At 68.5% G+C, this 230,686-nt stretch carries 196 protein-coding genes, 3 tRNA genes and 4 pseudogenes (2 of these 203 running past the window's edge); 88 read left to right on the top strand and 115 right to left on the bottom strand.

Going from position 1 to position 230,686, the window contains the following annotated elements; all coding sequences use genetic code 11:
• The 3 genes and pseudogenes from ACIBAG_RS10145 to ACIBAG_RS10135 form a co-directional block, all read right to left on the bottom strand.
• Positions 1-2,114 carry the beginning of an RHS repeat-associated core domain-containing protein gene (locus ACIBAG_RS10145; RefSeq protein ID WP_399103062.1) on the bottom strand. Its footprint begins 4,279 nt before the window's first position, so the window shows 2,114 of its 6,393 coding nt (coding positions 1-2,114); the start codon lies at positions 2,112-2,114; the stop codon falls past the left edge of the window.
• 220 nt (positions 2,115-2,334) lie between these two features.
• Positions 2,335-6,024 (bottom strand): LamG-like jellyroll fold domain-containing protein, encoded by a 3,690-nt coding sequence (locus ACIBAG_RS10140; RefSeq protein WP_399103058.1) that lies wholly within the window; start codon positions 6,022-6,024, stop codon positions 2,335-2,337.
• Between the two features lie 184 nt (positions 6,025-6,208).
• A pseudogene (locus ACIBAG_RS10135) lies at positions 6,209-6,431 on the bottom strand (transposase); the annotation flags it as partial.
• Between the two features lie 484 nt (positions 6,432-6,915).
• Between ACIBAG_RS10135 and ACIBAG_RS10130 the strand changes: the two are divergent.
• From ACIBAG_RS10130 to ACIBAG_RS10110, 5 genes are all read left to right on the top strand, one after another.
• Positions 6,916-7,509 carry an XRE family transcriptional regulator gene (locus tag ACIBAG_RS10130; protein WP_399103055.1) on the top strand — a complete coding sequence of 198 codons (594 nt, stop codon included), beginning with the start codon at positions 6,916-6,918 and terminating at the stop codon, positions 7,507-7,509.
• A gap of 123 nt (positions 7,510-7,632) precedes the next feature.
• Positions 7,633-8,133, top strand: a complete 501-nt coding sequence (locus ACIBAG_RS10125; protein ID WP_399103053.1) for a toxin — start codon at positions 7,633-7,635, stop codon at positions 8,131-8,133.
• Positions 8,130-9,344, top strand: a complete 1,215-nt coding sequence (locus tag ACIBAG_RS10120; protein ID WP_399103051.1) for an MAB_1171c family putative transporter — start codon at positions 8,130-8,132, stop codon at positions 9,342-9,344. The genes ACIBAG_RS10125 and ACIBAG_RS10120 overlap by 4 nt, the downstream gene beginning before the upstream one ends.
• Complete coding sequence (locus ACIBAG_RS10115; protein WP_399103048.1) at positions 9,341-10,528, top strand: MAB_1171c family putative transporter; 1,188 nt, start codon at positions 9,341-9,343, stop codon at positions 10,526-10,528. Before ACIBAG_RS10120 ends, ACIBAG_RS10115 begins: the two co-directional genes overlap by 4 nt.
• Before the next feature lie 163 nt (positions 10,529-10,691).
• Positions 10,692-12,092 carry an FAD-dependent oxidoreductase gene (locus ACIBAG_RS10110; protein WP_399103046.1) on the top strand — a complete coding sequence of 467 codons (1,401 nt, stop codon included), beginning with the start codon at positions 10,692-10,694 and terminating at the stop codon, positions 12,090-12,092.
• A 188-nt stretch (positions 12,093-12,280) separates the two neighbouring features.
• Here the strand turns inward: ACIBAG_RS10110 and ACIBAG_RS10105 are convergent, their stop codons facing one another.
• Both ACIBAG_RS10105 and ACIBAG_RS10100 read right to left on the bottom strand, forming a co-directional pair.
• On the bottom strand, positions 12,281-13,132 hold the full coding sequence (locus ACIBAG_RS10105; RefSeq protein ID WP_399103044.1) for an SMP-30/gluconolactonase/LRE family protein: 852 nt from the start codon (positions 13,130-13,132) through the stop codon (positions 12,281-12,283).
• Positions 13,129-13,902, bottom strand: a complete 774-nt coding sequence (locus ACIBAG_RS10100) for an IclR family transcriptional regulator (protein WP_399103042.1) — start codon at positions 13,900-13,902, stop codon at positions 13,129-13,131. The genes ACIBAG_RS10105 and ACIBAG_RS10100 overlap by 4 nt, the downstream gene beginning before the upstream one ends.
• Before the next feature lie 258 nt (positions 13,903-14,160).
• Between ACIBAG_RS10100 and ACIBAG_RS10095 the strand changes: the two genes are divergently transcribed.
• Complete coding sequence (locus ACIBAG_RS10095) at positions 14,161-16,278, top strand: TerD family protein (protein WP_399103040.1); 2,118 nt, start codon at positions 14,161-14,163, stop codon at positions 16,276-16,278.
• Positions 16,279-16,340: 62 nt separating this feature from the next.
• Here the strand turns inward: ACIBAG_RS10095 and ACIBAG_RS10090 are convergent, their stop codons facing one another.
• The gene (locus ACIBAG_RS10090) at positions 16,341-16,811 is read right to left on the bottom strand and encodes a hypothetical protein (protein ID WP_399103038.1); all 471 of its coding nucleotides are present in this window, start codon (positions 16,809-16,811) and stop codon (positions 16,341-16,343) included.
• Positions 16,812-17,053: 242 nt separating this feature from the next.
• On the opposite strand from ACIBAG_RS10090, the gene ACIBAG_RS10085 reads away from it, so the two are divergent.
• Positions 17,054-17,665, top strand: a complete 612-nt coding sequence (locus tag ACIBAG_RS10085; protein ID WP_399103036.1) for a DUF2269 domain-containing protein — start codon at positions 17,054-17,056, stop codon at positions 17,663-17,665.
• 5 nt (positions 17,666-17,670) lie between these two features.
• Here the strand turns inward: ACIBAG_RS10085 and ACIBAG_RS10080 are convergent, their stop codons facing one another.
• The 3 genes from ACIBAG_RS10080 to ACIBAG_RS10070 all read right to left on the bottom strand — a co-directional run bounded on the left by ACIBAG_RS10080 (position 17,671) and on the right by ACIBAG_RS10070 (position 19,728).
• Positions 17,671-17,934, bottom strand: coding sequence for a hypothetical protein (locus ACIBAG_RS10080; RefSeq protein ID WP_399103033.1), 264 nt, complete (start codon positions 17,932-17,934; stop codon positions 17,671-17,673).
• Positions 17,935-18,280: 346 nt separating this feature from the next.
• Positions 18,281-19,573 carry a helix-turn-helix domain-containing protein gene (locus tag ACIBAG_RS10075; protein WP_399103030.1) on the bottom strand — a complete coding sequence of 431 codons (1,293 nt, stop codon included), beginning with the start codon at positions 19,571-19,573 and terminating at the stop codon, positions 18,281-18,283.
• Between the two features lie 2 nt (positions 19,574-19,575).
• Positions 19,576-19,728 carry a hypothetical protein gene (locus ACIBAG_RS10070; RefSeq protein ID WP_399103027.1) on the bottom strand — a complete coding sequence of 51 codons (153 nt, stop codon included), beginning with the start codon at positions 19,726-19,728 and terminating at the stop codon, positions 19,576-19,578.
• A 231-nt stretch (positions 19,729-19,959) separates the two neighbouring features.
• Between ACIBAG_RS10070 and ACIBAG_RS10065 the strand changes: the two genes are divergently transcribed.
• The 11 genes from ACIBAG_RS10065 (at position 19,960) to ACIBAG_RS10015 (ending at position 32,568) form a co-directional block, all read left to right on the top strand.
• A complete protein-coding gene (locus ACIBAG_RS10065) occupies positions 19,960-20,946 on the top strand; it encodes a DUF3068 domain-containing protein (RefSeq protein WP_399103025.1) in 987 nt (328 codons plus the stop codon).
• A 225-nt stretch (positions 20,947-21,171) separates the two neighbouring features.
• On the top strand, positions 21,172-22,335 hold the full coding sequence (locus tag ACIBAG_RS10060) for a glycosyltransferase family 4 protein (protein ID WP_399103023.1): 1,164 nt from the start codon (positions 21,172-21,174) through the stop codon (positions 22,333-22,335).
• A 94-nt stretch (positions 22,336-22,429) separates the two neighbouring features.
• Positions 22,430-23,173 (top strand): class I SAM-dependent methyltransferase, encoded by a 744-nt coding sequence (locus tag ACIBAG_RS10055; protein WP_399103020.1) that lies wholly within the window; start codon positions 22,430-22,432, stop codon positions 23,171-23,173.
• A complete protein-coding gene (locus tag ACIBAG_RS10050) occupies positions 23,170-27,597 on the top strand; it encodes an alpha-(1->3)-arabinofuranosyltransferase family protein (protein WP_399103018.1) in 4,428 nt (1,475 codons plus the stop codon). Before ACIBAG_RS10055 ends, ACIBAG_RS10050 begins: the two co-directional genes overlap by 4 nt.
• Positions 27,594-29,000 carry a condensation protein gene (locus tag ACIBAG_RS10045; RefSeq protein ID WP_399103015.1) on the top strand — a complete coding sequence of 469 codons (1,407 nt, stop codon included), beginning with the start codon at positions 27,594-27,596 and terminating at the stop codon, positions 28,998-29,000. Before ACIBAG_RS10050 ends, ACIBAG_RS10045 begins: the two co-directional genes overlap by 4 nt.
• The gene (locus tag ACIBAG_RS10040) at positions 28,997-29,737 is read left to right on the top strand and encodes a class I SAM-dependent methyltransferase (RefSeq protein WP_399103013.1); all 741 of its coding nucleotides are present in this window, start codon (positions 28,997-28,999) and stop codon (positions 29,735-29,737) included. Before ACIBAG_RS10045 ends, ACIBAG_RS10040 begins: the two co-directional genes overlap by 4 nt.
• Before the next feature lie 23 nt (positions 29,738-29,760).
• On the top strand, positions 29,761-30,675 hold the full coding sequence (locus ACIBAG_RS10035; protein ID WP_399103311.1) for a hypothetical protein: 915 nt from the start codon (positions 29,761-29,763) through the stop codon (positions 30,673-30,675).
• Entirely contained in the window at positions 30,672-30,881 is a 210-nt protein-coding gene (locus ACIBAG_RS10030) for a Trm112 family protein (RefSeq protein WP_399103010.1), read from the top strand. The genes ACIBAG_RS10035 and ACIBAG_RS10030 overlap by 4 nt, the downstream gene beginning before the upstream one ends.
• The gene (locus tag ACIBAG_RS10025; RefSeq protein ID WP_399103008.1) at positions 30,878-31,681 is read left to right on the top strand and encodes an FkbM family methyltransferase; all 804 of its coding nucleotides are present in this window, start codon (positions 30,878-30,880) and stop codon (positions 31,679-31,681) included. Before ACIBAG_RS10030 ends, ACIBAG_RS10025 begins: the two co-directional genes overlap by 4 nt.
• Positions 31,647-32,246: a hypothetical protein gene (locus tag ACIBAG_RS10020; protein WP_399103004.1), complete on the top strand. Its 600-nt coding sequence runs from the start codon at positions 31,647-31,649 to the stop codon at positions 32,244-32,246. The genes ACIBAG_RS10025 and ACIBAG_RS10020 overlap by 35 nt, the downstream gene beginning before the upstream one ends.
• A 61-nt stretch (positions 32,247-32,307) precedes the next feature.
• The gene (locus ACIBAG_RS10015) at positions 32,308-32,568 is read left to right on the top strand and encodes a hypothetical protein (protein WP_031476115.1); all 261 of its coding nucleotides are present in this window, start codon (positions 32,308-32,310) and stop codon (positions 32,566-32,568) included.
• A gap of 12 nt (positions 32,569-32,580) precedes the next feature.
• Here the strand turns inward: ACIBAG_RS10015 and ACIBAG_RS10010 are convergent, their stop codons facing one another.
• On the bottom strand, positions 32,581-33,462 hold the full coding sequence (locus tag ACIBAG_RS10010; protein ID WP_399103002.1) for a RimK family alpha-L-glutamate ligase: 882 nt from the start codon (positions 33,460-33,462) through the stop codon (positions 32,581-32,583).
• 132 nt (positions 33,463-33,594) lie between these two features.
• Here ACIBAG_RS10010 and ACIBAG_RS10005 point away from each other — a divergent pair, with 132 nt between their 5' ends.
• Both ACIBAG_RS10005 and ACIBAG_RS10000 read left to right on the top strand, forming a co-directional pair.
• Positions 33,595-34,665, top strand: coding sequence for a MerR family transcriptional regulator (locus ACIBAG_RS10005; RefSeq protein ID WP_399103000.1), 1,071 nt, complete (start codon positions 33,595-33,597; stop codon positions 34,663-34,665).
• Positions 34,666-34,708: 43 nt separating this feature from the next.
• Positions 34,709-35,800, top strand: coding sequence for a S1 RNA-binding domain-containing protein (locus ACIBAG_RS10000; RefSeq protein WP_399102998.1), 1,092 nt, complete (start codon positions 34,709-34,711; stop codon positions 35,798-35,800).
• A gap of 44 nt (positions 35,801-35,844) precedes the next feature.
• On the opposite strand, the gene ACIBAG_RS09995 is transcribed toward ACIBAG_RS10000, so the two are convergent.
• From ACIBAG_RS09995 to ACIBAG_RS09985, 3 genes are all read right to left on the bottom strand, one after another.
• Complete coding sequence (locus ACIBAG_RS09995; protein ID WP_399102995.1) at positions 35,845-37,062, bottom strand: acyltransferase family protein; 1,218 nt, start codon at positions 37,060-37,062, stop codon at positions 35,845-35,847.
• Positions 37,059-39,410 carry a glycosyltransferase gene (locus tag ACIBAG_RS09990; protein ID WP_399102993.1) on the bottom strand — a complete coding sequence of 784 codons (2,352 nt, stop codon included), beginning with the start codon at positions 39,408-39,410 and terminating at the stop codon, positions 37,059-37,061. The genes ACIBAG_RS09995 and ACIBAG_RS09990 overlap by 4 nt, the downstream gene beginning before the upstream one ends.
• Positions 39,411-39,577: 167 nt before the next feature.
• Entirely contained in the window at positions 39,578-40,303 is a 726-nt protein-coding gene (locus ACIBAG_RS09985) for a FadR/GntR family transcriptional regulator (protein ID WP_399102991.1), read from the bottom strand.
• A 212-nt stretch (positions 40,304-40,515) separates the two neighbouring features.
• On the opposite strand from ACIBAG_RS09985, the gene ACIBAG_RS09980 reads away from it, so the two are divergent.
• The 5 genes from ACIBAG_RS09980 (at position 40,516) to ACIBAG_RS09960 (ending at position 46,937) form a co-directional block, all read left to right on the top strand.
• Positions 40,516-41,862 carry an SLC13 family permease gene (locus tag ACIBAG_RS09980; RefSeq protein WP_399102988.1) on the top strand — a complete coding sequence of 449 codons (1,347 nt, stop codon included), beginning with the start codon at positions 40,516-40,518 and terminating at the stop codon, positions 41,860-41,862.
• 67 nt (positions 41,863-41,929) lie between these two features.
• Positions 41,930-43,408 carry an acyl-CoA synthetase gene (locus ACIBAG_RS09975; protein WP_399102986.1) on the top strand — a complete coding sequence of 493 codons (1,479 nt, stop codon included), beginning with the start codon at positions 41,930-41,932 and terminating at the stop codon, positions 43,406-43,408.
• A complete protein-coding gene (locus tag ACIBAG_RS09970; RefSeq protein WP_399102983.1) occupies positions 43,401-44,744 on the top strand; it encodes a carboxyl transferase domain-containing protein in 1,344 nt (447 codons plus the stop codon). Before ACIBAG_RS09975 ends, ACIBAG_RS09970 begins: the two co-directional genes overlap by 8 nt.
• Positions 44,745-45,143: 399 nt before the next feature.
• The gene (locus ACIBAG_RS09965; protein WP_399102981.1) at positions 45,144-46,178 is read left to right on the top strand and encodes a rod shape-determining protein; all 1,035 of its coding nucleotides are present in this window, start codon (positions 45,144-45,146) and stop codon (positions 46,176-46,178) included.
• A gap of 198 nt (positions 46,179-46,376) precedes the next feature.
• Positions 46,377-46,937: a hypothetical protein gene (locus tag ACIBAG_RS09960; protein ID WP_399102979.1), complete on the top strand. Its 561-nt coding sequence runs from the start codon at positions 46,377-46,379 to the stop codon at positions 46,935-46,937.
• Here the strand turns inward: ACIBAG_RS09960 and ACIBAG_RS09955 are convergent.
• Complete coding sequence (locus ACIBAG_RS09955) at positions 46,913-47,134, bottom strand: hypothetical protein (RefSeq protein ID WP_399102976.1); 222 nt, start codon at positions 47,132-47,134, stop codon at positions 46,913-46,915. The genes ACIBAG_RS09960 and ACIBAG_RS09955 overlap by 25 nt on opposite strands.
• 434 nt (positions 47,135-47,568) lie before the next feature.
• Here ACIBAG_RS09955 and ACIBAG_RS09950 point away from each other — a divergent pair, with 434 nt between their 5' ends.
• A complete protein-coding gene (locus tag ACIBAG_RS09950; protein ID WP_399102974.1) occupies positions 47,569-47,865 on the top strand; it encodes a DUF1876 domain-containing protein in 297 nt (98 codons plus the stop codon).
• Positions 47,866-47,996: 131 nt separating this feature from the next.
• On the opposite strand, the gene ACIBAG_RS09945 is transcribed toward ACIBAG_RS09950, so the two are convergent.
• Positions 47,997-48,677 (bottom strand): response regulator, encoded by a 681-nt coding sequence (locus tag ACIBAG_RS09945; RefSeq protein WP_399102971.1) that lies wholly within the window; start codon positions 48,675-48,677, stop codon positions 47,997-47,999.
• A 13-nt stretch (positions 48,678-48,690) separates the two neighbouring features.
• Entirely contained in the window at positions 48,691-50,412 is a 1,722-nt protein-coding gene (locus ACIBAG_RS09940) for an ATP-binding protein (protein ID WP_399102969.1), read from the bottom strand.
• Between the two features lie 97 nt (positions 50,413-50,509).
• Between ACIBAG_RS09940 and ACIBAG_RS09935 the strand changes: the two genes are divergently transcribed.
• The 6 genes from ACIBAG_RS09935 to ACIBAG_RS09910 all read left to right on the top strand — a co-directional run bounded on the left by ACIBAG_RS09935 (position 50,510) and on the right by ACIBAG_RS09910 (position 57,069).
• On the top strand, positions 50,510-51,520 hold the full coding sequence (locus ACIBAG_RS09935) for a Bug family tripartite tricarboxylate transporter substrate binding protein (protein ID WP_399102967.1): 1,011 nt from the start codon (positions 50,510-50,512) through the stop codon (positions 51,518-51,520).
• Entirely contained in the window at positions 51,517-52,053 is a 537-nt protein-coding gene (locus ACIBAG_RS09930; protein WP_399102964.1) for a tripartite tricarboxylate transporter TctB family protein, read from the top strand. Before ACIBAG_RS09935 ends, ACIBAG_RS09930 begins: the two co-directional genes overlap by 4 nt.
• 10 nt (positions 52,054-52,063) lie before the next feature.
• Positions 52,064-53,566, top strand: a complete 1,503-nt coding sequence (locus ACIBAG_RS09925) for a tripartite tricarboxylate transporter permease (RefSeq protein ID WP_399102963.1) — start codon at positions 52,064-52,066, stop codon at positions 53,564-53,566.
• Between the two features lie 23 nt (positions 53,567-53,589).
• Positions 53,590-53,985, top strand: coding sequence for a universal stress protein (locus ACIBAG_RS09920; protein WP_399102961.1), 396 nt, complete (start codon positions 53,590-53,592; stop codon positions 53,983-53,985).
• Positions 53,986-53,987: 2 nt separating this feature from the next.
• The gene (locus ACIBAG_RS09915) at positions 53,988-55,139 is read left to right on the top strand and encodes a DUF475 domain-containing protein (protein ID WP_399102959.1); all 1,152 of its coding nucleotides are present in this window, start codon (positions 53,988-53,990) and stop codon (positions 55,137-55,139) included.
• Positions 55,140-55,311: 172 nt separating this feature from the next.
• Complete coding sequence (locus ACIBAG_RS09910; protein WP_399102956.1) at positions 55,312-57,069, top strand: VanW family protein; 1,758 nt, start codon at positions 55,312-55,314, stop codon at positions 57,067-57,069.
• 6 nt (positions 57,070-57,075) lie between these two features.
• On the opposite strand, the gene ACIBAG_RS09905 is transcribed toward ACIBAG_RS09910, so the two are convergent.
• Positions 57,076-57,537: a hypothetical protein gene (locus ACIBAG_RS09905; RefSeq protein WP_399102953.1), complete on the bottom strand. Its 462-nt coding sequence runs from the start codon at positions 57,535-57,537 to the stop codon at positions 57,076-57,078.
• Positions 57,538-58,323: 786 nt separating this feature from the next.
• Between ACIBAG_RS09905 and ACIBAG_RS09900 the strand changes: the two genes are divergently transcribed.
• The 3 genes from ACIBAG_RS09900 (at position 58,324) to ACIBAG_RS09890 (ending at position 65,577) form a co-directional block, all read left to right on the top strand.
• Positions 58,324-59,304: an AAA family ATPase gene (locus tag ACIBAG_RS09900; protein WP_399102950.1), complete on the top strand. Its 981-nt coding sequence runs from the start codon at positions 58,324-58,326 to the stop codon at positions 59,302-59,304.
• Positions 59,305-59,533: 229 nt separating this feature from the next.
• A complete protein-coding gene (locus tag ACIBAG_RS09895; protein WP_399102947.1) occupies positions 59,534-61,927 on the top strand; it encodes a S8 family peptidase in 2,394 nt (797 codons plus the stop codon).
• A gap of 695 nt (positions 61,928-62,622) precedes the next feature.
• Positions 62,623-65,577, top strand: a complete 2,955-nt coding sequence (locus ACIBAG_RS09890; RefSeq protein ID WP_399102945.1) for a tetratricopeptide repeat protein — start codon at positions 62,623-62,625, stop codon at positions 65,575-65,577.
• A gap of 204 nt (positions 65,578-65,781) precedes the next feature.
• On the opposite strand, the gene ACIBAG_RS09885 is transcribed toward ACIBAG_RS09890, so the two are convergent.
• The 7 genes from ACIBAG_RS09885 to ACIBAG_RS09855 form a co-directional block, all read right to left on the bottom strand.
• Complete coding sequence (locus ACIBAG_RS09885) at positions 65,782-66,489, bottom strand: hypothetical protein (RefSeq protein ID WP_399102943.1); 708 nt, start codon at positions 66,487-66,489, stop codon at positions 65,782-65,784.
• A 47-nt stretch (positions 66,490-66,536) separates the two neighbouring features.
• On the bottom strand, positions 66,537-68,330 hold the full coding sequence (locus ACIBAG_RS09880; RefSeq protein WP_399102940.1) for an Hsp70 family protein: 1,794 nt from the start codon (positions 68,328-68,330) through the stop codon (positions 66,537-66,539).
• A 20-nt stretch (positions 68,331-68,350) separates the two neighbouring features.
• Positions 68,351-68,794, bottom strand: coding sequence for a hypothetical protein (locus ACIBAG_RS09875; protein WP_399102937.1), 444 nt, complete (start codon positions 68,792-68,794; stop codon positions 68,351-68,353).
• Between the two features lie 1,426 nt (positions 68,795-70,220).
• On the bottom strand, positions 70,221-71,783 hold the full coding sequence (locus ACIBAG_RS09870) for a pentapeptide repeat-containing protein (protein ID WP_399102935.1): 1,563 nt from the start codon (positions 71,781-71,783) through the stop codon (positions 70,221-70,223).
• 242 nt (positions 71,784-72,025) lie between these two features.
• The gene (locus ACIBAG_RS09865; protein ID WP_399102933.1) at positions 72,026-72,610 is read right to left on the bottom strand and encodes a hypothetical protein; all 585 of its coding nucleotides are present in this window, start codon (positions 72,608-72,610) and stop codon (positions 72,026-72,028) included.
• A gap of 51 nt (positions 72,611-72,661) precedes the next feature.
• Positions 72,662-73,132, bottom strand: coding sequence for a helix-turn-helix domain-containing protein (locus ACIBAG_RS09860; RefSeq protein ID WP_031477215.1), 471 nt, complete (start codon positions 73,130-73,132; stop codon positions 72,662-72,664).
• Positions 73,133-73,414: 282 nt separating this feature from the next.
• Positions 73,415-73,783: a DUF4192 family protein gene (locus ACIBAG_RS09855; protein ID WP_399103308.1), complete on the bottom strand. Its 369-nt coding sequence runs from the start codon at positions 73,781-73,783 to the stop codon at positions 73,415-73,417.
• 328 nt (positions 73,784-74,111) lie between these two features.
• Here ACIBAG_RS09855 and ACIBAG_RS09850 point away from each other — a divergent pair, with 328 nt between their 5' ends.
• Positions 74,112-75,599 carry a hypothetical protein gene (locus tag ACIBAG_RS09850; protein WP_399102931.1) on the top strand — a complete coding sequence of 496 codons (1,488 nt, stop codon included), beginning with the start codon at positions 74,112-74,114 and terminating at the stop codon, positions 75,597-75,599.
• Between the two features lie 127 nt (positions 75,600-75,726).
• On the opposite strand, the gene ACIBAG_RS09845 is transcribed toward ACIBAG_RS09850, so the two are convergent.
• The 23 genes from ACIBAG_RS09845 to ACIBAG_RS09735 form a co-directional block, all read right to left on the bottom strand.
• Entirely contained in the window at positions 75,727-76,254 is a 528-nt protein-coding gene (locus ACIBAG_RS09845; protein WP_144383756.1) for a hypothetical protein, read from the bottom strand.
• The gene (locus ACIBAG_RS09840) at positions 76,251-76,832 is read right to left on the bottom strand and encodes a DUF6349 family protein (RefSeq protein ID WP_399102929.1); all 582 of its coding nucleotides are present in this window, start codon (positions 76,830-76,832) and stop codon (positions 76,251-76,253) included. Before ACIBAG_RS09840 ends, ACIBAG_RS09845 begins: the two co-directional genes overlap by 4 nt.
• 48 nt (positions 76,833-76,880) lie before the next feature.
• Positions 76,881-78,530 (bottom strand): DUF4192 family protein, encoded by a 1,650-nt coding sequence (locus ACIBAG_RS09835; RefSeq protein WP_399102927.1) that lies wholly within the window; start codon positions 78,528-78,530, stop codon positions 76,881-76,883.
• Positions 78,527-79,054 carry a hypothetical protein gene (locus ACIBAG_RS09830; RefSeq protein WP_399102925.1) on the bottom strand — a complete coding sequence of 176 codons (528 nt, stop codon included), beginning with the start codon at positions 79,052-79,054 and terminating at the stop codon, positions 78,527-78,529. The genes ACIBAG_RS09835 and ACIBAG_RS09830 overlap by 4 nt, the downstream gene beginning before the upstream one ends.
• A complete protein-coding gene (locus ACIBAG_RS09825) occupies positions 79,051-80,061 on the bottom strand; it encodes an N-6 DNA methylase (protein WP_399102923.1) in 1,011 nt (336 codons plus the stop codon). Before ACIBAG_RS09825 ends, ACIBAG_RS09830 begins: the two co-directional genes overlap by 4 nt.
• A 91-nt stretch (positions 80,062-80,152) precedes the next feature.
• Positions 80,153-80,455 carry a hypothetical protein gene (locus ACIBAG_RS09820; protein WP_399102921.1) on the bottom strand — a complete coding sequence of 101 codons (303 nt, stop codon included), beginning with the start codon at positions 80,453-80,455 and terminating at the stop codon, positions 80,153-80,155.
• A 61-nt stretch (positions 80,456-80,516) separates the two neighbouring features.
• Positions 80,517-81,158, bottom strand: a complete 642-nt coding sequence (locus ACIBAG_RS09815; protein ID WP_399102919.1) for a hypothetical protein — start codon at positions 81,156-81,158, stop codon at positions 80,517-80,519.
• A gap of 297 nt (positions 81,159-81,455) precedes the next feature.
• A complete protein-coding gene (locus ACIBAG_RS09810; protein WP_399102916.1) occupies positions 81,456-82,085 on the bottom strand; it encodes a hypothetical protein in 630 nt (209 codons plus the stop codon).
• Positions 82,082-82,582, bottom strand: coding sequence for a hypothetical protein (locus ACIBAG_RS09805; RefSeq protein WP_399102914.1), 501 nt, complete (start codon positions 82,580-82,582; stop codon positions 82,082-82,084). Before ACIBAG_RS09805 ends, ACIBAG_RS09810 begins: the two co-directional genes overlap by 4 nt.
• 62 nt (positions 82,583-82,644) lie before the next feature.
• Positions 82,645-82,986 carry an HU family DNA-binding protein gene (locus ACIBAG_RS09800; RefSeq protein ID WP_031477204.1) on the bottom strand — a complete coding sequence of 114 codons (342 nt, stop codon included), beginning with the start codon at positions 82,984-82,986 and terminating at the stop codon, positions 82,645-82,647.
• A gap of 157 nt (positions 82,987-83,143) precedes the next feature.
• Positions 83,144-83,953, bottom strand: a complete 810-nt coding sequence (locus ACIBAG_RS09795; protein ID WP_399102911.1) for a hypothetical protein — start codon at positions 83,951-83,953, stop codon at positions 83,144-83,146.
• A gap of 33 nt (positions 83,954-83,986) precedes the next feature.
• On the bottom strand, positions 83,987-84,397 hold the full coding sequence (locus ACIBAG_RS09790) for a hypothetical protein (RefSeq protein WP_399102909.1): 411 nt from the start codon (positions 84,395-84,397) through the stop codon (positions 83,987-83,989).
• A gap of 19 nt (positions 84,398-84,416) precedes the next feature.
• Positions 84,417-85,145 (bottom strand): hypothetical protein, encoded by a 729-nt coding sequence (locus tag ACIBAG_RS09785; protein ID WP_399102907.1) that lies wholly within the window; start codon positions 85,143-85,145, stop codon positions 84,417-84,419.
• A gap of 27 nt (positions 85,146-85,172) precedes the next feature.
• Positions 85,173-86,663, bottom strand: a complete 1,491-nt coding sequence (locus tag ACIBAG_RS09780; RefSeq protein WP_399102905.1) for a DNA cytosine methyltransferase — start codon at positions 86,661-86,663, stop codon at positions 85,173-85,175.
• Positions 86,664-86,870: 207 nt separating this feature from the next.
• Positions 86,871-87,494, bottom strand: a complete 624-nt coding sequence (locus ACIBAG_RS09775; RefSeq protein WP_389063186.1) for a hypothetical protein — start codon at positions 87,492-87,494, stop codon at positions 86,871-86,873.
• Between the two features lie 89 nt (positions 87,495-87,583).
• Entirely contained in the window at positions 87,584-87,862 is a 279-nt protein-coding gene (locus ACIBAG_RS09770) for a hypothetical protein (protein WP_399102901.1), read from the bottom strand.
• Positions 87,863-87,937: 75 nt separating this feature from the next.
• Positions 87,938-88,864: a helix-turn-helix domain-containing protein gene (locus ACIBAG_RS09765; RefSeq protein ID WP_399102898.1), complete on the bottom strand. Its 927-nt coding sequence runs from the start codon at positions 88,862-88,864 to the stop codon at positions 87,938-87,940.
• Between the two features lie 99 nt (positions 88,865-88,963).
• Positions 88,964-90,097, bottom strand: a complete 1,134-nt coding sequence (locus ACIBAG_RS09760) for a PD-(D/E)XK nuclease family protein (RefSeq protein WP_399103306.1) — start codon at positions 90,095-90,097, stop codon at positions 88,964-88,966.
• A gap of 73 nt (positions 90,098-90,170) precedes the next feature.
• Entirely contained in the window at positions 90,171-91,166 is a 996-nt protein-coding gene (bet, locus tag ACIBAG_RS09755) for a phage recombination protein Bet (RefSeq protein WP_399102896.1), read from the bottom strand.
• Between the two features lie 27 nt (positions 91,167-91,193).
• On the bottom strand, positions 91,194-91,538 hold the full coding sequence (locus tag ACIBAG_RS09750; RefSeq protein WP_051814244.1) for a hypothetical protein: 345 nt from the start codon (positions 91,536-91,538) through the stop codon (positions 91,194-91,196).
• Positions 91,539-91,646: 108 nt separating this feature from the next.
• The gene (locus ACIBAG_RS09745) at positions 91,647-91,850 is read right to left on the bottom strand and encodes a hypothetical protein (protein WP_399102894.1); all 204 of its coding nucleotides are present in this window, start codon (positions 91,848-91,850) and stop codon (positions 91,647-91,649) included.
• A gap of 90 nt (positions 91,851-91,940) precedes the next feature.
• The gene (locus tag ACIBAG_RS09740) at positions 91,941-92,513 is read right to left on the bottom strand and encodes a hypothetical protein (protein WP_399102892.1); all 573 of its coding nucleotides are present in this window, start codon (positions 92,511-92,513) and stop codon (positions 91,941-91,943) included.
• A gap of 156 nt (positions 92,514-92,669) precedes the next feature.
• On the bottom strand, positions 92,670-93,119 hold the full coding sequence (locus tag ACIBAG_RS09735) for a hypothetical protein (RefSeq protein ID WP_399102890.1): 450 nt from the start codon (positions 93,117-93,119) through the stop codon (positions 92,670-92,672).
• A gap of 68 nt (positions 93,120-93,187) precedes the next feature.
• On the opposite strand from ACIBAG_RS09735, the gene ACIBAG_RS09730 reads away from it, so the two are divergent.
• Together ACIBAG_RS09730 and ACIBAG_RS09725 are read left to right on the top strand one after the other, a co-directional pair.
• The gene (locus ACIBAG_RS09730; RefSeq protein ID WP_399102888.1) at positions 93,188-93,565 is read left to right on the top strand and encodes a hypothetical protein; all 378 of its coding nucleotides are present in this window, start codon (positions 93,188-93,190) and stop codon (positions 93,563-93,565) included.
• 87 nt (positions 93,566-93,652) lie between these two features.
• Positions 93,653-94,372 carry a hypothetical protein gene (locus ACIBAG_RS09725; protein WP_399102886.1) on the top strand — a complete coding sequence of 240 codons (720 nt, stop codon included), beginning with the start codon at positions 93,653-93,655 and terminating at the stop codon, positions 94,370-94,372.
• A 631-nt stretch (positions 94,373-95,003) separates the two neighbouring features.
• Here the strand turns inward: ACIBAG_RS09725 and ACIBAG_RS09720 are convergent.
• The 14 genes from ACIBAG_RS09720 to ACIBAG_RS09655 all read right to left on the bottom strand — a co-directional run bounded on the left by ACIBAG_RS09720 (position 95,004) and on the right by ACIBAG_RS09655 (position 107,688).
• Positions 95,004-95,249, bottom strand: a complete 246-nt coding sequence (locus ACIBAG_RS09720; RefSeq protein ID WP_019753491.1) for a hypothetical protein — start codon at positions 95,247-95,249, stop codon at positions 95,004-95,006.
• A gap of 30 nt (positions 95,250-95,279) precedes the next feature.
• Positions 95,280-96,479, bottom strand: a complete 1,200-nt coding sequence (locus ACIBAG_RS09715; RefSeq protein ID WP_399102884.1) for a peptidoglycan-binding protein — start codon at positions 96,477-96,479, stop codon at positions 95,280-95,282.
• A 147-nt stretch (positions 96,480-96,626) separates the two neighbouring features.
• On the bottom strand, positions 96,627-97,064 hold the full coding sequence (locus tag ACIBAG_RS09710; RefSeq protein ID WP_399102882.1) for a hypothetical protein: 438 nt from the start codon (positions 97,062-97,064) through the stop codon (positions 96,627-96,629).
• Positions 97,065-98,174, bottom strand: coding sequence for a hypothetical protein (locus tag ACIBAG_RS09705; protein WP_399102880.1), 1,110 nt, complete (start codon positions 98,172-98,174; stop codon positions 97,065-97,067).
• Positions 98,171-99,097 carry a hypothetical protein gene (locus tag ACIBAG_RS09700; protein WP_399102877.1) on the bottom strand — a complete coding sequence of 309 codons (927 nt, stop codon included), beginning with the start codon at positions 99,095-99,097 and terminating at the stop codon, positions 98,171-98,173. The genes ACIBAG_RS09705 and ACIBAG_RS09700 overlap by 4 nt, the downstream gene beginning before the upstream one ends.
• Positions 99,098-99,110: 13 nt before the next feature.
• Complete coding sequence (locus ACIBAG_RS09695) at positions 99,111-100,061, bottom strand: hypothetical protein (RefSeq protein WP_399102875.1); 951 nt, start codon at positions 100,059-100,061, stop codon at positions 99,111-99,113.
• Positions 100,061-104,329 (bottom strand): phage tail tape measure protein, encoded by a 4,269-nt coding sequence (locus ACIBAG_RS09690; RefSeq protein ID WP_399102873.1) that lies wholly within the window; start codon positions 104,327-104,329, stop codon positions 100,061-100,063. The genes ACIBAG_RS09695 and ACIBAG_RS09690 overlap by 1 nt, the downstream gene beginning before the upstream one ends.
• Positions 104,330-104,362: 33 nt before the next feature.
• The gene (locus ACIBAG_RS09685) at positions 104,363-104,761 is read right to left on the bottom strand and encodes a hypothetical protein (RefSeq protein ID WP_399102871.1); all 399 of its coding nucleotides are present in this window, start codon (positions 104,759-104,761) and stop codon (positions 104,363-104,365) included.
• Complete coding sequence (locus ACIBAG_RS09680) at positions 104,704-105,258, bottom strand: hypothetical protein (protein WP_399102869.1); 555 nt, start codon at positions 105,256-105,258, stop codon at positions 104,704-104,706. The genes ACIBAG_RS09685 and ACIBAG_RS09680 overlap by 58 nt, the downstream gene beginning before the upstream one ends.
• A gap of 2 nt (positions 105,259-105,260) precedes the next feature.
• Positions 105,261-105,893 carry a hypothetical protein gene (locus tag ACIBAG_RS09675; protein WP_383365727.1) on the bottom strand — a complete coding sequence of 211 codons (633 nt, stop codon included), beginning with the start codon at positions 105,891-105,893 and terminating at the stop codon, positions 105,261-105,263.
• Positions 105,894-106,024: 131 nt separating this feature from the next.
• A complete protein-coding gene (locus ACIBAG_RS09670) occupies positions 106,025-106,468 on the bottom strand; it encodes a hypothetical protein (RefSeq protein ID WP_399102867.1) in 444 nt (147 codons plus the stop codon).
• The gene (locus ACIBAG_RS09665) at positions 106,465-106,893 is read right to left on the bottom strand and encodes an HK97 gp10 family phage protein (protein ID WP_031070118.1); all 429 of its coding nucleotides are present in this window, start codon (positions 106,891-106,893) and stop codon (positions 106,465-106,467) included. Before ACIBAG_RS09665 ends, ACIBAG_RS09670 begins: the two co-directional genes overlap by 4 nt.
• Complete coding sequence (locus ACIBAG_RS09660) at positions 106,893-107,324, bottom strand: DUF6093 family protein (protein ID WP_399102864.1); 432 nt, start codon at positions 107,322-107,324, stop codon at positions 106,893-106,895. The genes ACIBAG_RS09665 and ACIBAG_RS09660 overlap by 1 nt, the downstream gene beginning before the upstream one ends.
• Positions 107,314-107,688 (bottom strand): hypothetical protein, encoded by a 375-nt coding sequence (locus ACIBAG_RS09655; RefSeq protein ID WP_399102862.1) that lies wholly within the window; start codon positions 107,686-107,688, stop codon positions 107,314-107,316. The genes ACIBAG_RS09660 and ACIBAG_RS09655 overlap by 11 nt, the downstream gene beginning before the upstream one ends.
• A gap of 111 nt (positions 107,689-107,799) precedes the next feature.
• Here ACIBAG_RS09655 and ACIBAG_RS09650 point away from each other — a divergent pair, with 111 nt between their 5' ends.
• On the top strand, positions 107,800-107,988 hold the full coding sequence (locus ACIBAG_RS09650) for a hypothetical protein (RefSeq protein ID WP_399102860.1): 189 nt from the start codon (positions 107,800-107,802) through the stop codon (positions 107,986-107,988).
• 7 nt (positions 107,989-107,995) lie between these two features.
• Here the strand turns inward: ACIBAG_RS09650 and ACIBAG_RS09645 are convergent, their stop codons facing one another.
• Both ACIBAG_RS09645 and ACIBAG_RS09640 read right to left on the bottom strand, forming a co-directional pair.
• The gene (locus tag ACIBAG_RS09645) at positions 107,996-108,535 is read right to left on the bottom strand and encodes an NUDIX domain-containing protein (RefSeq protein WP_399102857.1); all 540 of its coding nucleotides are present in this window, start codon (positions 108,533-108,535) and stop codon (positions 107,996-107,998) included.
• A gap of 95 nt (positions 108,536-108,630) precedes the next feature.
• The gene (locus ACIBAG_RS09640; RefSeq protein ID WP_399102855.1) at positions 108,631-110,400 is read right to left on the bottom strand and encodes an ATP-binding cassette domain-containing protein; all 1,770 of its coding nucleotides are present in this window, start codon (positions 110,398-110,400) and stop codon (positions 108,631-108,633) included.
• A gap of 498 nt (positions 110,401-110,898) precedes the next feature.
• Here ACIBAG_RS09640 and ACIBAG_RS09635 point away from each other — a divergent pair, with 498 nt between their 5' ends.
• Positions 110,899-111,375 (top strand): SAM-dependent methyltransferase, encoded by a 477-nt coding sequence (locus tag ACIBAG_RS09635; RefSeq protein ID WP_399102853.1) that lies wholly within the window; start codon positions 110,899-110,901, stop codon positions 111,373-111,375.
• Positions 111,376-111,515: 140 nt separating this feature from the next.
• Here ACIBAG_RS09635 and ACIBAG_RS09630 read toward each other — a convergent pair whose 3' ends face one another.
• The 6 genes from ACIBAG_RS09630 to ACIBAG_RS09605 all read right to left on the bottom strand — a co-directional run bounded on the left by ACIBAG_RS09630 (position 111,516) and on the right by ACIBAG_RS09605 (position 117,474).
• Positions 111,516-112,571 (bottom strand): phosphotransferase enzyme family protein, encoded by a 1,056-nt coding sequence (locus tag ACIBAG_RS09630; protein ID WP_399102851.1) that lies wholly within the window; start codon positions 112,569-112,571, stop codon positions 111,516-111,518.
• Complete coding sequence (locus ACIBAG_RS09625) at positions 112,568-112,912, bottom strand: LuxR C-terminal-related transcriptional regulator (RefSeq protein WP_399102849.1); 345 nt, start codon at positions 112,910-112,912, stop codon at positions 112,568-112,570. The genes ACIBAG_RS09630 and ACIBAG_RS09625 overlap by 4 nt, the downstream gene beginning before the upstream one ends.
• A gap of 107 nt (positions 112,913-113,019) precedes the next feature.
• Positions 113,020-114,363 (bottom strand): glutamine synthetase family protein, encoded by a 1,344-nt coding sequence (locus ACIBAG_RS09620; RefSeq protein WP_399102847.1) that lies wholly within the window; start codon positions 114,361-114,363, stop codon positions 113,020-113,022.
• 47 nt (positions 114,364-114,410) lie between these two features.
• Positions 114,411-115,946: an amino acid permease gene (locus ACIBAG_RS09615; RefSeq protein ID WP_399102845.1), complete on the bottom strand. Its 1,536-nt coding sequence runs from the start codon at positions 115,944-115,946 to the stop codon at positions 114,411-114,413.
• Positions 115,947-116,030: 84 nt separating this feature from the next.
• Positions 116,031-116,903 carry a hypothetical protein gene (locus ACIBAG_RS09610; protein WP_399102843.1) on the bottom strand — a complete coding sequence of 291 codons (873 nt, stop codon included), beginning with the start codon at positions 116,901-116,903 and terminating at the stop codon, positions 116,031-116,033.
• A gap of 376 nt (positions 116,904-117,279) precedes the next feature.
• Positions 117,280-117,474 (bottom strand): hypothetical protein, encoded by a 195-nt coding sequence (locus tag ACIBAG_RS09605; protein ID WP_031477169.1) that lies wholly within the window; start codon positions 117,472-117,474, stop codon positions 117,280-117,282.
• Between the two features lie 462 nt (positions 117,475-117,936).
• On the opposite strand from ACIBAG_RS09605, the gene ACIBAG_RS09600 reads away from it, so the two are divergent.
• From ACIBAG_RS09600 to ACIBAG_RS09515, 18 genes are all read left to right on the top strand, one after another.
• Positions 117,937-119,313 (top strand): helix-turn-helix domain-containing protein, encoded by a 1,377-nt coding sequence (locus tag ACIBAG_RS09600; protein WP_399102841.1) that lies wholly within the window; start codon positions 117,937-117,939, stop codon positions 119,311-119,313.
• A gap of 55 nt (positions 119,314-119,368) precedes the next feature.
• Positions 119,369-119,959, top strand: coding sequence for a 2'-5' RNA ligase family protein (locus ACIBAG_RS09595; RefSeq protein ID WP_399102839.1), 591 nt, complete (start codon positions 119,369-119,371; stop codon positions 119,957-119,959).
• A gap of 508 nt (positions 119,960-120,467) precedes the next feature.
• Entirely contained in the window at positions 120,468-122,510 is a 2,043-nt protein-coding gene (locus ACIBAG_RS09590; protein ID WP_399102837.1) for an ATP-binding protein, read from the top strand.
• A 283-nt stretch (positions 122,511-122,793) separates the two neighbouring features.
• The gene (locus ACIBAG_RS09585; RefSeq protein ID WP_399102835.1) at positions 122,794-123,174 is read left to right on the top strand and encodes a helix-turn-helix domain-containing protein; all 381 of its coding nucleotides are present in this window, start codon (positions 122,794-122,796) and stop codon (positions 123,172-123,174) included.
• Positions 123,175-123,222: 48 nt separating this feature from the next.
• Positions 123,223-124,818 carry a LacI family DNA-binding transcriptional regulator gene (locus ACIBAG_RS09580; protein WP_399102833.1) on the top strand — a complete coding sequence of 532 codons (1,596 nt, stop codon included), beginning with the start codon at positions 123,223-123,225 and terminating at the stop codon, positions 124,816-124,818.
• A 272-nt stretch (positions 124,819-125,090) separates the two neighbouring features.
• Positions 125,091-126,353 (top strand): helix-turn-helix domain-containing protein, encoded by a 1,263-nt coding sequence (locus ACIBAG_RS09575; RefSeq protein ID WP_399102831.1) that lies wholly within the window; start codon positions 125,091-125,093, stop codon positions 126,351-126,353.
• 5 nt (positions 126,354-126,358) lie between these two features.
• Positions 126,359-126,913: a flavoprotein gene (locus ACIBAG_RS09570; protein ID WP_399102829.1), complete on the top strand. Its 555-nt coding sequence runs from the start codon at positions 126,359-126,361 to the stop codon at positions 126,911-126,913.
• Positions 126,914-127,045: 132 nt separating this feature from the next.
• Entirely contained in the window at positions 127,046-127,597 is a 552-nt protein-coding gene (locus ACIBAG_RS09565; protein WP_399102828.1) for a helix-turn-helix domain-containing protein, read from the top strand.
• 1,474 nt (positions 127,598-129,071) lie between these two features.
• Positions 129,072-130,079, top strand: a complete 1,008-nt coding sequence (locus tag ACIBAG_RS09560; RefSeq protein WP_399102825.1) for an NAD-dependent epimerase/dehydratase family protein — start codon at positions 129,072-129,074, stop codon at positions 130,077-130,079.
• Between the two features lie 143 nt (positions 130,080-130,222).
• Positions 130,223-131,026 carry a glycosyltransferase family 2 protein gene (locus ACIBAG_RS09555; protein WP_399102823.1) on the top strand — a complete coding sequence of 268 codons (804 nt, stop codon included), beginning with the start codon at positions 130,223-130,225 and terminating at the stop codon, positions 131,024-131,026.
• Positions 131,027-131,082: 56 nt separating this feature from the next.
• Positions 131,083-131,829, top strand: a complete 747-nt coding sequence (locus ACIBAG_RS09550; protein ID WP_399102821.1) for a class I SAM-dependent methyltransferase — start codon at positions 131,083-131,085, stop codon at positions 131,827-131,829.
• A 16-nt stretch (positions 131,830-131,845) separates the two neighbouring features.
• Positions 131,846-132,499: a phytanoyl-CoA dioxygenase family protein gene (locus ACIBAG_RS09545; RefSeq protein WP_399102819.1), complete on the top strand. Its 654-nt coding sequence runs from the start codon at positions 131,846-131,848 to the stop codon at positions 132,497-132,499.
• A 35-nt stretch (positions 132,500-132,534) separates the two neighbouring features.
• Positions 132,535-133,548 (top strand): glycosyltransferase family 2 protein, encoded by a 1,014-nt coding sequence (locus ACIBAG_RS09540; protein ID WP_399102817.1) that lies wholly within the window; start codon positions 132,535-132,537, stop codon positions 133,546-133,548.
• The gene (locus ACIBAG_RS09535; protein ID WP_399102815.1) at positions 133,548-134,603 is read left to right on the top strand and encodes a glycosyltransferase; all 1,056 of its coding nucleotides are present in this window, start codon (positions 133,548-133,550) and stop codon (positions 134,601-134,603) included. The genes ACIBAG_RS09540 and ACIBAG_RS09535 overlap by 1 nt, the downstream gene beginning before the upstream one ends.
• An 11-nt stretch (positions 134,604-134,614) precedes the next feature.
• Positions 134,615-135,829, top strand: coding sequence for a polysaccharide pyruvyl transferase family protein (locus ACIBAG_RS09530; protein WP_399102813.1), 1,215 nt, complete (start codon positions 134,615-134,617; stop codon positions 135,827-135,829).
• The gene (locus ACIBAG_RS09525) at positions 135,826-136,878 is read left to right on the top strand and encodes a nitroreductase family protein (protein WP_399102811.1); all 1,053 of its coding nucleotides are present in this window, start codon (positions 135,826-135,828) and stop codon (positions 136,876-136,878) included. Before ACIBAG_RS09530 ends, ACIBAG_RS09525 begins: the two co-directional genes overlap by 4 nt.
• Positions 136,875-137,702 carry an HAD family hydrolase gene (locus ACIBAG_RS09520; RefSeq protein ID WP_399102809.1) on the top strand — a complete coding sequence of 276 codons (828 nt, stop codon included), beginning with the start codon at positions 136,875-136,877 and terminating at the stop codon, positions 137,700-137,702. The genes ACIBAG_RS09525 and ACIBAG_RS09520 overlap by 4 nt, the downstream gene beginning before the upstream one ends.
• Complete coding sequence (locus ACIBAG_RS09515; RefSeq protein ID WP_399102806.1) at positions 137,702-138,703, top strand: glycosyltransferase; 1,002 nt, start codon at positions 137,702-137,704, stop codon at positions 138,701-138,703. The genes ACIBAG_RS09520 and ACIBAG_RS09515 overlap by 1 nt, the downstream gene beginning before the upstream one ends.
• 10 nt (positions 138,704-138,713) lie before the next feature.
• On the opposite strand, the gene ACIBAG_RS09510 is transcribed toward ACIBAG_RS09515, so the two are convergent.
• Positions 138,714-139,550, bottom strand: coding sequence for a TrmH family RNA methyltransferase (locus tag ACIBAG_RS09510; protein WP_399102804.1), 837 nt, complete (start codon positions 139,548-139,550; stop codon positions 138,714-138,716).
• A 204-nt stretch (positions 139,551-139,754) separates the two neighbouring features.
• Here ACIBAG_RS09510 and ACIBAG_RS09505 point away from each other — a divergent pair.
• The 3 genes and pseudogenes from ACIBAG_RS09505 to ACIBAG_RS09495 all read left to right on the top strand — a co-directional run.
• A pseudogene (locus tag ACIBAG_RS09505) lies at positions 139,755-139,946 on the top strand (GNAT family N-acetyltransferase); the annotation flags it as partial.
• Positions 139,947-140,414: 468 nt separating this feature from the next.
• Positions 140,415-144,164, top strand: a complete 3,750-nt coding sequence (locus ACIBAG_RS09500) for a GTPase (protein ID WP_399102802.1) — start codon at positions 140,415-140,417, stop codon at positions 144,162-144,164.
• On the top strand, positions 144,161-145,888 hold the full coding sequence (locus ACIBAG_RS09495; RefSeq protein ID WP_399102800.1) for a GTPase: 1,728 nt from the start codon (positions 144,161-144,163) through the stop codon (positions 145,886-145,888). Before ACIBAG_RS09500 ends, ACIBAG_RS09495 begins: the two co-directional genes overlap by 4 nt.
• Positions 145,889-146,131: 243 nt before the next feature.
• Here ACIBAG_RS09495 and ACIBAG_RS09490 read toward each other — a convergent pair.
• A pseudogene (locus ACIBAG_RS09490) lies at positions 146,132-146,266 on the bottom strand (IS701 family transposase); the annotation flags it as partial.
• A 173-nt stretch (positions 146,267-146,439) separates the two neighbouring features.
• On the opposite strand from ACIBAG_RS09490, the gene ACIBAG_RS09485 reads away from it, so the two are divergent.
• Together ACIBAG_RS09485 and ACIBAG_RS09480 are read left to right on the top strand one after the other, a co-directional pair.
• Positions 146,440-147,081 (top strand): HAD family hydrolase, encoded by a 642-nt coding sequence (locus ACIBAG_RS09485; RefSeq protein ID WP_399102798.1) that lies wholly within the window; start codon positions 146,440-146,442, stop codon positions 147,079-147,081.
• A 12-nt stretch (positions 147,082-147,093) separates the two neighbouring features.
• On the top strand, positions 147,094-147,963 hold the full coding sequence (locus tag ACIBAG_RS09480; protein ID WP_399102796.1) for a DUF1932 domain-containing protein: 870 nt from the start codon (positions 147,094-147,096) through the stop codon (positions 147,961-147,963).
• A gap of 11 nt (positions 147,964-147,974) precedes the next feature.
• Here ACIBAG_RS09480 and ACIBAG_RS09475 read toward each other — a convergent pair whose 3' ends face one another.
• Both ACIBAG_RS09475 and ACIBAG_RS09470 read right to left on the bottom strand, forming a co-directional pair.
• The gene (locus ACIBAG_RS09475) at positions 147,975-148,526 is read right to left on the bottom strand and encodes a guanylate kinase (RefSeq protein WP_399102794.1); all 552 of its coding nucleotides are present in this window, start codon (positions 148,524-148,526) and stop codon (positions 147,975-147,977) included.
• On the bottom strand, positions 148,523-149,536 hold the full coding sequence (locus ACIBAG_RS09470) for an AAA family ATPase (protein WP_399102792.1): 1,014 nt from the start codon (positions 149,534-149,536) through the stop codon (positions 148,523-148,525). Before ACIBAG_RS09470 ends, ACIBAG_RS09475 begins: the two co-directional genes overlap by 4 nt.
• A gap of 121 nt (positions 149,537-149,657) precedes the next feature.
• On the opposite strand from ACIBAG_RS09470, the gene ACIBAG_RS09465 reads away from it, so the two are divergent.
• Both ACIBAG_RS09465 and ACIBAG_RS09460 read left to right on the top strand, forming a co-directional pair.
• Positions 149,658-150,206 (top strand): helix-turn-helix domain-containing protein, encoded by a 549-nt coding sequence (locus ACIBAG_RS09465; RefSeq protein WP_399102790.1) that lies wholly within the window; start codon positions 149,658-149,660, stop codon positions 150,204-150,206.
• A 113-nt stretch (positions 150,207-150,319) separates the two neighbouring features.
• Positions 150,320-151,306 carry a phosphotransferase family protein gene (locus tag ACIBAG_RS09460; RefSeq protein WP_399102788.1) on the top strand — a complete coding sequence of 329 codons (987 nt, stop codon included), beginning with the start codon at positions 150,320-150,322 and terminating at the stop codon, positions 151,304-151,306.
• Between the two features lie 176 nt (positions 151,307-151,482).
• On the opposite strand, the gene ACIBAG_RS09455 is transcribed toward ACIBAG_RS09460, so the two are convergent.
• From ACIBAG_RS09455 to queC, 5 genes are all read right to left on the bottom strand, one after another.
• On the bottom strand, positions 151,483-151,902 hold the full coding sequence (locus ACIBAG_RS09455; RefSeq protein WP_399102786.1) for a hypothetical protein: 420 nt from the start codon (positions 151,900-151,902) through the stop codon (positions 151,483-151,485).
• 477 nt (positions 151,903-152,379) lie between these two features.
• The gene (locus ACIBAG_RS09450; protein WP_399102784.1) at positions 152,380-153,147 is read right to left on the bottom strand and encodes a GTP cyclohydrolase I FolE2; all 768 of its coding nucleotides are present in this window, start codon (positions 153,145-153,147) and stop codon (positions 152,380-152,382) included.
• Positions 153,148-153,150: 3 nt separating this feature from the next.
• Positions 153,151-153,507 (bottom strand): 6-carboxytetrahydropterin synthase QueD, encoded by a 357-nt coding sequence (queD, locus tag ACIBAG_RS09445; protein ID WP_030951629.1) that lies wholly within the window; start codon positions 153,505-153,507, stop codon positions 153,151-153,153.
• Positions 153,507-154,142: a 7-carboxy-7-deazaguanine synthase gene (gene queE, locus ACIBAG_RS09440; RefSeq protein WP_399102782.1), complete on the bottom strand. Its 636-nt coding sequence runs from the start codon at positions 154,140-154,142 to the stop codon at positions 153,507-153,509. The genes queD and queE overlap by 1 nt, the downstream gene beginning before the upstream one ends.
• A gap of 2 nt (positions 154,143-154,144) precedes the next feature.
• Entirely contained in the window at positions 154,145-154,840 is a 696-nt protein-coding gene (gene queC / locus ACIBAG_RS09435) for a 7-cyano-7-deazaguanine synthase QueC (RefSeq protein ID WP_383883063.1), read from the bottom strand.
• Positions 154,841-154,949: 109 nt separating this feature from the next.
• Between queC and ACIBAG_RS09430 the strand changes: the two genes are divergently transcribed.
• From ACIBAG_RS09430 to dbpB (ACIBAG_RS09415), 4 genes are read left to right on the top strand one after another with little or no spacing between them, the layout of a single operon-like run.
• Entirely contained in the window at positions 154,950-155,864 is a 915-nt protein-coding gene (locus ACIBAG_RS09430; protein ID WP_399102780.1) for a hypothetical protein, read from the top strand.
• The gene (gene dbpB, locus ACIBAG_RS09425; protein WP_399102778.1) at positions 155,861-157,003 is read left to right on the top strand and encodes a DGQHR domain-containing protein DpdB; all 1,143 of its coding nucleotides are present in this window, start codon (positions 155,861-155,863) and stop codon (positions 157,001-157,003) included. Before ACIBAG_RS09430 ends, dbpB (ACIBAG_RS09425) begins: the two co-directional genes overlap by 4 nt.
• Positions 157,000-158,244 (top strand): tRNA-guanine transglycosylase DpdA, encoded by a 1,245-nt coding sequence (dpdA, locus tag ACIBAG_RS09420; protein ID WP_399102776.1) that lies wholly within the window; start codon positions 157,000-157,002, stop codon positions 158,242-158,244. Before dbpB (ACIBAG_RS09425) ends, dpdA begins: the two co-directional genes overlap by 4 nt.
• A gap of 48 nt (positions 158,245-158,292) precedes the next feature.
• Positions 158,293-159,390, top strand: coding sequence for a DGQHR domain-containing protein DpdB (dbpB, locus tag ACIBAG_RS09415; protein ID WP_399102774.1), 1,098 nt, complete (start codon positions 158,293-158,295; stop codon positions 159,388-159,390).
• 56 nt (positions 159,391-159,446) lie between these two features.
• Here the strand turns inward: dbpB (ACIBAG_RS09415) and dpdD are convergent, their stop codons facing one another.
• Genes dpdD through dpdE form a run of 8 tightly spaced genes read right to left on the bottom strand, consistent with a single transcriptional unit; the run spans position 159,447 to position 177,074 of the window.
• A complete protein-coding gene (gene dpdD / locus ACIBAG_RS09410; protein WP_399102772.1) occupies positions 159,447-161,486 on the bottom strand; it encodes a protein DpdD in 2,040 nt (679 codons plus the stop codon).
• A complete protein-coding gene (gene dpdK / locus ACIBAG_RS09405; RefSeq protein ID WP_399102770.1) occupies positions 161,483-162,001 on the bottom strand; it encodes a phospholipase D-like domain-containing protein DpdK in 519 nt (172 codons plus the stop codon). Before dpdK ends, dpdD begins: the two co-directional genes overlap by 4 nt.
• Complete coding sequence (dpdJ, locus tag ACIBAG_RS09400; RefSeq protein WP_399102768.1) at positions 161,998-166,500, bottom strand: protein DpdJ; 4,503 nt, start codon at positions 166,498-166,500, stop codon at positions 161,998-162,000. The genes dpdK and dpdJ overlap by 4 nt, the downstream gene beginning before the upstream one ends.
• Positions 166,497-167,183, bottom strand: coding sequence for a hypothetical protein (locus ACIBAG_RS09395; RefSeq protein ID WP_399102765.1), 687 nt, complete (start codon positions 167,181-167,183; stop codon positions 166,497-166,499). Before ACIBAG_RS09395 ends, dpdJ begins: the two co-directional genes overlap by 4 nt.
• Complete coding sequence (gene dpdH, locus ACIBAG_RS09390) at positions 167,180-170,275, bottom strand: protein DpdH (RefSeq protein WP_399102763.1); 3,096 nt, start codon at positions 170,273-170,275, stop codon at positions 167,180-167,182. The genes ACIBAG_RS09395 and dpdH overlap by 4 nt, the downstream gene beginning before the upstream one ends.
• The gene (dpdG, locus tag ACIBAG_RS09385; RefSeq protein WP_031477129.1) at positions 170,268-171,200 is read right to left on the bottom strand and encodes a protein DpdG; all 933 of its coding nucleotides are present in this window, start codon (positions 171,198-171,200) and stop codon (positions 170,268-170,270) included. Before dpdG ends, dpdH begins: the two co-directional genes overlap by 8 nt.
• The gene (gene dpdF, locus ACIBAG_RS09380) at positions 171,200-173,800 is read right to left on the bottom strand and encodes a protein DpdF (RefSeq protein ID WP_399102760.1); all 2,601 of its coding nucleotides are present in this window, start codon (positions 173,798-173,800) and stop codon (positions 171,200-171,202) included. The genes dpdG and dpdF overlap by 1 nt, the downstream gene beginning before the upstream one ends.
• Positions 173,790-177,074 carry a protein DpdE gene (dpdE, locus tag ACIBAG_RS09375; RefSeq protein ID WP_399102758.1) on the bottom strand — a complete coding sequence of 1,095 codons (3,285 nt, stop codon included), beginning with the start codon at positions 177,072-177,074 and terminating at the stop codon, positions 173,790-173,792. The genes dpdF and dpdE overlap by 11 nt, the downstream gene beginning before the upstream one ends.
• Before the next feature lie 542 nt (positions 177,075-177,616).
• On the opposite strand from dpdE, the gene ACIBAG_RS09370 reads away from it, so the two are divergent.
• Positions 177,617-178,138 (top strand): VUT family protein, encoded by a 522-nt coding sequence (locus ACIBAG_RS09370; protein WP_031477126.1) that lies wholly within the window; start codon positions 177,617-177,619, stop codon positions 178,136-178,138.
• A gap of 672 nt (positions 178,139-178,810) precedes the next feature.
• Here ACIBAG_RS09370 and ACIBAG_RS09365 read toward each other — a convergent pair.
• From ACIBAG_RS09365 to ACIBAG_RS09305, 13 genes are all read right to left on the bottom strand, one after another.
• Positions 178,811-179,131 carry a hypothetical protein gene (locus tag ACIBAG_RS09365; protein ID WP_055550313.1) on the bottom strand — a complete coding sequence of 107 codons (321 nt, stop codon included), beginning with the start codon at positions 179,129-179,131 and terminating at the stop codon, positions 178,811-178,813.
• A 68-nt stretch (positions 179,132-179,199) separates the two neighbouring features.
• Positions 179,200-179,499 (bottom strand): hypothetical protein, encoded by a 300-nt coding sequence (locus tag ACIBAG_RS09360; RefSeq protein ID WP_399102755.1) that lies wholly within the window; start codon positions 179,497-179,499, stop codon positions 179,200-179,202.
• Complete coding sequence (locus ACIBAG_RS09355; protein ID WP_144383711.1) at positions 179,499-180,548, bottom strand: major capsid protein; 1,050 nt, start codon at positions 180,546-180,548, stop codon at positions 179,499-179,501. Before ACIBAG_RS09355 ends, ACIBAG_RS09360 begins: the two co-directional genes overlap by 1 nt.
• 14 nt (positions 180,549-180,562) lie before the next feature.
• Entirely contained in the window at positions 180,563-180,979 is a 417-nt protein-coding gene (locus tag ACIBAG_RS09350; RefSeq protein WP_144383710.1) for a head decoration protein, read from the bottom strand.
• Positions 180,980-181,083: 104 nt separating this feature from the next.
• Positions 181,084-181,791: a hypothetical protein gene (locus tag ACIBAG_RS09345; RefSeq protein ID WP_383365594.1), complete on the bottom strand. Its 708-nt coding sequence runs from the start codon at positions 181,789-181,791 to the stop codon at positions 181,084-181,086.
• A gap of 127 nt (positions 181,792-181,918) precedes the next feature.
• Positions 181,919-183,628 carry a hypothetical protein gene (locus tag ACIBAG_RS09340; protein ID WP_399102752.1) on the bottom strand — a complete coding sequence of 570 codons (1,710 nt, stop codon included), beginning with the start codon at positions 183,626-183,628 and terminating at the stop codon, positions 181,919-181,921.
• A 123-nt stretch (positions 183,629-183,751) separates the two neighbouring features.
• Entirely contained in the window at positions 183,752-184,537 is a 786-nt protein-coding gene (locus ACIBAG_RS09335) for an HNH endonuclease (RefSeq protein ID WP_031477119.1), read from the bottom strand.
• 68 nt (positions 184,538-184,605) lie between these two features.
• On the bottom strand, positions 184,606-186,042 hold the full coding sequence (locus ACIBAG_RS09330) for a terminase large subunit domain-containing protein (protein ID WP_399102749.1): 1,437 nt from the start codon (positions 186,040-186,042) through the stop codon (positions 184,606-184,608).
• A 53-nt stretch (positions 186,043-186,095) separates the two neighbouring features.
• Complete coding sequence (locus tag ACIBAG_RS09325; protein WP_224736245.1) at positions 186,096-186,629, bottom strand: hypothetical protein; 534 nt, start codon at positions 186,627-186,629, stop codon at positions 186,096-186,098.
• 24 nt (positions 186,630-186,653) lie between these two features.
• Positions 186,654-187,556: a ParB N-terminal domain-containing protein gene (locus tag ACIBAG_RS09320; protein WP_399102746.1), complete on the bottom strand. Its 903-nt coding sequence runs from the start codon at positions 187,554-187,556 to the stop codon at positions 186,654-186,656.
• 2 nt (positions 187,557-187,558) lie between these two features.
• Positions 187,559-188,893: a hypothetical protein gene (locus tag ACIBAG_RS09315; RefSeq protein WP_399102744.1), complete on the bottom strand. Its 1,335-nt coding sequence runs from the start codon at positions 188,891-188,893 to the stop codon at positions 187,559-187,561.
• A 133-nt stretch (positions 188,894-189,026) separates the two neighbouring features.
• Positions 189,027-189,428 carry a hypothetical protein gene (locus ACIBAG_RS09310; RefSeq protein WP_330283556.1) on the bottom strand — a complete coding sequence of 134 codons (402 nt, stop codon included), beginning with the start codon at positions 189,426-189,428 and terminating at the stop codon, positions 189,027-189,029.
• Between the two features lie 274 nt (positions 189,429-189,702).
• Positions 189,703-190,845, bottom strand: a complete 1,143-nt coding sequence (locus ACIBAG_RS09305) for a ParB/RepB/Spo0J family partition protein (protein ID WP_399102741.1) — start codon at positions 190,843-190,845, stop codon at positions 189,703-189,705.
• Between the two features lie 846 nt (positions 190,846-191,691).
• Between ACIBAG_RS09305 and ACIBAG_RS09300 the strand changes: the two genes are divergently transcribed.
• Together ACIBAG_RS09300 and ACIBAG_RS09295 are read left to right on the top strand one after the other, a co-directional pair.
• On the top strand, positions 191,692-192,234 hold the full coding sequence (locus ACIBAG_RS09300) for a hypothetical protein (protein ID WP_383369579.1): 543 nt from the start codon (positions 191,692-191,694) through the stop codon (positions 192,232-192,234).
• A gap of 5 nt (positions 192,235-192,239) precedes the next feature.
• On the top strand, positions 192,240-193,007 hold the full coding sequence (locus ACIBAG_RS09295) for a hypothetical protein (protein WP_399102739.1): 768 nt from the start codon (positions 192,240-192,242) through the stop codon (positions 193,005-193,007).
• On the opposite strand, the gene ACIBAG_RS09290 is transcribed toward ACIBAG_RS09295, so the two are convergent.
• Positions 193,004-193,978, bottom strand: a complete 975-nt coding sequence (locus ACIBAG_RS09290; protein WP_399102737.1) for a recombinase family protein — start codon at positions 193,976-193,978, stop codon at positions 193,004-193,006. The genes ACIBAG_RS09295 and ACIBAG_RS09290 overlap by 4 nt on opposite strands.
• A gap of 107 nt (positions 193,979-194,085) precedes the next feature.
• On the bottom strand, positions 194,086-194,346 hold the full coding sequence (locus ACIBAG_RS09285; RefSeq protein ID WP_234334774.1) for a DNA-binding protein: 261 nt from the start codon (positions 194,344-194,346) through the stop codon (positions 194,086-194,088).
• Between the two features lie 163 nt (positions 194,347-194,509).
• On the opposite strand from ACIBAG_RS09285, the gene ACIBAG_RS09280 reads away from it, so the two are divergent.
• Positions 194,510-196,396, top strand: coding sequence for a tyrosine-type recombinase/integrase (locus ACIBAG_RS09280; RefSeq protein WP_399102734.1), 1,887 nt, complete (start codon positions 194,510-194,512; stop codon positions 196,394-196,396).
• Between the two features lie 148 nt (positions 196,397-196,544).
• Here the strand turns inward: ACIBAG_RS09280 and ACIBAG_RS09275 are convergent.
• From ACIBAG_RS09275 to ACIBAG_RS09265, 3 genes are all read right to left on the bottom strand, one after another.
• A tRNA-Ile gene (locus tag ACIBAG_RS09275) sits at positions 196,545-196,621 on the bottom strand.
• Between the two features lie 181 nt (positions 196,622-196,802).
• A tRNA-Asn gene (locus tag ACIBAG_RS09270) sits at positions 196,803-196,875 on the bottom strand.
• 5 nt (positions 196,876-196,880) lie between these two features.
• Positions 196,881-196,953 (bottom strand) — tRNA-Asn (locus ACIBAG_RS09265).
• Positions 196,954-197,111: 158 nt separating this feature from the next.
• Between ACIBAG_RS09265 and ACIBAG_RS09260 the strand changes: the two genes are divergently transcribed.
• The 4 genes from ACIBAG_RS09260 to ACIBAG_RS09245 all read left to right on the top strand — a co-directional run bounded on the left by ACIBAG_RS09260 (position 197,112) and on the right by ACIBAG_RS09245 (position 202,885).
• Positions 197,112-197,420 (top strand): YtxH domain-containing protein, encoded by a 309-nt coding sequence (locus tag ACIBAG_RS09260; RefSeq protein ID WP_399102732.1) that lies wholly within the window; start codon positions 197,112-197,114, stop codon positions 197,418-197,420.
• Positions 197,421-197,599: 179 nt separating this feature from the next.
• The gene (locus ACIBAG_RS09255) at positions 197,600-199,051 is read left to right on the top strand and encodes an FGGY family carbohydrate kinase (protein ID WP_399102729.1); all 1,452 of its coding nucleotides are present in this window, start codon (positions 197,600-197,602) and stop codon (positions 199,049-199,051) included.
• Positions 199,052-199,223: 172 nt separating this feature from the next.
• Positions 199,224-200,957 carry an ABC transporter ATP-binding protein gene (locus ACIBAG_RS09250; RefSeq protein ID WP_399102727.1) on the top strand — a complete coding sequence of 578 codons (1,734 nt, stop codon included), beginning with the start codon at positions 199,224-199,226 and terminating at the stop codon, positions 200,955-200,957.
• Positions 200,957-202,885, top strand: a complete 1,929-nt coding sequence (locus ACIBAG_RS09245; RefSeq protein ID WP_399102725.1) for an ABC transporter ATP-binding protein — start codon at positions 200,957-200,959, stop codon at positions 202,883-202,885. The genes ACIBAG_RS09250 and ACIBAG_RS09245 overlap by 1 nt, the downstream gene beginning before the upstream one ends.
• Positions 202,886-203,064: 179 nt before the next feature.
• Here the strand turns inward: ACIBAG_RS09245 and ACIBAG_RS09240 are convergent, their stop codons facing one another.
• The 6 genes from ACIBAG_RS09240 to ACIBAG_RS09215 all read right to left on the bottom strand — a co-directional run bounded on the left by ACIBAG_RS09240 (position 203,065) and on the right by ACIBAG_RS09215 (position 210,626).
• The gene (locus ACIBAG_RS09240) at positions 203,065-204,378 is read right to left on the bottom strand and encodes an RNA polymerase sigma factor (protein ID WP_399102723.1); all 1,314 of its coding nucleotides are present in this window, start codon (positions 204,376-204,378) and stop codon (positions 203,065-203,067) included.
• A gap of 114 nt (positions 204,379-204,492) precedes the next feature.
• On the bottom strand, positions 204,493-206,397 hold the full coding sequence (gene dnaG / locus ACIBAG_RS09235) for a DNA primase (protein WP_399102721.1): 1,905 nt from the start codon (positions 206,395-206,397) through the stop codon (positions 204,493-204,495).
• A gap of 38 nt (positions 206,398-206,435) precedes the next feature.
• Entirely contained in the window at positions 206,436-207,710 is a 1,275-nt protein-coding gene (locus ACIBAG_RS09230) for an NAD(P)/FAD-dependent oxidoreductase (RefSeq protein WP_399102719.1), read from the bottom strand.
• A gap of 158 nt (positions 207,711-207,868) precedes the next feature.
• The gene (locus ACIBAG_RS09225) at positions 207,869-209,122 is read right to left on the bottom strand and encodes a deoxyguanosinetriphosphate triphosphohydrolase (RefSeq protein WP_399102717.1); all 1,254 of its coding nucleotides are present in this window, start codon (positions 209,120-209,122) and stop codon (positions 207,869-207,871) included.
• Between the two features lie 78 nt (positions 209,123-209,200).
• Positions 209,201-209,593 (bottom strand): nuclear transport factor 2 family protein, encoded by a 393-nt coding sequence (locus ACIBAG_RS09220; RefSeq protein ID WP_399102715.1) that lies wholly within the window; start codon positions 209,591-209,593, stop codon positions 209,201-209,203.
• A 112-nt stretch (positions 209,594-209,705) separates the two neighbouring features.
• Positions 209,706-210,626, bottom strand: a complete 921-nt coding sequence (locus ACIBAG_RS09215) for a sirohydrochlorin chelatase (protein ID WP_399102713.1) — start codon at positions 210,624-210,626, stop codon at positions 209,706-209,708.
• A gap of 223 nt (positions 210,627-210,849) precedes the next feature.
• Between ACIBAG_RS09215 and ACIBAG_RS09210 the strand changes: the two genes are divergently transcribed.
• Positions 210,850-211,551, top strand: coding sequence for a vancomycin high temperature exclusion protein (locus ACIBAG_RS09210; RefSeq protein ID WP_399102711.1), 702 nt, complete (start codon positions 210,850-210,852; stop codon positions 211,549-211,551).
• Between the two features lie 27 nt (positions 211,552-211,578).
• Here ACIBAG_RS09210 and ACIBAG_RS09205 read toward each other — a convergent pair.
• Positions 211,579-211,860, bottom strand: a pseudogene (locus ACIBAG_RS09205) (enoyl-CoA hydratase-related protein); the annotation flags it as partial.
• A 172-nt stretch (positions 211,861-212,032) separates the two neighbouring features.
• Here ACIBAG_RS09205 and ACIBAG_RS09200 point away from each other — a divergent pair.
• Positions 212,033-214,222, top strand: coding sequence for a molybdopterin oxidoreductase family protein (locus ACIBAG_RS09200; RefSeq protein WP_399102709.1), 2,190 nt, complete (start codon positions 212,033-212,035; stop codon positions 214,220-214,222).
• A 51-nt stretch (positions 214,223-214,273) separates the two neighbouring features.
• On the opposite strand, the gene ACIBAG_RS09195 is transcribed toward ACIBAG_RS09200, so the two are convergent.
• Positions 214,274-214,708 carry a gamma-glutamylcyclotransferase family protein gene (locus tag ACIBAG_RS09195; protein ID WP_399102707.1) on the bottom strand — a complete coding sequence of 145 codons (435 nt, stop codon included), beginning with the start codon at positions 214,706-214,708 and terminating at the stop codon, positions 214,274-214,276.
• A 110-nt stretch (positions 214,709-214,818) separates the two neighbouring features.
• Here ACIBAG_RS09195 and ACIBAG_RS09190 point away from each other — a divergent pair, with 110 nt between their 5' ends.
• Positions 214,819-216,465: a M4 family metallopeptidase gene (locus tag ACIBAG_RS09190; protein ID WP_399102705.1), complete on the top strand. Its 1,647-nt coding sequence runs from the start codon at positions 214,819-214,821 to the stop codon at positions 216,463-216,465.
• Between the two features lie 62 nt (positions 216,466-216,527).
• Here ACIBAG_RS09190 and ACIBAG_RS09185 read toward each other — a convergent pair whose 3' ends face one another.
• Positions 216,528-217,070: an MOSC domain-containing protein gene (locus ACIBAG_RS09185; RefSeq protein WP_399102703.1), complete on the bottom strand. Its 543-nt coding sequence runs from the start codon at positions 217,068-217,070 to the stop codon at positions 216,528-216,530.
• Positions 217,071-217,251: 181 nt separating this feature from the next.
• On the opposite strand from ACIBAG_RS09185, the gene ACIBAG_RS09180 reads away from it, so the two are divergent.
• From ACIBAG_RS09180 to ACIBAG_RS09165, 4 genes are all read left to right on the top strand, one after another.
• Positions 217,252-220,011, top strand: a complete 2,760-nt coding sequence (locus tag ACIBAG_RS09180; protein WP_399102701.1) for an ABC transporter substrate-binding protein — start codon at positions 217,252-217,254, stop codon at positions 220,009-220,011.
• Between the two features lie 348 nt (positions 220,012-220,359).
• A complete protein-coding gene (locus ACIBAG_RS09175; RefSeq protein WP_399102699.1) occupies positions 220,360-220,881 on the top strand; it encodes a hypothetical protein in 522 nt (173 codons plus the stop codon).
• A gap of 155 nt (positions 220,882-221,036) precedes the next feature.
• Complete coding sequence (locus tag ACIBAG_RS09170) at positions 221,037-221,702, top strand: class F sortase (RefSeq protein ID WP_399102697.1); 666 nt, start codon at positions 221,037-221,039, stop codon at positions 221,700-221,702.
• A gap of 269 nt (positions 221,703-221,971) precedes the next feature.
• A complete protein-coding gene (locus ACIBAG_RS09165; RefSeq protein WP_399102694.1) occupies positions 221,972-222,979 on the top strand; it encodes a S1C family serine protease in 1,008 nt (335 codons plus the stop codon).
• Between the two features lie 26 nt (positions 222,980-223,005).
• Here ACIBAG_RS09165 and ACIBAG_RS09160 read toward each other — a convergent pair whose 3' ends face one another.
• The gene (locus tag ACIBAG_RS09160) at positions 223,006-223,788 is read right to left on the bottom strand and encodes a sulfite exporter TauE/SafE family protein (RefSeq protein ID WP_399102692.1); all 783 of its coding nucleotides are present in this window, start codon (positions 223,786-223,788) and stop codon (positions 223,006-223,008) included.
• A 305-nt stretch (positions 223,789-224,093) separates the two neighbouring features.
• Here ACIBAG_RS09160 and ACIBAG_RS09155 point away from each other — a divergent pair, with 305 nt between their 5' ends.
• Genes ACIBAG_RS09155 through nirD form a run of 3 tightly spaced genes read left to right on the top strand, consistent with a single transcriptional unit; the run spans position 224,094 to position 228,264 of the window.
• Positions 224,094-225,311, top strand: a complete 1,218-nt coding sequence (locus tag ACIBAG_RS09155; protein WP_399102690.1) for an NAD(P)/FAD-dependent oxidoreductase — start codon at positions 224,094-224,096, stop codon at positions 225,309-225,311.
• Entirely contained in the window at positions 225,311-227,917 is a 2,607-nt protein-coding gene (gene nirB / locus ACIBAG_RS09150; RefSeq protein ID WP_399102688.1) for a nitrite reductase large subunit NirB, read from the top strand. The genes ACIBAG_RS09155 and nirB overlap by 1 nt, the downstream gene beginning before the upstream one ends.
• Complete coding sequence (nirD, locus tag ACIBAG_RS09145; protein WP_399102686.1) at positions 227,914-228,264, top strand: nitrite reductase small subunit NirD; 351 nt, start codon at positions 227,914-227,916, stop codon at positions 228,262-228,264. Before nirB ends, nirD begins: the two co-directional genes overlap by 4 nt.
• Before the next feature lie 575 nt (positions 228,265-228,839).
• Here the strand turns inward: nirD and ACIBAG_RS09140 are convergent.
• Positions 228,840-229,772, bottom strand: a complete 933-nt coding sequence (locus ACIBAG_RS09140) for an oxidoreductase (protein WP_399102684.1) — start codon at positions 229,770-229,772, stop codon at positions 228,840-228,842.
• Between the two features lie 268 nt (positions 229,773-230,040).
• Between ACIBAG_RS09140 and ACIBAG_RS09135 the strand changes: the two genes are divergently transcribed.
• Positions 230,041-230,686, top strand: the start of a protein-coding gene (locus ACIBAG_RS09135) for a S8 family peptidase (RefSeq protein ID WP_399102682.1). Its footprint extends 695 nt past the window's final position; the window shows 646 of its 1,341 coding nt (coding positions 1-646); the start codon lies at positions 230,041-230,043; its stop codon lies beyond the right edge, outside the window.

Raw genomic sequence — 230,686 nt, 5'->3', positions numbered from 1 at the left:
TTGACCGTGAGGGTCGAGCCGGTTTCGGACTTGATGGTGTTCACCCGCCACTTGATGTAGCGCAGGGTGTCCGGGCCGCTGCCCTCGACGTGGTTGGCCATCTGGATGCCGCCGAAGATGATGGGCGGCATGGCGGCCGTGGTGGTGTTGGCCTTGCCGGTGTTCTGGATGGACTTCAGCCACAGGCTCGGCGATGAGGCGTCACCGGTGTCGGGGAAGCTCTGCTCCAGGTGCCAGGTGTCGACGTCCCGCCGGGTGGTGCCGGTGCCGGTCCACACGGAGGTGGTGATGTCGGTGAGGCGCTTGCGGGTGAAGAAGGACGGGCCGATCTGGGTGGTGCACTTGGTGTTGGCCGCGCAGATCATGTCGAAGGGCACGTCGGGCCAGTTGGCCTTGGTGCTCTCGGTCAGGCTGGAGCAGCCGCCCGAGACGACGCAGCGCTCGGCGTAGGTGAAGCGGACCTGCTGGGAGGCGGGCTTGGTGTAGAGCAGGTCATTGCGCAGGCCGTAGTCGATGCGGTTGAGGTAGCCGCCGCGGGTGTAGCCGGTGCCGTTGACGGTGGTGTCGGCGTTCTTGGAGTAGTAGTTCGTCTCCCGGCCGTACCAGTAGGTGGAGGCGTTGCCGTGCGTGTCCACAACGTAGTCGAGGTTCCAGCGCCAGGCCTGGGTGCAGAAGGAGTCGGCGAAGCCGGTGGACTTGTAGCAGGGTTCGCCGGAGTCGTCGCCGAAGACCGGGACGGTCCACACCGAGTTGGTGACCGGGTCGTCGTCGCTGGTGTCCGTGGTGCCCTTGTTGCTCCACCCGGGCAGGCGGTGCTTGCCGAAGAAGTACTGGACGCCGTCGGGGCCGGTCACCTTCCAGTACTCGGTGTTGTCGTCGCCGTTGCCGGTGGCGCCGGTCAGATGCTCGACGCGGGTGCCGTCCTCGTTCTTCACCTTCCACGAACCGCCGGACGCCTGGGACAGTGCGGCGCTGTCGCAGGCGGCCTTGTCGGCGCAGGTGTTGACCAGCTCGACGGCCTTGCCGTTGAGGACGAGGGTGGCGTTGGCGTACTTCCAGCACTGGTCGCCCTTGCTGGTGTGGCCGTCGTCCTTGCAGGAGGCGTACTTGCGCTCGATGTAGGACTCCGTGATCGAGAAGCCTTCGCCGATCACGGAGGTCTGGTTGTTCTCTCCGGCCGTGCGACCGTCCACCGAGGCGGAGTCATAGGAGATCGACAGGTTCGGGGACGGGCCGGCCGTGGCCGGCGGAACGCGCAGCGGGTAGTTCCAGGTGAAGTCACCCGTGCTGCCGCCGGCCTCCCAGGTCGCGGTCGGGGACAGCGGCGTGGCACTGAAGTCGCTTCCGCTTCCCGAACTGTCTGCGGACGCCGCCAGCAGCATCGGAGTGCCGGCCTTCAGGCTGGGGGCGGAGACGGTGCCCGTGACCTTCTGGGACTCCGCGTCGTTGTCCGCCCCAGCCACGGGACGTTGGGCGCGGCAGGACTTCTTCTCCGGGGTGGTCAACGCACATGCCGGGAGCGTCACCAGGCGCAGTCTGGGACCGAAGTTGCCGCCGTAGACATCCTTGAAGGAGGAGTAGTCCAAAGAGACCCGGAGCTTGTCGCCGTCACCGGCCGAGCCTTTTGCGGCTCCCGCCGGGTCGACGGTGACCAGGACACCGTTGACACCTGCCTTCTTCGCGGTCGACCGGGAGTGGACGCGCAGCGCCACCTTCTCGGCTGGACCGGTTGCCTTCGCCTTGGCCTTCGAAGACTTGGTTGATGAGGCAGGGGGCTCCTGGGCCAGTGTCAAGTCGAGCCCGCCCACGGTGACAGCGGCCTTGCGGGTCGCCGCCACCTCGGCGGTCGCCTTCCCGGCCTTGGGCCAGGCAGCTTCCTTCATCCGCTCACGGGTCTTCCGTGACGCCGCTGCGGCCTTGTCCTTCGGGGCCTTGGACGTGCCGGGCTTGAGCACGCCCACCTTGTCGGTCTTCGCCTCGGGACGGTCTTCCAGATTCTTACGGGCAGCCTGGGGCTGGGCCTGCGCGGCGAAGTCGTAGCCCAACGGGATCACGACTTGTGGCAGGAGGGAAAGGGAGGCGACGACCGCGCCACGGCCGAGCCAGCGGCGCATGACCGCCCCTGGCAGCCGTTTGCGGAAGGGTCTTGGAGACACGTGATTTCCCGGTTCTCGGAAATGGAAATGGTCAGGTAGCGCTCGGGCAGCGGAGTTGCACCTGAACGCCGACTCTCGAGGGCGCGTCCCGGCGCAGGCACGGCGTGCTCGGCCACAACGGAGAGCGCGATGAAGGCGGGGCAGGGCAGGCAACGAGCCCGCCCTGCCCCGCCCGGTCCTACTGCTGCTCGGTGTTGCGCCGGTTGGCGATGGTGTCGGTGGAGGTGGCTCCGGCCCAGACGCGGACGCTGTCGATCGTTCCGGGGAAGTAGCGCGCGGCAGCGCCGTTGATCTTCGCCCGGCCGATCTCGAACGCTGCGCCGCCCTGCCAGGGGGCGGAGTACGACACGCCGTCCTCGTCGCCCATCAGAGCGCTGTCGACGTAGAGCTTGAGTCCGCCGAGCTTGGAGGTGTTGTCGGGATCGGCTGCCGCCTGGGCGTCGTAGACGACCGTGAGCATGACGGGGACGCCCAGCTGGGCCGTGGTGAACGCCGTGGACTCGCTTTCGGTCCAGACCGCTCCGGTACCGTCCTTGTCGGGACGGCCGAACGTCCACCGTCCCTGGGTGCTGCCGGTCGGCTGCTCGTACCAGACGCCCCAGGAGGACTGGCTCGTCCCCGACTGGCCGAACACCTGCACCGCGTACGACTTGCTGGTGTCGGCGAGCTTGGCCGGGTCCAGCGTCACCCAGGCGGTCGCGGTGAACGAACCGGCGTCGTCGACGACCGGGCCCGTGGCGGTGGCATAGGCGCTGGTGCCGTTCAGGGACATCGTCTGACTGGTGGTGACCTCTTCACCGATCTCCGGGTCACCGGTGGTGACCTGGGTCAGGGCGGCCCCGTTGAGTGTGAGGTTCCGGCCGAAGCCGCTGGTGTCCTTCACCGTGGTGCCAGTCGCGTTGGCCATGTCCGTGGCGTCCCACTTGGCGACGAGCGCGGGGACCGGATCGCCGGCGGTGCCGTCGCTGAGGTCCTCGTCCTCCAGCCAGGCGTCGTGGGCGACCTCGGTGTCCGCCAGCGCCCGGGACCAGACCTTCACCTCGTCGATGGTCCCGGCGAAGTTCTCCTTGCCGGTCGCAGCGTGCCACAGCCGCCCGACCTGCAGATTCCCGGACGCCTTCCACGGAGTGGCCGTGAACGGCACCGGCTTGCCCTGCGGGACGCCATTGACGTAGAGCTGGAGGGTCTGCTCGGCGGCATCGTAGACGCCGGTCAGGTGGGTCCAGACATTCAGGACCGGCGGCTTGGTGCCGATCGAGCGGACGATCGCGGGATCGGCGACATCCGTCTGGTGGCGGTTGAAGATCCAGGTGTTGTAGGCGCTGGAGTAGTACAGCTGGAACCCGGAGGCGTTCGTTCCCGCCTGGGACAGCACGGTGTGGTTGACGTCCTTCTTCGCCAGACGCACCCAGGCCGACACAGTGAAGGACTTGGTCGTGTCCAGCACCGCGCCGGAAGTGGACAGATACGCGGTCGTGCCGTTGAGCTTGGCTGCGCCCGGACCGGTGCGGGACAGGGTGTCCCAGGTGGCCCCCGAGGAGGTCAGCGGGTGCTGGGTCGCGGTGGTGGCGTCGGTGAGGGCGTTGTCCAGGTGCCAGATCCCCGATGGCTGTTCGGCGCCCTTGACGAGGAAGCTGTAGTAGCCGGTGAGCGAGCTGTGGCCGGCCGCGTCGAAGCCCCAGACCTGGATGGTGTTCTCACCAGGCTGGTTCGGCGTGATCGACCTGGTGTGGGAGGCGCCCTTGGCGACGGGGATCGGATCGGACACCACGCCGCTGTTGAGCTTGTACTTGTAGCTGACGACGTCCGACTGGATACCGGCCTGGGTGAGGCTGGCGTCCCCGGGCGTGAAGGTGAACTTGCCCGGCACACCCACCCCGCCCGCGGCCGGGTCGGTCTCGGCCGGCTTGTAGATGCCGTCCGCGCTGGTCACCACCGGAGGCGGCGGCCAGTCCGTGTCGACCCGGAAGTAGCACCAGGACGACCACGGCGAGTCCAGGACACCAGTGGCGCCCCGGTCCGTCTTGTAGTACGCCTGCGTCTTGACCCGCATCCGGTAGTCCGTCTGCGCGGGCAGCGCGTCGGTCGTCGCGGTGCGGGGGGCGTTGTCGGTCACCCAGGCACCGTCGGGGGAGGCCTCGTACCAGGCACGGCTGGAGCCGTCGGCCTTCCACACCTCGAACATGGCGCGCAGCTGGGAGTTGGATCCGTCGGCGGACTGCACCGTGGCCAGCATCTTCGGCGTGGTGACACTGGTGGCGAAGGGCTGCGTGGAGGCGTTGCAGGCCCGGCCGGTCGAGCCCTGCTGGACACCGTACGAGGTCGGCGTGCCCGGATAGGACACGTAAGTCACCGACAGCTTGGCGTCGTTGCGGAACCGCGCCCACGCGGCAGCGTCGGACTCGTCGTGCGCGGTCAGCGAGAAGGTGATCTGCGGTTCCTTCTTCGAGGCGTAGGAGGCCAGAGTGGTCGTCAGGTTCTCGTTGGTCTCCTCGCCCACGTTGTCGCTGAAGCGCACCCAGTTCGCCGGCTGCGACGGGTCGCACAGGGAGCCGCGCCCATAGGCCACGTACCGGTCACCCATCAGGTCCACGCCGGTCGGACGGGACGACCAAGTAGTGCTCGAGGAGATGCCCTTGTCCACGCGGCTCAGGTCGTACCAGTGCGGCTCGCAGGTGAACGTCCACACCTGGTACACCTCCATCGTCGCGTCCAGGATCTTCTTCCCGTGGATCGACGACAGCGGGTACTCGAAGTACATGCGCTGGGTGTACGGGCTGTAGGAGCACAGGTAGCCCGCGTAGTTCGAGCAGCGCCCCACTCCCTTGTCCCCGTCGAACTCCCAGTACTTGGTGCCGTTGGAGGCCAGGGCCGTCCAGTCACCGAGCGCGATGCCCTTGGTCGGCGGGTCGATGTAGAGCGGGAAGACGGTGTCCTCACCGCGGAGCAAGGCCGGATCGGGTGTGATCTCCAGGGTGGTGTCGGTGACCTTGAGCGGGAGCTCGGCCGCCGCGTCACCGCCGCCAGGGCCCTCCGACGGCGCCGGCTCGCCCTCTGCGGCGGGCACCGGGTCCGCCTCCGTCACCTGCGGCTCACCCTCCGCCAAAGGAGCACTGCGGGCGAGTTGCGTGGTGACGCCGTCTGTTGCGGTGGCGGTGGCCGGTGTGTCGCCGGCCGAGTCCCACATCCGCCCCGCCGGGCTCTCGAAGACAGGACTGCCGTCGCCGTCACGCGCGACAAAACCGCCATCAGCCGTCGGGGCGATGTCCAAGCCGCCGCTCGACACGGTCATGCTGATCGTCGCGAGCGCCGGATTCTTCGCCGCTTCAGCGCTCTTGACCACAAGCACCGAGGTGTAACCCGAGCTCAGCGCCGTCAGTTTCAGGTCGACATCTGGCAGAACGCCGACGTAGGTGGCGCTGGCGCCGTCGAGGTGGGGCTCGGGGAGCGCGGTGGGCCAGCCGAGCTGCAGCTTGTGCCCCTCGTCCTTCAGCGTGACCAGTCCGTCCCCGCTGCCGCCGCCGGAGAAGGTGAGATCGGCCGTCGTGTTCTTGGCCCGCACGGAGCCGTCGGCCTCGCGCACGAGAGCGGTGTCAATGGGGGCCCAGGTGCCGTCGTCCTTCTGCGCGCGCACTGGAGCCGCGTTCGTCTCCTGCGTGAAGGTGCCGTCCGGGTTGGCGAAGACCTTCGACGACTCGGTGGTTGACCCGTCCACGGCGACCCGCTGACCGGTCTCCGCCGCGAGAGCACTCGCCTCCGACTCCGGGGTTTTGTCAGCCGCTACCGAGACCGTCCCGTCGTCGGCGAGTGCCGGAGTCGCCCCGACCCCCACCACCGGAACCGCACTCCCCAGGAGCGTGATGGCCATCGCCCCGCTCCGCGCCGCCTGACGCCAGCCGCGCCCCCGTCTTCGCGTAACCACGCCCCACCCATCCCCTTAACTTTTCATTACAAAGAAGCTGTGAGGATCATGTGTGGGTCGATCATGCTGGTCAACGGTGTCGCACATCACGTTGACGACCCAGAAGCAGCGTGCTTCCGCTTGTTCTTGATGGTCTGATCCAGTCACGTTCGAGCTGGGTGTGGGCAGTGACGATCAGCCATGTCCACCGGTCTGCCGCCTCGGGTGCACGGAGCTTGGGGCCCGACTGGCCGGTGGCCGACGGCCACAGCCAGACGGGGAGCGTGGCCGTCAGGCAGTCAGCCGACCTCCAGATGGATCAACGTTCCTTTGGTGACGGTGAGTTCGCCGATGTGGTCGATCCACGCGGAGCGGTTGCCCATCACATGGTCCGAGCACATCCGCCCGAGGACCGCGTCCACCCGCAGGACGGGCGTCGCGGCGCAGGGGCTCGCGGGCAGGCTTTGAGAGTTCGCGCGGCCCGGTGATTCACGCGCCGGAACCCCGGGCGCCGCTCCCCCGACGGCGGCACCCGGAGTGTCCGGAGCGGGCCGAGGCGGGCTCGCTCGTGGCGAGCCGGCAGTGCTCGCGTCCCCCGTCGAGCCACCTCGGCCTGGTCCGGCCGCGTCAAGAGGCGGGTGCGCGGCCGGAGTTCGCAAGTCGCGTCCACAGAAGCGGAATGCGGCTTTCTGTGACGTGATCATTGCCCGCCGTGACCCCAACTGTCAACCATCCCTGCGGAATAGGGCAGGTATCCCTGCCTTTCCGCTGGCCGTGACCGGAGCGACCCGATACTCTCCCGTCGACCCCGTCCGCAGAGCACCTGCGCCCGCGCCCAGGAGAACCAGGGAGAACTCGGTGAGAGACGCGCCCGCATCCCTTGCCGAACTGCGTCAGCGCCTCGAGGAGCTGACCGGGCAGCCGGGCCCCCGGTTGGCCGAGGTGCTGGACGTGGCCGACCTGTCGTACCGCACCGGCATACCCACCGAAACGGTCGCCGCCCTGCTGGCGGGCCGGAGCGTGCCGGAGACGAGCCTGAGCGACCGTGTCCGGCAGCGGCTGGACTTCGTACGCGAGACCCGGCGCCGCCCCGACGGCAAGCGGTACTCGCTGGACGAACTGGCCAGGATCGCCGGGACGAGCAGGCAGTGGCTGAGCGAATGGCGCAGGAGCGGACTGCCCAGCCTGGAGCACGCCGACCGGATCCGCCGTCACTTCGGCCTGCCCGCCGGCTTCTTCACCGCGGACGAGGCGGAGGCCCTGCACACCGCTCTCCAGCCGGTGCTGCGGGACCTGGAGGCGAAGGCGGACCCGCTCGCCCCGCTGCGCACCCCCGGCTTCTACCGGCTGGCCAGACGCGCACCGCACATGTCGCCGCGCAAGCTGCGGGCGCTGGCCGAATGGGCCGAGATGATCACGGAGCGGAACCCGGCCGACGAGGACGACGTCTGACAGCCGAGCAGCCCGCGTTTTTCGGCCATCCCTGGCCCTCCATCGACTCCGAAGGTGGTTGAGGCACAGGGATGGTTGGCATATTGCGCAGGGTCGAAAGGTCCAGCGGCCACGGGGAGCAGCGTGCGTACGAACAGGGAGATGCGTCGTCTCGCCGACGCCCTCATCGGCCCCATCCGTGTGCCGATCCCCGCGGACCCCGAGACCCTTTTCCAGGCGGTCGTGGACTCAGCCGTCCAGTGGCGCGGGCGCCCGATCGTCGTCCACCGGGAGATCTTCCCGCCGCACACCGCCAGCGGGCTGTGGCTGGAGCGCGAGACCCACGACGACGTCATCGTCGACAAGCGGGCCGCCGTATGGCACCAGATCGTGATCTTCTGCCACGAGGTGTGGCACATGCACCAGCAACGCGACAGCGCGGCCGGTCACCAGGCCGCCGCCCGCTCCGACTTCACCCTCGCCGACGAACAGGAGGCCGACCGCTTCGGCATGCTGATGGGCCGTCGGCTGCGCACCTGGCTGGAGGCCTCGGCGGATTCCGTGTACGCCGCCGACGGAGGCGACGCCCAGGGCATCGCCGGACGCATCGGCGCCGCGCTCAACTACCGCGGGACCCACAGATGAGCGGCCTGGTCAGCTACGTCAGCTGCGCGGTGCTCTGGCTCGGTCTGCTGGTGAAGGCCCCGGACCTCATCCGCCACCGGCACGACCCCTCCCTGCGCACCATCTGCGCGGTGCTGGGCCTGGCGGGCCTGTGCTTCTTCCTCGGCGCCCCGCCCACGGTCGGCGCCGTCAACCGGCTCAGCGGCGTCCCCAACCTGGCGGCGCCGCTGACGTATGTGGCGATCACCGCCTACAGCGCCGCCTCCCAGATCCTGGTCGCCGTCTGGCGCGGCGGACCGGGCGCGCACCGGACCATCCGCCGCTGGGTGCTCGCCTACTGCGGGGTCGTCCTCGGCATCGCGACGCTGTTCGTGCTGGGCGAGGCCCCGGTGGAGCGGCGTACCGACCTGGACACCTACTACGCGACCACGCCGTATCTGCGCGAGATGATCGTGCTGTATCTGGCCGGGCATCTCACGGCCGTCACCGTCACTGCGGTGTCGGCCCTGCGCTGGGCCCGCGAGGTGCGTGGCTGGCTGCGCGCGGGACTGGTCACGCTGGGCGTGGGCGCCGTGTGCGGTACCGGATTCAGTGTGTCCAAGCTCGTCGCCGTGGTCGCCCGCTGGTCCGGGCTCGACTGGTCCGCGCTCGACGCCGAGGTCGCCCGGTCGGCGGCCGCTCTGGGCGCCCTGCTGGTGGTCGCGGGCGTCCTGCTGCCGCTGGCCGGCCCCCGGCTGACGGAGTGGCGGCGGGCCTGGCGGACGTATGTACGCCTCGCACCCCTGGAACGCGAACTGGACGGCGTCCTCGCCCGCCGCTCCCTGCGTCTGCCGCACCCGCGCTGGGCGTCCCCCACCACCCTGCTGATCTGGCGCCGGACGAGCATCCACAACGGACTCAGCCATCTGGACGCGTACGTCGACCGGGAGTTGTACGACGAGACGCTTCGGGCCGCGCTGCACGAGACGGGCGCCCCCGAGCAGGCGGCGGCGACGGCCTGGGCGGTGGTGATCGCGACGGCGGCCCGGGGCGAGGCGTCACTCGCGGGCGATGTCCCGGTTCGGCGGCCCGCGTCCGACGGTGAGTCGCGGTGGTTCCAGGAGCGGGCGCCCGGCACGGACGCACTGGTGCGCATCGCGGACGCGCTGGCCACCTCGCCGCTGGTCCGGACAGCCGGGACGACCGGGTCCGGGGCGAGGGCGATGGCGGCGGAACGGAGCTCCCCCGTATGAGTCTCGTCGTCTATCTGGCGGCCGGTGCCCTCGCGCTGTCCGCCGCGGTGCTGTTCCGGCGGCCGCGTACGGCGGACGGGAGGCCGTCGGCCCTGAGAAACCCGCTGACCGTCTCCACGTGCGTGGCGATCGCGCTCGGCGCGGTGGTGTTCGTGTGCTCGGCGCCGATGACCCTCGCCGCCGTCAACGACCTCACCGGCATCCCGAACTTCGGCGCCCCGCTGACCTACGGTCTGCTCTCGGCGTACAGCTGCTCGCTGCTGATCCTGCTGATCAACTGGCGGGGCGGGTCGCGGGAGCGGGTACGGCGGCTGGTGCTGCGCGCGATCGCCGTGTACGGCCCGCTGATCGTGGCCGTCGTCGTGCTGTTCGCGCTGGCCGACGCGCGGGTGGAGCGGCTGACCGACCTCGACACGTACTACGCCGACACGCCCTTCATGCGCGAGATGATCGTGCTCTACCTGCTCGGGCACACCGCGGTCATGGTGGCGATGTGCGTGGTGTGCGTGCGGTGGGGCCGGGAGGTCACCGGGCTGCTCAGGACCGGCCTGTGGCTGATCGTCGCCGGCGCGCTGCTGGACCTGGTGGGATTCCAGCTGACCAAGTACACGGCCGTCGTGGCCCGTTGGACGGGCCACGACCTGGACTTCCTGTCCACCACTGTCGCCCCGCCCATGGCGTCGCTGGCCGCGCTGATCTGCTCCGCCGGCTTCGTGCTGCCGAGGCTGCTGCCGGCGGCCGTGGGGCACTGGCGCGGGCTGCGTGACTACCGGCGGCTGGACCCGCTGTGGCTGCGGGTGGAGTTCGTGTCGACGGCCCCCAAGCCGCCCGCCTCCTGGTGGCAGCTGCCCGGGGAGCGCCTGCACCGACGCGAAGTCGCCATTCATGACGCCCTGTTGGCGCTGGCGCCGTATTTCGACGACCGGGTGCGCGAGCGGGCGCTGTCGGCCGCCCTGGACGACGGCCGCTCCGCCCACGAGGCGCGGATCGACGCGGAGGCGGCCATGCTCCTGGCCGCGGCGCACCGGGCGGCGGCGCGGGAGGAGCCGCTGCGGACGCCGAGCACCTCTCGTCTGCACGCCACGGAGGTGGCCGGCACGGGCGGGCTGGTGGAGCTGGCGCAGGCACTGGGGCGAACCGCTGCCGCGGCCACGGTGCGTGAAGGTACGGTGAGATCCTTCTAGGCCGTCGATCGTCCGAGGGTCCGTCGGTGGCTGGTCGCGCATGCGCGGCGAAGCCGCATGTGCACCGCAGTGCCGCGCCCCTGAAAGGGCGCTGCCGAACCGCGGTCGACATGTCGAGCCGGTCGGCCGTCAGGCTTCGTGGCCGCTGAGTGCGAGGAGAGGCATGTCGCGTAGAGCTGTCGTCATCGGTGCCGGCCTGGCCGGGATGCTGGCCGCGGCGGCCTTGTCCACCGTCGCCGACGAAGTGGTCGTACTCGACCGCGACGAGCTGCCCGACGGGCCGGAGCACCGCAAGGGCCTGCCGCAGGGACGCCACGCCCATCTCCTCATGGCCGGGGGCCTGGCCGCGATGGAGGACCTGGTGCCGGGCGTGAGCATCCGCGAGCATCTGCTGGCGGCCGGCGCGCACGAGATACCGCTCGGTTCCGGCATGGTCGCCCTCACCCCCGAGGGCTGGTTCCGGCGCTGGCGCCACACCGGCCCGCGGATGCTGACGTGCACGCGGGCGCTGCTGGACTGGGCGGTGCGAGACGCCGTGCGGGCCCACACCGGGGTGCGGATCCGCCGGGCGCAGGCCCTGGAACTGACGGGGTCCCGGCAGCGGGTCACGGGAGTGCGGATCTCGACTCCCGCCGGGGAGGAGGAACTCTCGGCCGATTTCGTGGTGGACGCGAGCGGCCGTGGCTCACGGATCGTCAAATGGCTTGCCGAGCTCGGCATTTCGGATGTCCGCGAGAAGACTGTGGACGCCGGCCTGGTGAACGCCACGCGCCTCTACCGCACCCCTGAGGGCGCCGAACACTTCCCCCTGACCATCGTGCAGGCCAATCCGTACCTGGGCCGTCCCGGTCGCAGCGGGATGATGCTGCCGATCGAGGGCGACCGCTGGATGGTGAGCCTCGCCGGCACCCGCGGCGGCGGCGAACCCCCGTCGGACCCGGAGGCCTTCCTGCGCTACGCCCTGGACCTGCCCGACCCCATCGTGGGCCGGCTGGTCTCCGGTGCCGAGCCGCTCACCGACGTCCATGTCAGCCGCAGCACCAGCAACCACCGCCGCTACCTGGAGAAGACCCGTCACTGGCCCGAACGCCTCGTCGTCCTCGGCGACGCGCTGGCCACCTTCAACCCGGCGTACGGGCAGGGCATGTCGGTGGCGGCGATGGGCGCGGGGGTCCTGAGCCGGGAGCTGCGGCGCTCCCCTCTGACCGGGGCCGGCCTGGCCCGGCGGGTGCAGCGGGCGGCGGCCGGGTCGGTGGAGGCGGCGTGGACGATGGCGGTCAGCCAGGACGTCTGGTTCCCCGGCACCCGGGGCGGCTCACCCGGGGTGGCGGACCGCCTGGTCACCGCCTACACCCGCCGCATGATCCGCACGGCGACCGGCTCCTTCACCGCGGCGTCGGCGGTCTGGGACGTGACGAGCATGACGACGGGCCCGACGCGACTGCTACGACCGTCGACGGTACTGGCGACACTGAGCGGACCCCCGCTGCCGCCGGCGGCGGGGGCGCCGTTGACGGAGGCGGAGCGGGCGGTGTTGCGAGGGCTGGATCGGACGGGGAGCTGAGGGGGCTGGGCCGGACCGGACGCTGAGGCGGCTGGGCCGGACCGGACGCTGAGCCGAAGGCGGCTCCAGGTCAGCCGCGTCTCCCGGACCGGCCTCCAGCCCCCCGTCTCCCGAACCAGCCTCCAGCCACCCGCCAGTCTCCCGAACCAGCCTCCAGCCCCCCGCCAGTCTCGCGAACCGGCACCAGGTCAGCCGGCGAACGCCGGTTGGGCCAGCCCCTTCCCGGCCCCCGGCACCACGAACAACGACCCCGACAGCGGGGGCGGCGAGGCCAGTCCCACTCGGGCCGTCGTGATGTAAAGGTCGGTCAGGTCCGGTCCGGCGAACGCGCACGCGGTGACCCTGGGCACCGGAAGCGGGATCACCCGGTCCAGCTCGCCGGCCGGTGTGTAGCGGCGTACGGCCGCGCCCTCCCACAGGGCCACCCACACGCACCCCTCGGCGTCCACCGTCAGCCCGTCGGGGAACCCGGCGCCGTCCTCGATCGTGACGAACGGCCGCCGGTTCGCGACCCGCCCGCCCTCGTGGTCGAAGACGTCGATACGACGGGTCGGCGAGTCGATGTAGTACATGAGCCGTCCGTCCGGGCTCCACCCCGTGCCGTTGCTCACCGCCACGTCGTCGAGGATCACCTCGACCGAGCCGTCACCGGTGAGCCGGGACAGGGTGCCGCCGCCCGGCGCCTCGTCGTAGCGCATGGTGCCGGCCCACAGGGAACCGTCGGGAGCGACGGCGGCGTCGTTGGCACGGCGGCCGGGGACGGGCTCGTGACGCAGCCAGCGGAAGCCGCCGTCCGCGTCCAGCAGGCCGACGCCGTCCCGGAGGTTCAGCACGAGGCCGCCGCCGGCACGCGGCTTGACGGCGCCGACGTGCTGCGGGGTCGTACGGACGGAGCGACGCCCGCAGACGGGGTCGTAAGTGTGGATCCTCGCTCCCAGGATGTCGATCCACAGCAGTCGCCCGCTGTCCGCGTCCCAGGTCGGGCCCTCGCCGAGCTCGGCCTCGGCCCGCACGGCGACCTCGTACTGCCGCGCCGTCACGCCACGCTCCGGTGTCCGAGCCGCTCCGACAGCTCGGCGGCACCCTTGGCGGCCAGCTGCTCCAGCTCGGCGCGGCGCTCGTCGCTCCAGCGGATCATGGGCACGGAGATGGAGAGGGCGGCGACGACCTGCCCGGTACGGTCCCGCACCGGCGCGGCCACGCAGGACACGTCCGGGTTGGACTCCCGGCTCTCGACGGCGATCCCCCGCTCCCGGATCCCGGCAAGGGCCTCGCGCAGCGCGCCGGGGTCGGTGATGCTGTTGGGTGTCATGGCGACGAGCTCGGCACTGTCGGGGACACGTGCGGTGAGCTCCTGCTCGGGAAGGGAGGCAAGCAGCATCTTGCCGACGGAGGTGCAGTGCGCGGGCAGCCGGCGCCCGGCGGCGGAGACCATCCGCACCGCGTGCGTCGAGTCGACCTTGGCGATGTAGATGACGTCGGTGCCCTCGAGAATGGCCACGTGCACGGTCTCGTCGCAGGTCTCGGCGACGGACCGGGCGACCTGCTGCCCCTCGGCCGCGAGGTCGAGCTGCTCGGCGTACCGGCTGCCGAGCTGGTAAGGCCGCACCCCGAGCCGGTAACGTCCCGGCTGACCCGGCACCTGGACGATGTACGACCGGGCGGCGAGCGTGGTCACCAGCTCGTGGACGGTGGTGCGCGGCAGCTGGAGCTTGCGCACGATGTCGGGGGCGGAGAGTGTGCCGTCCCCGTCGAGGAAGAGCTCGAGAATGTCGAGAGCCCGGGTCACGGCTGGTACGAGGCGTCCCACGTCCGGCCCCCTCCCTTGATGTCAGGCTGTGTTCGAGATTTCAACAGCCGATCGGAATGACGAACACAGGCTACTCAAATTGAGTTTGCCCCGGCAATGGCCCCGCGCGGACCAGCCCGAAAGCTCCTCGGACGCGATCCACGGCCAGTACCGTTGCCCGCGTGCGGCAGGTCACACTCTGCCGCACGGGGAGACGCCTGGGGCGGGTGCATGCGCATGCCCTCGGGTGAGCAATTGGGGGTGTGAATGGGGGGTTCCATGCACGAAATGGTCAAGGGCTCGAACGTTGCGCTGACAGCCCTGAGCGAGGACGTCGGCTCGGTGATCGTCAGTCTGGGCTGGGGCAGCCCGACCGGTGAGGGCGACGCCGACGTGTCCGTCCTCCTGCTGGACGCCGACGGCAAGGTCCGCAGCGACGACGACTTCTACTTCTACAACAACCCGGTGGCCGCCGACGGCAGCGTGCAGTTGCTGGGGAAGACGCCGACGGAGGACGGCAACGAGGACCGGATCTGCTTCGACCTCACGGCGGTCCCGGGCGATGTCGACCGGATCGTCGTGGCCGCGAGCCGGTACGGCTCAGCCCGCTTCGGGGAGCTGGAGGACCTGCAGGTGAGGCTGGCCGACGCGGCCGGCGAGAACCTCCTCCGTTTCGCCGTCGACGACGCCGCAGAGGTGAGCGCGGTCATCTTCGGGGAGCTGTACCGGCGTGGCGAGGACTGGAAGTTCCGTGCCGTCGGGCAGGGGTACGCCTCCGGGCTGGCGGGGCTGGCGACGGACTTCGGGGTGGACATCGAGGACGACGCGGCCGAGGCGGAAGCGCGGGCCGGGGTGGAGGCGCTCACCGAGGGGGAGGACGTGTCCACCGCGGAGACACCGGGCTCGGCGGTCAGCGCCAGTCAGCCGTATCCGGCGTCCGCACCCACCGCACCGGCGGCGCCCGCGCCCGCGAGCACCTCACCGGCGACGCTGGAAGCCATCCCGGCTCCCCGCCGACCGGACACCGCCGAGGCCGGGCCGGACAAGCAGCCGGCCGCGCGGCCGCGTACGGCGAAGAAGAAGGTCACGCTGCCCAAGGTGACCAGGAAGTCGCTGGCGGAGAACGAGTCCTGGAAGGAGGCCCGGCTCTTCCCGGTCTCCGTCCTCAAGAGCGACCGTGACCGGGAGATGCGCGCGACCTCGGTGCTGCTGTCGGTGATGGCACAGGTGCCGGAGTTCGGCCGACGGCTCACCGCGCCCTTCGGCGCACCCGCGGGCCGTATGGAGACATTCGCCGAGGTCTCCCTGCCACACGGCGACACACCGCGCCGTCCCGACGGAGTGATCCGCGTCGAGCGCGCCGGCAAACTGTGGACGGCACTGGTGGAGACCAAGACGAACGGCAACTCCCTCAAGGCCGACCAGGTCCAGGCGTACATGGACATCGCCGCACGGCGCGGCTACGAGGCCGTGATCACGCTGTCGAACGACGTCGCGCTGGAGGGCAGCCAGCTCGTCGACGTCAAGATCGACGGGCGCCGTAAGCACAAGGTGGCGCTCTGGCATCTGTCCTGGGCCGAAGTCGCCCACCAGGCACAGATGTTGATCCGGCACGAGGGAGTCGGAAACGCGGCGCACGCCTGGCTGCTCCAGGAACTGCTGCACTACCTCCAGCACGAGAACTCCGGTTGCCACGGCTTCCAGAACATGGGCTCGGCGTGGGTGCCCGTGCGCAACGGCATCGACGACGAGACCCTGTGCCAGGGCGACCCGCGCGCCCTGGAGGTGGTCGAGAGCTGGGAGCGTCTCATCCGCCAGGTGTGCCTCCGCCTGGGCGGCGAGCTTGGCCAGAAGGTCCTGCCCGTCCAGCGCGCCAAGCGCGGCACCGATCCCGGAGCCCGCAGGGCCCTCCTCGCCGACCAGCTGTGTCTGGACGGCAGACTCCAGGCGGAACTCCGTATCGAGGGCACCCCCGGGGTCCTGGCCATCAACGCCGACCTGCGCACCGGCAGGCTCCGCACATCCGTCGAGATCCCCGCCCCCGACCAGGGCTATCCGCTCACCTGGGTCAAACGCCTCATCCGCCGCCTCGCCGACGCCCCGGCCGACCTCCACGTCGAAACCCTGGTCGAAGGCGAGACCGGCGGCCCCCGAGGCACCCTGGAACGCCTCCGCCCCGAACCGGCGGACCTGCTCCCGAAGAGCACCGCGACCCGGATCACCGGCTTCCGCCTCTCCCTCCTCAAGGGCATGGGCAGCACCCGGGGCAACGCCGAGTCGGGCTTCATCCGCAGCGTGGACGACGCGGTGCACCGCTTCTATACGACGGTGGTGGTCCACCTGGACCGCCCCGCACCACGGCGGTCGGCCGCGCCGAAGGAACCCGCCGGCGCCTAGGAGTGCACGGGGGTCGCCCCCACACGACCCCCGCCCTACCTCCCATCGGCCGGTCCCCGGCTCTACGGCTTCCCCGTGCGCACGAACGTCACGTCGAAGTCCGTCGTCCACTCCTCGCCGTCGGGTGACTGCTCCCAGCTGCCCTCGATCGTGGTGCCGTCGGGGCTGACGGTGGCGGTGAGGCGTTGGTGGAAGCCGGGGGCCGTGCGCCACTGGCGCCAGGTGCGGTCGGTCATGCTGCCCTGGTAGACACGGGACACGCCGCGGCCGTCGGCGTAGAGGACGGTGTACTCCTCGGCGGTGTCGTCATAGCCGGTCAGGGAGACGGTGGGGAACGGGGCGTGGGTGGCCCACACCCCGGGGAGGGCGGTTTCGGGGCCGACGTCCGCGCGCTGGACGAGGAAGGCGCCGCTCTCCGCCCAGGCGAACTCCGTCCGGACGGGGCCGACGCTGCGGCCGGCGGCCCACGTGTCCCACTCCCCCACCAGGATGTCCAGGTGCCGCAGGGCGGGGTGGGGTGTCGGTTGCCGCATCGGGATCTCCTCTGTTCGAAAGTTGGCGGCTCTGCTTCTACTCCGGTGATGACCTGGTTTCACGCCCGGAGTCATCGCCCGAAGTCATCGCCCGAAGTCATCGCCTAAGGTCATCGCCCGAAGTCATCGCCGCGAGGTGCCGCCGGAGCAGCCGGAGCGGCGCCGCGTACGCCGACGTGGGTACACGGGGTTACTCCCGCCGTCAGACGCCCTCGCCGTCCCTGCCCGGCACGGTGTTGTCCATGTCTTCCACGCCGTCCGCGCCTGCCGCGCCCACCGTTACTTCCGCGACTTCCATTTCGTCCGCCGCCGCCAGGAAGCTGAGCCGGCCCGCCCGCCGGGCCTTCCTCGTCGTCCATGTCCTCGCCTCCGCGTGCTGGCTCGGGCTCACGCTCGGGCTGCTCGCGCTCGCGATCACCGCCGGCACGACCGGCGCGGCGGCGACCGTGGAGGCGTCCGTACGGGCCATGAAGCTGTTCGCCGACTGGCTCCTGCTGCCGGTCGCGTTCCTCACCCTGGTCAGCGGGCTCGTGCTGTCCCTCGGGACGCAGTGGGGGCTGGCCCGGCACCGCTGGGTCTACCTCAAGTTCTGGATCACCCTCGCCACGATCACCGCCACCACCTTCGCCCTGCGCCCCGGCCTTAGCACCACGGTCGCCGTCGCCGCGGGCGGGGCGGTACCCGACGCCGGTGACCTGATGATGGGGCCGATCGTGTCGCTGTCCGCGTACGTCTTCATGACGGTGATCTCGATCCTCAAGCCCTGGGGACTGACGCGACGAGGCCGACGCCTGCGCGCGGCGTCCACTCGGCGGCCGGTCCACGCGGGCACACCGGCCCGCCGTGACGCCTGACCGGATCAGAGGTACTGCCCGTCGTCCGCGCCCTTCACCGCTTCCGGCCACACCTTCACCGCCACCACATGGGCGAAGTTGACCAACGCGAAGCCGTTCTCGGCGTCGTCCGGGGCGATCAGTTCGAAGCGCAGGGTGCGGCCCTCGTCGAAGGCCTCGTTCAGGGCCACGACCGCCGAGTCCAGGGTCGCGAAGTCGGCGGTCCGGACGGTCAGCGGTTCCCCTTTGACGGGCTGGAGCCAGAGGTGCAACTCCGGGTTCTCAGGCATACGACCACGATGCGCGACCCGACTGTCACACACAAGTACCCCACGCCAGGCGAACTCCGGCGCCGCGGAGGGGACCAGTGGGCGAAGTCCCGTCCCCCACCAAGGGAGTTCGCCACGCGCACCCGCCTTGCGCGTCTCGGCGCCGTACTCGCCGCGATCGCCGCGCTGATCGCCGCGCCCACCGTCACCGCGGCCCCGGCCCAGGCCGCCGAGCAGTGGAATCCGCCGGCCAACCTCGTCCAGCCGCTGGGCGAGGTCTGGAACCGCGTCGAATCGACCTACCCCGACCTCTACGGCTTCCGCAACGTACCGGCGCGTGCTGGCGCGTACCGGCGGGTACCGGCGCCTACCGGGGCGTCTCCCCCAGCACCCCCCTCAACCGCTGCGCCCGCAACACCAGTTCCAGCTCGAACCGCCGGTCCGGGTCGTCCATCTCGTCGCCCCACAGCTCCCGGATCTGGCGCAGCCGATAGCGGACCGTCTGGGGATGGACTCCCAGGCGGGCCGCCACCTCCGGCGCCCCGCCCCTGATCTCCAGCCACGCCAGCAACGTCTCCGCGAGCCGTCGCCCGTGGGTGGGCCCGCAGTGCTCCAGCGGTGCCAGGCAGCGCACCGCCAGGTCGTCGATCAGCTCCTCGGGCTGCAGGAGCACCAGCGCCTCGGTGTGCTCGGTGCAGTAGAGGACGTCCCCGGCCGGCAGCAGCTTCCGCTCCATCAGGCGTACGGCCGCCTCGGCCCAGCGCAGCGACTTCGCCGCGTCGGCGAGCGGGACCGGGGGGCCGATGGCGCCCGACCAGCCGGTCAGGGCCCGGTGCAGCAGTTCGGGGCGGCCGGCGGCGTCGGGCTCGGGGACGACCATGCGTGGCTGCTCGTACTCCATGTCGAGCAGCACCCCCTGCCCCACGGCCGGCGCCACCGCCTCCCGCGCCGGGCGCAGCAGTACGCCGACGGCCACCTTCTCGGGCAGCGGCCACCCGATACGTGCCGCCCGCTCGCTCAGCGCGTCGGCCGGGTCGCCGCGGTGATGCTCGGCCAGCAGCAGCTCCATCAGGCGGCGTTGGAGACGTAACCGTTCGCCCGCCTGGCGCGCCGCCGCCTCCGCGTAGCCGCGCACCGACTGGTCGACCAGGCCGTCGAGGTACTCGTAGCCCGCGTCCACCAGCTCGTACATCGCGGGCGGCGGGATGTCGACGCGCTGGCCGATCTCGGCGAAACGGCGCCAGGCCAGCCGTACGCCCATCCTGTAGATCGCCTGGAGGGAGTCCAGGGAGCGGCCGTTGAGGCCCTCGCCGCGGCCGAAGTCCTGGAAGACGCCCGGCGGGACGGTCGGGCGGCCCTCCGACTTCTCCAGGTGCTGCACGAAGACCTCGATCGCGCGCCGGATGCCGACCAGGGCCATCGGCTCGCCCGACTCGTCGAGGACGACGGGCAGATGCGGGTACTCGCGCTGGATCTCGCTGAGGATCTCCTCGGCGAGGGCGGGGGCGTCCGCCATGGCGAGTTCGGCGAAACGGCGGACCTGGAAGCGGGGTACGTCACGCCAGGCCGAGCGGGTGGGCGCGGCCGCGGAGGTCGTGCTCGCGGAGGTCGTGCTCGCGGAGGTCGTGGCCGGGGAGGTCGTGGAGCGGGTGACGGCCACGGTCAACTCCCCTTGCCCGCTTGCTCGTACGTGATCAACGGGGTGTTGGGCTGGTCGGGCGTCGCTTCCAGCAGCGCGACGACGCCGAGCGCGGCGCCCACCGCGAGTACGGCGGCGAGCGCGACCGTCAGCGCGGCGGCGAGGAGTCTGGACATCGCAGGGTCAGCCTCTCTGCATCCGGAGGTCGTCCCCACCCCGGTGTCGCCAGCCTGATCCGACCCCTGCCTGTCGGGTTCAGTCTCGACAAGCCGGGACAGCCCCGTCAAGACGTTGACGCTCGGTCAGGACATTGACACTTCGTCAAAGGAACGCCTACGGTTCCCGGCCCAAGAACGGCCAGGCATCGACCGTGCATCGACCATGCGTCAAACCCTCAGGAGTGCCGGATGCGCCGTACAGCCTCACCTCTCTCGTTGATCCTGCTGGGCATCGGCACGTTTCTGCTGGTACTGGCGCCCATGCTGGCCTGGTACGTGACCCCGCGTGCCGCCGTGAACCCCATCGACATCGACACCACCGCCGTCTACAAAGGCACCGGAAGCGTCTTCGACACCGACAAGATCGAGACCGTGCCGGACCAGACGATCACCGTCACCCAGCGGGTGCGCGGCAATGTGGCGGAAAGTGAACGCAGCGGCGACGCCGTCTGGGACGTGATCACCACCGTCGACACCGACAAGTCGCTGCCGGCCGCCGATCCGCACGACGCGCTGGACTTCACCCCGCACCGCTGGGTGATGGACCGCAAGACCACCAGGCCGGTGCACTGCTGCGGCGAGGAGCCGTACATCGAGGGCGAGGCCTATCTGAAGTTCCCGTTCGACGTGCAGAAACGCTCCTACCAGTGGTGGGACAACACCGGCGGGACCACGGTCACCATGCGCTACGACGGCACCGAGAAGGTCCAGGGGTACACCGGCTACCGGTTCACCGCCACGGTCGCGCCCCGCAAGGTCGGCACCCGGCTCGTCCCCGGCAGCATCGTCGACCAGCCGGACCGGCCGCAGGTGCTGGCCGAGGAGTGGTACTCCAACTACGGTTTCAAGCTGGTCGTCGATCAGCGCACGGGGCGCGTGATCTACGCCCAGACCGGCCCGCGCCGCACCCTGCGGGCGCCCGGCGGTGACAAGGACGCCGCGGTGCTGCTGGACAGCGAGAAGATCGCGTTCACCACGGCCACGCAGAAGGAGGCCGTGCGCCAGGCGGAACGGGACAGCGGGCTGCTGCGGTTGGTGGGAGAGACGCTGCCGATCGGGACTGCCGGGGCGGGATTCCTGCTTGCGGTGGTGGGAGCGGTTTTGGTGGTACGAGGACGGAAGACACCGGAATCTTCCGGTACAGCCGAGATGCCCCAGCCCTCGCTCACAATGTGACGTGACGTCAGCTCTAATAAAGCCGGAAATTGTCACGCTGGTGAGTAGCCCTGGCGAACGTCCGGGCGAAAACTGTCCAACCCCACCCGGACACAGCCTGTCCACACCCCACGCACAACGACCGTAAGCGACCAGGAAGCTCCAAATCCCCCCACGGGAGACCAAACCCTCCCGCTCCCCCACCCCCACGCTGAGTTCCGCACCCTGAGACGAGTTGGAGCACCCATGCCCCAGCACGTGCCGTCCCAGCTGCGCGCCACCCTCCCCTGGGCGTCGCAGCAGCACCCTCCGGCGCTCCCCCCACATCCGCGCCGAATCGTTTTTCTCGCCCATCGTGACCTGGGCAACGAGGCCGCCGGCGGCTCCGAGCTGCTGGTCGACCGCCTCGCTGACGGGCTCACCCGGCTCGGCCACCAGGTCACCCTGCTGTGCGGGGGCCCGGCGGCCTACCGCGACTACCGGGTTGTCTCGGCCGGTGGCTCCTACGGCCACTACCTGCGCGCGAGATCCGCCTTCGCCCGGCAGGTCGGGGACTGCGACCTGCTGGTCGAGGTCTGCAACGGGATGCCGTACTTCGCGCCGCTGTGGCATCGCGGGCCGACCTTGTGTCTGGTCAACCATGTGCACACCGATCTGTGGAAGATGCGGTTCGGCGGAGCGATGGCGCCTGCGGCGCGGCTCGGCCGAAGACTGGAGCACTGGGCGCTGACCGGGGCGCAGCGGCGGAGTCTGCTGGTGGCCGTGTCGCCGTCGACCGCGCATGCGTTGCGGGATCTCGGGGTTGAGCGGGATCGCATTCGTGTCGTGCACAACGGGGTGGAGGAGCCGGGTCCGCTCGGTGAGCGGTCTTCCGAGCCGTTGTTCGTGGCCGTCGGGCGGCTCGTCGAGTACAAGCGGATCGATCTGCTGCTGCGGTTGTGGGAGCGGGTGCGGCCGGTGACGGGTGGCCGGCTGGTCATCGTCGGGGACGGGCCCGAGCGGGCGTCTCTCGAGCGGCTCGCCGGGCCCGGTGTGGAGTTCGTCGGGCATGTGTCGGAGGCGGAGAAGCATCGGCTGCTGTGTGCGGCGTGGTTGTTGCTGCATCCGTCGGCGGTCGAGGGGTGGGGGCTCGTTGTCACCGAGGCTGCTACTCGGGAGACGCCGACCATTGCCTTTGATGTGCCTGGGCTTCGGGATTCCGTCGTGGACGGGGATACCGGAGTGTTGGCGCAGGGGGAGTCTTCGTTTGCTGCTGCTTGGTGCACCTTGGCGTTGTCCGGGCATCGGCGGGAGTCGATGGGGAAGGCGGCGCGGGATCGGGCGGCTCGGTATCGCTGGGATCGGACTGTGCGGCAGTTCCTGGCCGTTGCCGACGAGGCGGTGAGGGGTCATGACGCCTATACGCCGTAGGGGTAAGGCCGTCTCGCGAGTGCCGGTTGTTCGTGGCTTGTCGCGCCCACGCGGCGGAGCCGCAGATGTCACAGCCCCGCGCCCCTACAGGGACATGCCCGCACCCGGGACCGTCAGGGACCCTTCCTTTCGGCGGTCGGTTGCTCTCTTTCGTGCGTTCATGCATGAGCAGGACGATCCCCACGCCTGCTACTCGCTTCTCGCGCGTGATGCCGCTGATCAGGTCGAGGCGTACGGCGGGGACTTAGCCGGACGTACCGTCGTGGACATCGGCGGTGGCAGTGGGTACTTCACCGAGGAGTTTCGGCGGCGTGGGGCGTATGCCTATCTCTTCGAGCCGGACATAGAGGAAATCGGCGAGAAGCCTCCCGACGGAACCGTCGTCGCCGACGGATACCTGCTGCCCCTGCAGGACGGTGTCGCCGACGTCGCCTTCTCCTCCAATGTGCTCGAGCATGTCGCCGACCCGCAGACATTCATCAGTGAGCTCGCGCGGGTCACCCGGCCCGGTGGGCTGATCTACGTGTCGTTCACCAACTGGCTGTCCCCGTGGGGCGGTCACGAGTGGGCGCCCTGGCACTACTTCGGGGCCGAGCGGGCCCGTGCCCGTTATCGGCGGCGTACCGGACGGGACGCCAAGCACACCCTCGGCGAGAACCTCTTCGCCGTGCACATCGGCGCCACCCTGCGGCAGGTCCGTGCCCGTGACGACGTCGAGATCGTCTCGGCACGCTCCCGCTACTGGCCGTTCCTCGCGGAGACGGTCGTGAAGGCGCCCGGCATACGCGAGTTCGCCACCTGGAACCTCCTCCTCATCCTCAGGCGGTGTCCACCATGACGACGACCACGGTCCAGGCTCCTCCCCCGGCAGCCGTGCCCACCTCCGCGCCCGCCTCGGGGCCGCCGGAAGGTCCGCGCTCGCGGCGCTGGCTGCTGGGGTTCTGGGCCGTGGTGTTCGTGCTGTTGCTGGCGGTGCAGCCGGGGCGGCAGACCTTCGACACCAAGCTGGGTGTGACCGTCGATCCGGGGCAGTTCTTCGCCGATCTCGGCCAGTTGTGGCAGGACGAGGGCAGCTTCGGCGGGATCCAGAACCAGTACTCGGGCTATCTGTGGCCGATGCTGCCCTTCTACTGGCTGGCCGATGCCGTACGGCTGCCGGTGTGGCTCGCGGAGCGGTTGTGGCTGTCGCTGATCGTGTCGGTCGCCTTCTGGGGTGCGCTGCGGCTGGCCGAGCGGCTGCGGGTGGGCAGCGGTGGGTCGCGGCTGGTGGCCGCGGTCGGCTATGCGCTCTGGCCCGTCTTCACCATCGTCGTCGGGTCCACGTCCGCCGCCGCGCTGCCGGGCGCGTTCCTGCCGTGGGTGCTGCTGCCGCTGACCGATGAGCGGTACGCGGCGCGGGTCGCCGCGCTGCGGTCGGCACTGGTCATCCCCTTCATGGGCGGTGTCAATGCCGCCTCCACGCTGGCCTCGCTGCTTCCCGTCGGGCTCTATCTGCTGTCCCGGCCTCCCGGGCCACGGCAGCGGAAGCTGATCGCGTGGTGGGTGCCGGGGGTCGTGCTGGCGACCGGCTGGTGGGTGATCCCGCTGCTGCTGCTCGGTACGTACGGCGAGAACTTCCTCCCGTACGTGGAGAGTTCGCAGACCACGACCGAGACCATGGCGGCGACCGAGGCGCTGCGCGGGGCCGGGAACTGGGTCGCCTATCTGCACTTCGGGGACGCCTGGCTGCCGGCCGGCTGGACCGTCGCCGCGTCCGCCGTCGTGATCGTCTGCTCGGCGCTCGCGGCCGGGCTGGGGCTCGCGGGTCTTGCGCGGCGGGACATGCCGGAGCGGCGGTGGCTGGTGCTGACCGTGGTGACGGTCGCGCTGATCCTGCTCGCGGGGTACGGCGGGGCGTTCGGCGCGCCCTTCCACGGGGTTGTGCAGGACTGGCTGGATGGTGGGCTGGTTCCCTTCAGGAACATCTACAAGTTCCAGACGGGGCTCGCCCTGGCGCTGATGCTGGGCCTCGCCCATCTGGTGGGCGTGGCGGCCGAGGCGCGCGGGGCTCGGCCGGTGCGGGGGCGGCGGTTCGCCCCGCTGATCGCGGCCGTGCTGGTGCTGCCGGGACTGATGTGGCCGTACCTCAACGGCTCGATCCTCAACCCGGGTTCGTTCAAGGAGATCCCCAAGTACTGGCAGGCCACGGCCGACTGGATGGAGAAGTACTCCCCGGACGCCCGTGCCCTCGTCGTCCCCGCGACCGCGCACGGCATCTACACCTGGGGCTCGACCATCGACCAGCCCCTCGACGTCGTGGCCGACTCGCGCTGGGCACAGCGGGACTACGTCCCCTTCGGCACCCCCGGCAACCGGCGCGCCATGGACGCCGTCGAGCAGGCGCTGACGAGCGGCGGACAGGTGCCGGGGCTCGCCGACTACCTGAGCCGGGCCGGCATCTACTACGTCGTCGTCCGCAACGACCTCGACCCCGATCAGATCGGCCAGGTCCCCACGACGACCGTGAAGCGGACCCTGGAACAGTCCGGGTACGAGCGGGTGACGGGCCTCGGGCCGGTGATGACCGTCGGGACGATCCGCCCGGACACCCCGCTGCAGGTGGAGGGGCTGTATCCGCGGCAGCGGGCGGTGGAGATCTACCAGCCGGTGAGCCAGGACGTGCCGCGCCCCCACCAGGCGGGGCTGCAGCCGGTCGCCGACACGGCCGTCGTCTCCGGCGGTCCGGAGGCGCTGCTGCCGCTGGCGTCCGAACTGCGGGGCCGGGCAAGCGTGCTGACCGGTGACAACCATCCCGGGGTGGGCTCGCCGCCGGTGCAGGTGGTCGGCGACGGGCTGCGGCGCGCGGACACCCGGTTCGGGCTGGTCAACGCCAACACGTCGTACACGTACACCGAGAATGAGCGCAACGCGCCGGACGCCGCCCAGGACGCGGGCGAGAAGCCGCACCAGATCCTGCCGATGACCGGCGTCGACCACCAGACGGTGGCCGAGCTGCGCGGTGCGCGGTCGGTGACGGCGTCGTCGTACGGCAGCTGGCTCTTCCACCTCCCGCAGTTCGACCCGGTGAACGCCTTCGACGGCAACCCGGACACCGCGTGGACCGAGGGCGCGGAGGGTTCGCCGGACGGGGAGTGGCTGCGGATCGCGTTCGCGGGCGGCTCGTACGACATGCCGTCGTCGTTCAAGGTCTCGCCGCTGCCGCAGGAGGGCGTGCGGGAGGCGCCGACGCGGGTCCGGGTGGAGACGGAGAAGGGGTCGGTGAGCTCCTTCCTGCGGCCCGACGGCTCGGCTCAGACGGTCAAGGCGCCCGCGGGCGGGACCGGTTGGATGAAGCTGACGATCACGGACTCGGTGTCCCGGCGGGCCGGTCTGACCGGGGCCGGCTTCTCCGAGATCGATCTGCCGGACGTGCAGGTGACCCGGCTGCTGCGGCTGCCCACCGACGCCAAGGGGTCCGGTGCGGCCGCCGAGATCGTCTCGCTGTCCCGTACGGCCGACCCCACCGGGTTGTCCCCGACGGGTACGGAAGCCGGACTGCACCGGCGCTTCACCACGTCCACGGCGGGGACGTACGAGATCCGGGCGAGCGCGATGCCGGTGCCGGGCGAGAAGCTGGACGAGCTGCTGTACAAGGTGGCGCCCGAGCAGCGGAACCAGATCGTCGCCACCGCCGACTCCACGGCACGGCTGGGCGCGGGACTGTCGCCGCGCAACCTCACCGACGGCGACCTGACCACGGCGTGGATCGCGGGCGACCGGCCCACGATCCACCTGCGCTGGCCCGGAAAGCAGGCGGTGGGGGAGGTCGTGCTGGCGCCGGCCGGCGGTCTGTCCACGCGTCCGTCCGAGGTCCACATCAGCTCCCCGGACGGCGCGGCGATCGCGGGCGTCGACGAGAACGGCGTGGTCCGCTTCCCGCCGATCACCACCGACCGCCTGGACATCACGATCACCAAGACGGCACCGCTCACCCTCTACAACCCGATGGTGGGCGAGGACCTGCAACTGCCCGTGGGCCTGACCGAGGCCTACATCCCGGCCCTCGACCAGTACCGGACCCCGCAGCCGAGGGAGACCCGGCCGTTCTCGCTGCCGTGCGGCGAGGGGCCGGTGGTGTCGGTGGACGGGGAGCTGTACGAGACGAGCGTGCGGGGGACCGTACGGGATCTCATGGAGCGGCGGCGGGTCGATGTGACGCTGTGTCAGCGAGGCCGCGAGGACGCCGAGTTGCAGCTCTCCGCCGATGATCATTCGGTCGAGGCCGGGGACGCCGGGCCCCTCGCGCTCACCGACGTGACGCTGACCCGCGGCACGGTCGCCGACGCCTCGGCCGCCACGCGTGAGCTGGGGATACGGGACTGGCTCGGCGACCGGCGCGCGGTGACCGTCGGGGCGGGGACGGCGAGCTACCTGACGATGTACGAGAACTTCAACGACGGCTGGCGTGCCACGCTGAACGGCGAGGAGCTGACGCCGGTACGGCTGGACGGCTGGCAGCAGGGCTGGCGGATCCCGGCGGGCGAAGGCGGCACCGTCGAGCTGTCGTACGAGCCGGCGGTGACGTACGAGGGCGGGCTGATCGGCAGCGCGGTCGCGGTCGCGCTGCTGGCCGGGCTGGTGCTGTGGCGCCGGCGGGCCCCGAACCCCGACGAGCCGCAGGCCGCTGCGCCGTTGCCGGGGCTGTGGCTGGGCACGGTGGCCGTGACGGTGGTGGGGGTGCTCATCGCCGGGTGGTTCGCGCTGCTGGTGCCCGTGCTGGCGGTGGTGGCCCGGCTCAGGCATGCGCTGCTGGTGCCGGTCGCGTTCGTGGCACTGGCGGGGGCGGGGGTCGTCGCGGCGGTGGGGGCCGGGGAGCCGGTGGGCGCGGAGGAGGGCGCCTTCGGTCCGGTGGCTCAACTGCTCGCGCTGATCGGGCTGTTCGCGGGCGTGGTGAGTGTGCGGGAGCGGGAGGGGACGGTCGGGGTGCCGACCGCAGGGCCCGGGCCGGAGGCACCGACCCGGCCGTTGCCGCAGCGGGTGCGTGGGCGGAGCCCGCTGGGCGCAGAGACCGGCGAGCCCGCCCAGCCCGGCGGTGCGGCAGCTCGTCGACCCGACCGACCCGCCTCGGGGCCGACCGTTTCCGCACGCGGACCCGGCGGGCCGGACCCGGATCCACCGACCGCGCGTATCGCACCTGCCGCGCCGCAGAAACCGCGGTTCCGGGCCACCGGCCCCGAGGACGCGCCGGCGTCCGACGACACCGGGAAGGGCGAAGCCACATGACCGCACTGCAGCAGCCGGCACGCGCCGACGGTCCGCTTCGGCCGCCGGTTCGTGTGCCGTTTCCCGTCGTGGACGAGGTCGCCCGGCACTGCCTCCAGGAGGAGGAGCCGGAGACGGTGCACATCGAGGTGCATCTGCCGGGGCGGCTGGATGCGGGGCGACTGCGTACGGCCTTCACGGAGGCGTTGCGGCGGCATCCGCGGATCCTGATGCGGGAGGCGCCGGGGCGGTGGTACCGGCGGCGGTACGAGTGGGAGCTGACGGCGGAGCCGGATGTGGAGGTGGTGGGGTTTCCGGTGCCGGGGAGGGATGCGTTGCGGGAGGCGCGGACGCGGGCGCTGACCGAGGCGCCGCCGTTGTCCCTTTCGCCGCCGATTCGGTTGGAGGTGGTGGAGGGGGCGGGGCCTGTCGAAGGGAGCGAGGCTACGGATGCCGTTGGCGCCCCACCCCGCGAGCGCGGGCAAGGGAACTCACCCGCCCACAGCAACGCCGGTCACCGGCAAGGCACGGTGCTGTTCCTGACCATCAACCACACCGCCCTCGACGGCCCCGCCTGTCTGCGCGTCCTGGCCACCGCGGCCGAGCTCTACGGCGGCAAGGACAACTCACCCGCGGCCGCGCCCACTCGTACGACGGAGACCCACCCGCAACCCGAAGCGATCCCCTCCAACTGGTCACCCCCCGCGCGGGTGGCGCCCGGCACCCCCGAGACCTCCCCCGGCAACGGCATGCTCGTCACCGAGCTCCCGCTCCCGCACCGTCCCAAGGGCTCCCCGTACACGGTCAACGACCAGCTGATGGTCACCACCGCCCTGACCATCGCCCACTGGAACAGAGAACACGGCGCCCGCCCCCGCCCGCTGCGCATCACGATGCCCGTGGACGACCGCCCCCGCGACGCCACCATGCCGATCGGCAACGGCACCCGGCTGGTCGAAGTCCCCTTCGCGCCCGAGGAGTTGGCAGCGCACGACCCGACGCACATGCCGGCCCTCCTGCACCGCACGGCCACCCGTACCCGCGCCCTCAAGTCCCTCCCCCGCCCCCAGCTCGGCCACGGCGCCTCGCTCCTCACCGCCCCCTGGGCGCCCGTCGCCGTCCGAGCGGCCCTCACCCGGGGCCTGCGCAGAGCCGTCGCGCCCTGGACCTCGACAACTCTGCTCAGCAACATCGGCCGTATCCCGTACCCGCTGGACTTCGGCGAGGAGGCGGGGCGGGCGCACGCCGTGTGGTTCTCGGCGCCCGCCCGGATGCCGCGCGGGCTGACCGTCACGACCGCCTCCACGGCGGGTCGGCTGCACCTCGCCCTGCGCTGGTCCAGGGCCCTGCTCAGCCACGGTGACGGTGCCCATCTCAGGGACCTGTTCGAGCACTACCTGCACACCACGGAGGTGACCCCGTGACGACCTCCCGGGCGACGACCGTGAAACCCCCCGAACTGCGCGACTTCTACGAGAACCCCGCCGTACCCGTCGCATCCGGCACCCCCCGCAGCCGCCGCCAGGCCCGCATACTGGCCGACGCTCTCGGGCCCGCCTCACCACCACGGACGATCCTCGACCTAGGGTGCGGCGACGGAACCGCGGCCGCCACCGCCGCCCCCTTCCTCCCCGGCCACCGCATCGTCGGCATCGACTGGTCCCAGGACGCCCTGCGCCGGGCCCGCACCCGGATCCCGTACGCCATCCGCGGTGAACTCACCGACGGCGGACTGCCCTTCAGGTCCGCCTCCGCCGACGCCGTGCTGTTCAGCGAGGTGATCGAGCACCTCGTCGACCCGGACGCCGCGCTGGACGAGATCCGCCGGGTGCTGCGTCCCGGCGGCCATCTCATGCTCTCCACGCCGAACCTGGCCGCCTGGTACAACCGCGGCCTGCTGCTGGCCGGGGTGCAGCCGGTGTTCTCGGAGGTCAGCCTGCGGGCGATCCACGGACGGCCGGGGCGGGAGGTGGTGGGGCATCTGCGGCTCTACACCGCCCGTGCGCTGCGGGAGTTCGTGGCCGCGTCGGGTTTCCAGGTCGTGCGGCTGGCGGGCGCTCCTTTCCACGGCGTACCGCGCGCCCTGCGCCCGCTCGACCGGCTGGCCTGCGCCAGGCCCTCGCTCGCGTCGATCCTGCTGCTGCACGCCCGGCGGACGTAGGGGGCGTGACCATGTGGTGGGGAGTGGCCGCGGCCCTGATGGCGAACACCCTGTACAGCCTCGGCTTCGTACTGGAGAAACGGGCGCTCACCTCACTTCCGCAGGTGAGCATCCGGCAGCCCGCCCGGCTGCTGCGGCTGGTGCTCGGCAGCCCGCTGTGGATCGGCGGCTCGCTCTCCCTCGCCGCCGGGTTCGCCGCCCAGCTCGTCGTCTACCGCACCCTGCCGATCGCCGCCGCGCAGGGCATCTTCGTCTCCGGGCTGGTGCTGCTCGTGCTGCTGTCGGCGCGGCTGCTGGGCGAGGAGACCAGCGGGCGGGAGCGGTACGCGCTCGGCGCGATCCTCGCCGCGCTGCTGATGGTGGTGCTGTCGCTGCGGGAAGGCTCGGAGACCGTGAGCCAGGCCGCGCCGTACCCGCTGATCCTGCTGGTGTGCGTGCCGTCGCTGGCGGCGGGCGTGTGGCTGTACCACTCCGCCGAGCGCAGGACCCGGCACCGCCACCGGCTGCCGACGACCGGCGTCGAGTACGGCGTCGCGGTGGGGCTGCTGTACGGGGTGAGCTCGCTGGCGATCAAGGGGGTGTCGAGCCATCTGACGACGAGCGGGATCGGCGGCGCGCTGCTGGACGTGCTGCGCTCCCCGTATCCGTATCTGCTCCTCTTCACCGGCGCGTTCGGGCTGGTCATGTCGCAGGCGGCGCTGCAGCGCTGCCGGGCCTCGCTGATCGTGCCGGTGTGCACGACGGTGACCTGCGTCTATACGGCCGTGCTCGGCACGCTGTCGTTCGGCGAGGCGCTGCCCGAGGACCCGCTGCGGCTGGCGCTGCGGGTCGCGGGTACGGCGCTCGCCATCGCCGTACTGCTGTCGATGCCGCGGCACGACCCGTCGGCACGTTCTCCGCAACCCCCCATAGGTGCCAAGGAGTTGACACCACCATGAAACCCGACGACCCGTTGCTGCAGATCCTGGCGTGCCCGCTCGACAAGGGGCCCCTGCACCTCGTCGTACCGGATGACGCGCTGTACAACCCACGCCTGCACCGCCGCTACCCCATCGTCGACGGCATCCCGCAGCTGCTGCCGGCCTCCGGGGAGCAGGTCTCCGACGACGAACACGAGGAACTCCTCAAGCGGATGACCCCATGACTGTGACCGCGAGCATCGCCCCGCTGCTGCCCACCCGCCTGGTCGCCGCCGTCGCCCGGGCCGTGTACCCGCGCTTCGAGCCGGAGCTGGCCCGGCTGGCGGAGCTGTGTCCCGCCGGGTGCGGGACGGCCGTGGACGTCGGCGGCTGGTACGGCCCGTGGACGCGCCGGCTGTCACGACGGGCCCGCCGGGTGGTGACCGTGGAACCGGTCCCCCATCTGGCGCGGCTCCTGTCGGCGACGACTCCGCCCAACGTCCGGGTCGTACAGGCCGCGGCGGCCGAGCGGCCCGGCGCGGCCCGGCTCTGGCTGCCGCCGCACGACGCGGGCGACCGGGGGGTGTCCTCCCTGGTCCGCCGGGACATCCACGCCAAGGCGCTGCCGGTCAGCTGTGTCACCCTCGACGAACTCGGCCTCAAGGACGTCGGGTTCGTCAAGGTCGACGTGGACGGCAGCGAGCTGGCGGTGCTGCGCGGCGCGACCGGCATCCTGGCCCGCGACCGGCCCGCCCTGTTCATCGAGCTGGAGTCGCGTATCCAGCCGATCGGGCCGGTGGTGACGTATCTGTCGCTGCTCGGCTACGAGGGCTGGGTCCTGCCCGGCCGTGACTGGGTTCCCCTGTCCCGCTTCCCGCTGGAGGCACACCAGGCCGAGGCCTGCCATGTCGTCACGCGGGGCCTGCTACGCCGTGTGCTGCCGTTCCGGGGTCCGCGGTACGTCAACTCCGTCCTCTTCCTCCCCGACGGCCGCCGCCCGATCGGCGACCATGGAGCGCATGCCCTCCGCGAAGCGCCCCGCTAGCCCGTTCACCGCGCTCGACTTCCAGCTGGTGCTGCTGCGCCGCATGGCCGACCACAACCCGGATCTGGTGGAGGACGCCCGGCGTGAACTGGGCGTCTCCCTCGCCGAGATGCGCGAGGCGAACAAGCGGTGGCAGGCGATGATCCGCTCGCCTCGAGCACGCGCGGCCGCCCCCCGGTACCGCTCCGTCCTGGGCCCGCCCGAGTCGGTCATCACCCGCAAGGTCGGCGACCTGGACTGCGAGGCCTGGCTGTGGCCGCTCCCCCTCTGGCCCGACCTGCGCTTCGAGGTGCTGCTCGCCCCGAACGGCGCGGTGTGGAACGAGTGGCTGGTCCGCGCCCCGGGCGCCGAACCCCCGCCCCTGCACACCCTCGCCGACCTCACCCCCTGGTCCTGCACGGTCGACGAGGCCGCCCGCGCCTTCGCCCCCGCCCGACCGCTGGAGGGCACGGCTCCGACGCGGTGGGGGCTGGCGTTCACGGCGCCGGACGGGGAAGGGGTGCGGCGGGAGGTGGTGGCCGAGTTCACGTGGGGGTTGCTGCAGCGGGTGGCGGTCAGCGGCTGAACCACGCGCCTGGGCACCCGCGCCGCACGCTGAGTGGCACCCGCGTGCGATCGTTCGGCCCATGAGTAGCGACTACGACCGCATCCGCACCGGCATCGAGTTCATGACCGCCTACGTGTCCGGGAACGAGCTTCTGGCGGCATACGTGGCAGAGCGTCGCCGCGAGGACCCGTCGGCGGCCGAGGCCCTGATGGACGGCACCGCAGCCCTGTGCGCACTGCTGCTCCGCAAGATCGCCCGGGAGACCGGGAAGCCCGAGCACGAGATTCTGCAGGAGCTGGCCCGCGGCACGCACCGGCACGAGCAGCAGTTCGGCGACTGACCCGGAGCCGCGCTACGCCGCCGCCTCCAGGATCGCGTCCCTGACCGCCGGCACCGAATACGGATGCAGCGACAGGAACAGGTTCGGCTCGACGAGCTCCAGCTCCATCACCCGCGGCTCCCCGTCCGGCCCGTCCTCCCCGTCGACGAGGTCCACGCGCGCGTACAGCAGCTCGGCAGCCTCCGGTACGGCGGCCAACGCGCGCTCGGCGACGTCGAGTTCGCTCGGGATCGGGGTCCAGGGCTCCAGACCTGGGTGGGCGACCTTGTGCTCGTCGTACGGCGTCCCGGGGGTGAGCACGGCGCCCTTGCGGCTGGCGTGCAGCAGGCGGCCGCCGTAGAACTGCAGGGCCCTCTCCCCGCTGACGTCGATGCCCTGCACATACGGCTGCACCATCGCGGTGAACCCCTCCGCGTGCATCCGCCCGAGCTGCCGTACCGCCGTGTCGTGCTCGTCGGGCTTGTACCGGGCGGCGAACCGGGCGCCCGCCCCCGAGGTGGGCTTGACGACGTACTCGTGGTCGACGGGGAGGCCGTCCACACCGTCACCGGGAGCGATGTACCGGGTGGGCACGACGGGCACCCCGGCCTCGGCGAGATCGCCGAGGTAGCGCTTGTCGGCGTTCCACCGCACCACCTCCGCCGGGTTGGCGAGCCGGGTCGCCTTGCCGCACCGCTCCGCCCACGCCAGGAACTCCGCCGCCCGCCAGCTGTAGTCCCAGGTGGAGCGGATCACGGCGAGATCGTACCCACCCCAGTCGACGTCCTCGTCGTCCCAGTACACGGCGTCGGCCTCGGCCCCGGCTTCCGCCAGCGCCCGCAGCAGCACGGGCAGGTCACGGTCGACGCTGATCTCGGGGCCGGGGCGGCAGGTGACGAGGGCTATGCGGGGCACGGCGGGTTCCTCCCGGATCGGACGGTTGTGCGATGCGCAGGCTAGCAACCGCGTCGGGAACCGGGACAGGCCGCTTGACCTTCACCTTTGGTGAAGCCACAGCATCGGTGCGAGGAACCGGAGGGGAGCCGGATGCGCGAGGACATGCTGACGATCGGGGCCTTCGCCAAGGCCTGCCGCCTGTCGCCGAAGGCACTGCGGCTGTACGACGAGCTGGACCTGCTGAGGCCCAGCCGCGTCGACCCGGACACCGGGTACCGGTACTACGCCGTCGGGCAGTTGGAGCAGGCCCGGCTGGTGGCGTGGCTGCGGCGGCTGGGGATGCCGCTGGCCCGCATCCGTCAGGTGTGCGCACTGACCCCCGCCGAGGCCGCCCGCGAGATCCGCGCCTACTGGGCGCGGGTCGAGACGGAGACGGCCGCACGGCGGGATCTCGCCGAGTTCCTCGTACGGCACATGTCCGCGACACCGAGGAAGGACACCACCATGCTGGAACTCCGCTACTCCGCCCACTCGGACCGGGGCCGAGTCCGCCCCGCCAACCAGGACACCGCCTACGCGGGCTCCCGGTTGCTCGCCGTGGCCGACGGGTGCGGTCCCGCGGGCTCGTCGGCGAGCAGCGCGGCGGTGGAGGCGCTGCGCTTCCTGGACACCGACGAGCTCCCGGCGGGCAACGTCCTGAACCTGCTGGAGGACGCGGTGCAGGGCGCGACGCAGGCGGTCCGGGACGCGGCGGACGGCGCCGGGGAGGACACCGGCACGACCCTGACGGCTCTGCTGTGGACGGGCTCGCGGCTGGCGCTGGTCCACATCGGCGACTCCCGCGCCTATCTGCTGCGCGACGGCGCCCTGTTCCGCATCACCGACGACCACACGGTGGTCCAGTCGCTGATCGACGAGGGCCGGCTGACCCCGGAAGAGGCCACGACCCACCCCCAGCGCATGCTGCTCCTCAAGGCCCTCTCCCCGACCACCCCCGCGACCCCCGACCTCCGCCTCCAGGACGCCGAACCCGGCGACCGCTACCTGCTGTGCTCCGACGGCCTCTCCCGCGTCGTCCCCGACGCCGCGATCCGCCGGCTCCTCACCTCCACCCCGGCCCCCGACACGGCCGTCCACGCGCTGATCGCCGCGGCGAACGAGGCCGGCGGTCCGGACAACGTCAGCTGCGTGGTGGCGGACGTGGTGGAGGCGGCGGCCTGACGGAAGCGGCGGCCGCACGGGTTCGTACGGCAGGATCGGCGGCATGTCGATCTCCGGAACGGACGCGTACGCCAAGGAAGTTCACCTCCCCCCGCTCGTCGAGCGAGCCCTCGCCGCGGCCCGCGCCCACGGCTTCGCCCACTCCTGCCGCCCGGAACAGGGCCGCCTGCTGTACGCCCTGGCCGGTGGCGCCGACCGGCTGATCGGAGAGACCGGCACGGGCTGCGGAGTGGGGCTGGCCTGGCTCGCGGAGGGGGCCGGGGCGGGCGTACGGCTCGTCGGCGTGGAGCGGGACCCGGAGCGCGCCCGGGTCGCCGCGGAGGTGTTCGCCGGGCGGCCCGAGGTGGAGGTGCTGTGCGGCGACTGGCGGCGGATCGAGGAGCGGGGGCCGTACGACCTGCTGGTGCTGGACGGCGGCGGTACGGCGAAGACCGAGGACGACAGCCCCGCCGATCCGGCCCGGCTCCTCGCCCCGATCGGCCGACTGGTGATCGACGACTTCACCCCGGCCGCCGACTGGCCGCCGCTGCACGAGGGGGACGTGGACCGGGCCCGGCTGCACTGGCTGCGGCATTCCGCGCTGGAGATGGTCGAGATCCCGCTCGCCGAGGACCTCGCCACACTGGTGGGCACCAGGCGCCGGATCGCCGGGGCCGAGACGTCGTGGCGGGGCTTCGAGCAGGGGCAGGTCGTGCGAGGGGTCGTCAGCCGTATCGAGAGCTTCGGGGTGTTCGTGGACCTCGACGGCACCGAGGGGTTCATCACCGCCCCCGAACTCTCCCGCCACCACTTCGACTCCTTCGACGAAATCGTCCACGTCGGCCAGGAGATCACCGCCGAGGTCCTCGCCTTCGAACTGTTCCGGCCGCAGGTACGGCTGTCACTCGCGGCCCTCGCACCGGATCCGCTGGCGGAGTTCGCGCGGAACGCGGGGCTGGGCCGGGTCGTCCGGGGTCCCGTGACCAAGGTGGTCCCGTTCGGCGTGTTCGTACGCGTCGTCGAGGGCATCGAGGGGCTGGTGCACCGCGACGCGCTCGGCGACTCGGGGTTGCCTGACGCCGGTGACGAGATGTCCGTCGAGGTCACCGGCATCAATCTCCGACTGCGCCGGGTGACCCTGACGCCGCTGCCCTGACCCGGAGGAGGGCGGGCAGCGGCGCTGAAAGGTCGCCGAGCGGGTCACCGCACCGCAGGCTCAGCCTCCTGCCGCGGCTCCGGCTCCGGCTCCGGCTCCGGATAGAACTGCCGTGGCCGTCCCTTCTTGTCCCGCAGCCCCGTCAGCAAACTCCCCGGATACTCCACCGCCCAGTAGCTGACCGTCGCCACCAGCACCCCACCCGCGACCACGAACAGCACCGCCAGCGGGAACCCCGCCTGGGAGCGGGGCAGAGCTCCGGTGTCGTACAGGAGCAACATCAGCGGCTCGTGCCAGACGTAGAGGCTGTAGCTGACGAGGCCCACGCCGGTCAGCCAACCCGAGCGCAGCAGAGCGTGCCAGCGGGGGCCGGCCGCCCCACGGACGTGGAGGGTGGCGTAGAGAAGGGCGAACCAGAGGACGGCGGCGAGGGGGTGGTAGTAGGTGTGCCAGGTGTTCTCCGGGGCGGAGAAGTACGACAACGCGTACAGGCCGGCCGCCGCGGTCACCGCCATAGCCGTCGCCCGACTCGCACCGACCCGACCCCGCTCGCCCAGCGCCACCAGCAGCACCGCCAACAACATCCCCGCCGCGAAGCCGCCGAAGCGAGCCTGGGGCCCGAAGTACACGGGCCAGTTGGTGTGCGGGATGCCGAGCGCGTGGTGGGCGACGGCGATCCAGGCGAGCGGGGCCAGGTAGAGCGCCGCGCAGCCCGTCGCGCACAGAGCCACGCGTGCTCGGCGGGTGCGCAGGCGGCGGCAGGCACGGATCGCCAGGGGGCCCACGGCGACCAGGGTGAGGTAGAACGCGATCTCCAGGGAGAGCGACCAGGTCGGTCCCAGGGTGTAGAAGATGCGCTGCTGGTCGAAGACGTGCGTGAACGTGAGGTGTTCCAGCAGGTCGCGCCAGTCGCCGGGGAGGGACGGGTTGCGCAGGGACCAGACGACGAGGACCGCCAGGAAGTAGAGCGGCAGGATGCGCGTCGCCCGGCGGAAGAGGAAGTCCCCCGCCGGGCGGGTCCGGTCCTCGCCGTCGATCGCGGCCCGGGCGTAGGAGAGTGTCAGCAGGTACGCCGACATGACGAAGAACAGGTCGATGACCTCCAGGGAGATCAGCGCCCCGAGGTAGGGGTTGTCGATCGGCGGGCGGGCGCCCTGTGCGTCGTACACGTAGTACTGCTGCCAGACGTGGAAGACGACCGTGCTGAGGGCGGCCAGGCCCCGGAAGCCCTGGAGTTCGAGCCGGCGGTTGCCGCTGCTCATTCCTGCCCCACCGCCTTCGCCGCCGCCGTGCGGGGGGTGATCCGCCAACGGCGGTCTCCCAGCAGTTCCTTGAGGTGTGACTGGCGGGCGACGATGTTCTTGAAGTGGGTGTAGAAGACGGTCGACACCATTGCGTGGCGCCAGAACCAGCCGCGTTTGCCGCGTAGTTCGGGGAGGGCGAGCCGGCCCGCGAACGCCGTCTGTACCAGGCCGGCCGAGAGGGTGAAGGCGAAGGCGAGCAGGCAGGCCGGGGTGGCCCAGTCGATACGGTCCGCGCCGCCCGCGCGGACCGCCGAGTGGAGCAGGATCGGCAGGATCTGGAGCGACAGCCACGGCTGCACCTCGCGCCAGCCCAACAGGACCAGGAGGCCGGCCTTCTGACGTCGTGTGAAGGACGCCGACCGGAGCGCCTGCCCCAGGTGCCGCAGCGACACCTGAAGCCAGCCCTGTGCCCACCGTGATCGCTGGTTCCACAGGGGTTTGAGACGGGTGGGCGCCAGCTCGCGGGAGATCAGCGTCCGGTCGGTGGCGATGCGCGCGCCCTCCCGCAACGCGCGTAGCGTCGAGTCGATGTCCTCCGTCAGCATCGAGCCGTGCATCCGGGTGCGGGCCAGGAGGTCGGTGCGCCAGAAGCCGTTGGAGCCGCCGAAGATGCCGAAGCCGTACAGGCGGGTCCGGCCCGGGTGGCTGACGGCGTAGATCGCCTCGAACTCGGCGGCCACCTGGCGGGCCACCCAGGAGCTGTCGCCGTTGCGGATCACGCAGTGGCCCTGGACGACGTCGTAGCCGTTCGAGAGCCAGTCCCAGGCGTGGCGGAAGGCGTCCGGCGCGGGGTGGTGGTCGGCGTCGAAGATGCCGACGAACTCGCCGCGCACGCGCGTGACGGCGGCGTTGATGTTCTGCGCCTTGGAGGTGCTGCCGGGCACCGGAAGCAGTACCAACCGCCGGTCGCGGCGGGCGATTTCGCGCAGGGTGTCCTCGACCGGCAGCGCGTGGGGCGTGTTGTAGGCGAGGACGATCTCCAGGTCGTTCGGGTAGTCGAGGCGCAGGAAGGACTCGACCGTGTCGACGATCGTCGCGGCCTCGTTCGGCAGATACGCCGCGATGACCGCGCTCGCCGGTGGGTACGGCTGGGCGGGCGCGGCGGGCCGGGTGGGCGCGTCGAGCGAGAAGAGGCATTCGAGGAGGATCAGCGCGGCGGAGAGGACGAGTCCGGCCACCACGACCCAGTAGACCGCCGACGCCATGTCCCAGCCCAGCACCGCGTACGTCTGCTCGTACAGCGCGAACGGCACGCCCACGCCGATGAGCAGCGCGAGCAGCGGGGAGAGGGCGAGGAGGAGGGGGCGTACGACCTTCTTCGCGCGGCGGCGCGGCGCGGTGGCCCGCATCCACGGCTCGTAGCGGACGGGGCGCAGGTCGCGGTGGCGCAGCGCCTCGGCGACGGCGTCGCCCGCCCGCTCGACCGCGCGGCCGTCGGCGTCCGCGAGGGGGAGCCAGCCGACGGCCGGGGTCAGCCGTACGTTCTCGTCGGCGACGACGAACCGGGTGCCGGCCACCGCGGTGGCGAAGTCCGTCAGTGCGCGCCGGGCCGTCTCCTCGTCGACGCCGGGCATGAGGACGAGCAGCCGGCCCTCCTCGTCCCGGCCGAGCCGGTCGCTGCCGGCGCCGAGCCGCTCGGCGACACCGGCGAGACGTTCGGCGACCTCACGGCGCACCCGCGCCCCGAACCGTTCCTCCAGCGCGTCCGCCTCGGCCACGGCGACCACCGCGAGGACGCCTTCGCGGCGTCCGGGGCGGCGCAGTTCACGGTCGAGTTCGGCGCGGAAGTGGGGTGCGGAGTAGAGGCCGGTGCGGGGGTCCTGGGGCAGCCGGTCGACGGGGACCGGGACGCGGTGGAGCTTGGCGTCGATCCGGGCGGACAGTTCGACCGGGTCGGCGGCCTCGGGCAGACAGTCGTCGGCTCCGCTGCGCAACAGGCGGGCGACACCGGCGGGTTCACGGTCGGCGGTGAGCATGACGAGGGGCAGGACCTGGCCCTGGGGTGCCGTGCGTATCTCCCGTACGACGGCTACCGCCTGCTCCAGGCCGCCGTGCCCGTCGAGGGCGACGATCGCGTCGGGCGGGGTCCGCTGGACGCTGGGGCCCACTTCGCCCGGGGCGGCGTGGGTGACCGCGTAGCCCGTGGATTCGAGGGTGCGGGTGAGCCGTTCACGTCGGGGGCCGGGGGTGCCGACCGCGAGGACGTGGCCTTGAGGTAAACCCTCGTGGCCCTGTGGCGGCCCGTCGGTCGGCGGGCAGGCGGGAGTGTTCCGGGGCGCGGGTGCGCGCCTCAGTTCGGTGTGCATGTATGTGGGTCCAATCCTGTTCGGATGTGGGGGGAGGACCTTTTGCCGGTACGTAGCCTCGCCACGTGCTGTGACACCACACCTGCGCGGTTGTAAAACCTTGATTGCCGTTACGTGCCCATACCAAGGAAATGGGGGAATCGCGTGACCGAGTGTGAGAACAGCGGTCAGCGTGGAACCGGCGGCTGGCGTTCTCCGTCCGGCTCCCAGTCCAGCAACCGCACCTTCGCCACCGTACGGACGTGGCGGCGCATCGCGGCGGCCGCCTGAGCGGGGCGGGCCGCCTCGATCGCGTCGAGGATGGCCTGGTGCTGGGCGAGGGAGCGGGCGGGGCGGTGGGGCTGGCGGAGAGATTCGGTGCGGCTCTCGGCGATCTGGCCGGCGATCGAGCGCATGAACTCGGCGAGGATGCTGCTGTGCGCGGCGGCGGTGACGGCGGCGTGGAAGAGGCGGTCGCCCTCGACGCCGTGGCCGCCCTCCTCGATCTCCTTCGCCATGTGCGCGAGGGCCGAGCGCATCGCCGCGAGGTCGTCGTCCGTGCGGCGCTCCGCGGCCAGTTCGGCGAGCTTCGTCTCCAGGGCCTCCCGTGCCTCCAGGACGTCCGGGAGGCGCCGACGGCGCTCGACCATCCGCTCCACCGGCTCCACGTCGAGGTTGTCCCGCACTAGGTACGTGCCGCCCCCGTGCCGCACCTCCACCAGGCCCTGCACCTCCAGGACCACGATCGCCTGCTTCACCGAGGCCCGGCTGACCCCCAGCCGCTGGGCCAGGTCGCGTTCGGTCGGGAGCCGGTCCCCGGCGCCGAGGCCGCCCTCGGCGACGTAGGCGCGCAGCCGGTCGAGCACCTGCTCGTAGAGGCGCTGCCTGGTCATGGGGCGCAGGGCGTCGGTCACGGGGTCCCCCTCTCGCCGGGAGCGTAACACCGGGGTGAACGGTGGCCGAGTGGGTCAGCCAATTCGTGCGTGACCCCTTGACGTCCCCCCCGCCGTGCGCCCACGCTGACCAGCCAGCAGCGCGAATTGGCTCAGCCACTTGGCCACTACCGATCCGCCCCGCCGCCGTACCTGCTCACAGCCGCTCCGGGACCCAAAGAACGGGAGCCCGTATGTCCCCCGAACTCATCTCGATCCTCGTCCTCGTCGTGGTGTTCGTCATCGCCACGACCCGCTCGATCAACATGGGCGCGCTCGCCTTCGCCGCGGCCTTCGGGGTCGGCACCCTCGTCGCCGATCTCGACGCGGACGGCATCTTCGCCGGTTTCCCGGGCGACCTGTTCGTGGTCCTCGTCGGCGTCACGTATCTCTTCGCGATCGCCCGCGCCAACGGCACCACCGACTGGCTGGTGCACGCCTGCGTCCGGCTCGTCCGGGGCCGGGTGGCGCTCATCCCCTGGGTGATGTTCGCCCTCACCGGGGCGCTCACGGCGATCGGCGCGGTGAGTCCGGCCGCCGTGGCGATCGTCGCGCCCATTGCGCTGAGCTTCGCCGCCCGCTACGGGATCAGCCCGCTGCTGATGGGCGCGATGGTCGTGCACGGCGCGCAGGGCGGTGGCTTCTCGCCGATCAGCATCTACGGCTCGATCGTCAACGGCATCGTCGAGCGGGAGAAGCTGCCGGGGAACGAGATCGCGCTGTTCCTGGCGTCCCTGATCGTCAACGTCGTCATCGCGGCGGTCGTGTTCGTTCTGTTCGGGGGGCTGAAGCTATGGGCGCAGAGGGCGGTGGACACGAAGGGGGACGGGGACACCGGAGGCACCGGGGCGCCGGGCGAGCCCCTCTCCGGCGGTACCGGCACCCACGAACCCGGCACCACCGCCACCCGTCCCGCCCCCACCACCCCGCTCGCCACCACCCGCCTCACACCCGCCCGCACCGCCACCCTCCTCTCCCTGGCCGCCCTCGTCGTCGCCGTCCTCGCCTTCGACCTGGACGCAGGCCTGACCGCGATCACACTCGCCGTCCTCCTCAGCACCGCCTGGCCGGACGACAGCCGCAAGGCGGTCGGCGAGATCGCCTGGCCCACCGTCCTGCTGATCTGCGGTGTGCTGACCTACGTCGGCGTGCTGGACGAGATGGGCACCATCACCTGGGCCGGCGAGGGCGTCGGCGGCATCGGCGTACCGCTGCTGGCGGCCGTACTGCTCTGCTACATCGGCGCGATCGTCTCGGCGTTCGCCTCGTCCGTCGGCATCATGGGCGCGCTCATCCCGCTCGCCGTGCCGTTCCTGGCGCAGGGCGAGATCGGGGCGGTCGGCATGGTGGCGGCGCTCGCGGTGTCGGCGACGGTCGTGGACGTGAGCCCGTTCTCGACGAACGGCGCGCTGGTGCTGGCCGCGGCGCCGGACGTGGACCGCGAGCGTTTCTTCCGGCAGCTGATGGTGTACGGAGGCATCGTGGTGGCCGTGGTGCCCGCTGTGGTGTGGCTGGTGATGGTCGTGCCGGGCTGGGGGTAGGCCGAGGACAGTGGGTCTGTCGAACAGGTGTTGACCAGGTGTTTGAAACAGGTAAGGAGTACTTCGCGTGTCCTCTCTCTTCCCGGCCCTGACGGCCGGCCCGGCGGGGCGGGTCGCCCTGCGATTCGGTGACCGGGCCCTGACGTACGGCGAACTCGGCGCCGCCGCCGGTGCCCTCGCGGCGCGGATCGGCGGGGCGGGCAGAGTGGCCGTCTGGGCGACCCCGGCGCTGGAGACGGCCGTGGCCGCGGTGGCGGCGCTGGAGGCCGGCGTCGCCGCCGTACCGCTCAACCCGAAGTCCGGGGAGAAGGAGCTCGGGCACATCCTGTCCGACTGCGCGCCGTCGGCGGTGCTGGCCGCCGCAGGGGACGAACTACCCGCGTCGCTGGGCGACTTGGAGCGCATCGATGTCGACGTGCACGGCACCGGCCCGCTCCCCGACCCGCAGGCGTCCGACGAGGACCCCGCCCTGATCGTCTACACCTCCGGCACCACCGGCCCGCCCAAGGGCGCCGTCATCCCGCGCCGGGCGATCGCCGCCACCCTGGACGCGCTCGCGGACGCCTGGCAGTGGACGGCCGACGACGTCCTCGTCCACGGCCTGCCCCTGTTCCACGTCCACGGCCTGGTCCTCGGCATCCTCGGCCCGCTGCGGCGTGGCGGATCCGTGCGGCACCTGGGCCGGTTCGGCACGGAGGGCGTGGCCCGCGAGCTGACCGAGGGCGCGACCATGTTGTTCGGTGTGCCGACGATGTACCACCGCATCGCCCAGGCCCTCCCCGAGGAGCCGGAGCTGGCGAAGGCGCTGGGCAGGGCCCGCCTGCTGGTCTCGGGTTCGGCCGCGCTCCCCGTGCACGACCACGAGCGGATCAGGGCCGCGACCGGGCAGCGGGTCGTCGAGCGGTACGGCATGACGGAGACGCTGATGCTGTGCTCGTCCCGGTGGACACCCCCGGACCCCCGGCCGAGCGTCCGCGCGGACGGCGAGGCCAGGGCCGGGACGGTCGGCGTGCCACTGCCCGGCGTGGAGCTGCGGCTCGTGGAGGAGGACGGGACGCCGATCACGTCGTACGACGGCGAGACGGTGGGCGAGATCCAGGTGCGCGGCCCGAACCTGTTCACGGAGTACCTCAACCGCCCCGACGCGACGACCGCCGCCTTCACGGCGGACGGCTGGTTCCGCACGGGCGACATGGCGGTGCGCGATCCCGACGGGTACGTCCGCATCGTCGGCCGCAAGGCCACCGACCTGATCAAGAGCGGGGGTTACAAGATCGGGGCGGGTGAGATCGAGAACGCGCTCCTCGAACATCCCGGGGTTCGGGAGGCGGCGGTCACCGGGGAGCCGGACGCGGACCTGGGCGAGCGGATCGTGGCGTGGGTGGTCCCGGAGGATCCCGAGTCGCCGCCCGCCGCCGACGAGTTGGCGGACCACGTGGCCCGTCGTCTCGCCCCGCACAAGCGCCCTCGGGTGGTCCACCACCTCTCCGCCCTCCCCCGCAACGATATGGGGAAGATCATGAAGCGGGCGCTGCGCCATGACTGAGCGGCGGACCGCCCGGGAGGCCGTCGCCCTGGTGACCGGGGACTTCGCCGAACTGCCGTACCCGGCGCGGGACTCCGCCCCCGACGGCCCCCTCGCCTGGCAGGGCTACGGCGCCTCGCGCGCCCGCGCCGCCGGGCGCACCGGCGAGGAGGAGTCGGTGATCTGCGGCACCGGCACCGTCGAGGGCACGCGGGCGGTCCTGATCGCGTTCGAGTTCGGCTTCCTGGGCGGCTCGCTGGGCGAGCGCACCGGGGACCGGCTGGAGACGGCGTACACCTACGCCCGCGCCCGCCGCCTCCCGGTGGTCTCGCTGGTCGCGACGGGCGGCAGCCGTATGCAGGAGGGCATGCTCGCCCTGACCCAACTCCAGCGCGTGGCACGGCAGTCGATACTGACGCGCGAGGCCGGTCTCCCCCAGATCGCGGTCCTGCGTGACCCGACGACGGGCGGCGGCTGGGCCACCCTCGGCGCGGGCGCCGACGTGACCCTCGCGCTGCCCGGCGTCCAGGTCGGCTTCGCGGGCTCCCGGGTCCGCCCACCGGACGCGGACCCGGCGGCGTACACGGCGGAGGCACAGCTGGCGGCGGGGGCGGTGGACGCGGTGGTCCGCCCGGAGGAGCTGCGCCACCGCCTCGGCCGCTGGCTCCGCCTCCTCACCAACCCCGCCACGGAACCGGCCCCACCGCCACGCCCCCTCGGCGCCACCGGCCTGCCCGTCACCGGCTGGGACGCGGTACGGCGGGCCCGCTCGCCGCGACGGCCGCGCGCGGAGGCGTATCTGTCGGCCTACTTCACCCACCGCGTCGCCCTCAACGGCGACCGCTGCGGGGGCGCCGACCCCGACGGCATGCTGTGCGGCTTCGGCGAGCACGAGGGCCGTACGGTGGCCTACGCCGCCCAGACCGGCACCGCGACCCGCCCCGCCGGCTACCGCACGGCCGCCCGCCTGCTCCGCCTCGCGGACCGGCTGGGCATCCCGGCCCTGACCCTGGTGGACACCCCGGGCGCCGCGAACGACGCGGAGGCGGAACGGCAGGCCGTCGGCGCCGCGATCGCGGACCTGTTCGGCGCGGTGGCCGCCGCCCGCGTCCCGGTCACCACGCTGCTGATCGGCGAGGGCGGCTCGGGCGGCGCGCTGGCACTCGCCGCGCCCGGCAACACCTGGGCCACACCGGACAGTTACTTCTCGGTGATCGGTCCGGAGATGGCGGCGGCGATCCTCAAGCGGGGGCCGGGGGAGGTGGAGGCGACGGCGGACCAGCTCCGGATCCGGCCGCAGGACCTGGTGGAGCTGGGGGTGATCCGGGGCATCGTCGGCGACCGGAACGGCGGCTGACGCACAGGCCCGGCATCGACGGCGACCGGAACGGCGGCCGGAACGGCGGCCGACCCGCAAGCCAGCACCATCGGCGACCGGAACAGCACCCTGAATCGGGACCCGGCATCGCGACGCTCGGCGCGCTCCGTCCGCCGGCCGCCTCGCCCTCGCCATACCCGAAGCCGTCCGCTCCCGGCATCCCGACACACCGTCTGTCCTCCCCTCAGCGACAAACCCCCCATTCAGCCGCACCCCACCCGGCCCCCTCCAGAAGGCGCCCCCCACTCAGCCGACCGCACGATCGAAGTCAAGGAGGCCCGCCATGAGCCGGCCCCGCGAACACGACCCCTGACACCCCAAGCGAGGCCCGCCACCCACCCGGCGGACCCATGGTCTGCGTTATCGGGAGGACCCCCCATGACCGCCACGCTGGAGCAGCTGCGCCGCTGCCACTTCGCCGTCGACCTGGGGGCGGCCAGGACCCGCGTCTATGTGAAGGGCTCCGGACTCGTCGTCGACCAGCCCTCCGCCGCCGCCATAAACACCCGTACCGGCGCCCTCATCGCGGTCGGCGAGCTCGCGGAGCGGATGACCGGGCGTACCCCGCACTACATCCGCGTCGTACGGCCCGTCTCCGGCGGCACCGTCGTCGACATCGAGATGGCCCAGCGGATGCTGCGGCACCTGCTCGGCGACAAGATGCGCCGCGCGCTGCGCCGCAAGCCCTTCCTGCGCGCCGCGGCCTGCACCCCGCACGACGCCGACCCGCTCGCCCAGCGCGCCGCGATCGAGACGCTCGTCGGCCTGGGGGCCCGGCGCGTCGAACTCGTCGACACCCTCATCGCCGCCGCCGTGGGCTGCGGGCTGCCCGTGGAGCAGCCCGAGGCCAGCATGATCATGGCTTGCGGGGCGGCGGCGACCGAGGTCGCCGTGATCTCCCTCGGCGCCATCGTCACCGCCGAACGCATCCGGGTCGGCGGCGAGGCCGTCGACCACGCGATCGTGCAGCACCTGCGGCACGAGCACGAGCTCATGCTGCCCAGCCAGAACGTACGGCCGCTGCAGCTCGCCCTCTCCGGCAACGGGCTCACGCCCCACGGCCCCACGTCCACCGAGATCCACGGCCGCGACGTCTGCACCGGTCTCGCCCGCAGCGTCAAGGTCGACACCGCCGCCGTGCGGGACGCCATCCAGACCCCGCTCACCGCGGTCCTCGACAGCATCGGCAAGGTCCTGCGCGACTGCCCGCCCGACCTGGTCGCCGACCTCGCCGACCGCGGGATCATGATGGTCGGCGGCAGCGCGCTGCTCCCCGGCTTCGACCAGATGCTGCGGCAGGCCACCGGCATGCCCGTGCACATCGCCGAGCGACCCGACGTCTGCGCCGTACAGGGCCTCGGCACCATGCTGGAGGGCAGGATCGAGCCGCTGGAGCTGGACCCGGCCGACTGATCGCCGGGGAGGGTCGACGTCAGGGTGCCACGTTCGCGCCCGCGGCGGAGCCGCTGATGGATGCTGCCTCCCGCAGACTCGGCGCCCGCTCCGAACGGAGCCTGAACGCCCCTGAACGCACTGTCGGAAAGCTGGGTGAGACCATGGCCACCAGCGACAACGAGCAGGAGTGCGGGGGAAAGCGTGGCCCAGGGGCAAGTGACCTACACCATCTCGTACACCGCCTCTCCCCCGAGCGTCCGCAACACAGCCGAGCCCGCCGGTGCCGTGTGGCTGCACCGCGACACGACCTCCGTCACCGCGTCGGATCTGCTCGGATCCCACCGCGCCTTCCACGTCGTCGGCCACGGCAGCGGCGGCAGCCGCCCCGTCGCCCGGGTGGTGACCGAGCAGACCGTCTCGCGGGTGGGCGGACGGCCCGGCGTCTACCGCGTCGAGGACCCGTACGGCGCACCGCTCGGGCGGATCACGCTGCGTCGGGGGCTGCTGCTCGGGGTCGGCCGGACGCGGTGGACGCTGGAGCCGGTCGCGGGCCCGGCCGTGCGGGGATTCCGGGGCCGTCTGGTGTGGTGGGCGCTGTGGTGGCCGTTCGGGCTTCCCGCCAGCCTGCTGTGGTGGCTCGTGTCGATCTGCTGGGAATGGGGCGACGACGACACCTTCGGCGCGCCTCGCCGGGTGATCTGGCGGGACGACTCGGGCCGCGCCCACCTGGTCTTCCGGGGGATGGCGGAGGACTACCGGGTCCTCACGCACGGCTGAGATCCACGCCTGGTCGCCGCGCTCATCGGCCTCCACCAGTCGTTCGACCCGAACGAGATGGCGAAGACGGGCGGCTGGTACAAGCGCTGAGCCCCTCCCCCGTCGAGCGCGACGTCGACGGCGAAGCCCTCGGCCTCCAGGCCGTCCCTGAGCCCGCTCGCGTACCGCTCCTCGTCCTCGACGACCAGTAGCCGCACGCCCTCACGCCACGTCCACGAGGACGGTACGGCCCGGTCTCAGTACGGCAGGATTCGCCCCGAGGGGGTGCGGCGGTCGATCTCGCCCCTGGTGTCGCGGGGGGCCGCGGGCCTGCGGGTGACACGAACACGGACGTGGGCCTGGCGGTTCATGGCGCCCTCCTCGTTCTCTGGCTCGGGTCCGTTGCGACCAGCTTTCTCTCCGCAACCTTTCGGCACATCGTGCCCACGGAGGCTCTTGTCATGCCTCCGCGGTGGGAGCGGATGGGCGCCGGGCTGCTTCCCAGGGAGGAGGGCACCCCCGATTCGGGTCGGGGTGCGCGAGGGCGTCGGCCGTGCGACCCACCCCGAGGCGGTCGGCTCGCGCTGGACCCGGCCCGGGAACAGGCGCACGCTCTTCAATAGGGCTCCCGACCCGTACGGAAGTGATCTCGATGGAAGACAAGAACTGGACCGTCCGGATCCACATCACCGAGGACGGCGACGACACCCGCGCCGAGGCCGTGCTGACCACGGAGAACACGCCTCAGGACATGCTGACCGTCACCGGCCGCGGCGTCGCGCACCGCAACCCGATCGACCGGCCCATCCCCGAGATCGGCGACGAACTCGCCGCCAGCCGGGCCCTGGAGGACCTGGCGATCAGGCTGCACGACATCGCGTCCGACGACATCGTGGAGCTGGCCGGCCCGGTCGACCGGGGAGGCAGCCGGTCGTGGGAGCGGCCTTAGGCCGGGTCCGGCGGACCATGCCGGTGTCGCCCGCGCCTGGGGCCTGTCCGGCGGATCACGCCGGCGTCTCGGACCCTAGGGGTCTGCCCTAGGTCGGCGTCGCGGGGCAGGCGGGACTTTGCGGACACGGCCTAGGCGTCCACCCAGCTGTACCGCCGCTCCGGCCGCCCCGCCTGCCCGTACCGCAGTGACACCTCGGCCTGCCCGGTGACGCTGAAGTGCTCCAGGTACCGGCGGGCGCTGACCCGGGACACCCCGAGGCGGGCCGCGCACTCGGCGGCGGAGAGGCTGCCGTCGGTCGCGCGCAGTTCGCGCTCGATCAGCTCGGCGGTCTCCACGCTCATGCCCTTGGGGAGGGTGGTCGCCGTGGCGGCCGGGGCCGCCCCGCGGGCCAGCGCCCGGTCCACGTCGGACTGGCCGCTGACCACCGCGGCGTAGAGGTTGCTGCGCCGGGCCGCGTACTGCTCCAGTCGCGCCCTCAGGTCCCCCGCGTCGAAGGGCTTGAGCAGGTAGTCGACGACGCCCTGGCGTACCGCGCCCCGGACCGCGTCCGACTCGCGCGCCGCGCTGATCACCATGACGTCGCAGTCGTGGCCGGCGGTCCGCAGCCGGGGGATGATCTCCAGCCCGAACATGTCGGGCAGGTAGAGGTCGAGCAGGACCAGGTCGGGTTGCAGCTCGGCGACTGCGGTGAGCGCCTGCTCGCCGCAGTTCGCCGTGCCGACGACCCGGAACCCGTCGACGTCGTTGACGAATCCGCGGTGGATCCGCGCCACCATGAAGTCGTCGTCCACGATCAGCACATCGATCATCGGACTCCCTCCGTCATCTGACCCCCTCCGTGGCTCGGTCGACCGGTCGGCCGACGGACATCCGGGCGGTGAACATGGCGCCCGCCCGCGTGTTGGTCACCGACACCTCACCGCCCCGGCGTTTGCACACCAGCCGGGTCAGGGCCAGTCCGATCCCCCGGTCGCCGCCCTGCGCGGCCTTGGTGGTGAACCCGTGCGAGAACACCTCCTGCGCCAGCTCGGGAGCCACCCCCGGCCCCGAGTCGCGTACGACGATCTCCACGCTGGAGGCGTCCTGGCGCAGCTCGACCTCCACCCAGGCGTCGTCCCCCTCCCCGGAACCTCTCTCCGAACCGCTCTCTCGGGAGCCGCTCTCCCGGGAACCGCTCGCGGCGGCGTCCACCGCGTTGTCCACGAGGTTGCCGAGCACGGTCGCCACGTCCGCCGAGTCGGTCGGCTCCAGCCGCTCCAGTGCCGTGCGTTCGGAGATCTTCAGGCGCACCTTGCGTTCCGCGGCGAGCGCCGACTTGGCCATGAGCAGCGCGGCGACGGCCCGGTCGCGGACCCGGCTGGTGAGGTGCAGATCGAGCGACTCGCGGTGTTTGCGCAGGGCGCGGACGTAGCGTACGACCTCGTCGTGCTCGCCGATCTGGATGAGCCCGGAGATGGTGTGCAGTTGGTTGGAGAACTCGTGGGCCTGGGCGCGCAGCAGCTCGGTGGTGCTGCGGAAGGAGCCCAACTCGCGTTCCATCCGGGCGAGTTCGGTGCGGTCGCGCAGGGTCGTCACGGAGCCGAGGCGGCGGCCGTCCTTGGTGACGTCCATGCGGTTCATGACCAGGACGCGGCCGCGGCGTACGACGACCTCGTCACGGCGTTCGGCGCCGGCCTCGCCGTCGTCCGCGCTCCCGGCGAGGACGTCGTACAGCCGCCCCTCGATCCCGAGGTCGGCGAGGCTCATGCCGACGCAGTTCTCGGGCAGGTCGAGCAGCTTGCGGCCGACCGCGTTCACCAGTGTGAGCCGCTGCTGCGGGTCGAGGGCCACCACTCCCTCGGCGATCCCGAACAGCATCGCCTCCCGGTGTTCGGCGAGCCCGGCGATCTCGCGGGGCTCCATGCCGAAGGTCTGCCGCTTGATCCGCCGGGCCAGCAGCCAGGAACCGGCCACGCCGAGGACGCTGGCGACGCCGAGGTAGACGAGCAGATAGGACGAGGCGCCGACCAGCCGCTGCCACACCGACGGCGAGGCCCGCCCGATCATCACGGTGCCGAGGTGGTCCCCGGCGTTCTTGTTCTCCGCCCCCAGCACCGGTGCCTGTGCCACCAGCTCGGTCACGCCGTTCACCGGCAGCTCGCCGGACCAGCCCCGCCCCGCGGCGATCTGCGGGCCGTCGGAGGGCATCCGCGTCCCGACCAGCGTGGGGTTGGTCGAGGCGACGATCTTCCCGGCGGCGTCGGCGACCGTGGCGGAGGTGACGCCGGACCTGGTGAGCGTGGACTGGAGCAGCGGCGCGAGCATCTCGGCGGGGGCGGGGCGGACGAGCTGGGTGCGCACGAGGGGGTTGCCCGCCATCTCCTCGGCGAGCGCGGTGACGCGTCGCCCCTCGACCCGGTCGAAGGTCGACTGCGACTGTGCCAACGAGACCGCGGCCACGGCGACAAGCACGATCACGACAATGGCGAGCTGCCATCTCAGCAGCTCACCGGCGAGCGTATGGCGTCGCTGTCTTCGGGACGGTGACCGTGACGTTATGACCACTATGAACTCAACCTTCAATGGTCACACAACCGAGACGGGGTGTCTCAGGAACCGCACAATCATGGCGCCGGATCGGCCCAAGCGAAAGAGATGAGCCATGAGAACTCGACGAGCCGCACTTGTCGGAGCTCTTGCCGCCGCGTCCATGCTCGCGGTCAGCGCCTGTGGTGCCACCGCCGACAAGGAGGAGTCCGGAAGCGGAGGCGGGTCCGACAAGCCCGTGACCGGCCTCCGGCTGATGGTCCCGAACACCCCGGGCAGCGGCTACGACCTCACCGCCCGCACCGTCACCCAGGTCATGCAGGACACCAAGGTCGCCTCCGGCGTCCAGGTCTTCAACCTGCCCGGCGCCAGCGGCACCGTCGGCCTGCAGCGCCTGGTGAACGAGAAGGGCAACGGCAAGATGGCCATGCAGATGGGCCTGGGCGTCGTCGGAGCCTCGTACACCTCCAAGTCCAAGGCGACGCTGACCGACACCACGCCGATCGCCAAGCTGATCGAGGAGGCCGGCGCGATCGTCGTGCCGAAGGACTCCCCGTACAAGACGATGGACGACCTCGTCACCGCCTGGAAGAAGGACCCGAAGAAGTTCGCGGTCGGCGGTGGCTCGTCGCCGGGCGGCCCCGACCACCTGCTGCCGATGCAGCTCGCGAAGGCGGTCGGCATCAAGCCGAAGGACGTCAACTACGTCTCCTACGACGGCGGCGGCGAGCTGCTCCCGGCCATCCTCGGCAACAAGATCGCGTTCGGCGCGAGCGGCTTCGGCGAGTTCCTCGACCAGGTCGAGGCGGGCCAGGTGCGCGTCCTCGCGGTCAGCAGCGAGAAGCCGATCGACGCGCTGAAGGACGTGCCCACCCTCAAGGACCAGGACATCGACCTGGTCTTCACCAACTGGCGCGGCATCGTGGCCCCTCCCGGCATCACCGACGAGCAGAAGCAGACCTGGATCGACGCGCTGACCAAGATGCACGACTCGGACGAGTGGAAGGCGCAGCTGGAGAAGAACGGCTGGGTCGACGCCTTCGCCACCGGTGACGACTTCGGCACCTACCTGACCGAGCAGGACAAGGCGGTCGCCGACCTGCTGGCAGAGCTCGGGCTGGCATGAGCTCGCAGGTGGAGGACCGGACCGTGGAGGACTCCCGTCCGCCCCGGGAGGGCGGGGACCGCGCACAGTACGGTGTGTGCGCCTTCCTCGCCCTGCTGGGCACCGCAGTGCTCGTGGACGCCCTGGGCATCCCGCACACCACGAGCAGCACCGACCCGCTCGGACCGCGCGCGGTGCCCCTGCTCCTGGGCGGCCTGCTCCTGCTGATCGCGGTGCTGTACGCCGTCGACGTGGCCCGGGGCGGCCGCGGTGAGCCGGAGGGCGGCGAGGACGTCGACCTGTCCAGCGGCAGCGACTGGCGCACGGTCGTACTGCTGATCGCGGTGTTCCTGGCGAACGCGCTGCTCATCGAGCGCCTCGGCTGGGTGATCAGCGGCGCCCTGCTCTTCTGGGGCACGGCGTTCGCCCTCGGCAACCGCCACTACATCCGCAACCTCCTGATCGCGGCGACGCTGTCCCTGACGACGTTCTACGCGTTCGCGATCGGCCTCGGCGTGAACCTCCCCGCCGGCGTCCTGCAAGGAATCCTGTGAGGCCTGGGCGATGGACAACCTGAACAACCTCATGCAGGGCTTCGCGGACGTCATGGACCCGATGAACCTGCTGCTCGCGCTGATAGGCGTGGTCATCGGCACCGCGGTGGGCGTCCTGCCGGGCATCGGCCCGGCGATGACGGTGGCGCTGCTGCTGCCGATCACCTACGGCATGGAGCCGGTGCAGGCGTTCATCATGTTCGCCGGCATCTTCTACGGCGGCATGTACGGCGGCTCGACGACGTCGATCCTCCTCAACACCCCCGGCGAGTCCTCGTCCGTGGTCACGGCCATCGAGGGCAACAAGATGGCGAAGGCGGGCCGCGCGGCGCAGGCCCTGGCCACGGCGGCGATCGGCTCGTTCGTGGCGGGCACGATCGGCACGCTGCTGCTGGCCCTGGTCACCCCCTACGTGGTGGACTTCGCGGTCAGCCTGGGCGCGCCGGACTACTTCGCGCTGATGGTGCTGGCGTTCCTGGCGGTGACGTCGGTGCTGGGCTCGTCGCGCATCAGGGGCCTCGTCTCGCTGCTGCTGGGCCTGACGATCGGTCTGGTCGGCATCGACCTGGTGTCCGGCCAGCAGCGCCTGACCCTCGGGGTCCCGCAGCTGGCCGACGGCATCGACGTGGTCGTGGTCGCGGTCGGCATCTTCGCCGTCGGCGAGGCGCTGTGGGTGGCCGCGCATCTGCGGCGCAAGCCCGCCGAGGTGATCCCCGTCGGGCGCCCGTGGATGGGCAGGAAGGACTGGAAGCGGTCCTGGAAGCCCTGGCTGCGGGGCACGGCGTTCGGCTTCCCGTTCGGTGCGGTGCCGGCCGGTGGCGCGGAGATCCCGACGTTCATGTCGTACATCACGGAGAAGCGGCTCTCCAAGCACCCCGAGGAGTTCGGCAAGGGCGCGATCGAGGGCGTGGCGGGTCCGGAGGCCGCGAACAACGCGTCCGCGGCGGGCACGCTGGTCCCGATGCTGGCGCTCGGCCTCCCGACGAACGCCACGGCGGCGGTCATGCTGGCGGCCTTCCAGTCGTACGGCATCCAGCCCGGCCCGTTGCTCTTCGAGCGCGAGGCGAGCCTGGTCTGGATCCTGATCGCCAGCCTGTTCATCGGCAACCTGCTGCTGTTGCTCCTGAACCTCCCGCTGGCCCCGGCGTGGGCGAAGCTGCTCCAGATCCCCAGGCCGTACCTGTACGCGGGAATCCTCTTCTTCGCCTCGATGGGCGCCTACGCCGTCAACGCCCAGCCCCTGGACCTGATCGTCCTGCTGATCCTGGGCCTGCTCGGCTTCGCGATGCGCCGCTTCGGACTCCCGGTCCTGCCGCTGATCGTCGGCGTGATCCTGGGCCCGCTCGCGGAGAAGCAGGGCCGGCGCTCCCTCCAGCTGTCCGGCGGCGAGCTGTCGGGGCTGGTGGGCGGACCGGTGTCGTACACGGTCTACGCGGTGATCGTGCTGGCTCTGCTGTGGCCGCTGATCAGCCGGTTCGTCATACGTCCCCTGCGCGCGCGAAACGCCGCCTGAAAGCCCCTGAAAGGGAGATCCAGATGACCATCCTGGTCGGCTACGTCCCCTCACCCGAGGGTGAGGCGGCGCTGCGCGCGGCGATCGACGAGGCCCGTCGGCGCGACGAGAAGCTGCTGGTGGTGAACACCTCCCGGGGCGACGCGCTCGTGGACCCGCGTTTCGCCCAGGAGCCCGACCTGACCCATGTCCGCGAGGACCTCGCGGCCCTGGGCGTCGACTTCGACATCCGTCAGGTGCTCGGCGCCCGGGACGCCGCCGAGGAGATCATCGACCTCGCGGAGGAGACCGACGCGTCCCTGGTTGTGATCGGTCTGCGGCGGCGCAGTGCGGTCGGCAAGCTGATCATGGGCTCGGCGGCCCAGCAGATCCTGCTGGGTGTGGGCTGCCCGGTGCTCGCCGTGAAGGCGGAGGGCTGACGGTGGTGCTGCGGACCTTCGGCTGGTCGTTCGCCGTCACGGCGCTCGGCCTCGCCTTCGCCGCGTGGCAGTGGGGCTGGGAGGCCTTCGGGATCGTCCTGATCCTGTCGGTCCTGGAGATCTCGCTGTCCTTCGACAACGCGGTCGTCAACGCCGGGATCCTGAAGAAGATGAACGCCTTCTGGCAGAAGATCTTCCTCACGGTCGGCATCCTGATCGCGGTGTTCGCCATGCGGCTGATCTTCCCGGTGGTGATCGTCGCGATCAGCGCCAAGGTCGGCCCCTTCGAGGCGGTCCAGCTCGCCCTCGACGAACCCGAGCGCTACGAGGCCCTGGTCACCGACGCCCACCCGGCGATCGCGGCCTTCGGCGGCATGTTCCTGCTCATGATCTTCCTGGACTTCATCCTGGAGGACCGGGAGACCAAGTGGCTGGGGTGGCTGGAGCGCCCGCTGGCCCGGCTCGGCAGGATCGACATGCTGTCGGTCTGCGTCGCCCTCGTCGCCCTGCTGGTCACGGCGATGACCTTCGCCACGCACGCCCACGTGAGCACGGGCCACGCGGACAAGACGGCGACCGTCCTGCTCTCCGGAGTCGCCGGTCTGATCACGTATCTCGTGGTCGGCGGCCTCTCCGGCTACTTCGAGGACAAGCTCGAAGAGGAGGAGGAACACGAGCACGAGGAGGAGGAGAAGGCCAGGGCGCAGGGCAAGCCGGTCTCGGCGGCCGCCCTCGCCGGGAAGGCGGCGTTCTTCCTCTTCCTCTATCTGGAGGTCCTGGACGCGTCCTTCTCCTTCGACGGCGTGATCGGCGCCTTCGCCATCACCAACCACATCTTCTGGATGGCGCTCGGCCTCGGCATCGGCGCGATGTACGTCCGCTCGCTGACGGTCTACCTGGTCCGTCAGGGCACTCTCGACGACTACGTCTACCTGGAGCACGGCGCCCACTACGCCATCGGTGCCCTCGCGGCGATCCTGCTGGTCACCATCCAGCACCAGATCAGCGAGATCATCACCGGCCTGATCGGCGTCGTCCTGATCGCCGCGTCCTTCGTCGCCTCCGTCCGCCGCAACAGGGCACTGGCGGCGTCCGAGGGGGACGAGGCGCCGCAGGGAGAGGACGAGAAGGTGCAGGTGCCGTCCGGGGCATGACGGACCCGGGGCCAGGGGGCTCCCGGGCGGGACACGCGACGTGACGTGAAACATACGTGGTCTGCGACATAGGCGTTTTCGCCCGATTATGGCTAGCTGGATGTGCTTGCCTCGCGCACAGCGGCGCGTCATCGGACACGCCGTCCCAGCCGATCATCCGCCCGGGAGACCCATGCGCCTGCGCGTACCCCCATTCCCGCCGAACGCCTCAGCTCCCCGTATCGCCTCCATTCCGCCCCTCGCCCTGGCCGGCGGCGCGCTGACCGTCGGCATCGGCGGCCTGTACGTCGCCGGGCTGCTGCTCGCGGGCGGGGACATAGACGCCGGCACATCCGTGCGTGGCGTCGACATCGGGGGCCTGAGCCGGGCGGAGGCCGTCCGGAAGCTGGAGGACCGGCTGGACCCGGTCGCCTCCCGGGAGCTGACCGTGACGGTCGGCGACCGCAAGGGGACGGTCGATCCGAAGCAGGTGGGCATCACCTTCGACTACGAGAAGACGGTGGACCACGCGGCCCGCACCCACTCCGCCGACCCGTTCACCGTGATCGGCGGGCTCTTCCGCTCCGGCGGTGCCGTCGAGCCCGTCGTGAGCGTCGACGAGGCCAAGGCGCACGCCTCCCTCACCAAGCTGGCGAAGTCGCTCGACCAGAAGGTCCGCGACGGCGCCGTCACCTTCCAGGACGGCCTGGTCCGCCAGGTCACCCCGTACAACGGCTACGCCCTCGACACCGACGCCGCCGTCGCTCCCCTGCGCACCGCCTTCCTGAACGGCGAGCCGGACTCCGTCACCGCCCTGCCCGCCCGCGAGACCAAGCCGAAGGTCACGGCGACGGAGGTGCGGCGCGCCGTGCGCGAGTTCGCGCAGCCCGCCATGTCGGCGCCGGTCATGCTCACCGCGGCCGGCGAGCGGTTCTCGCTCGGCCCGGTGGTCCTCGGCGAGTACCTGACGATGCGCCCCGACAAGGTCGGCAAGCTCACTCCGCACCTGGACGCCAAGGGCCTGCGCGCCGCGCCCGCGGTCACCGAGCCCCTGGCCGACCTGCCCGCCAGGCCGCGGAACGCCACGCTGAGCCTGGAGGGCGGCCGGGTCGTGGCGGCCGACGACGCCAGGGCCGGCGTACTGGTCACCGACAAGGCGCTGGGCAAGGCAGTGCTGCCGCTGCTCACCAAGTCGGGGTCCGCCCGCGCCGGTGAGGTCGCCGCACGTGTGACACAGCCTCAGGTGACCGCCGAGAACGCCGAACGGCTGGGCCTCACGGAGGAGATGTCCTCCTTCACCGTCAACTTCGAGCCGGCGCCGTACCGCACGAAGAACATCGGCCGGGCCGTGGAGCTGATCAACGGCTCCGTCGTCATGCCGGGCAACACCTGGAGCTTCAACAGAACGGTCGGCGAGCGCACCGAGGCCAACGGCTTCACCGAGGGCGTCATGATCCTCAACGACGAGTTCACGAAGGCCCCCGGCGGGGGTGTCTCGGCGGTGGCGACGACCGTGTTCAACGCGATGTTCTTCGCCGGGGTCAAGCCCGTCGAGTACGGCGCCCACTCCTTCTACATCGAGCGCTATCCGGAGGGCCGCGAGGCCACGGTCGCCTGGGGCAGCCTGGACCTGAAGTTCAACAACGATTCCGGCAACGCGGTCTACATCCAGGCCGAGTCCACCGACACCTCGGTGACCGTCACCTTCCTGGGCACCAAGAAGTACGACGAGATCGAGTCGGTCACGGGTCCGCGCACCAACGTGAAGGAGCCGGCGAAGAAGGTCAGCACCGACAAGAAGTGCGTGCCGCAGACGCCGCTGGAGGGCTTCGACGTCACCGTGCAGCGGGTGTTCGTCCAGGACGGCGAAGAGGTGAAGCGGGAGCCGTTCCGCACCCACTACACGCCGCGCGACGAGATCGTCTGCGAGCCCGCCCAGGAACCGCGCTGACCCGGCTCAGTCCCACCAGTTGAACATCAGCTCGCCGACCGTGTCGGGACGCCAGTAAAGCGCCTGTTCCAGCTCCGCTTCGGCGAGCTCGCTGGTGTCGGCCCGGGCCAGCGGCATGCTCAGTTCCGCGACATCCAGGAGCCGCAACCCGCTCGGCTCGAAGGCCGCCGCCCAGGCCGGCGGGGAGGTGAAGTCCGCGACCGGCGCACCGGCCGGCGGCGGGCTTGCCGCAAAGGCGACGACCGGGAGTACCGCGTGGCACAGGACGGCCGACCGGACACCTGGTCCGGTGATCAGAGCCGTGTGGAAGTTCGGCGTGACGCCGGCCGGGGTCACTTCGCCGACCGTGGCCCGTATCGACCGGGCCGCCGCATGACAGGCGGTCTTGAAGAGCACGACATCCACGTGCGGCAAGGGGTCGTCGCCCGGCCCCCGGAACCCGGTGGCTCCTCGCGCGACACGGATCAACGCACGACTCGACTTTCACTCGGCCGTCCGGTCCTCCGGCAGGAAGGCCACGCGGCCGTACCTTGCTCTGACCGGATGAACCGGTGGGCACCCTCTTCGAGTGGTGCCCCCTGCTCACGCTTCCCGCAGTAGAAACGGTTCTGCTCGCATAGCGGGTGGTGGGGCGGGTGGGACTCGAACCCACGGCCGACGGATTATGAGTCCTTTGAGGATCTTCCGCGTCCTTCCTGACCCCTCCGAGATCTTCCTGTTTTCGCAGGTCAGAGGGCTAGTCGAAGTTGTCCCCATCCGACTGCTTCCTGATCCTTCCGGGGCTTTCCGTCCACTGCGCGTCCACTACGAGTCCATGTTTGACCTGCCCGACGAGGCTCGGACTCGTGGGCGGCACACATCGGCGCAGGTTGCGGGAAGCTGGCGCGGGTGGCGATGAACTGGCGCGCAGCGGAGTGCCCTACCGATGAGAAAGGCCCCGCCCTCTTCGCCCGAGGGTGGAGCCACACGGCCTTTGGCAGGTCAGCCGCCTGTCCTCAGGCTACCCCGGTGCTGAGCAGTGGTCATGATCAGGCACCCCGCGCTTGGCATCCGCTCCTGCCGAGGGCTGCAGCCTGGCCGGCTTTGAAGGTGATCACCAAGGCTTCAGCCTGCATGTGAGCCGGGTAGGACGGGCAGCCGCATGCACTGGCTGGGAACAATTACGATGAGGCTCTGGTGTCGGCGGACAGTGATACTGACTGTCCGAGGTTCGCGTTACGGTGGCTGGACCTAGGAGCGAGGGAGGCGTAGACCGTGACGGCGAGCGCCGATCACCTCAAGGCACTGCTTAGCGCACATGCGGCTGGGGATGACGAGCGGTTCTACAGCATTGCTCTGCAGGTTGCGGCAAAGTCTGCGCGGCAGGGCCATAGCCGTTTTGCGGCAGAGCTGCGGGAGCTGATCGACACTTCGCGAGCAGAAAAGATCAGTCGCCAGCCTGCTCCCACCCCTGTGGTGCAGCCACGCGGGGAGCTGGCAAGTCTCCTTACAGCTGACTATCCAGAGACCCGGCTGGCCGACATGACGCTGGCTGATGACACGCGCACGGCCTTGGAGAAGGTGCTGCACGAGCAGCGCCAGCGAGGCCGCTTGGAGCGTTTCGGGTTCACGCCGGTACACCGACTACTACTGTCTGGCCCGCCAGGCACAGGCAAGAGCATGACGGCAGCTGCGTTGGCGCGAGAGCTCGGGCTGCCGCTATTTACGATCCGCTTGGATGGGCTGATCAGCCGGTTCATGGGTGAGACTGCCTCGAAGCTGCGCCTAGTGTTCGATGCTGCAGCGCAGACGCGCGCTGTGTATTTGTTTGACGAGTTCGATGCGCTGGGTGCTGACCGGGCCAATGGCAATGACGTCGGTGAGGCTCGTCGGATCTTGAACTCGTTCTTGCTCTTCCTGGACCAGGCGCCTGCGGAGAGTCTGGTGGTAGCGGCAACCAATCACCGTCGTTTGCTGGACGGTGCTCTTTTCCGCCGGTTTGACTTGGCGATCGTCTACGGGCAACCGTCGACGGACCAGGCGATCGAAGTTTTGCGACGACGGCTCGCCGCAATGGACACCTCAGGGGTAGCGTGGGGAGATCTCTCTGCTCTCACGGAGCAGCTGAGTCACGCTGAGCTGGTCAAGGCTGCCGAGGCGGCCGCCAAGCGGGCGATTCTCGGGGGAAGCGACACGATCGACGCCGACCAGCTGAGGGACGCCCTGAACGAAAGGCACCTCCTGCGTCATGCCTGAGGGTTCCCCTCCGAGCGTCCCGCATCTGCTAGTTCCCTGGTCACCACGTACGCTGACGCCCCGGCCGCCCCGAGCGGCTGGACAGGCTCAGAAGCTGATCGACCGTTCCTCGGATCGTCCTGGGCATTCGGCTCGGCTAATCAGCAATGTCGAGGACGCGCAGGCTGAGGCCCTCAGCGCACGGAGCTCGTTGGACCCTCGTGATCGCGCGGACGGGTTCGCTATCCGTGTGGAAGCAGCTCCAGAACACGAGCTGAAGTTGGACTCGCTCGACAAGTCAGGGCTGACGCTCATGAGCGTCCACGAGGCAGATGAGGAGCGTCCGCAGGAAGCCGTGGTGTGGGTGCCTGACGGGTCGGTGCCCACGCTTCTCCGAAAGATCGACCAGTTCACGGAGAACACCAGCTCCGGCAAGCCCAAGAACGCTGCACTGGTTGCAAACATCGAGCAGATCGAACAAGCCACGGTGGAGAGTCTGTGGCAGGAGCAGGATCCCCTCCCTGATCCCGATGCCGTGATCTGGTGGGAGTTGTGGCTTGACCCCGCGCTCAGCAACGCGGATCCCGTGGAAACCCTTCGGCACTTGTCGCGGGTGCATGGCTGGCACATGCTGCAGCGGACCGTTGGAATCGGGCATTTCCGGGTCGCCCAATTGCGCACCAACGTGCGCGGACTGACCCAGATCCTACGCACGAACGCCTGCCCGTCCGAGATCCGCAAGCCGACGTTCACAGAAGAGTTCCACAGCCGTGAGCTGAGGGACCTGCATCGCGACTTCGTAGTCGATCTCGCCGGTCGCCTTCATCCTCCCGGGCCTGGCGCACCCGCGATCACGCTGTTCGACACCGGCGTTGACCAGGAGCACCCGCTGTTGCGCCCCATCCTCATCGGCGCTCACAGCGTCATTGGCGGAGAAGGGCCGGACGATAACGACCCTCGCGGACATGGAACGCGGATGGCCGGCCTGGCTGCCTTCGGGGATCTTGAGGGCGCGCTCTCGTCGACCGCACCGATGCAGCTGGATCATCACTTGGAGTCGGTGAAGATCCTTCCGCGCAGAGCCCCGGCCACACCACGGCCGTTTGGAGAGGTGACGGCGACAGCCGTCGCCACGGCCGAAACAGCGAATCCCGAGCAGTCTCGAACCCGCGTGTTCACCATGGCCGTGACAGCTGAGTCCGGGCAGGGCGTCAACGGAACTGACGGGACAGCAACCCTGTGGTCCGCAGCCGTAGACGCTCTGGCCGTCGGCACGGACGTGACAGTGACACACGACCGCATCGACCTGCTCGGGCCACCAGAACCCGATCAAACACGCTTGATCGTGGTCTCCGCTGGCAACGTTCGTGACCACCGCCCCACCGACCTGATGGATGGAAACGGAGCGGCTACCTACCTGGATCTGTGCGACACCTCACGAATCGAGGATCCGGCGCAGGCGTGGAATGCGCTGACCGTCGGCGGTCATACCGAACTTGCTCACGTGCCTACCCACAAGGATTTCGCCGGCTATAGGACGGTTGCAGCGCCCGGGCTGCTTTCCCCGCACAGCCGGACCTCTGTGATGTTCCGCGAAGCTGCGGCTCTGAAGCCCGACATCGTGATGGAGGGAGGCAACCTCCTCGTCGATGCCGACCTGACCGTGGCCAGCGGCCACGACGCGGTCTCTCTTACCACCACGGCCCGCTCGCATCTCGGTCAGTTGCTCACCACGATCGATGCCACGAGCGCCGCGACGGCGCAGGCTGCCCGTCTCGCAGCCCTCGCCTACTCCCGCTATCCGAACCTGCGTGCCGAAACCGTTCGCGGCCTGCTCGCACATGAGGCCCAGTGGACCGACGCCATGATCGACGGCGTCTACAACCGCAATGGTCGCCGCAAGATCGGTGCGGGCCAGCTCGCCCGCACGGTGCTGCGACGCTACGGCTGGGGTGTGCCCAGCGAAGAGCGAGTGTTGTCCAGTACTGCTAGCGCCGTCACCATGATCGTTCAGGGCTCGTTGAAGCCCTTTGTCCGTGAAGGTAGGACCGTGCGCCTCGGCGAGCTGAAACTGCATGAACTGCCCTGGCCTCGTGAGCAGTTGCTGGACCTGGAGGCCGAGGAGGTGCGCCTGCGGGTAACGCTGTCCTACTTCATCGAGCCCAACCCGGGCCGACGCGGCATGCTCGGGCAGCACACCTATGCCTCCCACCGTCTCCGCTTCGCTCTCAAAGGTCCCTTCGAGACCATGGAGGAGTTCGAGAGACGGATCGCCCAAGCCGCCCGGGCAGAAGACGACGCCCGTACGAGGATCCGGCCCTTCGACGCCGACAAGAGCTGGCTCGTGGGCCCAACCAATCGTGACCGCGGCTGCCTGCACGCCGACATCTGGAGAGGCACTGCCCGGGAGCTGGCTGACTGCGGTGTCCTTGCTGTCTATCCCGCCGGAGGCTGGTGGAAGTACCACAACAGCTCCGACCGCGTCGGCCGGAGCGTTTCATACGGCCTGCTCGTCTCGCTGACCACCCCTGAGGTCAGCGCCGACTTGTACACCCCCACAGCTATCCAGCTCGGTGTCCCCGTCCCTGCTGAACTCCGCACCACAACAGACACAGCCGTCCCCCTTGAGACACGCCTGTTCTGATGACCCCAGAACAGGGAGGCAGGAATGGGTCTCCCCGCGGTCAGGTCAGCGGCCTGCGACCCTTCGCACCTGCGCGTGGCCTTCCTGTTCCTTCACGATCTTCCGTCCACTGCGTGTCCACTACGGGTGCCCGGCGAGCCATCCTCGACGGCCACTGGGACCTCGCCGAGGGCAGGTGTGCAGGCAGAAGCCTGTTGCCTCGTGGTTCTCGAAGAGTCGAGCAACGGAGTGCCTTCCCGACGAGAATCGGCCTGCTCCGTTGTCGCAGAGGGTTTCTACCGGCAACAGCGGTTCGACGTCGGTAGCGGGGGGAACGATGGACTTGTGACGGCACGGGGGCAGGCGTGGGTCGGCGGAGCGGTCGCCGCGACGGCGGTAGGGGCGCTGGCGATATACCTCGTTGTGGTGGGTCTGGACGAGGCAGACAAGTGGGCCAGCGTTCTGGGGCTCTTCGTGGCGCTAGCCGGATTGGCGGTGTCCGTCAGCGGAATGCGCCGCCAAGACTGGGAGCCGAACGAGCCTAGTGTGCAGGCTGGGACGAGCGGCGCTGTGATGACCAATACCGTCAGAGGGGGAGGCAGACTCTTCGCCTCCCAGGGCGGCAACGTCGTCGTACACGAGGCAGCTAGGGAACCTGTGCGTCCAACGGACGCTCAGACGTCCGACGGTGCTGCGGGTGGTAACGAAGAGCGTTGATGGAGTCGGCGTCCTTCAATCCCGAACCTCCCAGACAGGTCATCTCTGCTGTCAACGGCTTCGCATACGGAGCGCAGGGCGCGGATATCCATGTGTTCGGCGACGGCACGCCCCTTTACCTGCTGCAGAACTGGAAGCCTCCGGCGGCACTGGATCGCACGTGGCTGCGCGAGTTGCCCAGTCGCATGCTCAATGCACGATTCCAGGTTGTCGGCTTCACCGGCCGGAACGAAGAGTTAGATCAACTACGGCAGTGGCGGGACGACGGTCCGCAACTGTCAGCACGATTGCTCCACGCCCCCGGTGGTCAAGGGAAGACCCGCCTGGCTGACCGCCTGGCCGAGGACTCCACTGCCGGCAACTGGAAGACCGTCACGGCCCTGCAAGGCCCGGGGACGGTCTTTCCGCCGCCGGGCAGCCAAGACTTGCGCCTGGACGGAACCGCCGGGTTGCTCCTCATTGTCGATTACGCCGATCAATGGCCACTGACCCATCTCATATGGCTGTTGAGCAATGCTCTCCTGCACCAGACGGGAGTACGGACACGTATCCTGCTGCTGGCTCGCACCACCAACGACTGGCCGAGAGTTCGAGCCGCATTGGCAAATCTGCAGGCTGCCACATCGAGCCAGAAGCTTCATCCCCTACCGTCGCGGAAGGACGCCCGCGATGAGATGTTCACGGCTGCCCGTAATGCCTTCGCGAGCCACTACGGCCTCGGCGAGGCCACCGGCATTGCTCCACCCGAGTCGCTGAGCAGACCGGAGATGAGCCTCACCTTGGCCGTGCATATGGCCGCACTGGTGGCAGTCGACGCCCACGCCGCCGGTCGCCGGCCTCCTGACGATATTGAAGGGCTGACGATCTATCTTCTGGACCGTGAGCACTTGCACTGGGCACGGCTCTACGGGGATGAGAGCCGCCGGCTCAAGCCCAGCGAAAGACGCTGTCGCACCCCGCCGCACCAAATGAACCAGGCCGTGTTCACCGCAACCCTCACGGGAACAGTCCCTAGCAGCACCGCGGCCGCTGTTCTCGGGCGCCTCCCCATGGCATCTGATCCTGAGCAGATAGTCGCCGACCATTCCATCTGCTATCCGAGTGCCGATCCCGGCCATGCCTTCGAGCCCCTGTATCCCGACCGACTTGCCGAGGATTTCTTGGCACTGACCTTGATCGGCCATACGGCCGACTACCCGTCGCAGCCTTGGGCCTCGGACACGCTACGCACGGTGCTCACCAGTGAGGGCGACACACGCGGTGCACCTGCCTGGGCATCCCGTTCGGTCGTGTTCCTGGCTGCCTCAGCCGGCCCTGGCCGCTGGACTCACGTCACGAAGCATCTCAATGAAGTCCTGACCACCGACCCCGCATTGGCCATAGCGGCCGGGAGTGCCGCTCTCACGGCTCTGGCCGAAGTCTCCGAACCCGACTTCGACGTGTTCGAAGCGGTGGTGGAGCAGTTTCCGGACGGGCGGCACCCCGACCTCGATCCCGGCATAGCCGCTCTGGCCGCCCGCGTCACCTCTCACAGACTCGCACACACGGAAGACCCGGCTGAACGGGCAGGTCTGTACAGCTGGCTGGCAATACGTCAGACGAACGCCGGATTGTACGACCAGGCATTGGACTCTGCCCGTTCGGCAGAGAAGATCTGGCGTCCATTGGCGAAGGAGAATCAGGCAGAGTACGAGCACGAGTGGGCAGAGTCACTGGCCAGTCTCGGTAATCGTCTGGGAGATGTGGGGCGCCATGGGGAAGCGTTGGCCACAGCAGAAGAGACTCTGGGGCTCTACCGCCGGTTCTCAAGGGGAAATGTCGCGTACGAACCCCATCTAGCGCGTTCGCTGGGCAATCTTGGTGTGCACCTGTCGGCAGTGGGTCGGCGCGAGGAAGCACTGGAGGCCGCTGGGCAAGCGGTTCAGCTCTACCGACGCCTAGGGGGACACGAGGCGGAACTCGCGACCATGTTGGCCAACCTTGGTGTGGACCTGTGGGCGATGGAGCGGCGTGAAGAGGCCCTGAATGCCACTGAAGAGGCGGTGAAGCTATATCGCCGACTGGCACAATTGAATCCGATAGCACACGAGCCGGACCTTGCCCGCTGTCTCAACAATCTCGGCGTCCGCCTTTCGGGCATGTCGCGACCCGATGAAGCCCAAAAGTCTACCGAAGAGGCAGTTCGACTTTATGACCGGCTGGCACAGGCGAATCCCGCACTTTACGAACCTCGCCTCGCCGGTTCACTCGGCAACCTGGCAGCGATTCTGCCGGAGAGCCAAGATAATGAAACTATTCTGACGCTGAAAGAGCACGCAACAGAGATATTTCGCCGACTGGCGGAAGCGAAACCAGCTCTCCACGAACCTCACCTTGCCGACTCACTTGCGGGTCTCGGCGTGACGCTCTCTGCGCTTGGCCAGGCGGACGAGGCTCTGGCTGTAGTCCAAGAGGCAGTGGTCATCCGACGCCGATTGGCTCGTAGGAACGAATCCGTCCATGCAGCCGAACTCGCGCGCTCGCTGTCGAATCTCGGTCTCCGCCTGGCCGCAGTGGGCCGCTACGCGGACGCTCGGATCGCCGCAAAAGAGTCGGTTGACATATGCCGCGGGCTGTCTCAGGCGAATCCTGTCATCTACGAGCCGCACCTGGCCGGTGCGCTGACCGCCTTTGCTGCGGCTCGAGAGAATGTCGATGCCGAAATGGAACAGATAGACGCAGAGGTCGTGCAGCTCTACCGGAAGCTGGCCGCGGCCACCCCCAAGGCTTTCTGCAGTAACCTACAGATGGCCCTATCCGCACACGCAACGGTGCTAGACGCGCTTGGACGCGCCAAGGAGGCCGATAAAATCCGCTTGGAGCTAGGCGTTGGCCACATCCAGGCCCCTGCTTTAGCTGGTCGGATTCTCCGTTGGATCAAGTCATGGAAGTCTCCGCGTGGAAAGGAGCAGTAAGATCGGGTACGCGCTCTCCTAGTTCTAAGCCTTCGAAGTCACCAGCGTATTCGCCTTCCCGCTCACTTGACGTAACTGGGCCTGCCAGCAAGTCTGGCTTTCGAATATGAGCCGACCAGGTGCGCCCATATGCGTTCACTGTTACGAGCTCTAACGAGCCGCAGACCCGACGCAAATAATTGTTGAAGACTCCCGCTACAGCGGTTACCCGGGACGCTCTCCACCGCTCAGCCAAGGGCTGGTGAAGACCAGCTGCTCTTCGCACACCCGCATCGTGTCGCCCTCGGTAACGACATAGGCAGGTGCCATGACGAAGTCGACCGGGTCCTCCGCTCGGCATGGGCCCCACGCCTTCTGCCTGCTGTTGAGTGACGCTCCCCTGACGCAGGCGAAGTTCCATTCGCAGGCGTGCCGTGCCGCGTTCGTCTTCTGAATGATGCGGCGGGCCTCGGCCCACAGGGGCTCCAGTTCATCAGGGTCCAGGAAGATGTCGTGCTGCCGAAGGTGGTGCACCGCCTCTGCTGAGGGCGTGTCGCTGAGCGCCGGGGCCTGGTCTTCGAAGAGGACGCGGGTGAGATGGCTCACGATGTGCGCCTCGGCGCGGGTCGCTGCCTTTTCAGACAGTGGCTCGTCACTCGCTGCTCGCCAACGACCCATGACGGCACCGGCGGCCGGCTCGATCATCTGCTGTACGAGCTTCCTGAAGGAATCGGCAATATCCGTATGGACGAGAAACGTCTCGTCCGGCATGTCGGTACGGTCGTGCGTGGCAAGCTCGCGCAGGGCGTTCATCGAGGCTTCCAGCTTCCCCACGCGCGCACTCAAACCCTCGACGTCGTCGGCGAGACACCGCAGGAGTTCCTCGTGCGCACGGTCCGTATCCGCCTTTCGGCCGAACAGATCCGTGATCATCTGTTGCACTTTTCCTTTCATTCGCTCTCCCGCCCCTCTCTGCGTGGTCAGTAGACGCTGTGGAATCGCACGTCGGTGGACGTGGTGCGGTTGGTGCGGAGGTTGATCGCCTCGACCTTGATGTGTGTGTCCCCGAAGCTCATACGCAGCAGGATCTTGCGATCCTCGAACAGCATGTGCATCGAGTCGGAGATGTCGATCTCCACCTCCCCGATCTTCTTGCAGTGCGGCTCGTCCACGTAGCGAGGACTCTTCTCTCGCGTGCGGTAGAGGCCGAACAGCAGGCTCGACTGATCCCGCTTCGTGGGGTGGAAGACCCGCTCCACGGTCTCACCGGCCTCCACTTCCTGGTTGTTCGTGACGAACACGCTGAACCGCTCGGCACACAGCGTCTCGCCGGAGTCGTCTTCGAATCGTTTGGCCTCCGGGTCCCAGCCCTTCTCGAAGGGCATGCTGGAAGCACAGCCGTACGTGTGCCGGGCCCGGCGGGCGCGGATCACGGACGGGTCGTAGGCGAAGTGGACGGCGCCGAAGAGGACGGCGCTCGCGGGGTCGGGAGGCGTGAGCACCTGGGCCCGGCCCTGCACGTGCAGGGCAATCCGGTGCCGCAGGTAGTCGGACCGAGCCATACCGCCGACCAGGAGGATCTGCTCCGGCTCGGACGACTCGCCGACGGTGCGCCGCATCTCATCCAACTGTTGGTCGACCAGAGCCAGGATCTGCTCCACGATCTCGTCGAAGACTGCCTCGACCTCTTTCGGTTCGACTAGGATCCGATGTCGGCTGCCCCCCGGGTACTCTTCGAGGTGCCGCTTGGTCTCCTCGTCGAGCATGTCGGAAAGCTCGGCGGACACGGTCAGGCTGACCCGGCGTTTGAATCGGGGCGAGCCGCTCCGGGGCTCCACCTCGACGTCAGCCATGACCTTCCAGTACTCCCATTCACCCACGAGCTCGAAAAGTGAGTGCTCGGACTCCTCGCATAGCCGGGCGATCGTGCGATCTCCCAGCCTGTCGGTCAGCACCGTCCGTACGAATGCCTGGTTGACGTATTCCGATCCCAGCCGGTCGCCCAGCGGCCGGGCGATCTCACGCAGGCGGACGGCCCCGCCCGGCCCCCTCTCGGCCCGGTGTGCGGTGATGTCGACCGTCCCACCACCGCAGTCGACCACCATGAACCGCTGATCGGCACGGGTTACGTCGAGCCGCCTCGGATCAGCACCGACGACATTGGCGAGATGCACCTGACAGTGCAGCGCCGCCACCTCCGGTTCGATGGCGAGCAACAACTGGTCGCCATCGGCGGGCAGGCCCGCCTCGGCGGCCGCCTCCAGCATCAGCTCCTTCTGCGCCTCGTCCCAGATGGCCGGGACGGTGAGGCACCAGCGGATGTCCTCGAGGTGGTATCCGCTCTTCATAATGCCTTCCAGCGCGACCCGGAAGATCTCGCGGAGATAGGCGACGATGAGGGACCGAGCCTTCCCGGGGGAGTCCACGCCCACAGGTCCCAGACCGGGCACTACCCCACCGCCGTAGTGCTGCGGGGCGAGTGCCATTTTGAACGCGGCGGCGTAGGTGTGCCCTTCCCGTTCGCCGTTTCCGCCCAGTTCCTGCCACTCCCGGCGGGCCGCGTGCCCCCACGCCACCGTCTCTCCGTTCGCGTCGAGCAGCAGCGCCGACAACGTCTTCGGATACGCGGAGTGGCCGCCCTCAGGCCAGCGGTCCTGGTACCAGATCTTCCGCTGGCTGGCCTCCCGGTCGTCTTCGCTGACCACTGTCCAGGCGTAGCCGCTGCCGTGTGTGCCGAAGTCGATGGCCGCGACCACCGGGTACTCGCCGCTCATTCGTCCCCCTGCGCCCGTTCTCATTGCCAGACCATCTCGACGTACCAGGCCCACAGTGAGCGCCTGGTCTCCTCTTCCCCGATGACCTCAAACACTCGGCCGAGTCGGACCAGCAACTCGGGGTCGGCATATGCGAGGTGGGGCTCGGCGCGCAGCGCGGTGAGCGCCGCGGTACCGGTTTCTCTGGCCTGCTCGACCTGGCCCGTCTCCGCGTATAGTTCCGCCTGCCCCACGCGGGCGGCGACCGGATCCATCCGGCCGTACTCGACCGCCAAGGCGAACAGGGGGACGGCGCTGCTCGCGACAATCCGCCGTTCTGCCGCCATACGCTCCGGCAGCAGCCGGTGCAGTCGGGGCGCGCGTGCATGGCGCGTCAAGTGGAACCAGTCACCCAAGACACCTGTCAGGATCGCGCAGAACTCGCCGAGTCCGTCCTCGAAGGCCAGGACCTCGTCAGCGGGCATCCGTCCGGTGCCGTCCTCGGGCCGGGGAATCATCAGCCCCGGCACACTGAGCCGTATCCCCGACCCCCCCGGGGGGCTCGCATCATGGATTGCGGGGGGGCGATCAGTGCCTGATTCCGATGAGCGCCGAAAGAGGGGTGCTTCCAAGTGTCGAGGCCGACCTGCAGGACCTCGGGAATGATCTCGATGCCCTTCTCAATTGCGGCGGTGCTCCGGAAGAGGTCGGCGAGCGAAGGAACGGTCGCCAAGTATCTGATTATTCTGCGTTTTTCCGGTTGGATGTCCGGCTGGCTGGGAATGGTGGGTGACGGGTTCGAGCGAGCCCAGTCCACCCAACTTAGGGCATTTGTTCGCCCCCCTCGTCTGTGGCACTACCGGCGCGCAGAAGTCGAGGGCACCTCCCGCCGGGGGAACTGGTAGGGGCCGGTGGCACTTGGCAGCGATCCACCCCAGCAGCGTTTCCGCTGGTCAGCACCTACCGTTCGAGCTCTGCGATAGGCGCAGTATCGAACTGGAGCCGCAGCCGGACGTCACCGGCAACAGGACTTACAGATCTTCGACGAGGCTCTCCTGAAGAAGCTGGCTCAGGGTTCGCGCGTGCAACGGCCACGCCGATTGCGGCGGATCACCCGAACCAAGCGACCCTTCCATTTCCTCGTGTCCCCTGAGCGTCCACTGGATCTTGCTTTTCGGCTCCGCTGCGTAACTTCCAGCAGCAAGCTTGTTCTGCATCGCCGCAGGTCAGAGCCTCGTCAGGAGCATCCACGCGGCCGCCGTAACACCTCAAGCGGTACTCGTGAGCAGCGGATTCTCTCCGCTGGACCCGAGTTTGTGACTCAGAGCCACTGCAGAGACGTTTCCGCAGGTCAGGACCTGTTTCTCGTGGGGCGGGTGGGACTCGAACCCACGGCCGACGGATTATGAGTCCTTTTCTGATTTTCCGATCTGTCCCCAGTCTTGCCTCGATCTTCCTATAACCGCAGGTCAGAGGCACTTCGCCGTTCTGGCCCTGAGCCGGCCTTCCTGATCCTTCCGGGTCCTTCCGTCCACTGCGTGTCCACTGGCGGTCCCCCGAGAGCCCTCCCGAGGGAGACATCTGGGGTGCCTGCGTAGATCGACGCAGGCTGAGCGGCGGGGAAGTCGAGGTCTCGAACTCGCACGCAGCGGAGTGCCTTACCGGCGCAGCGGGGTTCCCCCTCCTGTGCCCGGAGGTGGAACATCGCCGCCTTTCGCAGGTCAGCGGCCTGTTCCCAGAATACGACGACGCGGACGCCGCGCTGGGCTGGATGGGGCGGGTCTTCGACTTCTCGCGGCGGTACGAGCGACGGCGGGAAGAACACATATCCTCGTCGTGCACGTGGGATGACGCGATGCACACTTCGAGCGGGTCCACGCTGCGGCAGAACCAAGACTGGCACACCGGCGCTCACCGCCTGATCCTGCCCCGAATGGCAAGGATGGCCAGAGCCAACAGGACCGGTTCAATGAAACGAGCCGCCATCTCGATGAAAGTCCCCAGCGTGGTGAGATTCTGGCTGGGGGATCGGAAGATTGCCGCGTTGAGCGTAACGCGAATAGCTTTTTCAGTCCGGTCCCAACTGATTCGGTTCTTGCCAGTGAGAGTGAGCTCAGGGGAGGGCTGTTCGGTTTTGAGGCTGATGTTCTGGCCAGTCACCTTGCCGGTGGTCTTAGGCTGGAGTGAACCGTTCGGCAAACCCCAGAGCATCAGAGCGAGCGCCGTCACCGCCATGGCGGTAATGAGGCAGGCGAAGGCGCGCGCTGCCCGCAAGCCATACCCTGACACGAGCCAGTAGACCCCCAACAACCTGCGTTCCACCCACGGGCGCCGCTTATCCCGTTTGCGCATTTCCATTTCGCCATAATAGAAATCGGCTGCGTCAGGCTCATTTTTTGAGTCTTCGAACCCCTTGCGGAGTTGGCGATAAACCACAGAAAGGGTCTCTGGAGTGGGTTCTTTGACGGGCTCTGGGTCGCCTTGCTCGTAACTCCAGCCAGGGTAGCGCCTTTTCTTCCAGCGGCCCTTAGCTGTAGCCCGCCAGCGATTCTCTTCAGCGATAGTAATCCGCTTTGACCAGCGCCGCGGCGGCCACACGCCGCGGATCCAGGTGGGGGGCCGAGAAAATTCGCAGCCTCCTTCCATTCTGAGTTGGTCCAGATGGAATGCACCCGAGAAGGTGCACCGTTTCATATCGACATTGTTAAGAACCAGTTGAGATACGTCTGCCCCCTGCAGCGACAGCAGGCACACGGCCGGGGCCGCATCGGCGCCACTCGGGGTTAGAGGGGTCTCATCCAGTCCTTCGAAGGGGCTTGGATGCGCACTGATCGCCGTGGGTTGCGTTGGTGCAGCGTTGCTCAAGTCCACCACTGCGTAACGTAGCCGCATGATCGTAGCTGCTTCCCAACGGGTCCCCTGGCATAGGACACTATTAGCGGCCGCTTCAATCGTAAGTGGCGCCAGGAACAACGCCCCGGTGAGCTCAAGCTCGGCGGCGCGCAACGGCCCGAATCGCGACGATGCCCGGAACGTTGCACCGTTGAAGCGAGCAGCGTAATTAAATGTCACGTCGTCGAATCGGACGTTGCGCATGAACTCGGACTCGGAGAACCTGGCATCGCCACCGTTGAATCTCGCTCCCGAGAATCTGACAAGGCCAGCAAATTTTACATTCTCGAACCATGCGGACTGAGAGAACACGGCCCTGGAGAATAGGGCGTCACCGGTAAATTCGGCCCAAGTGAATGCAACGTCGCCGCTGAAGTCTACTTTGCTGAAGTCGGCAGCGCCCGCGAATTTCGCGCCATTGAATTTTGCATTATGGAGATGCGGCCTGCCATCAACTTGAAGCTTTTCAAGCAGCCTACCGAGAAGTGATTCAGTGAATTCGACGCCACGATAGTCTGCAGTATGCCCCGGCCTCAGGTTGTCGAAGTAGCTCTGGGCAGATGTCGTGTCGAGGTGTGCCAAGCATGTGCTTTGGCCAGAGATTTTGATGCCTCGGCAGCCGACCGGATCGGCATTTGATCGCCCGTTGCCGCAATGCGGCCACGAGGGGGTAGTTTTCGAGGGGGAAGAGTCGTGTGTCACGGCATCGGCACCCTAAAAGCCGTACCTGCGGTTGGTGCCGGCGACACGCGTGTTGAGCGGCCACACTACGCAGATGGACCAAGTAAGCCCCGGCAGCAGGAACCCCTAAGGGAAGCCGATAGTTAGTGCACGCGGAACTGGCGCAGCGCGTCAGCCGCCTCTCGAGCGAAGTTTGGAGCCTTCTCCTCAAGCTTGTCCAGGATGTCCTCGGCCGAGAGTCGTTCTCCCGCCCCACCCCTGGCTGTCTCCGCTGCCTGCGCCTCAACCGCCGATAGGACTTTGGATGGGGTCCAGTTGAGGCGATCCACCAGGAAGTCATCGGGCGAGTAGAGCGCCAGGCTGAAGGGTTGACGCGAGGGCTCCGGGAACGACCCGGGGTCCGTTGTCACGACGCCATTCGCGTTGGAGGCGACCGCCGCTGCCAGGACATGCCGGTCCTGCACATTGTTGGTCATCGCAGACTCGTGCTGCTCCCATCCGGTGACCATCGCGTCGTCACCGAACCTCGACTGGATGCTCTTGTTGATTTGCTCTAGCCGAGCACGATCCGCGAGAGGGTTCAGCTGGCAGGCCTCCTGCAGCGCCTCCGCCCAGATGCGTTCTGTCCACAGTGGCCGATAGGTCACGTACGCAGCCAAGTGAAGCAGTGCGTTGCGCAGGTAGCCCGGAACCAGCGTGCCGGCATCAAGGATGACCGAATAGCTCACATACCAACACTAATGTCATGATCCCGGGACGTCCTCTCGACGTGCCTCCGCTCAGTAAAGCCCCTGCTCAGCCTCTTCGGCAGCAACATCACCCAGGAAGGCATTCAGCTCCGCAGTACGCCCCGCTTTGAACTCAAGCACATCCCGAAGCCGAAGCTTGCGGTGCTGGCCTGGCCTCTCGTAGCTGAGGCGCCCCTCCTCGAGCCACCGCACTACGGTCATCCTGGAAACACCCAGGATGTTCGCAGCCTCCTGAGTCGAAAGCCAAGTCTCATGTGGGTTCACTGTCACGGACAGCCCTTGGTTGATGGTGTCGGCGACAAGCTTGAGAATGCTGAAGGCCTCGTCCGGGAGCTTGATCTCTTCCCCGGAAGGAGTGATCAGGAGCGGTACGCCGCCACCAGTGCTCGCAGCGGTGGCTTCGAGCGCATCCCCAAGATCCGACCACAGCTCCGTGGTCTCGCGATCTTCAGCAGCGGGCGGGAGCACCACTTGGTCATGGACTCTAGCCTCGGTAGTCATGGCGCCCCTCCTCTCTCTCGTCGCTCTTCCCGCAGCATAGCCGAAACGCTCAAGACGCACATCGCGTTCCGATTACAGTCTCGCTTGATCGTCTGGCGGGGGTCCCGGCTGGTGCCTTGATCACGTCGGTGGGGCCTGTGAAGAACCGCTGCTGGTGGAGATGCCGTCCAGTCCACAGCGGAGGATCGAATTAGTTGAGGAGCGTCACGCATTGTGACCGCCTGTGGACCTTCCCCGTCACAGTGGAACTTCCGGCAGGGCCGGGCCACGCTACCCAAGTGATCAGCACCGCGAAGCCGCCGAAGCGAGGGTAGGCCGTCGCGGGTGGGATTCAGCAGCTCCACGCTCGGGGTGGCCCCGGCTGGGTGCCGGAGCCTCCGGGCTGTCGGTTTTCCTGCGCGTCGGTGCGCTCGGCCTGCACCAGCCGTCCGTCACGGGCCTATAGGGCGATGGCCATCTCCTTCCGCGTTTGATGGCGTCGTGGATGGTGTCAGCCATCTGGTGGTCTGGGTGCGCGGTCAGGGCCTCCCTGAGCACGAGGCGCGCGACGGGGAGATCTCCTTGTCGCAAGGCGTACCAGGCCAGGACCGGGCCGGGACGGTGTGTCGGTGTAGGGCGGAAGGCAGCGGCGGGCGAGGAAGGCCCGTACATGTCGGGCGTGGGAGCAGCGGAGCGGTGCACCGGCGAGAGGGACACTGCCCTCCTCGCCCGAGGGTGGAGCCGGGCGACATCTGCGCAGGTTAGCCGCCTGATGCGAGCCTATTGCGCATGGCGTTCGATTACCCAAGGCCGCTTCCGCCTACTGGGTCTAGCGGTAGAACTCGGCGATGTACCCGTCTCTTTCCTGCCAACAGGGCCGCAGGCACTGTCACTCCAGACTCGAAGCGCCCCGTCCGTGGTCGGTTTGTCCTCTCCGACTCTCCCGGTCGGGCGGACGGCCGCTCTTGTGACCCGCCTCGTCCCCTTGTGAACTTGTGGCATGTATCGCTGGAAGGCGTTGAACGATCGACAACTCACGCTCCTCAGGAGCATTGCTGGCGGCGAGGATCCCGGCGCCCAGGACCCGGGCATGCGGCGATCAACCTATGCGCTGCGCGATCGGGGTCTCGTGACGGTGAGCCGCCGAGGTGGCGGCTGGCGGGCGGAAGTTACTGAGGCAGGGCGGTTCTACCTGCAGCACGGTCATCATCCGGAGCATCCGGCACACGGGCGCACGGCTGCTGGTGGATCGAAGGCACCGGTTACCGTGGCGAAGGGCAGGGTCCGCGGCTCCACGACAACGGCGACAGCTCATGGGAGCAAGCCGGCGACCACCCATAAGAAGCAGCCAACGCCGTACAGCGAAAGGCCCATCCCCGTCGCACGCCGCGCAAAAGCGACCAAGCTCGTGGAGCGATTGGCCGCCGAGCGCCATGTGGTCATATCAGAGCCTGACGAGGATGAGATCACCGAGTGGCGACGTGTCATCGACTTCGCCAAGCGGCACAAACTCGCGCCGGCGGGCAAGCGCATCGAGAAGCAGCGACTGTGGAACGCGGGCCGTGATCTGCAAATCTCGTTGGTAGACGGCCCACATGCCAACTCTGGGCGGAGGTCCCCAGAGGAGAACCCGCGGGTTTCAGTCCCCGGGCAGTTGCGCTCGCCGCACCGCGTCGTGGCGGCCTTGCGAGACAGCGAGCGCCGGCTTCTTATGCCGCCCTCTCTGCGTCGCCGTGCTTTGCTGCTGCTGCAAGGGCTCGCAGCAGAGGCGGAACGCCGGGGATACAAGGTACGCGAGCAGCGGGTCCCTGAGCGTGACCACCGTTCAGCGCACTATTACAACGGCCGGTACTTCCCCGCGAGTTGTCGGGAAGGGGTGCTGGAGATCGTTATCGACGGCTTCACCAGCTGCGTCACTATCAAGCAGGAGTTTCCCCAGTCTGCCGATCCAGACCGCTCTCAGCAGCTCGCTCTGGACATCGGGTACAGCCGGTCCAAGAGGCAGCACCACTGGGGCGACCGCAAGCGGTCGAAACTCGAGGACGTCCTCGGGATCGTGCTCCGGGAACTGGAGACTCGCGCGGTCGAGGAGCAGCAGAGGAAGCTGGATGAGGAACGCGCGAAGGTAGAGCGCCGCATCAGCTGGGAAGCGGCCATGGCTACCGCCAAAGAGAAGGCTGCTCAGGCTCGCTTCGCAACGATTCTCCGTGAGCAGGCAAGGCAGTGGCAGGATGCGGATGCGCTCCGCCAGTACTGCGACGCTCTGGAGCGCAGGATCAATGTAGCGGTGGACGAGGACGTCGACGTCGAATCGGCTCGTGTCTGGTTGCGGTGGGCGCGCGACTACGCAGAGACCCTCGACCCGCTGACACAACTACCGACCATGCCGTCCGGGCTGACGTTCGAGCCGGAAGATCTCAAGCCGCACCTCAACGGGTGGAGTCCCTACGGTCCGGAGGCGCACGCATCGGCGTGGAGCACTTTCTGAGGGGAGGCGTGCCTCGCCTTTGTGTAGTGCGAGCATCGCTAGCCGCACTCCTGACCGATGCGCCAGGGCCGCGCCGTCTGCACCCGAGAGCGCGGCCCTGTCTGCGGTGAGCAGCCTCGTTGCGAGGTCACTCCGGGATGCTTCCTCCTCCTGGTGTTGCGGAGTCCACGCCTGATGCGCCTTCCGTTTGTTCGAGGTGGTGCACTGCGGCGATCTCTGCAGCGAGCGCCTGCCGAGCCTGCCTGAGGCGTTCGCGGTGCTTCCTCAGTGCCTGTTGGGTGCGCGCGAGGGCCTTTGCTTGACGTGCCTCCAGCTCAGTGAGCCTGGCTATCTGCCGTTCGGAGTGAGCAATCTCGTCTGATCGCAGAAGGGTCGTGGGCCGGCGGGCGACCGGTCTACGGGCTGGCGTGCGTTCCTTGTTCATCTGTGCGTGGGCGAAGGACAGGAACTCGTCGCGGGGGATGTACTTCACGCGCCTGTCGCCGATACCCGTCAGCAAAACGATCTTCGGGAAAGTTGCGTGGCGCTTGGCCCAGTTGCTGACGGTGGAGCGAGTGACGCCGACGAGGGCTGCTCCGGCGGCGAGGTTGATCAGTTCGTCTTCGCGTCCCTTGTACTCGGGTCGGAGCCACGTGACGGACTTGGGGTCGCTCACGCCGCCTCGCTCTCGTGGTACTCCGGGAGCAGCGTTTCGGTGATCGCTGTCCGATGCTCCGTCCTTGGCGGTTGTACGGCGAGGTCGTAGCCGCCTCCGGGCGCTTTGCCGGGCAGGTGCCGTTTCTCGATTCCTGTGCGGATGGTGCGCACGGGCCCGCCTGTGTCGAACCAACCCTTCGGGTACAGGCGCGTGGCGTGGGTGGTCCAGTGCCGGCCTCGGCGTTCGGGGAGTGGCGGGAGGTCGCGCCATCCCTCGTGGGTGTGGTCGTGGGCGTCTTCGACGGCTTGGTCAGTTCGTCGGCGGTCGGGGCCTTCCCAGTTGCAGCCGAGGCATGCACCTCGGTGGAGGTAGGTCCAGAGGTCGCCGGATCCGTCCGGGGCGAGGCGGCCCCAGTTGCGGACGAGGACGGTGGGCTGGTGATCGGCGGTGGGTTCGGGCGGTGTGTGATGGGTGAAGCCGGGGTGTCCCCAGGCGATGCGCCAGCGGTCGCGGCTGTTGCTGTTCTTGTCGCGGTAGTGGGGCAGGTAGTCGGTGTGGCGTGTGACGGCGCCACAGCGTTCGTCAGGCGTGGTCATGAGGTGCGTCTCCAGGGGCCCCGGCGGTTGCCGGGGCCACCGTGTTGGTCAGAGGGTGTCGAGGTCGGGTCGGCTTGCGGCGAACTCCGCCGCAGCCTCGCGGTACGTCGCCAGGAGCCGGGCCGGGTCGCACTCGTTGCGGATGCCGTCGAGCAGCAGCTTGGCCATCGTGTAGCCGGGGTAAATGTCGAGGGCTTCGGCGAAGGCGTGGCTGGCGGTGACGGTGTCGCCCTGCCGCCAGGCGACCCAGCCGAGGAGGGTGAGGAGCGGCGGAGCCTTTCCGGTGTGCGGCGGCACGCAGCGCCGGGCGAGGTAGCCCCACAGTTGCCGCTCGTAGGGAAGGTCGCTCTCCTCGCCGGTGGACAGCGCGGCGTCCCTCGTGTGCAGATCTTGCAGGCCGAGGATGATGCGGGCGGAGACCTCGTCCATGAGCTGGGGACGGCCGTTGCGGAAGTCGGCCAAGGCTCCGTTGACGATGTCGATGGTGCCGAAGCGGGCGAGGAGTCGGCCGTCCTCGGTCTGGACCTGGTCGTAGTAGTGGGTGGCTGCTGCGTCGAGGGCTTCGCGGTAGCGCACCGCGGTGGTGTCGGTGGCAGGGCGGTATTCGCTGGCGACCTCGACGGCGTGCTGAAGGTGCGTCAGGCGGTGGGCACGGCCCTCGCGGGCGGAGGCGAGCCAGTTTCGGGGGTCTTCGCCGTCGATCGTGCCGAGGTGTATGCCAGTGGCCAGCTCGTAGTCGGGGTCGGTGGTGATGGCGTCGCGTAGGGCCAGCCGCGCGGCGATGAGGTCGCCTTGCCGCCAGGCGACGAACGCGAACAGCGTCAGGATTGGCACGGCCTCCTGTGTGAACGGTTCAGCGCAGTGCCGCGCGAGGTAGGCCCACAAGCGTCGGGCGTGGGGAAGGTCGCCGTCCTCCGCGTGGGCCACGCCGGCCTCCACGGCGGCGTCGTCTTGCAGGCCGACGATGAGCTGCGTGGTCAGGGCGCGGCTGAGGGCGGTCGCCCCGTCACGGAACCGGCCCATGGCGGCGTCGATTTGTTCCAGCGTCAACGCGAGCGTGGCGTCGCGTCCGGCGTTGGTCGCGCACCGCGAGTTGAAGTGGTCGGCGGCGGTGTGCAGGTCCTGGAGGAACGCGGGGTCTGCCGTGGCCGCCCGGAACTCCTTGATGATGTCGCGGGTGTGGGGGCCGGGAGTGCGGCCGAGGCGGGTCATCTGTGCGGCGACGCTGGTGGGGTCGTCGGGCGACGGGAGCGGGTCGCCCTCGCAGCACCCGTCGATGTCGCACTCGTAAGCCCACCACCGGTCCGCGACGAGGCCGATCGTCTGGAGGACGTTGGCGCGGTGCTCCATGAACTCGTTCGTGAGCCAGGTGCCGACGGGGGCGAGGAGCGCGGCGGTGTCCTCGGGGCTCTGGCCGGGGCGCGGTTCGCGGCAGAGATAGATGATGACGCCCTCAGCGAGGTCATGGCCGCGGTCGTGGGCGTAGGCCACGAACTGGCGGGCAGCGTGCTCGGCGGTGGCCTGCCACTCGGCGCTGTCGTCGGGGAGGGGGCACGTCATGGTCGGCCCGTCATGGAAGTTCGGGCCGGGCGCGTGGAGGGCGATGCTGTCGTCCGGGTAGTGGCCGAGGAGGTACGGCAGGATCTGGGCGAGGTTGGGCAGGCTGGTGACCTGCACGGTGTTGTCGGGCGTGCTCACTTCTGGGTTCCTTCCTTCTGCGATGCGGTGTCGGGCTGCCCGATACGGGCGGGCGGAGCGGGGGCGGGCATGCCGCGTGGCTTGTCCGTGAGGGCTGGGAGCAGCCGTTCGCGCACGAGCGCGGCGAGGTCGGCGGCCAGGGCTTCGCTGGTGCGTGTGGTCAGGACGGCGTGCCAGGTGCGGCCGGGCTGGAGCCGGGCGTCGTTGGCGGCTTGTGCTTCGGCTTGCTCGATGTCGGTGCCGTCGGGGATCGGCGGCAGGTCCGGGCCTGCGGTGATCCAGGTCTGAATGGCGAGGCCGCGGGACTGGACTCGCAGGCCGATGCGGTGGCCGTCGGAGTGCTGGTAGGCGACGGTGCGGTCAGGGGTGTCGGTGTCCTCCTTGCTCCACGGCGGGTCGAGGGTGGGGGCGAGCTGGTCGAGGGGCGGCAGGTCGATCTCGTCGCGGGGTCCGGCGAAGGCCGGGCGTCGACGGCGCGGCGTGGGGGTGGTGCCGGGTCGGTCGAAGGGGTCGGGTTCGGTCACGCGGCGTTCTCTTCGCTGGGCATGAGCTGGTCGACCAGGTCGAAGGCGCGGCGCCAGGCGACGATCGTGCTGGCGGTCTCCATGTACCGGTCGCGCTGCTCGAAGGCTTCTTTGGCTTCGGCGCGGGTCTTGGCGTAGTCGTCTTCCGGTGCGAGGGAGTCGGCGCAGCCGATGAGGCAGCGCGGGCCGAGGTCCCAGATGATCGCGTTGACGGCGGCGCACCCGGCGGACAGCGAGTCGATGTCGTTGCCGTACCAGAGGAAGTCGTGCGGGTTGAGGCCGAGGTCGCGCAGGCGTTGGGCGACGGAGCGGAACATCGTGCCGGAGCCGACGGCGGGTTCGCGGAAGGACATGCCTGGCTTGGCGAAGTCCTTGGCCACGGTCATGTTGGCGAGCAGGTCGGTGACGCACGCCGGCGTGTGGTACTCGCCGCGCCACTTCTTGTCGCTCTTGTGGCGGAGGCCGGTGAGCAGGGGGCTGAGGACATCGGCTTCGGAGCGTTGCCCGGGGTCGTCGTGGCCGGTGAGGTCCATCAGGCCGGTGTTGATGGCGGCGCGGGTGACGGCGTGGACGGCGCGGAACTGCTGCTTGTCGGGGTTGGGGTTCCAGGCCCAATCGTGGAGTCGTATCGCGCGGTTGATCAGGTCGGGGCGCTTGATCCAGTGGCCGAGGTAGATCTCCTTGAGGAGCTGCGGGAGTTCTTCGGGCTGGAGGTTGAGCACCCAGTCCGCCAGGCCGGGCACGTTGCGCAGCAGGGACAGCCCGGCGACGGTGCCGAGGGGGACGTCGATGCTGCTGCCGCCGAAGGACTGGTACCAGGCGTCGAGGACGTTCTCCGCGATCTTGCGGGCGTGCTCGTGCGGGTTGCGCGGGGCGGCGTAGCGGCGGGCGGTGATCTTGCCGGTGGGGCGGGCCTTGGACTTGGGCGGGGGCTTCTTCGCCCACGATGGCGCGGGCCGCGCGGCGGTGGCCGGGGTTGCCGCGCGGGGCAAGAAGTCGTCGGACATGGCTGCGGATTCCTTTCTGCGGGCGCGCATGGGGCCGCCCCGGTGCGCTGGGCGCGGCCGGGGCGGCGTGTGGATGGGGTGGGGAGCGGGATCAGCTGGTCTGCTGGAGGTCCCGGAGGGTGGCGAAGATGCCGCGGACCTCGACGTCGTAGGCAGCGGCGGGGTAACCGGCTTGACGCAGGCCGTTGATGAGGAACATCAGGGCCGCCTCGTCGGTCTCCATGTCCTTGATGAGCTGGTCGAAGCTGGTGTCGCGCAGCTCTTCGGGGCGGTGCTCGTAGCCGATGCGCAGGGTCTCCTCGATCTCGGCGAGGGTCGCGGCGGTCTGCTTGTCGGTGAGGCCGAGCAGCGTGGCCCAGGCCGCCAGGGTCGCGTCGTCAACGGGGAGCTTCACGGGCTGATGCCTTTCTGGTGGGCCGTGCCCGGCCGCAGGGGGCGGCCGGGCACGGGCGGGGTCAAGAGGTGGGGTCGGTGGGGAAGGGGTTGTCCCGGTGGTCGGGGTGGCAGGCGGCGTACAGGCCGCCGGGGAGGCGTTCGGTGATGACGCCCCATCCGGCCCAGCGCATGACGGCGAGGTAGCCGAGGTCTCCGCCTGCGAAGCCGGTGCGGCCCTTGGCGCCGGGGTCGGGCGCGATGAACACCCAGCCGGGCAGTTCTCCGGTGTCGTCGGGCAGGACCTGGAAGCCGGGGCGGAGTTCGTGGACGCCGTCGGTGTGGATGGGCGGCAGTCCGGCGGCGGTCAGGATGCGTACGGCGGCCTGGACGTGCGGGTGGCCATGGCATTCGGGCGGGGTGCCGACGCCGGTGTGGATGGGTCGCTGGTACGGGAGGCGGCCTTCGGCGGCCTTGTAGATGTCCATCAGGAGTCGGGCGTCGTCGCGGCGGCCGGCGTGGCGCATGGCGAGGTTCGCGACGATGGCGATGGAGTGCCGGTCCTGGGTGAACAGGCGGCGGAACTGGTCGAGGGTCATGCCGGTCGTCACTTGCACGCGGGCGAAGGTGCGTGAGGCGAAGCGGACGGCGTGGGCGACGTGTTCGGGGTCGAGCCCTATTTCGTGGGCGAGTTGCCGGACTCCGGGCGAGTAGGTGTCGGTCATGGGTTCTCCAAGAGGCGCTTGCGCGTATGGGTGCGCCCCCGGCGGTTGGCCGGGGGCGCGGGGTGCTGCTGGGGTCCGAGGATGGTTAGCGGCGTCCGCCGCATCCGGCGTGGCCGCAGCCGCCGCAGAAGCCGCCGCTGTTGCACTCGCAGCTGCATCCGTGGTTCTGGATTTCCATTCCAATTCCCCTTCCTCTTCGGGTATTTCCCGAATTCCTTACTTATATCTTAATGGCAGATACCCCAGAAGCAAGGTATGGCCAACCGAATGCGCATTTAATTTCCGCAATTCAATTCCCTAATCTGCGGCTGCCGGAATGAGATCGGGCCAGCGGACGGCCTCCAGCGCGCGGCGGTGTGAGTCGGGCACGGGCACGGTCGGGTAGCCGAGCCAGTCGAGTCCCATCGCGGCGAGGATCGTGGCGTCCGCCTGGTCGTAGCGGCCCGGCCCTTCACACGGGACGCCGTACCGCTCGACGGCCACCGAGCGCACCATGCCCTTCGCGACGCGGGCCCGGTCCTTGCGCGGGAAGTCCTGCGCCGGGTTGGCCCGACCGGTCGCGTAGATCGTGCGCCCGTGCGGGGTCACGACGGCGTACGGGATGCTGTGGCGCCACAGGTACTGCGTGACCAGCCACCACAGCCCGGCCAGCTCGTGGTGCCCGGCCTGACCGCCCTGGGCGTACGCGGCGCCCTCGACGACCACCAGGTCCGCGCCGTCCTTCACGCTCAGCGCGATGGCCGTGACCAGCCAGTCCAGCCGCTCGTGGCTGCGGCGGCGGCCGGGCCGGTAGGCGCGCGCCCAGTCTGTTCCCGCGACGCCGGTCGAGGTCAGCGACAGGTCGAGGCCGACAACACGCGGCTGCCACTCCCCCTTCTCCTGGACGCTCGGCAGGGTCACCGGGGCGCTTTGGAGTTCGGCGGTCACCGATCACCCTCGCCGGTTGCTGCGCGATGGTCGGTGATAAGCCGGTTGGCCTCAGCCACGGCCGCAGTCTTGGCGCGGGCCGTCCACTCGCCGTCGTAACTGCCGAGCGGCCCCCACAGATACCAGCCGGTGTCGTGGTAACCGTCCTTCGGATTCCTGCGGCGGTAGCTCAGTTCCCACCAGCCGTCGCGCCAGCGCCACAGGCGCTTCGCGTCCGGGTCGGGCACCCAGCCGGCACGCTCGGCCAGGGCCTGGAGACGCGCCACGTCGGTGCGCAGCATCGCCGCTTCGGCGGCGGCGTCCAGGTCGCGCGGAGCGGTGCACTCGCCGCCGCCCGCCTGATGCCCGGGCGAGGAGGGGCGAAGGCCAAGCTGCCGCACGGCCTCGTCCCTCTGTCGCGCGACGCGCCGTAGCAGACGGGCCGCGCCAACCATGCACCGCTCCTCCAGCCACTTCGCCGTGGCATCGATCTCGACGCCCACGGAACGGTCGTTCATCTCGAACTCCTTCGGCGGTGCCGTCCCGGCGTGCGCCGGGACGGCACCTGGTGTGCAGCGGGTTACGGGCGGGCGACCTTGGGGGTCTTGGGGTCCTTCTGGATGCAGTTGCCGGACTCGGGCATCGCCCGTCGGCCCGCGACGAGGTCCTGGAACCGGGCGCCGGGACGGAACTTCACGACCCGGCGCTCGGCGACCTCCACCGGCTCACCGGTCTGCGGATTGCGGGCGGTACGGGCCGGGCGCACCTCGGGGGTGAGGCTGCCGAAGCCGGTGACTGAGACGACCTCACCGGCGGCGACGGCGCGGACCATCGCGTCGAGCGCGGCCTCGACGGCGTCAGCCGCCTGAGCGCGGTTGCCAGTCACCTTCGCCACGGCCTGGATGAGCTGGGCCTTGTTCACGGGGCTTTCCTTTCGATTGGGCTGGGCCGCAGGAGTCGAGGGACGGGCGCGCCACGCGGCGGGCCACGGGTTCAGTCCGTAGCCGGGGTCCGCGTCGTGGTCGCACACCGAAGCGCGAGAGCGCACACGTTGATTCATGAATGTCATCTATCTCGCGTTATTCGGGCAGACGGACGAGGAACTTGCCGACCGCGAGCACCTGGGAGATGGGTAGGGCGACGGCCGCGTAGTCGGCCGAGATCAGCCGCGGCTCCTCGCCGGGGCGGGGCCGGGCGGGCACGACCCAGGCCGTACCCGTCCAGTCCGCGTAGCGCGCCCCGACTTCGAGGAACTGCCCGGCGAAGAGGAACAGGCGGGTGCGCAGCGAGGAGGACCATCCTTCGCCCGGCACCGGGGCGTCCCAACTGTGCGGGGTCTGGAGGCCGAGGAAGTCGGGTCCGGCGGTCACCAGGGTGCCCGCCGACCCCAGGGAGCGGAACTCGATCGCCTCGCCGTTGCCGCCGGCGTTCAGCCACAGGGACAGGTCGTCGGCGCTCAGCTGCACGGGACGACCGTGCAGCGCGCCGTGGTCGCGGGCGTCGAGTACCAGGCGCAGCAGGACGCGCCAGGGAAGGCGGCCGACGTGGGGTGCGGCGGGGATGGTGAGCTGCGCGACGCCCTCGGTGAAGCGGAGCAGCTGGTGGCCGCCGGTGGTGAGGTGCTCGACGGTGACGGTGTCGGACGACTCCAGCCAGCCGCGCAGCGCGGTGGCGTCGTCGTAGCCGACGGGGGCCGTCCACACGTCGCCCGCGACGGGAGTGCGGGCGACGGCGAGCGTCCGCTCGCTGCACGCGACGACGTGGAGGTGGCCGGGGGTGCAGTCGAGGATCAGGGCGTCGAGGTCGCCTGCGTCCTCGTCCGCCCGGAAGCGGTGCGGGGCGGCCTGGTCGAGGATGGCCGCCAGGTCGCGGGCCTTGATGGTGAACATGTCGTGTCTCCGCAGGAGTTGTAGAGGTGGTGATCAGGCGCCGGAGGCGCGCTTGCGGGCCCGGCGGGCCTGCTGGGCGAGCCGTCCGGCCTCCAGGCACAGGGAGCAGGCGCGCTCCCCGCGCCGGTTGTGGGCACGGGCACCGGCTTCGGTGCCGTGGGTGATCGGGCGTCGGCCGCGCTCGCGTAGTTCGGCGGGCTGAGCGCCATCGCAGGTCGCGAGGACCTGCCCGTTGTGCCAGAGCCGCCCGCCGCACACGCCGTCGAACAGGCTCGTGCTCGGCATGACCAGGTCGATGCACTGCGACCGGAACGGGCAGCCCTGGCAGGCCGCGAGGAGGGAGAGGACCAGCGGCTCCGTCGGGGCTTCGGCCACCGTCTCCTCGGACGTGAAGCGGGCGTCCCCGGCGCAGGGGGCCTGGGCGACCCACCCGTTGCCGCTCATCTGCTCCTCCTCCCGTGCGCTAGGCGGTCGGCGGCAGCGGCATCAGGCGGACCTGATCGCTGGTGCTGAGGCCGAACGGGTGGGCGTAGTCACCGGGCAGCGGCATCAGGTGCCGGTCGGCCAGGGCAGGGAGGGCGAGCATCTGGGCGATGAGCCCGGCGAGGGCGGTGTCGCAGGCGGGCGGCCAACCCGGACGGGGGATCCGCACCGGAGTGCCGTCGTCAGCGACGCCTTCGAAGATCTCGATGACCCGCCCGGCCGCGCGTCCGTCCACGACGATCGCGGTCGCCTCCGGGTGGTGCTCGCGGACCAGCTCGACAACGCGGGCGGCCCGGTCGGCCGGGGGCAACTCCAACAACCAGGAGTTGCCGTCGGAGGCAGAGTTGCGGTGGACGGACGCCCACGCCGGAGAGGAGTAGGGAGCGAGCGCGGCCTGCACGTCGGACTCGATCTGGTCCGCGATGTCGTCGAGCGGGTGCTCGTCCTCCCCGTCGCGGTTGTCCCACAGCTCGGGGCAGGTTCCCAGGGGGCTGGGCTGCGCGCCCAGCACGCCGTGCAGGTCAAGGGTGCGGGAGCTGTAGAAGGCGAAGGTCACGTAGACCGCCTCGGGGCAGGCGGCGCGGATCTTTGCGGTGATGTGGTCGAGCACCGCGAGGCAGTACGCCTTCTCGATGCGCAGGCGCTCGGCCTCCAGTTCCTCGCGCTGCGAGCAGAGAATGGTCAACTGGTCGTGCGCTGCCGGTGTCATGGCAGTGATGTCCTTTCTTCTTGGGGGTTAGGCGAGAACGGGCTTGAGGCGTTCGCCGATCCAGCGCGCGACGTTGACCGACACGGCGTTGCCGGCCTGCTGGGTCTGGGCGGCCTTGGTGCCGACGACCTCGTACGTCTCGGGGAACCGCTGGGCTGACAGCTGCTCGCGGGGCTGCAACATGCGGAAGTAGCAGTCCTCGATGGCGGGCGCGGTCCGCACAATGGCCGCCGAGTCGCGGGTCGACAGGGTGTGCAGCGGCTCGCCCGCGGTCTTCGGCGCGGCCTTGCGGTACGGGATCACCAACGTGTTGCGGGCCCGGGTGCGGACGTTGCCGTCGGGCACGACTAGGCCGTGATGGCGGGCCGTGGCGATGGTGCTCAGCGGGGCGTCGATCGGCGCGGCGTCGCAGTTGTTGCGGAACTCCACGATGAACGGGTCCACCGTGACGAGGGCTTCGCTCTCGCGGGTGGTGCGGGTGCGCATGGGCTCCTCGATGGGCGAAGCCGTGTCGTTCCATGAGCCGCCCACCGGCACCAGCAGGGCCTCACCGAGCTTGGCCGTGCGGGTGGGCAGCGGCCGGGTGTGCGGGGCGAACGCGCGGTCGGTGCCGTCCTTGCCGTGTGTGAGGGTGACGACGGACGGCTCGTAGGGGAACTTCGCCAGTCCGGCCGCGATGCGGCGCATGGTGTTCGGCACCAGCGGGCGGACGCGGTCTCCGATGCGCTGGCCGATGTCGTCCCACATGATCACGTCGGAGGCGGGCCGGACGTACGGCTCCACCAGCGCGTGGCCACAGCGGCTGTTCGGGCAGCGGTAGTCGTACTGCTGCTGGTACTTGCCGACCTTCACCCGCGGGTCGCGCCAGCTCTGGCGCGCCTTGACGTCCCGCCCGCACTCGAAGCAGTACGCCAGTGGACGGGGGGCGAGGTCGGGGCGGCGGATCCCGGTGAGGGTGAAGACCAGGTACACGCGGTCGCGCCACTGCGGGGCGTACGGATTGGTCTCCGACCCGATGTGCGCGGAGGACACGGAGACGATCTGGACGCGGTAGCCGAGCTTCTTCATGGCGCGGATCCACTCGGGGAACAGCAGCCAGTCGGTGATGAACTCGACGACGTTCTCCACGACGACGCACGGGAACCGCTTCGCCTCGGCGGCGCGCAGCACGCACCAGGCGGTCACCCGCGTCATCTCGAAGGCTTCCGGGGGCAGTTCGCGCCACTGCTCCTCTTCCTCGAACAGTGCGTCCTGCGCCGGGTCGGGCCGCTTCTTCCCGCCGGCGGGGCTGACCTCGGTGCAGATGACGCTGGCCCACAGCACGAGGGCCTTCGGGAGCCAGCGCATGGGGTAGTTCTGGATGTCGGCGCAGCGCGCCGCCGCATTCGGGTGGTTGAGCCCGAACGTGTCGACGGCGGTCTGCCAGTGGTTGATGCCGAGGATGGGGTCGAAACCGGCTTCCAACAGGCCGGTGGCATCTCCGCCCGCTCCGCAGAGCAGGTGGATGGATCGGGGCACGGTCTTAGGTCTCCAAGAGGTGGGGCCGCCCGGCCCGGCTGGGCTGGGCGGCCGTAGTCAGGACTCGTCGGAGGCGCGTAACGCGCGGTGGTGGCGGCTGTCCTCGACGCCGAGGGCGGTGAACCCCAGCAGGCCGAGGGCGCACACGATCAGCAGCCAGATCACCGGTCCGCGCCCCCGGTGGGGCGCGGTGCGCGGCGCGGCCGGTCAGTCATCGCTGCGGGTGACGCGGACGGTCGTGATGTGTCCGGCGCACTCGAACAGCGCCAGCGGGTAGCCGTCCGCCTGTGGCCGCTGCCAGACGCGGCGGTAGCCCTCGTAGTCCGTGAGCCGCTGGGACCACTCCGAGAAGCGGGCGATGGCGGTGGCCGCGCCCTCGATCCCGGCGGTCTGGTTGTGGCTCGCTCCGTACGGTGCGGTGTGCGTGGCCGAGACGATCAGCCGGGGCGCGCGGCGGGGAACGTCGAGGGCGTCGATGCGGGCCAGCAGCGGGATGAGGCTGTTGCTGTGGTGGCGCTGAGGGCCGTTGGGGGTGGAGTCGTACAGGACGGTGTGCCTGTCGGCGTTCTCCACGTCCTGGCGGACGGCCGTCCAGCCGTTCACCTCGGCAGGGTCGGCGGGCAGGCTGTGCTCGGAGGCGATGATCAGCTCCGTGCCGTCCCGCAGGTCGGCGCGGACGAAGAACTCGCCTCCTCCGGCGGTCTCGATGTCGGTGACCCAGCCCGCGTAGCGCAGCGGGGTGATGACGTGGCCGTAGCTGTGGAAGAGCCGGCGCCACAGTGGGTCGGTGGTGCCGGTGTGGTCGGGCAGAGCCGCGATGGTGGTGGTCATGTGCTGGTCTCCAAGAGGGTGTGCACGGCGGGCGCACAGAAAGCACGCCCGCCGATGAAAAATGTCATCTATCTCAGGTGAAGTGGATGTCAGACGGTGGGCAGTTCGCTCCGGGCGAGGATCTGCACCGACCACATCCGGCCGCCGCGGGTGACGACGCAGCCGATCGCGCGCCCCTCGTGGGGCAGGACGAAGCCGCTGCCGCCCTCCTCCCTGCTCAGGTCGCTGACGAGCTCGCGGACGCCGCGTTCGGCACACTCGGCCGAGCAGTAGAGGTGGTCGCCGAGGCGCGGTGCGATCGGCGCGCCGTGGATCACTTCGGCGACCACGACGTAGGCGTCGGGGGCCGGTGTGAGCGTGTCGGTCAAGATGGTCTCCAAGGGGTCGGTGAGTTCGGCCAGTTCCGAACTCCTACTTATATCTTAATGGCGTACACCAAGGCGTCAATGTTGCCGATCTTGTGAACGCCCCTGTCTCTGCCTGGCGTTGGCACCCTTCTCGCGCCCCATTCGGGCCAGCTCTCGCACTCGTTGGCGGGCCATCTCCAGGGCTTGTGGGTCCGTCTCCGCAACGCGCCGCTCCTGCTCGGCAAAGAACTGCCGTAGCCAGTCCTGCTGCTCGCGGTGCTCGCGGTCGACCGCTTCGCGCCGCGCCTGCTCCCGCCCGGCACGCGGGTTCGTCCCGCACCCACGGCAGTTCCCCACCGGCTCGGCGTGCTTCGGGCAGCCCGCCCGCTGTGGCTCTCCGCGCTCCGCCTCCGGCTTCCCTGCGGCGTCAGCCGTGGGGGGAGGGGGGTTAGGAAGAGAAGAGGAAGAAGGAGGAAGAGAAGGGGTTTCCCCAGGGGAACCCGCCCGGTTTCCCGAGGGCAACCCACTGGGTTCCCCTGAGGCAACCCTGCTCGGAGCATCATCAGGGTTCCCCTGGGGCAACCCTGGCTCCGAAGCGGCCTCGACGGCGGCTCGTGCCTCTTCCCGTGCGGCGACGTCCTGTTGGGTCCGGGCCGCCGACGACGGCTTGCGGCGCGCGGTCTTGCGGGCCAGCCGGGGGTTGGTCGGGGCACGCTGCGCCGCTCGGCGCCGCTCGATCAGCTCCTCCGTCGACGGGATGGGCGGCACGCCGTGCGGGAACACCCGGTACTCGGCGCGACGGCCGACACGTCCGACCGTGACCCGCTCGACCAGGCCGAGTCCGACGAGCTGCGTCACCACCGTGATGACCTGCTTCTCCCCTACGCCGGCCCAGGCCATCATCCGCTCCAGGCCCGGCCGGGCCAGCCTGGTCTGGTCGTCGGCCGAGTCCGCGATCTTCATGAGGACCAACTTCTGCGTCGTGTTGATCACCTCCTTCGGCAGGTAGGCGGCCACCACCATCAGTTGGATGCTCACCGGCACCTCTCCGTGTTCCGTCCGGTTCCTGCCGCGCCAGGGCGGGGGCGGAGCATGCCAGCTCCGCCCCGCCGAGTGGCGCGATCAGGGCTTTTGGCGCGCGGTGACGTTGATGCTCACTGCGGTCCGCCGGTCGTGGTCGAGGCGCGTGGGCACGGGGATGCCCACCTCCTTCAGCGTCGCCTTCATCGACGCCGCGTCGGGCACCATCGGTACCTTCAGCCCTGCGCGGCGGTACAGCGCGACTATCGCCTCGACGTCATCGACCTTGGTCGGGTTTCCGCCGCTCCACTTCAGGACGTTGTCGCCGTAGACGCCAGGTTCGGAACCTTCGAGCTGGGCGCGCAGGAACTTCTGCCTGTCCTTGAGCGGCTTGATCTGCTCGGAGACCTCGGCGTACTCGGCAAGCGCCTTCGCGCGTTCCTCGTCGTCGTGGATGAGCTGGCTCTGCGGGGAGCGCCCGGAGACGAGCGGGCCCCAGCACGCGGTGCGGAACGGGCAGTGGTCGCAGATCGCGGAGATGCCCGGCCCCTGGAAGGTGCGCGGCAGCTCCTCCGGGGAGGCGGCGGCCCGCACCTGCTGAACCCACCAGCGGGCACGGCGGGCGCGGTCGGCCTCGTAAGCGATCTCCTGAACGTGGTCGTCACCCGAGTCGCGGTTGATGAACCGGAAGCGGATGCGAGCGACCGGCACCGGCCCGAGGTGGGCAAGCTGCCGCTGGCCCCGGACGCTGGCGAAGCCTTCCGTGCCGAGCAGATCGGCGTACAGGTACACCTGCCGCAGCTCGGCCTCGCTCGCGCCGTACCGCAGGACGCTGTCCCACTGGTACGTGCTCTTGGTCTTCACGTCCTCGACGGTCGTCTCTTCGGCCGGGAGCGTGGGACGCAGCCGCTTCGGGAGCCGGGCGGCGGTGGTGCTGTCGAGCTGGACGGCGTCGATGTGGCCCCGGACGGTGTCGTCCTCGACGCGGCGCTCGACGAGCCAGCCGTACTCCTCGCGGGCGGCGTCGAGTATCCCGGCGTGCAGCCAGGTCCCAAGGATCGCCTTGCGCTTCTCGCCGACGTCAGTCGGGGTGCGGCCGTGCAGGAGGTATCCGGCCCGGCGGGCGCACACGGTGTCGCTGGCACCGAGCTTGGTCTGTTGGGAGCGGGGGCGGCGTGCGTCCGCCGCGTGAGCGGCGGGCCACAGGCTGACGGGCCGCTCCGGCGCGATGGCCATAGTGGTCACGGTGTTCTCCAAGAGGATGGGGTGCCGCCCGCCCACAGCGGGCGGCACCCGGTGTCGTCAGGGGTCAGGAGGCGCGGCGGGGCGCGGCGGGGCGCTTACGCGGGGTGCGCTTCGCCGGGGCCGGGGCCTCGTCGGACTCCGCGGCGGTGTCCGGCGTGGTCTCCGGGGTGGCCTTCTTCGCGGCACGCGCCCGCTTCTTCGGCGCGGGCTTGTCCGTGCTCTCGTCCTGGCCCACGGCCTGGGAGTCCTCGGCGGACTCGTCCTTCGCGTCGCCGCCCTTCTCGGTCGCCGCTTCGAGCCCGGCGGCCTCGCGCAGACGTCGGGTCGCCTCTTCCGCCTCGCGGACGACGGCTTCGGCGTCGGCCCGCGCCATCTCCTCGTCCACGTAAACGCCGGACAGGTCCTGCGGTGCGGCCATGCGCAGCGCGCCGGCCTCGGCGCACTTGCGGAGCATGTGGGCGGGCATCTGCTGCCACATCTTCGCCACGACGTACGCGCCCTGCTTGCGGTCGTAGTACGTCGGGGCGAACTCGTCCCAGCGGGCGATGAACGGGAACCTGGCGTTGCCGCGCAGGACGGTGACCTTGACCGCGGCCGGGTACGCCTTCGACAGCCAGACCTCGTGGGCGTTGCCCTCGGAGTCGTAGTAGACGGTGTCCTCGTACGAGATGGACTCCCCGGCCTTGATAGCCGCGCGGTGGGCGACCGTGCGGAAGCCGTCGATGCCGGTCTGGATGGTCCAGGTCTTCTCCGGCTCGTCGGGGTTGTCGGCGGCCTTCCAGTTGGTGCGGCCGATCATGTAGATCTGCCGCGCGAACGGGTCGAGGCCGGACCGCACGCAGAAGTGGAAGAACAAGGCCAACTGGGCACGCGGCGCCTGGGCGAGTCCCGGGCTGATCAGCGACAGGGCGGCCACCTGCCGCGCGTCGAACTCCACTTGGTCGGCGCGCAGCACAACGGCGCTCTGGGACACGCTGCGTTCGGGCAGCACCTCGGTGGCGGTCGGGGGCGGGCCGCTGGACGGAGCGTCGTCGCCCTGCTGCTCGGTCGGTTGATTCATGGGTCGTTCGTCTCCAAGAGAACTGGTTCAGTCGGTCCGCAAGGCGCGGACCTCGAACGCGCCCGCCCACTCGGGGTGGCGCTCGATGAGAAGCCGGACGTACCGGCTGCGGAAGTTGTTGTTGAGGCGGAACTCGTCGCCCTCGGTCGCCGTGACGTAGCGCCAGCGCAGGACCTCGAAGAGCATCCCGATGCCGACACGGCTCGCGCCGCGCTTCAGGTAGTCGGCAGTCAGGGCCTCCAACGCGCGCAGCACCCAGGGGTTGAGCTCGTGGAATGTCTCGAACTGGGCCTGGATCGAAGCCGGCTGGCCGTCCGGCTGCCTCACGGTGTGGATGACCAGTCCCGGTATCTCGTCCTGGACGGCTGCCATACCCACCCCCTGATGACTTCTTTCAAGAATGTCACCTATCTTGCGGGTCGGCGGACAGATGATCAACCCCACCGGCTAAAGGCGCGTCTTCACATACTCAGCCCGAGGTCAGGCGGAGGCTCGCTCGGCCGCCTCCTCCATGCGCGCTTCGCGAGCCTCGTTGGCCGCCGCTGCGGCCCGCAGGGCGTCGATGGCGACGTTGGACTCGGGGTGCTTGAGGACGTAGAGCGAGAGGGCCCCTTCGACGACCAGGGCCTCACGGGCATCCATGATTGCGATCTCGCCGCCGCCCGGTGTGGCGATGAACTGCACTGCTGCCTCCTTGGTGAACTGCGGAACCCCGTAACGGGGATTACTTATATCTTATGTGCAATTCGAGGCTAGGTACAGCGTTTGCGCAGGTCAGAGGGGCTTTCGGGCGTGGCGGCCTCGGGTCAGTACGCGACTGCCGGGCCCGTCGTAGGTGCCGTCGCGCAGGGCGGCGACGACTGCCTCATCCACGTCCCAGGGCAGGCTCCGCGCGCTCTCGCGGAGGTTCGGGACGGCGTCGAGGACGGTGTCCAGCATCCAGAGCATCGACCCGGACAGCAGCCAGTCGTGCTCCGGGAACCGCCCTGTCGCGATGGTCGTCGCCAGGTTGCCCTGCGCGGGCAGGTGGAACAGCTCGATGATTTCCTGCTGGCCGACGATCGGCGGCAGCTCATCCCCCAGGTCCGGCTCCCAGCCCTCGCCCTGCTCCGCGATGATCCGCGCCTTCGCGTCCAAGTCGACCTGGCGGAACCGCGCGGTGGTCGCTCCCCACCCGGCCGCGAAGCCGAGCGGCCAATACCGCACCCCACTGACGATGATGGCGGTCTCCGGATCCAGCACGCTGCCGCGACTCGGCGACAGCCACTGCGCGACCTGCTTCGGATCGACGCGGTACAGCGCGGCGAACTCCTGGTGCCCGACCAGATACGGCTTGCGCCGACTCATCCCCGTCCTCCGGTGTCTGCCCTGAATGCAGAGGGCAGCGTAGCCGTATGGGCACGCCGGCGTGCGCGGCGGTCGCTGCTATGGTGGCGGCGGTCTTTTCTCCAAGAGGCCAATCGGCCCCCGCTTCGGCGGGGGCCGTGTGCGTTGCCGCGCGCTCTACGCGGTCTTGCCCTCGGGATGGTCGGTGGTGGAGCTGAGCCGGGTCGAGCCCCGCTCCTTTCGCTGGCGCGTGAACCGCAGGGCATGGATGGTTCGCCCGCCGGTCGCCTCGCGGAAGGCGGTCGCCACCTCGGCCTTGGTCAGCCGCCGCCCTCCCAGAGTGAACAGCGGTCCGTCCGTGCGTGCTCCGATCAGCTCGCGCAGCGCGTTGGCCGCCGACACGGTGATCCCGGCCTCGTAGACGCCGACTTCCTTCGTGTGCCGGATGACGACCAGACGGTCATTCAGCTCCGCGTCCGGCACGTTGAACGCCAGGACCTCGTCCAGCCGGACCTCCGACTCCCAGAGCAGTTGCCACACCGCGCGGATGGCGGCCGGGACCGCCGGGTTTGCGAGCGCGGTGTCCACCTCCAGGTCGGTGACGAGCAGGCTTGTCTTATCCATCATGACCCCCAGGCCGCAGGAACAAGTGCGCCCTCACGCTATGCGGGCTGTCGGACAAAACCGCTGACGGATTGCTGCGGTCGGAGGAGCAGGTCTTCGAGGCGATGCTGGACGGCTGGCGCAACCAGCAGCTGGCTCGGAACCTTGCGCTGTCGACCATCAATGGCCGGGAGCGAAAGGTGCGGGCGTTCGCCGCGCACGCGGACGCCTTTCCGTGGACCTGGTCCTCGCCGCTGGCGGACGAGTGGTTTGGCGACCTGCGTGCGGTCCGTGGCTGTGTGCGCTCGACGCCGCGCGGTTACCAGGAGTCGGTGCGGCCGTTCTGCGACTGCGCCACGGTGCGAGGTCGTCAGTTCTGCTCTCCTACATGGCCATTATCCGACAACTGTGCTCTGCCGGAACCGTCGAGCGCGGCCATCGCTCCCCGCGCCGAAACGCGATGGGGGTAGATCTTTCACGCCGGACTCCGCGTTGGTATATCTGGGTGGCAGTAGGGGGTGGCTGTCCACTTCCGCCGTGCCGGAAGGTCGGGCATCTTGAATACCGCACCCATATGCGGTTACTGCCGCCAGATCGTCGAACTCCGGAGCGGGATCATCATCCCGCATTGGAGAGAGGATTTCTCTTCTTCCCTGTGTCCTGCGTCCTACCGCGAGTCCACCCATGTCCGCTGGCTGAGAGGCGAAGAGCTCGAGCACTACCAGCTCGACCGGGCGGGGAAGGCCAACCGCCGCCGCCAGCAGCTTCGGGCCACCCACGACGCTGCCCGCCGCGCCATGAACCCCTATGACGACGACCCAGTTCCAGCGCCGGAATTGCTCCCCATGCACGAAGGTCGCCGCTACGTGGCCGTCATGCTTCCCGGCTCGGGCCCGGCGGATGTGTGGCTCCCGGGCAAGACCCGAGGGGAACAGCGGCGCTTCATCGGCCGCTTCCTGCCGAGCACACACGGCCTCGGGTGGAACGAGAAGCGGGGCTGCTGGAGTGTGCCTACCCGTCACTTCCTCGAGCTGGCTCGGCACCTGCTGCGCTATAACCAGGTGATCATGCTCGGGCGTGAGTTCAACCCGATCGAGAAGTGCAACGGGGCCTGCCGTCACGCAGCAGGCCCCGACTGCCAGTGCTCATGCCGGGCGAAGTATCACGGGCAAGGGCAATGGAAGGCAGGATGGATCGAGGTGAACGAGTTCGACACCGACTACCACGGGGACTCCTGGCACTGGACCATCTTCACGCGCGATACCGACAGGCGATAGCACCTCGATCAGAAGCCCGAGGCTACCTGGTGAAATGCCCACTCCACAGACGCACTGCAGCGATTCGCCACCTCGTCCTCCGGGCCCCAACTCCGGTAGTCGCCCGGATGCTCGGCTACCACGACGACACCACCGCCCGCCTCGCCGAAAGGGCCGGAGGAACCTGGCGGCACTATGCCCCAGGCGACCATTCACGGTGACCACAAGCCCTCAACAGCCGGGGAATACGCGACTTCCCCTTACGCGAGGTCGCCAGTTCCGGACCCTGACACTCGCGTACCACTCCGGGCCCACGGCCACCGCCACCACTCCGTCGTCCCGGTACCTCACGCCGACCTGCTCACCCGCGTACGCGCGAAGCCCCCTGAGCGGGTGCTCGCAACACAACCGCGCGCGGTGGGAGCGGGCAACACTGACCCCTCCCGTCGTTCCACGCAACGCTCTGACCTGCGCGCTTAACCATCGGTGAGAAAGGGTGCCGGTCACCAGCCTTCGCTGAGAATCGATCAACCTTTACTGCGAGAGGTCAGGAAACGATCAAGACCATCGCGGGAAACGATCAGGGCAGGAGTTCCGTCACTGACGGACCGCATTTCGTCGGTGAGCCCCTGCTTGGCGGCAGGGTGTTCTCTTAGCCGCGGGCCAGGCTGAAGACCGTGAGCACTACCGCGGTGATGCTGGCCAGTACGGCGACAGTCGGCAGCGGCCACCTGGTCTTCTCCAGCGCGCTCACCCTTTCCTCCAGGTCCTCCAGGGCCTTGTCCGTTTGGTCGCTGCGCTGGACGAGCAGCGCCAACTGTCCGTCGATGCGAGCGAATCCGACCTCCAGCGCCTGGCGCAGCTCCGCCAGGGCGAGCGCGACCTGTCCTTCGGGCACGATCTCCTCCTTCCTATCGCTGCCCGGTGGTCAGTGCTGGGGCGTGGCCGGGTCGCGCTTCATCGGCAGCCACGAGGCCGTTCCGGGCCTGCCCAGGACGGTGCCGAGGGTGGACTTCAACGCGCTGAGCGCGGCCGGTATCGCGGAGACCGCGGCGGCCTGCCACGCCGACAGCGACACCATGTCCGTCGTGCTGGAGGCTGCCATCAGGCCCAGCAGCGACTGGAGGTAGGTGGCAACGGTGCGCTCGGCGACATCGGCAAGGGCCTGCGGCATCGGGTCGTGCTCCTGGTTCGGGGTGGTGGGGGTCGGGTCGGCGGCACCGGCCTGGTGCGGGACGCGGAGGTCCGCCCAGGTCTGCGGGCCGGGAATGCCGTCGGCGTCGGCGCCGTGGTGGCCGCGCTTGATCTGGTAGGCCGCATACGAGCGGCGGTGCGCGGCGTTCCACACCGGGCCGGGCGGCGTGTCGTAGGAGTCGCAGCCCTCGGCAATCAGCCGCTTCGCCATCGCGGCGATCACCGGGGAGGAACGGCCCTCGCGGAAGAACTGCTTGCCCGGGTACGCCGCGTACTTCGGTGTCGGCTTCGGCTTCGGGCCCGGCTTGGGCTTGGGCCTCGGGTCGGGCTTCGGCTTACCGCCGTCCTTGAGGTGCCGGGCGACCCGGGCGCGGAAGTCGTCCATGTCGATGCCGCCCGGGTCAGGCTTCCCCGGCTGCCACTCCTTGTGGCCGATGACGGAGTGCTCGTTCCAGCCGTGCGCACGGCAGATGGCCGCCGCCGCCCGCGCCATCGCGTCGAGCTGAGCCGCTGGCCACGGCTGACTCCCGGTATAGATGCACTCGAAACCGTAAAAGTGCCGGTTGCCGTCGGTATCCGCTTCGTTGTCGCGCGGGAGGTCCGTCTTCTCCGCGATGACCGCGAGCAGGACGTCGGTGTCCCCCATGCCGGCGTGGTTGGTCCGGCCGTAGCCGACCAGGTGGATCGTCCCGGACCGGTCGATGACGCCATGGCACAGGGGTCCTGGGAGATCCTGGTAGCCGACGCGGCACAGCTCCACCATGTCCTTCTCGGAGCTGTACGGCCCGGTGTGGTGGATCATGACCCCGTTCGCGGGGCCCCAGTTGCCGTGGGTGTTCCGGTTGTGGGTGCGCCATTTGCCGTGCTCGACCACGCCGAGCCCGGCGCCCTTCAGCACGGACAGGAACCTGTCCGCGCTCAGCGGTGTAGCCACGCGCTTCGTCCTTCTCCCCTGCGCCGGATGGCAGTCGGCCGTGGCCGCCGCGGCGGTCCGGTCCCTCGGGAGTGCGAAGCGGGTGGAGGGTCACCCAGGCGTCATGCTACCGGCGCACACCGGCCGGTGGCCGGGGTGCGCAGCCGGTCAGGTGTCGGCGCGGTCGGTCCGGAACGATGTGCTGTCGAGGCTGATCCAGGACGCGCGGACGCTGCCGCCGTCCTGGACGCGCAGCCGCATCATGCCCTTCGGGTCGATGTCGAGCTGGAGGCTGCGGCGCGCCGCGTCGGAGGCGACATCGACCGTGCGCGGCGCTTCCGGCCAGTACCCCTCGGGCAGCAGCGCGACCAGTTGCTCGTCGGCGGCCCGGCCGCCCGCCAGTCCGATACGGCCGCAGAATTCGGTCGTGTCCCAGGGGTTGGCGCGGAACTGCGGCGGCTGCTCCTCGTCAGGGACGGTGGTGTCGCCGGTCAGCGGAAGGTTGCGCCACTCCGGGTACGGCGCGCGGCGGGCGCGCTCCAGGGTGACGACCCGCTTCTCCAGCTTGGCCAGTCGGCGGCCGAGGTCGGCGATCGTGTCCGGCACCTACCGCTCCTCTCCTTCGCCCGTCTCATCCTCGGGCTTGTTGGTGCGCTCCAGCTTCAACGTCACGCGCTCGGCCGTCTCGCCCTCGCCGGGCCGCACCGTCCAGCCGACGATCCGGCACCAGCCGTCGTACTCGGTGTGCGGCTCGAACAGGCGGATCCGGACGTCGTCCCCGATGCGCAACGCGTGGATCGGGGCCGCCGGGTGGTCGATGATCTCCAGCTCGGTCAGCGAGGGCAGGACCTGGCGGGCCAGCCGTTCGCGGTGGGCCCGCTGCTTCAGCTTCGCCTCGTCCTTCTCGCTCGTCTCCAGCCGGTGTTCCAGGCGCAGGCGGCCGTTGCGTACGCCGTCCACGACGACCTTGCGCTTCTTGCCTTCGCCCGCGCCGAGCCCGATGACCCACTGGGCATAGGAGTCGGCGTCCTTGATGACGTGCGGGGTGCCGACCACGTTGGCGCCGGTGGTGAACGTCAGGTCCTCGCGGCGTCGGCCAAGGCGCGGCGCACCGAGGATGATGCGGCGCTCGGCGCGGCGCCCGCGCCATGCCACGGTCTCCGACCACTCCAGGCCGTCATCGATCTCGGCCATCTCGTCCACGATCTCGCCGAGGTTGCGCGGGTCGGTCTTGGAGGTGGTGTACGGGTCCTTCGCGGTGCCGGTCTTCGCCTTCGACTTCGTGTCGTCCACGACCACGCCGAGGTCTCCGTCCGGCTGCGCCTGGGCGTATGCCCACACATCGCGGATCACGTCGCAGGGGTCCGTTGCGATGTACGGGCCACGGCCGTCGAGGTTTCCGTGCAGGTCGAAGCGGCGGTGGAGGTAGCTCGTGAACCCGGAGGCTTCGACGGGCAGGGTGTTGCCCTCTGGTTCGGCGCGCCACAGCAGCCCGCCCCAGTCGAGGCGGGCGTTGCGCTCGACGAGGAGCACGGTGTCGCCGGCGTCGAGGGCGTCACCGAGGGAGCGGCGGAACGCAGTCGGCAAGGTCGCCTTCAGTGAGCCGGGCCCGGATATCTCCGGGCCGTATTCGACCTCGCTCAGCGGCAGGTTCCAGTGCAGAACGTCGCCGGTCGCGGCCCGCGCGATGATGTAGCGGTAGTCGGCCATCGTCACGCAGGCCCTTCCGTGAACGCGACGTCGAGCGTGATCGTCGTGCCCTTGGCCACGGTCAGGTCGCCGTCGCCGTACTTGTCGTTCTGGTTGATCTCGACGGCCAGGTGCTGGCGGGTGCCCCGGTAAGTGGGCGGCACGGCGAGCGTGTCGGCCAGGGTCACGGAGGAGCGGCGTGTGGTGGTGCCGTCGTCGTCTACGACGGTCGGCTTCGCGGCGCGCTCCCCGAGCCGGGTGCGCAGCTCGGCGTATACGGAGCCTGCCCCGGCACGCAGGCCAGAGAGGGCGACGACGACGGTGGCCGTCGTCGCCCAAGCTGGGACGTCCACATCCCAGGCGGCCTCCTTGGGCCAGGCCGCCCACTGGCCATACTTGCCCGGCACCTCCTCCGTCGTGGTCGGGTGCACGGTGCGCAGAGTGCGCTCGGTGCGCGGGTTGGCCAGCCGACGCAGATCGGTAATCATCCCGGCGGTGATCGTCGCGGTGTTCCGAGGGATGGTGATGCGAGCCAGCGGGATCGCCGTCATCTCCCGCAGCGCGGTGGTGTCCTGCGAGCCGATGCCCTGGATGAGATGGAAGTAGCCGATCTCCTCGCGGCGCGGGTCGCGGTCGCCTTCGAACTCCGGGTCCTCGATGCGCAGCACGAGCAGGTCGGTGCGGGCCACCGGCCCGGTCGGCGGCACGTCGACCACGGTGTCGCCAATGTTGGACTGGGTGTAGGCCCCTTGCCACGGCCGGGCACCGTGGATCAGAGCAGAGCCGTCGCCGACCCGAACACCGGGGCCGGGGGTCTCCAGCGGCCGGACCTTCAGGTCGTCGCTCCCGGCGACGCCCTGCCGGCCGCGAGCAAGGTCGCGGACCATCAGGCGCATCGCGCGGGCTGAGTGGTCGGCCCCGCGCACCATCATCGGGGGTTGCAGCGTCACGAATGCTCTCCGTTCACAGGGTGGTGTACGCCGACCGCCACGCCACCTCGAGGCGCGCGGTGCCGGACGGGTCGTTCGCGCTCCACGCGATCTCGGACCGTCCGGGCGGCAGGGTGAACAGGTCGAGACGGGATGCGGGGCTGAGGTCGTTGGCCACGTTGACGGTGCCGTTGCGCAGGGCCCAGCAGGTGCCGGGCCGGGTCTCCAGCTCCACCCACTCGCCCTCGTGCAGCGACAGGTCGAGTTCGAGGACACGGCGGGTGACCGTGTTCCAGATCCGCGGTCCAGCGACCGGCCCGTGCACGCGCAGGCTCGGGTAGGTCGCCACGTCACCGTGGTTGGTGACCCATCCAGGCCGCTCGTCGGCCGGGCGGTGCTCACGGTCAGCGGGGCGGCGGCAGGCGGCGGGTCGGCCCATCGCCTCGTCGACGGTGCGGTCCGCGGTGGTCGCGTGGGCGGCTTGGTCTAGGCCGAGCGTCAGCTTCGAAAGCTCGTCGTCGTACCAGCGAGGGTTGTCCAGGCCGACGAACTCGATGTCCAGGGGGATCCAGCCGTGCACGGCGGTGGCGGTGCTGGTGGCCTCCATACGGCGAAGTCGCCCGTACATGCGCCGCGTTGTGTGACTGGGCCACCGGCCGCGCAGGACGTGGCGGCCGTCCGGGCTGGTCCGGGCGGCGGGGTCGTCCAGGGCGCGTTCCAGCCGGGCGAGGATCTCGGCGGCCTTCACCGGGTCGCCGGGCGTCTTGATGCCCGCCTCGAAGCGCAGGGGGCGCGGACCGTAGAAGTCGCGGCCGGGGGCGGTGCCGTCGCCATTGGCGTTGTCGGCGTCCTGCGACCGGGTGGCCGGGGAGCCGAGACCTTCGATGTTCCCGACCGGGACGAGGCTGCCGGTGCCGAGGACGACGCCGCCGATCTCGTATTGAAACGGGGCCAGTTCGGGGTTCTTGTTCGGTGCTGTGCTCATCACACTCTCCCGCCCCGCTGCGCGTTGCGCAGGGTGCGCATCATCTCGGTGCCGATCTGCTCGGGGGTGGCTCCGCTGTCGGTGACGGTGACCGGCATGGAGCCGATCAGCGGCTGCTGCTCGCGCACGACGACGACCTGGACCCGGCCGCCGGCGCGTGCGTCGACCACGCGGGTGCGGGCGCGGTCGCTGCCGGTGCGCAGGTCGAAGGAGCGGACGACGCCCGCCATCGCCGCGACGCTGCGGGCCTGTTTGAAGGAGCTGGCGAGCATCGGGCTGTAGTCGCGGCCGCGGGCGTTTCGGACGCCGCCGTTGGCGTACCACTCGACCTGGCCGCCGAACCGGTCGACCACGGTCTCCACGATCGCCTTGCTGCGCTCGCGCTTGGCAGCGGCCAAAGGCACATAAGCCTCCCCGCCTGTCTCCCGCTCCCCCCATATGCGGTAACTCCCGGCCGGGGCGATCTGCGCGACGTGCCGCTCGCGGCCCGTTCCCCCGGTGACGCCGCCGTCCGCGAAGTAGTCGACAACCGCCCCGTCCGCGTGCTTCTTGGCGGCGCGGGCCTGCGCGTCGGCCTGACGCCGGATGGCGTCCGCGACGTTGGTGTTCTGCTCGGCGAGCTGGCTGAAGATCGAGACATGCCGGGTGGTGACCGTGACCTCCTTGCCGCGCAGGGAGTTGATGCGCTCCTGGATGGAGTCGGCCGCCTTCCGCGGGCCGCCGGTGGGCACCGTGACCTTCACGTTCTTCGAGCCCGGGACCTTCTCGATCCGGAACCCCAGGGCCTCCAACTGCTTGCGGGCCTCGGCGGTCGGCGCGCGCACGACGACGGACTTCGCGCCGGGTGTCGCGCGGATCTTCGCCTGCACGGCTTCCAGGCTCTTGATCGCTGCGGCGGTCGGCGCGGAGACCTTCACGTTCTTGCTGTTCGGGGTGCGGCCGAGCTTGTCGATCAGGGTGTCGAGGTTCTTCTTCGCCCCTGCGGTCGGCGCGGTGATCTTGATCTGCCGGGTGCCGGGCACCGTCTTCACGGTGAACCCCAGGCTCCTCAGCTTCTTCTGGGCCCCGTCGGACAGCGAGTCGACCTTGATCGTCTTCGCGTTCGGCAGCCGCTGGAACTCCGCCTGGACGGCGATGAGGTTCGCCAGGGTGCTGTCCATGCCCTTGGTCTGGAGCAGCAGCGACACCTTGGACGGCAGCAGGCCGAGGCTGTCCGCGACGCCTTCAGCCTGGGTCTTGGTCAGTCCGTAGCCGCGGGCGGCCTGGATCGCTTCGGACCGGGCGCGGCTCATCTGCTCGCGGGCCTTCGCCAGCGCGGCCGGCAGGTCCTCGCCGTTGCGCTGGGCCAGGTCGAAGGTCGCCACGGAGGCGTCGGCCGCCGCGTCGGAGAGCGCGGTGAGCTGGGTGTAGAGGCCCTGCCCGTTCCGCGTCGTGGTGTTGAGGGTCTTGTCCTCGTTGACGAGCTGCTTGCCGCCGTACCCCTGGCTGCGGTCGACGTTTTTGCTGCCCTCTTGCAGGTCGAGGACGGCCGAGTTCACCTTGGCCTCGGCCGCCTGGAGGGAGATCTGGCCGCCGGACAGCAGGTCGAGCGCGGACTTCAGGGACCGGGTGCGCGTATCGGCGTCGGCGGTCTGGTCGGCCAGCCCGCCGACCGCCTGCTTCAGCCGGTCGTACGCCGAGGTGCCGTCTCCGGCACCCTTGGTGGCCTTGGCCAGGTCCTTGGCATTTTTCAGCGCCCCGGCCATCTCGCCCTTGACGGAGCCGAGCGCGTCGGCGGCGTCCTTGTACTGCTGGCCGACCTCGGAGTAGTCCTGGACCGTCGCCTTGCCAGCGGCGACGTCCTTCCACACCTTGTGCTTGTCGGCCGTGGCCTGGAGCTGCTTCTGCAGCGCGTCCAGCGAGGTGCCCTGGCCGAGGTAGGCGTCGGTGAGCGAGGCCAGCGGGACCCCGGCCTGCTCCATCACCTTGGTGAGCTGGCCCTGTTCCGTCTTCGTGTCCAACAGCGACTGCGCCGCCGCGTTGCGGACATTGCTGTCGATCTGCCCGCCGGACTCGCGCAGCGCGGACGTGAGCGTGGACACGCGCTGCTGGTGCTCGGCCGCGGCCTGAGCCGCCTTCTGCTGCCGCGCGGCGAGCAGCCCCAGGCCCACCGACACCCCGGCCATGACCACGCCGAACGGTCCGCCGAGCGCGTTGGTCACGCCGCCGAGCGCCGAGCGCAGTCCCGATCCGGCTGCCCTCCCGACGCCGTTGAGCGTGCCCATGAACGTGACTCCGGCACCGTTCGCGCTGCGGAACGCGGAGGTCATGTTGCCGAGGAACCCGACTCGGGCCTGGACGGCGGCCCAGGCCGCGCCGTACCGCGAGAGGGCGACGCCGGACGAGGCGGCCAACGACTGCTGGACGCGCATCTGTTGGTTGAAGGAGGTGAAGCCCGAGCGGACGGGTCCGGTCAGGGTGGTCGCCATGTTCGTCAGCGCCGGCTGGGCGCGGCGGAACAGGAGCATGGCCAGGGCGGCGGACTGGATCGGGCCAGGCAGTGCGCCGAAGGCGCTGACCAGACCACCGACGGCGTGACCGATCGGGACGAGCACCATCGACAGGCCCGAGACCGCGTCCATCGCGAGGTTGGCGACGGTGGCGATGATGTCGAGCGTCCCGGCCGCCGCGCCGCCTTCCTCCCCGAGCCCGGAGACGGCCTCCAGGATCGGTTCCGCGCCGTCGGCTGCGTTCGACAGGACGTCTCCGAGGGTGCGGCCCGCGTTGATCAGCAGGTTGAGACCGGTGGCGAGGGAGTGCTCACCGACGTCCTTGAGCGGGCCGACGAGCTGCTGGGCCTCCTCGATGAGGCCGCTGAGCCCGTCCTTCGTCTGCTCCTTCAGTTCCGGCCCGTACAGCGTGGCGATGTTCCGCCCGTACTCCAGCGCCGTGGTCAGGTACGGCGTGGCCCCGGACATCCCGCGGGTGAGCAGGCGGGTCACCCACTCCAGGCCGGGTGCCATCCCCTCGTACAGGGCGATGCCGGTCTGCCGTGCCTGGGTGCGCAGTTGCGTCATGGCACCGGCAAGGCCCTCGCCGCGCGAGGCGGTGATGGACGCGGCCGAACCGGTTTGCCGTACAGCCATCGACAGGGAGTCGAAGGACTCGGTGCCCTGGTGGGCGAGCGCGACCGCGCCACTGAGCGCGGGCTTGCCGAACGCGCGGGTCACTCCAGCAACGAAGTCCTGCTGATTCATGGAGTGTTCGGCCTTGGACAGGCCGTCGATCACCGTGCGCAGGCCCTTGAAGCGCCCTTGGGCGTCCCAGGCTTCGATCCCGAGGTCGCGCAGGGCGTTCTTCATGATTGGCGTCGGCGCGGCGAGGTTGGCGAAGATCCCGCGCAAGCTCGTGCCTGCCGTCTGCCCGAGGATGCCGGATTTGCCGAGCATTCCGACCGCGGCGGCCGTGTCCTGGAGGGTGACGCCGAGCGCGTTCGCGACCGGGCCCGCGTACCGCATCGAGTAGTAGATGTCGGTGATCGAGCCCGACGCGTTGTTGGCGGTGGCGGCGAGAGTGTCTGCCGCACGGGACGCCTGATCAGCACCGAGGCCGTACTGATCCATGATGTCGCCCAAATACTTGGCCGACGTGGCGGCGTTGACGTCGGCCGCCGCCGCGAGCTGGAGCGAGGCGCGTACGGAGTCGATCGACTGGTCCGCACGGAAGCCGGCCTTCGACAGCTCGACCATGCCCTCGGCGGCGTCCGCCGACGTCGAGGTGGGCAGCGTCAGGTCGTTGCCGAGTTCGCGGGCGACGGCGGCGGCCCGCTTCATCTGTCCGGCGGTCGCGTCCGTCACCGCGCGGAAGAGGTTCATCTGCCGCTGGTACTTGTTGCCCTCCTCGATGACCTCGCCGGTGCCCAGGACGAGGGCGCCGCCCGCGAGCATGTTCGTGGCGGACAGGCCCCGCCGACCAGCCCCGGCGGTCGCCCGCTGGAGCCGGGACATCGACCGTGCGCCGTCGTCCCCGGCCGCGCGCAGCGCGGCACGGGCCGCCCCGGCGTGGGCAGTGATCCGGTTCAGCTCCCCGACGGCCGCGCGGGAGGAACGATTCAGCGCAGCGAACTGCGCAGCGAGCTGCGCCCCGTTGGCATCCAGCCGGGCCAGAGACCGGTTCGCGGCGTCAGTCCGGTCCCCCAGGGTCCGCATCTGGGCGGAGGCAGCACGGGTTCCCGCGATCAGGTCGCGGACCTCGGCGCGCATCGCGACCGTGAGGGTAAACCCGGCCACCGCGGCGGCCTCCTTACATGGTGCGGGGGTGGATCAGGGGCGCGGCTCGTACTGCTCGCGCGGCAGGAGCTGGATCTTCACGCCGTAGCCCGACCGGTCCTGGGGAACGTGATCGCGTTCCTGCTCGATCAGCTCGCAGCCGGGACAGCGCAGGGTGTCGGTGACGTAGGCGTGGGGGTCGCCGCCGCGTTCGCGGTCCCACTCCTCCAGCCGGGTGTGGCACTCCGGGCACACCGACCGGTGCCACTCCGCCCAGGCCAACGCCTTGGCCCGGTCGAGGTCGGACCAGCGGCCGTCGCCGCCGAGGAACTGCGAGTGCGGGATGCCGTACCGCTCACACAGCTCCAGTTCGGCGCGCAGGCCGGCGTCACGGCTCAGCCTTTTCCCAGCTCGACCCGGCTTTCCTGCTGGATCTGCCAGGCGGCGTCCCACAGCGCGTTGGCGTCCGGCGCCGACCAGCCGTTCAGAAGCTCCTCGGCCTCCTCGCGGCTCATGCCGTCCACGGAGGCCGCCGCCACCAGCGCGGCGGGGAAGGTGTCGGCGTTGAAGATCGCCCCCTCCTCCGCCTGCTGTTCGGTGGGCGGGTGCTGGGCGATCAGCTCCTCCAGAACTGGGCGCGGTAGCGCGCGGAAGGTCAGGAACTCCGAGGCCGCGTCGAGTGCCTGGAGGGCCTGGTCCCGCGCCGCATCAGCGTCGGTTGCCTGGCGCGCGGCCAGCTCGTCACCCGGGTTGGCCTCGGCGACGAACCGGGCACGGCGGGCGGCCTGCTCGGCCTCTTCGTACTGCTGGCGCAGCTCGGCGTCATCGCAGATGCGGAGCCGGTTCTGCGGGCGGGCTCGGCGGCGGAGCCGTTCCATCTTGGCCGACCACGCCCCCTCCGCCGCCGTGGCGGAGGGGGACGGGCGCTTGGCCTGTGCGGGGCGCGACACGATCAGCCCTCGTCGGCGTCGTGCTCGCGGACCGTCGCCTCGGTCTTGGTCTTCGTGGTGCTGACCACGGTCACGTCGACGTGGTCACCGTCGTGGCCGTGCCCGTGGTCGTCGTCGCAGTCCTCGTCCGGCAGCGGACGGGGATGGGCCTGCGGCACCGGGCGGTCGAGTGACGGCTCGTCGGTGATCGTGAAGTCCACCTTGAACTTCGCGGCTTCGTTGCCGGTGCTGTACGTCGCGGCGCGGGTGGCGACCTGCACGGGGAACACGTCCACCGAGCGGGAGCCGGGCAGGTCGCCCTTGCGGAGCAGGATGATGTAGCCCTTCGCGCCCTTGGGGAGCTGCTGCTCGATCGCGTCGGAGAAGCGGTCCTCGTAGAACGTCAGGCTGGAGTTCTCGGCCTTGTCGTTGCCCGGGATCGAGGAGTTGAAGGTCGAGCCCATGTCGGGGGTCTCGATGGGGTCGTTCTCCAGCGCCCAGCCCTCGATGTCCGAGACGGCGTCGGTCAGGCCGAAGGCGTTGGTGATCTCTGGGCGGCTGGGGTACTTCGGGTCGTTGAGGTCCTTGGACCACAGGATCTTGGAGATGCCGCGCCGCAGAAATCGGGTCTGGGTCTTCTTCGTGCTCGTGGACACAGGTCCGCTCCCACTTCTGGGGCAGCGTCCCGTGCCGAGGCCCTGCCCCTTGAGGTTCAAAGGGGGTTCGCCTGGCCTGGGGCCTAGCGTCCGCGCGGGCCTCCGCGGTGAGGGTCAGAAGAATCGATTCTTCATGCTGGGGTCACGGTGATCGTGACCCGCTGCACGTAGGACACGATAGCGCCTGCCGCCGACACCGAGGGCTCTCCTCCGGCGTCGTAGGTCAACTCCCGGTCGATGACGCATGCTTCGGGAACGTGCAGGTCGTGGGTCCAGCGTCCGTCGGTCCGGCCGACGACGCCGGCGCGTACGCGGTCGGCCAGCCACTCGACCTGATCGGCTCGCTCCCCGACCGAGGTGACCTGGTAGGACCAGGAGGCATCGGCGTGCCAGTCCCACAGCGGCGGGCCCGCGAACTCGGCGGGCAGCGAGTCGAGGATCGCGTACGGCACGGGCGCGGGCTCCCACCCGGACTTCCCCTGAAAACGCGGCAGTTCACCGACACCGCACGGGCGACCCGTGACGTGCTCCAGGAGGGCGGCGAGCGCGCGGGTCACCGGAAGACGAGCGATCACGGCAGCACCCCGTCCGCCAGGGCCTGGATGAACGCCGGTTCGGTCTGCCGGAACGCGGGCTCGACGTGCGGGAACGGCGGCTGCCGGTAGTGCCGCCCGAGGCTGTCCACGCCGACGAAGCCGTACTCCAGTCGTCGCGCCTGCGGGGCGTCGGAGAACACCTCGGCGGTGACCTCGCCGCCGCCGGTGCGCATCCGCACGTCCCAGGAGGCGCGGTACTGCCCGGTGATCACGTTCGGTCCGGGCCTGCCGCTCGCGTTCCGCTGGATCCGGACCCGCAGCAGCATGGCGTGGTGCCGGGTGATCGTCCGCGTACGGGCACGGGTGGCCGGACCCATCCGGGCCAGCGCGGCGGCCAGCGCGATCGGATCACGGAACGCGGTCGCGTCCGGGTGGGCGTTGGGGTGCGGGTTCGCCGGTGCCATCAGTCGATCACCTGCACCCTGACGATGCGCACCACGCTGTAGGTGCCCACGGTCTCGTCCGAGACGCGGAAGCGGCGGCCGATCAGCTGAGGATCACGCGGCCCGCCGGGCCTCACCGATCCGGCCACGCGCACCACGTCGTCCGTCCGGAGTTCCGGAGCATCAACGGGGAGCACGGCCTGGTAGTCCGTCGTGGGCGGCTCGACTGCGACGGCACCGCTCAGCGGCCGGGTGATCGCGGGACGGCCCAGCGGCATCACGGCGCCGAGCCCGCCCCAGACCAAGCACTCGTCAGGCGTCGGGGACACGAGCTGCCCGGTGGCTTCGTCCAGCACATCGTCCGCGCGGCCGGCGCCGTCCCGCCACACTTCGAGCTTGTCGTCCAGGATGCGGCCGACAACCCGGCGTGCACCCTCCACGTCAAAGGCCACGCGCCCACTCCACGAGCTGGGTGAGCATCGCCTGAGTCAGGGAGTGCGGGCCGGTACCGAGGTCGGGCCTGGCCAGCGCAACCCGCTCCAGTTCCGCAGCGTCAATCGCCGCCAGAAAGACGGCGGCGGCCGGGCCGGGGTCGGGCACGTCGGCAACAGCGACACGGGCCATGCCCTCGAAGATGGTTTCGACGTGGTCCCCGGAGTAGAGGACCACCTGCGGCGGCTCTCCTTCTCGGTGGCTGACGGTGTAGCCACTCAACGCACCCGGGTCTACCCGCCGCCCGTCGATCTCGATCGCGGCCTTCGCGCCGCGAGCGGTGATCTGTACTCGGTGCACGTTCTCGTCGCTGTCGTGATCCATTCCCACGACGCTAGAACGACTGTCGGACAGCCCTGCCAGTACGATATCTACGCGATCCGGCACGTGGACAGAGAGGTGCCCATGGGGGCACGTACGCCGTGGTGGTACCGCGTGCCGACCAAGCCACTTGGGATCATCGTCACCTGCGCCGTCGCCATCGCGATCATCGTCAGCACGCCCGACATCGCAACAGGCGGCATCGTCGCCGCCATATTCGCGGGCGGCTGCGCCGGCCTCCTTACACAGTTCGTTCAGGGCGCGGCGCAGGCCCGCTACGACGAGCGTTCACAACAGGAGTGACGCCCGCCTACCGATGAGCGGGATCACCTCTCCCCGCCATTTCCCCCAGACGCCCCGAGCGCGTGTGCTCTGCGAACAGCAGGATTCCGAGTGCCCCGCCAGCCAGCGTGATGGAGCCGTCGGTAGCTGCGGCCACTGCGTCTTGCAGGTCCCACCACTCCACAGTCATGCCGTTCTCGTTGCCGCTGAGCTTCCGCTCGCCGGGGGTGAGATCCATCGCCGCGAACAGGTGAAGGCGTACGGTCGAGCGGTTCAGCAGGCGTGTCACGGTGAGGGGGGTGAGCTGCTGCGCGATCACGCCTGCTTCTTCCTCCAGTTCGCGTCGGGCTGCCTCCTGTGGGTCTTCTCCCGGCTCGATCGTTCCGCCGGGGAGGTTGAGGGTGTCGCCGTGCAGGTAGTGCCAGACGCGGACGAGTGCGATCTTTCCGTCTCCACGCTGGGCGACGACGGCCGCGCCATGCCCGATCTCTTGGTACTCGAACACGGTCCGGCTGCCGTCGGGCCGCGTGACGTCGTCCCGTCTGATGCAGAAGTCCTGGGTACGCACGGGCTCCAGGTGGCCATGGCGGGTCCAGCCGCTTCCGGGTTGGTGGGTCACTTCACTCCTTGGGTAGGGCGAGGTGCATGGGCTTGGTCGGGTGATTAGCGGTCCTTGGCCAGGGCGAGGAGTTCTGCGAAGAGCCCGCCGCCGTTGGCGAGTTCCTCGTATCGGCCCTGTTCGGTGATCCGGCCGTCTTGCATGACGATGATCCGGTCGGCGATCTTGGTGTTTTCGAGTTGGTGAGTGACCACCACCGTGATGCGGTCTGCGGCGATGCTCTTGATCTCCTCGAAGATGTCGTGCTCACCGCGCGGGTCCATCTGCGAGGTGGGCTCGTCCAAGATCAACAGTGCCGAGCGCCGGTACAGCGCACGGGAGCAGGCCAACCTCTGCCACTGCCCACCGGACAGTTCGGAGCCACCGAAGAACTCTCGGGCAAGGAGTGTGTCCAGTTCCTTGGGTAGCTCTTCGATCGCGGTGCGCATGCCGACGGCGTCGATGGCCTCCCACACGGGTTCGTCGTGGAAGGTGCGGGGCTGCCCGAGCGTTACGTTCTCCCGGGCGCGCAGGGGCCACTGAGCGAAGATCTGCGGGACCAGGCCCGTGTGCGCCCACACACTGCTCGGGTCGGCGGAGGCCAGATCGACTCCGTCCCAGGTCACACGGCCTTTGTCGGGTAGGAGGATCCCGGTGATCAGCCTGCTGAGGGTGGACTTTCCGGAGCCGTTCTCGCCGACGATCGCCAGGATCTCGCCCCGGCGCAGGGTCAGGGAGACGTGGTCGACGGCCGGCCGCTCCTTGCCGGGGTAGCAGTAGAGCGCATCCTCCAGACGGATCTCTTCGACCGGTGCGGAGATCTTCGCCTCGCCACGCTTGGGGGCGCGCTCGGCGGCGAGGTCGAGGAAGGAGCGCATGTCGGCGAGGTACAGGGAGGTGTGGAACAGTGCAGCCCCGTTGATGACGAGCTGGGACAAGGCGGCCAAGGAGGTCTGGACGGCGACGACAGCGGTGGCGGCGATGGCCAGGTCCAGGCGTCCGGTAGAAGCCAGCCAGGCGAGGGTGGCCCAGGTGGCGAGGAGGAAGATGCCACCGAGAGCCGAGGTGGTCAGCACGATGCGCAGCATGCGGGGAGCAGCAGTAAGGGTGCGCTGGTCGATGCGCTTGGACAGAGTGCGGTACCAGTACACGATGTAGTCGGTCATGCCGTTGGCACGGACTTCGTCGCCGTGTCGGGAGGTGGTCGCCCACCAGCGCATCATGCCTCGTACGTTGCGGTCACCGACGTTGGCGTAGTGCGTCTCGTAGTCGACTCGGGCGGAGAGCACGGCACCGAGGCCCGCGGGCACGACAGCCAGGAGTAGCAACGGCAGCATCAGAGGGTGCAGCGCCGTGAGGACTCCGCTGGCGGCGATCATACGAACGGAAGCAGCCGTGAACCGCTGCGCGTCCTTGACCATCATCGTGGTGCGCGAGACGCCGACTTCGGAGGCTTCCTGCCGGTTGGCGAACCCGTCTTCGCTGTATGCGGAGGCTTCCACTCGGCAGACTGCCTCGACCAGGGCGGTGTCGGCCGCCGTGATCAACCCGGGGCTGATCCGGCCGTCACCGTAGGAGGACAGCGCGCTGGAGATTCGGCCAACGGCGACCGCTGCCGTGATGACCACGAGCGCGGGGAAGGCGGCGTGCAGCCGTTCGGACACGGGCCCGTCACCGACGAGGTGCTGCATGGCCTTTGCCGTGAATGCCAGCACTACGGCGGCGGTGACGCCGGTGAGCACCTGGCACACCAGGAGCAGGATGACGGCCAGCCGGTCGATGGCCCACGCCATCTGCGCGGTCTGCCGCAACACGCTGGGCAGCCGGGCGCACATGGCTGTGAAGGTGGCCTCTCCCAGCGGGTTCTTCCCGTAGTTACTCTCGAACGAGATGGTCGCTGGGGGCGGAGGAGGGGGCGTTTGCGGGGCTTCGATCGGGGTGTCAGTGGCGGTCAACTGCGTCCCTCCTGTGCGGTTGTTGCGGCACCTGGGCGGCGTCGCGGTGCCAGGCTCAACGAGGCTGCGAGCGAATCGAACGCGCTCGATTTCGGACGACGCGCAGGCCTGGAATCTGGGGGCGTCGAACGCGTGGTCGTGGTGACGTACGGCTTTCAGGGCGACCGAAGTTGGCCGAAACGCCGACACCTGTGGCGGTTGTGACTTTTGAGGTTTCCTGACTGAGGGGCGACCGTGTTCCGTCGCCCTACGGCGTGATGACCAACGTGAGGGCCACGGCAGCGTGTCGGTCCCCGGCCATCGCCGAGTTGGATGCTCTGAAGCCTGTCTGGCCCCCGTAGATTGACGGCGTCACGACGAGGATCAAGGGGAAAGCGCATGACGCAGTCGCTGGAGATCAAGCCCATCGGCATCGTGGTTGGAGGGCGTACCGAAGTCACCGACGACCATTGGAGCGGGAGCGCGATCATCCGACTGAACAGCGACTTCCCCCTCGAGGTGGTACGGGGCCTTGAGGAGTTCTCCCACCTGCTGGTCGTCTGGCACTTCCACAAGGCGTCTCCCAGTGATGTCGCCCTGCATGCACGCAGCCCTCGTAACAACCCGCGGTGGCCGGCCACCGGCACGTTCGTGCACCGAAACCATCGTCGCCCGAACCAGCTCGCGCAGTCCTTCCCACGCCTCCTTAAGGTCAACGGCCTGGACCTGCACGTCACCGACCTCGACGCTATCGACGGCACCCCCGTCTACGACCTGGGGCCATACTTCGCGGAAATGGGTCCCCGTGGCGAAGTCCGGGAGCCGAAGTGGCCAGCCGAGATGCTGTCGGACTACTGGGGCCAGGCGCAAGACTGAGCCAGGGCGCGCTTCAGCGCGGGAACATGCCACCTTCAGCACCCTTTCGTGCAACCCATTGGCGGGCTCCGCAGTTTCGGAGACCGCCTGCGGGTGGCTGGGGCAAGAGCTGCCGGTCACGAGCCAGTGCCACGCATCGATCACGGTCGGCCTCCAGGTCGTTCAGGGGTGGAGCGGAGCACATCTTCGAGATCCGCAAAGCGGTCCAGGAGTCGGCGGATGCTGGTCTGCCGCTCGTGCCAGTGCCGCTGCAAGTCCGCTTCCGCTTCCGCAGGCAGGCCGTACTCGGATGTGACCGCGCCGTAGAAGCTGAACAGCATGTAGAGCAGCGCAACACGTACGCACGCCACGACGTCGGCCAACGGCAGAGTGGGGTTCTCAGATCGGTAAGCCTGAATCATCACCAGAGCGCAGTCAGCCCACTGGTCGCTGGTGGCGACCGTACGGGGATCGAAGGCAGCGCGTCCCAGCTCCCAGGCCGGAAACGCCCTCGCTCCGCGGAAGTCGATGACGCCGGTGACGACATCGGCGAGGACGAGCATGTTCGTGCGGGTGAAGTCGGCGTGCGCAGCCTGCTCCACGAACTCCTCGGGAAGTCCCGCTCGTAGTCCGTCCACATGTGCGCGTAAGTCATCGCATCGCTGGTTGAGTTCGTGGCTCAGAAGCACCATGTCCGGGTGCTGCTGCCGCTTGGCGGCCGCCAGCACGACGCCGGCTTTGACCATGGCGTCTTCGACCGAACCGGTTCGCCACCGTGTGTGCTGCCGTAGCCAGGGCAGCGGATAGGCGGCCAGAACTCGGTGCATACGTCCCAGGACCATGCCGATCTGTTCGGCTCGCGCTACCGTCATCGCCGAGGTGGCCACCCGACCCGGAGCTTCATCGACCACCGCCCAAGCACTTCCTTCGGCCACCGCGACGAAACTGCCGTCCTGGTCGGGCCATACCCTCGGTACGGGAAGCTGTGCCGCGCGGCAGTACTCCGCCATGTCCCAGGCCGCTTTGACTGCCGTGAGGTCCACGGTCGCCCCGTACTCCTTCACGAAGAGCCGGCAGCCGTCGGCCGTCAGCACGCGCCGGTTGATGGTGTCGGTGCCCATCGGCACCATCTCGACCGTTTCGACGGCGATCCCGTACTGGTCGGCCAGCACGTCGGCGACCAGTTCCTCGTTCCAGTCCGTGTCCATCTCGCTCATCGTCCTTCCAGGGAGGAATGCCGCCGGGCGGTGAGCACGGTGAACGCGTTGTCCTCGGTGAGCACATCGCCTGTGGCGTACTCGACGCTCCACGTTCGGCGCACGGGGATGGCGGTCTCGGTGACGTCACTGAAGGCCGAGTCGCGCAGCACGGTGAGAGCAGCGCGGCCGCTCACCCCGAGCCGACGGCTCGTGGACGACGCCTGGACGCTCACCGTGCCGCGCGTGATGTTGAGGGCGAGGGCTGTCGCCTCGGTGTCGAGACCATTGGCGATCTTGTGGAGGACCCGGTCCTGTGCTGGGGTCAGCCGGTCGGGAACCGTACTGGGGCGTGCAGACATGCTCTTCCTTCTTCGTTCTTCAACCCGCCCGGGTTTTGGCTGGCTACCGGGGCGGCCAGCACCGGCGAGGGGTGCCTCCCCGTCCGGGCCTGGTCAGGCAGCGTGGATCAGGCGCGGGTGAACCAGCGGGCCTGTTCTGCGTCGGTGACGATGCCGCGGTGATGATCGAGCTCGAGTTGGGCGAGGTGGGCGTAGTGTTCGACGACGTCCTTGCCGAACGACCCCTGAGCGACGGGGCTGTGCCGGAAGGCGGAGCGGGCCTGGTCGAGGGTGAGCGGCACGAGGGGTACGTCCACGGTCTCGTAGGCATTGGTGGTGCAGGGCGGTGGCGGGGTGAGACGCTGCTCTATGCCATGGACGATGGCGGCTATGGCGGCGGAGAGGGCGAGGTAGGGGTTCGCGTCGGCCCCAGGGAGACGGACTTCCAGGTGCAGTCCCGTGCCGTGGCCAGCGATCCGTATAGCGCAGGTGCGGTTGTCCGGCCCCCAGGTCATGTGGGTGGGGGCGAAGGAGCCTGGCGTGAATCGCTTGTAGGAGTTGGTGTTCGGCGCATACAGCGGGGCGAGCCCGGGGAGGGCCGCGAGCAGTCCGGCGACCGCTTGCCCGCCGGTCTCGGAGAGTTGGCCGGCTGGGTCGGAGAGCATGGGGTTGCCGCTGCGGGTGAGTGAGATGTGCAGGTGGAGTCCGCTGGCGACACCGGTCTGGGGCGCGGCCATGAAGGTGGCGGTCATGGCGGACCGGTTGGCCAGGGTGCGCACGGCGTGCTTGAAGACGACGTGGTTGTCGCAGGCGGATAGCGCCGCTCCGTAGGGGAAGGTGACCTCGACCTGGCCGGGAGCACCTTCCGTCTTGATGGCCTCCACGGGCATCCCGGCCCTGGACAGTGAGCCCTGCAGGCGCCGGAAGAACCGGTCGTACTCCGGGGGGTGGTCGAGTGCGTAGTCCAGGTTGTCGACGGTCACCGGCACGAGCCCGTTGAGGCCGATTCTGCTGGTCGGGGTGTAGGCGCCGCGGTAGAGGACGAATTCGGTCTCCAGGCCGGCCTGGGCGTGCAGACCGTGGCTGGCGAGGCGTGTCAGCTGGTGGCGCAGGATCTGTCTAGGAGCGACTTCGATGGGCTCTCCTTCCGGGCCGAGGGCGTGGCCGAGGATGAGGGCGGTGCGTGGCATCCAGGGCAGGATCCGCAGCGTCGACGGATCCGGCTCGACGCGCAGGTCCTCGTATCCGCTGGCCCAGGAGGTGAGGGCGAATCCGTCGACCGGGGTCATCTCGGGGTCCGTGGCCAGGATGTAGGCGCACATCTCAGCGCCACCGTCGAGCACGCGGTTGAGAAAGTGCCGTGCCCCGTACCGTTTGCCCTTGAGGCGCCCCTGCAGGTCCGGAACAGCAAGGAGCACTGTGTCGATCAGCCCAGCACCGACGGCCCTGCGCAGCTCCTCGACACCGAACACGCGAGCAGGATGATCCGCGGAGGTCGGCGCGGCCTCAGCCTGGTTCATCACACGACCTCTTCCTGGATCTTCGCCATGCCCGAGTTGGCGTCGGCTGCGGCGGCCGGCACCGTGTAGTCACGTCCCGCGACGCGCCACCACAAGGACGCGAGGGCAAGCACGATCAGCAGGGTGATGGGTGCGTAGTTGAACGTGGTCACGGAGACGAGTCCGGAGTCCGGACGCGTCTGGGGCAGGCAGAACAGCACCGTCACGAAGGCCACCCAGGCGACGGCGACCACCCCGACGGGTACGCCCCAGCGGCCCAGGTTCCACGGGCCTGGCTGGAAGCGGTGACGGTTGCGGACCCGCAGATAGATCGGAATGGCGTACGCGGGCGTAATCCCGATGACGTTGATCGCGGTGACCGCGGCGTACGCGGTCGGGCTGTACAGCGACGGCAGCGCAAGCACTGCGGCCACGCCGACCGACAGCCACACGGCGCGGGTCGGCGTGCCGGAGCGGGCATCGACGTGGCGCCACAGGTGCGAACCGGGCAGGGCACCGTCCCGGGAGAAGGCGAACACCATACGGCTGGCGGCAGCGGTCTCCGCGTTGCCGCAGAAGAGCTGCGCGACGATCACCACGAGCAGCAGAGCCTTCGCCCCGGCGAGCCCGATGGCATCGAGGAAGATCTGCGCCGGCGGCACCCCGGTGGCAGTGGCCTGGGTGGCGGTGTAGTCCTGGATGGCGAAGGTCAGCCCGGCCAGGAGCACGAACCCGGCCAGCCACGACCAGCCGATCGCTCGCACGATGCCGCGGGAGGCGGAGACCTGCGCGTTGGTGGTCTCCTCCGACAGATGTGCGGAGGCGTCGTACCCGCTGAAGGTGTACTGCGCCAGCAGCAGCCCGATCAGCACCACGTACATCGAGTTGGACCAGCCGGTGTTGTTGACGAACTCGCCGAACACGAAGGACGGGTCCTGGTGGTGGGAGGGCACGATCGCCAGCACGCCGACGATCAGGGCGACGCCGCCCAGGTGCCACCACACGCTGATGGAGTTCAGGATGCTCACCAACCGGACACCGAAGAGGTTGAGGGTGGCGTGGAGGGCGAGGATGCAGACGTAGATCGCCAGGATCTTGCCCGGCGTGGGGACGAAGCCGAACTGCAGGTTCAGGAAGGCGCCGGTGAACAGCGCGGCGCCGTAGTCGATGCCGGCGATCGCCCCGAGGAGGCCGAGGAGGTTGAGCCAGCCGGTGTACCAGCCCCATTTGCGCCCGCCGAGTTGCTCGGCCTGGTAGTACAGCGCGCCGGAGGTGGGGTAAGCGGAGGTGACCTCTGCCAGTCCGGCGCCGACGAGCATCACCATGAGGCCGACGGCGAGCCAGCCCCACATCATCACGGCCGGGCCTCCGGTGCCCAGGCCGAAGCCGTACAGCGTCATGCAACCGGAGAGGACGCTGATGACGGAGAAGCTGATGGCGAAATTGCCGAACGGCCCCATGCGCCGGGTGAGCACTGGCTCGTAGCCGAGCTCGCGCAGGTACACGTCATCGGCTTTGCCGCCAGCACGCTGACGGCTCGGGCCTGAGCGGAACATGAAGCAACCTCCAGTAAACGAGGGACGGGGTCAAGCACGTGCGATGGGCGGGTTCATGCCAACCACGTGCTGCAGCGGGAACAGTCAGGGATGCGGGCCGACGCGTGGCCCGTGCGTACGCGCGAAGGACAACGATTCCCTTCGCGCCCGGAGCAAGAGCGCCTCGCCACGGTCCAGCGTCGAGGGGCCTTCAGCCACCGAGCCCCACGGCTCGCGCGACGCGTAAGGCTCCATTGCGGCGAAAACTTCGGCCGCTTCAACGAAGTTGTGGCTGACCCACAAGGCATAGGCCAGGTGGCTCATATCGGCCACGGACCGCAAGTGCCGGTCCCCCTTCAGGAACCACTCGGCGAAGGCTTTGAGCGTGTAGGTGAGCGTCGGCTCCTCCACCCACTGCCGCCGCCACAATGGATCGACCCGTCCCTGCGCCAGTTGCTGTCGGCACTGCTCCACCTGCGCGTACACCGGCAGAAGCAGCAGCGGCGAGCCGATCGGTGCCCACGAGGCCACCCACCTGCCGAAATCAAAGACAGCAGCCAACGACGCAGCCCGGGGAGCCTCCCGCGCAAGCAGGAACTGCAGCACCCGGTGGAAGGCTTCGCGGTTGTACGGGTCGCGACGGTTGACCTCGTGCAGCAGCCCCCACGGCCCGCTCGGCAGCATCGGCTCCGACGACCATTCACGATGCTCCCGCAGCACCTGGCGGGAGTCGATCTGCGCCAAGGCCAGCAGACATACCCACGGCACGGGATCCTGCTGCGCGCGGCGAGCGGCCAACAGTGCCGTATGCCGCGCACCGGCTTCGAGGTCCGCCACTCCCGAATACTGTTGGCGATGTGCGCGCAGAGCGCGTTCGGCGAGTACCCGTGCCCGCATCACCTGGGCGTCGTAGCTGTCCGGCTCCTCAGCCAGCCACACATCGACCACATCGGAGCGCGCAGCAGCGACCGCCAGCACCTGAGTGCGTGAAGTCCGAAGCGTCCAATGGGCCTGCGTGCCGCGTAACAGGTCCCGAGCAGCCCTCCAACGACCTGCCTGCAGTTCAACCAGCGCAACGCGTAGGTCGTCATCCGCGCCAGCGGGGTGATACACCGGGCGCATCAGCGACCGCCCGGACAGACATGGAGCGCCGACTCCGCAATGCTGCCAAACAGACGGGCAACCCCGGCCCTCGGGATGCGGTGGAAGGGGAGGCGATTGGCCGCAGTAGCGATAGGCGACATCGAAGTCCTTGGCAGGTGGGGGGCTTCCGCTCGCGGGCAACGAGAGGCTGAAGCTGGAGGGCCGCCGGGCAACCCGGGAGCCTTTGGCTCGCCCGTGCCCCGACGGTCGGCTAGAAGTCGATCTTCGCGATCAGTTCGACCGCACTCTGCACGCCGTCCCTGATCGTCGGCGCAGCAGAACTGCCGGCCAGGAAGAAGCCGAACAGAATGCACACGATGCCGTGCACGACGTTCAGGCCCGCCTTCTTCACGAGGAGGAAGACGATCACGCCCAGGAGCACAACGGCGGAGAAGCTAACGACCACAACGGGCCTCCAGGCGGAGGTGCCTGCCACGGTCTGATCGGTGCTGCGCCACCGGATCCCACTGGGGCATCCGCAGCAAGGGCTGATCCATCCGTACGCGTAAGGCCGAAAACACCTTGGACTCCGGTTGCCGAGATCGGGGGCAGCTGAACCACAGCGCGAGCAGGCAGGCGCCCTAAAGATCCGTTCCTGGACGGTTCGCCGATGCCGTGCACTGCGGGAGACCCCAGAGTCGTGGGAAAACGCGCGGTGCGCACATTGCCCAGGTGATATCACTGGAGTGATCTCGGTTTCACCAGGGGCAGTTGGGCCAACAGGTCCGAGTTCATCGGGGAGGCAGGAGTGCTTGCGCAGTCGCCGCGACACTGCGAACGGTGCGGCTGCCGGCTGAGCCAGTACAACTCGGGAACCCTGTGTTCGGCTTGCCTTCGCTCACGCAGTCTGGCCCCTGCCGCTCCCTCCGTGCCCGAACACGTGTGGCGGGACGCTGACGTTCAACGAGCCTTATCTGCCTGGGACTTCGGTAACGCGACGCGCTTGATCCGCCAGCGTGGATCGCTGCGCCAAGAGGACGTCGCTCAGCTCACCGGACTCAGCCAAGCTTTCCTCTCTATGCTCGAAGCGGGCCGTCGGCGCCTCACCAACATCGATAAGATCGTCGAGTTCCTTACCGGCCTCGACGTCCCACCAGAGCTCGCTCCCTTCCCGCGTCCCGGCGTTCAACACGCTCCGGTTGTCGAAGCTGAGTGGGAAAGCCCGCTCGAGATCGCCAAGCGGCTGAACACCCTCACCTCGTCCGATGTGGATCCGGCAACGCTGTGCATACTGGAGCAGCAGATCATGGACGTCGTGGATCGCTATGAACAAGAAGGTCCACACCAACTGGTGTCGGTCGCCACCGAACTGCGCACGTACGTTCAACCGTTGTTGGAGGAACGGCAGCCCCCCAAGCAGCGTGAAGCCCTGTTCCGGCTGGCCGCACAGGCATCCGGGCTCCTTGGCTACATGGCCGTGAACGCCGGACGCGAGATCTTGGCGGAGGCGTACTGCACAGAGGCCCACGCGCTCGCGGCCGAGATCAACGACCAAGATCTGATGATGTGGGCCCTGGGCACTCGATCGTTGAGCGCCTACTATTCTGGGCGCTTCGCCGACGCCCTCACCTGGGCAGAAGCGGGCATAGACATCGATCCGCATAGCCCCCAAGCCATTCGCCTTCTAGCCAACGGAAGCGCCCGTGCCCTGGGAAAGCTCGGAGACGCCACGGGCGCCCAACGCGCCCTCGCCCGGGCAGAGGAACTCAGCGGACGGCATGTGTTGCCCGACGGGCTGACCTCGTGCATCTCCTTCGCCCCCTATAGCGTGGCCCGGACCCTGGCCAACGCTGCCACTGCGCACGTTGCGCTCGGCGACACCTCCAAAGTCATCGCGTACGCCGAGCAGATCGACGGGCTCGTAGCGCAATCCGACTCCGCCTGGAGCCGAGCCTTGGTCCGTCTCGATGTCGCCACTGCCCTGCTGACTGGGTCGCGACCTGACGTTGAGCACGCCATGGTTCTCGGACGGCAGGTTCTCGACGCCGGCGGTGGGCCGCCGATCCGGTCCGTGGTCCAGCGCGCCGGAGAACTCGCTGGCCGCGCCACCCAGTGGCGCGACCTGCCGGCCGTACGCAACTACACGGAAGCCCTGCGCGTGTGGCGCTCCTCCCCGCTGACCCGCGCCGTGGCCGAATCTGCCAAGATGACACGCCCAGACGGACAGCCGCGAGCGAGAGGGGCCGCCAGTGCTCTTGACCGCCAGCCCCACCGCGTTTCCCGCCGCTCCTCCGCCCAGCACTGATGATCCCCACGTCATCGCCGCGCACGATTGGGCTGCCTTCGCCACCGTTGATCGGATGAGTAACCACTGGGACCGGCCAGGCTGGCACGAATCCACGCGCGCCTACTACTGGATGCTCACCTTCGCCGATGCCGCCGCCCTTACCGAGCAGATGCGGTCCTGCCAGCAGCAGCTCGCTTCGCTCGACTTCGACCTCATCGGCGAGGACGGGTTGCACCTGACCTTGGGGCGGATCGGCCTAGCGAACGAGGTCAGCGAAGCCCAGCTTCACACGCTCCGTAATCGAGCGTCAGCCCGGCTTCCCGATGCCTTCACCATCAGTGCAATCCCGATGGCTGCTTCCCGCGGGGCCGTCCGCTACAGCGTCGCCCCCTGGACCCCACTCATCAACCTCCACAGCGCCCTGTCGCTTACGAGCGATCAGTGCGGACTGCCGCTGAAGAAGCCGACCTCCGTGCTGCGCCCACACATCGGCATTGCCTACTGCAACCGAACCCTGGACTCGCACAGGGTGCGGGAGACGATCAGGCCGCTGCGTGACCTACCCGCCATCACAGTACCGATCGGACACGTTGAGCTGGTGGAACTACGGCGCGAAGAGCGCGCCTACCGATGGCGCACCCTCGCCGTACTGCCCTTGCGCTGACGATCGAGACCCAATTGCGCGAGCGACTCCGATCTTGTGCAATGAGTTAGCGGTCAGACGCCACCGCCGGACTCTTCGATGGTGATGTCTGATGCCGGGGGCAGTCGAAGCTCACCAGGCTGTGCTGAACAGCGGGTCACCCGGTGTGCGCCAGGCGCAGCTGGGACGCATCACGGCCGTTCTCCAAGCAGGGATGGCCTCGTGAATCGGCCAGTGCCCGGGCGGTGGCACGGCGAGGGGCACGGTGCGCTGCTCGGGCTGGGCGGCGCCTTCCTCGATGACGGTGCGTCGGGACGGCCGACGAGCTCGATCGCGATCGACCGCAGCCAGCCCGCCAGCCCGGTGCTGGAACGGCGGCGGCGCGCGGACAGCCCCCAGCCTGCTGCCTGCTGCCTGCTGCCTCCAAGGCGAGGACGACGAGGAAGCCACTCCGTGAGCATCTCCGTCGCCGAGCACGCTCCACCGCGCCCGCAGATAGGGTTGGCGGCGTCGGAGCGAGGAGGAAACCATGGCGCTGACCACGTCGCTGGCTGGCCGGGTCCGGAACACGAGCCTACCGAAGAGCCATGCCCTCTTGCCGCTCCTTGAGGCCGTCGTTAACGGCATTCAGGCGATCGACGCCCGATTCGGCGACGACGTCGAGCGCGGCCGTCTGAGCGTCAGGATCCAGCGCAGCCCGCAGGAGGAACTCGACCTCGGTCCCGCTGGCCCTGGGCGCGTGGCGCTGAAGCCCATCGTCGGCTTCAGCGTCGAGGACAACGGGGTGGGCTTCACCCCGGAGAACATGACCTCGTTCGAGACGCTGGACAGCGACCACAAGGCCGCCATCGGCTGCCGTGGCGTGGGACGCCTGCTCTGGCTCAAGGCGTTCGACAGAGTCTCGATCCGCAGCACCTATGAGGACGAAGCCGGAGGCCTCCACGGGCGGCAGTTCCGGTTCTCCGTCGAGGGGGAGGTCGAGCCGGACGGGGACGCGGACGGCCTCGGCAATATCGGCACGATCGTGAGCCTCGACGGGTTCAAGAAGCCCTTCCAGCAGAGCGCGGCGAAGTCGGTCGACGCCATCGCTCGCGAGACGTTCGAGCACTGCATCTGGTACTTCCTCCGCCCAGGGGGCGCGCCTGACATTACGGTGACCGACGACGACGAGACCGTCTCGCTCAACGACCTCATGGACGACTTTGTGTTCTCCGAGATGCCGACGACCTCGATCGACGTCAAGGGTGAGAAGTTCGACATGGTCAACCTCTGTCTCAAGTCCTCGACGCGTAATCTCGCACCGCGGCTGTACTGGTGCGCCGCGAGCCGCGTGGTCATGGAGGAGAACCTCACGAGCAAGGTGCCAGGGCTCTACGGGAGACTCAAGGACGCAGCGTCCTCCCAGTTCACGTATGTCTGCTACCTGTCTTCCGGCTTCCTGGACAACCACGTCCGCGCGGACCGCACGGCCTTCGACATCGCGGAGCGCGTGCCGGGCGCGACGCTGATCGAAGACGTGTCGCTGGACGACATCCGCGAGGGCGTGCTAAAGGAAGTCGAGAGGATCCTCGCTGGCCCGCTCAGTGCAGCGCGCGAGGAGGGCAAGGCTCGGGTCAACGAGTTCGTGAGCAACCGTGCACCGAGGTACCGGCCCGTTCTGTCGCGGCTCGAATCGCTCGGTGTGACCGTGGATCCGTCCATCAAGGACCACGACCTTGAGCTGTTGCTGCATGGCAACCTGCAGAAGCTCGAAGCCACCGCGATCGCCGAGGGCCAGGCCGTCTTCGCCGAAGTCGGCTCCGCTCCGCCGGAGGACTACGCCGAACGGCTCGCTCGGTATCTGGACATGGTGAAGGACATCAACCAGTCCGACCTGGCCGCGTACGTCTCGCGCCGGCGAGCGATCCTCGACGTACTCACCAGACTGATCAGGTCCGACGACCAGGGCAGGTACAGCAAGGAGGACGCCATCCACTCGCTGCTCATCCCGATGCGGACCGACTCGAACGAGATCGGCACCGACGCCTCGAACCTGTGGATCATCGACGAGCGGCTTGCGTTCCACGACTACCTCGCCTCCGACAAGACGCTTAAGAGCATGCCGATTACAGGATCCGAATCGACGAGGGAGCCCGACGTGCTCGCGACCCGGCTCGTCGGCTCCCCAGTGCTGGCCGCGGAGGGCGAGACGCTCCCGCTGCCGTCCATCGTCGTGATCGAAATCAAACGGCCGATGCGTAACGACGCGTCGGAGGACAAAGATCCGATCCAGCAGTGCCTGGAGTATGTGAAGCGTGTGCGCGCCGGTGGCGTGAAGACCGCATCGGGGCGACAGATCCCCGAGACGCATGAGGCGCCCGCTTTCTGCTACGTCGTCGCCGATCTCACGCCGACGATGGTGGATAGGTGCAAATATGCGAGCCTACGTCCCACCCACGACGGACTCGGTTACTTCGGTTTCAACGAGCCGTACAAGGCATACATCGAAGTGGTGAGCTTCGACCGTCTCGTCAACGCGGCCACCGAGCGGAACCGAGCGTTCTTCGACAAATTGGGACTTCCGTCCAGTTGATCGATGATGGGGCTATTTGAATTCAAGAACCCCATTATCACCGCCGATGAGTGCGGTTTGAGCGTGCATGCGGGTGGCGTGGGGCATAAGGCAGCGGTTATCGGCTGAGCCTTCGGGAGAACGCTTCATGAGTCCGAAGGAGGCCGTCCGATGACCGCTCCGCACAGTGTCTCGGTTCCCGAGTTGCTGCAGGGGTCGAGCGTGTGACGAACGCAGTCCGGCACCGCTGACCGAGTACGCCCCCCTACCGAGTTGGGACCCACTTTCCTTGCATCACTCCGCGATGCCCCCTGCCCTCGTGCGCCTCCGCCCCAGCACCGAAGATGAAGCCGCCTTGCCCCGTCTCTACCGCCCCGAGGAGATCGCCGAAGCCCTCGGCTGCTCCGCCTGGTGGGTCAAGGATCGCGCCCGGCGCAGCCTCATTCCGCATGTCCGCGTCGGCCGCGCATACCGCTTCACCGCGGAACACCTCGCCGAGATCGTCCGCCTATACGAAGAGCGCCCGACACGATGCGCCGGCGGCGCGGCGGCCGTTCCAACCTGCACAACGCATCCCGCCGCACGAGCCCGTGCCTCCCAGCCTCGCCCCCCGACCACGCCCTCGACGACGGGGCGTCTGCGGGCCCGTCCGCCGCGCCGCACCCTGTACGAGCCCGTCGTTTAGCGCGCCCGCGCCAGCTGCAAGCCAGGAGCAGGGAGAGGAAGACGGAAGTTGGGTTTCGCGGAGAAGCGTGGAAACTACTGGCGCGGTCGGTACAGGATCGCGTCAGGCAAGAACCTCACGGTTGTCGACGAGAGCGGCAAGGCGATCCGGTTCGCCACCAAGGGCGAGGCCCAGCGCGCCGCGAGCGAGGCCGAGAACAAATACAGACGGGGCGACTGGCGCGATCCATCGCTCGGCCAGGAGACCTTCGGCGAGTACGCGAACCGCTGGTACGAGGCTCAGGATCTGGCCGCCTCGACCATGCAGAACTACCGTCGCCACATCGAGGAGCACCTGCTCCCCGAGTTCGAGAACAAGGCGCTCGCCGGCATCCTGCGCACGGATGTCGACCTGTGGGAGAAGAAGGAGAAGGCCGTGTACGCGGCCTCCAGCGTCAAGACCTGGCGCTCGACGCTCCACTTGATCTTCGAGGACGCGATCGACGAGGGCCTGATCACCCTGAACCCCGCCGCCAGGCGGCGTGGGCGCGGCAAGCGGGCCGGCCGCTCCCGCGACCGCGGCCCCGAGAAGGTCGTCACGGACTCGCTCGGCATCTTGCTGTCTGCCGAGCGCGCCGCTCTGCTCTCCGGCCGCGACGACGAGTTCGTCGCCGTCGTCCTCAAGGGGTACACCGGCATGCGCTGGGGTGAAATCGTAGGCCTGGAAACGGAGTTCGCCCACCCCGGATCCTTCCGGGTCGAGTGGCAGCTGTACGAACTCGACACCGGCGAGCTCGTGCGCTGCCCGCCCAAGGACGACAGCTTCCGCACCATCGACGCGATGGACTGGCTGTCGGCCATGGTCGGCAACCACGTCGCCCGAACGAAGCCGACACCCTGTCCGTGTCACGGCAAGAGCTACGTCTTCCGCGGCCAGGGCGCTGCCCGCACCGGCGGCCACCAGGGCGCGAAGCTCATCGACGTCGCGCGCCGAGCCGAAGTCTCCACGGGAACGGTGTCCAACGTCCTCAACCACCCCGACCGCGTCACCGAAGCCAAGCGGGTAAGGGTGGAGCAGGCCATCGCGGACCTGGGGTTCGTGCGGGGTGGTGTGGCGCCGGAGCACGCAGCCCACTGGCGTCGAAACGGCTTCGCGACGTGGCTGTTCACCCCGGCAGTCTCGGGCTGGTACCCGAGGAAGGCGCCGCAGGAGGCCCGCCCCGTACCACTGCTCGGCGAGCCCTGGCCTGGTGTCCCGGCGCGAGGACGGGGCGCCCGTGAGCGGGCCGACGTCTGCTGGCTTCCCATCGCCAAGGGCCTCACGCCCCATGGCCTGCGCCACACCCACCGGACTGTGATGGAGGACCTCGGCACCGAGAAGGTCCTCATGTGCGAGCGCATGGGCCACATCGATGGCTCCGTCTCGGCGCGCTATGCCCACGTCACCCCCGGCATGCGCAAGCGCCTCATGCTCAGACTGACCGAGCAGTGGGAGACGGCGCTCGACGCCCGACTGGCCTTGTGCCCGACCTCTCCGGTACGCGTGCTCAACGAGCTTCTGCGCGCGCACGCGTCCATGGTCCAGTCTCCTCGCCATCGATCCGTAGCCTGCTGCCGGTCGCGGCGGGGGCCGCGTCCACGGACGTGGTGTACGGCGGGTTGTTGAGGAAGTCGCGGGTCGGGGTAGTTGAAGCGGGGAGGGCACCCCAGCCGTCAACTCCCGCACATATTCAGCCCAGGTTGTCCCACGTGAATGGCGACCTCCCCGTAGACGTGAGCGGTGCCTAGGTCTCCCGCACCCGTGGATGCATCGATCGAGCCTCTCGAAGCCGGACAGAGTGTCCGGCACGCCCCAGACCCGAGAGCGGATGCTGAGCCCCGGCACCACCTACCCGAATCACTCCCTGATCCCGGGATCTGGTCGGCCGCTACCGTGAATTGCAGACCGAAAGCCGGGAGGCAGCGCACATGCGGGGTCTTGGGGACCACCTCAGCATCGGAGAGCGGATCGCGTTCTACCGCGAGCGCCGGGGCTATACGCAGCCTGTGCTCGCAGGGCTCGTTGGGCACAGCACCGACTGGCTGTCGAAGATCGAGCGGGGTGCGCGGAAGCCTCCCAGGATCGACAAGCTCGCCGAGCTCGCCCGCGTGCTGCGTGTACCACTGGGCGACTTGATGGGGCAGCCCCTCCTCATGGAAGACGACGACAGGCACATGGACGACGTGCCAGCCGTTCGTGATGCCCTGATGAACCCTCGCCGGCTCTCCAAGCTGCTGTTCGGGCCGACGGCGGACAGACAGCTGCCCCGGCCAGAGCAGGCCCAGACGTTCGTGGAACGAAGCTGGGGTGACTACCAGGCCGGCGTTCTCGGGGAGGTTATAGCCGCGTTGCCGGGTCTGCTCCGAACGGCTCAGGAGCTCGAAGACCTTCCGCCCGGCGATGAGCGTCGACGCGGCCTCGCGGTCTCCGCTCGCACGCATCATCTGGCGGCGACCACCCTTGCCAAAGTGGGTGAGTCCGACCTGTCTTGGCTCGCGGCCGAGCGCGCCATGCGGGCAGCCGACGAGTCCGAGGATCCACTGTCGCTCGCCTCCGCCGCACGATCCGGCACTCATGCCCTCCTGGCCAACGGGCGTTACGCGGACGCCCTCGAACTGGGCGACACCGCCGCAGCCTGGCTCGCGCGCCAGGTCGACGAGGACGATCCCGCCGCCCTGAGCCTGCTCGGCATGATTCACCTGCGCGCGGCTGTAGCTGCAGCGCGTCACCAGGACCGGCCCACAGCCAGCACCTTGCTCGAACGCGCGACGAGGCTGGCCGAGCGCCTCGGCTCCGACGAGAACTACTGGCAGACCTGCTTCGGCCCGACGAACGTCGAACTGCACCGACTCTCGATCGAGCTGGACCTGGAGAACATCCCGTACGTCATCGACCACGGGAACATCGACGTCGACCACATGCCGCCAGAACGCGCAGTGTCCCACCGCATCGACTACGCCCGCGCCCTTTGCCTCAGCGGACGCGTCGACGACGCCTTCAGCGAGCTGCGTGAGGCTGAGCGGACATCGCCGCAGCTCGTGCGGAACAATCCGCGAGTACGAGAGACTCTTCGTGATCTGAGGAAGCAGTCCCCGGTCACTGGTGGCAGACACTCCTCCGAGCTGCTGGCCATGGCCCAACGGTGCAGGGCGGTGCAATGACGTTGATGCAGGGCAAGGTGCTGGGCGTCGTAGGGTCGGGCGCCGGCGGAGTCGAAGAGCTGCGTACGGGACTCGTGGTTCCCGCCCTCGAACGCGGCTGGACCGTCGCGGTTACGCTCACACCGACAGCAGGTGAGTGGCTCCGTTCCAGTGGAGAGGCGGCCAGGATCGAGGAGCTGACGGGCCTGCCCTTACGAACCGAGTCGCGTATGCCTGGTGACTCACGCCCGCACCCTCCGGTGGACTGCTACGTCGTTGCCCCTGCGAGCGCCAACACCGTCGCCAAGATTGCCTTGGGCATCTCGGACAACCAGGCGTTGACGCAGGTCAACGAGGCTATCGGGACCCTCAATCTTCCAGTTGTCGTCTGGCCGCGGGTCAATGCCGCGCACGCCCGCCACCCCGCGTGGGAGGGGCACATCAAGGCTCTGCACGATACGGGGGTTCGGTTGATCTACGGGGACGAGGTGTGGCCGCTCGCCGAGCCGCGGGCTGGGATGCCGGGGCGCCGGTACCCGTGGAAAGCGGTACTCGACCAGGCGGAGACGACCACCGCCTGATACCTAGTCAATAGCAGTTACGTCGCGCCGAGTCAGACCCGGACAGACTGTCCGGCTCCTTTGCTCTGCACCGAGCCATTCTGAGGGCGTCACCGACCAACGTCCGATTGTGCTGGTGAGCAGCGTACGGCCATGAACGGGGAACGGTCACACGCCGACCGGCTCGCTGTGGTTGTCGGGAGCCACCGGTACCAGTTCGCCAAGGAGTGGATGTCCGTGTCAGGGCTGCGCACCGCCGAGGGACCCGCGACTGCCATGCGTCCGCGCCGCTGCATCGAGTGTGCGTGCCAACTGAGCAGATACAACAGGGAGGACTGCTGCAGCGCCTGTCTCCGAGGGCGGCAGGTGACCGCACCGGCCTCCCGCTGCGTGCCCGAGCAGGTCTGGGAGGTGCCAGAAGTCCGGTTAGCCCTGGCAGAGCGAGACTTCGGGAGACTCTGCACGTTGGTGCGAACCCTCGGAGGGCTGCGACAGGATGACATGGTCACGCTGACTGGGTTGAGTCAGTCATTCCTGTCAATGCTTGAAAGAGGCGAACGACGCCTCACAAACATAGACAGAATTGTTCAGCTTCTCGCTGGCCTGAAGGTCCCTCTCGAACTCACCGGCCCGATATTGCGACCATCTGGGCCCCCGGAGACCTTGGAAACGTCTCCGACGGGACTACCGGGCTCTGTCACCTGACCAGCGGAATCCCACGGACACACGTCGACAGTACGAGTGATCGTGAGGTATGCGTTCCCGGCAGTGGTGCCTCACCGAAGATCTCGACGGTTTTCTTGACCGAGCCGGAGACTCCTGCGGTCGCGCCCCGCGCGGCACACAATTCCGCTGACGGTGACCGAGTCTCTGCGTAAGCGTGGAGTGGACGCGTGCGGCGCCGAGGCCCCCATCTTCGGCTGGCTGGAGAGGGAAGGCGATGTCCACACGGCCCTCTTCCGCACCCCCACCCCGCCGCCTAGTCCTCGCCACGCTTACCACCGAGGAGGCTGACTCTCTCGCCGATCACCTGGCCAGCCTCGGTGACCCTCTCCCCGGGGTCACTGCAGACCACGGCACCGCCACGGCCTTTGCCCAGACTTGGCAGCGGCGCACGGGCGCGACGCTGCTGCTCTACGAGCGGCAGCGTCTCTACAGGCTCGGTGCACTTACGTCACCGGAGCCACTCCCAGAGGGCCAGGGAGGAGTCGCAGGCGAGCGAGGCGGTGAGCAACTGATGTGCTCGCACCGCGAGTTCGACGATGCCATCGGCGAAGTCCCCTCCACGGAGGCGAGCTCGTGGGCCGACACGCACATCGCCAACGAGCGGGTCAGACTCTGACAGACCCCCTGACAGCACCCCCGTCACCATGGCGGGCGCCACCCCCATGGTGGCTGGCCAGATCAGGGGTGACCCCTGTCTACACCCCGGCCCACCTGCGCGGCCGCGGCTATGGTCGCGAGGTTCCACAGAGGGTTGTGGAGCCGACGCTTCTGCCACCTGAGCTGGAGCCTGGCGCGCATCGCCTCACGAGCCTCGGCAAGATCGTCTGCCTGCTCGATGGTCGGCAGGCTCCACTCAACTCACTGCCTTGATCTTGCAGCCGCGTGCTGACCCGGCTCCTACCCGTAAAGCCGGTGCCGACGTGGCTCGTCAAGCATCGCATGCCCTTACGGAGCGGTACATCACCCCGGTGATATCACACCCGTGATGTGCCAACTCGCGGTAGTACAAGCAGAGTTACAGCAGCAAGCCGAACCACGACGGCCCCCTGCGGATGGCCGTGATAGCGCCAGCGGATAGTGTCCGCGTGACGAAAGGTGTGGGCAGTTTGTCCGCGCATGATGTTCGCACTGTGTAATCTCGCAGTCGCACGCAGTTGCACGGAGGCCACGACGCCTCTCGCCAGGACCGCACAAGCACCATCGGTAGCCATTCCCACCCGCCTTGAGACCCCACGTGAGATCGAGGCGACTGACCACTACATCCGGAACTGGCGAGGCGTCGCGACGCACATCCTCAACAGCCAACACATTCCACCGGAGCCAGCCCCAGGCCCAGCCCTGGCCGGCCTCGTGCCAGCCTGAGGGACGGCTCCTCGCTGTGAACAGATGAACCGTACACAGAAGTCCGAACTGGTGAGACCCGATCACATGTGCTCGGGAGCGAGGGGACAACGTGGGACAGACAGCATTCGTAACCGGCGTCGCGGGGCTGCTCGGCAGCCACATAGCCGAGACACTCCTCCGCGAAGGACACGAGGTCAAAGCGGTCGACAACCTCTTCGGTGGATACAAGGACAACATCCCCGACGGCGTCGACTTCCGCTTAGCGGACTGCCGTATCACCGAGGACTACGCGGACCTTCTCAAAGGGGCCGACGTCGTCTACCACTGCGCGGCAGCTCCCTACGAAGGCGTCAGCGTCTTCTCGCCCTACCTCGTGCACGAACACACCTGCAGCGCCACCATCGCCGTGCTCTCGGCCGCTGTCAGCGCGGGCGTTCAACGATTCGTGTTCTGCTCCTCGATGGCCCGCTATGGCACCGGCAATCCACCCTTCACGGAAGACATGCCGCGCAATCCGGTCGACCCATACGGCATCGCCAAGTGCGCCGCCGAGCTGACCATCGAAACGATCTGCCGGGCCCACAGCGTCGAGTTCAACATCGCCGTGCCGCACAACGTCATCGGCCCGCGGCAAAGCTTCGATGATCCATACAGGAACGTCGCGGCCATCATGATCAACCGAATGCTCCGGGGCCTGCCGCCCGTGATCTACGGCGACGGCTCGCAGCGCCGGTGCTTCAGCTTCATCTCCGACGTCGTGTCGTGCCTGACGAAGCTGGGAACCGACGCGGCAGTTCAAGGCGAGATCGTCAACATCGGGCCTGACGAAGAGACAGTCTCCATTCTGGAACTCGCCGAGACGGTCGCTGATGTCATCGGGGTGCCGTGCGACCCCGTCTTCATGCCCGGTCGGCCGCTCGAAGTCCACCACGCCACGTGCAACTCCGATAAGGCACGACGACTGCTGGGCTACAAGACGCAGGTGAACCTGCGGGAGGGCCTGACCAGCATGGCCAAGTGGATCGAGTCCCAGGGCCCCCGGGAGTTCAACTACCACCTACCTCTGGAGATCATCACCACGCAGACCCCGGCAACCTGGACGCAGAGGCTCCTTTAGACGTCACCGCGCACTCCCATCACTTGGTCCGACTCTCTTCTCCAGGAGCCACTCCACTGATGCGAACTTGCACCCCCATCACCTTCGCCATCTGCAGCAACCGACTGAGCCAGCTCTTCCTGGCAGCAGAACGTACTCTCGGAATGCTCGGTGAGCAGGACCAGCTCGTCATCGTCGTGGACACAGACGCCACAGCCTTCGACGGCATCCCCCCACACCCTGCCATCACGGTCCTGCACAACGACCGCAACCGAGGCTTGGCATACAGCCGCAACCGCGCGATGAAGGAGTGCGAAACCCGGCACCTGGTCTTCGTCGACGACGACATAGTCCTGACCCGAAGCGCCATCGAGGGCACTCGGGCCGCCCTCACAGCCGGCGCGGACATCGTGGGCACTCGCATAACAGCCGACTTCAACGGCCAGGGCGTCCCCTGGTTTCTGACCGGCGGCCAACTGCACTACCTCGGAGTACACAACCCTTCGTTACCTGCGTCCATTTGGGGCGGGTGCCTGGCCGTGGACGTTGAACGAGCACGCATTCTCGGGGTGGACTTCGACGAAAGCCTGGGACGCGTCGGAACGAGCCTCACCTCCGCCGAAGACACGACCTTCGTGCGTCACATGCTCCGCAAGGGAGCCCACTCAACAGTCCTTCATGACATCTCAGTGACCCACACCATTCCCGTCGAGCGGCTGCGATTCTCCTACCTCCTCAGGCGTGCGTACTGGCAAGGCCGCAGCGAGGTACGTCGCAACGACGCCAGGCAGGGACTTCTGAAGGAGTGGGGGAGGAACCGCCGCACCGAGAATGCGTCGGCCATTCGTAGCGCGGCATTGGCGATCATCTACACCACCGCAGTCACAGCGGGAGTTCTCCACGAACACCTGCAGGCCAGGGCCATCCAGTCCCGCCGACTACGGACCGCCCGGAACGCCATGAGCTGAACCCCGCGACCTCGTACGAGTCAATGAGCACATCATTCGAAGGAGCCCCCGCCAAAATGAATGTCGACGAGATCCAGCGCAAGGCACTCGAACTCGGCCCGTGGGTCAACAGCTTCGAGTTCGACGGCACTACCTACCCGCTGTCAGACCGCAAGCGCGCCGCCAACGCAGAACTCCCCGCGCCACCCCGCAAGGGCAGGGCGCAGGCGTTCTTCGAGGTGTTCCCCGACACCAGGCACATCCTCGAACTGGGCGCCCTCGAAGGCGCGGACACAGTCCGACTCGCACGCCGGCCCGGCACAGCCGTCGTCGCAGTCGAAGGTCGAGCCGACAACCTCGCACGGGCAGAGTTCATCATCGGGCTCCACCAGCTCGCCAACGTCGAGTTGATGTGCGCCGATGTAGAGACCCTCGACTTCGAAGCACTCGGAACGTTCGACGCCGTGCTGTGCGCTGGCCTCCTGTATCACCTCCAGGAGCCGTGGAAGCTCCTGCACCAGCTTGCGAAGATCACCGACCGCCTGTTCATCTCCACCCACTACTGGGGCGGTGTCGGCACGGAGAGAGCCGCCGATGGCTACACGGTCAAGCTCGTCCGCGAGGAGCACCCCGAGCCCCGAACCCGGGCGCTCACCGAGACGGTCCTTTGGTTCGACAGGGAATCCCTGCTGCATGCGATCAAGGACGCGGGATTCGACGCCGTGAACATCCTCCACGACGCCCCGACGGCCACCGTGTGCGACATGATCGTCGCCTGTCACCGCACATCCCCGCACCGCCCCAGTGGCACCACGGCAGCCTGACCCCCGGGGGAAAGATATGAATGCGCTGGCAGAGCAAGTCCGCACATACGGCCTAGCGACCGCACCACAACTACTCCAAGGCCCCGCACTGTCCCAGCTTCAAAGCGAGGCGGAGCGACTGGTGAGCCAGTTCACCGGCCACGGATACAGGTCCGACGACTACTGGTTCTTCGAGCAGCCCGGCACCCGTGAACCAATCCTCTACCGGATCCACAACCTGGAGCAGCAAGGCTCAGCACCGATCAACGCCTTGTTCGCGGACGGACCGCTGCATGAACTGGCCACCGACGTTCTGGGCTGTGAGGCCCGTCCCACCGTGTGCGCCATGATCGTGAAAATGCCGCGTCATGCTGCTCGCGTGCCGTGGCACAGGGACAGGACGTCAGTGCCACCGAACACGGTCATCAACCTCAGCCTCTTCCTCGATGACTCGAATTCGGACAACGGCTGCATCGAGTACGTGCCTCAATCGCACCTGCTGCCGGAGGACGCAGATGTCACGGCTGTCCACCAGCGAGGGCCTGTCGAGGCTGCCCCCGCCTGGGCCGGGGATGTGCTGGTGCACGACGTGCGCGCTGTGCATGCCTCGCGGTCCAACAGCACGGACGCATTCCGGCGCAGCATCGTGATCGAGTTCGCGCCGATCGACCTCGACCTCCCACACAGCTAAGGGGTGACATGAACGCGGCATATCCGCGGAAGGTAGTGACCGTCACCGTCGGAACGAACGAGCGCCAGTGGCTCCACAACTGCTTCAGTTCCCTGACCGCGAGCGACACCACCGACCTGGAGCTCGACGTCATGTACGTCGACAACGCCTCCACCGATGGAAGTATCGACGACGTACGCCGCTTCCCTCAGGTCGACATCATCCGAAACGATACGAACCTCGGCTTCGCCGCGGCCAACAACGTCGCGCTGCGCCATGCACTGAACGCGGGCGCGGACTACATCTTCCTGGTCAACCCGGACACCAGGACTCCCACGACACTCATCCGAGACCTAGTCGACTTCATGGACCGCCATCCCGAGTACGGAATCGTCGGCCCCCTGCAGTACACGTACAGCGACGCATCGGACCGCCTCAACGAGTACAACGAGTGGTCCAAGCTCGCGCTCCAGTGCGGAGAACAGCATGCCTTCGCCGCCGACTGGAAGGACCATCCCTCACCAGCCGGGCCCGAAGAGGGGAGAGCACCCAACACACTCGAGCACGCCTATGTGCAAGGTGCCGCTCTGTTCGTACGCTCCGACGCGCTCCGCACGGTGGGCCTGTTCGACGAGGTCTTCCACACCTACTACGAAGAGACGGACCTATGCCGCCGGACGAGGTGGGCTGGATGGCGCGTCGCCTTACTCCTCGACCTCGGGATCCAACACAAGGGCGGAGGCGGGGCAGGCAACGGCCGATACCGGCGAATTTACATGCGTCGCAACCGCTACTACTACCTGTCCACCGATGTCGACTGGACTCCGCGCAATGCACTGCGGCTCGCCGGGCGGTGGCTGAGGAAGGACTTCCGAGGCAAGAGTGTCGGCGGGCAAACCACAGCACTGCGAGGCACGTACGAAACCGTGCTCGCCATCGCATGGCTGTGCCTACAGATGCCGCAGATCATCGAGCGCCGGCGCCGACATCGGCACCTCGTGAACCTGCGCCCTGGGCCGGTAGGTCGGCGTTCCGCCCCCGCGGCCACTACGCAGGAAAGTGCACGGTGATGACCGGCATCCGCATCCTCTTCGCCGGCAACTTCCACTGGAACGCCGGCTCCAGCCACGTGATCGCCGCATACGCCAAGGCAGCGGCCAGCGTGCCCTGCGAGATCGCCGTTTCCGGTCAACTCGCTCGCCTGGACGCCCAGGTACCGCAGCACCTACCGCTGGTGGACGACGTCAACTGGGCCACGCACCTCGTCTTCGTCTTCGAAGGACGGCAGTTCCTCTCAGACACACAGATCGATCTATGTCAGCAGGTCCCCAGGCACCGCCGCTTGATCATCGATCCCGACGCCCACTGGGGCCCCTCAATGACCGTGGGCCTGGACGACTCCCACAGCAACTACACCGCCGCCAGTTGGAACAACCTGTATGCACAGCTCAGCGACGTCATCCTCCAGCCGCGAACAGCCCCAGCACTGCCGCTCGGAGCCGAATACTTTCCCTACTTCGGCATGCCGGAAATCCACAGGCGCGCCACGAACGCGCCGGAACCCCACCAACTGCCCTATGAACTCCAGTACATCGGCAGCAACTGGTGGCGCTGGCAGACGCTGTCCGATGTCGTACGAGCCGCCGCGGCAGCAGACCCCCGCATCGAACGCATCCGAGTGTGCGGCCGATGGTGGGACGGCGGGACGTGTCCTGGACACGAACAGGCGACCATCGCCGAGCCGAACTGGCTCTCAGACCGTGGGGTTGAGGTAGCGGCCTCAGTTCCGTTTGGGCACGTCGTCAGCGAGATGGCCAGCTCGGCGATCAACCCCATCCTGGTCCGGCCTGTCCTGGCGCAGAAGCGGCTCCTGACGCCTCGGATGTTCGAAACGCTCGCATCAGGGAGCCTGCCGGCTCTCACCGAAGACCTCGCCTACCTGGCGCCGGTGTACGGCGACGGCGCCGAGCACTTCTACCTGGGGGCCGAGCCAAGCGAAACCCTGGCGCGGATGCTTCGCGATCACGTCGCGTACCGGCAGCGTCTCGCCGACATCCAGACCCGCGTGTACGCGGCCTTCAACTACGAACGCGTCCTCGCTGACCTCGTGAAGTTCCTGCAGTGACAGGAGAGACCATGGTTCGCAACGTCATCGTCACAGGTGTTACCAGCTGTGAGAACCGAGGAGTCGAGGCGCTTGTCGCATCGATCGCAGCGGGACTCCACGAACACGGTGAGACACGCATCCGGGTCCTGACACAGACCCCCACCTTTGATCAAGAACTCCTTGCCCCATGGGGTGTCGACTGCGTGGCCGACCCGTTCGTCACTTCGAAGTCGTGGACTCGATATCGGCCAGCCGAGACCACCGAGCAGGCCAATACTCGACGCGATGCGCTGATGGATGAGGCCGACCTGCTGGTCGCGACCGGCGGAGACATCTACACCTCGGACTATGGAGTGAGCACCCGTTACCTAGCCGCACCCATAGCAGCCCAGAACCACGGTGTGCCCGTTGCGATGCTGGCGCATTCGATCGGCCCGTTCACAAGCCGGGAAGACGCACAGTCCTGGCTTGGGGTAGCCGAGAGGTGTGAGGTTCTGACCCTCCGCGAACGCGTTTCGCAGCATTACGTCCAGGAGGAGCTCGGCCTCTCGGCCGCAATGGCTCAGCTCACCGCCGACCCCGCGTTCCTGCTCCCTCCCGCGCCGCAGGAGCGAGTCCAAAGCCTCCTCACGGCCCTGGGCATCGAATCCGACGAGCCGTATGTCTGCGTTGCTCCAAGCCGCGGAATAGCCAGGTTCCGCAACCTCAACGAAGCCGCACACGACTGCGCACTGGGTCGGCTCGTTGACCGTCTCGTCAAGCAGTGGGGCATCCCGGTGCTTCTTCTCCCGCACGTCCACGACTCGCGGAGCCACAACGACGATCGCGTCCTCGTCGCTGAACTCGCCCGGCATGCAGGCCATCCCCTGGTGAAGGCCGTCACCGGTCCACTGACCGCAGCCGACTACAAAGGCCTCGCAGCCGGAGCGCACCTCGTCATCGCCGAGCGTCTCCATGCCGCAATCGGCGCGCTGTCCACCAAGACCCCGACGCTCGCCATCGGCTACTCGCAGAAGTTCCTCGGCGTCTTCGCCGACACCTACGGCGACGACATCCCCCTCGACTCGGTGCACCTCGACGTCGACACCTTCGTAGGGGACGAGAAGACCACCGAGCAGCTCCTCCATGGCCTGCAGATCCAGACCATGAAGAGCGCCCTCACCTCACGGCTGCCCGATCTCCTCGAACGCGCCAGGATGAACTTCACCCTGCTGCCCGCCATCAACAACGAGGTGTCGGCATGACGGTCGACAGCACGCAGGTGCGCTGCCAAGCCCGAACGGACGGACCCCGCAACGGCTGGCTGAAGAAGCTCACCCTGCTCAGCCGGGAGTACTACTACGACGCGAAACGGTTCATCGCTCACTCCGGTGCCCTCTCGCCGAGGCATCTCGCGACACTCCGCGCGCTCGTGACGATGGACACGCACCGTGTGGAGAAGGGTCTCGCCATCCCCAGTCCAAAGCCGTGGTTCGGGGAATCGATCATCCAACGAGTCTTGCACAACACGTCGTTGTACGCACGCCTGGGCGGCGACGAAGACGTATGCAAGGCCGCCCTGGACGCGGTCGAGGGCTACCTCGACGCCAACTCCCAGCATGCGGCTGCCGAACCACAGTGGGTCCCCGAACTCACGCGCACCGTGGCCGGCCTCAATGAACAACTGCGACCTGCCGGACTGCTAGGCGGCACGAAGGCCGTGAGCCGCGAAACTATCTACAAAGCCAGCCGCCTTGACTCTCTGGACTTCTTCACCTCGCGGTACAGCATCCGGGACTTCGCTGCCGACCCCGTCACGGAGGAACAGATCGCAGCAGCCGTCACCGCCGCACAGCACACGCCTTCCGTGTGCAACCGCCAGAGTTGGTCGGTAAACGTCTTCCCCCGCGGCCCTCATGCAGACGCTGTCCTCGCCTGTCAAAACGGGAATGCAGGGTTCGGCCACACAGCCAGCCACATCCTGCTGATCACCGTCGACCTGCGGACCTTCGTGTATCCCGGGGAACGCAACCAGGGCTGGGTCGACGGAGGCATGTTCGCTATGTCCCTGCTCCACGCATTCCACGCTCTGGGCATAGGGACGTGCTGCCTCAACTGGTCCGTGGACAGCCAGGCCGATCGGCGACTACGCGCCGTCGCAGAGATTTCCAGCCACGAGATCGTGATCATGATGCTCGCCGTGGGCCAACTGCCGGAGAACCTGCGGGTAGCCACGTCCTGGCGCCGCCCGCTGGACGATGTCATCAGGACCGGCCGGCTGCGGCAGTTCACGATCCAGGGCGGTGACCAGTGAGGAACATCAGCCCCGCCCCCTCCCCCGCACCGTCCCGACCAGCGTCGGCGCGTGCAGGAAGCCCGAGCGGATACACGTCGATCGCTGTCGATGTCGGAGGCGTCATCTACTACGACGAACCTTTCGACCTCGCCTGGATTCAAGGAACCTACGAGCGCATCCGGCACGTCGAACCGGGCCTGACCGTGTCGCTCTTCCTGGAGCACATCAATGGGTTCTACCGCGGTGAAGCCGGAACTTTCCTCTCTCAGCCACCGGCCAGGGACAGCTGGCTGGACGTACGGCAGAGATGGACATCCCTGGTTCAGCCGATTCCCGGCGCCGTCGACGCCATCGCGACACTCACGCAGCATCTGCCCGTCTGCATCGTCGCGAACCAGCCTCCCGAATGCCACACGGCCCTGCAGGTGCTGGGGATAGGACAAAGGGTCGAACTCGTCGCCCTTGACACCGTGGTGGGCCTGTCGAAACCTGACCCCAGATTCTTCCGCTGGGCTTTCGACCAACTCGGCTGGAAGGCCTCTGAGGTCCTCGTCATCGGGGACCGCCCCGACCACGATGCGACGCCGGCCCTCGAACTCGGCTGCCAGTCGGCCCTGCTCATGCCCGACGACTGCTGGCTGGCACCCGACAAGCTGGCCCCAGGGATCGAAGACACATATCGAGCCGTCCGCAAGGACCTCCGGATCCTCCGCTCACGGCCAGCACAGCAGGCCAGTTGGAGCCTGGCCAGCTTGTCCGACATCACCCCTAGCCGCCAGAAGCGTCGCCGCACCAGTGGCGTTGGCTGCGGCCTGGACCACCACAACGAGAGAGATGCTTGATGAAGCTCGCCATGATCATCCCCCCGTACCGGTACGGCGCAGACCCCACCCAATGGATAACCGTGCCGCCCCAGGGGTACGGAGGCATCCAATGGGTGGCTGCGACTCTCATAGACGGGCTCCTCGAGGCAGGATGTGAAGTGCTGCTCGTTGGGGCGCCCGGCAGTCCGGCCCGTAGCGGCCTCAACGTGTCCGCTTCCCTGGAGCCCGGCGACATCCGTGCCGCCATCGACGACTTCAACCCGGCCGTCGTCCATGACCACTCGAACACCGCGGCCCTTCCACCTGAGGGTCACTGGCCCGTTGTGAGCACGCACCATCTCAACGGCGTGCCCGAGCGTAGGGAGAACGGGATCTACGTCTCCGCCGCGCAGCGTCGCAACGCAGGGTCGTTTACAGCACCCGTCATCCGCCTACCGGTCAACCCGGAGCGGTGCCTGTTCCAAGAAGAGAAGGACGACTATCTCCTGTTCATGGGTCGAGTCTCCGCACACAAAGGCGCGTATGAAGCAGCTGCCTTCGCGCATGCCGCGGGTTTGCCGCTCAAGGTTGCCGGCCCATCCTGGGAGCCGGAGTATCTGGAGAGGTTGCTCGCCGACTATCCGCACACCGCCGACTACATCGGTGAGGTAGGTGGCCGCGCCCGTACCGAACTCATCGCCCGCGCGAGAGCGATCCTCGTCCTTTCCCAGATGTGGGGCGGTCCCTTCGGCGGTCCGTGGGTCGAGCCCGGAGCAACCGTCGTGTCCGAATCAGCCGCCAGTGGAACGCCCGTGATCGCGAGCAGCAACGGCTGCCTGCCCGAGATCGTCCCCGGCGTCGGCACGGTCCTGCCCTCCACGGCAGAGATCACGCCTACCGCGGCGACCGAGATCCTGGACGGACTACCGACGGCTCAGGAGGTACTCAAGACGGCCGTGGACCGGTGGGGCCACGTCAAGATCGCCCAGGAGTACCTGACGGTCTACGAGCGGGCAGCACACGGCGAGCGTTGGATGTGACCGCAGAGGATCAGCCGGACTGCTTCTTTGCGGCGATGCGCTGGCGGGAGACCTCGTACAACACGGCTGTCGCTGCGTTCGCCGCGTTCAGGGAACTCGCGGCCCCGCCCATCGGGATGCTGACCATGCGATCGCACGTCTCACGCCACGCATTGCTCAGGCCGGAGGTCTCGTTGCCGATCACCAGCAGCGTGGGTTGCGTGAAGTCGAAGTCAAAGACATCACAGTCACCGTGCTCATCCGTGCCGACGATCACGATCGGAGTGCCCTCAGCTCGCTTCGCCTCAACCCACTCGGCCACATCCCGGTGCGCGGGAACTCGGACCGAAGGGAGAGCAAACAGCGACCCCGTACTGGCCCGCACACACTTCGGGTCGTACACGTCGGCTGCATGGCCCGACACGATCATCCCGTTCGCCCCGAACGCATCGGCGGAGCGAATGATGCTGCCGATGTTTCCCGGGCTCGTGGGACGATCGAAGGTCACGCCGAGGAAGCCCTGCCCCACCTTGATACGGGAAAGATCATCAGGGGGCATCTCTACGACCGCGACGACCTCCGGAGCGTCTTCTGACTTCTCGCCCAGGTCGGCCAGCAGACTCGGGGCCATCGCTACACGTTCGGCCTTCGTGGTGCGCAGCATGTCCTCCGCCCAACGAGACAGCGACCGCTTGGCGTCGTAGATGATCGTGTGGATCGTCCAGCCATGCTCCACCGCCAACGAGATCGGCCGGACTCCCTGCACCAGGAACTCCCTGGCCCTTGTCCGCTTGTTTCGGTTGGTGAGAAACGACTCCCACTGCTGGAAACGAGCATTACGGCTTGAAATCCGCTGGGCCGCTGGCACACGGCCTCCTATCTCTGATCATCCTTGTTGGCCTACAAGACTCTAGTTCGGCGGCACCGCGTGGCGCGAGTTCGACACCGCAGCGCAGTCTCGACGGCCCGGCAGGGGCCGACGGTCTTCTTGGACCAGGTTGGCGCAGAACGCGGCATTGACTGAGGTCCGAGCGGCTCGTACACCTGCCAGACGTGAGGAAAGCTGTCCGCGGACGCTGGCTCATGGGCCGACACGCGCTTCGACCACGGACGCATCACGTTCTGGTCGACCCCGGACGGCACCCGGGCGGCACTGGCGGCGGAGGTGCTGCTGTTCGCGCACCTAGGCAACCCCACAAGCAACGGCCTGTACCAGCGGATCGACTACCGCCCGGTCACGGACTTCGCGGTGTACGACTTCTAGGCACATCCGGCGGGTCGTCGGGGCATGTTGTGACTGCGCCCCAGCGATGCGCTACGGCAGCCCTGGGGCGCAGCGCAGACGCGACGCGTCCCCCGACCACAGCTCGAGTGCGGACCCTTTATGCCCCGAGTTGCCCATCGTATGGGCTGTGAGCTGTTGTAAGGCTCATCCTTTGGAGCATGACGCCCCCTCCGCTCAACCACTTCGAACCGCTCCGCGAGGGTTGCGGACGCTGTAGCGGGCCGTCGATTCCCAGTCGACGCGGAGGGCCGACCACCCGTCGGGGGGCGTTACCGAAGCCGAATCCCCGCTCTCCGCACCCGATCAATGTCGCTCAAGAGCGGACGAACGTTGCTCTGATTTTGTTCACATTTCCCCCTTCAGGGTAATTTCCCGATCACGAGATCGATTTCCTGCGATTCCGGGTAAACATGGCATGGGACATCGGTCGGACGTGGGGGGCGTCACATGACGGGGGGCGGCGGGTTCGGTCTTGCCCAGGCCACGGGGCTGCAGGACGCATGCGCGCGGGCGGTGGAGGAAAGTCAGGCCGCCGCCGACGCGCTCCGGTCACGAATAGTGGAACTGGCCTCTCAGGTACGGGCGGTCCGGGTCCGGGCGTCCGATGCGGCGACCATGCTCGCCCAGCAGGACGAACTCCTCGCTGAACAAGTCCTCCAGGAGATGGAGGACGCGGTCGGCAACCGGATGGTCCACCTGGAGACGTTCAACATCACCCTGTTCGGCCGGACCGGCGCGGGCAAGAGCAGTCTCCTGGAGGCCCTCACCGGCGGAGACGGCAGCCGGGTCTCCCCCGGCAGCAGCGACTGGACAACCGAAGTTCACCACATCGTCTCGGGGAAACTGCGCGTCACCGACACCCCTGGCGTCGAAGGATGGGGACGATCGGAGGACCCCGAGGAACTGCGCGCCCGGGCGCTCGCGGCTCTCGCAGCATCCGACCTCGTCGTCCTGTGTTTCGATACGCAGAACCAGCGGGCGGCCGAGTTCCGGACCGTTGCGGAATGGGTGGTCGCGTACCGCAAACCCGCGATCGCCGTGCTCAACGTGCGCAACGCCGCCTGGCGCTACCCGCCACGGGCGCAGACCGTCCGCGCCCGGCGCAGCCTGTCCAGGACGGTGCGCCAGCACACGGACGAAATCAGCCGAGGGCTGCGGTCAATCGGCCTGGCCGGGACTACGGTCATCGCCCTCAGCGCCAAGAACGCGTCTTTCGCTCGCGTCAGGGGCTCCTACGCCGGCCACGACGCGGAGGGGTTCCTGCGGCGACTCAGCCAGGCCGGATCAGCGGACGTACTCCTTGAATGGTCCAACCTCCAGGCCTTGGAATCGCTACTCGTCGAGGCAGTGGGCGGTCACGCCACCCGGCTCCGCCTGACCGCCCTGTACGAACAGGTCCGCACCTGCGCCGTACGCGCCGCAGCCAACTACGCCACCGCCCGGGAAGAGCTCAAAACCCTGGCTGAACAGGCAGAACTCGGCATCGAACGCGTCCTCGCGGTTCTAGGCGCCCCAGAAGCACTCGGCCGCACCGGTGAAAGTGCCGACCGACGCGCCGTCGAAGGTGTCCTTGCCGAGCTCTCGCACCTTGAGACCCTGCGCGGACGCCGCCTCCCCGCACCGTCCAGGGGGTCGGCGCTGCACCACGCCGACCAGCTGGTCACCGCCCGGATCGGCCCGCTGCGCGCCGCCTCGCTGGCCCGTGCTGAGCAGCTCGTCGACCAGGCGATGGCAGAGCGCCGGAAGATTGCTCCCGAGAGGTTTGCCGACCAAGTGTTCGGGGGCGACGAGATCGCCGATGCCGTGTCCGGGATACGCAACGACTTCACCACGTTCCTGAAGGCCCACCTCGAACTGGTGGCGGAAGACGTTCGCGCAGACGTGAAATGCGTGACGGACCGTGGAGTGCGAATCGCAGGAGCCAAGGGGAGGCTGCTGCATCGGACGGGCGTGACATTGTCGGTTGCCGGCATCGGGGCGAGCCTCGTCGGTGGTCTGGCCCTGGCGAACATCTGGAATCCCCTCGGCTGGAGCCTCTTCGCAGTCGGCTTTGGCGCCGCGCTGGCGAGCCTGACGCTGGACCTGCTCGGGTCGTGGTCGCGGAAGCGGGCCGCCGCCCGCCATGAGCAGGAGCTCGGACGGGCGCGGGCCAACGCACGCCGGACGGTCAACGAGGCGTTCGACCAGCTTCTGGCGGATCTCGGCCGGGCGTTCACCACCGCCGCCCAGCAGTGCCTGGCCGAGGCACTTCCGGATGCCGTGGCACACGCGACGATGCTCCGCAAGAGTTCGGCGGCGCACGCGGCGCGCCTGAGCGCGATGGAGAAGTTCCTCGACAGCCTCCCCCCGAAGGACACGCAGGACGACCCGCGTACCGTCCTGCACCGGGCTGCGGCCAAGTGCGAGCTCTACGTGGGCCGGGCGGCGGACCTGTGGCTCGGCGAGGCATGGACCGAGGGGTGGATCGCCGAGGGGCAGCCAGGCACTACGCCGGACTCGCGCGTCATACCGGCGGCGCCGCGCATCGACGTCGTGCCCAGGGTGGCGGATGCACTCACCGCGTCCGCCACCGCGCAGGGCGCCGGGCGTGCATGGCTGGACCGCCAGCGAACCGCCCTGTCTACCGATCCGCGAACCGCGGCTGTCGTCGCAGAGCTGGACGAACTGGCAAGCAACGGACACGTCCGCGTGGCCTTCTGCGGTGACCAGAGCGCGGGGAAGTCGGCTCTGATCGCCCGGCTGCTCCGCGCGAGTGGGCGATCGGTCCCGTCGTCGCTCGCCTCGGGCGGTGGTCAGGTGACGCGAAAGGTCGCCGAGTACCCGTGGAGCGGCCTGCTTCTCGTCGACACGCCCGGCTTCCAGAGCCGGGAGGACGCCTCACCGAAGGACACGCAACTGGCGGTGGCCGGCGCCACGGTCATCGTCCACGTCTTCAACGCCAACGCCCTCGCCGGCGACCTCACCGATACCCGGGCGGTGCTCGGCCCCGAGCGAGCCGCGCCCTTGCTGCTCGTCATCGGCCGCGCCGACGAGATCGGCATCGATCCGGAGGACTCGCCCCGCGCGTTCGCGGCGCTATGCGCGCACAAGGAGGCGGAGCTACACGAGGCCCTGCGCAGGACGGTGAACCGGCATCGACGGTGGCCGACACCTATCTGTCTTTCCCCTGCCCCGTACGGCGGCACGGTAGGCGACGCCCTGTGGGACGGCGTCGCGCCATTCGCCGATGCCCTGTTGGAACACCGCGATGCACTGAAGGCGGTCGCCGCGGACATCGCAATCCTGGACCGGGCCGTCCACCTGTTGACCGCCCTGGTCGAGGAGACCGAGGCCGCCACAGAACAGCTCCAAGCAGAACAGGAGGGGCTGCTAAGGCTCCGCAGTGACGCCAGCACAGGACGGGCCGCCGCCCGCGCGCTGGCCGCGGAACGCGCCTCCGCTTTGGAAAGAGTCGTCGCCGACTTCGTCGAAGACCTCGTTGGCCGGGCACTTGCCACACCCGACAAGAACGCCCGCGCGGCCGTCGTCGCACGGCTGGAGCGCATCGCCTCCGACCCAGAGCTCGCTCAGCTGGCCGACGAGTGGGCCCGCGCCACCCACGCCCAGGTGGAGGGCCTGGTCCATGACACCAACGCCTCCCTGGCACGCCGCCGCAGCGCCGTGGCCTACGCAACCGCCACGACTGGACCAGCGCCAGCCGCCAACGTGGACGTGGCCGCGTTGCAGGGCGGCCGCCGCCGTTCCCGGGCCATCGGGCCGGCGCTGTCCCGAGTGTCCGGCGTACTGTCCCGACTGGACAAGGTGGCGCGTGCTGCCAAGGAGGGCGCACGCGGCGCACGGTTCCTCAAGACGGCGGGGCCGGCCGTAAGCATCGCCGGAACTGCCTGGAGCGTGTGGGAACTCGTCGAGGACATCCGTGGTCGAGAGGAGCGGGAGAGCGAGCGCGCCGAGTCCGTCAGGAAGTTGCACGCCTGGGGCCGCGAACGCGCCCGCGACCTGTGCGACCGTGAGCCGGCCCTGCGAACCCTGCGGGAGCACACCACCGAACTGTACGGGCTGGCGGACGACTGCGACCGGCACGTGGCGGCGGTCGAGGCCGCACTCGCCGAGGCGGAGACGCGGATCGCGCTGTCACGCACGGCACTGGAAACGGCCCGACGGCACACGGACAAACACACAGGGGGAGAGGACGCATGAGCGAGTCCTGGTTCGGCAACGTCCAAAAGACCGTCGCAACGGTCCACGGTGAGCAGTGGCGGCGGACGGCAGAGGAGGACTGGCAGCGGCATGCCGACCGGCCGTCCATCGCCGTGGCCCTGCACGGGCCCTACGACGCTGGGAAATCAACGCTGGTCAAGCGTCTGCTGGTGGAGGACGGAACACCGATCCCCCAGTGGCTCACCATCAGCGGGCGCAAGGAAACGACCACCACCTCCGAGGTCGACTCCCGCGGCATCACCTACGTCGACACCCCGGGCACGGTCGGCGGCAACACCCAACACGACCGGCAGGCCGCCGACGCCGTAACGCGGACCGACGCACTGCTGCTCGTCATCACCCCGCAACTCCTGGCGGACGACGCCCGGTGGATCAGGTCTTTCGCCGCCGGCACGTTCTACTCCACCAGTCCGCGGCCACTGTTCCACCCCGGCGCCCTGCTGCTGGTCATCGCCCAATCCGACACAGCCGGCGTCGACCCGCTGGACAGCCCCGAGGGATTCCGCTCCCTGTGCGACCGAAAGCGCGCGGAACTCGACCGCATGCTGGACCTCGGCGACCAGGACGTCCGGCCCCGGGTCCACATCGTGGCCGCCGACCCCTACGCCCAAGTCGGCGCAGAGCCGCAGCCTTCCCGCTCCGACTACGCGGACGCCGCCGACTGGGACGGGCTGGCCGATCTGCGCGCCGACCTGGCGGCACTCGGCGAACGGCTCCACGACCTCAGGGCCGCCGGACGCATCCGCTACTGGAGTCTGCTAGGCAAACGCGCCGCAGAGGCGGCCACCCGAGAGATCGCGGAACTCGAACCCGTGCTGGAGGAGGCCCGTTCCCGCCAGGCGCGCAGGAAACTTCTGCTCGTCAAGCTGGAGACACTCGTGGACGCCGCGTCCGTCGAGCTGCAGACCGGAATCGACGGTGCCCTCCACGGCATCGCCGGCATGCACGGAATGAGCGAGGCGGGGCTGCGGGCAGAGGCACAACACCGGCTGACGGAGTACCTGGAGTCCTGGTACGCAACCCGGGACCGGCAGCTGAAGGAGCTGGCCGCCGAGGCCGACGCCGAGATCGACATCGAACGTGTACGCCCGGCCGCCAAGCAGTTCGACACGTGGATCCACGACCTGGCGGACCGCACCGCATCCCCCGACGGGACCCGATCCCTCACCCACTTCACGGACGGCGCCTCCGCAGCGGTGAAGGCCAGCTTCTGGGTGCGGCACCGCATGACGGTGCAGACCGCCAAGGAGGAGCTTCGCAAAGCCGCCGATGCCGGATCCGTCGAGGCGTACCTGGCGTCGGCGGACGCTGCGTTCAAATCGAAGGAAGGGTTGGAGAGCGCCCGCACCTGGCTGCCCCGGGCGGAGTTCTTCGCCGAATTCGCTTCCGTGGCCGCGGGCTTGGCCCCGCTGGTCCAGGAATCCGTGGAGAAAAAACTCGCCGCTGAACAGGAGCGCAAGCGCCGCCGGGAACTACAGTCCCATATCGACGCTGTCTCCGCCGAACTGCGGGAACAGGTCTTCGACGACCCCGACCGAGGCTGGAGGCGGGCGGCCGAGAAGCTGCGCGAGCGCATAGTGGTCGACCCGTGGCTGCAACCCGTCGTGGCCACGGCGAAGGAACGCGTTGATGAGCTTCGCCGTGCCTTGGCCCTGCTCCACGAACTTCTGCAAAACCCCCCTGCTCTCCCCGGGCCCGCATGAGGCCGGGGAGGCTGCCTGAGGCGCGGGCACCGGGTACGTAAGCCGCGTGACGGTGCGTCCGGAGATCCTAGGCGTGCTACCGGGCTGAGGAATTCTTGGTGTCGTCTGGGCAAGATGACTTTGAAAACGACCTCAGTAGGACTGCGTTTGGCCTGCCTCGATCTTTGGGTCGTGCGTGTCCTGGTGGGCATGGTCCAGGTCGAGGCGGTGCTTGAGTTGGCGGTAGTCGTGCTCGATGCGTCAGCGGGCCTTGGCCAGACAGATCAGGTCAGCAATCGGAGTCTGCGTCGGCAGATTGGACAGCCAGTAATCGGTGGGCGCCTCGGCGTCGGCGGGCCATTCGATCGGCAGCCAGTAGTCCGGCAGGACCACGTCCCACCGGACCTGTTCAGCCGAGCCACGCTACACGGGGCACTTCCCTTGGAGTGATCGCAATCTGAGGCTGGCGTCGCCAGTACTCTCCTCTGACCGTTGACGGCGCCACGCCAACAGGCAAGGACTCCCGGCCAGGCTGCCCTGCTTGCCACCGGGTCCAGCTAGGGTCTCGCCCTATGCAAAGGCTGGCCCTCTTCGATCTCGACAACACGCTCCTCAACCGCCAGTGGGCGCTCACAGAGTGGGCGTCCGACTTCTGCGTCATCCACGGCCTGGCAGAAGCACACCTCGTTGACGCGCTCCAGGAGAGGGCTTACCCGGCCACCTTCGAGCGGCTGCGTCACGAGCTCGTTCTCGAAGAGCCGGCCGCGCAACTCTGGGGCCATTACGTGACCGGCATCGCGGCCAAGGTGCCCCGCCGCCCGGACGTCATCGAGGGCTTGGAGCAGATGCAGGCCGCACGGTGGCGACTAGGCATCCTCACCAACGGAGCCGCCGACATCCAGCGCGCCAAGATTGCCGCTGCAGGGCTCACAGGGTCGGTCGACGCCATCGTGATCTCAGAAGAGATCGGGGCACGCAAGCCAGAAGCGGACGCCTTCCACGTCGCCGTGGCCCGCTGCGGCGGCACTCCCTGGGAAGAGGGCTGGATGGTCGGTGATGGAGTGGACACCGACATCCGCGGGGGTAGCGCGGCCGGCCTGCGCACTATCTGGATCAGCGGCAGTAGGCCATGGCCCGGTGGTGACGTAGCGCCGGATCACGTCACCACCGACGTACGGCAGGCGATCGACCTGCTGCTCACCGAGGTGAGTTGAGAGGACATCGTTGTGGATTCTGAAGCGATCACGGTTGGGCTGCTACACCCCGGCAGCATGGGCGCTGCCTTCGGCGCCCAGCTGCGCAGGCAGAACGTGCGGGTGCTGTGGTGCACGGACGGCCGCAGCAGCCGCTCCCGAGCCCGCGCCGAGAACGCCGGCCTCGAAGGCGTTCAGAACCTTGGGCAGCTGGTGGCGCGCGCCGACGTGCTGTTGTCTCTGTGCCCGCCTGCGGCTGCGGTGGACGTCGCACAGCAGGTGGCTGCCTGCGAGCTCGACGGCCAGTTGTACATCGAGGCGAACGCGATCACACCGCGCCGCGTCAAGGATGTCGCAGAGCTTCTCCCCGGTGCGGTGGTCATCGACGGTGCGGTGGTCGGCTCCCCGCCGACGGGCGGCAAGCAGCCCACGCTGTATCTGTCCGGAAACCCGGACGGCTGTACCCACGCCACGGCCTTGTTCAGCGAGAGTGATGTGAAGACCAAAGTGCTAGGCGCCGAGGTAGGGGCCGCCTCCGCGCTGAAGCTGTCGTACTCGAGCTATCAGAAGGCCTCCCGTGTCCTGGCGGCGCTCGCCTACGGCGTCGCCGATGCCAGCGGCGTTGCCGGCGAACTCCTTGAGATCGCAGGCAAACGGGGCGGCAGCTACCTGACCGAGATCGACTACATCCCCAAGACAGCGTCCCGCGCCTGGCGCTGGGGCCCGGAACTCGACGATGCAGCAGCCCTGCTGCGGGAGGCCGGGCTGCCGGACGAGCTGATGCGTGCAGCCAGCCGAGTCCTCAGCCGGTGGTCGGGCGCCCGAGAGCGCGAGCTCACCATCGACGAGGCCCTCTCGCACCTCTGCGTCGACCACGACTGCGGGGAACGCGACGAACCGTAGTGCCCTGGTGATCAAATAGCTCGTCGAGTCAGAAGATCAATCTCTTGTGCCGCCTCTGCGGGGGACATTGCGTCAGTATCGACCTGCAGATCCCAGGCGAAATCCGGGCTCGCCTTGATGTCCTCGGCTGTAGCGTCCCAGGCTGTCAGGCGGGCCTCCGTGTCGCTATCGCCGCGCCCCTTGGATCGAATCTCGGTGCTTTCCCTCGAACACCACAGCAGCACACTGGTCCACGACGCGGCGAACTTCTCCACCACCGCCTCAAGGCCTGCAATCTGCCCTAGATGGAGGATGGGGATGCGCCCCTCCTGCGTGGCCTGGACGAGGCCGGGTCGGTCCACGAGGTAGATGTTGCCGTACCTATCGTTGCGGTAGATCACCTCCCCGCGCGCCTCCAGCTCTGTGAGCTGATCAGCCGAACCCATCCGGTAGCCATGGGTGCGGCCACTGCCAATCTTCAGGCGCGTGAACGCACAATATGCGTCGTTGAGTTCGCAAAGCGCCGCTGTGACGGTGTCCTTTCCGGATGCGGGAGGACCGTATAACAGGATGCCCTGGTTCATGCGAATACCGTCCCAAAGATCTGCCGAACCTGATCAGTGAGGGATATGGCCGCGCCGAGACGGTTGTCCACCACCAAGTGCGGTACAGCTGGTCGTAGTTCCGGATCCACGGTCGAGGCGTACTCCTCCCAGTTCTGCAACTTCCAACTGTCGCGGGCTGCTGAACGGAAGCTGATGTACTCGTGCATAGTCTCCAGGTCGCACCGGATCCAGATGACCGCCACGGTCACGCCCCGTGCCTCACAGCGGTTGATCAGCCGGCGCATCCACTGCACGTCGTTCACTTCAGCCACGAACGGTGCGGTGAGCACCGTGCTGATCGAACAGTCGACGTTGGCATAGGCGGTCTCCAGCAGGCATTGGTACTCCAAAGGCCGCACCTTCTGCCGATATACCTGGGAGTGGCGGTCATTTGGGTCGCTTCCCATCTCGACAAGTAGACGTTCAACGAGCGGACGCGTGATGGGGTCTTTGTCGAGAACGGGCCACCCGGTGAGCCGTGAAATGAACCTCGAGAACTCCGACTTCCCGCTTCCGGCGAAGCCACCCACCATCAACAGGGTTGGCCGATTCGGGTCGCCGCCTGTGTGGCGACGTTTCCACGCGTCAATGATCCGCTGCTGAACCTCCTGACCGTCGTTGCCGGCGTCGTCGCCTGGAGCGATCTGCAGCACCGCGCGCTCGACGGCCAGTACGTGGTCGCCGAGAGGCTCCACCTGCGCTGGGGTGAGCTTCAACTGCGTCTGCTCGCCCGGCAGGGCCTTCCGAAACCCCAACTCGGGCTCGGTGGACCGGTAGAGAAGGCAGTAGGCCCTGCGGTAGTGGGGGCCGGGGTAGACCTCGCCCTGCTCGTGCTGCCACAGGGTCTGAAAGTTTGCTGCCGGCACAGTGAGTCCAGCGGCGCGCGCCACTTCACGTAGCCGCTCACCGGCACCCTCAAGCGTCAGACCATGTGCTTCGCGCATGGCGCGAAGCTGGTCCGGACGCCACCCCGCGCGACTCTTGGCCATGCCTACCGCCTGCCCATTACTCACCATGATCGGGACTCTAAGTCTGCCCCGTGTGAACCCATGTGTAAGCGGATGTTGAAAAGTCACGTCGCCCGATGTTGAGCGGCTTCACCAAGCCCCAGTGATACTCCGCGGTACTGATCGCAGATGTGATTGGCCCCTCCGGCAGAGCACTGGCCGGAGCCCAAAAGTTGAACACTCGACGAGGGGGACGATCAGGGTGTCGGGGCCGCGAACCACCGAGGTAACTGCAACCGCGCGCGCCAGTCGCCGGTGTACCACCTGCGGGTGCCGCCTGAGCCGGTACAACAACGACAGCATCTGCTCCGGCTGCAACCGCAGTAGGACAGCAGCCCATCCGGCTCGCCCCTCTGTCCCCGCTCAGGTCTGGTCTCACCAGGACGTCAAAGACGCCCTACTCCAGAGGGACTTCGGCAGACTCTGCCAACTCGTACGAGAGCGCGGCCATCTCCGCCAGGAGGACATGGCTCTCCTAACGGGGTTGAGCCAGTCGTTCCTGTCGATGCTGGAGTCCGGGCAGCGGCGCCTCATCAACATCGACCGGATCATCGTGCTCCTGGACGGCCTGGACGCACCCGCTGACCTCACAGGACCGATGCTCCTTCCTGCCCAGGTCATGCCGGCCCTGCCTCTGTATGCCGTCTCCTGACCTTGGTACCCAGCATGAGAACTCCGCGATTCAGGGGAAACACGCGCCGCTGACGATCAGAAATCAGCAGGAAACCTGTCGCGCGCTGTCGAGCGTTCCTTCACCCTGACTGCATGCCGAAGATCCTCACCCCGCGGCTTCAATACGATTCCACTGCCGCGCGCCCGCGCTGGTCACAGCTTCCGCAACACGTACGCGATCTCATCGAACGCCATCTCGGCGGTGCCGTACACGCCGAGGAGAGCGCCGGGGGCGGCTTCACCAGCGGGTACGCAGCCGTGGTCGAGGGCACTCACGGCTCCCAGTTCGTCAAAGCTGTCGACGCCCGGACCAACACGGTGGTGGCCGAATGCTACCGGCGCGAGGCACTGATCAACGAGGCGCTCCCGTCGGCCGTTCCAGCTCCCCGCATCCGGTGGCTGGACGAGCAGGAAGGGTGGCTCGTGATCGCCTTTGACGCGGTCGAAGGCGGACGTATGCCTGGCGCGCCGTGGACGACCGACGACCTAAATCTCACCCTTGCCACATACGCTGTCACCGCCGAGGCTCTCGCGGAACCGTCCGAGCAACTTCAACAGGTCGGTCTGAGGCCGGTCGGTGACGGCGGCGACTTCGACGACTGGCGCACCGTAGCCTTCGGTACGCCCAGCCCCAAGGTTTCCCTTCCTGACTGGGTGCCCTGCGACAAGTTGGAAGCGTTGGCTGAGCTGGAATCATCATGGCGCCCAGCGGTGGCCGGCAACGCTGTCCTGCACCACGACCTGCGTCAAGACAACGTACTCATCGACGCCCACGGGACCGGATGGATCTGTGACTGGAACTGGCCCTGCCTGGGCGCCAACTGGTTCGACCTCGTACTGCTCTTGGCCACCGCGTACGCCGACGGCCACGATGCCACCGCCCTCTTCCAGACTCATCCCACGGCCCGAGGAGTGAACGGCGAACAGCTCGATGCTGTCCTCGCCGCCCTCTCGGGCTTCTTCCTAGTCTCCGGCGCGCAGCCACCGGCGGACTGGTCCCCTTACATTCGCCAGCACCAGACATGGTGTGGCGAGGTCACTCTGCGATGGCTGGCGGACCGCCGGCGCTGGCGGCTCTGAGGACGATGGCCATCCACAGTCTCAGCGGGATCCTGGCCACAACCTGCCAGGGCTGTTTCAGGCCAGGCCCGACGAGCTACCCGAAAATTCGGGGACCGCAGTCTCGTCGGACAACGAAGATGGCATGCACCCTCCTCGGCTGTGCACTCGCTCAGCCCAGTCGCGAACCTTAGAAATCAACTGTCGAGACCACAGACGCCACGCCATGCCTGCGTCAACGCCTCGACAGAGCCGTACCGATGAGCGGGGTCGTCGGCCGTCGCACGCTGAATCACGGCCAACTGAGCACGAGAGCCGCGCCACGCCTGCTCCTCATCACCGGCGTCCAGGAGTAGACGCAGCGCGCGGCCAAGCACGAATACGGTCGTGCGAATGTCGATGGTCGAGCCCCTGATGAACTCTTCGGGCGCCATGTAGCGCCGCGACCCTGGAAGTCTTTCGTCTTCAAGAATGAAGGGCCCAAGCCGGTACTCATCCAGATCACACAAGACCATGCGGTGCGCCTCGAAGTCGTACAGGAAGCACCCGTCATAGAGATCGACCGCGACCAACCCCGCCTGCTCGACAGCCAGGTGTGCGTCCAGGACCTCGTCCAACGCCTGCAGAATGTCGGGGATAGGCAGCCTGCGAAACCGGGCTGTCTGGGGCTGCGCGGCCCCCGTGTGCATAGGTTGTGGGGTGATACAGGACCTCACCCTCGGCCCAGGGATAGACCAGCGCCAGGCCATCTCGGAGTTGGAAGTGGTGCCGCAGGGGAACGATCGCCGAGTGCTGCAATTCGCCGTGTACGTCCACGGCTCGGCGCAATGAGGATGCTGCCAGCGGAGTGGTTGCCCCCTTCACGAACCACCGTTCATCGCCGACAGCCACCCCGTAAGACTGGCAGCCGGAGTCCTGGTCGCGGAAGGCTCGGACGATGCTCCCCACGTCTTCCAGGTACGGCTCCAACAGATCAACGGCTTCAACGTCCAGCAATGGATGCGAGGGCATGGGCCACATCATTCACTGCTCTGTCGAGGTCTCCACCTGCTCTGAGCAGAACGGTGCGGCAGTGGCTTCTACCCGATGCTCACTCACCCGGCGACGTATGCGACTGCGTCGTGGCTATGGATGCTTTCTAGGTTGCAGACCCTCACCGAGTGACGAAGACCCCGGTCGCGGCAGACGTGGCTGACTTCACGGGCAATGTCTTCGACGAACACAGGGTGGTCGTACGCCTGCATCGTCAGCGCACGTTCATCCGGACGCTTCACCAAGGGCACGACGGGAGCGGACGCACACCGTTCCAAGAGTCGAACTGCCTGCTGCACCCCAAAGGGATAGGGAGTGTCCCCGTGCCCTGTCACGGACAGCGTGACGCGGCTGCGCTGGTTGTGGGCGCCGTAGTCAGAGATCGCTTTCGAGCACGGGCACAGACTGGTGACCTCGGTCGTAACCGACGTGATCACCGTGGTGTCTCCGTCGTCCCAGCGGCCGTCGAACTGGACATCGTGGACCTGGTACGACTCGGCGCCAGTCGCTGGCGCGACTACGGTCGTGCTCAACGGGACGGCTACCGACACCGCGAGCGCCGGTGCATCCAGGAGGTCCGCACCGACTTTCAGCACGTGCGGCAGCTTTCGCGGATCGAACCGGCGAAGGTGCTCGTGGGCGAGAGCCACCATGCGGCTCATGTGGGTGCCACGGCGGTCATGCTGGAGCCGTACGGTCACTTCGATCTCGGCGATGCCTTCCTGGCGGAGGTGGCCGTCTTCGAAGTACAGCGGGTAGCGCAGGCCGCTGATGCCGACCTCGTCGATCTCGATGCCGCGGGTGTCGGTCTCGTTTTGGATGTCGTGCATCGCTCACTCGCCCCGGTAGGTGCAGCCGGACGTGCACGTCTCGCGGACGGTGAGCGCGGAGAGGTCGGGCAGGGTCGGCTTCAGCCGCTCCCAGATCCAGCGGGCGAGGACCTCGCTCGTCGGGTTCTCCAGGCCCTCAATGTCGTTGAGGTAGTAGTGGTCGAGCTGCGCTTCGAGGGGCTTGAATGCCTTCTTGAGGTCGCCGAAGTCCATGACCCAGCCCGACTCGGGGTCGACGGGAGCCTCGACATGGACGATGACCTTGTAGGAGTGGCCGTGCAGGCGCGCGCACTTGTGGCCTTCGGGCACGTTGGGCAGGCGATGTGCAGCTTCGAAGGTGAACTCGCGGAAGATTTCCATTACTGAATTCCCAGATATTTGTGCGTCTGGAGAGAGAGGATCCAGCGCGGGTTCTTCATGCAGTAGTCGACCGTCGCCCTGGTGTTGGCTTCAGCGTCCGGGCCGTCCATGGGCTGGAGCCGGAAGTACCGGAAGTCCAGGTGCTCGAACTGACGGGGGTCGCCACCCAGTTGGGGGTAGACCAGCTTCAGTTCGTCTCCGCTGGTCACGACGAGTTCGGAGCCAATCTTGGGGCTGACGCAGAGCCAGTCGATGCCGTTCGGCGGTACGCGGGTGCCGTTCGTCTCGACGGCCACCTCGAAGCCGCGGGCGTGCAGGGCGTCGATCGCCGCTTCGTCAAGTTGTAGGAGCGGTTCGCCGCCGGTGCACACCACGAAGCGGTGCTCCCTGGACGACGACGGCCATGCCTGCTCGATGGCTTGAGCGAGGTCGTCCGGGGTCCGGAACCGGCCGCCGCCTTCCCCGTCGGTTCCGACGAAATCTGTGTCGCAGAACTGGCAGATCGCACGGTGACGATCCTTCTCCAGGCCCGTCCACAGATTGCACCGGGAGAAGCGGCAGAAGACGGCTGGGCGACCTGCGTGACTACCTTCGCCTTGCAGGGTGTAGAAGATCTCCTTGACCAGGTAGGTCATTCTCACGCGCCCTGGTACTGCACGGGGTCGGTGACGCCGGCCTCGGCGAAGCCCTTGAGGCGGAGCAGGCAGGTCTCGCAATGTCCGCACGCCCGCCCCTGCTCGTCCGGGTCGTAGCAAGAGGAGGTCAGGGAGTAGTCCACGCCGAGGCGCAGGCCTTCACGGACGATGTCGGCCTTCGACATGGAGATGAGCGGGGAGTGCAGCTTGAGCTTCTGCGTGCCCTCGACCCCGGCGCGAGTGGCCAGGTTCGCCATCTGCTCGTACGCCTCCATGTACTCAGGCCGGCAGTCCGGGTAACCGCTGTAGTCGACCGCAGTTACACCAGTGAAGATGTCACTGGCGTTGACAGTTTCGGCGTACGCCAGAGCGAACGACAGGAAGATCGTGTTCCGTGCAGGCACGTAGGTGATCGGCACGCCGCCTTCCTCGGTGTGGTCCAGGGAGTCGTGCTTGGGCACGTCAATGTCGGAGGTCAGTGCGGACCCACCGAAAACTCGCAGGTCAATGTCAGCAATGACGTGCCGGGCCACACCCTGGGCCGCGACCACGCGCTTCGCAGCCTCAAGCTCCACGCTGTGGCGCTGGCCGTACCGGAAGCTGAGGGCATACGGCGTGTAGCCCTGGTCCTTCGCGATGGCCAGAACCGTGGTCGAGTCCAGACCACCGCTCAGCAAAACGATCGCAGGACGTCCCATGCCTTACTCCCTAGTTAGACCGTCATGTACGCGTGCAGCCTAGCGTGATAACTGGCAGGTAGAGTAACCGCCATCAGGTACTAGTTATGGCTGTCAGGAGTCGAGCTGCGTGAGGCAACTATCGCTGGTGGTTACGTGTACCGACCGCAAGGTCGATACGCCGGACGCAGCTCTGTGCGCCAGGAACCTGCCGAAGGGCAGCGTGGAGGAACGCTCCAGTAACTGGCAGAAGCGCATCCAGACAGCGACCGCACGCGGCGGAGCCTCCCTGCCCTCGCTCACGGACCTCTACCGCGGTGATCACTGGACCCGAGCTCGCCGACTGACGGTGGCTGCCTCGGCAGCAGGTTTCAAGGCGCAACTGTGGGTGGCATCGGCCGGACTGGGCCTACAGCCGGTGGAGCCGAAGACGCAGACTGCGCCTGCCTATGCGGCAACCTTCAGCACGCGGCACGCCGACTCAGTAGCCACATCTGCAGCGGAGAACGCCCAGTGGTGGGGCCACCTTCAAGCGGGATCCGGCCAAGCCCAGCTCCAGGAACTCGGCCAGCGGGGGCCGGTGCTCATGGCGCTCTCCGAAGTCTATGCAAGCGCGATGGAGGAGGAACTCCTAGCTCTTGGATCCCTCGGGGGTGAGGCGCTTCTCATTGGCGGCTTGCGCGAGATCCCTGGAATCCACCGAGTTCGTTCCGACGCTGGGCTGCGCCATGCGCTGGGGGGCACGTTGACGAGCCTGAATGTGCGCATGGCCGAGTCGTGGCTCCAGCACTCCAAGGACGGCACTCTCATCTCGCCGGCCACGCAGAAGGCGTGGAACGAGTGGGCGGCAGCCACCACGAAACCAGAGCAGTACAACCGACAGCCCATGTCGGATGAAGACGTGATCGTCTTCATCAAGCGGGAGACAGCGAAGCTGCCAGGCGTCTCCCGCACACGGCTACTGCGAGCCTTGCGCGATGACGGCAAAGCCTGCGAGCAAAGCAGATTTGCGAATCTATACAAGAGGACCATGGGGGAACGGTGACAGAAAACGTCATCCGCCGCAGGGCACTACGGATCGAGCAAAATCCGGGCATCCCGCTGTATGTGTTTGCGCTCGAAGCGGGAGAGATTGACCGCGTAGCCGACGTGGCCCGGATCTCTCGGGACGAGGCAGGCAGACTGTTCGGGTACCAGAGGGCGGAAAAGAAGCAGCATGTGCAGCAGATCCTCGAATACCTCGACAGCGAGAACGTCCTGTTCCCCAACGGCCTCATCCTTGCTCTGCCCACCTCGGTACGGTTCCGGGGAAGCCGAGGGCCGAACAGTACAGACGGCCTCTCCACGACCGGGACGTTGGAGATTCCCCTGCCGGATTCGTCAACCGCTCCCAGGCCTGCCTTCATTGTGGACGGTCAGCAGCGAAGCCTTGCCCTCGCACGTACTCGGCGGTCCAAGCTGCCTGTCACGGTGGCTGGCTTCGTGGCTGAGGACATTCAGGTGCAGCGCGATCAGTTCCTTCGCGTCAACACCGTGTCACCCCTGCCCGGCAGCCTGGTGACGGAACTCCTCCCCGAGGTGCATACCAAACTCCCGACGAAGCTGTCCGCGAAGAAGCTGCCTTCCGTCTTGGTGAGTGCTCTGAACCAGGACGCTGATTCTCCCTTCAAGGGACTGATCAAGCAGGCGTCAACCATCACGGATAAACGGTCCAACGCTGTGGTGAAGGACAATAGCCTGATCTCGGCTATTGAGGAGTCCCTGAAGCCGTCGGGCGCATTGTTCCCGTACAAGAATCTCTCGAACGGCACGGTCGACACTGACGCAATGCGCAACATTCTTGTCACATACTGGAGTGCTGTGCGAGACACCTTCCCTGACGCTTGGGGCGTGTCTCCTACCAAGAGCCGCCTCATGCACGGCGTCGGCATCCGCTCGATGGGGCGACTGATGGACCGAGTGATGGACCGCGTACTAGCCGACGCAGAACCAGGTTCGCCGGAAGCCTATGAGAGGGCTAAGGCCGAGCTGGCGTTCATCGCGCCACAATGCCGATGGACCAAGGGGCGCTGGCCGGAACTCAACACCCCGTGGAATGAACTCCAGAACTTGCCGCGCCATATCAGCACCCTATCGAACCTTTTGATTCGCATCTACCTCCAGTCAAGGACGAGCGCGTCGTGAAGTTCTACTTCCCTGATAGTCAAGACCAGATTTATCCCAGGTATGACTTTATCCACGATGAGTACCCCGATGAGCGCCATCGTCAGCGGGACGACTTGTATGCCCATCAGGCAGTGAAGCCAGCCCCCTACGACGGGATACTGGTCAGCAAGGCCATCGTAGATGGGTCGATTAAGGGAGCGGGGAAGTACAGCGCCCCTCAGAGGGCGCGGCTTTATCGAGACGGTGTGAGGACATTTTTCGGGCTGCCTGAGCCGATGGAGAGCCTAGGCGACTGCGGATCCTTCACTTACATCAATGAAGAGCGCCCACCTTACGAGACTCCTGAAGTTCTCCACTACTACACTGAGTGTCGATTCAATGCGGGAATCAGTATCGACCACGTGATCTTCGGGTACCGGCCCGATGCTCCCGACGAGGAGGTCGATGAGGCATGGGTAACGCGTCGCGAGCTGTCACTCGATTATGCGGAGAAGTTCTTCAAGGCCACTAAAAGTCACAATAGACTGATCGCTGACGGGAAACTGCATCTGGAGCCAGTCGGCGCAGCGCAGGGCTGGAGCCCGGCCAGCTACGCGGATAGTGTCGTGCAACTCCAGAAAATGGGCTACAAGCGCATCGCCTTGGGAGGCATGGTTCCGCTGAAGACGCCGGAAATCATTGCTTGCCTTAAGGAAATTTCCAAGATTCGCAAGCATGACGTCGGGTTCCATCTTCTCGGAATTACCCGCATTGACAGCATGGAACGCTTCGCCGATTATCACGTCACTAGTTTCGATAGTACATCGGCATTCCGGCAAGCCTTCATGGATGAGAAGAACAACTACCATACCGCCGATGGTTCGTACGTTGCGATTAGGGTTCCCCAAGTTGATGGAAACCCTACTCTAAAGCGACTGATCTTGGCGGGTGTGGTTTCGCAGTCGGCGGCAATCAAAGCTGAACGTGAATGCCTCAAACTGCTGCGCCGTTATAGAGACGATGAGGATTTCGACGTGCAGGAGGTCATCGATGCTTTGCGCGCCTATCACGCCCTCATCGGTGACGCAAAGAAACTAAAGAAGGTCGACGACTACAGGGAAACTCTTGTCGACCGCCCTTGGGATCGCTGCCCGTGTGAACTTTGCAAGAAGCACAAGATCGACATGGTCATCTTCCGCGGAACAGAGAGAAACAAGCGTCGCGGGTTCCATAACATGACTGTGCTCGAAGCTAAGATGCGCAAGCTGCCGCTCACATAATCGCCCAGACCGCGCACAGCACTCAAAGTAACTCAAACAGGAGATGATGTGGCCGACCGCTACGTTCTGAAGGTTCCCGCCCTCAAGGTGCTCCAAGGCGACAAGGAGATCTACTGCTTCGCTGTCGATGGCAAGAAGTTGGAAGACTTTGCAGCCGTCTCGCGCATCCGCCGCGACAGTCAGAGGAAGCTGCAGGGGTACCAGCGGCCTGAGGTCCTGAGCCACATCCGCTCGATCCGCCGCTACCTTGAGTCCGAGGGCGCGATGCTCCCCAACGCCTTGGTTCTCGGCTTCGATGATCGCGTCACGTTCGAACCCGCGGTTCGCGGTGGCAGCGTGAGCTACTCCATCCCCGGCGAGTTGATCATCCCGGTCGACGAGTCACTGGCTGACGACGAGAAGCCGGCCTGGCTCGTGGACGGTCAGCAGCGCAGCGCAGCGATCAGGGACGCCGACCTGGCAGAGTTCCCCGTCGCGGCTGTGGGCTTCATTGCGTCTCAGGAAGAGCAGCGGTCGCAGTTCATCTTGGTCAACTCGACCAAGCCACTGCCCAAGGGGCTCGTGTACGAACTCCTGCCGGAGACCACCGCCAAGTTGCCGCGCTCGTACGCGCGTCGCCAGCTCGCCGCCAAGATCATGGTCATGTTGAACATGGGAGACGGCCCCTTCTGCGGAAGGATCAGCAGCCCCACGTCGCCTACCGGCAATATCAAGGACAACAGCATTCTGAGCATGCTGGAGCACAGCATCTACGAGGGCGCACTCTTCCAGTACCGGAATGCCGAGGACGGCTCCGCGGACGAGGAGGCGATGCTGGCGCACCTTCTGGGCTTCTGGACAGCAGTCGAGAACGTCTTCGAGGGTGCGTGGAGCAAGCCTCCCAAGGATTCCAGGCTGACTCATGGCGTGGGCATCCAGGCCATGGGCTATGTAATGGATCAGCTCACCACAGGCGTCCACTACGACAAGGTCAACTGGGACAAGATTCGCATCAGTCTGCGCCGGCTCGAGAAGCACGTCGCCTGGACTCCCGGCGGCACGTGGAAGTTCTCGAATGGCGAGGAACGCAACTGGAACGGCCTCCAGAACACGGCCAAAGACGTACGGCTGCTCAGCACTCACCTGCAGACCCTGGTCAGCAAGTAGCCGAAGCCTTGCCCTTTGGAGGTCTCCCCGAACTGATCGGGGAGACCACCAGTGCGTTAGTGGTCGACTGCGGCTGCTCGGAGACCGGCCACTGCTGCTCGCAGCATGGACGCCGATCCGCTCCCGTCCGCGTAGCGGATGTGCTCGGTACGGGCGTGCTGCGTAATGAAGCCCGTCGCCGCGTGCTTCGCGCAGCGCGTCGCGATAACGACCAAGTCAGCGGAGCGTGCCTTCTGTCGAAGCTGAGCACTGCCGACGTGATCGCTAGCCTTTGCGGCGTCCACTGCGGGGGCAAGCTGCTGGATCTCCTCGGCGCAGCGCGAGAGCACAGCGTCGTCCAGGGAGTACAGCAGCACTTTCATGGGCGGAAGGTCTGAGAGCGACAGCTCACGCTCATCGTCGTCGGAGCCGACCCGGTCCTGCCAAGAGAAATCGACACCAAGCTCCCTTGAGAGACGCTTGGCGAACGCCAAATCAGCTTCGTTGAGGCGCCCTTGGTGCCGCCAGAGCGGCTCCAGCAGGTTGTATGCGAACTTGCTGCGAGCGTCCACGTCTGGGCAGGCGACCAAGAACAGCCGGTCGACGAAGTCCAGCGCAATTGATGCCCGTTCAGGTGAGACCCATCGACTGCTGTAGGCGCCGATCTCGTCGAGAAGTTCGGCGTAGGTGTGCGCCGAAGGGCCACTTCGGAGTGCGATCTCTGTGAGGGCCTGGAGCGCGGCGAGGTCGCCGGGGCCGAACCGGTCGAAGGCGACCGCGTTCCGAATGAACGCATGGGCGGTCAGACCAGCCGGAGCAACATATCCGTCGGCGTCAATGAACGCTCCAACCGCCCGCCAAGCCTCCTCAGCAGCCTGATCCTCCAGCCCGTCCAGGAATTTAGCGAGGGACGCATCATGGACTGCGGGTGGAGCCCACGCAGTCCAACTGCGCTGTTCAACTGCTGACTTGCCTGCACGGCTGCCCGCGGCTACGGCAGCGAGGAAGGCCGGCCAGGAGTCGATCGGCGGAATCGTTTTCGACCCATCGTCTTCAGGAACTTGCGGCACGGGCTCTGCCACGACGGGAGGTGATTCCTCGCCAACGCCTTCAGCAAGAACGCGTTGAGCGTCCTCCCAGACCAGCGGGGGCAGTTCGCCGATGCGATCTGCACTCCGAACGGCTTTCACGAGACGACGCAGAGCAGGCAGGTCCTCAAGGATGGTGGCCGCCATTAGAAGAACAGCGACGGCCTGTGCGCCGAGCCTGCCCGCATCGGTATCCAGCAGGGCAGGGACGACGCGGCCCCGTTCTTGGAGCTTCGCCCGTGCCGATGAGAGGTCGCCCTCTGCTAGAGGTTCCTCCAACGCCGCGTACACGGCGGTCAAGATTGCTTCCTTGACCGGGAGGGGAGGGTCCTGCCGGACGGCATCAGGCAGTTCAGGGAGTTGGAGAATCTCCTCACTGCGGCCGAGCCGGTCAAGCCGCTTGATCCTCAGGTTTGCGAGGTTGGCTGCGGTGACACCACCAGCCGCCGCTAGATGCTCAAGGATCACGTTCGAGGCGGCCTCAGCGCCCGCGGAGAGCGACGCGTCGAACTCGGCGAGGAGCCGGCCGATCGGTTTGGCCACGCGCCACATCCTGGGAGGACGCCGAGCCTCGGTCCTCTGCATCAACTCCAGGGCCCCGGCCAGGTTCAGGCGGTGCTCAAGCGTGCGTCCCGTCTCCAGACGGAAAGTGGTCCGATCGCCAGCGAAATCGCGGATGGCCTGCTCGATGGGATCATCAGGGTCCAGCCAGGCGGGCTGGATCCCAACCTGCTCGTCATACGCGATGTACGTCGGGCCAGCGAATGCGCGGATCAACTCGGCTGTTTTGGCACGCTCGCCAGGTTCCCGGGCAATGACGTACACGACGAAACGATCGCGGTCCGTATAGACGCGCGGAAGGACTACGGGCGCGTCGTCGCCGCGTCGAATGGCTTCGACGAACGGCAGCGTGCGGTCCTTGTAGCGGAAGTCCGGATCGAGGTTCGGCCAGACACCGTTTCCTGGGCCGAAGAATCGGTGCAAGAACCCTTCGAGGGCCTCTCGCTGGTGATTCTGGGTCTGCGTCACGAGCCACTCCTCCACCGCTGAGCCAGGTCCAGCCGCGCCTGACCGGCATCTGGCCCGCCCACCTTGTAGGTGACCAACTCATCGTTCTTCGCCATACCGCGCACCGTGTAGTTCATCGACCCGGTGAGAATCCATTCCTGCCCGCACAGCGTCTTCTCGTGGACGTCGGGGTCGCGCTGGACACGCACTCGGTCCAGTTCTGCGGCCTCGATCCGACGCAGGAACGCATCGTTGTGAGGGTCCGGGCGCGTGACTACGTGGATGTGGGCCCCGGCTCCAGCGATGCGTAGAAGGGCGTCTGAAAGCCGCCAACTGCTGGGCGGAACGTCGCCAAAGAAGGCGTCGTAGGTGCCGTGGCTGTTGTCGATGACCTGCACATCCGTGATCCACGGCGAGACCAACCACAAGTCGTGGCTCGGGCTGAGCATCTCTGCCATCAGCGCCGCGGACAGCATCGAGTCGATGCGCAGCCCTGTACGTGCACCTGTGCGCACGGTCCTGGTCAGATCCTTCACTGGGTTGCCTCCCGCAACTCCACCCGCACACGGAGCTCATCTCGATGCCTGGCGTAGCCACGGACCTCCCCGTAGACCCGCAGGACATCCCGGTCCACCGGCAGCGCCGGCACACGGACCAGGGCCTCCGCCAGGGCCTGCGACTCGCCTGCTGGACAGACGAGCTCTGCGGCACCGCTATCGGTCATGGCCTTCTGATAGGCAAAGACCCAGTCGCTCGCAGTGACGTCCACCTCGGGCAGACGGTCGTTGTGAGCCTCGCGCACGAGGAGGCGATCCAACACTGGCGTGTCGGCATAGGGCTGGTAGTGCTGGAGTTCCTGCGTACGAGCCTGCCGTCCGCGAGGCCAAAGCATGCTGAAGGCCTGGTCGGCTGTCAGCCGCTTGTTCCCGCCGACGTTCAGTTGCTTGTCGCCGACCGCGAAGGCAATGACGTTTGCGTCGACCTCAACACCGAGCCTCTGCTCCAGTTCCGCCCACGCGTCCACCATGGCGAGAGCCTGCGCGTCAGTATCGGGTCCGGACCCTGGCCGAAGGAGGCGGGCCGACAACGCTGAGACCGCAGTGACACGCGGACGGCCGTCCAACTGTTCCCACGCGGATAGGAGAGTGTTCAGGGCCTCCTGGGCCGCTTCGGCATTCTCGGCTCCTCGCAGTGCGCGCATGGCTTCTGCGGCATCTCCTCCCGGCTCGTCGGACAGGTGACGGAGCAACCGGGTGAGCGTGGCATCTACATACTCGTAGTCGCTTGGGGCCAGCGCACTGGTGACAAGCGCCCAGAAGCGGCGAGGGTCCTCCCCGTAGAAGCGCACCAGGCTTTCTACAACACCCAGTCCCCCTACAGAGGTTTCACTGAGCCACACGACAGAAGGGTCGCTGCTGGTGGCACCAGGCGCCACATCGACGATCAAGTCCCCGTCCTGTGAGTCGGGGCAGGCTCGCTGCGCGGCGGCGAGGATCGCCGCGGCCACCGTGTCGCGATAGGCGCGCTGAGCCAGGTCCTCAGTCCGGGCAGCAATATCCGGGTCGACGAGGTGTTCGGCCGCACGGTCAACGGCGGCGAGAACTCGTGCGTCGCGCAGCAAGTCGGTGAGCCCTTGAACCAGTCGCGCATTCTCGACAGCGTGGTCGGGGTCGCTGTTGTCGCGGTAGAGGACGCTCAGGATGCGAGGCAGTTCCCCAGTCCACGCTCCGTTAGCGAGTGCTGCTCGGATCTCCCCGGGAGTACGAGACCCTTTGAGGCCTTCGAGCGCGAAGGCGGTGAGGTAGACCTGGCTGAGCCACGCACGCTGGAACTTGTTCGCGACGTCCTCGAGAGCAGGATCCTCGGCGAAGGTGTACGAGAACGCGAGTGACCGCCACTGCGGAGACGACAGGTACTCCCTGACCACAGCTTCCGAGGTGTTCAGGGGCCTGAGCAGGATCTGTGCAGCGTCGACACCCAGCCGGAAGCCGAGCGCAGCTGGCTTGCCGTGTAGTTCGTAGTAGACCTTGCGTGTCTCGACTTCTCCGCGTTCGAGCGCCACCTGGCAATCGGCGCCGATGGTCATGCGCCGCATCTCGATGGGATTGCCGGCAGCGTGTGTGGCGAAGCGGACGGCCTGCACGCGCTCGTACCAGAGAGACGGGTTAGGAATGTCCGCTGGGGCCGGAGGGGCCTCCTCGGACACAACGATTTGAGTACCCCAAATGGGGAGGCCCTGCGATCGGTCGGAGATTTCCTGGCCTGGCTGCTCCAGTTTCAACTGTGTGGGCCGGAAGACCTGAAGTCCCTCCGGTCCATGCCCATCGGGATGCCAGGTTCCCTCGGGATCAGCGTGCTGCACGATCTGGGGGAGCGGCAGAGTGCTGCTGCCGGCGGGTGGAACTGGGAGCCATGTGCGGTGCTCATCACGGCGGTGCCCGAATCGTCGGCTGACGCGCCCTGGTACGGCCTCGCGTAGCGCCCTGGCGATCGGCAGTTGCTCCAACGTGTCGTTCGTATTGAACGGCAGGAGCAGTTCGACCTCCGGCAGATTCAGCGGATCGAAGAGTGAGCGCGTGATGAACTCGGGGAGCAGAGTACCTTCCTTCGCGCCCGGATCGATGCGCTGGAATGACCAGTCGCTGCGAAGGCGCCGCAGCGCCGTGGGAACGACAGACAGCAGGAGTGATCGGGGCTGTTCCCACAGCAGCGCCTGTACCTCGTCTGCGCTGACCTGCAGAGCTCTCCCCAGGTGCTGGGCAAGCTCGTCCTGGAGATCAGGCTTGTCGAGGATCGCCTGCAGCAGGGATGCCAGCATGTCGTGGCCGGGCCGGTCCTCGTTGCGCACGACATGGCCGGGAGGGGCCTTGAGGATCTTTCGGGGGTTGGCCCACAGTTTCTTGGAACGGAGCTTGCGGCTTGCCCAGTCCAACAGGGCCTGGGTGGCTTGGATCTTGAGTACGAAGCGGTTGCCGATCGGCAGGCTTCGTGCAGGCACCTGAGGCGCGAACAGGGTCTCGTACGCCTGGTATGCGAGTCGGTCCCGTCCGTAGTCCGAGAGGGTAACCACGGTCATTGGCCTTGTGCCGCGCTCTCGGCCAGCGCGCCCTCGGCGCTGGATGAACGCTGCTGCGTCACGTGGCGCTTTGTGCTGGAGCACCAGGCCCACTCGTGGGTCGTTGAAGCCGACTTCGAGGGAGGCCGTCGCTACGGTCAGGTTCGCGTCGTGGTCGACCCCGACGTCCTGAGAGGACGTACGGCCAACATGCAGGTGGTGCAGTTGCAGGGTGGGGTCGAGGTCATGCCCGATCTTCTCGGCAATGTCCCACGACTGACCGTCCAGGTAGCGGGCAGCATGCTCGTCACGTTCAGAGGAGCGCAGGCCGGCAAGCACGGGCTTGCGGCCGTTACGGCGGCCGGAGCGATTCTGCCCGCCTTCCGCATCGCGGAGATCGTTGTAGAAGCGGTTGGTGACGTCCAGATCGTCCGTGAACAGGAAGCCCGTAGAGCCGTACAGATATTGCCTCTTGTCCAGGTCGAGCAAGCGGCCATGGAGCATGGCCGTTTGGATCGACGTAGACAGCAAGCTTGTTCCCGACACGGGGTCGCCGCGGAGTGCCACGGCGTACTCACGCCCCTCGAACGTCATGTCCTCGTCGGCCGGTTCAATCGGGTCGACATCGACCGGACGAAGACCGACGAGTTGAGCGAAGAACTTGTCCGCGTCACGAAGAGTCGCGGAGAGACCGACGAATGTCATGGGACGGCGGGCTGCCTCACGCCAGCGGCGCAACAGGAGTGCCACCTGCGCGCCGTGAAGCCCGCTGTAGGTGTGGACCTCATCGAGGAGCACGAGGGAGGGAGCAGAGTCGCTGCCGCGCCAGCCGAGCAACCACTCCAGATAGCTGTCCCCGCTACAGAGGTTCAGCATCTCCGTTGTGGTGAACAGCAAATCGGGAGGGTTCTTCTTGAGGGATTCCCGGGTGAGAGCGAGACGCCCGTCATTCAGGACGTAGCCGCACTTAGTGCAGTTCAGTTGCTCACGGCCACGCTGGCGGTCCTCGTCTGTCCACTGGAGCTCCCCAGTGCCGCAGTCAGGGATGGGGCATGGCAGAAACGGGCACACGACGCCCCGGGGAGTGCGCTTCCAGGCAGTGGTGTGACGTGAGTTCGGTTCCAGCCTCTGGTCCCGAGCATTCCATGGGGTATCACCGTAGAGCGCACCGACACGGATAGGACGTCGCCTGCTCTCGTGCAACGCCTGCGCGATGTCGTCAACAGACCGGATCGACTCTCGCAGTTGGTCGCGCAGGAGCTCCTTGCGCGGATAGAGCGCCAGTGTGTGAACGCGCTTTGCCACCCCAGGGCGCGCGTGTTCCGCCATTGCTGCGAAGGCCGGCAGGTAGAACGAGAGCGTCTTACCGCTACCCGTACCAGCTCCGACGATGATCCCCTTGGACCGCTCAGAGTTGAGCGAGGCGAATACGGAACGGGTGGCATCCAACTGGAAGCGTGCCAGTTCACGGCCCTGCAATTGGGCTGTTGCTACGTGTTCTTGTACCTCACCCCATCGCGGAAGCTGTGCGAGGACGCGGAGTGCTTCGGATGCCGGGATGTTTCGGCGCGGGTAGCGCCGCGGCGCGACGTGCAGCCGATAGTCAGCGACGAGGCGCCGCTGATGCTGCCACCAACCAGGACGTTCCTCCTGCGCCCACCCACCTCGGGCAAAGAGCTGCCGAAGACCAGTCGTGAGCCTGAGTGACTCCGCCAGCCGGGTGCGATACCGCGGCGGCGACGTCACCGGCACCGGCACCTCGAACAGCAAGGCACGGAGCAGGAACTCCTCCAGCACAGAATCAGCGGACATGCCGGCCGGGGCATCCTCGTGACTGTGCAAGAGACTGTCGATGGTCTCTATCACCTCGGCTTGGGAAAGCGCAGTCTCCGTGACGCCCCAGGACAGCAGCGGCAGTTCGCGGTTTTCCAGGTGATTCAGGAGTTCGTTCGCAAAGCGAACGTTGAGTTGCTCTGTCACGCTCCGGTCCTCTGCAGGGTGATGTGGATGTCCATCTCGAACTGGCGCAGCAGTGCAATGTCGGCATCTGTGATGTCGCGGAGCGTGGGGCTGGGGCGCTTCTCCAGCAACTTCAGAAGTTCCAACAGTTCGCTGGGGGGATCACTCTTGTCCTGGAGGGACTCCGCGAGGAGGCCGTACGTGCTGGTGAAGAGAGTGACGTCCGACTTGGACAGGTTCTTGGTTGCCACCGCCTGTCGGAGTTCCTTCTCCCGGCTGCGCGCGGCCTCGCGCTCGTCGCGCGAGAGCATGGGGATCCGGGCCAGGGGAAGGTTGGCGACCTGTGCTGTAGCCCAGGTGACCCATGCCGTGCTGTTGTCACCCTTCAGTTTTCCCGAGAGATCCAGGACCTTCTTCCTGGCCGTGTTGAAAACCGTGTCACTGGGGAGCCCGTTCAGGGCCTTCCGCTCGAACGCGGTGCGCGCGGTGTCGATGCCGGACAGATCCGGCTTGTGCGCCGCCCCCAACACCGCAAGCGTATGGCTCAACTCCACTTGGGTTCTGAGCTCGGCCAGTGCCGCGCGAAGTTCCTTCGAACGGCTCAGAACCCGAGCGGCCTCCTTCTCCCCGACAGCACCTGCAGCGATCTGGCGGGCACGGTTTTGCAGCTGCACGGCCTTGTCGTACACAGACAAATTGGTCACCAGTCCTCCCCGCCGTCTTCGGCGGACGGGACAGCGGTGAGCGCCTGCCACTCCACACAGATTTGCCCCACGTCTTCCGCAGCACTGTCACCTGCGGAGCCACTAGAGCGTGACTCGGCACTGGCCAGAGCAGCGTCAAGCCAGTCGTTGCTGGCAACAAGTAGTTGTTGAATCAGTTTGAGCGAGTCGCCGCGGTCCTTGACCGCCGCAACCACACGGGCATGCTGGCGAGTTGAAGCGTCGCGGCTGTCGTCGCTTGCCTTGGCCAGGTCATCTTCGAGTGCAGAGATGGCCTTCCAGTCCGCGTTCTGGGCGCCCAGAAGGAGAGTGTTGAATTGTCGTGTCTGTTCAGCGGTCAGTGGTAGTCCCACTTCTCGTGCGGCACCGAGAACGTCGCGGATTGCAGCCATGGTCTGGACTCCAGTGGTGCCACGTGGCTGACGGCTTCGGATCGAGTTGAGTAGCTCTGCGTGGTGGGTGAGTTGGTCCTCGAGGATGGTTGTCCAGGACGCGAACCCAGTCACGGCTGGCTTCACCCATTTCGGGATGTCCAGGGTCTCGGCATCCCAGTTCCACACGGACGCGGCCCTGTCGATTAGAGGAAGAACGCGTGCGGCGTCAACCATGTTCACCGCACCGATGCCTTGGGCGATGCCGACGGCATATCGGAGTTGCTTCACGAGTTCGGGGCGCGCTTTGAGGTGCCCCTGGAGCATGTCCATCCACTTCGGTGCACGGATTCCACCATCCTCGCGACGCCACTCTTGCCCCTCATCGAGCGCCGCGGAAATGAGCTGAGAGTGAGCCATTCCGGGCCAGGCCTTGCCAGCCATCGCCGCACCAAGCAGCGATGCGCGGAAACCCGCAACGAGGTGATCGTCGGTAACCTCCATGTGCCGCTGCAGCCGCGCAGTGAGATCTCGGCCGTGCTTCTCTGCCAGGAACGCCAGCCGCCGGATGTCCTCGGCTCGCGCCGGGAGCTCCCGATCAGCCTTCAGCAAGCTGTCGAAGAACCAACTGTCCTTCGGGCGACGGGAGAAAGTGATGGGGGCATCCTCGACGCCGGCCAAGTTCTCCTTTGCGCCCTCGATGGAAACGACGGTCGCCTTTGTTGGCCAGGCCGCCTTCCGTAGTTCGGTACTGCCCACTTCCCGCATCAGAGGTGAGTTCCATTGGTACCGCTGCACTACTGCGGTGGAGACGACTACACGGATCCGGTTTGCGGTGGCGGTATCCAAGCCACCTTCGAGGGTCACCCAGTCATCCACTGTCTCCAGCATTCGCTGAAGCTCCCTGGGTAGCTCGTCGCGTCTGCCACTAGTGCCCGTATCAGGCCTCGACACCCCGCCATCGGCCTGCCCTGAGCCGGCGGCAGAAACAGACGGAGGGCTTTGCCCTTCCTCACTGCTCAGCGGCTCCAGAGAGAAGGCATCCAGGATGGTGGGGTGGAGGTTGTTGGCGTGCTCAGGGGCGTCTCCCCAGAACTCGAGCACGAGGTTTCGCCGCTCCGCAGAGGCAGGGTCGTGCTCGGCTACGAAGCCGAGCACGTCACGGCTAACTGGCTTGTCGAGCTTCGTCGGCCGGAACCGCTGCCGGAACATGGGGTCGGGGAACTCGCCCTGCTGAATGGCAGTGGCATGCTCAACCAAGACCGGTCGCACGACACTGCCCAGCACGACACGGGGGTTGAAGGACCAAGGCTTGGCCTGGTCTGCAGTCGAGTGTACGGCCCTCACGAGAGATGACTCGTTGAACGGATACAAGCCATGCCCTTCAGCGGTTACGCCGAATGCCTCGTGGCACTCCGTCCGGAACGAGCAGGTCAGGCATTTGTTGGGGGTCTCGCCATTGTTTGGACGCTCAAGTTCTTCGCGGCCCAAACGCCCAGCGTTCAGGTAGCGGCCGACGAACGACGCAATCTCTGTGCGTCCCGTCTCCTCCGGGCTGAAGGGAACATCCAGGTGGTAGACGTAGCCTGTCCCAGCCTGGATACGGGTCAGGGCTGTCTCATCCAAGGATTGGAAGTAGCCGGTCGTCACGGCCATGAGGGTGCGGATTGGAGCGAGAGTCGTCTTGCCCTCACGGTGCGCCGCCTCTACAACGGCATCTAGGAGGTCCCGCTGGACTCCCTGGATGAGAGCGAAGTCCTCGATGAGCAGGACAATTTCCTTGCCCTGCCGGTGATACTCCTCTCGAACCTGCGTCATCGCATCGAGGAGCCGACCTGCCCCAAGGTTCGCGGCGCTCTTGATAGCGGGTTCGAGGTGCCTGTTGAGAAGATCGACAGCAATGCTTTGAAGGTCGCCGCGTGTGCTCATGGTGCCGAGCAGGCGTTGCGCCATGCCCGAAGCGGATTGGATGTCTCGAATGTCGAGCGGAAGGTCGCTGACGCTGAAGCCCTCGGGGCGGTCCGCTTGACCATCCCGCCGATTGTGAATCAACTGGTGGGCCAGTTCGGGCACGAACTTGCCCGGTGCGAGCAGTTCCGCACGGACGTGGGGATCGAGGAGTATCGCTGCCAACTTTCCTGGGCCGACGAGCATTCGGGCCAAGGGGCGTGACTCTGAGCTGGGAGAGGTGGCTTCAAGCGCCTCGCTCAGTTCATTGAGGATGCGTCTTGCCAGGGACTCCTCGTCGATGTCCTCAGTGAATCTGTTGATGTCATCTTTGAGTTGAGCCAACTCGTTGCTGTCTGCCTTTGCGATGAGCGTGCTGACAACAGCCTTGAGACTGGTCTTGGACTTCTCGAGGTAGATGACCTCTCGCTGGTCCGCCCCCTCCTCCACCAGGGCCAACTCTTCGCGCACCCACCGGACAAGGTGTGACTTACCAGAGCCAGACTCACCGACGATCGGCATGAGCAACGCACCGCTGTCGGCCTGGAGCGCCATGAACTCGTTGAGTACCGACCTCTCACCGATCGGGTCGCCCTCGATCGCGAGTTCTTTCCCGTCCATGATCCGGGCGCGCTTGATCCGTAGCGGCGCGTGAGTGGCCAGGAAGACTGCCCTCGAAGGGCTGATTGCCTCAGTGTTGATGGTGGAGGCTGCCACTGCTGGTTCCCAGCAGAGATTTCCGCGGAAGTCAGCCATCGGTGGGCTCCAGGATGGTGATGTCGCTAATGGGGCGTGGACTGCCGGGTCGTTCAGGATCGTGCAGCATAAGGATCTTTCGGGCGTCGTCGTCATGCTCCAGGCGAAGCCACTTCTCGTCGTGGCCACGCAGCAGAGCAAACGAGAGTGCGGTGCCGGCCGCACTGCCACCAGGACTGGGGATCCCTACCGCGAGCGAGTGAGCGCCGCCAGGCAGCACAGGTAGGTGCTCTCGCAGAACCTGCAATGCCTCAACGGCATTGACGCGTTGGCCGGCCTGCCACACTTCGAGCACGGATTGCTTGACAGCATGAGTGCAGTCTGGGACTAGCGGCCCGCGGCCGTCAGTGCGGAAGACAGGTGCAGCAGCGAGGCCAAGGGCAGTCGCCCAATACCCGAACCGGAGCCACCGAGTGTCGTTGGCGAACAGTGGAAGGACCTCGCCCTTCAGCAGTCTGCGGTCCTTACCATCCTTCTGATCCAGGAGTCGCTGTGCGGCGACCCAATCAATCGGTTGTTCCATTGGGTCGTGCATGAGGAACCAGGCCAGCGCACGGGTCAGGTCCCGGGGCCCCGTCGGGTCGTTGTCGGCGCCCAGGTCCTTGTTGTAGTCCGCTTTGAGAACTGCGCGACGCAGGATGCAGGTGTACGTCTCCAGATCATCGCTGCTGGTGAGATCTTTGGTCGCGCCGACCAGTGAGAGTTCTTGCTGGTCGGTATCGACCTGCGCCAACTCCAAGACCTGGAGGGAACTGATTGCGCAGTCGAAGGGAGGCCTGGTCGAAGTGTCCTCTGAACGCAGGGACGGAGGACTGATTAGCGCCCGCGCCTCGTCCAAGGCAATGCTCTTCCCCAAATAGGTAAGAAGGCGCACGACCGCCCACGTCTGGGAGGGGATGGCTGCGTCTACGTTCAGGAGAGTCATCAGAGTTCCTCCAAGGCCCGGCGGATCGACAAGTTCGCCGGGTGGACATCGACGAGTGGTGTACCTCGGCGTTCTGGGTGATGCATAGCCCGGGGGTGGATCAGGTAGGTCGGTGCATCCCAGGTGAAGCGTCTAGCGATCTGAGGCCCTGGAGAGTCTGTGTTCGGGTCCGCCATCCAGATAACAGGGCCAGCCCAGTCCGACAGGAGGACTCCGTCATCGTCGGTGATCACGGTGCGGGTGCGTGCTGTTGCCCTTAGTTGGCTTCGGAGACGGCCGTCCAGGCCCGGCCCTCCGACCACGCAGATCCTGCGGCGGACAAGGCTTTCCACGAGCCGCGCCGCCAAGGCCTGGTCGTCGGAGTTTTCCCACCACAGGCTCAGGCAATGACGGTCCCCAAAGTACGGGGTCAAGGGCAGACGCCCGTGACTCTCGGGCGCCGAGAGTAGGGGGTTCGGTTCTCCGGCAAGTCGGTAGAAGCCTGCCGGAAGCAGCTTGGCTGTGGCCCTGCAGTGAGGACAGCCGCGGCAGGTGATACCGGTGCGGCGATAGCCACCGCCGTCTGGGATGCGGTAGTACGCGCCCAGTACGTCGCCGATGCACTGATCACTCCGCAGAGTGGCTTTCAGTTCACGGAGTGCGGAAGCTCGACTGTGCAGCAGTTTTTTACGCTCGCCTTCAAAGCGGTCATGAAAGTTCTCAGGGTTCCTAGCGTCGGAGTCGAGGAGTTCCACATCTGCGTAGCCATCAGCCGTGGCATAGAACTGATCTAGTCGTGCTTTCCAAAAGACGTCTGACTCGCCCTCAGCCTTTTCGGGCGCCTGCGGTGGATGGACCGCCACGATTCCCGATCGCATCATGAGGTTCAGGATCCGAATGTTCCACTGCCGGTTCCGTTGGAATCCCTCGTTCATGTCAGGGGGGTAGGAATCCAAACTCACTCGGTGACGGTCCTGGACAGGAGTCCGGCTGTGGAACATTGCCTCCCACCGCTGCCACGCGCGCAGGGCACCGATGACCACCTCGTCGCTCATCTTGTTGGCGATGGTTTCGTCATTGCGTGTGGTGGCCAGGTACGCGATGGATGGGCTTCCGTCACGCCCAGATCGGCCGATCTCTTGGTAGTAGCGGTCCACGGTTTCCGGCAGGCAGGCGTGCACAATCGACTTGACGTCGTCGAGATCCACGCCCAGGCCGAAGGCAGAGGTGCCAACCACGACGTCGTACCGCGACTCCACCTCGCTTTCAGCGGTCCTACCGGTCCATCCTTCCAATGCATCCCGACGTTCTGGGTCGGTGGAGTCACCAGTAACGCTGGCCACGCGTCGAAGACCGTGGTCGCGAAGCCGAACCGCCCACTCCTGCGCATCTACGACCTTGGTGGTGTAGAGAATCATCGGTTTCGGCAAGTACGAGACGGCATTGAGGACGGCGGCCTCACGGTCGGCCTCGCTCCGGAAGCTATCGATGTAGTAGCTCGGCTCGTGACGGAGTTGGGATGCCCAGACGATCCTCGCCCGTTGCGGCGAAGCGAACAGTGCGTCGAGCGTCTCGACCTGTTGTCCAGTGAGTGTCGCGCTCATCGCAACAGTCACTGGTTGCCGACCCTCTGGGGCCTTGCTGAGCCAAATACGGCGGTAGCTCGACATCGTCTGGAACGCAGTGCGGAAGCTGTTGCCCCACTGCTCGACCAGGTGTGCTTCGTCGATCACGAAGTAGTTGAGCAAGCCGGCCTCAGCCGCGTCCTCCAAAGGCTGCTTCAAGCTCTTCACTAGAGCCTCAGGCGATGTGAATACCAGCCGCTGACGGCCGGCCGCGATGTCGTCCCGCATCTGTTGCCGGTCTTCGTCCGACAGCCCGCTGGTGTAGGCGTACCGGCGCGTGGGGCTGTGATGTCCGTACCGCTCAAGGATCTTGAAGGCGCGCCGTTCCAGGTCTGCTGCGAGAACGCTCGTAGGTACCACAACCACCGATACGCCGCTGCTCATGCTCGCCAGGAGCACGGGAGCCATCGCAACGGCGGTCTTTCCATGTCCCGTGGGGAGACAGATGATCGTGGTGCTCCCCGGTTCGGCAAGCGCGATAGCTCTGGCTGCCTGCCGCTGGCCGCTCGACACATAGTGACTGTGATCGTCACCGAGGGCGGTCGTGAAGAACGGGTCAGCAGGATACGACTCCAGCTTGCGACGGTGCGGTGAGTCCTCGCCGAGATGGATCTGGCGAAGATCCTCTTGAGCCGCCAGGCGGGAGACGTCATCTGGCACGGGTGGATGCCACGGCAGCGCGCTCACCCACAAGTTGGCGCCACCATCGCGAATCGCGGTTTGGCAGCGCATTTCTTCCCACTGCTCGCGACTAGGCAGCCGCGGAAGTAGCGGGACCGTGAATCCAGTTGTGTTCTCACGTGCTTGAGCTTCGAGCAAAATCTGTCGAGTCAACGAGGCAATGTCCCTCCACCCGCTGGACGTATTGGCCAGAGCATCGCGGAGCCTGCGCAACGTCCCCTTTGCTTCCGTGAGTTCGGGGAGTTGCTGGAGGTCTCGGTGCTTGGACAGGTGGTCGAAGAGCGTCTTGGCGCCGGTCCAGTTGTCAGTTGCCACGACGGACCCTCCTGAGCCCCGTCTTCACCAAGCAGGTCGCAGAAACGAGCCGGACCGTCGGTTCGCTCAGTGCCTGCACGAGCGCATCAGTGATGGCGACATCAAGCAGATAGCTCTCTTCGCCTCCCAGGAGGCGGCCAGCTGCTTGTCGGGCTTCCGCCTGCGCTTTCGCGACGGCGAGGCGCTCCTGCCCCAGTTGCTGGGCCAGGTCGGACCGTTCGGCCAAGTTGGTCACCCGCCTGAGTTCAGCTCGGGCGACCTTCTCAGCGGCACGTGCGGAGGCTTCGTACCCGGGCTGGCCGTCGAACAGGTCCAGCAACTCCTGGATGTTGCCAGAGTTGTAGTTGTGGTCGGTGGTCCTGTATGGAGCATCCAGCCACTTCTGGGTGTTCTTGTCGGTCAGGGCCTCGGCTGCTCCTGCCGGCACCCACACCTTCAGCGTGAAGGGCGGGAGGAGCTGTTCAGCTTGGCGCCTCAATGCTGCTTCAGCGTCGCGGGGCCTCCGGACGAGAGGCAGTGCCAGTTCGAGTGCCGAGGAGATGTCGGCTTCGACGAGGAAGTCGAAGCCGAAGTGGGGCTCCGGCTCGCCACGGTGGCTGGGGTCTGCACGCCAGAAGGCCGTTGCTTGGCCGCGGTCGTCGCACCACACAACGTTGGCGAGCATGTCGACGAGCGGACTCCCGATACGGAACAGGCGTGTTCCGGGGGCTTTGAGCGCCTCGGACCTACTGAACGTGCCCTTGGCCGCGTCCTCGGTGAGGTTCCGTCGGTCGTAGAGGTGGGGGGAGATGAGGGTGCGCGATTTGAGGTCGAAGACCTCGCACATGCAGTCCTTGATCTTCCGGGTGGTGTGGCGGAGTTTGATCCCGTCAGAACTCTCTTCGCCGGTGTATCCCAGCATGGCTTTGCGGGTGGTGTCCCAGCCGGCTTCGAACGTTGCCAGCCGCTCGGCGAAGTCGATGTCGTGAGGGGACGTGCTGAAGATCGCCTCAAGGGTGTCCATGGTGTTGATCTCGTGGAGGGCCTTGGCGAGCGTCTCCTGCACAGTCTCGGAATAGCCGGGCAGGCCTTCTGGCCCGTGCTCGAGTGCCTCTGCCCAGACGTCAGGGAGACCCTCCGCGATGGCGTCCTGGAGTGTGGCCACCGAACCGCCGAAGATGCGGTATCCATCGGTGAGTAGCGAAAGCCACGCCTCGGTGTGCGCTTCAGCATCCGTGAGCACGAACTGGAGTGGTGCCTGGCGTTGCCGGTGGGACTCGACGTAGCGGTCGGTGCGGCCGAGACGCTGCTCGAGTTGGTTGGGCGACCACGGCAACCGCACATGGATTACGGTCTGGGCGGTCTGGAGATTCAGCCCGTCCTCGGCAGAGTCATCCGCAATGAGAACGGCAGCGTTCTTGCTGGGTTGCCGCCATGCAGTAGTGGCCGACTCTGATGCGTCGGGGCCCGCGCTGCGGGTGTGCTCAAAGAAGCCGACCTTGTTGAACCGTGCGCGCAGACGCGCGGTGAGCGTCGAAGCGAGTGAGCCTGGTCCGCAGAAGACGATGATGTGTCCTCCCTTGCGCAGGGCAGGGAGAAGATCGTTGATGAGGTCGTCGACTTCAGACGTGCGGGCCTCGTCTGTGAGCTCTGATTCGAGGCTGTCCAGATTCTCTGCTTCGTGGGGTGCCACTGGCACGTTAGAGAGGTGGTACCGCTCGCGGGCACTCAGGCCGGCACGCTGAGCGGCGGCTTCGTCACCGCGGACCCGCCAGCGAAGGGCGTCGAGATGGTCGGCGGACGGGCCACCGAGACGGGACGCGAGCACGGCCAGGGCCAGGGCGTAGTCGGCGCGTTTACCCTCAAGCTCTTCATCAAGGAGATGTCCCCACAGTCGGGTCTGCCATTCCAAGAGGCTGTCCGCGGCCGGGGAGTGGGACTTGGCCGTCAGCTTTGTCGGCTCCGCGCGACCGCGCACCTCGTAGGGGACGGCTGCTGAGTCCTTGTCTTTGCGGGTTACGTTCAACCGGCGGTTCCTGATCACGCGCCGGTGCAGTCGGTACGTCTCGCTAATGTGTGCCCGAAGAGTAGCGACGCGCGCTGTGAGATCCCGCAACCCCGCCTCCGACTCGTCGAGGAGGTTCTCCTCCTCGCCGAAGAGGGCGAGCACTTGGGCCGCCAACTGCTTGAAGCGGGCGTCTTCTGGGGGCAGCAGCGTCTCGATGATGCCGATCGTGGACGGCAGCAGCGGATAGAAGTCTGCGTTCAAGCCGAGGACGTGGTTGGCCAACTCGGCCCGGTCGTTGTACCGCTGCTCGAACGCTTCCCGCTCGCTCCACTTGTATACGTCGGGATCAAGTAGATGCAGGAGCCCCAGATGTGTGGTGTGACGGGAGGTGACCGGCGTCGCGGACAGGAGCAAGAGCTTCGACGCAGAGTGCGCGAGATCGCGCAGTGCGCAGTAGGTGGGGTCAGTGTCATCACGGTCTTGGACCAACTGGTGGGCTTCGTCGACCACAAGAAGATCACGTCCGAGGTGCTGCTCCCACACCTCGGGAGAGTCGTGGGAGATGACCTTTACGCGGCTCGGGAAGTCATCGGTAAAGAACTTCGTGCGCAGTTCGGCCACCCACTGCCGGCGCAGAGACTCGGGAACGAGGAACGTCACACATGCCTGCGGGTTATCGATCAAGGTCTGCAGGGCCACGTATGAAGCCTCGATGGTCTTGCCTAGCCCGACCTCATCAGCGAGTAGGTACCGCTGGACGGGGTCCGAGAGCACGGTCAGCGCGGCGCGGACCTGATGTGGGTAGATTTCGGCGGCAGCGGCCAGGAACACCGGTGTACTCGCGCTCGCCGCGCGTTGAGCGACCAGGCTATGCAGCATAGGAATGCGCGCGTTGTAGAGGTGCCCGGACTCGTTGCCCCCGGACACGAGAACCTCAAGAGGGTCACGTACGGGCTTGTTCCAGCGCACACGGAGTTCGGATTCTCGGACCGGCATGTCGTAGCCGGCGTTAGGGAACCGGACGAAGTAGCCCTCAGAGGTCGCGTCCAGGACGCGACCGGGCATCCACTCGTCGGTGCTGGGGTTGTGGCGAAACACGCGTGTTTGAGGTTTCAACCGCACGCGCGCGCATGCGACAGCGGGGATGGTCTGGGATTCGATCTTGGGCTCGGCCGTGGACTCGAAGAAGTCCACGCGCAGCGAGCCGTCTGTGATCGCGCCGACTCGTCCGATTCCAGGGGCCCCCTGGAACTCGACGAGGTGCCCAACCGCGAAGCCCGAAGACATTCTTCTGCTCGCCCCCCACCTGCTCGTTTAACAACTGACACGAGCTTAGGCGCCCCCACTGACAACACGGTCGACGGACCATTACTGAAACTCGCACACATATTCGAGATTGGATTGCGGGTGTGTCGTTGATGGCACCTACCTGGCGTTAACATAGCGAGCCAATCGGCACAAAAAGGGTAATCGGATGCGCCGCGTGACGCGTGACGCGCCAGAAAATACGACTGAAACGGAACCTTGCCCTGCGAGGCAAGCTCGGCTTCGCGGCCGAGGGAGGCTCGCCGTCACGATCGTGCCGCCGCGAGGAGTGGGTCGCGTGACCTGCGCCGGTTCGAAATGGCTTCGGCGTGTAGGGGTGCACGGCGTTAAGTCGTTCACGCATATGCCTCTGACAGTGCACTTGATCTCGGCCAAAGTCCTGAGCCTGGGGCCGGGTACGTAGTGTCAGTGCCCTGGGCTGTACTGTCTGGGCGCTCGCCTCGCTGTCCGTCCGCGGCGTGGTATCGGCGCAAAGACGACATCACTGACACAGAGAGAAGAACGTGAAGCTCCCCGCCCCTGCCGGTATCGCGACCCTCGTCGCCTACGTCGCCACCATCCCCGCGGCGAACCTCGCCGTCACCCACTTCGGAGCCGTCCCCGTCGGATTCGGCTACGCCGCCCCTGCCGGCGTCTACATGGTGGGTCTCGCCTTGGTACTTCGGGACCTCGCCCGTGAGTCCGCCGGCCGTGGTGCTGTTCTCGCGGCCATAGCCGTCGGCACCATCCTGTCGTACTTCCTTGCTGACCCGGCGCTGGCTGGCGCCTCAGCTGCCGCCTTCGCGGTGGCCGAGACAATGGACTTCGTCGTCTACGAGCCTCTCCGGAAGCGCGGCCTGCTGATCGCGATGCTCGCCTCGAACGCCGTCGGCCTGCTCGCGGACAGCCTCCTCTTCCTCAAGTTGGCCTTCGGTTCCTTCGAGTACCTGCCCGGCCAGATTCTCGGCAAGGCGTGGATGACCTTCGCTGCAATCGCCGTGCTGGCCCTCCTTCGACGCAGCAAGCCAGCGAGCGCGAGCGCCTGATCACCCTCAACACCGTTGGCGACGTCATCGAGGGTGCTGGTGAGGGCACCGCGTGGCACTGACCTGTGCACGCGCAGTACCAGCACAACTCCCCGTGAACATCTGGCCATTGACGCCAGGGCACGAGTCGCAAGGCCAACTTGCCCCGCTCCTGGCCCCTCCGATACGGTCGCGTCATCAATGAGGGCCCCACCATGCCTAGGTCTGGTGGGGCCCTTTTGTGTCCTCTCGACCCCGGGGGGACCGAGTGTCGCGTGCCACCGTCTTCTTCAGGTTTGGCGGCCAGGGAGACGGCGGCCGTGCTCATGCGAAAGGACAACTGGTGAGTACACACCATGGCACAGGCTCCAGCCAGCAGTCACCCGGGCATGGCCCCGCAGATGACTCCTGGGGCCCGGAGCCTCCATCGTCGACGTCCGCCCATGTACGGCGCGCCAACGTACAACTGCTGATCGGCGGCCGCACCGTCTTCGCGGTGTACATCTCGCCCGCGATTGTGACGGGTGCAGCAGTTGCGTCCCTGGTACTCGGGGCGGCGAGTTGGGGCCACTGGCCTTGGCCGTAGAACCGTGAGACACGCCGCGGGGGCACCTGGCCCCGCGGCCTTCGGGCGGTCTCAAGGCACAGACGAAGTGCTGCAGTGTCTCGCCGGCGTGGCCCCAGAGCCGCGCGCTATCTGTAGCAGCGGGTCGGCACGAGCCTAGCCACTGCCAGAGTTTCGCTCGCTTCGTCTTCGTCCTCTGGCGCAGGCACCTGCCGTACAACTTCGATATGCCGCTCGATCCCTCGCAAGTTCTCCTGGAGGTCCATGGTCACCACCCCGTCCACGGTGACCTTCAGCGGGTCCGCGAGGAGCTTCGCTCGCCGCTCGCCCAGCACCTCCAGCGCAACTGCGCGCACCGAGCGCAGTCGGAAGAACCGGCGCTCCAGGTCGGCCGGGTCGGTGTCCGGCCCGATCTGCGCCAGCAGCCATGACCGCTGGAACTCGTCCACCCGCTACTCCCTCCACGCGGTGCGGCCCGCCGCCGGGCTGTTCCCGGTGGCGGGCCGCCTCCAGATGGTCACGACGACGAGGACGCGGAACGACCCGCGCCCCGCCTTGACGGGGACTTCCTCGCCCCGCCCGTGCCAGCCGTCTCCTCCTGGCCGCCGTCCTTGTTCCCGGACGGCCCGAACTTCTCCACCACGACAGTCTCTTCCGGCTCGTCGCAGTCGTCCGGCGGTTCCTCCCACGCGTCCGGGTTGGTGATCAGCGCGGCCACCCCCGGCTCCGGGTAGTCTCCCGGCAGCAGGATCAACTCCTCCCGCTTGGTCGGGTCCTGTACGTAGACCGCGGCCTTCAGCCGCCCCCGGCCCGCCATCACAGGACCTTCGCCACGATGTGCGCGTCCGGGGTGTGCATGACGGGCATCCCGACCGCGGCGCCCTTGGTCCAGATCTGCACGGGGTCATCCTGGACACCTCGGGTGATGATCAGGCCGGGAGCATCCTCGCGGATGATCTCGGGGTTCGACCCGCGCGACAGCACCAGGGCTTCCGCGGTCACCCCGTACATGGTCTGCGCCCACTTCTCCCGCTCCGGCGGCACGAGAATCCACAGGTCCTCGGGCAGCACCTTGCGGGGCTTGCCGTCCACCCGCACCTGGGCCTTGTAGAACTGGATCGGCGGCAGGCTGTAGTTGCCGCGCACCACGTTGATCTGCTGCGGAGTGAGCGTCGCCGTCGGCGTGGTCGACGGGCTCACGGACCCGTAGTAGGCCGCCCGGTAGGCATTGTTTGCCGCCAGGTAGCTGAACGCCTTCCGGGAGGTGATCACCAGCTCCGGCTCCGGCGCGCCGATGTCGTCCAGGTGCTGGATCCACCGCAGCTCGTCCGCGATCGGGTCGGAGGCCGGCTCCGACCACGGTGTCCGGGCGACCGGCATGTTCTCGGCGGGGACGTTCCAGTCCACCTCCAGCGTCAGGCCGTTCTCCTGCTCCAGCGTGAACCGGCCGTCCGCGAGTACGTCGCCGGCGGCCAACTCCAGCCGGGACCGGATGGCCTCGACGTGCCGTTCCACGTCGTCGTACAGCAGTTCGATCAGCCGGTCCTGATCCGAGCCGTGCGACGCCTCCAGCAGGATCTGTTCCTGCTCGGAGACGACGAGCTTCTGGCCCAGCGCGGGCAGCGCGCCCTCGCGGGACGTCTGCCATGCCTCACGGGTTGCGAACGGCACCGAGGCGTTGAACGCCCGGTACTTGGCGACGTTGACGTACCGGCCCGAGTCCTTCGTACGCCACTTCACCTCCCGCATCTCCACGGTCGGGAAGATCGTCTGAGTGAGGAGGAAGTCCTTCGGGGACGGGATCGCCCTGGCGAACGCCGTCAGGTCCATGACCGAGACGTCCTTGAGCAGGTCCTGAATCGTCACAGCTCGGCCCCCGCTCACACAAAGCGGATCTGCGCGGCACGCGGGTGCCACACGAGCTGGGACACGTCGATGCCGCCCGGCACCTTCGATGCCTTCACCGCGCCGTGCCACAGCAGCGCGGCCGGAACACGGGTCTGGCCCGGCGCGAACGGGGCCTCGGCGATCAGGAAGCCGCGCAGGATCTGGCGGCCGCAGTGCGCCTCCGGGTCGTACGGGCCATACAGGCCGGACTCAGCGACCCTGCCGACCGGCACACCGGACAGCACCCGGCCATACGGGTCGCAGCCGTCGCCGCACACGTAGTGCGTGCCCTCGCAGAACAGGTTCAGGTCGAGGGTGATCGTGTCGACGGAGTCGGTGCCGTGCAGGGACGCCAGCCACTCGCGGTTGGCGGTGGTGTACTCGGACTTCGAGACGGGCTGGATGGTCATGTGCGTGTCTCCATGGACGCTGCGGTCAGATTCCGCACACCGCCCACGGAGGCGATGCCGTCCACGAAGTTCAGGGGGCGTGGTCCCCCAAGGTCTGGGCCGGACTATCGGGCTCCGGAGTCGCTGAACTCCGGGATCAGGCCACGGCGCTTGGCCATCTCCAACCCAGCCGAACCGGGCCTGGACACCGGGGCCGTACGGATCGGGCCCCGACCGGCCGGTGCGCCCGCGGGGGCGGCCGGCACAAGCGCGCGGACCCCGCCGAACAACTCAGGGCGACGTGCCCGCAGGGCCTCGGCCGCCGACTGGATCTGCGCCTCGTCCGCGTCCTCCTCATCCACGGCCAGCAGACGCTCCGCGTCCACCAAGTCGTCACCCTCCGCACCGAGCGCCACCAGCGCGGCCCGGCGAAGCGCCGCCCTCTCCCGCTCGGCGGCCAGCTCCTCCCGGCGTGCAGCCTGCAACTCCCGCTCGGCGGCCGCCTGCTCCCGACGCTCCACCTCCGACAGCGCGGCCTGCTCTGCCTCGCGCTGCGCGGTCACGAACTCGGTAAGTGCCTTCGGGGAGTCGAACCCGAGCGTGGACAACAGCCGTTTGATCGCGGCTCGTTCGCCCTGTGCCTTCTCGCGGGTAAGCATCTTGCCCAACCGGTCCTGGGTGACCGTGACCTGCTGCTCCTGGCCGCCGCTGTCCGTGGCGTCGTCGAGCTGGTCGTTCGTCTCGTCCTCCGACGAGGCACCAAGAATCGGGTAGATCGGCCGCCCGTCACGGCGGTGGCCGACAGGACGGCGAGGCGGCAGGGGCCGGACCATACATCTCCTCCAGAGCGCGCCCCCGCGCTGACAGCCAGTGTAGCCACCTGCACCGACACGGCCACGAGCCCTGTCCGACTGCCCCCAGGATGGCGTCGAACAAGGAAGGCACCACCCCGAGGCCGCGTCACCGGCCCGCCTCCACCGGCTCCCGCTCGCTCACCTTCCCCACCGGCTTCCTCACCCCGGCCGACCCCGACCCGTCGTCCTCCTCCTGGTCGCCGTCATCCTCGTCGCGCTCGCGCCGAGCAGCGGCCTCCGCCATCCGCACCGCGGCCTCCTGCTCCGCCTTAGCCCGGATCCGCTCCACCTCCTGCGAGGCGTCCTTGATCGGGTACCCGGCCTCCAGCAGCATCGCCACCGCCGTCTCCAGCGACAGCACCCCCGCCCCGTACGCCTTGACGACCTCCTCCAGCACCGCGCCCCGGTCCGTCGGCGTGTGCGGCGCCCACGCCAGCCGCGCTGGCAGCGTCTCCCCAGCAGCCCAGCCCTCCGCACGCCCGGCCTGGTACAGCCGCTGCACCATCTTGAACAGCAGCCGGTACTTATGTTCACGGGCGAGCCGCATCATGCCGATCAGAGCATCCAGAGGCCCCAGAGCCAGCTTCAGCGCGTACCCCGACGGCACCTCCGTGGCCTCCAGCGTCCCGAGCCCGGCCGCCGTCACCCGCGAGTTGGCCGCGATCCGCTCCAGCAGGTGATCCACGCGCGCCCGCAGTTCGGCCAGCTGCGGCGACGTGTCCAGGGCATCCATCCGCCCGGTTTCGCCGAGTTGCCACACCGCACCGGCCTTCACCTGAAGCTCCTGTGGCTTGCCCGTTGCCCGGTCCACCGGCAGCCGCGCACCCGCGAGGCCGATGATCGGCGTGCCCGTTGTCGCGGAGGCCGCGGAGCTGTCCGAGTCCGTGGCCGCGAGCTCATCGAGCGCCTGCAGAACCCGAGCCAGAATCGAGCGCCCCCACTGCTCCCCGCCGTCCGGGATCGTGTTCGCGATGTGCACCACCGGCACAAAGTCGATCATCAGATCCAGCCGGTTCAGCTCCGTGCCGTCCGATCTCACCCGGAAACGTGCCTTGTCCATCGGCAGCCGGTCTAGCGTCTCACCGTTCTTCAGGTCCTCCAGCAGCCACTCCGCGTCCGTGAGATAGCACGTCACCTTGGACGTCCGCCCCGGCTCCCACGGGTACTGCCGTCCACCAGCCGCAGCGTCGACGTCGCCGTCGGGCTCGTCCTCGAAGATCGGACCCAGCTCGTAGGTCACCCGGCGCACCCTGGCCTTCAACCCTGCGTCGTCGTCCGCCGGCAGCTCCCACGCCAGATGCACGCGGCTTGGGAAGTCCTCATCCTCATCGCCCCACTGCGGGAAGAAGAACCCCGGATCGTAGACCCGCAGCGTCGGCCGCTGCTTCTGCGGGTTCCACGCCAGCACCATCACGCTGTCCCCGAGCAGCACCGCCGCCCGCTCCGCCTGCTGCACCCGGAACGTCAGCAGCTCCTTGTCCGCCCACTTCCGCAACCGGTCCTGCACCGCGGCGGCCTCCGCCGCACCGGGCGTCGGCGTCTCCTCATCGGCGTGCTCCGCGCCCTCGACCGCGACCTTCTGTTCTGAACCGAGGAGGTAGCCGAGCGCGGTGTCTACGAGGTTCGCCGCGTCGCCCAGCTCCCGTCGCTCCAGCGCGCTCTCGTCGCCACCGGCCGCCGCGAGCTGTCCGGCCTGGTTGTTGTCGTACGCCGCCAGCACCTTGTATGCGGCCAGCCGCCGTAGCTCCTGCGGCGGGACCCATGTCTTGGCCAGCTCCGGAAACGCGCGGCTGCCGGGACGCCCGGCATCGGCCATAACGGGCTTGTAGTTCAGCCACGACCACGCATCGATAACGAGTTGGCGCAGGCCCACAGTCTCCTCCGGACGTCGGCCCCGCGCCGTTGATCAGCCTATAGCCCAGCGAACCCCACGACCCGGCTACGTGACACTGGTCGCCCAGGTGGCATGGCGTTCTGCCGCCACCTTGCGCAGGCGTTCGGTAAGCGCACCCCGCTCCGCTCCGTGCGTCTTGTTGCTGTGGCAGTTCGGGCACAAGGCGATCATCGCCGCCGGATGATCCCGGCCGCCGCCAGCGTGGTCATCGATGTGGTCGACCTCGAGCAGCGGCTCCCCGGCCTTCGTCCGGTACGGGAGGTCCGGCAGCAAGCACTCTGGGTTCTCGCACCTTCCCCCACTTCGGATGACCACCGCCCGACGTGCTGCGGAATTCCGAACACGTCGGTCTCCCCCCACGGCCCGCCGCTCCTGATCCCGCCCGGACTCCTCCCATTCCGCCGCCCTCATACACAACGCCCGGTACGCGGCTACCGGGGTGGTGCGAGCACGCAAGCGTCGGGGTGCGTACGGCTCGGGAACCAGATGGAAGCTGTCCGGTGCGGCCTGATCACCTGCCGCCTCATCCAGCCCTGCCCATGCGGCCTTCAGCTGTGCTTCGACCGCCTCCTGTTCGGCACGGTCCTTGACCACGAGCGTCAGCCTCTGGCCCTGCCTGGCCATCTCGATCGCCACCGCCACAGCGGTCGCGGTTTTCCCCGTCCCGGTGGGCAGACTCATCACGCTCTTCATGCCCACCCCGAACCGGCCGAGCGCGCCCTCACGGCGAGATCTCATCTTGCGGGCGTCCACGACCGACGCCACGGCCGGAACCCCAACGGTCCGGCCGCTCTCCACCCATGCCGGCATCACCCGAGCTTCCCCCGCCATCCCCGACTCCCTGTCTGTCCAGCGCCGATCAACGCTGCCACAACCCACTGACAACGGCCTTGGCCCAACTACCGCCGACCAGCGAGCCGCTGGTCATCCCCACCACGCGGAGGCGGCATCGTCGGATCCAGGAACAGGTCCCACAACGCCCACACCGCCGAGTCCAGCAGGTCGGGCGAGTCCTCCGTCTCGCCCTGGCCGACAAACGTCGTCATCTGCTCCTCCAGCTCCGCGAACCGCCGGGCCGGACCGACATGCGACACCCTGGCCTGCTCGTACAGCTGCGCCGCCGGCGCCGCCCGCGCCCGCTTCCCACGCGTTGCATGAACGATCCGCCAGTTCACCGTCGGGTCCACCTGCTCCAGCAGCGCGGGCAGGTAGTCACCACCGTTGTTGGCCTCGATCACCACGTAGTCGGCGCGGTGCTCGTGGTATAGCTCAGCGGCCCGCTTCATCGCTTGCGTCGGCGTATGCCGGTCCTGCTCGCAGTGGAGCAGATACCCGCGAGGCCGGTCATCCCCGAACATCGTCTCCACTGGGAACCCACGGCCCGCCACGGTGAACGCGGTCATGTCCGCGTTCTCGTGGCTCTTGGTCGCCGGGTCCACGGACACCACCACGCGCTGGAGGTCAGGCAGATGCTCGGGCCGGGGGCGGAAGCCCTCGACTTCCAGCATCCACCCCTTCCACAGCGCGCCCTCCACGTCCTCGAGTAGCTCGCCGGACAGCTCCTGCCGCCCCAACCGGGTGCCGGCGTATTCCTCCTCCAGCTCTTCTCGGGCCGCCGCCGACAGGTTCGCGTCGTTCTCCCGCATGTGCCCGCGGGTCAGCACCACCCGAGGCTGCGCCCCGCCCTCCAGGTGCGCCTTCTCCTGGGCACGGCCCCGCTCGACGAGCCTCTTGACGTGTGGGAGCGGCTTGGGCGTCGTGGAGATCACGACTTGCGGGGTGTCCGCCTCACGCAGGCAGAACCACAGCATGTCGTAGACCTCTTGCGCGGTGTGCCGCGACCAGGCCGCGTACTCGTCGCACCATGCCTTGTCGAACGCCCAGCCGCGCAGGTTGTCCGGCGTCTCTGCACCGAATCCCCGGATCAGCGTGCCGTTCACCAGGCGCAGCGTCGTTTCACCCAGCGACGAGTTGTACTTCGCCACTTCCTCAGGCGGGAACACCGACAGCAGCCCCGACTTCGGGGACTCGAAGCAGATGTCCCGCACGAGCGTCGCGTTCTTCGCCACCACCGCGATCTGAAGACCTGGTGTCTGCGCCCACTCCTTCACCGTCTCCGCCGCCGTCCGGGACTTGCCCCAGCCACGGCCGGTGAGCAGCATCCACACCGTCCACAGCCACAGCGGCTTACGCTGTGCCGCGCGGGCATGGTGGTGCAGCCACCCAACGTGGGGCAGCCCATCACAGTTCGGGACCTCGCACGCCCACCTGCGCGCCGACAGCTCATCGGCGCGGACCAGTGCGGCGACCTCGGCCTTCATCTGCTCATCGCTCATTACCGACGGGTCCGCGAACCCCTCAACCATGCGGCGCTTGGCCCGACCGCGGCTCACTGCGCGCCCTCCGACAGCCGGCGCTCCAGTTCACGGCGGAGCTGGTCCATCCGGGCCCGGCGCTCCTCGTCCGACAGTGAGGCCACGTCCACTCCCTGGTCCCGGTCCTCGACCGTCCCGGCCGCCGGGGCCTCACCCACGGCCCGCCGTTCGATCTCCGCCGCGACCTGGATGTAGCGCAGCAGTTCGGATGGCGACAGTTCCCGCGGGTCGAGCGTCTGAAGCCGCGCGACCGCCTTGCTCTGAACGGCCTGCGCCAACTTCGCGTGCCTGCGGGCGATATCCCGCCGCGCCTGTGCCTGTTCCGCGAGGAACAGGCGGTCCTGCTCCCGGTCGTAGGCCGCGGCCCGCATCACCCATGCGTACTGCCGCGACCACCGGCCCAGCAGCGTGCGGGATTTATGCAACTCGCGTGCCGTCTTTGTCAGACTCCGCGCTGGACCGAGATCGCGGTACACGGCGAACGCCTCGAACGCCTGGACCGACTCCCCGCTCTGCCGCTCCCAGGACTCCACGGTGTCCTCGGCCACCGCTCACCTCCTGGCCGACGGCCGTCAGTTGCTCTGTGCGGCCAGGACTTCCAGCGCCCGCCACGGCTCGTCGGCCGGCACGGTGCCGTCCTGCACCATCCGATCGATGGCCGCCCGCACGACGGCGGCCGTCTCCACCGGCACGTCCCGAACGCCGAACACCGTCTCCAGCGGTGCTGTCCCCGCCCTCGTCGCCTCTCCCGTGGTCGTGTCGAACCAGCCCTCGGCCAGCTCGCCGAGATGCCGCTCGAACACAGCGAGGATCACGCTGAGGGCCGTCGCGCTGTTGCCGATCTTGTATGCGGCTCGGGAGGTCTCCAGCGCATCGAGCACCGGCTCGTACTGCTCCAGCCCGGCCACCCACCGCTGGTCCGCCGTCGCCGTGGATCGGGCCGCGTCGAACGCGGCCTCGGCTCGCTCCAGCTCATCGGGCAGGAACATGAACTGCACGCTGGCGAAGTCGAGGTTCGCCTCGCCCAGGGAGGCGACGTCCACCTTCTCCAGCAGGTCCAGGGCCTTGTCGTCCAGGCCCGTGTACTGCCGCCACTCCACCGACTCCAGCTCGTCGTACAGCTCCTTGAGGATCGCCGGATCGTCCTGGCCTGCGATGGCGTTGTGCGAGAGCTGGAGAGCGATCTGCCGCTGGCGGGGCAGCGGCTCGTCTATCTGCATCCACCAGATCTGCGGCAGGCCGGCCTCGATCGCGGCGAGCGTGCGGTGGTTGCCGGACAGGACGACCAGCCGCCCCGTCTCGCGGTCCTTCCACACCAGCGGCGTCGAGGTCAGGCAGCCGTCACGCTCGATGTTCGCCACGAGCTGCCGGAACTGCTCGTGTGGCAGGAACCGCGCGTTGACGTCGAGCAGCGTCAGCGTGCGCGGGTCGCCTTGCACCATCTGCGGCGGGTCGAGGCGAGTGGTCTCCTCCATGGTCAGACTCCCGTCTTCGTCGTCGGGGCGCCCCACCGCTTCGCCCACATCTGAAGGGCCTCGGCCAGCGTGTGCTGGCCCATAGCCCCCTGGTATTGGAGCTGGAACTTCCAGCCGTCCTCGTTCGACGGGCTGCGTTTGTGCAGCCGCAGCAGCCCGCGGTACTTCATCGACACCGGGTTGTTGCTGAACGCCGTCGTCGCCACCCTCCGGATCCGCCGCGAGAACGCCCGCTGGCACAGCAACTGCGCCTCGGCGCTGGTGGCCGCGAGCACGATCAGCTTCGACAGCCGCGGGTAGTCCGTCGGCGCGACCGCGAAGTCCGAGAGCACGTACGCCTCGTCCGGCGTGTACGTGCTCGGAGCCATCGCGAACACCCCCAGCAGCCGTCCACCGCCGTCCTTCACCGCGACGGCCAGGTTCGCCGCGCCCGGCGCGATCTTCGGGTTGAGGTAGCGGGAGCGCAGCGCATTGAACTGGCCGGGCTTCAGCAGCGACAGCGTGAGCGGACCGACCAGTTCGTCACCCTCGCGCAGGCGGGGGACCTTCACCGGTTCGATCGGCTGGCGCGGAGCAACGATCCTCGTCCGCGCCTGACTGGCGTACACGTAGAAGGGAGCGGCGCGCGGGGTCGCCTTGATCACGCCGTGCAGGTAGGGGTGCAGCTCGGGCACGTCGTGGTTGGAGGCCGTCAGCCAGTACGGCCGATCCGTGATGGCGCCGAGCACGCTGACCACGTCGTCGTCGGACAGCGGCTCGTATTCAGGCGCGTCCCAGGTGAAGTGCGCCTCCAGCGGCTCGTACAGCTTCTCGTAGCCGCCGCCGTAGAAGGGAGGGAAGGAGCACACTGGGGCGTCACGGGGAACCTTCTGGAGCCAGGAGCGCACGTCTTCCACCTCGTACGAGGCGAGTTCGATGTCCGAGCCGGACAGCCGCTCGACCGTCTCGGCGTGCTTGACCTTCCACTGCTCCCGGTAGGAGCGAACGACCCGCTCGTGCCACAGCCCCTCGCGGCCGACGCTGGCGAGGAACCGCGTGCCGAGCATCAGCGTGGCGACGGTGCCGACACCGTCGTCCAAGGAGTCCGCGAGCCAGCCGAGTTCGTCTCGGCTCTCCTCTCGGAGCTGGATGCCGACCGGTTGCCGGGTGAGCCATCGGCCGACCGCGCTGGTGTAGATGGACACGTCGGAGGAATGGAGGGCGAAGCCCATGCCGGCCACGCTGCGCTCGATGGTGAAGTTGCCGCAGCACGGGACGTACACCGGGCCGCTCGGCCACTGGCTGGCGGTCTCGCGCACGATGGAGCGCATGGGGCCCGGGATGGTGCCCTGGAACATCTCTCGCCTCCCGACGAACGACAGCGCCCGGCCCCGGCGGGTGCCGGGGCCGGGCGCTGCGCTGGAACCTTACACAAGGAGCAGGCAGCCCTTTGGAATCATGTCACCTATCTTTGCGGCGCGGTTCCGACGCTCATATCAAGGTGCCCTGCTGATCCATCGGGGACAGCTCCCGCACGTCATCTCCGGTGGCCTCCTTCCACCAGGCGGCGAACACTCGGCGGTGGCACCACAGGCCCGGCTTGGCCAGGTCCTCGAAGCAGAGCAGCACCAGGCGGTGATCACCCTCGGCCTGCGTGATCTGCCGCAGCCGGGCGGCGATCCGCTCGGGCCCGAGCCGGTCGAGGTCAGCACGGTAGGCCGTCGTGAACTCGGGCTCGGGCTGGGAGAGATAGTCCCGACGCGGCGCGAGCTCCCGCACCGAGTGGGTGAGGGAGTACGGGAGTTTGAAGCGGGGAGCGCCCAGGGTGATGCGTACCGGCACCCCTTGCGGGGGCTGGAACGCCTGGAACCGATTGGTGAACAGGGTGAGCACGTGGCCATTCCTTTCATGGTGCTCAGATGCCGGGGTGCGTCGACGTCGCCGCCGGCGGCCCCGGTGACCGATGAAGCCGCCCGCTCGGACCTTCGGGGGCCTGAGCGGCACCGGGCGCGTAGGGAGAGTCCCCCTGCACGCCCGGCCCGGGACGAAACGCGTTGGAATTCAGAGAGGAATTCAAGCGGAAAGAGGCGCGGCCGGAATTCCGGCCGCGCCCACTCACCCAAACCCGTAGGAGAGGAGGGGCGCGACCGCTGCCGCCCCCTCCGTTCTACTTCGCTGCCGCTTCAGTCTTCTTGGCGGGCGTCCGGCGCGCCGGGGCCTTCGTGCCCGCGGCCGTGCGCGCCGCGGGCTTCGGGCCGGGCTTGGAGGTCGCCTTCTTCCCCGTGGACTGCGACTCGTCCGCCGCCTTCGCCTCCGGCTTCTCGGCCTTCGCCTCGGGCTTGGCCGCCGCCTCGGTCTTCTTCGCAGCCGCCGCCTCCTGCTGGACCTCCACGGCCGCCTTGTTGAACTCCTCGGCCATGGCCCGCTGGATACCCTGCGCCTTGCTCAGCAGGTTCCGTACCATCTGCACCTTGGCGTACAGGCGGCCGACGACCCGCAGGTGACGGGCGAGGTCGTCACCGAGGATGACAGCCAGGTCCTCCGGCTTCTTCTCCGCCAGCTCCTCCAGCAGCGGGATCAGGACCTCCTCCGCCTTGCCGAGCTCGTCCTTCGCCTTGGCCTTGGCCTTCTTCTGCTTCTCCTGCTCCTCGGCCGTCGGCGCCTTCTCGTTGGTGAGGGAGGTCTGCTGCTCCATCATCTTGAGGCCGTTGGCGAAGTGCTGCGCCTCGGCCTCGCTGTCGAAGTCGCCGCGCACGTACCGCATGGCGGCCACCATCTGGTTCGCCGGGTTGAGCTGGGCGATGTGCCAGGCGAGGTTGTTCTTGATCTGTCCCTGGTCGACCATCTCGGCCACCTCGGGGCGCAGGGTGAGCAGGCCCAGCCGCCAGGTGATGTGCGTCTCCGTCTTGCCGAACTGCTTGGCGATCTTCGCCGGGGTCCATCCGGCGGCCTTGAGGTCGGCGTACGCACCGGCCTCCTCCATGATGGTCATGTCCGCCCGGTTGACGTTCTCAGCGATGCTGAGGACGTACGCCTCCTCCTCGGTGGCACCCTCGACGACCTTCGCCGGGATGACCTCCAGGCCGGCCGCCTGGCAGGACCGCCAGCGCCGCTCGCCCGCGATCAGCATGTAAGGGACCTTGGCGCCCTCGACCGGCCGGACGACGACCGGCTGGAGGAGGCCGTTCTCCTTGATGCTGTTGGTCAGCTCATCCTGCGCCTCCTCCGAGAAGAACTTCCTCGGCTGCTCCGGGTTGGGAGCGATCTCGCTGACCTTGATGTTGATGAACTCGACCTTGTTGTCAGCCATTTCCCCGTGCCTTTCGTGAATTCCGTTAAGGGTGTTCCCCTTTGTTCTTACACTTATATCTTAATGGCGAATACCGCCAAAGCAAGTCCAGAACTCTTTTAATTCAAAGGAATTCAGAAAAGGGAATTCGCTGCATTTCCGAATTCCCCTTTCTGGCTGCGGACATGAGAGAGCCCGCCACGACCAAGCGGTCACGGCGGGCTGACTCCCGTCACGCACCCCGACGGCCGCACCGGACGGCCGACTCCTCGCCGGGTGGGGCGCGGGGGGGTCGGCCACCCGGCGAGGAGTAGGGAAGGACGCCGCTCACGCGACGCTGCCGTGCGGGGCTCCTGCGGCTGCTGTACCCGCCCAGCACGTCAGAACGTACAGCAGCATCTCAAAAATGTCACCTATCTGGCCCCTGTCTGGGTGCTGGTCACCCTGTGACTCAACAGCACCCATCCTCTTGCAGGCCGCCGTCTGGCTCCCGGCCGCGCATACCAGCCTGCCACTCCAGCAGCTTTCGGGCCTCCTGGCGGGCCGAGACGCCCGCCCCGCCTCGAAGCAAACACGGGGGCTGCTTGGCCAGTTCAGCGATCCGCCGCTCGTCGATTTCGGACATGCGATTCCTCCCGTGAACGGCAAGCGCGCCGCCTTCGCCCGCCCAGATGCGACTTCCTCGATAGCCCACCAAGAGGCAGGTAACGGAGCGCGTGACGCCCGCAGTTCACCCGCCGGCTCCCCCGAGGAAACTGTCCAACAAACCCTATAACCCCTCCGAGCTGCGAGGTATCGTAGAGGCAGGGACGATTGTTACCGGCCAGTCACCTGCGGCAGCATACGACACGGCCAGAGAAGGCGGACATGACAGACACCACCGACCGGCGTCAACACATGAGTCTGGCCTCGAAGTTGCTCGTCCTGCTGCGCCTGCGCCGCGATCCGGACGGGTTCACTCCCAGCGCCCGGGACGTCTCCGATGCGACGACCCCGGTGGGCCAGCGCAAGCCCCTGCTGTCGCACGGCACTGTCAACAGCCTGATGAACGGCACCAGTAGCAATCCCAGGTCGTCTACCATCACCGCGCTCGCTCAGGCACTCGACGCCCCGGCCGCGTTCCTGCTCTCAGGACGGGAGTGGGACGACCTCGCAGCCCTGTCCGTGTACCGGGTGCACCCTGAAGCCCGCGAAGTCCTGCGTTTAATGCAGGGTCTTGAAGTGCAGGACATTCTTGAAATCCGTTCGAAGCTCCGGGAGATCCGTGTTCGCAGGGGACTGTCCGAAGAGGTCCCCGCGATCCCCCCACCTCCCCCCGGCGTCGACCAGCCCCGTGAGGGCCGGCCGCGCCGCCTGCTGAGCCTGCACGAAGCCGCTGAGAGGGCAGCGGATGATCTGGAAGGACGTTGAACCTCTTGGACGGCCTCATCTACGGCGTCTGTGCCCTTGCCACAGCCATCAGCGCGGCGATACGCCTGCACTACACCCGTAAGCGTCGCAATCAAGCGGCCTATCAAATCGCCCACAGGGCCCGGGTATCGGCGTTCGCAGCCTGCTTTTTCGGCTCCCTCCTGGCGATCCCCACAGTCGCCGAAGCCGTTGACCGGCTCATGAACTTCAACGAGGTCTCATCCCTCGCCTCGGACCTCGCCGCGGTGATCTTCTGGGCAAGCCTCCAAGTCCTGATCGTGGACTGGACGCACTCAAGAAGCCACGTACAGGCGGGAGTCGCAGTGCGCCTCTTCGCCGTGTGCTGTGTTGTCGCAGCGATGATCTGGGAGTTCCATATGGCCGACACCGCACACACGGAGCTGTCCACGGCCTACGCGCGTAGAGCCGACGTCCGGCTGTACCTGCTCACCTACCTCGGCTTCACAGCCGTTGCCGGGCTGGAAATCGGCGCTTTCTCTACCGGGCTGGCCATTGCGGCCTGGCAGCAACGACGCGCGGCCGCAACCGGACTGTCCATCGCTGCCGCCGGGGGCATCTTCGGCGTCGCCCATGCACTCAGCCGGAGCGCGTACATCATCGCCGACCGGACCGGACACGCCTGGCCGCTGTCCGTCGAAAACGCCGTGAGCCCCGCGTTGGCGGGGCTCTCCATCATCTGTGTGGCCACCGGTCTCGCGCTGGCCACCATCGGCTACCACATCAGCCCCAAAGGCGCTGGCAGCGCAGTTTAGGCGGACTTCTCCTCAGCCTCCGCGCCCCACTGACGCCAATGCAGTGCCACCCGGTCCGCGTCCACCGTGCGAGAACCCCTGGACGCGGCCGGGTACACGGCCACCTTCTCCAGCATGAGAACCAGGACACCCTTCTTCGCCCTCATCGGCGCGTGCTTCCACCAACGCACGAGGTCCGGGATGTCGCCGACCGGCACGTGCTTGACCTGCTCCAGGAGGCGAGCCTTTGTCTCACTGTCCCGGATCAGCTGCGTGAGTTCCTTGTCGGCCGTCCTGAACGCCTTGAGCGACATGTCCGGCGAGCGCGCGTAGTCCACGCCCAGCTTCTTCTGCCGACTGCGCGCGGCTGCCGCCTCCTTACGCAGGAGGGCGGACTGGGCCAGCAGTTCATCTCGCGCCTGACCAATCAGCGCGCTGACCTCCGGCTTGGCCAACTCTGCCAGCACGTGCTCAGCAACGTACGTCTCCAGCAGGTCAGCATTAATGCGGACCTTGCCGCACCCGCCCGGATGCTGAGCTGTGCTGGGCGCACACCGGTAGCCGCGGCTGCCGCGGTTCGAGGGAGAGGAGCCCAGCGAGGTCGTGCACAGCCCGCAGGTACCCATCAGACCCGGAATCAGGTACTCGCGCTGTGGCGCCCGCTGCTTGTCGGGGTCATGGACGGGGCGCATGGCGCGGATGGCCTCGAAGTCCTCCCGAGGGATGATCGCGGGGCCGCCCGTTTCGACGAGGTTGCGGTTCTCGTCTTCCTCCAGGCCGGCAATGGCCGGGTGATCGAGCACGTTTGCCAGGACGTCTGGCTTCCACAGGCCACCGCGCGTCGTGCGGTACCCCTCGGCGTTCATCCACTCCGTGATGGCGGGATAGGGCTGCTTGAGCAACCGCCGCGAGGCGGCAGCACGAATGCCCTCCGCCTCGCTCTCGCGCACCCGCCGGTACGCCATGTCCTCAAAGCCGTACAGCCTCGGCATCTCCTCGCCCCTCCTACCGACCCCCTTTAGTGAACTAGTTTACCGAAGATAGGTCACATTGTTGGAAACCCAACAAACACCCCAAGATCACGCGCCGCCTCCGTCGATCACGTACTCACCCCCGCGTCCCGGCGCTGCTCGATGCCGAGGACCTTCCACAGCTCCACCGTTGGTACCCGGACTGTGCCTCCTAGCGGGAGCGTCCGAACAGGGAACTTCCCATTGCGGATCAGCTCGTACGCCTTGTCTCGGCCGATTCCCAGAGCACGCCCGGCAGTTGTCACGTTGACCGTGGCCGGAAGAGCCAGCAGCTCCTCCAGACCCATCGCTCCGGCCGAAGCCTGTCCGCCCGCTTCCTGAGCAGTCATCTCGTTGGTCGCAATCTCCCCCGCGCCAACTTGTCAGCAACTTTACAACGCTGTCCGACACCCCCAGCAAGATCGAGAGAGATCACGCCAGACACGTACGGACACGTACGCACACCAACGGCTGGCCGTGATCCAAGCGACAGTCAACAGGGAGCAGTGTCGGATGTTCGAGCCGAGCTACTACAGGCGGTGCCAGTGCAAGGGACCACTCAAGGACAAGAAGGGCAACCCCGTCCTCGACACCGACGGCAACCCCAAGATCGGCTCCATCGGCACGACGTGCCCCAAGCTAGGCAAGGGGCACGGCACCTGGAACTTCTACTTCGAGCTCGAACCAGCCGAGGGCGGCACCCGCCAGCGGGTACGCCGCGGCGGCTTCGCCAAGTTGGAAGACGCCAAGAAGAAGGCCAGGGAGATCTACGACGCCGCCATGGCCGGCGGCGACGTGCTGTCCGATGAGAAGTGCGGCGACTTCTTTCTCCGGTGGATCAAGGCGAAGAAGTCCCTGGCCCGTACGACCCGCCACGGCTACGAGGAGCACATCAACAACTACCTCCTCCCCCACCTCGGGCACATCAAGTGCCGTGACCTCAAGGTTCGGCACCTCGACAAGATGTACGACGCGATCGAGAAAGAGAACGCCCAGAGGATCCTCCACCGGCTGCATGTCGACGAGCTCCAGAAGAAGCGCGACGCCGCGCACCGGGCCTGGGTGAAGACGGCGGGCTACGCCAAGAAGGAGGAGCGCCGCGCCGCGCGCCGGGCCTTTCTCGACGCCAACGCAGAGCTGCGCGAGGGAAAGAAGGGGCTGCGGAAGGTCACCTCCGCAGCCACCATGCACCGCATCAATGACACCCTCAGCTCGGCACTGTCCTGGGGCATCAAGCGCGAACAGCTCTTCCAGAGGAACTGGGCCCAGCTCGTGGAGCTGCCCCCAGTCACTCGGCCCAGGCCGCTCGTCTGGACTCCCGAGCGCATCGAGCACTGGAAGCGCACCGGCGAGAAGCCCGGCCCCGTCATGGTCTGGACACCGGAGCTGACCGGCCAATTCCTCGACTTCGTCAAGGACGATTGGCTCTACGAGCTGTGGCACAGCTTCATCTTCCTCGGCCCCCGCCGCGGCGAGATGGCCGCCCTGCCCTGGACGGAGGTCAGCCTCGATGCCCTGTGGCTACGGATCTCCCAGCAGATCGTCGAGGTGGCGTACGAGCTCTACGGAGAAGCGCCAAAGGCCGACAGCGTTCGCACCCTGTCCCTGAGCCTGGAGTCCGGAGACAACCTCGCCGCCTTTCGCGCGAAGCAGGAGAAGCAGCGCCAGGAGTGGGGAGAGGCCTACGTCGAGAGCGGTCGGGTATGGACGCACGAGAACGGCGAGGCGCTGCACCCCGACTGGATATCCCGACGCTTCGCCCGCCTGGTCGAGCTGTCTGGCCTGCCGCCGGTCCGCCTCCACGACCTGCGCCACCTTGCCGCCACCCTGTCCCTGCTCGCCGGGCACGACATCAAGGTCGTCCAGGAGAAGCTGGGGCACTCCTCGCGCCAGATCACCTCCGACACGTACACCAGCGTGCTGCCCGAGATGCTGCGGGCCGAGGCAGAGTCGGTCATGGCCGTGGTCCCCCGCGACGTCCCCTTCCAGGTGCGCACCCCGCTGATTCCCGAGGCAGCCTGGCAGAACGACATCGCCGTCTTCTTCGCGCACGGCGCCAGGCAGTCAGGTGACACCTGGGTCGTCGGAGCGCAAGCCCAACCGGACTCCGACCTCCTCGGGATGATCACCCTGACCGGCCGGGGCCAGGACGACGCCGCAAATGCAGCGGTGAAGTGGGTACGTGATCACTGCACCGCGAGCGACCTGGAGCTGGTGCGCGTCGAGAACTTCAACGACCGCTACCCCGAGGAGCAGCGAGCCGACTTCTCGCTCACGCGTTTCACGGTCGCCCGCTCCGAGTCCCCGACCGTCGAGGCATGGGCCCTACCGACCGGCCTGCCTCCGGCGGCGTCCCGCCATGGTCGCCGGGCTCCGAAGGGGCGCCGGAAGGCGGCGTGAGGGCGCTTCTGTCCACTGAATCGGCCCTGCGTCCACTGTGTGTCCACTGGATCTTGGTCTGAACGGATGAACGGGGGGCACCACCTTGGAGTGGTGCCCCCCGTTCCTACGTTTACGCAGGTAGAAACGGTTCTTCCCGCGTAGTGAGTGGTGGGGCGGGTGGGACTCGAACCCACGGCCGACGGATTATGAGTCCGCTGCTCTAACCGGCTGAGCTACCGCCCCATAGCGGCGTGTCGCGTACAAGTGTGCGCGCCGTCTGCCGCAGCATAGCCGCTCATACGATCTCCTGCTTCGTATGGTCGACTTCGCATGCCCTGAAGGACTCCGCCGTGACCTGCGCGGTTCCCACGACAGGGACACGAACATGAAAAAGGACCCCTGCGTGGGGTCCTCGTTCAGCATGCTCCCCCGACTGGACTCGAACCAGTAACCTGCCGGTTAACAGCCGGCTGCTCTGCCAATTGAGCTACGGAGGACCGAGCTCCCCCGACTGGACTCGAACCAGTAACCTGCCGGTTAACAGCCGGCTGCTCTGCCAATTGAGCTACGGAGGAATGCCTCGTTGCATCGAACGTACCTACCTGGGTATTCGCCAGGGGGCGTGCGCTCGCTGCGACACATACATTAGCGCAAGCAGGGGGGTGCTCCGCCAATCGGTTCCCCCCGGCGCCGACGCCGCACCAGGGACCTACGACAGGGAAGGGTGGCCGCCATGCGCTACCGGCTCACGTTTGTGATCGGACTCGCCGTCGGTTACGTCCTCGGCACACGCGCCGGACGCGAGCGCTACGAACAGCTGAAGAAGACCGCCCGCGACTTCGCCCAGAACCCCGCGGTCCGCAACACCGCCGAGTCAGCCGCCCAGCAGAGCCGCGAGATCGCCGGCAAGGCGTACCACACGGTCAGCGAGAAGGTCGGCGACCGAATCCCGGAGACGGTGGCCGCCCGAGTCCGCTCCCTCCGAGAACGAAGCGCCCACAACGGAGGCGCGGAAGACGACTGGGGCACAAGCAACACGTAGCGGTACTTCTTGGCGCGGGGACTGCAGTGCCGCAAGGGGCGCGGGGCTGTACCATGTGCGGCTCCGCCGCGTGGGCGCGACCAGCCACACACAATCCGCACCGCCGGCCAACCAGGCACCCCACGGCGAGAAGGCGCCCACGGCCCAAGCAAGCGCAGCGCTACGGCAGAATTTGAGGCATGGGGATAGTCGCCGGGCTGGACAGTTCGCCCGATTTCACTCGCATCGTCGTCTGCGACACGGACACAGGCGCCGTGCTCAGGCAGGGGTACGCCCCGCACCCGGTGGAATCGCCGGACGGCGCCCGCCCCTCCGACGTCGATCCGCAGGCCTGGCTGCTGTCCCTCGGGGAGGCGGCCGGCGGCGGGCTGCTCGAGGGCGTGCAGGCCATCGGGGTGTCGGCCCAGCAGAACGCGGTGGTCCCGCTCGACGCACAGGGCAACACCGTGCGCCCGGCGATGGTCGGGGGCGACAAGCGTGCGCAGGTCGCGGCGGCGGACCTGATCGACGCGCTGGGCGGACGCGAGGCGTGGGCGCAGGCCGTGGGGTGTGTGCCGCAGGCCGCGCAGCCGGTGACCAAGCTGCGCTGGCTCGCCAAGACCGAGCCGGAGAACGCCGTACGCGCCGCCGTCCTCATGCAGGCGCACGACTGGCTGGTGTGGCAGCTGCTCGGCCGGCCTGTGAGAAGGACCACGGACCGGGGCGGGGCATCGGGGACCGGTTACTGGTCGGCCGCCACCGGCGCCTACCGCGGTGATCTCGTCGAGCTGGCGCTCGGCCACCAGGCGATGCTGCCCGAGGTGATCGGGCCGGCGGATGCGGCCGGTACGACGCCGGAGGGGCTGCTGATCTCCGCGGGGACCGGCGAGACGATGTCGGCCGCCTTCGGGCTCGGCATCGGGCTCGGCGACGCCGTGGTGTCGCTCGGCGCGTCCGGGTCGGTGATGGCCGTCCATCCCGAGGCGCTCGTCGACAGCTCCGGGATGATCACCTCCCTGGCCGACGCGACCGGCATGCACCTCCCGGTCGTCACCACCCTCAACGCCGTACGCACCCTGCGCGGCACCGCCGAACTCCTCGGCATGCCCGACCTGGAGAGCCTGTCCGACCTGGCGATGAAGTCGACGCCGGGGGCTCACGGCCTCGTCCTGCTGCCCTATCTGGAGGGTGAGCGGACGCCGAACCTGCCGCACACCGCGGGCACCCTCGCGGGGCTCCGGCGGGAGTCGATGAAGCCGGAGCACCTGGCGCGGGCGGCGTTCGAGGGCATGCTGTGCGGGCTCGCCGACGCGCTCGACGTGTTGCGCGGCCGGGGTGTCGAGGTGCGGCGGGTCTTCCTGCTCGGGGCGGTCGCCGAGCTGCCGGCCGTGCAGGCTGCGGCGCCCTCGCTGTTCGGGGCGCAGGTCGTCGTACCGCAGCCCGCGGACTACGCGGCGATCGGCGCCGCCCGGCAGGCCGCCTGGGCGCTCGGTGTGTCGCAGGGCGCCCTCGACGCGCGCACCCCGCCCGTCTGGCAGGGCGCGGCCGCGCAGGTCCTGGAGCCCGGCGAGGAGCTGGCGGTGGGTCAGGCGGTGCGGCAGCAGTTCGTGTCGGTGCGGGAGCAGACGCATCCCGGGGCGTTCCGGCCGTAGCGGTCGGAGAGCACGGCCGCCGCGGAACGTAAGGGTCCGGTAGGAACCGGACCCGGAAGGCCGTACGGAGCACCGCTGACGGCTTAATCAGTTGAGGTAACGCGGGTGGAGTGTCCGACGATAGGGGCCAAGGGCAACCAATCGCCCCGTCGTCGACTCCGAGAGAACCAGCGTGCTCATACGACTTCTGCGGACCTATCTCAGGCCCTACCGAAAACCCATCGGCTGGCTGGTGCTGCTGCAGTTCCTGCAGACCTGCGCCACCCTCTACCTGCCCACGCTGAACGCGGACATCATCGACACGGGCGTCGTCAACGGCGACACCGGCTACATCCTCACCTACGGCGCCCTGATGATCGGCATCTCGCTGGTGCAGGTCGTGTGCAACATCGGTGCCGTGTACTACGGCGCCCGGACCGCGGCGGCGCTCGGGCGGGACGTACGGGCGGCCGTCTTCGACCGGGTGCAGTCGTTCTCGGCGCGTGAGGTCGGGCACTTCGGCGCGCCCTCGCTGATCACCCGTACGACCAATGACGTCCAGCAGGTGCAGATGCTGGCGCTGATGACGTTCACGCTGATGGTCTCGGCGCCCATCATGTGCGTGGGCGGGATCGTACTCGCGCTCGGTCTGGACGTGCCCCTGTCGGCGGTGCTGGTCGCGGTGGTGCCCGTGCTGGGCATCAGCGTGACCTTGATCGTACGGCGGCTGCGGCCGCTGTTCCGGACCATGCAGGAGCGTCTCGACACGGTGAACCGGGTGCTGCGCGAGCAGATCACCGGCAACCGGGTGATCCGCGCCTTCGTGCGCGACGAGTACGAGCAGCACCGGTTCAGGAAGGCCAACGTCGAGCTCACCGACATGGCGATGGGCACCGGCAATCTGCTCGCGCTGATGTTCCCGATCGTCATGACGGTGGTGAACCTGTCGTCGATCGCGGTGGTCTGGTTCGGGGCCCATCGCATCGACAGCGGCGGGATGCAGATCGGTGACCTGACCGCGTTCCTCGCCTATCTGATGCAGATCGTGATGTCCGTGATGATGGCCACCTTCATGTTCATGATGGTGCCGCGCGCGGAGGTGTGCGCCGAGCGCATCCAGGAGGTCCTGGACACGGAGTCGAGTGTCGTGCCGCCGGTGGCACCCGTGCGTGAGCTGCGCCGGCACGGTCATCTGGAGATCCGGGGCGCCGGATTCCGCTACCCGGGTGCCGAGGAGCCGGTGCTGAAGGCGATCGACCTGGTGGCCCGGCCGGGTGAGGTGACCGCCGTGATCGGGTCGACGGGCAGCGGCAAGTCGACGCTGCTGGGACTCGTCCCCCGCCTCTTCGACGCGACCGACGGCCAGGTGCTGGTGGACGGCGAGGACGTGGCGGCCATCGACCCGCAGCTGCTGGCCAGGACGGTCGGCCTCGTGCCGCAGAAGCCGTACCTGTTCGCCGGGACGGTGGCGACGAACCTGCGCTACGGCAACCCGGACGCGACGGACGAGGAGCTGTGGCACGCGCTGGAGGTGGCGCAGGCCAAGGAGTTCGTGGAGCGGCTGGAGGGCGGGATCGACGCCCCCGTCGCGCAGGGCGGCACGAATGTGTCGGGCGGTCAGCGGCAGCGCCTCGCCATCGCGCGGACGCTCGTCCAGCGCCCGGAGATCTATCTCTTCGACGACTCCTTCTCCGCCCTCGACTACGCGACGGACGCGGCGCTGCGTGCGGCGCTGGCCCGCGAGACCGCCGAGGCGACCGTCGTCATCGTCGCCCAGCGGGTGGCGACCATCCGGGACGCCGACCGGATCGTCGTGCTCGACGAGGGACGGGTCGTCGGCACGGGCCGGCACCACGAGCTGATGGCGGACAACGAGACGTACCGGGAGATCGTGCTCTCCCAGCTGACGGAAGCGGAGGCTGCCTGATGGCCGGGCCGATGGGGCGGATGATGGCCGGGACCGGTCCGGATCACCGCTCGCTGGACTTCAAGGTGTCGGGCAGGCGGCTCGTCGCGCAGTTCAAGCCCGAGCGGCTGACCATCTACGCGCTGCTGTTGTGCGTGGTCGTGAGCGTGGGCCTGTCGGTCGCCGGGCCGAAGATCCTCGGTGAGGCGACCGACCTGGTCTTCTCGGGCATCGTCGGGCGGCAGTTCGAGGCCGGGACGACCAAGGAGCAGGTCCTCGCGGCCATGCGGGAGCGCGGCGACAGCGAGATCGCCGACATGCTCCGCAGTACCGACTTCACGCCGGGGCAGGGCATCGACTTCGGCGCCGTCGGGAACGTACTGCTCTTCGCGCTGGTCGTGTTCGTCGTCGCCGGGCTGCTGATGGCGGTGGCGACGCGGCTGGTGAACCGGGCCGTCAACCGGACCATGTACCGGATGCGCGAGGACGTCCAGACGAAGCTGTCGCGGCTGCCGCTGTCGTACTTCGACAAGAGCCGGCGCGGTGAGGTGCTGTCCCGGGCGACCAACGACATCGACAACATCGGGCAGACCCTGCAGCAGTCGATGGGCCAGCTCATCAACTCGGTGCTCACCATCATCGGTGTGCTGGCGATGATGTTCTGGGTGTCGTGGCTGCTGGCGCTGGTCGCGTTGGTGACCGTACCGCTGTCGTTCTACGTCGCCACGCGCGTGGGCAAGCGGTCGCAGCCGCACTTCGTGCAGCAGTGGCGCTCGACCGGCAAGCTCAACGCGCACGTCGAGGAGATGTACACCGGGCACACGCTGGTGAAGGTGTTCGGGCGGCAGGAGGAGTCGGCGAAGCAGTTCGCCGAGCAGAACGAGGCGCTGTACGAGGCGGGCTTCAAAGCGCAGTTCAACAGCGGTGTGATGCAGCCGCTGATGCTGTTCGTGTCGAACATCAACTACGTCCTGGTGGCGGTGGTCGGCGGTCTGCGGGTCGCGTCTGGATCCTTGTCCATCGGCGATGTGCAGGCCTTCATCCAGTACTCGCGGCAGTTCTCGATGCCGCTGACGCAGGTGGCGTCGATGGCGAACCTGGTGCAGTCGGGTGTCGCCTCGGCCGAGCGGATCTTCGAGCTGCTGGACGCGGAGGAGCAGGAGGCGGATCCGGTGCCGGGTGTGCGGCCGGAGGAGTTGCGGGGCCGGGTGGCGCTGGAGGAGGTGTCCTTCCGGTACGACCCCGAGAAGCCGCTGATCGAGAACCTGTCGCTGACGGTGGAGCCCGGGCACACCGTCGCGATCGTCGGGCCGACGGGCGCCGGCAAGACGACTCTGGTGAACCTGCTGATGCGGTTCTACGACGTGTCGTCCGGGCGGATCACCCTCGACGGCGTCGACATCGCCCGTATGTCCCGGGACGAACTGCGGGCCGGGATCGGGATGGTGCTGCAGGACACGTGGCTGTTCGGGGGCACCATCGCCGAGAACATCGCGTACGGGGCGTCCCGGGAGGTCACGCGGGGCGAGATCGAGGAGGCGGCGCGGGCGGCGCACGCGGACCGGTTCATCCGTACGCTGCCCGAGGGGTACGACACCGTGATCGACGACGAGGGCAGCGGGGTCAGTGCGGGTGAGAAGCAGCTGATCACGATCGCCCGGGCGTTTCTGTCGGATCCGGTGATCCTGGTGCTGGACGAGGCGACGTCCTCGGTGGACACCCGTACCGAAGTACTGATCCAGAAGGCGATGGCGAAGCTGGCGCACGGGCGTACGTCGTTCGTGATCGCGCACCGGTTGTCGACGATTCGGGACGCGGACACGATCCTGGTGATGGAGAACGGCTCGATCGTCGAACAGGGCGCGCACGGTGAGCTGTTGGCGGCCGACGGGGCGTATGCGCGGTTGTACAAGGCGCAGTTCGCTCAGGCGGTGACCGAGGTGGACTGAGTCGCGTTCGGGGGTGCCACGGGGTGTCGCGGGGCGGCTGCGGGTCCGTTGTGGTTGGTCGCGCAGTTCCCCGCGCCCCTTAGGTACGTGCAGCCAACGCCCTATAGGGGCGCGGGGCTGTATCGATTTGCGGCTCCGCCGCGTGGGCGCGACCAGCCCCCACCGGCCCGCGGACGGCGTCAGTCCAGATAGCCCCTCAGCTGATCCGCAAATGCATGGTCCCGCAGCTTGTTCAGCGTCTTCGACTCGATCTGGCGGATGCGTTCCCGCGTCACCCCGAAGATGCGGCCTATCTCCTCCAGCGTGCGGGGACGGCCGTCCGCCAGGCCGTACCTCAGCTGCACGACCTTCCGCTCACGCTCCCCCAGCGTCGACAGGACCGCTTCCAGATGTTCCCGCAGCAGCAGGAACGCCGCCGACTCCACGGGTGACGTCGCGTCGCCGTCCTCGATCAGGTCGCCCAGTGCCACGTCGTCCTCCTCGCCCACCGGCGCGTGCAGCGACACCGGTTCCTGGGCCAGGCGCAGCACCTCGCTGACCCGCTCGGGCGGCAGGTCGAGGTGGGCCGCGACCTCTTCCGGCGTCGGCTCGTAGCCGCGTTCCTGCAGCATGCGGCGCTGGACGCGGACGACCCGGTTGATCAACTCGACGACATGGACCGGCACTCGGATGGTGCGGGCCTGGTCGGCGAGGGCGCGGGACATGGCCTGGCGGATCCACCAGGTGGCATACGTCGAGAACTTGTAGCCGCGGGCGTAGTCGAACTTCTCGACCGCCCGGATCAGGCCGAGGTTCCCCTCCTGGACGAGGTCGAGCATGGTCAGCCCACGGCCGACGTACCTCTTCGCCACGGAGACCACCAGTCGCAGGTTCGCCTCGATCAGGCGCCGCTTGGCCACCCGGCCCATGACGACAAGGCGGTCCAGGTCGAGGGCGAGCCGGGTCTCCAGGTCGGGCGTGCTGCCCAGCTTCTCCTCGGCGAACAGGCCGGCCTCGACACGGCGGGCGAGTTCGACCTCCTCGGCCGCGGTGAGGAGGGGTATGCGGCCGATCTCCCGCAGGTACTGCCGGAAGAGGTCGGAGGAGGGGCCGCTGGTGTCGGCGCGGGCGCGGGCCGGCAGCGGCGCTTCGACCGGCTCGGCAGTGTCGGCGTCGGCGGCGTCGGCGTCCAGCGCCTCGGCAGGCGGCTCCGCCGGCTCCGGCGGGGCCTCCGGCTCGGCCTCGGGGTGGTGCGCGACACGGCTCTGCGGCGGCACCGCGACGAGAACGTCGGCGTCCGGCTCCGTGCCGTCCGTACTGCTGTCGGTCTGTACGAGGGTCTGGGTCTGCACGGGGGCGACCTCCAGGATGATCGCTGCCGAGGCATACGGCAGCGCTGCTTCGAGGGCGGAGTCGGCGGCCTCGCCGCTGTCCGTCCCGTACGCGATGAGCGGAACCGCGGGGGTGTGGGACCCGTGGGGAACGGATCGGCCGCGCTCCGAGGACTCAGGCACCGGAACCCAGTGTGGAGTACGACACATCGCCGCCACGAGGGGCGTGCGGTGACTTTTTGCGTCCGGTCCGTGACCGCGCGGTTACCCAGGCGTACGTAAATCGCCGCGTATCCGTCAGAGCGCCGCCGCGCCCCGCTCCCGCAATGCCTGGTCGTACTGCTGCAACACCCACAGCTCGTTCTGTACGGCGGCGAGTTGGGCCGGGTCGCCGCCCGCGCCGAGGCGGGTCAGCTGGCTCTGGATGTCGCGGATACGGCGTTCCACCGCGCGGCGGCGGACGGTGACGAGTTGGTCGCCCGCGTAGTTCTCGTCGACGGTCCTGCGCATGATCGCCTCGACCGCCAGTTCCGTGACCATCGCGCGCACCTGGTCGTCGGGGGCCGCCTCACGGACGCGGACCACGTACTCCTGCGGGTCCTGGACGCCGTACTCGGCGCCGCCCGCGTCCAGGATGGCCTGGCGTACCGCCGCGTAGGGCGCGGCGGTGAACTCGTCGACGCCGTACGCGTCGAACGTCGGGGAGACCAACTCGGGGCGCTGGAGGGCGAGTTTGAGGAGTTCGCGTTCCGTGGCGTAGACCGGGTTGCGCAGGGTCAGGGCCGGGCCCGACGGCCGGGGCACCGGGGCGGCGTCGTACTGCTGCTGCGGGCCGCGGGACGTCGGTGCCCCGCCCCTGCCGCCCCGGTCCCGCGCCCAACGTGCCAGCTGCGCCACCCGCTTGACCACGAACTGTGTGTCGAGGATGCCGAGCATGCCCGCGAGCTGGACGGCCACTTCGTGCTGGGCGCCGCTGTTCTTGATGCGGGCGACGATGGGCGCCGCCTCGTCCAGCGCCGCCGCGCGGCCCGCCGGGGTGTCGAGGTCGTAGCGGACGACGATCTGGCGCAGCGCGAACTCGAACAGCGGGGTGCGCGGTTCGACCAGGTCGGCGACCGCCTCGTCGCCCTTCGCCAGGCGCAGTTCGCAGGGATCCATGCCGTCCGGGGCGATCGCGATGTACGTCTCGGCGGCGAACTTCTGGTCGTCCTCGAAGGCGCGCAGGGCCGCCTTCTGACCGGCCGCGTCGCCGTCGAAGGTGAAGATCACGCGGGCCGAGCCGTTGTCCATCAGCAGCCGGCGGAGGATCTTGATGTGGTCGCCTCCGAAGGCCGTACCGCAGGTCGCGATGGCCGTGGTGACCCCGGCGAGGTGGCAGGCCATGACGTCCGTGTAGCCCTCGACGACGACCGCGCGGGACGCCTTGGCGATGTCCTTCTTCGCGAGGTCGATGCCGTACAGGACCTGGGACTTCTTGTAGATCGCCGTCTCGGGGGTGTTGAGGTACTTCGGGCCGTTGTCCGCCTCGTACAGCTTGCGGGCGCCGAATCCGACGACGTCGCCGCCGATGTCGCGGATCGGCCACATCAGCCGGCCCCGGAAGCGGTCGATGGGGCCGCGGCGGCCCTCCTGCGACAGACCGGACAGGAGCAGTTCCTTGTCGGTGAAGCCCTTGCCGCGCAGGAAGCGGGTGAGGTGGTCCCAGCCCTGGGGGCTGTAGCCGACGCCGAAGTGGACGGCGGCGGCCTGGTCGAAGCCGCGCTCGGCGAGGAAGATCCGGCCGGTGTCGGCCTCGGGGCTGGTCGCGAGCTGCTCGGCGTACCACTCGGCGGCGATCTTGTGGGCCTCGACCAGGCGGATGCGTTCGCCGCGCTGGTGGGAGGGGTTGTAGCCGCCCTCCTCGTAGCGCAGGGTGATGCCGGCCTGGGCGGCGAGCCGCTCGACCGCCTCGGAGAAGGAGAGGTGGTCGACCTTCATCACGAACGTGATGGTGTCGCCGCCCTCCTGGCAGCCGAAGCAGTGGAAGAGCCCCTTGCTCGGGCTGACCTGGAACGACGGCGACTTCTCGTCGTGGAACGGGCAGAGCCCCTTGAGGTTGCCCCCGCCCGCGTTGCGCAGCTGGAGGTACTCGGAGACGACGGCGTCGATCGGGACCGCGTCCCTGACCGCCTTCACGTCCTCGTCGTTGATCCGTCCTGCCACGGGGTGATTCTACGGTGGTGGACTGACAGCAGTGACGGTCAGGAAGCCTCGCTGCGCAGGCTGTCCAGCGGCACGTGCGGGTCTGCCAGCGCCTCCGTGTTCACCTGCGCCTTCGAACGGATCAGCTGCTGAATCGGCTCTGTGACGTCCCACACGTTCACGTTCATCCCGGCCAGCACCCGGCCGTCCTTCACCCAGAACGCGATGAACTCCCGCTTCCCGGCGTCCCCGCGGATCACCACTTCGTCGTACGTCCCCGGCGGCGCCCACCCGCTGTACTCCATCCCCAGGTCGTACTGGTCGGAGAAGAAGTACGGCACCCGGTCGTACGTGACGTCCTGCCCCAGCATCGCCCGCGCCGCCGCCGGTCCCCCGTTCAGCGCGTTGGCCCAGTGCTCCACACGGACGCGGGTGTCGAACAGGGCGTGCGGGAAGGAGGCGACGTCGCCGGCCGCGTAGATGTCGGGGTCGGAGGTGCGCAGCCGTTCGTCGACCACGACGCCGCGGCCGTGGGCGCCGTCGGCGATCTCGAGTCCCGCCGCTTCCGCCAACCCCGTACGGGGAGCCGCGCCGATCGCCGCGAGGACGTCGTGCGCGGGGTGCTCCTCGCCGTCGTCGGTCCGCGCGGCCAGCACCATGCCGTCCTGGCCGACGATCTCCGTCAGCCGCCGGCCGAAGTGGAAGCGCACCCCGTGGTCGCGGTGCAGCTCGGCGAAGAGCCCGCCCAGCTCTGGGCCCAGCGCGCCGTACAGCGGGGTCGGGTGGTGCTCGACGACGGTGACCTCCGCGCCGTACTCGCGGGCCGCCGCCGCGACCTCCAGGCCGATCCAGCCGGCCCCCGCGATCACGATGTGCCCGTTGTCACGACCGAGCGAGGTCAGGACGCCCTTGAGGCGCTCGGTGTGCGCGAGGCGGCGCAGATGGTGGACGCCGGCCAGGTCCGTGCCGGGGATGTCCAGGCGGCGCGGCTCGGCGCCGGTGGCCAGCAGGAGCTTGTCGTAGTGGACGACCGTGCCGTCCTCGCCGAACCGCACCGACTTCGCCTCGCGGTCGATGGCGTCGACGGTCTGGCCCAGGTGCAGCTCGATGTCGTTGCGCGCGTACCAGGAAGGCTCGTGCACGAAGACGCTGTCGCGCTCCTCCTTGCCGAGGAGGTATCCCTTGGAGAGGGGCGGCCGCTCGTACGGGTGGTCGCGCTCGTCGCAGATCAGTATCACCCGCCCGCTGAAGCCCTCCGCGCGGAGCGTCTCGGCCGCCTTGGCGCCGGCGAGTCCTCCGCCGACGATGACGAATGTCTGATCCGCGTCGACCACTTGATGCCTCCTCGTAAGGGTGCCGCCACATGCGAGCGTCCCGCACGCAGCGTGATGCGGGAAGAGGGGGTGACCCGATCAGGCCACGCAGGGTCACTTTCGAGTGCCCGTTCGCCTCCGGTGTCCCACCCGTCGCGCACGGGTGACGGCTCGCGCGCTCAGTCCCGGCGTGTGAGCCGCGCGTGCAGCGAGCGCGCCGAGGCGTCCGTCAGGGAGGCGATCTGGTCGACGATGACGCGCTTGCGGGCGCGGTCGTCGGCGGCCGCGTCGAACAGGGCCCGGAACTGCGGGTCGAGCCCGTCGGGGGCGCGGGCGGTGAGCGCCTCGGCCAGTTCGGCGACCACGATCCGCTGGTCGGCGCGCAGCCGCTCCTGTTCGGCGCGCTGCATGACGTACCGGTCGGCGACCGCCTTGAGGACCGCGCACTCCAGGCGGGTCTCGTGCGGTACGACGAGTTCGGCGCCGTAGCGGGTGAGCCGGCCGTCGCCGTACGCCGCGCGCGTGGCGCCCTCCGCGGCCAGGCAGAAGCGGCCGATGAGCTGGCTGGTGGCGTCCTTGAGGCGGGCCTGGGCGACGGCGGAACCGTCGTAGCCGTGCGGCCACCACTCCTCGTCCTGGAGCCGGTCGAGGGCGGCGGCGAGTTCGGCCGGGTCGGTGTCCTCGGGGACGTACCGTCCGACGGCCACCGCGAAGACCGCGCGGCGTTCCGGTTCGGCGTGCAGGCAGTTGGGGTCGATGTGGCCGGCGTGCAGGCCGTCCTCGACGTCGTGCACGGAGTACGCCACGTCGTCGGACCAGTCCATGACCTGGGCCTCGAAGGTGGTGCGGGCGCCGGGGGCGTCCTTGCGGACCCAGTCGAAGACGGGGCGGTCGTCCTCGTAGACGCCGAACTTCGGGGACTTCGGGTCGGTGGGGTGGGCACCGCGGGGCCAGGGGTACTTGGTGGCGGCGTCGAGGGTGGCCCGGGTGAGGTTGAGGCCTACGGAGCCCTCGGGAGTGAACCGTTTGGGCTCGATGCGGGTGAGGAGTCTCAGGGACTGGGCGTTGCCCTCGAAGCCGCCGCAGTCCTCGGCGAACTCGTTGAGGGCTACTTCGCCGTTGTGGCCGAACGGGGGGTGGCCGAGGTCGTGGGAGAGGCAGGCGGCTTCCACGAGGTCGGGGTCACAGCCGAGGGCCGCGCCCAGCTCGCGGCCTACCTGGGCGCACTCCAGGGAGTGGGTGAGGCGGGTGCGGGGGCTGGGGTCCCAGGCGTTGCTGTGGGTTCCCGGGGTGACTACTTGGGTCTTGCCGGCGAGCCTTCTCAGGGCGGCGGAGTGCAGTACGCGGGCGCGGTCGCGTTGGAAGGCCGTGCGGCCCGGGCGTTTGTCGGGTTCGGGGGCCCAGCGTTCGACTGCCGACTCGTCGTAGTACATGCACCGACAGTAAGGGCAGACAGTGACAAACGGAGGGCGGTGTTGCGCCTGCTCGTCCGCCGGGGCCGGTGCCACGACCTAGGACCAGAAGGCGTCGTAGAGCGCCGGGTCGGTCGTCACCACCCAGCCCTCGGTGATCCGGCCGTCGTCGATGTGGAGGACGAGGGCGTAGTCCAGGTCGAGCGTTCTGCCCTCGCGTGAGGCCGTCACGTGGAGGAGAGCGACCGTGTGGTCGTCGTTGGCGAGAACGTCGTGGAGCGCCGGGCGGTAGGTGCCGCCGGTCAGCTGGACCTCGCGGCCGAACAGGGCGAAGGTCTCGTCCCGCCCCCGGTGGTCGCCCGCCAGGCGGTTCCTGCCTCCGATGTGCCACACCACGTCGGGATGGAAGACCTCCGCCAACGCGTCCATGTCGCCCGCCGAGAAGGCGGTCATGGCGCGCTGGAAGACGGCGATGTTCGGATGGTCGATCATCGGTGCCTCCCTCGGCCTCCTGACGAACGTAAGGCCGGCGGCGGACCGGGACTCGCCGTCGTTGCTCCGTCCGGGCGGGAGCCGGGAGTGGCGCGCGTGGCGGCGACCTCGCCTAGGCCGATGCCAGCTCGGGGGTCGTGGTGGCCGGGGTCGCCAGGGTCCGGTCGTAGCGGTGGAGGAGCAGCTTCGCCATCGCCGGGTGGGTGCCGAGGGGGGCCGAGGCGATCCACGGGGCCGCCTCCGCGCACTCCGTGGCGAAGCGGCCGGGGGCCGTGAAGTACGAGGCCACCGCGACCCTTGTGCGGCCCCGGGCGGCCAGCGACCGAACGGCGTCCGGGACCGTCGGGGCCGCCGTCGTCGCGTACGCCGGGATCACCGGGACGCCCAGGCGGTCGGCGAGGAGCTGGGCCGTGCGGGAGGTGTCCAGTTTCGACTCGGGGTCACGGGAGCCCGCCGCCGCCAGGACCACCGCGCTCCTGCGGCGGGTCGGCTCGTCCATGCGGGTGCGCCAGCCCGCCTCCACCAGGCGGGTGTACAGGGCCTCCACCAGCAGGGGGTGCGGGCCGAGGGCGCCGGCCACGCGTGCGCGCACCCGTGACTCGGCGGCCATCTCGGGGATGTCCCGCTTGATGTGGTAGCCGCGGCTGAGGAGGAGCGGGACGAGGATCGCCTCGCCGTCGCCGAGGGAGGCGAGGGTGTCGGGGAGCAGGGGCTCGTTCAGCTCGATGTGGCCGAGGTGGACCGGCAGGGCGGGGCGCAGCTCGCGGACCTTGTCGAGGAGCGCGCGTACGGTGCTGAGGGCGCGCGGGTCACGGCTGCCATGGGCCACGACGACGAGCGCATGGGGGTACCGCGCAGGCTGTTCAGGCACTGGGGGAGGTTCGGGGCGCCGGCTGCCGTCGAGCGAGACGAGGCTGAGCTGGCTGGCGAGCTGGCTGCTGATCCGGTTCATGATGTGCGCCGTACTGTCGAGGTGGGCCCCCGGGCCGGGGAAAATCGTGGACTCGTCGTGAAGAGGGTTCGACGCCGTCATGAACCGATGGTGGCGGCGGCACGTTGCCGCCCCGTTTCGCAGGAATGACGGGTTCTTACACCGGGTTCACGATGGGGTCCCCAGGTGTGTGAGGCGGCTTGACCTGCGGATTCGGGTAGCGGAGTGAAGCTGATCACGTCGGATGCGGCGAACCGCGGCGGCCGGCAGAACGTCCCTGACTGTCGAGAACGGGCCGTGTGCCGACCGGGGAGGGACCATCCGAATGCGCCGACCGAAGCTGCGCCGACCACGTCTGCCGCGCACCCGCACCGGACAGCGACGGCTGGTGCAGGCCCTGATGGCGGGGTGTGTGCTGGCGCTGCTTCCGGCCACCTGGATGCACGTCGTGACCGGCGACCGGCTGCGGACCGAGGCCGACGTACCGCGCACCGACGTCGCCGTCGTCTTCGGTGCCGGACTGTGGGCCGGCGAGCCCTCCCCGTACCTCGCCCACCGGCTCGACGCGGCGGCCGAGCTGTACCGCGCGGGGCGGATCAAGGTCGTCCTCGTCACGGGCGACAACAGCCGGAAGGACTACGACGAGCCCGACGCCATGCGCACGTACCTGACGCGGCACGGCGTGCCGGACTCCCGCATCGTCAGCGACTACGCCGGCTTCGACACCTGGGACTCCTGCGTCCGCGCCAAGAAGATCTTCGGCGTCGACGAGGCGGTGCTGATCAGCCAGGGCTTCCACATCCGGCGCGCGGTCGCGCTGTGCCAGGAGGCAGGGGTGGCGTCGTACGGCGTGGGGGTCGAGGCAAAGCACGACGCCACCTGGTACTACGGCGGTACGCGGGAGATCTTCGCGGCGGGCAAGGCCGCCCTGGACGCCCTCTTCGAGCCGGACCCCCGGTTTCTCGGACCGGAGGAGCCGGGGGTGGCGAACGCGTTGCGCAGCCCCCTGACCAAGGCCCGTCCCTGAACGGGCGGGAGCGGAGCCCCGGCCGCGGCGGCCGGTGACACGCGGCCGGCGTTTCTCCAGGAACGCGCTCATGCTCCTTCTGGTCGTCGGTGGCGAACAGGGCGTGAAAGGCGCGGCGTTCGAAGAGGATGCCGTCGCGAAGCCCGGTTTCCAGGGCTCGGTCGACGCACTCGCGGGCCGCCGTGACCACCGCGCGGCCGTACGAGGCGATCGTCGCCGCCGCTTCCAGGGCGCCGGCTGGACCTGGTCGTCCGGGACCACCCGGGAGACGAGAACGCAGCTTCCGGCCCCCCGTGCGTCCGTCCTGCGATACTGCGAGGCGGTTTTCGAAACAACGGCAACCCACGCACCGCCCGGCGGCGACTCAGAGCGAGGCGCCTGTGCGCCTCACCGCGGCCGGGCGGCGACGGGGAGGTCACCGTCCCGGCCGTGTAACAGGGAGCCGTCCCGCACGTAACACGGTCGACCCACGCTGAACGGTATGCCGAACTCCGCGACGCCCACGCACTGCCCGTACTGCGCCCTGCAGTGCGGAATGAACCTCACGCCCCAGCAGGACGGGGGTGTCGCGGTGGTCGAGCGCCCGGACTTCCCGGTGAACAAGGGAGCGCTGTGCGGCAAGGGCCGTACGGCACCCGCGGTGCTGTCGTCGAGCGTCCGCCTGACCACGCCGCTGGTGCGGTCGGGCGGCACGCTGGTGCCGGCCACCTGGGACGAGGCGCTGGACCGGATCGCCGAGGGCCTGGCACGCACGCGTACGGAACATGGCCCGGACGCGTGCGGGGTCTTCGGCGGCGGCGGACTGACCAACGAGAAGGCGTACAGCCTCGGCAAGTTCGCGCGGATCGTGCTCGGTACCTCGCAGATCGACTACAACGGCCGCTTCTGCATGTCCTCGGCCGCGGCGGCCGGGATCAAGGCGTTCGGCCTGGACCGGGGCCTGCCCTTCCCGCTGGAGGACATCCCGAAGACCGGCTGTGTGATCCTGGTCGGCTCCAACCTCGCGGAGACGATGCCGCCGTCGCTGCGCTACTTCACCGAGCTGCGCGAGAACGGCGGCACGCTGATCGTCATCGACCCGCGCCGCACCAGGACCGCCGAGCAGGCCGACCTGCACCTGGCACCGAGGCCCGGCACCGATCTCGCCCTCGCCCTCGGCCTGCTGCACCTGGTCGTCGCCGAGGGACGGGTCGACGAGGAGTACGTCCAGGAGCGCACGGTCGGCTGGGAGGACGCGCGGGCCGCCGCGATGGCGCACTGGCCTGAGTACGTCGAGCGGATCACCGGGGTGTCCGTTCCCCAGCTCCGGGAGGCCGTACGGCTGTTCTGCGAGCCGGAGCACGCGATGGTGCTGACCGCGCGCGGGCCCGAGCAGCAGTCCAAGGGCACGGACACCGTGGGCGCGTGGATCAACCTGTGCCTGGCGACGGGACGGGCGGGCCGGCCGCTGTCCGGCTACGGCTGTCTGACCGGGCAGGGCAACGGGCAGGGCGGGCGCGAACACGGCCAGAAGGCCGACCAGTTGCCCGGCTACCGCAAGCTGGACGACCCGGCGGCGCGACGGCACGTCGCCGAGGTGTGGGACGTGGACCCGGACAGCCTGCCCGGGCCGGGGCGCAGCGCCTACGAACTGCTGGACGCGCTGGGCACGGACATCCGGGCGCTGTTGCTGATGGCCTCGAACCCGATCGTGTCGGCACCGCGCGCGGCCCACATCGAGGAGCGCATACGGTCGCTGGACTTCCTGGCGGTGTGCGACGTCGTGCTGTCCGAGACGGCGGCGCTCGCGGACGTCGTCCTGCCGGTCACGCAGTGGGCGGAGGAGACGGGTACGACGACGAACCTCGAGGGCCGGGTGATCCTGCGCCGGCAGGCGATCACCCCGCCGGAGGGCATCCGCAGCGACCTGGAGGTCATGCACGAGCTGGCTGCCCGGCTGGGCACGGAACCGGGCATGGAGAAGAAGTTCCCGACCGACCCCGAGGAGGTCTTCGAGGAACTGCGCCGTGCCAGCGCGGGCGGCCCGGCGGACTACTCGGGGATCACGTACCCGAGGCTGATCGAGGAGAACGGGGTGTTCTGGCCGTGCCCGGCGACGGCGGCCGGCCCGGGCTCCTCGGACAGCGCCGACGACTCCGAGGACGCCTCACTGGATGTGCCCGCGGACGACGACCCGGCGCAGGACGACGACCTGGCCACCGCGGTGCACCCCGGCACCCCCCGCCTCTTCCTCGACCGCTTCGCCACCCCCGACGGTCGGGCGAGGTTCGCCCCCGTCTCGTACCGGGCGGTCGCGGAGGAGCCGGATGACGAGTACCCGGTGCTCCTGACCACCGGCCGGGTCGTGGCCCAGTACCAGTCCGGCGCCCAGACCCGTCGCGTCGACGAGCTGAACGCCGCCGCGCCGGGCCCGTTCGTGGAGCTGCACCCCCGGCTGGCGGCGCGGCTCGGGGCGGCCGAGGGCGATCCGGTGGCCGTGGTCTCGCGCCGGGGCCGGGCGGTCGCCCCCGCCCGCATCACGACCGGCATCCGCCCGGACACCGTCTTCATGCCGTTCCACTGGCCGGGCGAGGGCCGCGCCAACACCCTGACCAACCCAGCGCTGGACCCGACGTCGCGGATGCCGGAGTTCAAGGCGTGTGCGGTGCGGGTGGAGGCAGTGAAGTCTTGAGGAGGGGGCGAAGTCCTGGGAGCCGGGAGACGAACGTCTCCTGACGGGGGCTCAGCTCCGGCGAGTCACCCAGTCGCCGCTCTCGATGAGCTTGCCGTCCGCGCGCAGGCGGGCGGCGACCGAGGGGGCGGCGACATACACCCACGCCTGTACGGCCGTTCCGTCGGCCTCGCGGATCACCTCGCGGGCGATGCGTTCGTAGAGGTTGCGCGGGTGGCCCGGGGCGTACTCCTCCAGCCGGTCGAGCGCGCCGAGCAGTGCCGGGTACTCCTCGGGGCGGGCGGTGACGAGGTCGCCGTGCACGGTCCCGCCGCCGTCCGGTACCTCGACGGCGTACGGATAGCCAGGGCCGTCGTACAGCAACGCCCCGGCCAGCCGCGCCGGTTCCTCCGCGAGCGTGCGGCCGCGCAGGAAGGCGTCGTGGTTGGGCTCGCCGGGGCGGAGGGTGCCGTAGACGAAGAAGGGGAGTCGGGGAGAGAGGGTCACAGAAACGATTCTCTCCCCTCACACACCTGCACGTATTCACCCTGGCCATGGCATGTCCACGGCCCCTTGAATCTGGGACATCTTTGTTACCGCCCAGTTCGAGGAGACCGATGAGTCGGATACGGCTGCATGTCCGAGGTTCCCGTCTCGCCACCGCAGGGGTGGCCGCCGCCACCACGGCCCTGCTGGCCGGCGTACTCTCTCCCGCCGCCGGCGCGGACGACAGGCCGACCCGGGCGAGCGCGCTCGAGGACGCGGCGTCGGTCCTGCTGGAGCGGGCCGCGGCCCTGGGGCTGACCGCGGCGCAGGACACGACCGTACGGGACGTCGTCATCGACGCGGACGGCTCGCAGCACGTCCGCTACGACCGCACCTACCGCCAACTCCCCGTCCTGGGCGGCGACTTCGTCGTCCACCTCGCCAAGGACGGCACGTACCGCAGCGCCTCGCGCGCCACCAAGGGCCCGATCTCCCTGTCGAGCGTCGCGCCCGAGGTCTCCGCACCGAAGGCGGCCGACCTCGCGGCGAACGCGCTGCGCGCCGTGAACCTCGGCGAGACCCTCAAGCGCTTGACGGCCAAGCCCCAGCTGATCGTCGACGCCCTGCACGGCACCCCGAAGCTGGCCTGGCGGACCGACGCCGTCGCCCAGGACTCCCTCGGCAACCCGGTCGCCCGCACGGTGCTGACCGACGCCCGCACCGGAGCGCAGATCGACGCGTGGGACAGCATCGAGACCGCGTCCGGCGACGGGAAGTCGCTGTACGGCGGCACGGTGCCGCTGGAGACGACGCCGTCGGGATCGACGTACCAGTTGAAGGATCCGACACGCGGCGGCACTTACACGGGTGACGCCGAGAACAGGACGGACCTGTGCCTGCTGGTCGTCTGCCTCAACCGCGCGCCGGCGACGGTCTTCACGGACGCCGACAACCACTGGGGCAGCGGCACCACGGCCGACCGCTCCACGGCCGCGGTGGACGCGCAGTACGGCACGGACGTGACCTGGGACTACTACGAGGACGTCCACGGCCGGCGCGGCATCGCGGGTGACGGCAAGGGGTCGTTCAACCGGGTGCACTACGGGAACAAGTACAACAACGCCTTCTGGGACGACAACTGCTTCTGCATGACGTACGGCGACGGCGACGGCACGCAGCTCGGGCCGCTGGTGTCGCTGGACGTGGCCGGGCACGAGATGACGCACGGCGTGACGTCGAAGACCGCGGCGCTGACGTACTCCGGCGAGTCCGGGGGGCTGAACGAGGCGACCTCCGACATCTTCGGGACGCTGGTGGAGTTCCACGCGGGGAACCCCTCGGATCCCGGGGACTATCTGATCGGCGAGAAGATCGTCCGGTCGGGCTTCGGACGGAACGCCCTGCGGTACATGGACAAGCCGTCGAAGGACGGCAACTCCGTCGACTGCTGGAGCGTCACGGCCTCACAGCTCGACGTCCACTACTCGTCCGGCATCGGCAACCACTTCGCGTATCTGCTGGCCGAGGGGAGCGGGGCGAAGACGGTCAACGGGGTGCAGTACAACTCGCCCACCTGTAACGGCTCTTCGGTCACCGGGATCGGGCGGGACAAGCTCGGGGCGATCTGGTACCGGGCGCTGACCGTGTATATGACGTCCTCGACGAACTACGCGGGCGCGCGCACGGCGACGCTCAACGCCGCCCGGGATCTGTATGGGGCGGGGAGCGCGGAGTACGGCGCGGTGGCTGCGGCTTGGAGTGCGGTGAACGTGGGCTGACGGTTCGGCCGGGAACCGAGAGCGGGAGGGCGCCGTGGTGGTGAGCTGCGCAGCCCTCTCGCTCAGACCCGGTCCAGCGGCCGGTGCGGACCGTCCGGGAGTTCGGCCTTGATCGTGTCGCCGGGGCGTACCACACCGCCCGTCTTCACGATGCCCATGATTCCGGCCTTGAGCACGAGGTTCCCGGCGTCGTCACGGCCGACGACCTGCTTCAGCAGCCCGGCCCGGAAGTTGTCGATCTGGAGGCAGGGGTTGCGCAGGCCGGTCACCTCGACGACGGCCTCGTCCCCGATGCGCAGCAGTGTCCCGGTGGAGAGGCCGAGCAGATCGATGCCCCGGGTGGTGATGTTCTCCCCGAGTTCGCCGGGGGCCACCCGGAATCCCGCGGCGCCGACCTCGTCGAAGAGTTCCTCGTGGATGAGGTGGACCTGGCGCAGATTCGGCTGCGTGGGATCCTGGGCCACTCGCGAACGGTGCTTGACCGTCACACCGGCGTGCACGTCTCCCTCGACGCCGAGTCCGGCGAGCAGCGTGATGCTCTCCCGGTTCGGCTTGGTGAACGAGTACTCGCCGTTGCTGCTGACCGCCGTCACCGTTCCGCTCATGTCCGACCCCGTTTCCTGTCCGCGCCTGTTCGCGACGCGGACCATTCTGCCCCGGCGAGAACGCCCCCAACAGGCCTCCGAAACCTCTCGTGCACGTGTCACCACTGCCGGTAACCTGTCGCTTCCTCTTCCTCGGTGACCACTCCCCACATCGGCACTCTTCGTCCCAGGAGTCCACACGATGGCGATGCCCTCGCCCCCGAGTCGCTTTCCCGACGACACCGGAGCGGACCTGTTCGTCAGGGAGTTCCCCATGGCGGTCGCCCCCGACGATCCCGCCGGCCTTTCGACCAGCCCACCGCTCATCGTCCTCAGCGTTCCACAGCCGGTCACCCCCGCCGACCCGGCGAACCCGGCCCAGGAGCACCGCGCCCGGGTGCGCCGGGTGCTGGGCGCGCTGGAGTCGTCGCTCCAGCGGGACAACGGCGCGAAGCTGGCGCCGTACGCCCTGGTGTGGGCGGAGGACCACCCCGCCTCCGCCTCCATGGCCGAGAGCGCCGGCAACGAGCTGGGGCGCGGCATACCCCGGCACATGACCCCCGACCGGTTCCCGGACTTCGTGCTCCTGCGCGAGGTGATCGCGTTCATGCGGGAGCGCCGGGAATGGCCCGCTCCCGTGCCGCGGGAGTTGCGCGACCACGCCTACCGGCAGCGGGTCGGGCGAGGCGGTCTGCCGGCGCTGCTGTGGTCGCTGTCCGGCGGGGAGGCGCCACCCATCGCCGGGTTACGGGGATGGCTGCTCGGCACCTGGTGGCGTGCCCTCACCATCACCTTCCCCCGGTGGTACTGGGCCCGGCGGCAGACCGCCCGGCTCATCCGGCCCGGAACGTTGTCCCTGAACCGGAGACCGCGGTGGCTCGGCTCCGATCTGGGCCGCAGCGGCGGCCGTGAGGACCTGTTCGAGGTGCTGGACGCGGTGGCGGAGCGGCAGGTGCCCCGGCTGGCGCTCCCCGCGGACCATCAGCGCCACATCGACGCACTCCAGCACTTCGAGCGGCTACTGGTGCGCGCGCTGCTGGAGGACCTGCGCAAACCGTCTCCCGGTCGGGCGCGGCCCAGCAGCCGCCGCCGGACCGCACGCCCCGTGCTGCTCGTCGAGCTCCCGCCGGAGGGCAGTGTCGGCTCCGGGGCGGCCGAACGCCTCGTCCGCGCCCTGCACACCGCCTCCGGCACGGACGACCGTGCGGACGCCGCGGCCCGGTCGGCGCGGCGTCCGGGCCCTCTCGTCATCGCGGTCGGCAGCCCCTCGGCGGCCCTGCTGCGCGACCTGAACGCCGAGAGCGGCAGCCTCTCCCTGGCGACCGAGCGGATGCGCGACAGCGGCGACCGGCCTGTCCTGGTGACCCTCAACGACGAGCCCTTCTCCCGGGACGGCCAGTCCATCCGGCGGGTGAAACCACGGGTGTTCAAGCTCCGCGCGAGCACCCAGACAGCCGGCGTCACCGCCTTCGCCCTGCTGGCCGTGTCCGCACTCGTCTACGGAGGATTCCGGGTCGTCGCCCCTCCGGTCGACGTCTCCTGCGCCGGCGGCGACGGCGCCGTCGCCAAGCCGACCGAGCGGCCCGAACTGAAGCCCGGAGCCCTGTACAACGAGGCGTACGACGAGATCCAGAGCCAGAACGGGACCGCCGAGAAATTCGCCGCACAGGGCAGGACGGTCCGTACGGTCGTCTACTTCGGGTCCGACCGGCCCAAGGACGACACCTCCACGACCATCCTGTTCGACGGGACCATCCCGGAACTGCGCGGTGTCGCCCTGTGGCAGCGCAGGCTCAACCAGGAGGCCGTCTCCGACGACTCACGGGTGCCGCTGAGGGTGGACGTGCGCTACACCGGCGCGGGGTTCGTGAACGCCGAGCGGGAGGCCCGGAAGCTGGTCGCCGAACTCGAGCACAAGCCTCGCGCGGCGTACGAGGAGATCGTCGGTGTTCTCGGGTTCGCCCAGAGCAAGGAGGAGTCCAGGAAGGCGCTGACGGTCCTGGCGCAGGCGGAGATCCCCGTGGTGGGCACCACCGCCACCGCGGACGAGATGCTGGGCAGCAGGAGCTACTGGCCCCTCACGCCGCTCAACAGCACCGAGGCGCGGATCGCGGCGAACTTCGCGGCCACCGCCAACATCGTGGCGCGGTCCGGCGGACAGCAGGGCTGCGCCCCCGCCCGGCACGCCGTCGTGGTCCACACCTCGAACGACCTGTACAGCAAGGGGCTCGCGGACGACTTCCGCGAGAGCTTCCAGGGCACCGAGGACATCGTCGACTTCTCCCAGACCGGCGCGTCGGCGGCGGGCCTCGGCATCGACCAGGTCTCCAGACCGGACGACCTCGCCGAGAACGTCTGCCGGAAACTGAGCCAGCATCAGGAGTCGATCGTCTACTGGACCGCCCGGGCACGCGACTTCACCGCGTTCGTGAACGCCTTCGACCGGCAGAAGACCTGCGCCGCCGACGGCCTGACCGTCCTCGGCGGCAACGAGCTCACGAACGTCGCACAGACCGGCGAGTACGACGACAACACCTGGCTGCGCCTCTACCACTCGGCGCACACGCTGCCGGTCACGGACGACAGGTCGAGCGACTCGACGAAGGACTTCGTCCAGGAGTACGACAGCTGGGTGGACGGCCCGCCGGAGCGGGACCCGTGGCGCTATGACGGCCACTCCGCCGTGTCGTACGACGCCTTCCGCATGCTGTCGCAGAGCGTGGACCGGGCCGCGAAGTGGGACCTGACACCGTCCGGGGTGCGCATCGTCCTGGGGACCGGCGTCACCTTCGAGGGCGCGACGGGGTCCGTGCTCAAGCCCACGGAGGACAACCGGCCTCCGGCCGACAAGACCCTGGCGATACTCCGGCAGTCGGCCGACGGCCCGGTCGTGCTGGCCGCGTGCGGGGCCTACCGGCCGGGCGAGACCTACGCCAAGCAGGCTCCGCCCTGCTCCGAGTAGTCCCGGGTCACCAAAGGTCCCTGCCGAAGGGGGAGTTCGCCTTCGGCAGGGATCACCGCGTCCGTCCGGTCGGGACCGGCGGGTGCACAGGGGACGCACATCGCCGAGGGGGCGCCTCACCCGTGCCGGTCACCCGTTCACACGTGCCCCGCACACCTTTCGGGGGCTGTTCCGGGACGCGCCCGCCCTACGGCTGTGACCTGCCGAAACGGCACGCGGAGAAGCTTTCCGGCCCTCCCGCATGACACCCGTTCACCCTATTTCTGACAAACCTTCAGGAAGCGGGCTCGGCCTCGTGCCACTTACCTCGGAAGGACAGAGGCCACTGAAGAGCTCGAGGGAGCGTCGATGCGAGGTACCACCCGCCTGCTGACCGGTAGCGCGCTCGCCGTCGCCGCGGCCGGTCTCGTCACCGCGCCGGCGTACGGTGACGACACCGGCGGCCTGCGGCTGTCCCCGTCGTCGGTCGTGCCGGGCGGGGAGGTCGCGGTGGACACGGCCGCCTGCCCGGACGGCGCAGGGGTGGCGGGCGACGCCAGCGCCGTGGGCGCCGGTGACTTCTCGCTGGTGCCGGGTACGGCCGAGCAGGACGCGAGCGGGCGGTTCCGGGTGCCGCCGAGCGCGCAGCCGGGGACGTACGAGATCGCCGCCACCTGCGCGGAGGGCGGCCGGCGGGTGAGCGGGGACCTGGTGGTCACGCTGACGGCCCCGCGCGAACAGGTGCATCCGAGAGGAAGTGTGAAGACGGGGGTCGGCGGCGCTCTCGGCGGCGACCCCGTGCAGACCGCGGCCGGCGTGTCGGCTCTCGCCGTCGCCGCCGCGGGCGGTACCTGGCTCCTGCATCGCCGGGCGAGAGGCGACGGGATCTGACGGACACCCTCCGCTGTCCGTCCACCGGTACCGCACGTCCCCTCCCCCTCCGGGTCCGACGCCCCTCGCGGCCCGGAGGGGGAACGGGCGGCCCAAGCGAGTCCGGGCAGCCCGAGCACAGTCCGGGCGGCCCAGCACAGTCCCAGGAGGCTCCCGTGCGCAGTCACCGCGGCGTCGGCGACGCCGCCATATCGGCCGTCACCGTCCTCGCCCTGGGCTCCGGCGCCTGGCTGCTGGGCAACGGCGCCCAGACACACGCCCCGCCGCAGCCGTCGGCGGCGCAGGGCAGGGAGATCGCGCGGGGCGAGGACACCGATCGCTCCCCCACGGACCCGGCTGCCGCCCGCTCGTCCGCTCCCGCGCTACCGCCTTCCCCGCCCGACCGCATCCGTATCCCCTCGATCCGGGTCTCCGCGCCCCTCATGGGCCTGGGCCTGACGAGGACGGGCAGCCTCGACGTGCCGCCCGCCGAGCGCAAGAACCTGGCCGGCTGGTACGAGGCCGGCACCACGCCCGGCGAGACCGGCACCGCGATCGTCGCCGGCCATGTGGACAACGCCGACGGACCCGCCGTCTTCTACCGCCTCGGCGCCCTGAAGAAGGGCAGCACGATCGAGGTGGACCGACGGGACGGCGGCACGGCGCTGTTCTCCGTGGACGCCGTCGAGGTGTACGACGCGAAGGCGTTCCCGGACGAGAAGGTGTACGGCGCGGCGCGGCGCCCGGAACTGCGGGTGATCACCTGCGGCGGCGGTTACTCACGGACGACCGGGTATCAGGGCAACGTCGTCGTCTTCGCGCACCTGACCGGCAGCCGCTGAGCCCTCCGGGCGGTACGCCTGCCGCGCGCGGCCACCGGTTCACCCTCGACGGCGCACCCTTCGGCGGCCTCGTCGCCGTCGTCTGACGGTCCGGCAGATCTGTCATGAGGTGGACCATCGCAGGACGCTGACCTGCGGTGTTCCGTCGGCGCGACAGACATACAGCGGAGGATTAGCCTGAATGGGGAACGCACGCTAGGAGGCCCCAGATGCGGCCGACAGCCAGAATGTACGTCGCCGCCGCGTCCGCCGTCGCCTTGAGTTGCGGTATGACGGTGACCGACGCGAGGGCGGACGATCCGAAGGAGATCTTCGAGCGGGTGGCGCCCGCGACCGTGCAGGTGCTGGCTGGAGAGGCTTTCGGTAGCGGAGTCATCTACGACGCCGACAACGGTCTCATCGTGACCAATGCGCACGTGGTCACCGGGCAGAGCGCTCTGAAGGTCCGCATCGAGGACAAAGAGCCCGTGCCCGTGCGGCTGATGGGCAGCGATCCCTGCGAGGACCTGGCGGTGCTGAAGCTCCAGACACAGCAAGAAGATCTGGAGGAGGTGGAGTTCGGCGACAGCGGTGAACTGGAGCAGGGGGACGAGGTGACGGCGATCGGCTATCCGGTAGGCGCCGGTGACGTGGCGCGTGAGAAGGCCGTCCTGACCACGGGCGTGGTCCAGTCGCCGGACGTCGCAGTGACGGATCTGGCGAGTCAGCCCGAACTTCCTTCCACCGTGCAGCATTCGGCAGCACTCAATGACGGTAATTCCGGAGGGCCGCTGCTCGACAGCGAGGGGAAGCTTGTCGGTATCAACACCTTCAGCATCTCAGGGACCCAGGGCCAGTACAACGCCATTAGCAGCGACCACGCGGAGCCGCTTCTCCAAGGGCTCGCTGATGGAAAGAGCAAGAACGACCCCGGCTGGGGAGACTTGCTGGCCATCTCCGACGAGTCCTTCGAGCTGTATTTCCCCGAGGAGGACCAGGACGACGCTCTGGCGATGAAGCAGGAGCTCCAGGACCAGGGGATAGAGGGCCTCTACGTGTCGAGCGTGGCCAGTAACTCACCGGCCAGTGAGGCGAAGTTGGAGACCGGCGACGTCATAACCCACCTCAAGGACACGGCTGTCGGCACCGATCAGCAGGCGTGCGACGTCCTTCAGTCCGCGGCCCCGGGCGAAAAGATCACCGTCGACGGCGTCTTCACGTTCGAGGGGACGGACAGTGAGGGGAATCCGGTCTCGCCCGGCAGTGCGTGGCAGGTCAACATGACGCTGGATCGGTGACCTCCTTCGCCCGCAGACGCCCGTCGCTAGACGACCCACTGCTCATACCCCAACTTCGCCACCAGCGTGAACACCACCGCCAGCAGCACCCCCCGAACAAACCCACTCCCCTTCTTCAGCGCCGTACGCGCCCCCACCGTTCCGCCCACCAGGTTGAACACCGCCATGAGCCCGGCCAGTTGCCACAGCACCGTGCCTTGCCAGGCGAAGGTCGCCAGTGCGCCGGCGTTGGTGCAGCAGTTGACGATCTTGGCGGTGGCGGAGGCGGTGACGAGGTCCAGGTGGAGGACGGCGGTGAGGGCGAGGACCAGGAACGTGCCGGTGCCGGGGCCGATCAGGCCGTCGTAGAAGCCGATGCCCAGGCCCGCGAGGCCGATCGCGGCGAGGATCTGGCGGCGGGTGGCCGGGCCGGTCGCCGGGGCCGTGCCGAACGCTGGGCGCAGGATCACGAACGCGGCGACGGCCAGCAGCACCACCATGATCACGGGCTTCAGCACCTCGGTGCTCATGCCGGCCGCGAAGAAGGCACCGGCGCAGGAGCCCGCGAGCGCCGCCAGCCCGATGCGTACGGCGAGGCGCACGTCCACGGGTGCCTTGCGGGCGTAGGTCACCGCCGCGCCTGTCGTGCCGACGATGGCGACCGCCTTGTTGGTGCCGAGCGCGTACGCGGCCGGGGTGCTCGCGGGCCGGCCGAGCAGCAGGGCCGGGAGCAGGAGCAGCCCTCCGCCGCCGACCACGGCGTCGATGCAGCCGGCCGCGAGGGCCGCGAGGCACAGGACGGCGACCATGGTCAGCGATATGTCGGGCATGATCGCGACACTAGGCAGGTGATGTGTGGGGTGTCCATCTTGTTTGAGGGACTCCTGAGGGTCGGCGAAGGCATGGGTGTGTGACAGGTCATGCATGACGCTCACGGTCGTAGACGATGGTGACTGCACGGAAACCGGGGCCTCGGTCCACCCCGCCCCACCACCGCGAACGCCCACCTCACAGCACGCCCCCGCCGCCCCCGCCGAACCCTCACACCGGCCCCCGGCCCCCGCTGAGGGCAGCGTTCCTCGTGGGAAACAGACGTGATGCGGTCGGGTAACACCCGCATCGCACGCTCCTAGGCATGACCTCGAATACGCGTGTGGTGGTGATCGGCGCCGGACTCGCGGGCGTACGACTCGCCCGGCGGCTCGGCGAGCTCGGCACGCCCGTGACGCTCGTCGGCGACGAGGAGCACCGCCCGTACAACCGGGTGCTGCTCGCCGAGGTGCTGGCCGGGCGGTACAGCCCCGATGTGATCGCCCTGCCGGCGCCCGCGGAGCTGACGCGCGGCCGGGTCACCGGCATCGACCGCGAGGTGCGGACCGTACACCTCGAGGACGGCTCGGAGATCGCATACGACACGCTCGTGCTGGCCACCGGCTCCAACCCGGTGCTGCCGCCGCTGCGCGGCCTGTTCACGCCCGACCACGTGCTGCCGGAGGGCGTCCACGCCTTCCGGACCATGGACGACTGCCTGGGACTGTCCAAGGCGGTCCGGCCGGGTGTGAAGGCGGTCGTGATCGGCGGCGGACTCCTCGGGGTCTCCGCGGCCCGGGCGCTCGCCCAGCGCGGCGCCCAGGTCGTGCTCGCCCAGCAGGGCGAGCGTCTCATGGAGCGCCAGCTCGACCCGAGCGCCTCGAAGCTCGTCCAGCGGCATCTGAAGGACCTCGGCGTCGAGATCCACACCGAGTGCCGCGTGCGTGATGTGCGCTGCGTGGGCGGCGCGGTCCGCTCCGTCGAGATGCACGACGGCTACGCCCTCGACGCCGACCTCGTGGTACTGGCCTGCGGGGTGCACCCCCGTGCGGGCCTCGCGCAGACCGCCGGACTCGAGGTGCGCAAGGGCATCGTCGTCGATGACGAACTGCGCACCTCCGACCCGCACATCAGGGCGATCGGCGACTGCGCCCAGCACGACGGCACGGTCTACGGGCTCGCCACCCCGGCGCTCGAACAGGCGGAAGTCCTGGCCGAGCTGCTGTCGGGACGCCGCGCGCACGCCCGTTACACCGGTACCCGCGCGCTGACCCGGCTCACGCTCACCGGGCACGACTCACCCTTCGACCTCGCCGCGTTCGGCGAGACGGAGGCCCGGCCCGGCGACGACGTCGTGCAGCTCGCCGACGCCACCCGCGGCACCTACCGCAAGGTCGTCGTCCGCGACGACCGCCTGGTCGGCGGGGTTCTCGTCGGCGAACTCGGCACCGTCGGCGCGCTCGCCCGCGCCTGGGAGGGAGCAGAGCCGCTCCCCGACGACGGCCCCCTGCTCCACCTGCTCACCAACGATGGAGGCTCCTGATGACCGCCGACCTCGGGGTCACCCCCACAATCGTGCTCGTCGGCCATGGCATGGTCGGCCAGCGCTTCCTCGAAGCGCTCGCCGAGCGCGGCCTGACCGCCACGCACCGCGTGGTCGTGCTGTGCGAGGAGCCGCGTCCCGCGTACGACCGCGTAGCGCTGACCTCGTACTTCTCGGGCAAGACGCCCGAGGACCTGTCCATGACGGACATGGAGTTCATCGACACGCACGGCATCGAGCTGCGCATCGGTGACCCGGCGGTCTCCGTCGACCGCGAGGTGAAGAAGGTCACCGCCAAGTCCGGTGAGGTCTTCGAGTACGACATCCTCGTCCTCGCCACCGGCTCGTACCCGTTCGTGCCGCCGGTCCCGAACAAGGACGCCACCGGCTGTTTCGTGTACCGCACGATCGAGGACCTGCTCGCGATCGAGGAGTACGCGAAGACGAAGGCCACGACGGGTGCCGTCGTCGGCGGTGGTCTGCTGGGCCTGGAGGCCGCGGGCGCGCTCAAGGGCCTGGGCGTCGAGTCGCACATCGTGGAGTTCGCGCCGCGGCTGATGCCGGTGCAGGTCGACGAGGGCGGCGGCGCCGCGCTGCTGCGCACGATCGAGGACATGGGCCTGACGGTCCACACCGGGGTGGGCACGCAGGAGATCGTGACGGACGCCGAGGGTGTCGTCACCGGCATGAAGCTCTCCGACGGCTCCGAACTCGCCACCGACATGGTGATCTTCTCCGCCGGTGTCCGCCCCCGCGACCAGCTGGCCCGCGACTGCGGCCTCACGGTCGGCGAGCGCGGCGGCATCACGGTCGACGAGCAGTGCCGTACGGTCGCCGACCCGCACGTGTTCGCGATCGGCGAGTGTGCGCTCGCGGCGGACGGCCGGGTGTACGGCCTGGTGGCCCCGGGTTACGAGCAGGCCGAGACGGCCGCCGCGGCGATCGCCGCCGACGAGACGGAGCAGTTGACGTTCACGGGCGCCGACCTCTCCACCAAGCTGAAGCTGCTCGGCGTGGACGTGGCGTCCTTCGGTGACGCGCACGGCACCGCCGAGGACTGCCTGGACGTCGTGTACTCCGACTCCCGCGCGGGCCTGTACAAGAAGCTGGTCATCGGCCGCGACGGCACGCTGCTCGGCGGCATCCTGGTCGGCGACGCGGAGGCGTACGGCACGCTGAAGGCGTTCACCGGCTCGGTCCCGCCGGTCTCGCCGGAGTCGCTGGTGCTGCCGGCCGGTGCCGGGGCGCCCGCCCAGCTCGGCCCGTCCGCGCTGCCGGACGAGGCGATCATCTGCTCCTGCAACAACGTCACCAAGGGCACGATCCGCGGCGCGGTCACCGACCACCAGTGCACGACCGTGCCCGAGGTGAAGAAGTGCACCAAGGCCGGCACCACCTGCGGCAGCTGCGTCAAGGTCCTGGGCCAGCTGATCAACGCCGAGCTGGAGGCGTCCGGCGTCGAGGTCGACAAGGGCCTGTGCGGCTGCTTCTCGCAGACCCGCGAGGAGCTGTACGAGATCGTCCTCGCCCTGCGCATCAACACCTACCAGGACCTGCTGGACCGCTACGGCCGCGACGGCGCCAAGGGCGGCGACGGCTGCGAGATCTGCAAGCCGGCGGTCGGCTCGATCATCGCCTCCCTCGCCCCGACGATCGGCGCGAGCGGCTACGTCCTGGACGGCGAGCAGGCGGCGCTGCAGGACAGCAACGACCATTTCCTCGCCAACATCCAGAAGAACGGCTCGTACTCGGTCGTCCCGCGGATCGCCGGTGGTGAGATCACCCCCGAGGGCCTGATCGTGATCGGCGAGATCGCCCGCGACTTCGGCCTCTACACGAAGATCACCGGCGGCCAGCGGATCGACATGTTCGGCGCACGCGTGGAGCAACTGCCGCTGATCTGGGCGCGGTTGGTGGACGCGGGCTTCGAGTCCGGCCACGCGTACGGCAAGGCCCTGCGTACCGTGAAGTCCTGCGTGGGGCAGACCTGGTGCCGCTACGGCGTCCAGGACTCGGTTCGCATGGCGATCGACCTGGAGCTGCGCTACCGGGGGCTCAGGTCCCCCCACAAGCTGAAGTCGGCCGTGTCCGGCTGCCAGCGCGAGTGCGCGGAGGCCCAGTCGAAGGACTTCGGCGTGATCGCCACCGCCAACGGCTGGAACCTCTACGTCGGCGGCAACGGCGGCGCGACCCCGCGCCACGCGGACCTCCTCGCCCAGGACCTGTCCGACGCCGAGCTGATCCGTCTGATCGACCGCTTCCTGATGTTCTACATCCGCACCGCGGACCGCCTGGAGCGCACGAGCGTCTGGCTGGAGCGGATCCCCGGCGGCCTTGACCACGTCCGTGACGTGGTCGTCGAGGACTCCCTCGGCATCTGCGAGGAGCTGGAGTCCCTGATGGCGGCCCATGTCGCGAACTACCGCGACGAGTGGGCGGAGACCATCAAGGACCCGGAGAAGCTGGCCCGCTTCGTCTCCTTCATCAACGCGCCCGACACCCCCGACCCGGTCGTCGGCTTCGTCCCCGAGCGCGACCAGATCAAGCCCGACCTGCCCCTGCTGACCATCGGCCAGCGCCCCCTGGAAGGAAGCGCCCAGCGATGACCCTGGCACCCGAGACGACCGACCTCAAGGTCCAAGTACGGCTGGACGAGGACTGGTTGACGGTCTGCGACCTGCACCGGCTGCTCCCCGGCCGCGGTGTGGCGGCCCTGCTGCCGAACGGCGACCAGGTGGCCCTCTTCCGCGACCGCGCCGGACGGCTGTACGCCATCGACAACCGCGACCCCTTCGGCGGCGCGGCGGTCCTCTCCCGCGGCCTGACCGGCACCCACCAGGGCCGCCCGTTCGTGGCCTCGCCCCTGCTGAAGCAGCGGTTCGACCTGGAGACCGGGCAGTGCCTGGACGACGAGACGGTGCGGATCACGACGTACGAGGTGCGGGCGCGATGACCTCGGGCGTACGGATGTAGGGGACGAGCCCGCTCCGTCCTGGCCCGGAGCCGCGGAGCTCCGGGCCAACCTGCTGCTCAGGGAGTGGCCTTCAGCGGTCCATGGGACAGGTCCGGACCGCCGGCCGTGGCTGTGCCGCGTTCCGCGCGACGACGCCCCGGACAGCCGGGCGCGGGTCACCTCGGACCCCACGAGCAGGATGAACGCCGAGGATCTGCTGAACGCCGACCGGGACAGGCTGTCCGTCGCCGAGCAGCGCGCTCTCGAAGCGGCCGCGGTGATGCGGCAGCTGGGGCCGCGTACGACCCGCAGGGCGTGGCCATGGGGTCCCTGGAGCCGGGAGAGCCTCACCGCGCCGAGCTGTCCGGGCGCGCCCGGCGGCATCGTGCCGCTGGCGGAGGTACGCCCGATCCCGTACTCGGTGTCGCCCAGCCAGGCCCCGCAGCCCTCGCCCACGTCCCGCCGTAACGGGCGGCATCCTGCGGCAGGCCCCCCCCCCCCGCGCGGCAGGGACCGGACCGAGCCGAACGGCGTCATCGGCGCCGCCATTCCCATCCCGGCTCCCGGCCTGAGCACTACAGAGGCTCGGCAAGGCAGTCGTATGCCACCCCCGTCAGCCGCTCCGACGCCTCCCAGAGCCGGTCGCCCGCACGGTCGTCGAGCGTCCAGGGCGCCCGCCAGGACGGGGCGGGTGAGCCGCGCCAGCCGGCGAAGGACGGGCCGGTGAAGGAGTCGGGGTGGACGTCGGGGGCGGTGGCGGCGTACAGCGTGGGCAGCGCGCCGGCCTCGGCGGACTGGGCGAAGAGCCGGTTGCCGACGCGCATGAACCACTCACCGGCCCGGCGCCCCGACATGCGCGGCCCCGCGGTCTGCAGGTTGGTGTCCGCGTACCCGGGATGCGCCGCGGCCGCCACCACCTCCGCCCCCTTCGCCGACAGCCTGCGTGCCAGTTCGTGCGTGAAGAGCAGGTTGGCGGTCTTGGACCGGGCGTAGGCGAGCCAACGCCGGTAGCGGCGCTCGCCGTTGAGGTCGGCGAGGTCGATGTTGGCCAGCGCGTGCATCGGGCTGGAGACGGTCACCACCCGTGCGCCCGGAGTGGCGAGCAGCGTGGGCAGCAGCAGGCCGGTGAGCGCGAAGTGCCCGAGGTGGTTGACGCCGAACTGCGTCTCGAACCCGTCCGCCGTGGTGCCGTACGGCAACGCCATCACGCCCGCGTTGTTCACGAGCAGATCCAGGCGGTCGTACGGGAACGTCGCGGCGAAGTCGCGTACGGAGCCTAGGTCCGCGAGGTCGAGAAGCCTCAACTCGGCCTGGGCGCCAGGCACTTCTGAGGCCAGCCGATCCCGGGCCGCCCCGCCGCGCGCCTCGCTCCGGCACGCGAGCACCACCCGGGCGCCCTTGCGCGCCAGCTCCCGCGCCGTGACGTACCCGAGGCCACTGTTGGCCCCGGTGACTACGGCGACGCGGCCGCTCTGGTCGGGGATGTCGCGCTCATTCCAGCCGGACATGGCGGGGCTCCTTCCGATGACCGTTGGCCCGCTTCTTTTGTTCTGCCCTGTACCACTTTGTTCTGTTGCGTACAACAGTGTCCGATGCGAACGTATTCGAGGGGGCTGTGCCGAGGCCTCGACAAGGCGCGTCCTTGCAGGTCACGGCATTCCACGTCGATCCACGACCGTATCCACGACCGCACGCGCCGGCCAACCCCGCGCCTGCAGCTCCGTGTGTCGACGTGCGTCCACAGACAGGGGGGAGCACAGAAAGCGGGAAGATTCAATGGCGAACGGACCCATGGACAGGCGCGCCTTCGGCGGGCAGCCCGACCGACCCAACGGCCAGGGCCGCACCCCTGAGCAGAGCGCGGAGTACACCGGCCGGTACGTGGTCCTGCTCGAGCCCGGCAATCAGGAGAGCGGGCTGAACGCGCTGCGCTCCAACGCCGACATCGCGTCCGTCGAACGTGTCCGAGGAACCGAGACCGCGAACATAGCCGAACTCCTCGAACGCCCCGATGTCTCGGTGCACTTCGAGGAACTCGGGGCCGCGGTCGTCGAGGTACGGCCCGAGCAGCGTCACGCGCTGGTGACCACGGCCGAGGCCGATCCGGCGATCATCGCGGCAGAGCCCGAGCGCATGGTGTACGCCATGCCGATCACCGCCCCGACGCAGGCGCCGACCGAGTTCTTCCCGGCGTACCGCAGTGACGAGGAAGTGGTCGCCCGCCACTCCAGGGCCGAGATGGCCGTCGCGCAGGGCCCGGCCTGGGACGAGCAGACCTGGACCTGGGGACTGCAGGCGATCCGGGCCAACCTGTCCCACCTGACCGGACGCGGCGTGAAGGTCGCCGTCCTCGACACCGGGGTGGACACCGACCATCCGGACCTGGTCGGCTGCCTCGAGGAGACGATGTCGTTCGTGCTCG

The sequence above is a fragment of the Streptomyces sp. NPDC051243 genome (genome assembly GCF_044455405.1).
Classification (GTDB): domain Bacteria; phylum Actinomycetota; class Actinomycetes; order Streptomycetales; family Streptomycetaceae; genus Streptomyces.
This window is presented reverse-complemented; position numbering and strand designations above follow the sequence as displayed.

What these genes read in the sequence shown, in the direction of transcription:
- ACIBAG_RS10140 (WP_399103058.1), bottom strand. Translation starts at nt 6,024, where the DNA reads ATGGCCATCACGCTCCTGGGGAGTGCGGTTCCGGTGGTGGGGGTCGGG.
- ACIBAG_RS10120 (WP_399103051.1), top strand. Translation starts at nt 8,130, where the DNA reads ATGAGCGGCCTGGTCAGCTACGTCAGCTGCGCGGTGCTCTGGCTCGGT.
- ACIBAG_RS10115 (WP_399103048.1), top strand. Translation starts at nt 9,341, where the DNA reads ATGAGTCTCGTCGTCTATCTGGCGGCCGGTGCCCTCGCGCTGTCCGCC.
- ACIBAG_RS10110 (WP_399103046.1), top strand. Translation starts at nt 10,692, where the DNA reads ATGTCGCGTAGAGCTGTCGTCATCGGTGCCGGCCTGGCCGGGATGCTG.
- ACIBAG_RS10095 (WP_399103040.1), top strand. Translation starts at nt 14,161, where the DNA reads ATGCACGAAATGGTCAAGGGCTCGAACGTTGCGCTGACAGCCCTGAGC.
- ACIBAG_RS10090 (WP_399103038.1), bottom strand. Translation starts at nt 16,811, where the DNA reads ATGCGGCAACCGACACCCCACCCCGCCCTGCGGCACCTGGACATCCTG.
- ACIBAG_RS10085 (WP_399103036.1), top strand. Translation starts at nt 17,054, where the DNA reads ATGTCTTCCACGCCGTCCGCGCCTGCCGCGCCCACCGTTACTTCCGCG.
- ACIBAG_RS10080 (WP_399103033.1), bottom strand. Translation starts at nt 17,934, where the DNA reads ATGCCTGAGAACCCGGAGTTGCACCTCTGGCTCCAGCCCGTCAAAGGG.
- ACIBAG_RS10070 (WP_399103027.1), bottom strand. Translation starts at nt 19,728, where the DNA reads ATGTCCAGACTCCTCGCCGCCGCGCTGACGGTCGCGCTCGCCGCCGTA.
- ACIBAG_RS10065 (WP_399103025.1), top strand. Translation starts at nt 19,960, where the DNA reads ATGCGCCGTACAGCCTCACCTCTCTCGTTGATCCTGCTGGGCATCGGC.
- ACIBAG_RS10060 (WP_399103023.1), top strand. Translation starts at nt 21,172, where the DNA reads ATGCCCCAGCACGTGCCGTCCCAGCTGCGCGCCACCCTCCCCTGGGCG.
- ACIBAG_RS10055 (WP_399103020.1), top strand. Translation starts at nt 22,430, where the DNA reads ATGCCCGCACCCGGGACCGTCAGGGACCCTTCCTTTCGGCGGTCGGTT.
- ACIBAG_RS10050 (WP_399103018.1), top strand. Translation starts at nt 23,170, where the DNA reads ATGACGACGACCACGGTCCAGGCTCCTCCCCCGGCAGCCGTGCCCACC.
- ACIBAG_RS10045 (WP_399103015.1), top strand. Translation starts at nt 27,594, where the DNA reads ATGACCGCACTGCAGCAGCCGGCACGCGCCGACGGTCCGCTTCGGCCG.
- ACIBAG_RS10030 (WP_399103010.1), top strand. Translation starts at nt 30,672, where the DNA reads ATGAAACCCGACGACCCGTTGCTGCAGATCCTGGCGTGCCCGCTCGAC.
- ACIBAG_RS10025 (WP_399103008.1), top strand. Translation starts at nt 30,878, where the DNA reads ATGACTGTGACCGCGAGCATCGCCCCGCTGCTGCCCACCCGCCTGGTC.
- ACIBAG_RS10020 (WP_399103004.1), top strand. Translation starts at nt 31,647, where the DNA reads ATGGAGCGCATGCCCTCCGCGAAGCGCCCCGCTAGCCCGTTCACCGCG.
- ACIBAG_RS10015 (WP_031476115.1), top strand. Translation starts at nt 32,308, where the DNA reads ATGAGTAGCGACTACGACCGCATCCGCACCGGCATCGAGTTCATGACC.
- ACIBAG_RS10005 (WP_399103000.1), top strand. Translation starts at nt 33,595, where the DNA reads ATGCGCGAGGACATGCTGACGATCGGGGCCTTCGCCAAGGCCTGCCGC.
- ACIBAG_RS10000 (WP_399102998.1), top strand. Translation starts at nt 34,709, where the DNA reads ATGTCGATCTCCGGAACGGACGCGTACGCCAAGGAAGTTCACCTCCCC.
- ACIBAG_RS09995 (WP_399102995.1), bottom strand. Translation starts at nt 37,062, where the DNA reads ATGAGCAGCGGCAACCGCCGGCTCGAACTCCAGGGCTTCCGGGGCCTG.
- ACIBAG_RS09990 (WP_399102993.1), bottom strand. Translation starts at nt 39,410, where the DNA reads ATGCACACCGAACTGAGGCGCGCACCCGCGCCCCGGAACACTCCCGCC.
- ACIBAG_RS09980 (WP_399102988.1), top strand. Translation starts at nt 40,516, where the DNA reads ATGTCCCCCGAACTCATCTCGATCCTCGTCCTCGTCGTGGTGTTCGTC.
- ACIBAG_RS09970 (WP_399102983.1), top strand. Translation starts at nt 43,401, where the DNA reads ATGACTGAGCGGCGGACCGCCCGGGAGGCCGTCGCCCTGGTGACCGGG.
- ACIBAG_RS09965 (WP_399102981.1), top strand. Translation starts at nt 45,144, where the DNA reads ATGACCGCCACGCTGGAGCAGCTGCGCCGCTGCCACTTCGCCGTCGAC.
- ACIBAG_RS09950 (WP_399102974.1), top strand. Translation starts at nt 47,569, where the DNA reads ATGGAAGACAAGAACTGGACCGTCCGGATCCACATCACCGAGGACGGC.
- ACIBAG_RS09945 (WP_399102971.1), bottom strand. Translation starts at nt 48,677, where the DNA reads ATGATCGATGTGCTGATCGTGGACGACGACTTCATGGTGGCGCGGATC.
- ACIBAG_RS09935 (WP_399102967.1), top strand. Translation starts at nt 50,510, where the DNA reads ATGAGAACTCGACGAGCCGCACTTGTCGGAGCTCTTGCCGCCGCGTCC.
- ACIBAG_RS09930 (WP_399102964.1), top strand. Translation starts at nt 51,517, where the DNA reads ATGAGCTCGCAGGTGGAGGACCGGACCGTGGAGGACTCCCGTCCGCCC.
- ACIBAG_RS09925 (WP_399102963.1), top strand. Translation starts at nt 52,064, where the DNA reads ATGGACAACCTGAACAACCTCATGCAGGGCTTCGCGGACGTCATGGAC.
- ACIBAG_RS09920 (WP_399102961.1), top strand. Translation starts at nt 53,590, where the DNA reads ATGACCATCCTGGTCGGCTACGTCCCCTCACCCGAGGGTGAGGCGGCG.
- ACIBAG_RS09910 (WP_399102956.1), top strand. Translation starts at nt 55,312, where the DNA reads ATGCGCCTGCGCGTACCCCCATTCCCGCCGAACGCCTCAGCTCCCCGT.
- ACIBAG_RS09890 (WP_399102945.1), top strand. Translation starts at nt 62,623, where the DNA reads ATGGAGTCGGCGTCCTTCAATCCCGAACCTCCCAGACAGGTCATCTCT.
- ACIBAG_RS09885 (WP_399102943.1), bottom strand. Translation starts at nt 66,489, where the DNA reads ATGATCACGGATCTGTTCGGCCGAAAGGCGGATACGGACCGTGCGCAC.
- ACIBAG_RS09880 (WP_399102940.1), bottom strand. Translation starts at nt 68,330, where the DNA reads ATGAGCGGCGAGTACCCGGTGGTCGCGGCCATCGACTTCGGCACACAC.
- ACIBAG_RS09875 (WP_399102937.1), bottom strand. Translation starts at nt 68,794, where the DNA reads ATGCCCGCTGACGAGGTCCTGGCCTTCGAGGACGGACTCGGCGAGTTC.
- ACIBAG_RS09860 (WP_031477215.1), bottom strand. Translation starts at nt 73,132, where the DNA reads ATGACTACCGAGGCTAGAGTCCATGACCAAGTGGTGCTCCCGCCCGCT.
- ACIBAG_RS09855 (WP_399103308.1), bottom strand. Translation starts at nt 73,783, where the DNA reads ATGTACGGGCCTTCCTCGCCCGCCGCTGCCTTCCGCCCTACACCGACA.
- ACIBAG_RS09850 (WP_399102931.1), top strand. Translation starts at nt 74,112, where the DNA reads ATGTATCGCTGGAAGGCGTTGAACGATCGACAACTCACGCTCCTCAGG.
- ACIBAG_RS09840 (WP_399102929.1), bottom strand. Translation starts at nt 76,832, where the DNA reads ATGACCACGCCTGACGAACGCTGTGGCGCCGTCACACGCCACACCGAC.
- ACIBAG_RS09825 (WP_399102923.1), bottom strand. Translation starts at nt 80,061, where the DNA reads ATGTCCGACGACTTCTTGCCCCGCGCGGCAACCCCGGCCACCGCCGCG.
- ACIBAG_RS09815 (WP_399102919.1), bottom strand. Translation starts at nt 81,158, where the DNA reads ATGACCGACACCTACTCGCCCGGAGTCCGGCAACTCGCCCACGAAATA.
- ACIBAG_RS09805 (WP_399102914.1), bottom strand. Translation starts at nt 82,582, where the DNA reads ATGAACGACCGTTCCGTGGGCGTCGAGATCGATGCCACGGCGAAGTGG.
- ACIBAG_RS09795 (WP_399102911.1), bottom strand. Translation starts at nt 83,953, where the DNA reads ATGTTCACCATCAAGGCCCGCGACCTGGCGGCCATCCTCGACCAGGCC.
- ACIBAG_RS09790 (WP_399102909.1), bottom strand. Translation starts at nt 84,397, where the DNA reads ATGAGCGGCAACGGGTGGGTCGCCCAGGCCCCCTGCGCCGGGGACGCC.
- ACIBAG_RS09785 (WP_399102907.1), bottom strand. Translation starts at nt 85,145, where the DNA reads ATGACACCGGCAGCGCACGACCAGTTGACCATTCTCTGCTCGCAGCGC.
- ACIBAG_RS09775 (WP_389063186.1), bottom strand. Translation starts at nt 87,494, where the DNA reads ATGACCACCACCATCGCGGCTCTGCCCGACCACACCGGCACCACCGAC.
- ACIBAG_RS09765 (WP_399102898.1), bottom strand. Translation starts at nt 88,864, where the DNA reads ATGGTGGTGGCCGCCTACCTGCCGAAGGAGGTGATCAACACGACGCAG.
- ACIBAG_RS09760 (WP_399103306.1), bottom strand. Translation starts at nt 90,097, where the DNA reads ATGGCCATCGCGCCGGAGCGGCCCGTCAGCCTGTGGCCCGCCGCTCAC.
- bet (WP_399102896.1), bottom strand. Translation starts at nt 91,166, where the DNA reads ATGAATCAACCGACCGAGCAGCAGGGCGACGACGCTCCGTCCAGCGGC.
- ACIBAG_RS09750 (WP_051814244.1), bottom strand. Translation starts at nt 91,538, where the DNA reads ATGGCAGCCGTCCAGGACGAGATACCGGGACTGGTCATCCACACCGTG.
- ACIBAG_RS09740 (WP_399102892.1), bottom strand. Translation starts at nt 92,513, where the DNA reads ATGAGTCGGCGCAAGCCGTATCTGGTCGGGCACCAGGAGTTCGCCGCG.
- ACIBAG_RS09735 (WP_399102890.1), bottom strand. Translation starts at nt 93,119, where the DNA reads ATGATGGATAAGACAAGCCTGCTCGTCACCGACCTGGAGGTGGACACC.
- ACIBAG_RS09695 (WP_399102875.1), bottom strand. Translation starts at nt 100,061, where the DNA reads ATGAGCACAGCACCGAACAAGAACCCCGAACTGGCCCCGTTTCAATAC.
- ACIBAG_RS09665 (WP_031070118.1), bottom strand. Translation starts at nt 106,893, where the DNA reads ATGGCACCGGCGAACCCGCACCCCAACGCCCACCCGGACGCGACCGCG.
- ACIBAG_RS09655 (WP_399102862.1), bottom strand. Translation starts at nt 107,688, where the DNA reads ATGGATCACGACAGCGACGAGAACGTGCACCGAGTACAGATCACCGCT.
- ACIBAG_RS09640 (WP_399102855.1), bottom strand. Translation starts at nt 110,400, where the DNA reads ATGTGCGCCCGGCTGCCCAGCGTGTTGCGGCAGACCGCGCAGATGGCG.
- ACIBAG_RS09635 (WP_399102853.1), top strand. Translation starts at nt 110,899, where the DNA reads ATGACGCAGTCGCTGGAGATCAAGCCCATCGGCATCGTGGTTGGAGGG.
- ACIBAG_RS09630 (WP_399102851.1), bottom strand. Translation starts at nt 112,571, where the DNA reads ATGAGCGAGATGGACACGGACTGGAACGAGGAACTGGTCGCCGACGTG.
- ACIBAG_RS09625 (WP_399102849.1), bottom strand. Translation starts at nt 112,912, where the DNA reads ATGTCTGCACGCCCCAGTACGGTTCCCGACCGGCTGACCCCAGCACAG.
- ACIBAG_RS09615 (WP_399102845.1), bottom strand. Translation starts at nt 115,946, where the DNA reads ATGTTCCGCTCAGGCCCGAGCCGTCAGCGTGCTGGCGGCAAAGCCGAT.
- ACIBAG_RS09595 (WP_399102839.1), top strand. Translation starts at nt 119,369, where the DNA reads ATGAGTAACCACTGGGACCGGCCAGGCTGGCACGAATCCACGCGCGCC.
- ACIBAG_RS09590 (WP_399102837.1), top strand. Translation starts at nt 120,468, where the DNA reads ATGGCGCTGACCACGTCGCTGGCTGGCCGGGTCCGGAACACGAGCCTA.
- ACIBAG_RS09585 (WP_399102835.1), top strand. Translation starts at nt 122,794, where the DNA reads ATGCCCCCTGCCCTCGTGCGCCTCCGCCCCAGCACCGAAGATGAAGCC.
- ACIBAG_RS09570 (WP_399102829.1), top strand. Translation starts at nt 126,359, where the DNA reads ATGCAGGGCAAGGTGCTGGGCGTCGTAGGGTCGGGCGCCGGCGGAGTC.
- ACIBAG_RS09565 (WP_399102828.1), top strand. Translation starts at nt 127,046, where the DNA reads ATGAACGGGGAACGGTCACACGCCGACCGGCTCGCTGTGGTTGTCGGG.
- ACIBAG_RS09555 (WP_399102823.1), top strand. Translation starts at nt 130,223, where the DNA reads ATGCTCGGTGAGCAGGACCAGCTCGTCATCGTCGTGGACACAGACGCC.
- ACIBAG_RS09550 (WP_399102821.1), top strand. Translation starts at nt 131,083, where the DNA reads ATGAATGTCGACGAGATCCAGCGCAAGGCACTCGAACTCGGCCCGTGG.
- ACIBAG_RS09545 (WP_399102819.1), top strand. Translation starts at nt 131,846, where the DNA reads ATGAATGCGCTGGCAGAGCAAGTCCGCACATACGGCCTAGCGACCGCA.
- ACIBAG_RS09535 (WP_399102815.1), top strand. Translation starts at nt 133,548, where the DNA reads ATGACCGGCATCCGCATCCTCTTCGCCGGCAACTTCCACTGGAACGCC.
- ACIBAG_RS09530 (WP_399102813.1), top strand. Translation starts at nt 134,615, where the DNA reads ATGGTTCGCAACGTCATCGTCACAGGTGTTACCAGCTGTGAGAACCGA.
- ACIBAG_RS09525 (WP_399102811.1), top strand. Translation starts at nt 135,826, where the DNA reads ATGACGGTCGACAGCACGCAGGTGCGCTGCCAAGCCCGAACGGACGGA.
- ACIBAG_RS09515 (WP_399102806.1), top strand. Translation starts at nt 137,702, where the DNA reads ATGAAGCTCGCCATGATCATCCCCCCGTACCGGTACGGCGCAGACCCC.
- ACIBAG_RS09500 (WP_399102802.1), top strand. Translation starts at nt 140,415, where the DNA reads ATGACGGGGGGCGGCGGGTTCGGTCTTGCCCAGGCCACGGGGCTGCAG.
- ACIBAG_RS09495 (WP_399102800.1), top strand. Translation starts at nt 144,161, where the DNA reads ATGAGCGAGTCCTGGTTCGGCAACGTCCAAAAGACCGTCGCAACGGTC.
- ACIBAG_RS09485 (WP_399102798.1), top strand. Translation starts at nt 146,440, where the DNA reads ATGCAAAGGCTGGCCCTCTTCGATCTCGACAACACGCTCCTCAACCGC.
- ACIBAG_RS09475 (WP_399102794.1), bottom strand. Translation starts at nt 148,526, where the DNA reads ATGAACCAGGGCATCCTGTTATACGGTCCTCCCGCATCCGGAAAGGAC.
- ACIBAG_RS09470 (WP_399102792.1), bottom strand. Translation starts at nt 149,536, where the DNA reads ATGGCCAAGAGTCGCGCGGGGTGGCGTCCGGACCAGCTTCGCGCCATG.
- ACIBAG_RS09460 (WP_399102788.1), top strand. Translation starts at nt 150,320, where the DNA reads ATGCCGAAGATCCTCACCCCGCGGCTTCAATACGATTCCACTGCCGCG.
- ACIBAG_RS09450 (WP_399102784.1), bottom strand. Translation starts at nt 153,147, where the DNA reads ATGCACGACATCCAAAACGAGACCGACACCCGCGGCATCGAGATCGAC.
- queD (WP_030951629.1), bottom strand. Translation starts at nt 153,507, where the DNA reads ATGGAAATCTTCCGCGAGTTCACCTTCGAAGCTGCACATCGCCTGCCC.
- queE (WP_399102782.1), bottom strand. Translation starts at nt 154,142, where the DNA reads ATGACCTACCTGGTCAAGGAGATCTTCTACACCCTGCAAGGCGAAGGT.
- queC (WP_383883063.1), bottom strand. Translation starts at nt 154,840, where the DNA reads ATGGGACGTCCTGCGATCGTTTTGCTGAGCGGTGGTCTGGACTCGACC.
- dpdH (WP_399102763.1), bottom strand. Translation starts at nt 170,275, where the DNA reads ATGGCTGACTTCCGCGGAAATCTCTGCTGGGAACCAGCAGTGGCAGCC.
- dpdG (WP_031477129.1), bottom strand. Translation starts at nt 171,200, where the DNA reads ATGACTCTCCTGAACGTAGACGCAGCCATCCCCTCCCAGACGTGGGCG.
- dpdE (WP_399102758.1), bottom strand. Translation starts at nt 177,074, where the DNA reads ATGTCTTCGGGCTTCGCGGTTGGGCACCTCGTCGAGTTCCAGGGGGCC.
- ACIBAG_RS09360 (WP_399102755.1), bottom strand. Translation starts at nt 179,499, where the DNA reads ATGGCGGGCCGGGGGCGGCTGAAGGCCGCGGTCTACGTACAGGACCCG.
- ACIBAG_RS09350 (WP_144383710.1), bottom strand. Translation starts at nt 180,979, where the DNA reads ATGACCATCCAGCCCGTCTCGAAGTCCGAGTACACCACCGCCAACCGC.
- ACIBAG_RS09345 (WP_383365594.1), bottom strand. Translation starts at nt 181,791, where the DNA reads ATGGTCCGGCCCCTGCCGCCTCGCCGTCCTGTCGGCCACCGCCGTGAC.
- ACIBAG_RS09340 (WP_399102752.1), bottom strand. Translation starts at nt 183,628, where the DNA reads ATGGCCGATGCCGGGCGTCCCGGCAGCCGCGCGTTTCCGGAGCTGGCC.
- ACIBAG_RS09335 (WP_031477119.1), bottom strand. Translation starts at nt 184,537, where the DNA reads ATGGCGGGGGAAGCTCGGGTGATGCCGGCATGGGTGGAGAGCGGCCGG.
- ACIBAG_RS09330 (WP_399102749.1), bottom strand. Translation starts at nt 186,042, where the DNA reads ATGAGCGATGAGCAGATGAAGGCCGAGGTCGCCGCACTGGTCCGCGCC.
- ACIBAG_RS09320 (WP_399102746.1), bottom strand. Translation starts at nt 187,556, where the DNA reads ATGGAGGAGACCACTCGCCTCGACCCGCCGCAGATGGTGCAAGGCGAC.
- ACIBAG_RS09315 (WP_399102744.1), bottom strand. Translation starts at nt 188,893, where the DNA reads ATGTTCCAGGGCACCATCCCGGGCCCCATGCGCTCCATCGTGCGCGAG.
- ACIBAG_RS09305 (WP_399102741.1), bottom strand. Translation starts at nt 190,845, where the DNA reads ATGGCTGACAACAAGGTCGAGTTCATCAACATCAAGGTCAGCGAGATC.
- ACIBAG_RS09300 (WP_383369579.1), top strand. Translation starts at nt 191,692, where the DNA reads ATGACAGACACCACCGACCGGCGTCAACACATGAGTCTGGCCTCGAAG.
- ACIBAG_RS09290 (WP_399102737.1), bottom strand. Translation starts at nt 193,978, where the DNA reads ATGCCGAGGCTGTACGGCTTTGAGGACATGGCGTACCGGCGGGTGCGC.
- ACIBAG_RS09285 (WP_234334774.1), bottom strand. Translation starts at nt 194,346, where the DNA reads ATGACTGCTCAGGAAGCGGGCGGACAGGCTTCGGCCGGAGCGATGGGT.
- ACIBAG_RS09280 (WP_399102734.1), top strand. Translation starts at nt 194,510, where the DNA reads ATGTTCGAGCCGAGCTACTACAGGCGGTGCCAGTGCAAGGGACCACTC.
- ACIBAG_RS09260 (WP_399102732.1), top strand. Translation starts at nt 197,112, where the DNA reads ATGCGCTACCGGCTCACGTTTGTGATCGGACTCGCCGTCGGTTACGTC.
- ACIBAG_RS09255 (WP_399102729.1), top strand. Translation starts at nt 197,600, where the DNA reads ATGGGGATAGTCGCCGGGCTGGACAGTTCGCCCGATTTCACTCGCATC.
- ACIBAG_RS09245 (WP_399102725.1), top strand. Translation starts at nt 200,957, where the DNA reads ATGGCCGGGCCGATGGGGCGGATGATGGCCGGGACCGGTCCGGATCAC.
- ACIBAG_RS09225 (WP_399102717.1), bottom strand. Translation starts at nt 209,122, where the DNA reads ATGTACTACGACGAGTCGGCAGTCGAACGCTGGGCCCCCGAACCCGAC.
- ACIBAG_RS09220 (WP_399102715.1), bottom strand. Translation starts at nt 209,593, where the DNA reads ATGATCGACCATCCGAACATCGCCGTCTTCCAGCGCGCCATGACCGCC.
- ACIBAG_RS09215 (WP_399102713.1), bottom strand. Translation starts at nt 210,626, where the DNA reads ATGACGGCGTCGAACCCTCTTCACGACGAGTCCACGATTTTCCCCGGC.
- ACIBAG_RS09210 (WP_399102711.1), top strand. Translation starts at nt 210,850, where the DNA reads ATGCGCCGACCGAAGCTGCGCCGACCACGTCTGCCGCGCACCCGCACC.
- ACIBAG_RS09200 (WP_399102709.1), top strand. Translation starts at nt 212,033, where the DNA reads ATGCCGAACTCCGCGACGCCCACGCACTGCCCGTACTGCGCCCTGCAG.
- ACIBAG_RS09190 (WP_399102705.1), top strand. Translation starts at nt 214,819, where the DNA reads ATGAGTCGGATACGGCTGCATGTCCGAGGTTCCCGTCTCGCCACCGCA.
- ACIBAG_RS09185 (WP_399102703.1), bottom strand. Translation starts at nt 217,070, where the DNA reads ATGAGCGGAACGGTGACGGCGGTCAGCAGCAACGGCGAGTACTCGTTC.
- ACIBAG_RS09180 (WP_399102701.1), top strand. Translation starts at nt 217,252, where the DNA reads ATGGCGATGCCCTCGCCCCCGAGTCGCTTTCCCGACGACACCGGAGCG.
- ACIBAG_RS09175 (WP_399102699.1), top strand. Translation starts at nt 220,360, where the DNA reads ATGCGAGGTACCACCCGCCTGCTGACCGGTAGCGCGCTCGCCGTCGCC.
- ACIBAG_RS09165 (WP_399102694.1), top strand. Translation starts at nt 221,972, where the DNA reads ATGACGGTGACCGACGCGAGGGCGGACGATCCGAAGGAGATCTTCGAG.
- ACIBAG_RS09160 (WP_399102692.1), bottom strand. Translation starts at nt 223,788, where the DNA reads ATGCCCGACATATCGCTGACCATGGTCGCCGTCCTGTGCCTCGCGGCC.
- ACIBAG_RS09155 (WP_399102690.1), top strand. Translation starts at nt 224,094, where the DNA reads ATGACCTCGAATACGCGTGTGGTGGTGATCGGCGCCGGACTCGCGGGC.
- nirB (WP_399102688.1), top strand. Translation starts at nt 225,311, where the DNA reads ATGACCGCCGACCTCGGGGTCACCCCCACAATCGTGCTCGTCGGCCAT.
- nirD (WP_399102686.1), top strand. Translation starts at nt 227,914, where the DNA reads ATGACCCTGGCACCCGAGACGACCGACCTCAAGGTCCAAGTACGGCTG.
- ACIBAG_RS09140 (WP_399102684.1), bottom strand. Translation starts at nt 229,772, where the DNA reads ATGTCCGGCTGGAATGAGCGCGACATCCCCGACCAGAGCGGCCGCGTC.